Source organism: Microbacterium sp. LMC-P-041, assembly GCF_030209555.1.
Lineage (GTDB): Bacteria > Actinomycetota > Actinomycetes > Actinomycetales > Microbacteriaceae > Microbacterium.
The window spans coordinates 564,220-790,776 of the sequence record NZ_JARVRV010000001.1; the positions used below are offsets into that span (position 1 = coordinate 564,220).

At 68.7% G+C, this 226,557-nt stretch carries 211 protein-coding genes, 1 tRNA gene and 3 riboswitches (2 of these 215 cut by a window edge); of the genes, 106 read left to right on the forward strand and 106 right to left on the reverse strand.

Features of this window, described 5'->3' with window-relative positions:
• Window positions 1-437 carry the 3' portion of an O-methyltransferase gene (locus QRN21_RS02715; protein ID WP_053095580.1) on the forward strand. 199 nt of this gene lie to the left of the window's left edge, so only the last 437 of its 636 coding nucleotides appear in the window; its start codon lies off the left edge, out of view; its stop codon occupies window positions 435-437.
• 91 nt (window positions 438-528) lie between these two features.
• Here the strand turns inward: QRN21_RS02715 and QRN21_RS02720 are convergent, their stop codons facing one another.
• From QRN21_RS02720 to dapE, 3 genes are all read right to left on the reverse strand, one after another.
• Window positions 529-702 carry a DUF3117 domain-containing protein gene (locus QRN21_RS02720; protein ID WP_067122349.1) on the reverse strand — a complete coding sequence of 58 codons (174 nt, stop codon included), beginning with the start codon at window positions 700-702 and terminating at the stop codon, window positions 529-531.
• Between the two features lie 96 nt (window positions 703-798).
• A complete protein-coding gene (locus tag QRN21_RS02725; RefSeq protein ID WP_285363075.1) occupies window positions 799-2,016 on the reverse strand; it encodes a hypothetical protein in 1,218 nt (405 codons plus the stop codon).
• Complete coding sequence (dapE, locus tag QRN21_RS02730) at window positions 1,998-3,071, reverse strand: succinyl-diaminopimelate desuccinylase (RefSeq protein ID WP_056278082.1); 1,074 nt, start codon at window positions 3,069-3,071, stop codon at window positions 1,998-2,000. Before dapE ends, QRN21_RS02725 begins: the two co-directional genes overlap by 19 nt.
• A 65-nt stretch (window positions 3,072-3,136) precedes the next feature.
• On the opposite strand from dapE, the gene dapD reads away from it, so the two are divergent.
• Window positions 3,137-4,090: a 2,3,4,5-tetrahydropyridine-2,6-dicarboxylate N-succinyltransferase gene (dapD, locus tag QRN21_RS02735; protein ID WP_056278079.1), complete on the forward strand. Its 954-nt coding sequence runs from the start codon at window positions 3,137-3,139 to the stop codon at window positions 4,088-4,090.
• Between the two features lie 227 nt (window positions 4,091-4,317).
• Window positions 4,318-5,718, forward strand: a complete 1,401-nt coding sequence (locus QRN21_RS02740) for a DEAD/DEAH box helicase (protein ID WP_053095576.1) — start codon at window positions 4,318-4,320, stop codon at window positions 5,716-5,718.
• A 75-nt stretch (window positions 5,719-5,793) separates the two neighbouring features.
• On the opposite strand, the gene QRN21_RS02745 is transcribed toward QRN21_RS02740, so the two are convergent.
• The 7 genes from QRN21_RS02745 to QRN21_RS02775 form a co-directional block, all read right to left on the reverse strand.
• Complete coding sequence (locus QRN21_RS02745) at window positions 5,794-6,264, reverse strand: SRPBCC family protein (RefSeq protein ID WP_053095575.1); 471 nt, start codon at window positions 6,262-6,264, stop codon at window positions 5,794-5,796.
• An 11-nt stretch (window positions 6,265-6,275) separates the two neighbouring features.
• A complete protein-coding gene (locus QRN21_RS02750; protein WP_187249390.1) occupies window positions 6,276-7,595 on the reverse strand; it encodes a citrate synthase in 1,320 nt (439 codons plus the stop codon).
• A 144-nt stretch (window positions 7,596-7,739) separates the two neighbouring features.
• Window positions 7,740-8,852 (reverse strand): succinyldiaminopimelate transaminase, encoded by a 1,113-nt coding sequence (gene dapC / locus QRN21_RS02755; protein ID WP_285363076.1) that lies wholly within the window; start codon window positions 8,850-8,852, stop codon window positions 7,740-7,742.
• A 3-nt stretch (window positions 8,853-8,855) separates the two neighbouring features.
• A complete protein-coding gene (gene fdxA / locus QRN21_RS02760) occupies window positions 8,856-9,176 on the reverse strand; it encodes a ferredoxin (RefSeq protein ID WP_042542002.1) in 321 nt (106 codons plus the stop codon).
• Window positions 9,177-9,185: 9 nt separating this feature from the next.
• Window positions 9,186-9,662, reverse strand: a complete 477-nt coding sequence (locus QRN21_RS02765; protein WP_230100669.1) for a histidinol dehydrogenase — start codon at window positions 9,660-9,662, stop codon at window positions 9,186-9,188.
• Between the two features lie 35 nt (window positions 9,663-9,697).
• The gene (locus QRN21_RS02770) at window positions 9,698-10,012 is read right to left on the reverse strand and encodes an AzlD domain-containing protein (protein ID WP_053095573.1); all 315 of its coding nucleotides are present in this window, start codon (window positions 10,010-10,012) and stop codon (window positions 9,698-9,700) included.
• Window positions 10,009-10,719 carry an AzlC family ABC transporter permease gene (locus tag QRN21_RS02775; protein ID WP_187249388.1) on the reverse strand — a complete coding sequence of 237 codons (711 nt, stop codon included), beginning with the start codon at window positions 10,717-10,719 and terminating at the stop codon, window positions 10,009-10,011. The genes QRN21_RS02770 and QRN21_RS02775 overlap by 4 nt, the downstream gene beginning before the upstream one ends.
• Before the next feature lie 93 nt (window positions 10,720-10,812).
• Here QRN21_RS02775 and QRN21_RS02780 point away from each other — a divergent pair, with 93 nt between their 5' ends.
• Window positions 10,813-11,361 (forward strand): helix-turn-helix domain-containing protein, encoded by a 549-nt coding sequence (locus QRN21_RS02780; RefSeq protein ID WP_187249387.1) that lies wholly within the window; start codon window positions 10,813-10,815, stop codon window positions 11,359-11,361.
• 3 nt (window positions 11,362-11,364) lie between these two features.
• On the opposite strand, the gene QRN21_RS02785 is transcribed toward QRN21_RS02780, so the two are convergent.
• The 4 genes from QRN21_RS02785 to typA all read right to left on the reverse strand — a co-directional run bounded on the left by QRN21_RS02785 (window position 11,365) and on the right by typA (window position 17,175).
• Window positions 11,365-12,996, reverse strand: coding sequence for an MFS transporter (locus tag QRN21_RS02785; RefSeq protein WP_285363077.1), 1,632 nt, complete (start codon window positions 12,994-12,996; stop codon window positions 11,365-11,367).
• A 28-nt stretch (window positions 12,997-13,024) separates the two neighbouring features.
• A complete protein-coding gene (glsA, locus tag QRN21_RS02790; protein ID WP_053095570.1) occupies window positions 13,025-14,038 on the reverse strand; it encodes a glutaminase A in 1,014 nt (337 codons plus the stop codon).
• Between the two features lie 173 nt (window positions 14,039-14,211).
• On the reverse strand, window positions 14,212-15,096 hold the full coding sequence (locus tag QRN21_RS02795; RefSeq protein ID WP_187249386.1) for an aggregation-promoting factor C-terminal-like domain-containing protein: 885 nt from the start codon (window positions 15,094-15,096) through the stop codon (window positions 14,212-14,214).
• Window positions 15,097-15,261: 165 nt separating this feature from the next.
• Window positions 15,262-17,175, reverse strand: coding sequence for a translational GTPase TypA (typA, locus tag QRN21_RS02800; RefSeq protein WP_053095568.1), 1,914 nt, complete (start codon window positions 17,173-17,175; stop codon window positions 15,262-15,264).
• 138 nt (window positions 17,176-17,313) lie between these two features.
• Between typA and QRN21_RS02805 the strand changes: the two genes are divergently transcribed.
• Both QRN21_RS02805 and QRN21_RS02810 read left to right on the forward strand, forming a co-directional pair.
• Window positions 17,314-18,384, forward strand: a complete 1,071-nt coding sequence (locus QRN21_RS02805; protein ID WP_157538134.1) for a variant leucine-rich repeat-containing protein — start codon at window positions 17,314-17,316, stop codon at window positions 18,382-18,384.
• A gap of 34 nt (window positions 18,385-18,418) precedes the next feature.
• Window positions 18,419-19,201, forward strand: coding sequence for a CPBP family intramembrane glutamic endopeptidase (locus tag QRN21_RS02810; RefSeq protein ID WP_056278052.1), 783 nt, complete (start codon window positions 18,419-18,421; stop codon window positions 19,199-19,201).
• Window positions 19,202-19,215: 14 nt separating this feature from the next.
• On the opposite strand, the gene QRN21_RS02815 is transcribed toward QRN21_RS02810, so the two are convergent.
• The 13 genes from QRN21_RS02815 to QRN21_RS02875 all read right to left on the reverse strand — a co-directional run bounded on the left by QRN21_RS02815 (window position 19,216) and on the right by QRN21_RS02875 (window position 35,498).
• Window positions 19,216-19,776: a PH domain-containing protein gene (locus tag QRN21_RS02815; protein WP_285363078.1), complete on the reverse strand. Its 561-nt coding sequence runs from the start codon at window positions 19,774-19,776 to the stop codon at window positions 19,216-19,218.
• A gap of 2 nt (window positions 19,777-19,778) precedes the next feature.
• The gene (locus QRN21_RS02820; RefSeq protein ID WP_053095566.1) at window positions 19,779-21,452 is read right to left on the reverse strand and encodes a dipeptide ABC transporter ATP-binding protein; all 1,674 of its coding nucleotides are present in this window, start codon (window positions 21,450-21,452) and stop codon (window positions 19,779-19,781) included.
• Window positions 21,449-22,393, reverse strand: a complete 945-nt coding sequence (locus tag QRN21_RS02825) for an ABC transporter permease (protein WP_053095565.1) — start codon at window positions 22,391-22,393, stop codon at window positions 21,449-21,451. Before QRN21_RS02825 ends, QRN21_RS02820 begins: the two co-directional genes overlap by 4 nt.
• Window positions 22,386-23,312 carry an ABC transporter permease gene (locus QRN21_RS02830; RefSeq protein WP_053095564.1) on the reverse strand — a complete coding sequence of 309 codons (927 nt, stop codon included), beginning with the start codon at window positions 23,310-23,312 and terminating at the stop codon, window positions 22,386-22,388. Before QRN21_RS02830 ends, QRN21_RS02825 begins: the two co-directional genes overlap by 8 nt.
• Before the next feature lie 101 nt (window positions 23,313-23,413).
• Window positions 23,414-25,051: a peptide ABC transporter substrate-binding protein gene (locus tag QRN21_RS02835; protein WP_150115049.1), complete on the reverse strand. Its 1,638-nt coding sequence runs from the start codon at window positions 25,049-25,051 to the stop codon at window positions 23,414-23,416.
• A gap of 225 nt (window positions 25,052-25,276) precedes the next feature.
• Window positions 25,277-28,108 carry an aminomethyl-transferring glycine dehydrogenase gene (gcvP, locus tag QRN21_RS02840; protein ID WP_056279008.1) on the reverse strand — a complete coding sequence of 944 codons (2,832 nt, stop codon included), beginning with the start codon at window positions 28,106-28,108 and terminating at the stop codon, window positions 25,277-25,279.
• Window positions 28,109-28,169: 61 nt separating this feature from the next.
• Window positions 28,170-28,547, reverse strand: a complete 378-nt coding sequence (gene gcvH / locus QRN21_RS02845) for a glycine cleavage system protein GcvH (RefSeq protein WP_056278046.1) — start codon at window positions 28,545-28,547, stop codon at window positions 28,170-28,172.
• Complete coding sequence (locus QRN21_RS02850) at window positions 28,544-29,728, reverse strand: glycine cleavage system aminomethyltransferase GcvT (protein WP_285363079.1); 1,185 nt, start codon at window positions 29,726-29,728, stop codon at window positions 28,544-28,546. The genes gcvH and QRN21_RS02850 overlap by 4 nt, the downstream gene beginning before the upstream one ends.
• Before the next feature lie 51 nt (window positions 29,729-29,779).
• A riboswitch (glycine riboswitch) is annotated at window positions 29,780-29,882 on the reverse strand.
• A gap of 1 nt (window position 29,883) precedes the next feature.
• A riboswitch (glycine riboswitch) is annotated at window positions 29,884-29,978 on the reverse strand.
• A 127-nt stretch (window positions 29,979-30,105) separates the two neighbouring features.
• Window positions 30,106-30,942: an ATP-binding cassette domain-containing protein gene (locus QRN21_RS02855; RefSeq protein WP_072590993.1), complete on the reverse strand. Its 837-nt coding sequence runs from the start codon at window positions 30,940-30,942 to the stop codon at window positions 30,106-30,108.
• Window positions 30,939-31,802 (reverse strand): ABC transporter ATP-binding protein, encoded by an 864-nt coding sequence (locus tag QRN21_RS02860; protein WP_053095559.1) that lies wholly within the window; start codon window positions 31,800-31,802, stop codon window positions 30,939-30,941. Before QRN21_RS02860 ends, QRN21_RS02855 begins: the two co-directional genes overlap by 4 nt.
• Window positions 31,799-32,779 carry an ABC transporter permease gene (locus QRN21_RS02865; RefSeq protein WP_053095558.1) on the reverse strand — a complete coding sequence of 327 codons (981 nt, stop codon included), beginning with the start codon at window positions 32,777-32,779 and terminating at the stop codon, window positions 31,799-31,801. Before QRN21_RS02865 ends, QRN21_RS02860 begins: the two co-directional genes overlap by 4 nt.
• The gene (locus tag QRN21_RS02870) at window positions 32,772-33,767 is read right to left on the reverse strand and encodes an ABC transporter permease (protein ID WP_285363080.1); all 996 of its coding nucleotides are present in this window, start codon (window positions 33,765-33,767) and stop codon (window positions 32,772-32,774) included. The genes QRN21_RS02865 and QRN21_RS02870 overlap by 8 nt, the downstream gene beginning before the upstream one ends.
• A 39-nt stretch (window positions 33,768-33,806) precedes the next feature.
• Window positions 33,807-35,498, reverse strand: a complete 1,692-nt coding sequence (locus QRN21_RS02875; protein ID WP_053095556.1) for an ABC transporter substrate-binding protein — start codon at window positions 35,496-35,498, stop codon at window positions 33,807-33,809.
• A gap of 243 nt (window positions 35,499-35,741) precedes the next feature.
• On the opposite strand from QRN21_RS02875, the gene QRN21_RS02880 reads away from it, so the two are divergent.
• From QRN21_RS02880 to QRN21_RS02910, 7 genes are read left to right on the forward strand one after another with little or no spacing between them, the layout of a single operon-like run.
• Window positions 35,742-36,458, forward strand: a complete 717-nt coding sequence (locus tag QRN21_RS02880; RefSeq protein WP_072590991.1) for an NUDIX hydrolase — start codon at window positions 35,742-35,744, stop codon at window positions 36,456-36,458.
• Complete coding sequence (nadA, locus tag QRN21_RS02885; RefSeq protein ID WP_285363081.1) at window positions 36,455-37,792, forward strand: quinolinate synthase NadA; 1,338 nt, start codon at window positions 36,455-36,457, stop codon at window positions 37,790-37,792. The genes QRN21_RS02880 and nadA overlap by 4 nt, the downstream gene beginning before the upstream one ends.
• Entirely contained in the window at window positions 37,789-39,303 is a 1,515-nt protein-coding gene (gene nadB, locus QRN21_RS02890; RefSeq protein WP_285363082.1) for an L-aspartate oxidase, read from the forward strand. Before nadA ends, nadB begins: the two co-directional genes overlap by 4 nt.
• Window positions 39,303-40,154, forward strand: coding sequence for a carboxylating nicotinate-nucleotide diphosphorylase (gene nadC / locus QRN21_RS02895; protein ID WP_056278027.1), 852 nt, complete (start codon window positions 39,303-39,305; stop codon window positions 40,152-40,154). Before nadB ends, nadC begins: the two co-directional genes overlap by 1 nt.
• Window positions 40,155-40,159: 5 nt before the next feature.
• Window positions 40,160-41,299, forward strand: coding sequence for a cysteine desulfurase family protein (locus tag QRN21_RS02900; RefSeq protein WP_285363083.1), 1,140 nt, complete (start codon window positions 40,160-40,162; stop codon window positions 41,297-41,299).
• 36 nt (window positions 41,300-41,335) lie between these two features.
• Window positions 41,336-42,283: a glycosyltransferase family 2 protein gene (locus tag QRN21_RS02905; protein WP_285363084.1), complete on the forward strand. Its 948-nt coding sequence runs from the start codon at window positions 41,336-41,338 to the stop codon at window positions 42,281-42,283.
• Window positions 42,284-42,303: 20 nt separating this feature from the next.
• On the forward strand, window positions 42,304-43,077 hold the full coding sequence (locus QRN21_RS02910; RefSeq protein ID WP_285363085.1) for an SDR family NAD(P)-dependent oxidoreductase: 774 nt from the start codon (window positions 42,304-42,306) through the stop codon (window positions 43,075-43,077).
• Between the two features lie 7 nt (window positions 43,078-43,084).
• Here the strand turns inward: QRN21_RS02910 and QRN21_RS02915 are convergent, their stop codons facing one another.
• A complete protein-coding gene (locus QRN21_RS02915) occupies window positions 43,085-45,130 on the reverse strand; it encodes an ABC transporter ATP-binding protein (protein ID WP_285363086.1) in 2,046 nt (681 codons plus the stop codon).
• Between the two features lie 170 nt (window positions 45,131-45,300).
• On the opposite strand from QRN21_RS02915, the gene QRN21_RS02920 reads away from it, so the two are divergent.
• Window positions 45,301-46,779 (forward strand): MDR family MFS transporter, encoded by a 1,479-nt coding sequence (locus QRN21_RS02920; RefSeq protein WP_285363087.1) that lies wholly within the window; start codon window positions 45,301-45,303, stop codon window positions 46,777-46,779.
• A 26-nt stretch (window positions 46,780-46,805) separates the two neighbouring features.
• Here QRN21_RS02920 and QRN21_RS02925 read toward each other — a convergent pair whose 3' ends face one another.
• Complete coding sequence (locus tag QRN21_RS02925; protein ID WP_164481686.1) at window positions 46,806-46,949, reverse strand: hypothetical protein; 144 nt, start codon at window positions 46,947-46,949, stop codon at window positions 46,806-46,808.
• 95 nt (window positions 46,950-47,044) lie between these two features.
• Here QRN21_RS02925 and QRN21_RS02930 point away from each other — a divergent pair, with 95 nt between their 5' ends.
• Window positions 47,045-47,626 carry a 1-acyl-sn-glycerol-3-phosphate acyltransferase gene (locus tag QRN21_RS02930; RefSeq protein ID WP_056278019.1) on the forward strand — a complete coding sequence of 194 codons (582 nt, stop codon included), beginning with the start codon at window positions 47,045-47,047 and terminating at the stop codon, window positions 47,624-47,626.
• A 10-nt stretch (window positions 47,627-47,636) separates the two neighbouring features.
• Here QRN21_RS02930 and QRN21_RS02935 read toward each other — a convergent pair whose 3' ends face one another.
• Window positions 47,637-47,858 carry a hypothetical protein gene (locus QRN21_RS02935; RefSeq protein ID WP_285363088.1) on the reverse strand — a complete coding sequence of 74 codons (222 nt, stop codon included), beginning with the start codon at window positions 47,856-47,858 and terminating at the stop codon, window positions 47,637-47,639.
• Between the two features lie 69 nt (window positions 47,859-47,927).
• Between QRN21_RS02935 and QRN21_RS02940 the strand changes: the two genes are divergently transcribed.
• Entirely contained in the window at window positions 47,928-48,461 is a 534-nt protein-coding gene (locus QRN21_RS02940; protein ID WP_056278016.1) for a DUF6328 family protein, read from the forward strand.
• Window positions 48,462-48,470: 9 nt separating this feature from the next.
• On the opposite strand, the gene QRN21_RS02945 is transcribed toward QRN21_RS02940, so the two are convergent.
• Window positions 48,471-49,025, reverse strand: a complete 555-nt coding sequence (locus QRN21_RS02945) for a Dps family protein (protein WP_053095544.1) — start codon at window positions 49,023-49,025, stop codon at window positions 48,471-48,473.
• 96 nt (window positions 49,026-49,121) lie between these two features.
• On the opposite strand from QRN21_RS02945, the gene QRN21_RS02950 reads away from it, so the two are divergent.
• From QRN21_RS02950 to QRN21_RS02960, 3 genes are all read left to right on the forward strand, one after another.
• Window positions 49,122-49,631, forward strand: coding sequence for a GNAT family N-acetyltransferase (locus tag QRN21_RS02950; RefSeq protein WP_372984305.1), 510 nt, complete (start codon window positions 49,122-49,124; stop codon window positions 49,629-49,631).
• 104 nt (window positions 49,632-49,735) lie between these two features.
• A complete protein-coding gene (locus QRN21_RS02955) occupies window positions 49,736-50,035 on the forward strand; it encodes a Fe-S cluster assembly protein HesB (protein ID WP_053095543.1) in 300 nt (99 codons plus the stop codon).
• 132 nt (window positions 50,036-50,167) lie between these two features.
• Entirely contained in the window at window positions 50,168-50,512 is a 345-nt protein-coding gene (locus tag QRN21_RS02960; protein ID WP_053099048.1) for a LysR family transcriptional regulator, read from the forward strand.
• A gap of 3 nt (window positions 50,513-50,515) precedes the next feature.
• Here QRN21_RS02960 and QRN21_RS02965 read toward each other — a convergent pair whose 3' ends face one another.
• The 3 genes from QRN21_RS02965 to QRN21_RS02975 form a co-directional block, all read right to left on the reverse strand.
• Window positions 50,516-52,180 (reverse strand): ABC-F family ATP-binding cassette domain-containing protein, encoded by a 1,665-nt coding sequence (locus QRN21_RS02965; RefSeq protein WP_056278010.1) that lies wholly within the window; start codon window positions 52,178-52,180, stop codon window positions 50,516-50,518.
• Between the two features lie 55 nt (window positions 52,181-52,235).
• Window positions 52,236-52,484, reverse strand: coding sequence for a hypothetical protein (locus tag QRN21_RS02970; protein WP_056278008.1), 249 nt, complete (start codon window positions 52,482-52,484; stop codon window positions 52,236-52,238).
• Between the two features lie 134 nt (window positions 52,485-52,618).
• Window positions 52,619-53,182 carry an alpha/beta fold hydrolase gene (locus QRN21_RS02975; RefSeq protein WP_053095540.1) on the reverse strand — a complete coding sequence of 188 codons (564 nt, stop codon included), beginning with the start codon at window positions 53,180-53,182 and terminating at the stop codon, window positions 52,619-52,621.
• Window positions 53,183-53,414: 232 nt separating this feature from the next.
• Between QRN21_RS02975 and QRN21_RS02980 the strand changes: the two genes are divergently transcribed.
• On the forward strand, window positions 53,415-54,521 hold the full coding sequence (locus QRN21_RS02980; protein WP_285363180.1) for a N(5)-(carboxyethyl)ornithine synthase: 1,107 nt from the start codon (window positions 53,415-53,417) through the stop codon (window positions 54,519-54,521).
• A 6-nt stretch (window positions 54,522-54,527) separates the two neighbouring features.
• Here QRN21_RS02980 and QRN21_RS02985 read toward each other — a convergent pair whose 3' ends face one another.
• Window positions 54,528-56,300: a GNAT family N-acetyltransferase gene (locus tag QRN21_RS02985; protein WP_285363089.1), complete on the reverse strand. Its 1,773-nt coding sequence runs from the start codon at window positions 56,298-56,300 to the stop codon at window positions 54,528-54,530.
• 84 nt (window positions 56,301-56,384) lie between these two features.
• Here QRN21_RS02985 and QRN21_RS02990 point away from each other — a divergent pair, with 84 nt between their 5' ends.
• A complete protein-coding gene (locus QRN21_RS02990; protein WP_285363090.1) occupies window positions 56,385-57,164 on the forward strand; it encodes an alpha/beta fold hydrolase in 780 nt (259 codons plus the stop codon).
• 106 nt (window positions 57,165-57,270) lie between these two features.
• Window positions 57,271-57,603: a hypothetical protein gene (locus QRN21_RS02995; protein WP_285363091.1), complete on the forward strand. Its 333-nt coding sequence runs from the start codon at window positions 57,271-57,273 to the stop codon at window positions 57,601-57,603.
• A 63-nt stretch (window positions 57,604-57,666) separates the two neighbouring features.
• Here QRN21_RS02995 and ychF read toward each other — a convergent pair whose 3' ends face one another.
• Entirely contained in the window at window positions 57,667-58,740 is a 1,074-nt protein-coding gene (ychF, locus tag QRN21_RS03000) for a redox-regulated ATPase YchF (RefSeq protein WP_056277996.1), read from the reverse strand.
• A 50-nt stretch (window positions 58,741-58,790) separates the two neighbouring features.
• Window positions 58,791-59,540: a class I SAM-dependent methyltransferase gene (locus QRN21_RS03005; protein WP_285363092.1), complete on the reverse strand. Its 750-nt coding sequence runs from the start codon at window positions 59,538-59,540 to the stop codon at window positions 58,791-58,793.
• A gap of 59 nt (window positions 59,541-59,599) precedes the next feature.
• Here QRN21_RS03005 and QRN21_RS03010 point away from each other — a divergent pair, with 59 nt between their 5' ends.
• Together QRN21_RS03010 and QRN21_RS03015 are read left to right on the forward strand one after the other, a co-directional pair.
• The gene (locus QRN21_RS03010; RefSeq protein WP_053095533.1) at window positions 59,600-60,193 is read left to right on the forward strand and encodes an exonuclease domain-containing protein; all 594 of its coding nucleotides are present in this window, start codon (window positions 59,600-59,602) and stop codon (window positions 60,191-60,193) included.
• 44 nt (window positions 60,194-60,237) lie between these two features.
• Entirely contained in the window at window positions 60,238-61,590 is a 1,353-nt protein-coding gene (locus QRN21_RS03015; RefSeq protein ID WP_285363181.1) for a DNA recombination protein RmuC, read from the forward strand.
• A 2-nt stretch (window positions 61,591-61,592) separates the two neighbouring features.
• Here QRN21_RS03015 and QRN21_RS03020 read toward each other — a convergent pair whose 3' ends face one another.
• Both QRN21_RS03020 and glpX read right to left on the reverse strand, forming a co-directional pair.
• Window positions 61,593-61,889 carry a hypothetical protein gene (locus QRN21_RS03020; protein ID WP_056277984.1) on the reverse strand — a complete coding sequence of 99 codons (297 nt, stop codon included), beginning with the start codon at window positions 61,887-61,889 and terminating at the stop codon, window positions 61,593-61,595.
• A gap of 170 nt (window positions 61,890-62,059) precedes the next feature.
• Window positions 62,060-63,046, reverse strand: coding sequence for a class II fructose-bisphosphatase (glpX, locus tag QRN21_RS03025; RefSeq protein WP_053095530.1), 987 nt, complete (start codon window positions 63,044-63,046; stop codon window positions 62,060-62,062).
• A gap of 183 nt (window positions 63,047-63,229) precedes the next feature.
• On the opposite strand from glpX, the gene fbaA reads away from it, so the two are divergent.
• On the forward strand, window positions 63,230-64,258 hold the full coding sequence (fbaA, locus tag QRN21_RS03030) for a class II fructose-bisphosphate aldolase (protein WP_056277981.1): 1,029 nt from the start codon (window positions 63,230-63,232) through the stop codon (window positions 64,256-64,258).
• Window positions 64,259-64,320: 62 nt separating this feature from the next.
• Here the strand turns inward: fbaA and QRN21_RS03035 are convergent, their stop codons facing one another.
• From QRN21_RS03035 to QRN21_RS03045, 3 genes are all read right to left on the reverse strand, one after another.
• On the reverse strand, window positions 64,321-64,860 hold the full coding sequence (locus QRN21_RS03035; protein ID WP_053095528.1) for a DUF6264 family protein: 540 nt from the start codon (window positions 64,858-64,860) through the stop codon (window positions 64,321-64,323).
• Between the two features lie 276 nt (window positions 64,861-65,136).
• On the reverse strand, window positions 65,137-65,928 hold the full coding sequence (locus QRN21_RS03040; protein WP_056277976.1) for an IclR family transcriptional regulator: 792 nt from the start codon (window positions 65,926-65,928) through the stop codon (window positions 65,137-65,139).
• A gap of 2 nt (window positions 65,929-65,930) precedes the next feature.
• On the reverse strand, window positions 65,931-66,974 hold the full coding sequence (locus QRN21_RS03045) for a 4-hydroxy-3-methylbut-2-enyl diphosphate reductase (RefSeq protein ID WP_053099044.1): 1,044 nt from the start codon (window positions 66,972-66,974) through the stop codon (window positions 65,931-65,933).
• Between the two features lie 90 nt (window positions 66,975-67,064).
• On the opposite strand from QRN21_RS03045, the gene xseA reads away from it, so the two are divergent.
• Genes xseA through QRN21_RS03070 form a run of 5 tightly spaced genes read left to right on the forward strand, consistent with a single transcriptional unit; the run spans window position 67,065 to window position 71,370 of the window.
• Complete coding sequence (gene xseA, locus QRN21_RS03050; RefSeq protein ID WP_056277973.1) at window positions 67,065-68,357, forward strand: exodeoxyribonuclease VII large subunit; 1,293 nt, start codon at window positions 67,065-67,067, stop codon at window positions 68,355-68,357.
• A 31-nt stretch (window positions 68,358-68,388) separates the two neighbouring features.
• Window positions 68,389-68,628, forward strand: coding sequence for an exodeoxyribonuclease VII small subunit (locus QRN21_RS03055; RefSeq protein WP_053095525.1), 240 nt, complete (start codon window positions 68,389-68,391; stop codon window positions 68,626-68,628).
• Window positions 68,625-69,263 carry a DUF4245 family protein gene (locus QRN21_RS03060; RefSeq protein WP_053095524.1) on the forward strand — a complete coding sequence of 213 codons (639 nt, stop codon included), beginning with the start codon at window positions 68,625-68,627 and terminating at the stop codon, window positions 69,261-69,263. The genes QRN21_RS03055 and QRN21_RS03060 overlap by 4 nt, the downstream gene beginning before the upstream one ends.
• Before the next feature lie 5 nt (window positions 69,264-69,268).
• Window positions 69,269-69,958: a carbonic anhydrase gene (locus QRN21_RS03065; RefSeq protein ID WP_053095523.1), complete on the forward strand. Its 690-nt coding sequence runs from the start codon at window positions 69,269-69,271 to the stop codon at window positions 69,956-69,958.
• Window positions 69,955-71,370, forward strand: coding sequence for a class II fumarate hydratase (locus tag QRN21_RS03070; RefSeq protein ID WP_053095522.1), 1,416 nt, complete (start codon window positions 69,955-69,957; stop codon window positions 71,368-71,370). The genes QRN21_RS03065 and QRN21_RS03070 overlap by 4 nt, the downstream gene beginning before the upstream one ends.
• 65 nt (window positions 71,371-71,435) lie before the next feature.
• Here QRN21_RS03070 and QRN21_RS03075 read toward each other — a convergent pair whose 3' ends face one another.
• From QRN21_RS03075 to QRN21_RS03090, 4 genes are all read right to left on the reverse strand, one after another.
• Window positions 71,436-71,642 carry a YbdD/YjiX family protein gene (locus QRN21_RS03075; RefSeq protein ID WP_056277971.1) on the reverse strand — a complete coding sequence of 69 codons (207 nt, stop codon included), beginning with the start codon at window positions 71,640-71,642 and terminating at the stop codon, window positions 71,436-71,438.
• Entirely contained in the window at window positions 71,642-73,873 is a 2,232-nt protein-coding gene (locus QRN21_RS03080) for a carbon starvation CstA family protein (RefSeq protein WP_230100675.1), read from the reverse strand. Before QRN21_RS03080 ends, QRN21_RS03075 begins: the two co-directional genes overlap by 1 nt.
• 143 nt (window positions 73,874-74,016) lie before the next feature.
• A complete protein-coding gene (gene phoH2, locus QRN21_RS03085) occupies window positions 74,017-75,336 on the reverse strand; it encodes an RNA 5'-3' helicase PhoH2 (protein WP_053095519.1) in 1,320 nt (439 codons plus the stop codon).
• 260 nt (window positions 75,337-75,596) lie between these two features.
• Window positions 75,597-76,376 carry an isoprenyl transferase gene (locus QRN21_RS03090; protein ID WP_056277965.1) on the reverse strand — a complete coding sequence of 260 codons (780 nt, stop codon included), beginning with the start codon at window positions 76,374-76,376 and terminating at the stop codon, window positions 75,597-75,599.
• Between the two features lie 96 nt (window positions 76,377-76,472).
• Here QRN21_RS03090 and trhA point away from each other — a divergent pair, with 96 nt between their 5' ends.
• The gene (gene trhA, locus QRN21_RS03095) at window positions 76,473-77,201 is read left to right on the forward strand and encodes a PAQR family membrane homeostasis protein TrhA (protein WP_072590976.1); all 729 of its coding nucleotides are present in this window, start codon (window positions 76,473-76,475) and stop codon (window positions 77,199-77,201) included.
• 16 nt (window positions 77,202-77,217) lie between these two features.
• On the opposite strand, the gene QRN21_RS03100 is transcribed toward trhA, so the two are convergent.
• A complete protein-coding gene (locus tag QRN21_RS03100; RefSeq protein ID WP_053095516.1) occupies window positions 77,218-77,502 on the reverse strand; it encodes a hypothetical protein in 285 nt (94 codons plus the stop codon).
• A 69-nt stretch (window positions 77,503-77,571) separates the two neighbouring features.
• Between QRN21_RS03100 and QRN21_RS03105 the strand changes: the two genes are divergently transcribed.
• Window positions 77,572-77,958, forward strand: coding sequence for a DUF4307 domain-containing protein (locus QRN21_RS03105; protein ID WP_053095515.1), 387 nt, complete (start codon window positions 77,572-77,574; stop codon window positions 77,956-77,958).
• A gap of 96 nt (window positions 77,959-78,054) precedes the next feature.
• The gene (gene greA, locus QRN21_RS03110; RefSeq protein WP_053095514.1) at window positions 78,055-78,543 is read left to right on the forward strand and encodes a transcription elongation factor GreA; all 489 of its coding nucleotides are present in this window, start codon (window positions 78,055-78,057) and stop codon (window positions 78,541-78,543) included.
• Between the two features lie 76 nt (window positions 78,544-78,619).
• On the opposite strand, the gene ilvA is transcribed toward greA, so the two are convergent.
• Both ilvA and QRN21_RS03120 read right to left on the reverse strand, forming a co-directional pair.
• On the reverse strand, window positions 78,620-79,849 hold the full coding sequence (ilvA, locus tag QRN21_RS03115) for a threonine ammonia-lyase (protein ID WP_053095513.1): 1,230 nt from the start codon (window positions 79,847-79,849) through the stop codon (window positions 78,620-78,622).
• A complete protein-coding gene (locus tag QRN21_RS03120; RefSeq protein WP_285363093.1) occupies window positions 79,846-81,042 on the reverse strand; it encodes an AI-2E family transporter in 1,197 nt (398 codons plus the stop codon). The genes ilvA and QRN21_RS03120 overlap by 4 nt, the downstream gene beginning before the upstream one ends.
• A gap of 79 nt (window positions 81,043-81,121) precedes the next feature.
• Here QRN21_RS03120 and QRN21_RS03125 point away from each other — a divergent pair, with 79 nt between their 5' ends.
• Window positions 81,122-82,384, forward strand: coding sequence for a winged helix-turn-helix domain-containing protein (locus QRN21_RS03125; RefSeq protein WP_285363094.1), 1,263 nt, complete (start codon window positions 81,122-81,124; stop codon window positions 82,382-82,384).
• A complete protein-coding gene (locus tag QRN21_RS03130) occupies window positions 82,381-82,866 on the forward strand; it encodes a hypothetical protein (protein WP_187249361.1) in 486 nt (161 codons plus the stop codon). The genes QRN21_RS03125 and QRN21_RS03130 overlap by 4 nt, the downstream gene beginning before the upstream one ends.
• A gap of 90 nt (window positions 82,867-82,956) precedes the next feature.
• Here the strand turns inward: QRN21_RS03130 and QRN21_RS03135 are convergent, their stop codons facing one another.
• The 3 genes from QRN21_RS03135 to QRN21_RS03145 all read right to left on the reverse strand — a co-directional run bounded on the left by QRN21_RS03135 (window position 82,957) and on the right by QRN21_RS03145 (window position 86,168).
• Window positions 82,957-83,523: a LemA family protein gene (locus QRN21_RS03135; RefSeq protein WP_042542063.1), complete on the reverse strand. Its 567-nt coding sequence runs from the start codon at window positions 83,521-83,523 to the stop codon at window positions 82,957-82,959.
• An 87-nt stretch (window positions 83,524-83,610) separates the two neighbouring features.
• Window positions 83,611-84,924, reverse strand: coding sequence for a D-arabinono-1,4-lactone oxidase (locus QRN21_RS03140; RefSeq protein ID WP_056277951.1), 1,314 nt, complete (start codon window positions 84,922-84,924; stop codon window positions 83,611-83,613).
• Window positions 84,921-86,168 (reverse strand): alanine racemase, encoded by a 1,248-nt coding sequence (locus QRN21_RS03145; protein ID WP_072590972.1) that lies wholly within the window; start codon window positions 86,166-86,168, stop codon window positions 84,921-84,923. The genes QRN21_RS03140 and QRN21_RS03145 overlap by 4 nt, the downstream gene beginning before the upstream one ends.
• Window positions 86,169-86,492: 324 nt before the next feature.
• On the opposite strand from QRN21_RS03145, the gene QRN21_RS03150 reads away from it, so the two are divergent.
• Window positions 86,493-86,565, forward strand: a tRNA-Leu gene (locus tag QRN21_RS03150).
• 11 nt (window positions 86,566-86,576) lie between these two features.
• On the opposite strand, the gene QRN21_RS03155 is transcribed toward QRN21_RS03150, so the two are convergent.
• The 11 genes from QRN21_RS03155 to QRN21_RS03205 form a co-directional block, all read right to left on the reverse strand.
• Window positions 86,577-87,287 (reverse strand): DedA family protein, encoded by a 711-nt coding sequence (locus QRN21_RS03155; protein WP_056277947.1) that lies wholly within the window; start codon window positions 87,285-87,287, stop codon window positions 86,577-86,579.
• The gene (locus QRN21_RS03160) at window positions 87,284-88,099 is read right to left on the reverse strand and encodes a cation-transporting ATPase (RefSeq protein ID WP_285363095.1); all 816 of its coding nucleotides are present in this window, start codon (window positions 88,097-88,099) and stop codon (window positions 87,284-87,286) included. Before QRN21_RS03160 ends, QRN21_RS03155 begins: the two co-directional genes overlap by 4 nt.
• 286 nt (window positions 88,100-88,385) lie before the next feature.
• Window positions 88,386-89,855: an NAD(P)/FAD-dependent oxidoreductase gene (locus QRN21_RS03165; protein WP_053099042.1), complete on the reverse strand. Its 1,470-nt coding sequence runs from the start codon at window positions 89,853-89,855 to the stop codon at window positions 88,386-88,388.
• 39 nt (window positions 89,856-89,894) lie between these two features.
• Window positions 89,895-91,187: a S8 family serine peptidase gene (locus tag QRN21_RS03170; protein WP_072590970.1), complete on the reverse strand. Its 1,293-nt coding sequence runs from the start codon at window positions 91,185-91,187 to the stop codon at window positions 89,895-89,897.
• On the reverse strand, window positions 91,184-91,726 hold the full coding sequence (locus QRN21_RS03175; protein WP_053095505.1) for a DUF501 domain-containing protein: 543 nt from the start codon (window positions 91,724-91,726) through the stop codon (window positions 91,184-91,186). Before QRN21_RS03175 ends, QRN21_RS03170 begins: the two co-directional genes overlap by 4 nt.
• Window positions 91,727-91,794: 68 nt before the next feature.
• The gene (locus QRN21_RS03180; protein ID WP_285363096.1) at window positions 91,795-92,217 is read right to left on the reverse strand and encodes an FtsB family cell division protein; all 423 of its coding nucleotides are present in this window, start codon (window positions 92,215-92,217) and stop codon (window positions 91,795-91,797) included.
• A 194-nt stretch (window positions 92,218-92,411) separates the two neighbouring features.
• On the reverse strand, window positions 92,412-93,692 hold the full coding sequence (gene eno / locus QRN21_RS03185) for a phosphopyruvate hydratase (RefSeq protein WP_053095504.1): 1,281 nt from the start codon (window positions 93,690-93,692) through the stop codon (window positions 92,412-92,414).
• A gap of 99 nt (window positions 93,693-93,791) precedes the next feature.
• Entirely contained in the window at window positions 93,792-94,451 is a 660-nt protein-coding gene (locus QRN21_RS03190; RefSeq protein ID WP_072590968.1) for an O-methyltransferase, read from the reverse strand.
• 31 nt (window positions 94,452-94,482) lie between these two features.
• On the reverse strand, window positions 94,483-95,433 hold the full coding sequence (locus QRN21_RS03195; protein WP_285363097.1) for a CPBP family intramembrane glutamic endopeptidase: 951 nt from the start codon (window positions 95,431-95,433) through the stop codon (window positions 94,483-94,485).
• Between the two features lie 91 nt (window positions 95,434-95,524).
• Window positions 95,525-96,544 (reverse strand): DUF1648 domain-containing protein, encoded by a 1,020-nt coding sequence (locus tag QRN21_RS03200; protein WP_072590966.1) that lies wholly within the window; start codon window positions 96,542-96,544, stop codon window positions 95,525-95,527.
• On the reverse strand, window positions 96,541-96,891 hold the full coding sequence (locus tag QRN21_RS03205) for a GntR family transcriptional regulator (protein ID WP_072590965.1): 351 nt from the start codon (window positions 96,889-96,891) through the stop codon (window positions 96,541-96,543). The genes QRN21_RS03200 and QRN21_RS03205 overlap by 4 nt, the downstream gene beginning before the upstream one ends.
• A gap of 100 nt (window positions 96,892-96,991) precedes the next feature.
• Between QRN21_RS03205 and QRN21_RS03210 the strand changes: the two genes are divergently transcribed.
• Both QRN21_RS03210 and QRN21_RS03215 read left to right on the forward strand, forming a co-directional pair.
• On the forward strand, window positions 96,992-97,462 hold the full coding sequence (locus tag QRN21_RS03210) for a DUF4442 domain-containing protein (protein WP_285363098.1): 471 nt from the start codon (window positions 96,992-96,994) through the stop codon (window positions 97,460-97,462).
• 48 nt (window positions 97,463-97,510) lie between these two features.
• Entirely contained in the window at window positions 97,511-98,737 is a 1,227-nt protein-coding gene (locus tag QRN21_RS03215; protein ID WP_285363099.1) for an APC family permease, read from the forward strand.
• Here QRN21_RS03215 and QRN21_RS03220 read toward each other — a convergent pair whose 3' ends face one another.
• Complete coding sequence (locus QRN21_RS03220) at window positions 98,738-99,541, reverse strand: AraC family transcriptional regulator (protein ID WP_056277925.1); 804 nt, start codon at window positions 99,539-99,541, stop codon at window positions 98,738-98,740.
• Window positions 99,542-99,695: 154 nt separating this feature from the next.
• Between QRN21_RS03220 and QRN21_RS03225 the strand changes: the two genes are divergently transcribed.
• The gene (locus QRN21_RS03225; protein WP_056279003.1) at window positions 99,696-100,220 is read left to right on the forward strand and encodes a VOC family protein; all 525 of its coding nucleotides are present in this window, start codon (window positions 99,696-99,698) and stop codon (window positions 100,218-100,220) included.
• Here the strand turns inward: QRN21_RS03225 and QRN21_RS03230 are convergent.
• From QRN21_RS03230 to QRN21_RS03245, 4 genes are all read right to left on the reverse strand, one after another.
• Window positions 100,189-101,001, reverse strand: a complete 813-nt coding sequence (locus QRN21_RS03230; protein WP_082297764.1) for an SGNH/GDSL hydrolase family protein — start codon at window positions 100,999-101,001, stop codon at window positions 100,189-100,191. The two genes, QRN21_RS03225 and QRN21_RS03230, sit on opposite strands and share 32 nt — an antisense overlap.
• 53 nt (window positions 101,002-101,054) lie before the next feature.
• Window positions 101,055-102,305 carry a histidine--tRNA ligase gene (locus QRN21_RS03235; protein ID WP_056277920.1) on the reverse strand — a complete coding sequence of 417 codons (1,251 nt, stop codon included), beginning with the start codon at window positions 102,303-102,305 and terminating at the stop codon, window positions 101,055-101,057.
• 65 nt (window positions 102,306-102,370) lie between these two features.
• Window positions 102,371-102,985, reverse strand: coding sequence for a nucleoside triphosphate pyrophosphohydrolase (locus tag QRN21_RS03240; RefSeq protein WP_072592236.1), 615 nt, complete (start codon window positions 102,983-102,985; stop codon window positions 102,371-102,373).
• A gap of 85 nt (window positions 102,986-103,070) precedes the next feature.
• Window positions 103,071-104,237 (reverse strand): Na+/H+ antiporter NhaA, encoded by a 1,167-nt coding sequence (locus QRN21_RS03245; RefSeq protein ID WP_285363100.1) that lies wholly within the window; start codon window positions 104,235-104,237, stop codon window positions 103,071-103,073.
• Between the two features lie 86 nt (window positions 104,238-104,323).
• Here QRN21_RS03245 and QRN21_RS03250 point away from each other — a divergent pair, with 86 nt between their 5' ends.
• Together QRN21_RS03250 and gdhA are read left to right on the forward strand one after the other, a co-directional pair.
• On the forward strand, window positions 104,324-107,011 hold the full coding sequence (locus QRN21_RS03250) for a phosphoenolpyruvate carboxylase (RefSeq protein ID WP_285363101.1): 2,688 nt from the start codon (window positions 104,324-104,326) through the stop codon (window positions 107,009-107,011).
• Window positions 107,012-107,162: 151 nt separating this feature from the next.
• Window positions 107,163-108,533 (forward strand): NADP-specific glutamate dehydrogenase, encoded by a 1,371-nt coding sequence (gene gdhA, locus QRN21_RS03255; protein ID WP_056277909.1) that lies wholly within the window; start codon window positions 107,163-107,165, stop codon window positions 108,531-108,533.
• A gap of 84 nt (window positions 108,534-108,617) precedes the next feature.
• On the opposite strand, the gene QRN21_RS03260 is transcribed toward gdhA, so the two are convergent.
• From QRN21_RS03260 to QRN21_RS03270, 3 genes are all read right to left on the reverse strand, one after another.
• Window positions 108,618-110,051 carry an APC family permease gene (locus QRN21_RS03260; RefSeq protein WP_082297762.1) on the reverse strand — a complete coding sequence of 478 codons (1,434 nt, stop codon included), beginning with the start codon at window positions 110,049-110,051 and terminating at the stop codon, window positions 108,618-108,620.
• Between the two features lie 157 nt (window positions 110,052-110,208).
• Window positions 110,209-113,319, reverse strand: a complete 3,111-nt coding sequence (locus tag QRN21_RS03265) for an aminotransferase (RefSeq protein WP_285363102.1) — start codon at window positions 113,317-113,319, stop codon at window positions 110,209-110,211.
• Window positions 113,316-113,942 carry a gamma carbonic anhydrase family protein gene (locus QRN21_RS03270; protein WP_072590958.1) on the reverse strand — a complete coding sequence of 209 codons (627 nt, stop codon included), beginning with the start codon at window positions 113,940-113,942 and terminating at the stop codon, window positions 113,316-113,318. Before QRN21_RS03270 ends, QRN21_RS03265 begins: the two co-directional genes overlap by 4 nt.
• Window positions 113,943-114,094: 152 nt before the next feature.
• On the opposite strand from QRN21_RS03270, the gene QRN21_RS03275 reads away from it, so the two are divergent.
• Entirely contained in the window at window positions 114,095-114,976 is an 882-nt protein-coding gene (locus QRN21_RS03275; protein WP_053095491.1) for an SDR family oxidoreductase, read from the forward strand.
• 25 nt (window positions 114,977-115,001) lie between these two features.
• Here the strand turns inward: QRN21_RS03275 and mfd are convergent, their stop codons facing one another.
• The gene (gene mfd / locus QRN21_RS03280) at window positions 115,002-118,580 is read right to left on the reverse strand and encodes a transcription-repair coupling factor (RefSeq protein ID WP_285363103.1); all 3,579 of its coding nucleotides are present in this window, start codon (window positions 118,578-118,580) and stop codon (window positions 115,002-115,004) included.
• Window positions 118,581-118,660: 80 nt separating this feature from the next.
• Here mfd and QRN21_RS03285 point away from each other — a divergent pair, with 80 nt between their 5' ends.
• From QRN21_RS03285 to QRN21_RS03315, 7 genes are all read left to right on the forward strand, one after another.
• Window positions 118,661-119,224 (forward strand): GNAT family N-acetyltransferase, encoded by a 564-nt coding sequence (locus QRN21_RS03285; RefSeq protein ID WP_056277897.1) that lies wholly within the window; start codon window positions 118,661-118,663, stop codon window positions 119,222-119,224.
• Window positions 119,225-119,257: 33 nt separating this feature from the next.
• A complete protein-coding gene (locus QRN21_RS03290; protein WP_285363104.1) occupies window positions 119,258-120,121 on the forward strand; it encodes an Fpg/Nei family DNA glycosylase in 864 nt (287 codons plus the stop codon).
• A gap of 54 nt (window positions 120,122-120,175) precedes the next feature.
• Window positions 120,176-120,321, forward strand: a riboswitch (FMN riboswitch).
• A gap of 71 nt (window positions 120,322-120,392) precedes the next feature.
• Window positions 120,393-121,427 (forward strand): bifunctional diaminohydroxyphosphoribosylaminopyrimidine deaminase/5-amino-6-(5-phosphoribosylamino)uracil reductase RibD, encoded by a 1,035-nt coding sequence (gene ribD, locus QRN21_RS03295; RefSeq protein ID WP_285363105.1) that lies wholly within the window; start codon window positions 120,393-120,395, stop codon window positions 121,425-121,427.
• Window positions 121,427-122,056, forward strand: a complete 630-nt coding sequence (locus tag QRN21_RS03300; protein WP_056277889.1) for a riboflavin synthase — start codon at window positions 121,427-121,429, stop codon at window positions 122,054-122,056. The genes ribD and QRN21_RS03300 overlap by 1 nt, the downstream gene beginning before the upstream one ends.
• Window positions 122,053-123,321, forward strand: a complete 1,269-nt coding sequence (gene ribA, locus QRN21_RS03305) for a GTP cyclohydrolase II (RefSeq protein WP_285363106.1) — start codon at window positions 122,053-122,055, stop codon at window positions 123,319-123,321. Before QRN21_RS03300 ends, ribA begins: the two co-directional genes overlap by 4 nt.
• Complete coding sequence (gene ribH / locus QRN21_RS03310) at window positions 123,318-123,791, forward strand: 6,7-dimethyl-8-ribityllumazine synthase (protein ID WP_056277883.1); 474 nt, start codon at window positions 123,318-123,320, stop codon at window positions 123,789-123,791. The genes ribA and ribH overlap by 4 nt, the downstream gene beginning before the upstream one ends.
• A 53-nt stretch (window positions 123,792-123,844) precedes the next feature.
• A complete protein-coding gene (locus QRN21_RS03315; RefSeq protein WP_056277880.1) occupies window positions 123,845-124,204 on the forward strand; it encodes a hypothetical protein in 360 nt (119 codons plus the stop codon).
• A gap of 16 nt (window positions 124,205-124,220) precedes the next feature.
• On the opposite strand, the gene QRN21_RS03320 is transcribed toward QRN21_RS03315, so the two are convergent.
• Genes QRN21_RS03320 through QRN21_RS03330 form a run of 3 tightly spaced genes read right to left on the reverse strand, consistent with a single transcriptional unit; the run spans window position 124,221 to window position 126,010 of the window.
• On the reverse strand, window positions 124,221-125,306 hold the full coding sequence (locus QRN21_RS03320) for an ATP-binding protein (RefSeq protein ID WP_285363107.1): 1,086 nt from the start codon (window positions 125,304-125,306) through the stop codon (window positions 124,221-124,223).
• Window positions 125,307-125,330: 24 nt separating this feature from the next.
• Window positions 125,331-125,708, reverse strand: coding sequence for an SHOCT domain-containing protein (locus tag QRN21_RS03325; protein WP_056277875.1), 378 nt, complete (start codon window positions 125,706-125,708; stop codon window positions 125,331-125,333).
• A 44-nt stretch (window positions 125,709-125,752) separates the two neighbouring features.
• The gene (locus tag QRN21_RS03330) at window positions 125,753-126,010 is read right to left on the reverse strand and encodes a DUF8691 family protein (RefSeq protein ID WP_056277873.1); all 258 of its coding nucleotides are present in this window, start codon (window positions 126,008-126,010) and stop codon (window positions 125,753-125,755) included.
• A 207-nt stretch (window positions 126,011-126,217) separates the two neighbouring features.
• Here QRN21_RS03330 and QRN21_RS03335 point away from each other — a divergent pair, with 207 nt between their 5' ends.
• The 6 genes from QRN21_RS03335 to QRN21_RS03360 all read left to right on the forward strand — a co-directional run bounded on the left by QRN21_RS03335 (window position 126,218) and on the right by QRN21_RS03360 (window position 135,211).
• Window positions 126,218-128,740 carry a winged helix-turn-helix domain-containing protein gene (locus QRN21_RS03335; protein WP_285363108.1) on the forward strand — a complete coding sequence of 841 codons (2,523 nt, stop codon included), beginning with the start codon at window positions 126,218-126,220 and terminating at the stop codon, window positions 128,738-128,740.
• 63 nt (window positions 128,741-128,803) lie between these two features.
• On the forward strand, window positions 128,804-129,928 hold the full coding sequence (locus tag QRN21_RS03340) for an AI-2E family transporter (protein ID WP_230100680.1): 1,125 nt from the start codon (window positions 128,804-128,806) through the stop codon (window positions 129,926-129,928).
• 14 nt (window positions 129,929-129,942) lie between these two features.
• Complete coding sequence (locus QRN21_RS03345; protein ID WP_285363109.1) at window positions 129,943-131,403, forward strand: hypothetical protein; 1,461 nt, start codon at window positions 129,943-129,945, stop codon at window positions 131,401-131,403.
• On the forward strand, window positions 131,400-132,824 hold the full coding sequence (locus QRN21_RS03350) for a DUF2252 domain-containing protein (RefSeq protein ID WP_215174185.1): 1,425 nt from the start codon (window positions 131,400-131,402) through the stop codon (window positions 132,822-132,824). Before QRN21_RS03345 ends, QRN21_RS03350 begins: the two co-directional genes overlap by 4 nt.
• Window positions 132,825-132,833: 9 nt before the next feature.
• Window positions 132,834-133,592 (forward strand): ion channel, encoded by a 759-nt coding sequence (locus QRN21_RS03355; protein ID WP_285363110.1) that lies wholly within the window; start codon window positions 132,834-132,836, stop codon window positions 133,590-133,592.
• On the forward strand, window positions 133,589-135,211 hold the full coding sequence (locus QRN21_RS03360; RefSeq protein ID WP_285363111.1) for an MFS transporter: 1,623 nt from the start codon (window positions 133,589-133,591) through the stop codon (window positions 135,209-135,211). Before QRN21_RS03355 ends, QRN21_RS03360 begins: the two co-directional genes overlap by 4 nt.
• A gap of 25 nt (window positions 135,212-135,236) precedes the next feature.
• Here the strand turns inward: QRN21_RS03360 and QRN21_RS03365 are convergent, their stop codons facing one another.
• The gene (locus QRN21_RS03365; protein ID WP_285363182.1) at window positions 135,237-136,220 is read right to left on the reverse strand and encodes a LacI family DNA-binding transcriptional regulator; all 984 of its coding nucleotides are present in this window, start codon (window positions 136,218-136,220) and stop codon (window positions 135,237-135,239) included.
• Between the two features lie 160 nt (window positions 136,221-136,380).
• Between QRN21_RS03365 and QRN21_RS03370 the strand changes: the two genes are divergently transcribed.
• The 5 genes from QRN21_RS03370 (at window position 136,381) to QRN21_RS03390 (ending at window position 141,828) form a co-directional block, all read left to right on the forward strand.
• Window positions 136,381-137,298 (forward strand): carbohydrate ABC transporter permease, encoded by a 918-nt coding sequence (locus QRN21_RS03370; protein ID WP_056277859.1) that lies wholly within the window; start codon window positions 136,381-136,383, stop codon window positions 137,296-137,298.
• Window positions 137,299-137,344: 46 nt separating this feature from the next.
• Window positions 137,345-138,190 (forward strand): carbohydrate ABC transporter permease, encoded by an 846-nt coding sequence (locus tag QRN21_RS03375; RefSeq protein WP_056277856.1) that lies wholly within the window; start codon window positions 137,345-137,347, stop codon window positions 138,188-138,190.
• Between the two features lie 68 nt (window positions 138,191-138,258).
• Window positions 138,259-139,617, forward strand: a complete 1,359-nt coding sequence (locus QRN21_RS03380; protein WP_053095479.1) for an ABC transporter substrate-binding protein — start codon at window positions 138,259-138,261, stop codon at window positions 139,615-139,617.
• A 65-nt stretch (window positions 139,618-139,682) separates the two neighbouring features.
• On the forward strand, window positions 139,683-141,425 hold the full coding sequence (locus QRN21_RS03385) for a glycoside hydrolase family 35 protein (RefSeq protein ID WP_285363112.1): 1,743 nt from the start codon (window positions 139,683-139,685) through the stop codon (window positions 141,423-141,425).
• A gap of 37 nt (window positions 141,426-141,462) precedes the next feature.
• The gene (locus tag QRN21_RS03390; RefSeq protein ID WP_285363113.1) at window positions 141,463-141,828 is read left to right on the forward strand and encodes an HNH endonuclease; all 366 of its coding nucleotides are present in this window, start codon (window positions 141,463-141,465) and stop codon (window positions 141,826-141,828) included.
• Window positions 141,829-141,837: 9 nt separating this feature from the next.
• On the opposite strand, the gene QRN21_RS03395 is transcribed toward QRN21_RS03390, so the two are convergent.
• The gene (locus QRN21_RS03395; protein WP_072590948.1) at window positions 141,838-142,359 is read right to left on the reverse strand and encodes a GAF domain-containing protein; all 522 of its coding nucleotides are present in this window, start codon (window positions 142,357-142,359) and stop codon (window positions 141,838-141,840) included.
• On the reverse strand, window positions 142,356-142,853 hold the full coding sequence (locus QRN21_RS03400) for a metallophosphoesterase family protein (RefSeq protein ID WP_285363114.1): 498 nt from the start codon (window positions 142,851-142,853) through the stop codon (window positions 142,356-142,358). Before QRN21_RS03400 ends, QRN21_RS03395 begins: the two co-directional genes overlap by 4 nt.
• Window positions 142,854-143,000: 147 nt before the next feature.
• On the opposite strand from QRN21_RS03400, the gene QRN21_RS03405 reads away from it, so the two are divergent.
• Window positions 143,001-144,461, forward strand: a complete 1,461-nt coding sequence (locus QRN21_RS03405) for an MFS transporter (protein ID WP_053095475.1) — start codon at window positions 143,001-143,003, stop codon at window positions 144,459-144,461.
• Window positions 144,462-144,523: 62 nt separating this feature from the next.
• On the opposite strand, the gene QRN21_RS03410 is transcribed toward QRN21_RS03405, so the two are convergent.
• On the reverse strand, window positions 144,524-145,555 hold the full coding sequence (locus tag QRN21_RS03410; RefSeq protein ID WP_056277842.1) for a S66 family peptidase: 1,032 nt from the start codon (window positions 145,553-145,555) through the stop codon (window positions 144,524-144,526).
• Between the two features lie 92 nt (window positions 145,556-145,647).
• Between QRN21_RS03410 and QRN21_RS03415 the strand changes: the two genes are divergently transcribed.
• Both QRN21_RS03415 and QRN21_RS03420 read left to right on the forward strand, forming a co-directional pair.
• Entirely contained in the window at window positions 145,648-145,854 is a 207-nt protein-coding gene (locus tag QRN21_RS03415) for a hypothetical protein (RefSeq protein WP_053095473.1), read from the forward strand.
• A 78-nt stretch (window positions 145,855-145,932) separates the two neighbouring features.
• Window positions 145,933-147,816, forward strand: a complete 1,884-nt coding sequence (locus tag QRN21_RS03420) for an ABC transporter ATP-binding protein (RefSeq protein ID WP_285363115.1) — start codon at window positions 145,933-145,935, stop codon at window positions 147,814-147,816.
• Between the two features lie 161 nt (window positions 147,817-147,977).
• On the opposite strand, the gene QRN21_RS03425 is transcribed toward QRN21_RS03420, so the two are convergent.
• A complete protein-coding gene (locus QRN21_RS03425; protein WP_285363116.1) occupies window positions 147,978-149,840 on the reverse strand; it encodes a phosphoenolpyruvate carboxykinase (GTP) in 1,863 nt (620 codons plus the stop codon).
• Window positions 149,841-149,949: 109 nt separating this feature from the next.
• Here QRN21_RS03425 and QRN21_RS03430 point away from each other — a divergent pair, with 109 nt between their 5' ends.
• Complete coding sequence (locus tag QRN21_RS03430; protein ID WP_056277833.1) at window positions 149,950-151,392, forward strand: XRE family transcriptional regulator; 1,443 nt, start codon at window positions 149,950-149,952, stop codon at window positions 151,390-151,392.
• Window positions 151,393-151,411: 19 nt separating this feature from the next.
• Here QRN21_RS03430 and QRN21_RS03435 read toward each other — a convergent pair whose 3' ends face one another.
• The 3 genes from QRN21_RS03435 to QRN21_RS03445 all read right to left on the reverse strand — a co-directional run bounded on the left by QRN21_RS03435 (window position 151,412) and on the right by QRN21_RS03445 (window position 154,655).
• Window positions 151,412-152,473 carry a winged helix DNA-binding domain-containing protein gene (locus QRN21_RS03435; protein WP_285363117.1) on the reverse strand — a complete coding sequence of 354 codons (1,062 nt, stop codon included), beginning with the start codon at window positions 152,471-152,473 and terminating at the stop codon, window positions 151,412-151,414.
• A gap of 36 nt (window positions 152,474-152,509) precedes the next feature.
• Window positions 152,510-153,958, reverse strand: coding sequence for a glyceraldehyde-3-phosphate dehydrogenase (locus tag QRN21_RS03440; RefSeq protein ID WP_285363118.1), 1,449 nt, complete (start codon window positions 153,956-153,958; stop codon window positions 152,510-152,512).
• A gap of 163 nt (window positions 153,959-154,121) precedes the next feature.
• Window positions 154,122-154,655, reverse strand: a complete 534-nt coding sequence (locus QRN21_RS03445) for a hypothetical protein (RefSeq protein ID WP_285363119.1) — start codon at window positions 154,653-154,655, stop codon at window positions 154,122-154,124.
• Between the two features lie 66 nt (window positions 154,656-154,721).
• Between QRN21_RS03445 and QRN21_RS03450 the strand changes: the two genes are divergently transcribed.
• A complete protein-coding gene (locus QRN21_RS03450; RefSeq protein ID WP_285363120.1) occupies window positions 154,722-155,306 on the forward strand; it encodes a TetR/AcrR family transcriptional regulator in 585 nt (194 codons plus the stop codon).
• Between the two features lie 152 nt (window positions 155,307-155,458).
• Window positions 155,459-157,438, forward strand: a complete 1,980-nt coding sequence (locus QRN21_RS03455) for a primary-amine oxidase (RefSeq protein WP_285363121.1) — start codon at window positions 155,459-155,461, stop codon at window positions 157,436-157,438.
• 79 nt (window positions 157,439-157,517) lie between these two features.
• Here the strand turns inward: QRN21_RS03455 and murQ are convergent, their stop codons facing one another.
• Together murQ and QRN21_RS03465 are read right to left on the reverse strand one after the other, a co-directional pair.
• A complete protein-coding gene (gene murQ, locus QRN21_RS03460; RefSeq protein WP_056277815.1) occupies window positions 157,518-158,453 on the reverse strand; it encodes an N-acetylmuramic acid 6-phosphate etherase in 936 nt (311 codons plus the stop codon).
• A complete protein-coding gene (locus QRN21_RS03465) occupies window positions 158,443-159,393 on the reverse strand; it encodes a BadF/BadG/BcrA/BcrD ATPase family protein (RefSeq protein ID WP_285363122.1) in 951 nt (316 codons plus the stop codon). Before QRN21_RS03465 ends, murQ begins: the two co-directional genes overlap by 11 nt.
• A 79-nt stretch (window positions 159,394-159,472) precedes the next feature.
• Between QRN21_RS03465 and QRN21_RS03470 the strand changes: the two genes are divergently transcribed.
• Window positions 159,473-160,327 (forward strand): MurR/RpiR family transcriptional regulator, encoded by an 855-nt coding sequence (locus QRN21_RS03470; RefSeq protein ID WP_187249329.1) that lies wholly within the window; start codon window positions 159,473-159,475, stop codon window positions 160,325-160,327.
• Between the two features lie 10 nt (window positions 160,328-160,337).
• Here the strand turns inward: QRN21_RS03470 and QRN21_RS03475 are convergent, their stop codons facing one another.
• Window positions 160,338-161,480 carry a DUF998 domain-containing protein gene (locus QRN21_RS03475; protein WP_285363123.1) on the reverse strand — a complete coding sequence of 381 codons (1,143 nt, stop codon included), beginning with the start codon at window positions 161,478-161,480 and terminating at the stop codon, window positions 160,338-160,340.
• 112 nt (window positions 161,481-161,592) lie between these two features.
• Here QRN21_RS03475 and QRN21_RS03480 point away from each other — a divergent pair, with 112 nt between their 5' ends.
• Complete coding sequence (locus tag QRN21_RS03480) at window positions 161,593-162,549, forward strand: AraC-like ligand-binding domain-containing protein (RefSeq protein ID WP_053095460.1); 957 nt, start codon at window positions 161,593-161,595, stop codon at window positions 162,547-162,549.
• Window positions 162,550-162,574: 25 nt separating this feature from the next.
• On the opposite strand, the gene QRN21_RS03485 is transcribed toward QRN21_RS03480, so the two are convergent.
• Window positions 162,575-162,967 (reverse strand): hypothetical protein, encoded by a 393-nt coding sequence (locus tag QRN21_RS03485; protein WP_285363124.1) that lies wholly within the window; start codon window positions 162,965-162,967, stop codon window positions 162,575-162,577.
• A gap of 218 nt (window positions 162,968-163,185) precedes the next feature.
• On the opposite strand from QRN21_RS03485, the gene QRN21_RS03490 reads away from it, so the two are divergent.
• The 7 genes from QRN21_RS03490 (at window position 163,186) to QRN21_RS03520 (ending at window position 169,678) form a co-directional block, all read left to right on the forward strand.
• Window positions 163,186-163,977 carry a MoaF C-terminal domain-containing protein gene (locus QRN21_RS03490; RefSeq protein ID WP_285363125.1) on the forward strand — a complete coding sequence of 264 codons (792 nt, stop codon included), beginning with the start codon at window positions 163,186-163,188 and terminating at the stop codon, window positions 163,975-163,977.
• 29 nt (window positions 163,978-164,006) lie between these two features.
• Window positions 164,007-164,396 (forward strand): nuclear transport factor 2 family protein, encoded by a 390-nt coding sequence (locus QRN21_RS03495; RefSeq protein ID WP_285363126.1) that lies wholly within the window; start codon window positions 164,007-164,009, stop codon window positions 164,394-164,396.
• 36 nt (window positions 164,397-164,432) lie between these two features.
• Window positions 164,433-165,602 carry an ABC transporter substrate-binding protein gene (locus tag QRN21_RS03500; protein WP_072590933.1) on the forward strand — a complete coding sequence of 390 codons (1,170 nt, stop codon included), beginning with the start codon at window positions 164,433-164,435 and terminating at the stop codon, window positions 165,600-165,602.
• Window positions 165,603-165,674: 72 nt separating this feature from the next.
• Window positions 165,675-166,535 (forward strand): ABC transporter permease subunit, encoded by an 861-nt coding sequence (locus QRN21_RS03505; RefSeq protein ID WP_053095455.1) that lies wholly within the window; start codon window positions 165,675-165,677, stop codon window positions 166,533-166,535.
• Window positions 166,522-168,294: a branched-chain amino acid ABC transporter ATP-binding protein/permease gene (locus tag QRN21_RS03510; RefSeq protein ID WP_285363127.1), complete on the forward strand. Its 1,773-nt coding sequence runs from the start codon at window positions 166,522-166,524 to the stop codon at window positions 168,292-168,294. The genes QRN21_RS03505 and QRN21_RS03510 overlap by 14 nt, the downstream gene beginning before the upstream one ends.
• Window positions 168,291-168,983 carry an ABC transporter ATP-binding protein gene (locus QRN21_RS03515; RefSeq protein WP_053095453.1) on the forward strand — a complete coding sequence of 231 codons (693 nt, stop codon included), beginning with the start codon at window positions 168,291-168,293 and terminating at the stop codon, window positions 168,981-168,983. Before QRN21_RS03510 ends, QRN21_RS03515 begins: the two co-directional genes overlap by 4 nt.
• 44 nt (window positions 168,984-169,027) lie before the next feature.
• Window positions 169,028-169,678, forward strand: a complete 651-nt coding sequence (locus tag QRN21_RS03520) for an HAD-IA family hydrolase (RefSeq protein ID WP_053095452.1) — start codon at window positions 169,028-169,030, stop codon at window positions 169,676-169,678.
• Between the two features lie 61 nt (window positions 169,679-169,739).
• Here QRN21_RS03520 and QRN21_RS03525 read toward each other — a convergent pair whose 3' ends face one another.
• The 3 genes from QRN21_RS03525 to QRN21_RS03535 form a co-directional block, all read right to left on the reverse strand.
• The gene (locus tag QRN21_RS03525) at window positions 169,740-171,281 is read right to left on the reverse strand and encodes an HNH endonuclease signature motif containing protein (protein WP_285363128.1); all 1,542 of its coding nucleotides are present in this window, start codon (window positions 171,279-171,281) and stop codon (window positions 169,740-169,742) included.
• A gap of 294 nt (window positions 171,282-171,575) precedes the next feature.
• Entirely contained in the window at window positions 171,576-172,391 is an 816-nt protein-coding gene (locus QRN21_RS03530) for an SDR family NAD(P)-dependent oxidoreductase (RefSeq protein ID WP_072590929.1), read from the reverse strand.
• A gap of 72 nt (window positions 172,392-172,463) precedes the next feature.
• Window positions 172,464-173,210, reverse strand: a complete 747-nt coding sequence (locus tag QRN21_RS03535) for an SDR family NAD(P)-dependent oxidoreductase (RefSeq protein WP_072590928.1) — start codon at window positions 173,208-173,210, stop codon at window positions 172,464-172,466.
• A gap of 243 nt (window positions 173,211-173,453) precedes the next feature.
• Between QRN21_RS03535 and QRN21_RS03540 the strand changes: the two genes are divergently transcribed.
• From QRN21_RS03540 to QRN21_RS03550, 3 genes are read left to right on the forward strand one after another with little or no spacing between them, the layout of a single operon-like run.
• Complete coding sequence (locus QRN21_RS03540) at window positions 173,454-174,911, forward strand: APC family permease (RefSeq protein ID WP_285363129.1); 1,458 nt, start codon at window positions 173,454-173,456, stop codon at window positions 174,909-174,911.
• A gap of 33 nt (window positions 174,912-174,944) precedes the next feature.
• A complete protein-coding gene (locus QRN21_RS03545; protein WP_285363130.1) occupies window positions 174,945-175,784 on the forward strand; it encodes a molybdenum cofactor biosynthesis F family protein in 840 nt (279 codons plus the stop codon).
• A gap of 1 nt (window position 175,785) precedes the next feature.
• Window positions 175,786-177,429: an amidohydrolase gene (locus QRN21_RS03550; RefSeq protein ID WP_285363131.1), complete on the forward strand. Its 1,644-nt coding sequence runs from the start codon at window positions 175,786-175,788 to the stop codon at window positions 177,427-177,429.
• A 177-nt stretch (window positions 177,430-177,606) separates the two neighbouring features.
• On the opposite strand, the gene QRN21_RS03555 is transcribed toward QRN21_RS03550, so the two are convergent.
• The 3 genes from QRN21_RS03555 to QRN21_RS03565 all read right to left on the reverse strand — a co-directional run bounded on the left by QRN21_RS03555 (window position 177,607) and on the right by QRN21_RS03565 (window position 181,084).
• Window positions 177,607-179,070, reverse strand: coding sequence for a GMC family oxidoreductase (locus QRN21_RS03555; RefSeq protein ID WP_285363132.1), 1,464 nt, complete (start codon window positions 179,068-179,070; stop codon window positions 177,607-177,609).
• Window positions 179,067-180,512 (reverse strand): aldehyde dehydrogenase family protein, encoded by a 1,446-nt coding sequence (locus QRN21_RS03560; RefSeq protein WP_053095444.1) that lies wholly within the window; start codon window positions 180,510-180,512, stop codon window positions 179,067-179,069. The genes QRN21_RS03555 and QRN21_RS03560 overlap by 4 nt, the downstream gene beginning before the upstream one ends.
• Before the next feature lie 134 nt (window positions 180,513-180,646).
• Window positions 180,647-181,084: an Lrp/AsnC family transcriptional regulator gene (locus QRN21_RS03565; protein ID WP_187250130.1), complete on the reverse strand. Its 438-nt coding sequence runs from the start codon at window positions 181,082-181,084 to the stop codon at window positions 180,647-180,649.
• A 151-nt stretch (window positions 181,085-181,235) separates the two neighbouring features.
• Between QRN21_RS03565 and pdhA the strand changes: the two genes are divergently transcribed.
• From pdhA to QRN21_RS03585, 4 genes are all read left to right on the forward strand, one after another.
• On the forward strand, window positions 181,236-182,336 hold the full coding sequence (pdhA, locus tag QRN21_RS03570) for a pyruvate dehydrogenase (acetyl-transferring) E1 component subunit alpha (protein ID WP_285363133.1): 1,101 nt from the start codon (window positions 181,236-181,238) through the stop codon (window positions 182,334-182,336).
• Complete coding sequence (locus tag QRN21_RS03575; RefSeq protein ID WP_285363134.1) at window positions 182,333-183,361, forward strand: alpha-ketoacid dehydrogenase subunit beta; 1,029 nt, start codon at window positions 182,333-182,335, stop codon at window positions 183,359-183,361. The genes pdhA and QRN21_RS03575 overlap by 4 nt, the downstream gene beginning before the upstream one ends.
• Window positions 183,358-184,758 (forward strand): dihydrolipoamide acetyltransferase family protein, encoded by a 1,401-nt coding sequence (locus QRN21_RS03580; protein WP_285363135.1) that lies wholly within the window; start codon window positions 183,358-183,360, stop codon window positions 184,756-184,758. The genes QRN21_RS03575 and QRN21_RS03580 overlap by 4 nt, the downstream gene beginning before the upstream one ends.
• Before the next feature lie 149 nt (window positions 184,759-184,907).
• A complete protein-coding gene (locus QRN21_RS03585) occupies window positions 184,908-186,227 on the forward strand; it encodes an MFS transporter (protein WP_285363136.1) in 1,320 nt (439 codons plus the stop codon).
• Window positions 186,228-186,280: 53 nt separating this feature from the next.
• Here the strand turns inward: QRN21_RS03585 and QRN21_RS03590 are convergent, their stop codons facing one another.
• From QRN21_RS03590 to dhaK, 4 genes are all read right to left on the reverse strand, one after another.
• Entirely contained in the window at window positions 186,281-187,570 is a 1,290-nt protein-coding gene (locus QRN21_RS03590; protein ID WP_285363137.1) for a hypothetical protein, read from the reverse strand.
• Between the two features lie 145 nt (window positions 187,571-187,715).
• Entirely contained in the window at window positions 187,716-190,181 is a 2,466-nt protein-coding gene (gene ptsP, locus QRN21_RS03595; RefSeq protein WP_285363138.1) for a phosphoenolpyruvate--protein phosphotransferase, read from the reverse strand.
• Entirely contained in the window at window positions 190,181-190,822 is a 642-nt protein-coding gene (gene dhaL, locus QRN21_RS03600; RefSeq protein WP_285363139.1) for a dihydroxyacetone kinase subunit DhaL, read from the reverse strand. Before dhaL ends, ptsP begins: the two co-directional genes overlap by 1 nt.
• Window positions 190,822-191,814 (reverse strand): dihydroxyacetone kinase subunit DhaK, encoded by a 993-nt coding sequence (dhaK, locus tag QRN21_RS03605; RefSeq protein WP_056277499.1) that lies wholly within the window; start codon window positions 191,812-191,814, stop codon window positions 190,822-190,824. Before dhaK ends, dhaL begins: the two co-directional genes overlap by 1 nt.
• A gap of 158 nt (window positions 191,815-191,972) precedes the next feature.
• Here dhaK and QRN21_RS03610 point away from each other — a divergent pair, with 158 nt between their 5' ends.
• Entirely contained in the window at window positions 191,973-192,740 is a 768-nt protein-coding gene (locus tag QRN21_RS03610; protein ID WP_053099028.1) for an IclR family transcriptional regulator, read from the forward strand.
• Window positions 192,741-192,746: 6 nt separating this feature from the next.
• Here QRN21_RS03610 and QRN21_RS03615 read toward each other — a convergent pair whose 3' ends face one another.
• Entirely contained in the window at window positions 192,747-193,358 is a 612-nt protein-coding gene (locus QRN21_RS03615; RefSeq protein WP_053095438.1) for a TetR/AcrR family transcriptional regulator, read from the reverse strand.
• A 111-nt stretch (window positions 193,359-193,469) separates the two neighbouring features.
• Here QRN21_RS03615 and QRN21_RS03620 point away from each other — a divergent pair, with 111 nt between their 5' ends.
• Genes QRN21_RS03620 through paaK form a run of 6 tightly spaced genes read left to right on the forward strand, consistent with a single transcriptional unit; the run spans window position 193,470 to window position 200,052 of the window.
• Entirely contained in the window at window positions 193,470-194,657 is a 1,188-nt protein-coding gene (locus tag QRN21_RS03620) for a thiolase family protein (RefSeq protein WP_285363140.1), read from the forward strand.
• The gene (locus tag QRN21_RS03625; protein ID WP_056277488.1) at window positions 194,654-195,382 is read left to right on the forward strand and encodes an enoyl-CoA hydratase/isomerase family protein; all 729 of its coding nucleotides are present in this window, start codon (window positions 194,654-194,656) and stop codon (window positions 195,380-195,382) included. The genes QRN21_RS03620 and QRN21_RS03625 overlap by 4 nt, the downstream gene beginning before the upstream one ends.
• On the forward strand, window positions 195,379-196,245 hold the full coding sequence (locus tag QRN21_RS03630) for a 3-hydroxyacyl-CoA dehydrogenase family protein (RefSeq protein WP_285363141.1): 867 nt from the start codon (window positions 195,379-195,381) through the stop codon (window positions 196,243-196,245). The genes QRN21_RS03625 and QRN21_RS03630 overlap by 4 nt, the downstream gene beginning before the upstream one ends.
• Window positions 196,242-198,323 carry a phenylacetic acid degradation bifunctional protein PaaZ gene (paaZ, locus tag QRN21_RS03635; RefSeq protein WP_285363142.1) on the forward strand — a complete coding sequence of 694 codons (2,082 nt, stop codon included), beginning with the start codon at window positions 196,242-196,244 and terminating at the stop codon, window positions 198,321-198,323. Before QRN21_RS03630 ends, paaZ begins: the two co-directional genes overlap by 4 nt.
• Before the next feature lie 5 nt (window positions 198,324-198,328).
• Window positions 198,329-198,712 carry a hydroxyphenylacetyl-CoA thioesterase PaaI gene (gene paaI / locus QRN21_RS03640; RefSeq protein ID WP_082297754.1) on the forward strand — a complete coding sequence of 128 codons (384 nt, stop codon included), beginning with the start codon at window positions 198,329-198,331 and terminating at the stop codon, window positions 198,710-198,712.
• A gap of 44 nt (window positions 198,713-198,756) precedes the next feature.
• Window positions 198,757-200,052: a phenylacetate--CoA ligase PaaK gene (gene paaK / locus QRN21_RS03645; RefSeq protein ID WP_285363143.1), complete on the forward strand. Its 1,296-nt coding sequence runs from the start codon at window positions 198,757-198,759 to the stop codon at window positions 200,050-200,052.
• Window positions 200,053-200,076: 24 nt separating this feature from the next.
• Here the strand turns inward: paaK and QRN21_RS03650 are convergent, their stop codons facing one another.
• Entirely contained in the window at window positions 200,077-202,197 is a 2,121-nt protein-coding gene (locus QRN21_RS03650; RefSeq protein WP_285363144.1) for a RecQ family ATP-dependent DNA helicase, read from the reverse strand.
• 94 nt (window positions 202,198-202,291) lie between these two features.
• On the opposite strand from QRN21_RS03650, the gene QRN21_RS03655 reads away from it, so the two are divergent.
• The 8 genes from QRN21_RS03655 (at window position 202,292) to QRN21_RS03690 (ending at window position 209,015) form a co-directional block, all read left to right on the forward strand.
• On the forward strand, window positions 202,292-202,711 hold the full coding sequence (locus QRN21_RS03655) for a pilus assembly protein CpaE (RefSeq protein WP_285363145.1): 420 nt from the start codon (window positions 202,292-202,294) through the stop codon (window positions 202,709-202,711).
• A 121-nt stretch (window positions 202,712-202,832) separates the two neighbouring features.
• Window positions 202,833-203,810, forward strand: a complete 978-nt coding sequence (gene paaA / locus QRN21_RS03660) for a 1,2-phenylacetyl-CoA epoxidase subunit PaaA (RefSeq protein WP_285363146.1) — start codon at window positions 202,833-202,835, stop codon at window positions 203,808-203,810.
• Complete coding sequence (gene paaB, locus QRN21_RS03665; RefSeq protein ID WP_056277472.1) at window positions 203,810-204,115, forward strand: 1,2-phenylacetyl-CoA epoxidase subunit PaaB; 306 nt, start codon at window positions 203,810-203,812, stop codon at window positions 204,113-204,115. Before paaA ends, paaB begins: the two co-directional genes overlap by 1 nt.
• Entirely contained in the window at window positions 204,112-204,954 is an 843-nt protein-coding gene (gene paaC, locus QRN21_RS03670; RefSeq protein ID WP_056277468.1) for a 1,2-phenylacetyl-CoA epoxidase subunit PaaC, read from the forward strand. The genes paaB and paaC overlap by 4 nt, the downstream gene beginning before the upstream one ends.
• Entirely contained in the window at window positions 204,948-205,454 is a 507-nt protein-coding gene (gene paaD / locus QRN21_RS03675; protein ID WP_285363147.1) for a 1,2-phenylacetyl-CoA epoxidase subunit PaaD, read from the forward strand. Before paaC ends, paaD begins: the two co-directional genes overlap by 7 nt.
• Window positions 205,454-206,632: a 1,2-phenylacetyl-CoA epoxidase subunit PaaE gene (gene paaE, locus QRN21_RS03680; RefSeq protein WP_285363148.1), complete on the forward strand. Its 1,179-nt coding sequence runs from the start codon at window positions 205,454-205,456 to the stop codon at window positions 206,630-206,632. Before paaD ends, paaE begins: the two co-directional genes overlap by 1 nt.
• 10 nt (window positions 206,633-206,642) lie before the next feature.
• Entirely contained in the window at window positions 206,643-207,413 is a 771-nt protein-coding gene (locus QRN21_RS03685; RefSeq protein WP_056277458.1) for an enoyl-CoA hydratase/isomerase family protein, read from the forward strand.
• Between the two features lie 78 nt (window positions 207,414-207,491).
• On the forward strand, window positions 207,492-209,015 hold the full coding sequence (locus QRN21_RS03690) for an ATP-dependent DNA ligase (RefSeq protein WP_072590909.1): 1,524 nt from the start codon (window positions 207,492-207,494) through the stop codon (window positions 209,013-209,015).
• Window positions 209,016-209,021: 6 nt separating this feature from the next.
• Here the strand turns inward: QRN21_RS03690 and QRN21_RS03695 are convergent, their stop codons facing one another.
• The 4 genes from QRN21_RS03695 to QRN21_RS03710 are packed head-to-tail and all read right to left on the reverse strand — an operon-like array spanning window position 209,022 to window position 213,027.
• Window positions 209,022-209,531, reverse strand: a complete 510-nt coding sequence (locus QRN21_RS03695) for a phosphoribosyltransferase (protein WP_285363149.1) — start codon at window positions 209,529-209,531, stop codon at window positions 209,022-209,024.
• Between the two features lie 48 nt (window positions 209,532-209,579).
• Window positions 209,580-210,425, reverse strand: coding sequence for a transglutaminase family protein (locus QRN21_RS03700; RefSeq protein WP_053095423.1), 846 nt, complete (start codon window positions 210,423-210,425; stop codon window positions 209,580-209,582).
• Window positions 210,422-211,348 carry an alpha-E domain-containing protein gene (locus QRN21_RS03705; RefSeq protein ID WP_053095422.1) on the reverse strand — a complete coding sequence of 309 codons (927 nt, stop codon included), beginning with the start codon at window positions 211,346-211,348 and terminating at the stop codon, window positions 210,422-210,424. Before QRN21_RS03705 ends, QRN21_RS03700 begins: the two co-directional genes overlap by 4 nt.
• Complete coding sequence (locus tag QRN21_RS03710) at window positions 211,342-213,027, reverse strand: circularly permuted type 2 ATP-grasp protein (RefSeq protein ID WP_285363150.1); 1,686 nt, start codon at window positions 213,025-213,027, stop codon at window positions 211,342-211,344. Before QRN21_RS03710 ends, QRN21_RS03705 begins: the two co-directional genes overlap by 7 nt.
• Before the next feature lie 204 nt (window positions 213,028-213,231).
• On the opposite strand from QRN21_RS03710, the gene QRN21_RS03715 reads away from it, so the two are divergent.
• Genes QRN21_RS03715 through QRN21_RS03725 form a run of 3 tightly spaced genes read left to right on the forward strand, consistent with a single transcriptional unit; the run spans window position 213,232 to window position 216,355 of the window.
• Window positions 213,232-214,995 (forward strand): thiamine pyrophosphate-binding protein, encoded by a 1,764-nt coding sequence (locus QRN21_RS03715; RefSeq protein ID WP_285363151.1) that lies wholly within the window; start codon window positions 213,232-213,234, stop codon window positions 214,993-214,995.
• A gap of 27 nt (window positions 214,996-215,022) precedes the next feature.
• Window positions 215,023-215,877: a PhzF family phenazine biosynthesis protein gene (locus QRN21_RS03720; protein ID WP_285363152.1), complete on the forward strand. Its 855-nt coding sequence runs from the start codon at window positions 215,023-215,025 to the stop codon at window positions 215,875-215,877.
• A 37-nt stretch (window positions 215,878-215,914) separates the two neighbouring features.
• Window positions 215,915-216,355 carry an NUDIX hydrolase gene (locus QRN21_RS03725; RefSeq protein WP_187250114.1) on the forward strand — a complete coding sequence of 147 codons (441 nt, stop codon included), beginning with the start codon at window positions 215,915-215,917 and terminating at the stop codon, window positions 216,353-216,355.
• Window positions 216,356-216,374: 19 nt separating this feature from the next.
• Here the strand turns inward: QRN21_RS03725 and QRN21_RS03730 are convergent, their stop codons facing one another.
• On the reverse strand, window positions 216,375-216,755 hold the full coding sequence (locus tag QRN21_RS03730; RefSeq protein WP_285363153.1) for a VOC family protein: 381 nt from the start codon (window positions 216,753-216,755) through the stop codon (window positions 216,375-216,377).
• Between the two features lie 231 nt (window positions 216,756-216,986).
• Window positions 216,987-218,858 (reverse strand): FAD-dependent monooxygenase, encoded by a 1,872-nt coding sequence (locus QRN21_RS03735; RefSeq protein ID WP_285363154.1) that lies wholly within the window; start codon window positions 218,856-218,858, stop codon window positions 216,987-216,989.
• 132 nt (window positions 218,859-218,990) lie between these two features.
• Here QRN21_RS03735 and QRN21_RS03740 point away from each other — a divergent pair, with 132 nt between their 5' ends.
• Entirely contained in the window at window positions 218,991-219,692 is a 702-nt protein-coding gene (locus QRN21_RS03740) for an IclR family transcriptional regulator (RefSeq protein ID WP_053095415.1), read from the forward strand.
• Between the two features lie 92 nt (window positions 219,693-219,784).
• Here QRN21_RS03740 and QRN21_RS03745 read toward each other — a convergent pair whose 3' ends face one another.
• Window positions 219,785-221,164, reverse strand: coding sequence for an MFS transporter (locus QRN21_RS03745; RefSeq protein WP_053095414.1), 1,380 nt, complete (start codon window positions 221,162-221,164; stop codon window positions 219,785-219,787).
• Window positions 221,165-221,318: 154 nt separating this feature from the next.
• Here QRN21_RS03745 and QRN21_RS03750 point away from each other — a divergent pair, with 154 nt between their 5' ends.
• The 5 genes in view from QRN21_RS03750 to QRN21_RS03770 are tightly spaced (at most 50 nt apart) and all read left to right on the forward strand, a layout consistent with a single transcriptional unit that may run on beyond the window.
• Window positions 221,319-222,773: a fumarylacetoacetate hydrolase family protein gene (locus QRN21_RS03750; RefSeq protein WP_285363183.1), complete on the forward strand. Its 1,455-nt coding sequence runs from the start codon at window positions 221,319-221,321 to the stop codon at window positions 222,771-222,773.
• Entirely contained in the window at window positions 222,770-223,456 is a 687-nt protein-coding gene (locus QRN21_RS03755) for a GntR family transcriptional regulator (RefSeq protein WP_053095412.1), read from the forward strand. Before QRN21_RS03750 ends, QRN21_RS03755 begins: the two co-directional genes overlap by 4 nt.
• Window positions 223,453-224,949: a 5-carboxymethyl-2-hydroxymuconate semialdehyde dehydrogenase gene (hpaE, locus tag QRN21_RS03760; RefSeq protein ID WP_053095411.1), complete on the forward strand. Its 1,497-nt coding sequence runs from the start codon at window positions 223,453-223,455 to the stop codon at window positions 224,947-224,949. The genes QRN21_RS03755 and hpaE overlap by 4 nt, the downstream gene beginning before the upstream one ends.
• A 13-nt stretch (window positions 224,950-224,962) precedes the next feature.
• Complete coding sequence (gene hpaD / locus QRN21_RS03765) at window positions 224,963-226,126, forward strand: 3,4-dihydroxyphenylacetate 2,3-dioxygenase (protein WP_285363155.1); 1,164 nt, start codon at window positions 224,963-224,965, stop codon at window positions 226,124-226,126.
• A 50-nt stretch (window positions 226,127-226,176) separates the two neighbouring features.
• Window positions 226,177-226,557: the 5' end (the start) of a fumarylacetoacetate hydrolase family protein gene (locus QRN21_RS03770; RefSeq protein ID WP_056277427.1), read on the forward strand. The gene runs 405 nt beyond the window's last position; only the first 381 of its 786 coding nucleotides appear in the window; the start codon lies at window positions 226,177-226,179; its stop codon lies off the right edge, out of view.

Sequence of the window (226,557 nt, forward strand, 5' to 3'; positions counted from 1 at the left end):
GTCTCTGGCTGCTGCGCGGCGCGCCGCAGGCGGTGCTGACCTCGATCGACAACGAGCCCGAGCACCTCGCCGCCGCCCGTCAGGCCTTCTCCGACGCACGCGTCCCCGCGACGAAGGCGCGTTTCATCACAGGTCGCGCGGCCGACGTGCTGCCCCGCATGAACGAGGCGTCATACGACATCGTGCTGGTCGATGCCGACCCCGAGAACGTCATCGACTACGTCGAGCATGGCCTGCGGCTGGTGCGTCGAGGCGGAATGGTTCTCGTCCCCCGCATTCTCGGAGGCGGCCGTGTCGCCGATCCGGTGCAGCGCGACGAGGTGACCTCCGCCTACCGCTCGCTCGTGCAGGAGACTCAGGAGTCATCAGCCGTGCTCGCGACCGTCTCTGCCTCCGGCGAGGGGCTGCTGCAGCTGATCAGCGTCGGCGAGAGCTGAGCCGAACACCGTCGTGAACGGACGGAAGAGGGCGACGGATCATCGATCCGTCGCCCTCTTCGTGAATCCGCGTGCGCGAATTCGAGTTCGATCAGGCGGGCGTCACGACGGCTGCCAGCACGTCGTGAAGCTCCTTCGCCTCTGCGTCGTTCACGGAGACGACCAAACGGCCGCCGCCTTCGAGCGGGACGCGCACGATGATGAGTCGCCCTTCTTTCACGGCCTCCATGGGTCCGTCTCCGGTCCTCGGCTTCATCGCTGCCATCGTGGGCTCCTTTTCCTCCGGTGGTATGCGATCAGTTTATCGGGTGTTACCGGAACCTGGATGTCCCCTATGAAGAAATGCATCAAGCCTTAACATTCACGGCACCTGCCAGAAGGTGTTCCCCAGGGCGTAGATGTGGAATATCCACAGCCACTGCCCCAGCAGGCAGACGGCCAGGACCCCGAGCCGCCAGACGCGCGAGCGCGGCACCGCGAGTGCTCCCCAGATCGGGCTCACGGGCAGCAGCAGCCGGAAGGTGCTCGACTGAGGGAAGAACACCGCGAGCAGGTAGAGGAGGTAACTCGCGCTCCACAGCCGCAGGTCGGGACCCAGCGCACGCACCTGCGGAACGTAGAGCAGGGCGGCACCCGCTGCCACCATCAGGAGCGCGACGGCGACAGGCCCCCACGAGCCGGGGAGTCCCCACTGACCGAACCAGAACTGGGATGCCTGGACCCACCCTTCGAAAGGCACGAACCCGTCGACACCGCCCACGAGCCAGTTGCGACGCCAAGAGAGCTCGGTCGCCAGGTACGCACCGGGATCGCCGGTCACGACACCGGCGATGACCTGCCACGAGAAGCCCGCGACCGTGGCGAGTGCGCCGAGCGCCACGATGTGCATGATCTCCCGCGGGGCGAGCGGATCATCCCTGCGATGCCACCAGCGGAGGATGCCGTGCAGACCCAGGTACAGCGCGAACGCGAGAATCCCCGGTCTGGTGAACGCCATCACGGGGATGAGGAGATACAGCCATGCGTAGTTCCGTCGCACCGTGGCATCGAGAGCCAGGAAGAGCAGCAGCAGGAACAGGGTCTCGGCGTACCCCACCTGGAACATCGCCGCGATCGGTCCGGAGGCGAAGAACACCACCGCCCACATCGCCGCACGCGCGCCGATCCGATCGCGCAGCAATCGGTGCAGCGCGAGACAGGCGAGGTAGCCGGCCACGAATGACAGCAGGAAGGCGCCCATCCCCCACGACCCGAACACGAAGCCGATCGCCTTGGCGGCGAAGGCGAACACCGGCATGAACGCCCAGGCGTTCTCAGCGACGTCACCCGATTCGGTGAGCGGCAGATCCGAGGGGTATCCCTCTTCGGCGACGAGCCAGTACCACTGCGCGTCCCACCCGACGATGAAATCGGCGAGGCCCGGTTCTGCGCCGAACCTCGACAGCGATGTCGACTGCGTCGCCGCCGCGATCATCATCGCGGTCGTCACCGCGCGAGCGGCGAGGTAGATCAGGGCCACGCGCAGCGCCAGTGGCGCTGCGGCCCACCGGCGGGTCGCGGTCAGCGCGAGCTGAGCCATGCGCGCAGTCCTCGCTCGACGGCGTCGATCTGCGCGAGCGGCACGCGCTCCTCGTCATGGTGCGCGAGGTGCGGGTCTCCCGGTCCGTAGTTCACGGCGGGGATGCCGAGGGCGGAGAACCGAGCGACATCGGTCCAGCCGTACTTCGGGCGAGGCTCGGCGCCGACGGCGGCCACGAAGTCTTGGGCGATCGGCGCGTCGAGGCCCGGCCGCGCGCCTTCTGCGGCGTCCGTGATCTCCACGTCGAAGCCGGCGAGGAGGTTGCGGATGTGCGCTTCTGCATCTGCTGCCGACTTGCTCGGAGCGAACCGGTAGTTCACCTCGACCTCGCAGGCATCGGGGATCACGTTGCCTGCGACCCCGCCTGTGATGCGCACGGCGCTCATGCTCTCCCGATACAGGAGTCCGTCGACCGCGATCTCTCGTGCACGGTACTCGGCCAGGCGCGCGAGGATCGGGGCTGCCCGATGGATGGCGTTCTCACCGATCCACGCACGTGCCGCGTGCGCACGCACGCCGGTGGTGCGCACGATCGCGCGCATCGTGCCGTTGCAGCCACCCTCGACCTCGCCGTTGGACGGCTCGCCGAGGATCGCGAAGTCGGCCTGGAAGAGATCCGGCCGCACCGCGGCGAGGAGCGCCAGCCCGTTCTTCGAGGCCTCCACCTCTTCGTTGTCGTACCACATCCAGGTGATGTCGACCGAGGGCTCGGTGAGCTCGGCGGCGAGCTTCAGCTGCACAGCGGTGCCGCTCTTCATGTCGACGGTTCCCCGGCCCCAGATGTACTCGACGCCGTCGATCTCGACGTCCTTCGTCGGCACGTTGCCGTTGATCGGCACGGTGTCGATGTGTCCGGCGATCGCGACCCGCTGCGCTCGCCCGAGATCGGTGCGCGCGACGATCGTGTTGCCGTGGCGGATCACCTCGAGATGGGGGTACGCGGAGATCGCCTGCTCGATGGCATCCGCAAGCGCCTTCTCGTCACCCGACACGCTCGGGATGTCGCAGATCGCACGGGTCAGGTCGACGGAGGACGCGGTCAGATCGAGCATCATGCCCCCAGCCTACTTACCCCGACATCTGGACCATCCCTCGTCGCCTGTCGCGATACCGTGGAGGTATGACTGAGGCGCGCACCGTGTGGGGTACTGGACTGTCGACGATCGCCGGTGACGGCACCGTACTGGATGCCTGGTTCCCCGAGGTTACGGCCGTCGAGCCCGGTGCCGACGACGCGGGCACCGCGCTCGCGGCGCTCGAGGAGTTCACCGGTCCGGACGAACGTCGCAACGTCTCGGTGCAGACGGTACAGCTGCAGATCGATCTCGATGCGGCGCCGGCCTCGACCGCTGACGCCTATCTGCGGCTGCACACACTGTCGCACCTCCTGGTGCGACCGAACGAACTCAACCTCGACGGCATCTTCGCGCATCTGCCGAACGTGGCGTGGACGAATGCCGGCCCCATGCACCCCGTGGATGCCGCGCGGCTTCGACCCGTGCTCCAGCGCTCAGGGATCCAGGTTCAGGGGCTCGACAAGTTCCCCCGGCTCACCGACTACGTGCAGCCTGCCGGTGTGCGCATCGCAGATGCGTCGCGCGTCCGCCTGGGCGCGCACCTCTCCCCCGGCACGACCGTCATGCACGAGGGCTTCGTGAACTTCAACGCAGGCACCCTCGGTGCGTCGATGGTCGAAGGACGTATCTCCCAGGGCGTCGTGGTGGGCGACGGCAGCGACATCGGCGGCGGCTCGTCGATCATGGGCACGCTCTCGGGCGGCGGCGCACACCGCGTCTCCATCGGGGCACGCACGCTGCTGGGAGCCAACGCGGGCATCGGCATCTCGCTCGGCGATGACTGCGTCGTCGAGGCCGGACTGTACGTGACGGCCGGCACGAAGGTCGTGCTGGTCGACGGCCCGGCGACGCCTGACGGCGGCAGGAAGACCGCCAAGGGTTCCGAGCTGTCCGGACGCGACGGACTGCTGTTCCGCCGCAACTCGCTGAGCGGCGCGGTCGAAGCCGTGCAGCGCGCCGGCGTCGGTGTGACCCTCAACGACGCACTCCACGCCTGATCGCACGACTCGCTGAGAGCGGGCCGTCTCAGCCTTCTCCGGGACTGCCGTGATAGTGTCGCGGTGACGCCACTCGCACTGCGAGACGTCTGCGTCGTCGACACGCTCCCGCGCCACTTGCCTGGTTCTGGCCATTTCGAACGGCGAAACGATGCGCGATCCCGCGCCGTCGCCCACCTTCCGCACCCGGCCCCTCGGCTCGTGCGTGCATTTCTCGGAGATACTTCATGACTTCCTTCCTCGATCTCGGCGTGCCCGCCGACCTCGCCGCCGTCCTCGCGAAGGACGGCAAGACCGAGGCGTTCGCGATTCAGCGCGACACGCTTCCCGACTCGCTCGGCGGACGTGACCTCCTCGGCCGCGGCCGCACCGGCAGCGGCAAGACGATCGCCTTCGCGCTCCCCCTCGTCGCCCGCCTCGCCGCCTCGTCGCGCAAGAGCCGCCCCGGGCACCCCCGAGGACTCGTCCTCGCTCCGACCCGTGAGCTCGCGACCCAGATCGCCGCGACCATCGCGCCCCTCGCCGAGGCGAAAGGCCTGCGCGTCACCACCGTGTTCGGCGGCGTCAGCCAGCGTCCCCAGGAACAGGCCATGCGCAACGGCGTCGACATCGTCGTCGCGTGCCCCGGCCGCCTCGAAGACCTGATGAAGCAGCGGGTCGTGCAGCTCGACTCCGTCGAGGTGACTGTGCTCGACGAGGCCGATCACATGGCCGACCTCGGCTTCCTGCCGGGTGTCACCCGCATCCTCACCGCCACGCCCGCCGGCGGACAGCGCCTGCTGTTCAGCGCCACGCTGGACCGCGGCATCGACACCCTCGCCCGCCGGTTCCTCTCGAACGCCGTGAGCCACGAGGTGGACGAGGAGAGCGTGCCCGTCGGCGAGATGACGCACCGCGTGCTCGTCGTCGATTCCACCGACAACAAGACCACTCTCGTGCGCGAGCTCGCCTCGGGCACCGGTCGCCGCATCCTCTTCACCCGCACGAAGCACCAGGCGAAGAAGCTCGCGAAGCAGCTGACCGCGGCGGGCATCCCCGCTGTCGATCTGCACGGAAACCTCTCGCAGAACGCGCGTGAGCGCAACCTCGGCGCCTTCTCGTCAGATCCCGCCGACGGAGGCGTGCGCGTCCTCGTCGCGACCGACGTCGCCGCCCGTGGCGTGCACGTCGACAACGTCGACCTCGTCGTCCACGTCGACCCGCCCATGGAGCACAAGGCATACCTGCACCGCTCCGGCCGCACCGCCCGTGCGGGAGCCGCGGGAACCGTCGTCACTGTGGTCCTCCCCGAGCAGCGTCGTGATGTGAAGGACCTCCTGCGCAAGGCGTCGATCACCGCCGCGCTCGAGCCCGTCACGTCGAACGCCGTCACCGAGCTCGTCCCCGAGCGTGCACCGCACGTGCGTCCGGCTCCGGTTCAGCCCCAGCAGCAGCAGCGTCAGTCGTCGAAGCAGCGCCCCGCCGGTGGCGAGCGCAATTCAGCGGCCAACCCGCCGTCGCGCCGCAGCCGTCGTCCGCGCTCGGGCCAGGGCGGCCAGGGCGCCACGGCCGGCAGCCGTCAGGGTGGCCAGGGCGGATCCCGCTCCGGCGGCCAGGGCGGCCGTGGTCGCGGTTCGCAGGGCCGCTGACCCGAGAGACATACAGGCGGGTGCGCCGACGCTCAGCGTCGGAGCACCCGCCTTCTTCGTCCCGCCTGCGCGTGATCAGCCGCGAACGGCGGCCAGCACCTGCGGGTCTGAGCACCCTCGGGCGAAACCGGCGATGCGCCGACGGATCTCGAACCCGAGCACCCGCGCGCCGATCCACTCGGCGATCGGCGCGAGCCAGGTCGGCTGACACGAGAAGTTGTACTTCCAGACGGCGAGCGTGCCCTCAGGCACCTCGGTGAACCGCCAGCCTCCGCCGAGCTTCGTGAAGAACCACGGCCCGGTCTCCATGACCATCCCGACGTTCCTCGGCGGGGCGTAGGACACATACCGGCTCACCATCGACAAGCCGAAGCGCTGCCTGGTGAATGTCCGCACATCCTTGGCCGCGACATCGGCGCCATCGAGGAAGTGCTGCTCACTGATGAACGGATCCCACCGGCGTCGGATCGCACCCGTCGTCTGTGAGACGGCGAAGGCCGTCGCCGGATCCACCGGCACGACGGCCTCCGCGCTCACGACAGGCATCGCGAGTCGATTCAGCGGGTCTGGAAGGTGCGCTCGGGAGATCCTGTGTAGAGCTGCTGCGGGCGACCGATCTTGGTCTGCGGGTCGAGCTGCAGCTCGCGCCACTGTGCGAGCCAACCGGGCAGACGGCCGATCGCGAACAGCACGGTGAACATGCGCGTCGGGAAGCCCATCGCCTTGTAGATCACGCCGGTGTAGAAGTCGACGTTCGGGTAGAGGCGACGCTCCTTGAAGTAATCGTCGGCGAGAGCCAGCTCCTCGAGCTCCTGAGCGAGGTCGAGCAGCGGATCCGTGACGCCGAGCTCGGCGAGCACCTCGCCCGCCGCCTCCTTGACGAGCTTGGCGCGCGGGTCGTAGTTCTTGTAGACCCGGTGCCCGAAGCCCATCAGCTTCACGCCCTCTTCCTTGTTCTTCACCCGCTCGACGAAGCGCGAGACGCTCTGACCGGAATCGCGGATCTGCCCGAGCATGGTGAGCACGGCTTCGTTCGCACCGCCGTGCAGCGGGCCGGAGAGAGCCTGGATGCCGGCGGAGATCGAGGCGAACTGGTTCGCGCCCGTCGAGCCGACGAGACGCACAGTCGAGGTCGACGCGTTCTGCTCGTGGTCCTCGTGCAGGATCAGCAGCAGCTCGAGGGCCTTCGACATCACGGGGTTGACCTGATACTCCTCGGAATGCACGCCGAAGTTGAGCTTCAGGAAGTTCTCGACGAAGCCGAGGGAGTTGTCGGGGTACAGGAACGCCTGGCCGATGCTCTTCTTGTGTGCATACGCCGCGATGACCGGCAGCTTGGCCAGCATCCGGATCATGTTCAGCTCGACGTGCTCGGGGTTGTGCGGGTCGGTCTGACCCTCGTAGTAGGTCGAGAGGGCTGCGACGGCAGACGACAGCACCGACATGGGGTGCGCGGTGTGCGGAAGCGCCGAGAAGAAGCGCTTGAGGTCTTCATGCAGCAGTGTGTGCCGACGGATCTTCTCGTCGAACTCGGCGAGCTCGGCGGCGGAGGGAAGCTCGCCGTAGATGAGGAGCCAGGCGACCTCGAGGTAGCTCGTCGAACCGGCAAGCTGCTCGATCGGATACCCGCGGTAGCGCAGGATGCCCTTGTCTCCGTCGATGAACGTGATCGCGGACTTCGTCGACGCCGTGTTGACGAACCCGTAGTCGAGTCCCGTGTAGCCCGTCTGCCGCGTCAGCGTCGAGAAGTCGATGCTGTCGTTGCCGGCCGTGCCGCGCACGAGTGGGAATTCAGCGGTCGTATCGCCGATCGTCAGCTTCGCCGTCGCCTGCTGCTCTGCCGCTGCGCTCACGCGGGCCTCCTCATGGATCTTCATCAAGTCGGATGTGGCGATGTCACGGCGCTGTGCACCAGGTCAGTTCGAGATCGTCGATACACGACCGAATCGCCTTTACAGCCTAGTAGGCACACAGGCCTACTGTGACAACCGACAAAAGAACCACTGATCTGAGGCCAGAACCTACACGGCCTGTGCGTGCAGACGCCGCGCGCCCTCAGCGATCCTGTCGGAGGGAGCCGTCAGAGCCAGTCGCACGTGCTGGGTCGAGAACTCACCGTAGAACGGACCGGGACCCGCCAGGATGCCGAGATCGGCGAGCCGCTCGATGCTCGCCCAGGCGTCCTGCCCCTCCGTCGCCCACAGGTAGAGCCCGGCCTCCGAGCCGTCGATCCGGAACCCCGCCGCCTCGAGCGCAGGCCGCAGCATGTCGCGTCGCGCTCGGTAGAGCGCCTTCTGAGCGGCGACGTGCTCGTCATCGCCCAGCGCCACTGCCATGGCGTGCTGCACCGGCTCTGGCGGCATCAGGCCCAGGTGCTTGCGCGCGGTGAGCAGTTCGCCGACGATGCGCGCACACCCTGCGACGAATGCCGCACGATAGCCGGCGAGATTCGACTGCTTGCTGAGCGAGTAGACGCTGAGCAGATTCGCCCTGCTGCCACCGGTCACGCGAGGATCGAGGATCGACGGAATCGGCTCAGTCGCCCAGCGGCCGTCCCAGCCGAGCTCGGCGTAGCACTCGTCGCTCGCGAGCACGGCTCCCAGCTCTCGAGCCCGCTCGACCGCAGCAGCCAGTTCCTCCACGCTCCAGGTACGGCCGTCCGGATTCCCGGGCGTGTTGATCCAGATGAGCTTGGTGCCGTCGGGCCACTCCGTCGGATCGTCGGACGGCAGCGGGGTCGCTCCCACGACGCGAGCACCCACCTCATAGGTCGGGTAGGCGATTCGGGGATGCACCACGATGTCGCCCTCCCCCAGGCCCAGAAGGGTCGGCAGCAGAGCCACCAGCTCCTTCGAGCCGATGGTGGGCAGGACGTTGTCGACGGTCAGGTCGCTCACTCCCCTGCGCCGCGCGTACCACTCGACGATCGCCTCACGAAGGGCGGGAGTGCCGACGGTCTGAGGGTAGGCGTGCGCATCGGTCGCCTCCGACAGCGCCCGGCGGATCAGCTCGGGCGTCGGGTCGACGGGCGAACCGACCGACAGGTCGACGATTCCGTCCGGATGACGCGCGGCGCGTTCGCGGTAGGGAACGACCGCATCCCACGGGTAGTCGGCGAGATCGCGAACACTCACGGACTACTCGCCCTGCGGCGGGAGAGCGGCGATGATCGGGTGATCGTGTGCGATGACGCCGACCTTGGCCGCACCGCCCGGGGAGCCCACCTCGTCGAAGAACTCGACGTTGGCCTTGTAGTAGTCCTGCCACTCGTCGGGCAGGTCGTCTTCGTAGTAGATCGCCTCGACGGGGCAGACGGGTTCGCACGCGCCGCAGTCGACGCATTCGTCGGGGTGGATGTACAGCGAGCGTTCGCCCTCATAGATACAGTCAACAGGGCACTCGTCGATGCAGGCGCGATCCTTGACATCGACGCACGGGAGGGCGATCACATACGTCACCCCTCCAGTCTACGACTCGCCGCCGGTCCGATCGCCCAGGACGGGGGCACGAGGGGCGGTCGCCTCGTCTGCGCCGGGCGCCGTGCCGGATGCCGCGGCCGTCGACGCCTGCGCCTCGGTGCGAGTCGGAAGCCGCGAGAACGAGGGCCATGCGACAGCGAGGAGCACGAGCCCCGCGACGAGATAGGTCCAGATGCGACCGCTGAGCGTGTCTTCGACCACCACCGATCCCCCGGGCCCGACGCCGGAGATGAGCACCAGCATGCCGAGCATGCCGAGCCCCGCGGCGAGAGTCGCGCCTCGGTCGTGGGTGAGCGCGCGGATCGCGACGAGGATCGCGCCGCACGCGATCGCTCCGACGATGAGTCCGACGGGCACGGGACCCCACATGAGGCTGTGACCGATCGTCCCTGCGACGCCGAACACGCCGCCGACGAGAGCCGCGGCGATCCAGGAGAGCACCCGGGAGATCCATCCGATACGCACGAGTCGATCCTACGCGCGCCGCCGCGAAGGGGCGCTCAGACAGCGAGCCCGAACAGGCGCAGGAGAGCCGCGACGAGGGCGGCCGCGACCACCACGACAAGGAACGACTGACGCAGCCAGAGAAGCCCGGCCGCGACGAGCAGAGCGGGAACCCGTGCATCGACGACGACGGCCTGCCCGGCTCCGAGGGTCTGCACGGCCACGAGCGCGGCGAGCAGGGCCACGGTGAGCAGATCGGAGATGCGCGCCGGTCGCGGTGCCTCGAGCACCGAGGGCGGCACGAGGTACCCGGCGGCCTTCAGAGCGAGGCAGATCACCGCAGCGAGAAGGATCGCACTCCAGATGCTCACGCGGCGGCCTCCCCACCGTCAGGTGCGGAGGCATCGACTCGACCGAGCCAGTTGAACCAACCCACGATGATCGCGACGACGGCTGCCACGAGCACGGGCAGCCCGGGCATGATGAACGGCGTGAGGGCGGCCGCCACCACCGCCGCAGCCACCCCGACCGCTATGGCCTGACGTTCCTTCAGGCGCGGCCAGAGCAGAGCCAGGAACGCCGCGGCCGCCGCAGCATCCAGCCCCCAGGTCTTGGGGTCACCGAGCACGTCGCCGACGAGTGCCCCGATCAGGGTCGTGATGTTCCAGCCGATGAAGATGCCGATCCCGGTGACCCAGAAGCCGACCTGCCTCAGCCGCGGATCAGTCTGCGAGATGGCCACGGCGGTCGACTCGTCGATCGTGAAGTGCGCCGCCGCTATCCGCCGTCCGGTGGTCGTGCCGACGACGGGTGACATCCGCATGCCGTATGCGACATTGCGCACTCCCAGCAGCGCGGCCGACGCGATCGCCGACGGCAGTGCGGACACTCCTCCGGCGGCGAAGACTCCGACGAAGGCGAACTGCGACCCGCCCGTGAACATCAGCAGGCTCAGCACGCACGCCTGCCAGACGTCGAGTCCGGATGCCACGGCCAGCGCGCCGAACGAGATGCCATAGGCGCTGGTGGCGAGCACGACTCCCAGCGCTTCACGCCAGACCTCGCGGTCGGCGCTCATCGCACGATCGTTCGCTGTGGTGAACATATGACCATCATTCTGAACGCGGTGTCCGGGATAGTCAAGCGAACGATCGTTTGACATGATGAACACATGGAGGAACTCCGAACGCGCATCGCCCGCACTCTGCGCAGAGAGAGGGAGAGAGCCGGACTATCCGTGTCGGAGTTGGCGCGTCGAGCGGGAATCTCGAAGGCGACCGTCTCCCAACTGGAGTCCGGTGCCGGCAACCCCAGCGTCGAGACGCTCTGGGCGCTCGGCGTCGCGCTCGGGGTGCCGTTCGCCGTCCTCGTCGATCAGCAGAGCAACGCGCCGACGCTCATCCGCGCCGATGACCTCACGGGCGTCCCGTCGTCGGTCGCCGCGTACAGCGCGACCCTGCTCTCAGCGAGCCCGCCGGGTGCGAGGCGGGATGTGTACCTGATCCACGCGGATCCGGGGGATCCACGCCGCTCCGATCCGCATCACGTGGGAACGACCGAACACGTGATCCTCATCTCCGGCCAGGCTCGGATCGGTCCGTCGGACGCCCCCGTGCTGCTGAACCCGGGCGACTATCTCTCGTACGCCGGAGACGCGCCCCACGTGTTCGAGGCGACCGTCGCCTCGACCAGTGCGGTGCTCATCTCGGAGCTGCGCTGAGCATCACTTCGGCGCGGAGCCCGAGACCGGTGACGGGTCCGGGATCTCGTCCGGCTTGTACTTCGGCAGCCGGGATGCAGGCAGGATCGCCACGGCACTGAGTCCCGCGAGCAGCAGCAGGCCGAGTCGCAGCGTCCCCAGACGCGACTCCTCGTTGACGGCCACCGCCGCGTCGACCTGCTCGGGCGTCGCATCCGTCTGCTCGAGTGCTGCGCGCAGGTCGTCGTTGCTGACGAAGTTCAGGTTGTCCATGTCGACCTGCGCGACGAGCGACGGCGGCAGCTCGGGGTGCTCGACGACCGCGCGGCCGATGCTCACCCCGAGGAGCGAGACGAGGAGTGCGCCGGCCAGAGCGGTCCCGACCGCCGAGGCGAGATTCTGCGTGGTGCCGCGCAACGAGCCGACATCACCCGCGAGCTCAGCCGGCGCCGCGGTGACGAGCACGTTGAAGACGAGGGTCACGAGCGCACCCTGACCGATGCCGAACACGACCAGCCCGAGGATCGTCGGAAGCGTCTCCCAGTTGTTGTTCACCACGAAGGACAGCCAGACGAGCGCGACCGTGGTGAGGATGAAGCCGAAGACGCCGATGACCCGCGGCGGGTAGCGCGTGTAGAACCGGACGACGAGTGTGGCGGTGATGAACACGGTCAGGTTGAAAGGCATCATCGCGAGCGACGTGTCGAAGGGCGTCCTTCCCTGCACGATCTGGATGTACAGGGGGATGGTGAAGTTCACGCACGCCTCGAGCGCCACGACGATGAACATCGCGTACACGGCAGCGCGCTCCTTCGACGAGTCGAGGATGCTGAGGTCGATCAGCGGCACCTTGCCCTCGGCCATCCGACGGCGAGTCCAGACGAAGAAGCATTGACCGAGCACGACCCCGACGACGACGAAGGCGGGCGCAGGCGAGAGCCCGAGGATGTTGAAGGGTGCGGCCTCGGTCGCAGCGACGGCACCCCACCCGTTGAGGTTGTTGAAACCCAGGGTCAGAAGCACGATGGCCGCGCCGATGAGGAGCGACGCCACGAGGTCGATGCGGATCGACGCGTCTCCCCCATCACCTCGCAGCGTGAAGCTGAACGCGAAGACGACCACGGCGATGCCGAACACGATGAAGAACATCGGCCGCCATCCGACCAGGGTGCCGAGCGTGCCGCCGATGAGGAACGCGGTGACTCCCGAAATGGCTCGGGCGGACCCGATCGCACCGATCGCCGTCGCCTGCTGCGCGCCCCGATAGTTCTCGGCGATCAGCGCCACGATCGAGGGGACGATGATCGCTGCGGCGGCGCCGGCGACCGCCTGCCCCGCGATGGCCCAGCCCACGCTCGGGGACACGATCATCAGCACCGACGACGCGGCGAACAAGCCGATCACGATCCGGAAGATGAGGACCCAGCCGACCCGCTGACCGAGCTTCGCGCCGGTCATCACGAGGGCGGCCACGGCGAGGCCGTACATCACGATGGTGGTGCTGGCGACCGTCGGCGGCACGCCGAACTCACTGACCATGCCACCGAGGGATATCGGCAGGGCTGCCACGTTGAACGACATGAGCACCTGGGCGAGGAAGAGACTGACGAGCGGCATCCAGGAGGTCTTCGTGGATGCCGGAGAAGTGAGTGTCATGGCAGGGTCCTCTGAGCGGGAAAGGAGGTCAGTCCGTCGACCGAGCGGTCGGCGCGGGCGCGGAGGCGAACAGGTTCAGTCCGAGAGCGCGGGAGAGGTGACCGATGGCGAGCTGCGATCGCACGGAGTTTCCCGCCGCGTCGAGGCGCGGTGAGAATCCGGCGACGGCACCCTTGCCCGGCGCGACGGCGACGATCCCTCCTGCCACACCCGACTTGGCGGGCAGCCCGATCTCGAACAGCCACTCACCCGAGGCCTCGTAGAGGCCCGTGGATGCCACCACTGCGAGAGTGTCGCGGCAGACGTCCGCAGAGACCACCCGCTCGCCCGTGATCGGATTCACGCCGCCGTCGGCGAGCGTCGCCCCCATCACCGCGAGGTCGTGGGCCGTGACGCTGAGAGCGCACTGACGCGTGTAGACGTCGACGACCTCGTCGGGGTCGCCGACCAGCCGTCCGTAGCTGCGGAGCAGCCAGCCCATCGCCCGGTTGCGCTCGTTGGTCGCGGCTTCCGAGGCGTACACCACGCCGTCGAGGCTCAGCGCGCGGCCGGCGAAAGCAGAGAGCCCCTCGCGCACGCGCTCCCACTGCTCGACAGCCGTCTGCCCCGGCATCAGTGCCGTCGTCGCGATCGCACCGGCGTTGACCATCGGATTCATGGGGTGTCCGCCGTTGAGCTCGAGCGCCATCAGGGAGTTGAAGGCGAGGCCGGTGTTGTTGACGCCGACGATGTCGCGCACCCGCTCATGGCCGTGCTCCTGGATCGCCAGGGCGTAGACGAACATCTTCGAGATCGACTGGATCGAGAACGGATGCTGCGCATCCCCGGCGTCATGCAGGCCGCCGTCGACCTCGATGACCGCGAGACCGAACAGCTCGGGGTCGGCCTCGGCGAGCACCGGGATGTAGTCGGCGACCGCGCCGCCGTGGTCCTGCGCATACAGACGATGAGCCTCACGCACGAGCTGGTCGACCCTCTCCCACCCGGGCAGCCCACCCGTCGAGACCTGCTGCGGGATGCCAGCCAGCGCCGCGACGTCCATGCGTTCTCCTTCGAGACCACGACCCCCCAGCCGTCATCGCTCACCGTAGTGCCAATGCGTCGCGCTGCCTAGGGCATGCAGTGCCCTGTTGCGACACATGTCCGGACACACCGAGACCCACCACCGCACGCAGGCGGGGTGGGTCTCGGAGGGAGGGTGTGCGGAGCTGCGGCTCAGTACCAGTTCACCGACTGGGAGTGGCCCCACGCACTGCAGGGGGTGCCGTAGACCGACGAGATGTACCCGAGGCCCCAGCGGATCTGAGTGGCCGCGTTGGTCTGCCAGTCGGACCCGGCTGACGCCATCTTGCTTCCGGGCAGAGCCTGCGGGATCCCCGTCGCGCCACCCGAGGCGTTGTACGCCTTGTAGTTCCAGCCGGACTCCTTGGTCCACAGCGAGTTCAGGCAGGAGAACTGGTCCTCGCCCCAGCCGTACTCGCTCGACGCGATGTCGCGAGCCGCGGCCTTCGCGCCGTCGACGGTGTTCGTCTGAGCGAGCGCCGCGGCTTCAGCCGCCGCCTGGGCCGCAGCCGCGTCCGCAGCGGCCTTCGCCTCCTGGGCTGCGACATAGGACGCCTGCAGCGCAGCGGTCTCCGCGACGATCTCGTCCGTTCCGGTGACTGCGTACGCGGTCAGGCTCGAGAGCTCTCTGTTCGAGAAGTCATCACGGTCCGCCAGCTGATCGACCCACGTGGTCACGTCAGCCGTGTCGACGCTCGAGGGTGCGGCGCCCAGATCGAGGCCCGATGCCGCGACCTCTGCGTTCAGCGCCTCAGCTGCCGCGACGGCATCCTGAGCGGCGACCATCGTGAGCGCCGAGTCATCCGCGCTCTTGGCCGGGGCGTCCGGCTCGCCGGTGACGAACGAGGTGACGCCTGCGACGGCGTCCGGCAGCTCGGCGCCGGCCGCGGGGGCGGACACGATGCCGACCGTCAGAGCGAGGCCGAGCACGCCTCCGGTGATCGTTCCGAGAATCAGTTTCGGGCGACGCGCCGTGATGGCGTTACGAGCTGTCGCCGCCGCGTGGGCGCGCCGAAGCGCACGGGTGGTGTGAAGCATTGGGTTCGACTTTCGGGTCGTCGTACGCCCGTCACAGGACACTCATCGGGAGATCGCCCCAGGCGCAAGGTAACGATTCTGCAACGGCACTCCTGGACGTTTCGTGAGAAAGGGGCCCTGTACCGCCGTTTCCGGCGGTACAGGGCCCCTTCTCTCAGACGATTCTCAGACGTTCGCGTCCTGGCGCTTCAGGCGAGCGGTCTCACGCGCACGAGTGTTCGCGTCGAGATTCACCTTGCGGATGCGGACGACCTCGGGCGTGACCTCGACGCATTCGTCGTCACGGGCGAACTCGAGGCTCTCCTCGAGCGTCAGCTGGCGCGGGGGCGTCATCGACTCGAAGGTGTCGGAGCTCGCCGCACGCATGTTGGTGAGCTTCTTCTCCTTCGTGATGTTGACGTCCATGTCGTCGGCGCGGGAGTTCTCGCCGATGACCATGCCCTCGTAGACCTCCTGCGTGGGCTGCACGAAGAACGACATGCGCTCCTGCAGGGCGATCATCGCGAACGGAGTCACGACGCCCTGACGGTCGGCCACGATCGAGCCGTTCTGACGGGTCGTGATGGAACCGGCCCACGGCTCGTAGCCGTGCGAGATCGCGTTCGCGATGCCGGTGCCTCGGGTCGTCGTGAGGAACTCGCTGCGGAACCCGATGAGACCGCGCGACGGGACGATGAACTCCATGCGCACCCAGCCGGTGCCGTGGTTCGTCATGTTCTCCATGCGGCCCTTGCGGTTCGCCAGAAGCTGCGTGATCGCGCCGAGGTGCTCCTCCGGCGTGTCGATCGTGAGGTGCTCGAACGGCTCGTACGTCTTGCCGTCGATCTTCTTCGTGACCACCTGCGGCTTGCCGACGGTGAGCTCGAAGCCCTCACGGCGCATGTTCTCGACGAGGATGGCCAGCGCCAGCTCTCCGCGGCCCTGCACCTCCCAGGCGTCCGGGCGTCCGATGTCGACGACCTTGAGCGAGACGTTGCCGATCAGCTCCTTGTCGAGACGGTCCTTGACCATGCGAGCGGTGAGCTTGTGACCCTTGACCTTGCCCATGAGCGGCGAGGTGTTGGTGCCGATCGTCATCGAGATGGCCGGGTCGTCGACGGTGATCGCGGGAAGCGGCCGGACATCCTCGGGGTCGGCGATCGTCTCGCCGATCGTGATGTTCTCGAAGCCGGCGATGGCGACGATGTCGCCCGGGCCCGCCGAATCGGCCGGGTAGCGCTCGAGCGCCCGCGTCTTGAGCAGCTCGGTGATGCGTGCGTTCTGGTGCGTGCCGTCAGCGCGGACCCAGGCGACCGTCTGGCCCTTCTTCAGCGTGCCGTTGAAGACGCGCAGCAGAGCGAGACGACCGAGGAAGGGGCTGGAGTCGAGGTTGGTGACCCAGGCCTGCAGCGGGTGCTCGTCGTCGTAGGCGGGAGCGGGGACGTGCTCGAGGATCGCCTCGAACAGCGGCTCGAGGTCGTCGTTGTCGGGCAGCGATCCGTCGGCGGGGCGGTTCTGCGAGGCCGCGCCGGCACGGCCGGACGCGTAGACGACGGGAACGTCGAGCAGGGCGTCGACATCGAGGTCGGGCACGTCGTCGACGAGGTCGGACGCGAGGCCGAGCAGCAGGTCGTGGGCCTCTTCCTCGACCTCGGCGATACGAGCGTCGGGACGGTCGGTCTTGTTGACCAGGAGGATGACGGGCAGCTTGGCCTCGAGAGCCTTGCGCAGCACGAAACGGGTCTGCGGGAGCGGGCCCTCGCTGGCGTCGACGAGCAGCACGACGCCGTCGACCATCGACAGGCCGCGCTCGACCTCACCACCGAAGTCGGCGTGGCCGGGGGTGTCGATCACGTTGATCGTGATCTCCTTGCCCTGAGCATGCTTGCCCTTGTAGGTGATCGCCGTGTTCTTGGCGAGGATCGTGATGCCCTTCTCGCGCTCGAGGTCGTTCGAGTCCATCGCGCGCTCATCGACGTGGGCGTGTTCGCCGAACGAGCCGGTCTGACGCAGCATGGCGTCGACGAGAGTGGTCTTGCCGTGGTCGACGTGCGCGACGATTGCGACGTTGCGGAGGTCAGAGCGAAGGGCGTGCGCCATGCAGATGTCCTAAAGAGTGTGGGGTTTTGCCGAGAAGCCGACGTTCCAGACTATCGTATTCGGGCGAGTCGTTCCTGAACGGCGAAGTACGACCTCGACCGTCGCGCCGATGCGAGGGCTGTGCGATACCGTGGCCGCATGAGCGGCCACATGCACGACACCGACCTGGCCGCCGTGCAGAATCCTGCGACGCCACCCGCTCTGCTCGCAGAGATAGCCGCACGCCGGGGAGATCTGCATTCGCTCCTACTGCATCACCCCGCCTGCTACCCGCAGCTGCGCGAGTGGATACTCGCAGTCAATCCCGCGATCCGAGCGGCGATGGCTGCTCCAGCTCCAGCCCCTGTTCCGCGGCGAGGAAGGGGCGGGCTGTGCGCGCTCCTCGGTTGCGGTGGAATCGCTCTGCTGGGCTTCGCCCTCGTCGTGGTGCTCGTCGTCGCAGGGCTGTTTGCGTCCTCTTCGTCGCCGGAGCAGCCGGCAGCACAGGGAACCGGCTCCCGCTCCGAGTCGCTGGCGGCGTTCGATGCGGAGCGGAGCAGGTTCTATGAGCTCTATGCACAGATCGAGGCGAACCCGGTGGCTCCCCTGGTCGCGGACCTCATGACGTTCCGACGCCTGGAGGCGTCGATCTCGCAGCCCCCTGTCACCGACGCGTCGGTCGCTGACCATGCGAGCGAAGCCAAGGCCATCCGGCAGAGCCTCGAGCAGCGGATCGCCGACGCCGCCGCGCGACGAGCGAACGTCTCCGGTTCGGTCAGCGAGGCGATCGTCGACGAAGCCGGCCAGGGATTCATCGACATCGCATGGAACGCGGACACCGAGTGCGGGACCCCCGGAGAACCGGATGACGGAAGTGTGACGATCGGCTGCATCTCCGAGGAAACGCTGACGGTTCACCTTCTGCCTGAAGACCAGCTCGGCGGCGACACCGCCATCCGTCTGGTCGTTCTGCACGAGCTCTCGCACCTCTACATGCGAGCCGACAGCGATGCGAACGGGGCCGAGCTGGGGTCATCTGGCGTCCTCGTCGAGCAGGGGCACTTTCAGGGGAACAGCGAGGTGTTCGCCGACTGCTACGCACTGACCTATCTGGATCTGTGGACCCTGACCTTCGACGGTCGAGACTACGGCTACGACTACATCTGCACAGCCGAAGAGCGACAGCTCATGCGCACGTGGGCTGTCGAAGTGCACGCGCCCATGCCATAGCAGTGCCAGCCGCGCGAGTACGATCGGTGATGCCATGAGCCTCCCCTCGAACGCCCCATCCCCGAGAGCACGCCTGTGGTGGGAGATCGCGATCGTGCTGGCTCTCGGGCTCGGGCAGTCCGCGGTGTACGCGATCGTGCAGCTGGCCTACCGACTCACCGACGAGACGCCTCTCGCCGATCAGACGGCCGCGCTCAATCCGTCCCGCAGCGATCGGGAGATCTTCGACCTGATCTATCAGGTCCTCTCGATCGGATTCTCGATCGTCCCGGTGCTGCTCGTCTGCTTCCTGCTCTGGCAGTCGTCGAGGCCGCACCTCGGCAGGCTCGGCCTCGACGGGACCCGCGTGGGTGCCGACATCGGGCGGGGCGCACTGCTCGTCGCGGCGATCGGCATCCCGGGGATCGGGCTCTACCTGGCCGGAAGAGCCATGGGGATCTTCGTCGCGGTCGACCCCTCGGGCCAGGGCGCCCACTGGTGGACCGTGCCGATCCTCCTTCTCGCGGCAGCCCGTGCATCGCTCCAGGAGGAGTTCGTGGTGCTGGGATATCTGTTCGCCCGTCTGAAGCAGCTCGGGTGGGGCCCGTGGACCATCATCCTGACGACGTCACTGCTGCGCGCGAGCTACCACCTCTACCAGGGGCCCGGCGCCTTCATCGGCAACTTCGCGATGGGGCTGCTCTTCGGATGGCTGTTCCAGCGCAGCGGACGGCTCATGCCGTTCCTCGTCGCGCACTTCCTGATCGACGCGACCGTGTTCGTCGGCTACCCGTGGGCTGCGGCGACCTGGCCGGCGCTGTTCGGGTTGCCCGGCTGAGAGCCGAGGCGGGGTCAGCCGTTCGCGATCAGGATCGACGCCACGGCCCAGAGCACGATGACACCGAGGGCGATGAGCGCCCGATAGTCCCACGTGCGGCGGATCGGCGCGTCCGCACCGGAGAGAGCAGCCTGCCAGCGGTCACGGACGTCGGTGAGGTCGCGGAGCGCGACGGGGGCCTTGGCCTCGTCGTCGCCGGTCACGCGTCGCACGGGCCGCGCTCGAGCCGGCCCTCCGTAGCTCGACAGGTCGGTGCCGTCGTCGAGCGAGAAGACGAGCTGCCAGCGCAGGTCGACGTCGCGCACGCGGCTCCAGCCGAACGAGGTGCGACGCAGCATGTTCTGCACCATCGCTCCCTGGTCGTCGATGCGGACGACCGAGACGAAAGCGATCTCGTAGACCACCCAGAGTCCGAGCAGCACCCAGGGTGCGAGCAGGAGCATCTGGCCCCAGCCGGCGCGTACGACGGCGTCACCGAGCAGGAAGATCGCGAGCAGCGAGCACAGCACGAGGGAGACAGGCCCGGAGGCCGCACGGAAAGTCCGTGCGGCCTCCGGTCGAGGGTCGATGCTCACTCTCAGTGACCGCCGAGGGTGATGGTCGCCCCGGGGATCGCCTTGAGCAGACGATCGGTGTACTCCTGCTGGGGATTCGCGAAGATCTCGTCGACAGTGCCCTGCTCGACGATCTTGCCCTTCTCCATGACGCACACCAGATCGCTCGACACTCGGACGACCGCGAGGTCGTGAGTGATGAACAGGTAGGTGAGCCCGAGCTCCGACTGGAGCTCGGCCAGCAGCTGCAGCACCTGATCCTGCACCAGCACGTCGAGCGCCGACACCGCCTCGTCGAGGACGATGATGTCGGGCTTGAGCGCGAGAGCGCGTGCGATCGCGACACGCTGACGCTGACCGCCCGAGAGCTCGTTCGGATACCGGGTCGCGAGGACGCGCGGAAGCGAGACCTGGTCGAGCAGCTCCTCGACCCGCTCGCGCTGCGAGGCGCGATCGCCGACGCCGTGGATCTGCATCGGCTCGGCGATGGTGTTGCCGATGTTGCGCAGTGGATCGAGCGAGCCGTACGGGTCCTGGAAGACCGGCTGCATGCGCCGACGCAGACCGAACGCCTGCGCATTCGACAGCCTCGACACATCCTGCCCGTCGATCTCGATGGTTCCGCTGGTCGGCTCTTCGAGCTTCAGCACCATCTTGGCGACCGTGGACTTGCCAGAGCCCGACTCGCCCACGAGCGCGAGCGTCTTGCCGCGAGGGATCTCGAAGGACACGTCGTCGACAGCGCGGAACGCTTCACTGCGGAAGTTCCCCTGGCGGATCCGGTAATCCTTCGTGAGTCCGGCGACGCGCACCGTCGGCGGGATGTCGGCGAGGTCGTCGAGCGTCTCGATCCCCCGGTCCTCCACCACCGCCTGGATGCGCTGCGATGCGACGCTGGGCGCCGCGGCGACCAGTCGCTTCGTGTACGGGTGCTGCGGGTTCTCGAGGATCTCGCGGCTGGGACCGGACTCGACGATGTTGCCGCCGTTCATCACGATGATCTTGTCCGCCCGCTCGGCTGCGAGACCGAGATCGTGTGTGATCAGGAGTACAGAGGTGCCCTTGTCACGGGTGAGCGACGCCATGTGGTCGAGGATCACGCGCTGCACGGTGACGTCGAGAGCCGAGGTCGGCTCGTCGGCGATGAGCAGCTTGGGGTCGGCCGCGAGGCCCATCCCGATCAGCGCGCGCTGGCGCATGCCTCCCGAGAACTGGTGCGGGAACTGGTGCAGACGCTTCTCGGCGTCGGCGAGTCCGGCCTGCTGCAGCACCTCGACGGTGCGCGCCTTGGCCGCATCGCGCCCCTGGGCGATGCCGTTCGCACGGATCGCCTCCTTCACCTGGAAGCCGATGCTCCAGACGGGGTTGAGGTTCGACATCGGGTCCTGCGGCACGAAGCCGATGTCCCGGCCTCGGACGGCCTCGATCTCGCGACGGTTGAGCGTCGTGAGCTCGCGTCCCTCGAGGGTGATCGATCCCGCGGTGACCTGGCCGGTGCCGGGCAGCAGGTTCACGATGGCCGTGGCCGTCGTGGACTTGCCCGAGCCCGACTCGCCCACGATCGCGACGGTCTCTCCGGGCATGACGTCGAAGCTCACTCCGTGGAGCACTTCGCGCAGACCCTCCTGCGTGCGGAACGCGACGCTCAGGTCGCGGATGCTCAGCAGCGGGACCTGTTCGGTGATTCGCTCGCTCATCGGCGTGCCCTCGCCTTCGGGTCGAGGGCGTCTCGGATGAGCTCGCCCAGGGTGACGAACGCCAGCACCGCGAGGGTGAGGGCGATCGACGGATAGATGAGCGCCATCGGCGCGACACGCAGCGATGCCTGAGCCTTCGCGATGTCATTTCCCCACGACATCACGTCGCTGCCGAGACCCACCCCGAGGAACGAGAGCGTCGCTTCCGCGACGATCGCGGCGGCGAGGCCGAGCGTCGAGACGACGAGCAGCGGAGCGATGGCGTTCGGGACCACGTGGTTCAGGAGGATCTTGAACTTCGACTGACCGAGCGCCTGCGACGCCATCACGAAGTCCGCCTGACGCACACGGAGCACCTCGGCCCGCACGACGCGAGCCGTGGACGCCCAGGCGAACGCTCCGATGGCGAACGCGAGCGTCCACACCGAACGGGAATCCCGGAACACGGTCATCACGACGACGGCCGCGAGGATGTACGGGATGGCGAAGAAGATGTCGCCGATGCGCGAGAGCACCGAGTCGAGCCATCCGCCGTAGAAGCCCGCGAGAGCTCCCATGATCAGGCCGAGAACGGACGAGATCAGCGTCGCGATGAGGCCGACGGCCAGCGACGTCTGAGCACCCCAGACGATGCGCGCATAGATGTCGCAGCCCTGGAACGTGAACCCGAGCGGGTGTCCGTCCGTCGGACCGCCGTTGCTGTTCGACAGCTGGCAGTCGTTGTTCGGCGGCGTCGCGGTGAACAGAGTCGGCCACAGCGCCATCACGAGGAAGAACAGCGCGAGGACGACCGAGAACCAGAACAGCGGACGACGACGCAGGTCGAACCAGGCGTCACGCCAGAGGTTGCTGGGCTTGTCCGAGATCCGAACGGCGTCGACCGCGATCGACTCCGTCTCGATCGGAGCGACGTAGTGCTTCTGAGATGTGGGATCAGGCATAGCGAATCCTCGGGTCGAGCAGACCGTAGAGCAGGTCGATGAGAAGGTTCACCAACACGTACAGGATGACGAACACGGTCACGAACGAGACGACCGTGGGTCCCTCGCCGCGCTGGATCGCCTGGAAGAGCGTGTTTCCCACACCGGGGACGTTGAAGATGCCCTCGGTGACGGTGGCGCCCACGAGCAGCACGCCGAAGTTCGTGGCGGAGTTCGTGATCACCGGGATCAGGGAGTTGCGCAGCACGTGCACGGGCAGCACGCGGTTGCGCGAGAGCCCCTTGCTGTACGCCGTGCGCACCCAGTCCTGGTTCAGGGTCTCGATGACCGAGCTGCGCATGAGACGCATGCTCACCGCATAGAGGCTGAAACCGAGCACGATCGCCGGCAGCCACAACCCGCCCCAGTCGTTGTCCGCACCCACCGTGGGTTTGAACCAGCCGAGCTGGATCGCGAGGAAGTACTGCGCGAGGAACGCCACCACGAAGATCGGGATCGCGATCGCGACCAGCGCCACGACGAGCGAGACGTTGTCGAACAGCTTGCCCTTGCGCAGCGCCGAGATGGTGCCGATGACGATGGCGAGCACGAACTCGATGGCGATGGCCATGACTGCGAGTCGGCCGGTGACAGGAAGCGTGGCGGCGAGCACAGCCGAGACCGGGCGGCCCGAGTAGGTCGTACCCAGGTCGCCCTGGAAGACGCCGGTGATGTAGTACCAGTACTGCACGATGAACGGCTGGTCCAGGTGGTACTGCGCGCGCAGCTGCTCGACGACCGCCGGGTTGGGCGTCTTGTCGCCGAACAGGGCGAGGATCGGGTCGCCGGGCATGGCGAACACGAGGAAGTAAATGAGCAGGGTGGCTCCGAAGAAGACCGGGATCACCTGCAGGAGACGTCTCAGAATGTAACCGAGCATCCGCTTGTCCCTTCTTGAGGGGAAAGAAAGCTACGTGAACACAAGCCTGTGAGGCGGTGACGAAGAATCGCCACCGCCTCACAGGTGAAGTGCCGTCAGACTTACTCGCCGGCCTTCGTGATCTCGTAGTACAGCGGAACGGAGTTCCAGCCGAACGTGACGTTGTCGACGTTCTCGCTGAAGCCACCGGTCACGTTCGAGTACCACAGCGGGATCGCGGGAAGGTCCTGGAACAGGACCTCCTGCGCCTTGGTGAAGTCCTCGATCTGAGCCTCGGCGTCGGGGTTGCTGATGCCGGCGGAGATGAGCTCGTCGAACTCGGGGTTCGTGTAGTCACCGTCGTTGGAGCCTGCGCCGGTGGCGTAGAGCGGTCCGAGGAAGTTGTACAGACCCGGGTAGTCGGCCTGCCAGCCCGAGCGCGCAGCCGTGGTGATGGTGCGGTCGTTGATCTTCGTGCGAAGGTCCTGGAAAGTCGGGTACGGGTCACCCGATGCCTCGATGCCGAGCGTGTTCTTGATGCTGTTGCTCACCGCGTCGACCCAGGCGTCGTGGCCGCCGTCGGAGTTGTACGCGATCTTGAACTCGCCGTCCCACGGTGCGATGGCGTCGGCCTCAGCCCACAGCTCCTTCGCCTTCTCGGGGTCGAAGTCGAGGACCTCGCTGCCGGGAACCGAGTCGGACCAGCCGTCGATGACCGGAGAGGTGAAGTCGGATGCCGGGGTGCGGGTGCCCGAGAAGATCGTCTCGGTGATCTCCTCGCGGTTGATCGCCATCGACAGCGCCTGACGACGCAGCTGGCCCTCTTCGCCGCTGAAGTGCGGGAGGAACTGGCCGATGGTGAAGGACTGGAACACAGCGGAGGGCTGGTTCACAGCACGGTCGCCGAGCTCGTCGGTGAAGACCGGGAGCGAGTTCGTCGGGATCGCGTCGATGACGTCGACCTCGTTCGACAGCAGGTCGGCGTATGCGGCCTCCTGCGTGGCGTAGAACTTGATGGTCAGACCGCCGTTGGCGGCCTGACGGCCACCGTCGTAGTCGTCGTTGCGGACGAGGTCGATCTGGACGTCGTGCTGCCACGCGTCTTCGCCGTCGATCATGTACGGACCGTTGCCGATCGGGTTCTGACCGAACGCTTCCATGTCCTCGAACGCGACGTCGGGGAGCGGGTAGAAGGCCGAGTAGCCGAGACGCAGAGCGAAGTCGGATGCCGGCTTGTTCAGCGCGATCGTGAAGGTGTAGTCATCGACCTGCTTGAGACCCGTGAGCTCGGAGTCGGTGTCGTAGCTGAAGCCCTCGATGTCCTCGAAGAAGTAGCTGGAGAGGTGAGCGTTCGACGCCTTGGCGCCCTCGTTCCACGCCTTGATGAAGTTGTCGGCGGTGACTTCTTCACCGTCGGTGAAGGTCAGGCCTTCCTTGATCTTGACGGTGAGGTTCTGCGGGTCCTCCGTGGTGATCTCCTCAGCCACGTCGTTGACGGGCTTGCCGTCGGCGTCGTAGTAGATCAGACCGGCGAAGATCTCGTCGAGGATCTTTCCGCCGCCCACCTCGTTGGTGTTGGTGGGGATCAGCGGGTTCTCGGGCTCCGAGCCGTTCGTGGTGATGATGGCGTCGGCGTCGGTGTTCGCACCGGAGCCGCCGTCGCCTTCATTGCCGCTTCCACCGCTCGCGCAGCCCGCGAGCGCCAGGGCGCCGATCGCGAACAGCGCAGTGCCCGCAAGGGCGATCTTGTTGCGCTTCACTTTGTGTCCTCCTGTGGACGGGTATTCATCAGACTGCGCGCTCATCGTCGAACGCGTAGGGATAGTTGACTGTAACCCGCGGTTTCGCGGACGCTGCTCTCGGCTAATGAACCGTTACTGAGTGGTGACCAACTGAAACATCCCCGAAACACGCGGAAATGCACGGAAACGAGTGACGGCGTCGTGTCCGCATGGACACGACGCCGTCACCCCTCAGGATTCGGTTCAGGCGAACGCCTCGATCGGCGGGCAGGCGCACACGAGGTTGCGGTCACCGTACGCCTGGTCGATGCGGCGCACGGGCGGCCAGTACTTGCCTGCCACCAGAGCGTGCACCGGATAGGCGGCGTCTTCACGGCTGTAGGCGTGCTCCCACTCCCCCGCGATCAGCGAGACTGCCGTGTGCGGAGCGTTGACGAGAGGGTTGTCGTCCGCGGGCCAGCGCCCGGCGGCGACGGCATCCGCTTCGGCCTTGATCATGATCATGGCCTCGATGAACCGCTCGATCTCGCCGAGGTCCTCGGACTCGGTGGGTTCCACCATCAGAGTCCCCGCGACCGGGAACGACATGGTCGGTGCGTGGAAGCCGAAGTCGATCAGTCGCTTGGCGACGTCGTCGACGGTGATCCCGGTCTCCTCGCGAAGCGGACGCAGGTCGAGGATGCACTCGTGCGCCACCCGGCCGTCCTCCCCCGCGTACAGCACGGGGAAGTGCTCGCCCAGGCGCGCGGCGATGTAGTTCGCGGACAGCACCGCGGCCGCGGTCGCGTGACGGAGGCCGTCGGCGCCCATCATCCGCACATAGGACCACGAGATCGGCAGAATGCCCGCAGATCCGTACGGTGCCGCCGACACCGCGCCGCCTTCGAAGACGAATCCGCCCGCATGCTCCGCCCGCTGCGCGAGCGGGTGCGACGGCAGGTGGGCCGCGAGGTGCGCCTTGGCTGCGACGGGGCCCACACCGGGGCCGCCGCCGCCGTGCGGGATCGCGAACGTCTTGTGCAGGTTGAGGTGCGAGACGTCGCCGCCGAGATCGCCGAACCGGGCGTAGCCGAGCAGCGCGTTGAGGTTCGCACCGTCCACGTACACCTGGCCGCCGGCGTCGTGCACCGCGGTCGTGATCTCGACCACGTCCTGCTCGTACACACCATGCGTCGACGGGTAGGTGATCATCAGCGCCGAGAGCTCGTCGGCGTGCGCCGCGATCTTCGCCCGCAGGTCGTCGAGGTCGACGTTCCCGAGCTCATCGCACGCCACGACGACGACCTTCATTCCGGCGAGCACCGCGGAGGCCGCGTTGGTGCCGTGCGCGGACGACGGGATCAGGCACACCGTGCGCTGCGTGTCGCCGTTCGCGAGGTGGTATCCGCGGATGGCGAGGAGGCCGGCCAGCTCGCCCTGCGACCCGGCGTTCGGCTGCAGCGAGACGGCGTCGTACCCCGTGACCTCGGCGAGCCACGCTTCGAGCTGCGTGATCATGTCGAGATACCCCGCGACATCGGATGCCGGCGCGAACGGGTGGATGCCCGCGAACTCCGGCCACGTGATCGATGCCATCTCGGTCGCCGCGTTGAGCTTCATCGTGCAGGACCCGAGCGGGATCATGCCGCGGTCGAGCGCATAGTCACGATCGGCGAGGCTCTTGAGATAGCGCATCATCGCCGTCTCGCTGCGGTGCGCGTGGAAGACGGGGTGTGTGAGGTACTCGTCCTGACGGAGCAGATCGCCGGGGAGGCCGCCCTGCGAACCGGAGCCGAAGAATCCGAATGCGCGCTCCCGGGCACCGCCGAAGACCTGAGCGACCTGATGGAGCTCGGCGACCGTCGTGGTCTCGTCGATCGAGATGCCGATCGTGTCGGCATCCGCGGCGTGCAGCAGGATGCCGAAACCGTGATGGGCCTGCTCCACGAACTCGGCAGCGCGCCCCGGCACCCGCACCTGGAGGGTGTCGAAGAACGAGTCGTGCACGACGTCCGCACCCGCATCGGCGAGCCAGTCGCGCAGCATCGCGGTCTTGGCCGCGACCTCCCGGGCGATCGCCTTCAGTCCATCGGGACCGTGGTAGACGGCGTACATCGACGCCATCACGGCGAGCAGCACCTGAGCGGTGCAGATGTTGCTCGTCGCCTTCTCGCGGCGGATGTGCTGCTCGCGGGTCTGCAGCGACAGCCGATACGCCGGCTTGCCGTCGGCATCGACAGAGACGCCGACGAGACGGCCGGGCAGCTGACGTTCGAGCCCTGCGCGCACAGCCATGTAGCCCGCGTGCGGGCCTCCGAAACCGATCGGCACGCCGAAGCGCTGCGTCGTCCCGACCGCGACATCGGCCCCGAGCGAGCCGGGCGACGCGATGAGGGTGAGCGCGAGGAGGTCGGCCGCGACGACGGCGAGCCCGCCCGCGAGGTGCGCCGCATCGATCACGGCCGCCGGGTTCCAGACTCGCCCGGAGGCCCCCGGGTACTGCACGAAGACGCCGAACAGCTCGGCGGGCAGCTCTTCACCCGCCGCGAAGTCGACGGACACCAGTTCGATGCCCACGGCCTCGGCACGGGTCTCGAGCAGTGCCTTCGTCTGCGGGAACGCGTCGGCGTCGACGGCGAAGACGTTCGACGCCTTCTTCGACGCGCGGCGCGCCAGCAGCATCCCCTCGACCACAGCGGTCGATTCGTCGAGCATCGACGCGTTCGCTGTGGTCAGGCCGGTCAGTTCGGCGACCATCGTCTGGAAGTTGATGAGTGCTTCGAGGCGACCCTGCGAGATCTCGGGCTGGTACGGCGTGTACGCGGTGTACCACGACGGATTCTCGAGCACGTTGCGCTGGATCACCTGAGGGGTGATCGTGCCGTAGTACCCGAGACCGATCATCGGCCGGTTCACCGTGTTGCGGGACGCGAGCGCGCGCAGCTCGGCGAGCGCCTCGGTCTCGCTCGCTGCGCGCGGGATCACGGACTCCGTGGAGGCGGGGGTGAAGATCGAAGCGGGCACGGCCTGACGCATCAGCGCCTCGACCGGGCTCCAGTCCTCGAGCTTCGACTCGACGCCCAGGGTGTCGAGCATCTGGCGCTGGGCGGCGGCGGTGGTTCCGATATGACGATCGGCGAAAGAGACCACTGGACGATCAGCCCTCCGTGAGAGCGACGTACGCGTCGCGGTCCATCAGGCCCTCGAGCGCACCGGCGGCGACGGAGACCTTGATGAGCCAGCCTCCGTCGAACGGCTCGGCGTTCACGAGCGACGGGTCGTCGACGACGGCGTCGTTGATCTCGACGACCGTGCCGGTGACCGGGGCGTAGAGCTCGCCGACCGACTTGGTCGACTCGATCTCACCGACGACCGACCCTGCGGTGATCTCGGTGCCGACGGCGGGGAGTTCGACGAACACGACGTCTCCCAGCTTGTCGGCCGCGTAGTCGGTGATCCCGATGGTGACGGTGTCACCGCCAGCGGCGATCCACTCGTGCTCGTCGGTATAGCTGAGTGCGTTGAGATCGGTCATTTGGTCCTCCGGTAGAAAGGCAGGGCGGTCACGGTCGCGGGGATCCTGGTCCCCCGCACATCAAGGAATACTGCGGTTCCCGCGGCAGCGGAAGAAGGTGCCACGTAGGCCATCGCGATCGGGTGGCCGAGCGTCGGGCTCAGTGCACCGCTGGTGACCTCGCCCAGCACGATGCCGTCCGCGTCGACCACCGAGTAGCCCGCGCGTCCGGCACGCTTGCCCTCGGCGACCAGGCCGACGAGCACCGGAGCGTCGGATGCGGCATCCACCGCTCCCTTGCCGATGAAGTCATCTTTGTCGGACACCACCACTCGCCCGAGACCGGCCTGAGACGGCTTCGTCTCGCGCGAGAGCTCGTGACCGTAGAGAGGCATCCCCGCTTCGAGCCGGAGGGTGTCGCGCGCGGCGAGGCCCGCGGGGACGAGCCCGTGCGGCTCACCCGCCTCGACGAGGGCGTCCCACAGGGCGGGTGCGTCGGCGGCTCTCACCAGAAGCTCGAATCCGTCCTCACCCGTGTAGCCCGTGCGGGCGAGCAGCAGCGGTGCACCCTGGAACAGCGCATCGGCCCAGGCGTAGTACTTCTGCTCCGCCCATGGGGTGCCGAGATCGGTGATGCCCGGCGTCGACGAGACGATCGCCTCGGAGGCGGGGCCCTGGACCGCGAGCAGGGCATAGTCGTCGGAGACGTCTTCGACGTCCACGCCCCTGTCGCCGATGAACCCCGCGAAGCTGCGGTCCTCTCCCTCGGCCCTGGCGGGCATCTCGCGTTCGATCCGCGATGGGAACGAACGGACGCGCGATGCGAACGCCTGGTCGACGAATCCGCGGTTCCCCGCGTTCGCGATCACCAGGAAGCGGTCGTCTGCGAGCCGGTAGACGATCACGTCGTCGATGATCCCGCCGTCGTCGGCGAGCATCAGGGAGTACTTCGCCTTGCCGACCGCCATCGCCGACAGCCGGCCCGCGAGCGAGTAGTCGAGGAACTCCCCGGCGAAGTCGCCGGTGACGAGGAACTCCGCCATATGGGAGATGTCGAAGATGCCGGCCGCCTGCCGCACGGCGTGGTGCTCGGCGAGGTCGGACGTGTATCGCACCGGCATCTGCCAACCGCCGAAGTCGGTGAACGATGCACCGAGCGCCTCGTGGCGCTCACGCAGCGGGGTGTAGCGGGGGTCGGACATGGAGTTCTCCCGGGCTGGATCGGGCGGAACAGCGACGCTGCTCCTGGGAACTCCCCCTCTGTCATGAGCCTGAGAGCTTCGCCCAGAGACTGGGCTTTCACCGTCGGCGGATCCGAGCTGACGCGGCGTCGCTCGAGATCGCTTTTCAGAGTGGCCGGAACCGCGCGGTACGCGTACCTGAGAGATTGGCGGGGAGGCTTGCTCCTTCGGTGCCCGGCTGCATTCGCCGGGGCTCTCCCGCGTGGGTCATTCGGCCTGTCTTCACTTGTGGCCTCAGTCTAGCGGGTCGACGTCGTCGGCACAGGCCGCAGAAAGCCGCGCTCCCCCGACGCCCCGGAGGAGGGGCGCCAGGCGAGCGCGGCGTCATCCACTGGAGGTCAGCGACCCGCCAGCTCGGCTCTGACCTCGTCTCGCAGACGCCCGAGGTTCTCGGGCTCGGGCGCGGCGCCCAGCAATGTCCTGGTGTACTCGTGCTGCGGATTGAGGATGACCTCGTCGGCTGGGCCGCGCTCGACGACATCACCCTTGTAGAGCACCATGATCTCGTCGCTGAAGTGACGTGCCGTCGCGAGATCGTGCGTGATGTAGAGCACGCCGAGGTTCTCCTCCCGCTGCAGATCTGCCAGCAGGTTGAGCACTCCCAGTCGGATCGAGACATCGAGCATCGAGACCGGCTCATCCGCGACGATGAACCGCGCTCCCGGGGCGAGCGCACGAGCGATCGCCACGCGCTGCCGCTGGCCACCGGACAGCTCATGCGGGCGACGTTCCGCGAAGCTCTCGCCGGGCGACAGCCGCACGCGCTCGAGCAGCTCGATCGCCCGCGCCCGCACCTGGGAGCCAGACAGCTTGGGGTGGTGGAGCCGGATCGGCCGCTCCAGGTGATGGATGATCGTGTGGAAGGGGTTGAGTGACGCGAAGGGGTCCTGGAAGACCATCTGCACCTGGGAGCGGTAGTCCTCCACGGCGCGGCCGCGCATGCCCGAGTCCTTGCCGTCGAGCAGGATCTGCCCGCCCGTCGGCGTCTCGAGCTTCATCAGCATCCGGGCGATCGTCGACTTGCCCGACCCGGATTCGCCGACGAGAGCGACCGTCTTCCCCGCTTCGATGGTGAACGAGACGTCCTTCACCGCGTGCAGGACCGACGTCTTGAGGCCGGATCGCAGCGTGAAGTCCTTCACCAGGTTGCGGGCTTCGAGGGTGGGAGCACTCATCGGACCTCCTCCTGACTGGGCTGGTTGCCGGTGCGGACGAAATCTCCGCGCTCGCCGGTCAGACTCGGGAAGCTCGACAGGAGCTTCTTGGTGTATTCGTGCTGGGGTGTGCGGTAGATCTCCTCCGCGGTGCCCTCCTCGACGATCTGCCCCTGCAGCATCACGGCGATGCGGTCGCTGATCTCGATCAGCATGGGCAGGTCGTGCGTGATGAAGATCACCGCGAAGCCCAGCCGCTCACGCAACCGCATGATCTCGCGGATGATCCCGCGCTGCACGACCACGTCGAGCGCCGTGGTCGGCTCGTCCATGATCATCACCTGAGGGTCCAGCGCGAGCGCCATCGCGATCATCATGCGCTGACGCATGCCACCGGACAGCTCATGGGGGAAGCTCGTCAGTCTCGACGGGTCGACCCCGACCAGGGTCAGCAGCTCTTCGGCCCGCGCCTGCTTGTCCTTCTTGGACATGCCGGGGCGATGGGTCTCGAAGATGTCGAAGATCTGCGCCTTGACGCTGATGACCGGATTGAGCGAGTTCATCGCTCCCTGGAACACCATCGAGATCTTGTCCCAGCGGAAGGCCCGCAGCCCATCGCCGTCGAGAGCGACGATGTCGATGTCGTGGCCGTCGCGGTCATGGAACACGATCTCGCCGCTGGTCATGAGCGCAGGAGCCTTGAGCAGCCGATTCATGCCGTAGGCGAGCGTCGTCTTGCCGCAGCCGGACTCACCGGCGAGGCCGAGGATCTCGCCTCGGTTGAGTGTGAGAGAGACGTTGCGGACCGCCTTCACGGGCGGATCCACCTCGTACTCGATCGACACGTCGCGTGCGGTCAGCACGGCATCCGGAGCGCTCATGCGGCGACCCCCTTCGTCTTGGCGGCCTTGCGCACGCGCCGAGCGGCGTCGGGTGCATTGCGGAGCTTGGGGTTGATGACCTCGTCGATCGCGAAGTTGATGAGCGAGAGTCCCGCGCCGAGCATGGCGATCATGATTCCCGGTGGGACGAACCACCACCAGGCGCCTCGTCCGAGCGCCTGACCTGACTGCGCGTCGTTGAGGATCGTCCCCCAGGTGATGGAGGAGTTGGGGCCGAGACCGAGGTACGAGAGACCGGCCTCGCCGAGGATCGCGAAGATGATCGCGAACAGGAACTGCGCGGTGAGCAACGGCAGCAGGTTCGGCATGATCTCGACCAGGATGACGCGGAAGGATCGCTCTCCCGCGACCTTGGACGCGTAGACGTAGTCACGGGTGCGCAGAGATCGGGTCTGCAGCCTGAGCACGTAGGCGGCACCGGCCCAGGACGTGATGCCGAGCACGAACGCGACGAGCTGCCAGCTGCGCTGCGGGACGAAGGAGGAGATCACCATCACCAGCGGCAGGCCGGGGATCACGATCATCACGTTGGTCAGCAGCGCCAGGGTGTCCTCGCGCCATCCGCCGAGGTACCCCGCGAGGACTCCGAAGACAAGCGACAGGATGATGGCGATTCCGCCCGCGACCACGCCCACGAGGAGCGAGCCCTGGGCGCCGATGGCGAGCTGGGCGAACATGTCGTTGCCGAGCTTGGTGGTGCCCAACCAGTGCTCCGGCGAGGGCGGGAGCAGTGCGGGGTTGTCGGTGCTTCGAGGGTCCTGCGAGAAGATCGGCGCGATGATCGCGAACAGCACGATCGCGATCACGATGCTCGCGCCGATGATGAACTTCGTCGATGAGGTGGGAAGGACGCGGCGGCGTCTGCGGCCCCGCTGGGTGGCGAGAGAGATCGTGCTCGCAGGCTGGGTCATGGGCTGATCCTTCGTGATCAGCACTGTGTTCTCGGTGTCAGACATTCTGGCGAGCCCTCGGGTCGATGAAGCCATAGACGAGGTCCATGATGAAGTTGGCGGCGAGCACCGTGATCGTGATGACGAGGAAGAGTCCCTGCATCAGCGCGTAGTCGTTGTTCGTGACCGCCTGGAACATCAGCTTCCCGATGCCCGGGTAGGTGAAGACCTGCTCCATGACGATGGAGCCGGCGACAACGAAGCCCAGGGTGATCGAGAAGCCGGCGATCGACGGGATCGCGGCATTGCGGGCGGCGTACGTCGTCATGATGCGACGCGGACGGAGCCCCTTGGCCTCGGCCGTGAGCACGTAGTCCTCGGCCATGGTCTGCACCATCATGTTGCGCATCCCGAACATCCAGCCGCCCACCGACGAGATCACGATCGTCAGTGCGGGCAGGATGGCGTGCGAGAGCGCATCTATGAAGAACGCCCAGGTCGGCTCGGGACCGTCCGGGAAGTCGAACACGTCGTAGCCGCCGAAGATCGGGAACCAGCCGAGCCCGACCGCGAACACCGAGACGAGCAGCAGCGCCATCCAGAAGTACGGGATGGACTGCAGCACGGTGGTCGCCGGGATGAGGTGGTCGACCCACGTTCCGCGCTTCCATCCCGCCCAGGCGCCGAGGACGACGCCGAGGATGAAGGAGATCACGGTCACCGTGCCGACGAGGATGAGCGTCCAGGGCAGCGCCTGCCCGATCAGCTCGCTCACCGGCGCGGGGAACTTGGTGACGGAGATGCCCAGGTCGCCCTGGAACATGCGCCCCCAGTACGCGATGTACTGATCCCAGAGGGACGAGTCATCACCGCCGAGAAGCAGCTTGATGTTGCGGATCGTGGTCTCGGAGACCTCGCCGCCCGCTCGCTGCATCTTGGCGATCATGATGTCCGCCGGGTTCCCCGGCATGAGCCGGGGAAGCAGGAAGTTGAGTGAGATCGCGGCCCATAGCGTGAACGCGTAGAACCCGATTCTTCGTGCATAGAACTTCATGTCACTGACCGTGCTTCCTGCTCCCCCGACTCCATGCGCTTAGTTCGCCGGCTCGAGCTGCGTCAGGACGTAGCCCGCCGCGATCGCACCCCAGGACGGCGGGAAGGCGTAGAGGTCCTCCTCCGTCGGCCATCCCGTGAAGTCCTTCGTGTTGTAGAAGGTCTGCGTCGCGTTGATCACGAGCGGGATGTAGGGCAGATCACGGACGATCTCGGTCTGGATCGTGCCGTACAGCTCCTTCTTCTCTGCCTCGTCGTTCGTGCTGATCGCGGCCTGGACGGCCGTGTCGACGACGGGGTTGCTGTATCGGCTGAAGTTCCAACGCCCCGCGGGCACCTCCGAGCCCACCGCTGCGGTCGAACCGACGGTCGTGCCGCCGAACCAGTCGCGGTAGATCTGGAACGGATCGGCCACCGAGGTTCCGACCACACCGCCGACGATCAGCTGGAAGTCACCGCCCTGACGGGCGTCCGAGAATTCCTGCCACTGCACCGTGGATGCCGTGATCTTGATGCCGGCAGCCTCTGCCTGCTCTGCGATCAGCTTCGCCGCATCGTTGTAGTCGGTCCAGCCGTCGACCGAGATCAGGCTGAGCTCGAGCGGCACGCCGTCCTTCGCGTAGAAGTCGCCGTCCTTCGTGTAGCCGGCGGCCTCGAGGATCTCGCCAGCCTCGTCGGCGTTCGCCTCCTGGGGGCTGATCTCGTTGGCGGAGTCCGCGACCCACTTCTCGTCACGGGGCAGCAGCGCGAAGGTCGGCGAGATGTCGCCGGTCAGACCGACGAACGCCTTGTCCTTGATGGCCGCGCGGTCGATCGCGACGTTGAGCGCCTGTCGAACCGCGACGTCGGTCTGGGGACCCGTGCAGCCGAGCTCGGCGTTCGAGCACGTGTACAGGACGGTCGGGTCCTGCGGCGTGTTGATCCAATCGATCGCTCCGTTGCCCGTGACGTCGTCCGGGTTCGGGATGAACATGCCCGTCCAGTCGAGCTTGCCGGCGGCGAGCAGGTCCTGTGCGGTCTGGTTGTTGTCGACCGCGATGTACTGGACCTTCTTGACTCCGAGCTCGTCGGCGTCGCGGAAGTTCTCGTTCGCGACGAGCGTGTACGACTCGCTCGTCGTCTTGTCGACCACGTAGGCGCCGGAGCCGACAGGCTCTTCGTTGGCGAAGTTCGCGAAGTCGGTGACCTCCGCCCACACGTGCTCGGGGAGGATGTAGGTCGAACCGAGGCGCTGGAACTCGGTCGTGTACTGCGCGGTCGTGTACGTGAGGACGACCGTGGTGTCGTCGGTAGCCTCCGCCGAGACGAGACCGTTGCCCTCAGGGTTGTTGGCCTCGTAGGTGAAGGAGAACGCGACGTCGGCGGCGGTCAGCGGCTCTCCGTCGCTCCACTTGAGATCGGGCTTGATGGCGATCGTGATCACCGTGCCGTCCTCGTTGTATTCGTACGAGTCTCCGATCAGACCGACGGGCTCGGAATCCGCCGTCTTGTTGAAGAAGAACAGCGGCTCGTAGATCGGCCCGAGTGCACCGTGGAGCACGGTCGGGGCGAACGGGTTGTAGTTCGCGGTGATGGGGGTCTGACTGCCGGCCCAGACACGAAGAGCACGGTCGCCATCGCCACCGCTCCCCTCGTTGCCTCCGCCTGCGCCACAGGCCGTCAGGCCCAGGGCGAGGACGGATGCCCCCGCCACAGCGGTGAGCGCGATCTTGCGCCTTCCGTTACGGATCATTCTGTATTTCCTCTCGGTGCTGCACTGCAGGAGGGATTTCTCCGGGTGGAGTCGAACTCCGGACGGAGTTCGCAACAGATCCCGAAAGGGATTTGTTAGGACAGTAACCTAACAAATCCCTTTCATAGCGACAAGAGTCCAGAACGCTGGTATATAACGTTTCGGCCTCAGGGGCGGTGGCGTCATGAAGATGCACTAACAGTCGAGATGACACTAAGATCGGAGCAGGAGGTTAAGGTACATATGACCCAAAGCAGAGGCATCGACGTCGCCGTGTCGACCGTGATCCTCACCCTTCGACGCGCCGAGGACGGCTCGGCGGTGCTCGCGCTGCCACTCGTGCTGCGCACGCGCGAGCCGTTCGCCGGCCAGTGGGCCCTCCCCGGCGGCTGGCTCACCGAGACCGAATCGGCTGTCGACGCCGCAGCCAGGACTCTGGCCGAGACGACGGGACTGACGCCGAGCTATCTCGAGCAGCTCTACGCCTTCGGGGCCGTCGACCGCTCCCCCACCCGCGTCGTGTCGATCGTGTACTGGGCACTGCTCCGCCAGGATGACGTCGACGCGCAGAGCGCGGCGCATCGGGCATCCGGCAAGGCTCCGGAGAACGTGCGCTGGGTCGACCTCGATGAGCTCCCGGCGCTGGCCTTCGATCACACGAAGATCGTCGAGTACGCCCTGTGGCGACTGCGGAACAAGGTCGGCTACAGCCGCGTCGCCCACGGCTTCCTTCCTGCCGAGTTCACCCTGGCGGATCTCCGCGAGGCGTACGAGGCCATTCTCGGCAAGCACCTGGATCCGGCCAACTTCCGCCGCCAGGTCGAATCCGCCGGCAACCTCCTTCCCACCGACCGGTTCCGCACCGGCAACCACCGACCCGCCCGCCTGTACCGCTACAACACCGACGTCGAGCTGGCCGATCACGGCCCCCTCGGCCCCGAGGAGACGAGCACCCGATGAGCATCACCTTCGTTCCCACACCGGTCGTCCAGCCGATCGACGCCTCTGTCGATCACGCGATCCAGTCGATCGTGTCCGGCGCCTCGACCGACGCGACTTGCGCGACCGACCTCGCCGCCGGCCCCTGGGACTTCGACTCCCGCCCCGGATACGGTCCCGGGTCGTCGATGGGCGACGTCATCCCCACCGGCGCTCCGCGGCAGGGAGAGCTCCCCGCCGAGTACCGAGATGCCGGCGAGGCCGACCTCGACGAGCGCATCCGCATCGCGAAGGCCACCCTCGGTGACCGCGCCGTCGTGCTCGGGCACTTCTACCAGCGCGAAGAGGTCGTGCGGCACGCCGACTACGTGGGCGACTCGTTCCAGCTCGCGACCGCGGCGAAGGAGCGTCCGAACGCCGAGGCGATCGTGTTCTGCGGAGTGCACTTCATGGCCGAGACCGCTGATCTGCTCTCGGGACCCGACCAGGCCGTGATCCTGCCCAATCTGGCGGCCGGATGCTCGATGGCCGATATGGCGGACATCGATCAGGTCGAGGACTGCTGGGAGCAGCTCGCAGACGTGCTGGGCGACCTCGACACACCCGATGCGGGTGGACGGGTGCCGGTGATCCCCGTCACGTATATGAACTCGTCGGCCGCGATCAAGGGCTTCGTGGGGCGCCACGGAGGAATCGTGTGCACCTCCTCGAATGCGCAGACCGTACTCGAGTGGGCGTTCGAGCGCGGTCAGCGCGTGCTCTTCTTCCCCGACCAGCACCTCGGCCGCAACACCGCGAAGGCGATGGGCGTACCGCTCGAGCGGATGCCGATGTGGAACCCGCGCCAGGCGCTCGGCGGATCCTCCGCGGCACAGCTCGTCGACTCGCAGGTGATCCTCTGGCACGGGTTCTGCTCGGTGCACCGCCGTTTCACCGTGGATCAGATCGACCAGGCGCGGGCCGAGCACCCCGGGGTCCGGGTGATCGTGCACCCTGAGTGCCCGATGGCCGTCGTGGACGCGGCGGACGAGGCGGGATCGACCGACTACATCCGTCGGGCGATCGCCGCGGCGACCACGCCGACCACCTTCGCGATCGGCACCGAGATCAACCTCGTCCGTCGCCTCGCGGCGCAGTTCCCCCAGCACGAGATCTTCTGCCTGGACCCGGTGGTGTGCCCCTGCTCGACGATGTACCGCATCCACCCCGGGTATCTCGCCTGGGTGCTCGAAGAGCTCGTCGCGGGCCGCACGCCGAATCGGATCACGGTGACGGCGGACGTGGCCGACCCCGCCCGCATCGCCCTCGAACGGATGCTGGCGGCGAAGCCGCCCGTGGCGGCGAGCGCCCGATGAACGTCGTCGTCGTCGGCTCGGGCATCGCCGGACTCACGACGGCCCTGCACGCGCACGAGACCGGCCACTCGGTCACGATCGTGACGAAGGGTGCGCTGGGCGACGGCTGCACAGGGTACGCGCAGGGCGGCGTCGCCGGAATCTACGGCGTCGGCGACTCGGCGGCACAGCACGCCGCAGACACCATCGATGCCGGAGCAGGACTCTCGGATCCCGCCGCGGTCGATGTTCTCGTGCACGAGGGCGCGACCAGGATCGCGGAGCTGATCGCCCGAGGCGTCGCGTTCGACCGCTCACCCGACGGGCGGGTGCTGCTCGGGCGGGAGGCCGCGCACCGTCACGCACGCATCGTGCACGCCGGCGGGGATGCCACGGGAGCAGCGATCACCCGGGCGTTGGTGGCCTCGGTCCGCGACGCGGATGTCACCGTCGTGGAGGGCGCCTTCCTGGCCGACGTGATCGCCGAGGACGGCGTCGTGCGCGGCGTGCGTGTCCAGGTCGGCGGGGCGGTCTCGGAGCTCTCCGCGGACGCGGTCGTGCTCGCCACGGGCGGCGCAGGGCACCTGTATGCGCACACCACGAATCCCCTCGGCACCACGGGTGACGGCATCGCCGCCGCCGTGCGGATCGGGGCCGCGGTGGCCGACCTCGAGTTCGTGCAGTTCCATCCGACGATCCTGGCCGAGGGTCCCGCCTTCCTCGTCTCGGAAGCGGTCCGCGGCGAAGGGGCGACGCTGGTGGACGCCGACGGCCGGCGATTCGTCTTCGACAGCCACCCGGACGGCGAGCTCGCCCCACGCGACGTCGTCGCGCGGGCGATCGCCCGCCAGTCCGCCCGACAGGGCTCCCCGGTGCGTCTCGACGCGACCATGCTCGGCGGACTCAGACTCGCGCAGCGATTCCCGACGATCGATCGCGTGACGCGGGAACGCGGTCTCGACTGGGCCTCCACTCCGATCCCGGTGACACCCGCCGCCCACTATCTGATGGGAGGCGTCGTCACCGACCTCGACGGGCGCACCTCCGTCCCCGGGCTCTTCGCCGTGGGCGAGGTCGCGCGCACCGGCGTGCACGGCGCGAATCGTCTCGCCTCGAACTCGCTGCTCGAAGGCGCGGTCTTCGGAGCCCGCGCGGCAGCCGCGCTCGGCACGCCCTGGCAGCATCCTCCCGTCAGCTCGCAGCGCGGCTCGGCGCCTCGCGCACCTCTGTCCGAGGAGTCGGAATCCACCGGCGAGATCGCTGTCGGCGCCGACTTCAGTCGCGCAGCGCTGCAGCGCCTGATGTGGGACCACGTCGGCCTGCTGCGCTCGGAAGAGGGTCTGCGACACGCCGCAACCATCGTCGGCCGCTGGCTCGCCGCGATTCCCGAGCCGGCCACCGTCCGCGAGCGCGAGGATGCGAACCTCCTCCTGCTCGCCCGCGCGACCGCGTCTGCCGCGCTCGCTCGCACCGATTCCGTCGGTGCGCACTTCCGCGAACCCCTCGCCTCACCTCTCCTGGAGACAGTCTGATGCTCACCGCCGCCCACATCACCCGCGTCGTCAGCGCAGCCCTCGAGGAAGACGCCCCCTGGGGCGACCTGACGAGCGCGACCCTGCTTCCCGCGGATGCCACCGCCACTGCCGACCTCGTCGCCCGCGAAGCGGGCACCTTCAGCGGCGGCGAGGTGTTCGCGGCCGCGTTTCACCTCACCGATCCGGCGATCGCGGTCGACGTGCATGTGGGCGACGGAGACGCCTTCGAGGCGGGCGACGTGCTCGCCTCGGTATCCGGCTCGGCCCGCGGCATCCTCACCGCCGAGCGCATCGCTCTGAACTTCACCCAGCGGATGAGCGGTGTCGCGACAGCCACCGCCGCCTACGTGCGCGCGGTCGAGGGGACATCGGCGCGGATCGCCGACACGCGGAAGACGACCCCGGGCATGCGAGCGTTCGAACGGCATGCGGTGCTCTCGGGCGGTGGTCACAACCACCGGTTCTCGCTGTCCGATGCGGTGATGGCCAAGGACAACCATCTCGCGGTGCTGAAGCGCTCGGGCGTCGACCTCGCCTCGGCTCTGCGGGATGCGCTCTCCCGGCTGCCTCACACGACGCACGTGGTCGTCGAGGTCGACCGGCTCGATCAGATCCCCGCCGTGCTCGACGGGGGTGCGCACACGGTGCTGCTCGACAACTTCTCTCTCGACGACCTGCGCGCCGGGGTCTCGATGATCGGCGATCGCGCGCAGGTCGAAGCCTCGGGCGGGGTCGCTCTCGACACGGTCGGGGCGATCGCGGCGACCGGGGTCGACGTCATCTCGGTCGGCGCCCTGACGCACTCCGCCCGGGCGCTCGATCTCGGTCTCGACGTGCGGATCGACTGACGGGGATGCTCTATCTCGATCACGCCGCAACGGCTCCGGTGCGACCGGAGGTCGTCGAGGCCATGCGCCCGTTCCTGACCGGGGTCTTCGGCAATCCGTCGAGCCACCACACGTACGGTGAGGCCGCGGCGAGCGCACTCGATGACGCACGGTCGCGGGTGGCCCGAGTGCTGGGCATGCGCGCGGGCGATGTGATCTTCACATCCGGTGGAACGGAATCGAACAATCTCGCGGTGAAGGGCATCGTGCTGGCAGCCCTCGCACGCGGTCGCCGGCATCTGGTCGTCTCGCCGATCGAGCACGAGTCGATCCTCGAATCCGCCGACCACCTGCGGCGCTTCCACGACGTCGAGGTGACGCCGATCCCCGTCGACGGCCTCGGCAGGATCTCCGTCGCCCCTCTGACCCAGGCCCTGCGCGATGACACCGCACTGGTCGCCCTCGGACACGCCAACAACGAGATCGGCACGGTCCAGGACGTCGCCTCCCTCGCAACAGCCGCGAGGGAGGCAGGCGTCCCGGTGCATGTCGACGCCGTGCAGTCTGCGGGGTGGCTGCCGCTCAGCGGCCTCGGAGCGGATGCCGTCGCCATCGCCGGGCACAAGCTCGGAGCTCCGAAGGGGATCGGAGCGCTCGCCGTGCGAGGGCGCGTCGCGCTCGAGCCGCTCATGCACGGCGGCGGCCAGGAACGAGGACGCCGTTCGGGCACCGAGAACGTCGCGGGCGCGGTGGCTCTCGCCACAGCGCTGGAGCTCGCCGACGCGGAGCGCGAGGAGGCGAGCGCCCGGGTCGCTGAGTCGACGGGGCGCTTCATCGCCGCGGTGTACGCACTCGTGCCGCAGGCGGCCCTCACCGGCGACCCCGTGGCACGGCTGCCCGGCACGGCGAGCTTCACGTTCGCCGGAGTCAGCGGGGAGGCTGTCCTGCTCGAGCTCGAGCGTCGGGGAGTGGTGTCGTCGAGCGGCTCTGCCTGCGCCGCCGGAAGCGACGAGCCCTCGCATGTGCTTCTCGCATGCGGGATCTCCCCCGCGGTCGCGCAGACCTCTGTGCGGTTCACCTTCGGACGCGAGGCGCTCCCGCACGACCTGGCCGAACGGCTCGCCGGGCTGGTCGCCGAATCGGTGCGCGCGGTCACCCACCCCTGAACGACGAGCCCGACCGGCCGGCCATAGACTCGGCTCGTGACCGCCTCCGCCCCGATCGTGACCCTGATCGTCCCCGGCCGCGACATCGGCGCCTTCGCTCCTGCCGCACTCGAGTCGCTGCGCTCGCAGACCGAGACGCGGTGGAACGCGATCCTCATCGACGACGGATCCAGAGACGACACGGCGGAGATCTTCGCCGCGGCCGCAGCATCGGATCCACGGTTCCGGGCGGTGCAGCACGAGGCGTCCCGAGGCCTGGGTGCCGCGCGGAACGTCGGCATCGACCTCGTCGACACTCCCCTGATCGGCTTCCTCGACGCAGACGACGAACTCACGCCCTCGGCCCTCGAACGACTCGTCGGGACGCTCGCCGAGACCGGCAGCGATTTCGTCGCCGGCGCCTACGTGCGGTCGCGCTTCGATGGCGAGCGCTACGTCGCGGGGCGCGTGCAGCCGTGGGTGTCGGCAGCGACGTCGCCTGAACGACTCGCCACCACGATCGTGGAGCACCCTCGAGCGAGCGCGAACATCGTGGCTTGGTCGAAGGTCAGCCGCACCGAGTTCTGGAACGACCTGAGGTTCCCCGAGGGCGTCGCCTACGAGGATCAGGTGGTCGCCCAGCTGATGTACACACGGGCGCGCAGCTTCGATGTCATCCCCGACACCGTGGTGCGCTGGCGCCTGCGCGCGGACGGCACCTCGATCACGCAGGGGCGTGCGAAGCTCCCCGTGCTGCGCGACTATCTCACGGCTCTGCGCGGAGGAATCCGCGTGCTGCACGAGGCGGGGGCACAGGCCGCCGTCACCGCCCGTCTCGAGCTGATCCTCGCCATGGACATTCCGCCGCTGCTCGAGATCGCGCGCACGCACACCGAACCGGACTACTCAGACGAGGTCGACGCGTTCGTCGCCGAGATCGAAGCACTCCCCGAGCACGCCGCCGCCCGCCCCGATCCCGCCCTCACCGCCGCGCTGGCGTGGTGAGACGCGCACTCTGGAGACCGATGAACCAGTACCTCGCCGACCTCTTCTCGCTCGAGGGTCGCACCGCCGTCGTCACCGGTGGCAGCTCGGGCATCGGACGCGGCATCGCGACGGCACTCGCGAGCGCAGGCGCCTCGACCGTGATCGTGGCGCGCGGTGAAGCGCGGATTGCCGAGACCGTGGCGGAGCTCACCCGCGCCGGATGCCGGGCGGCAGGAGTCGTCGGAGACCTCGGCACGCGGGAGGGAATCCGAGCCCTCGCTGAAGCGGCCGTCGAGCCGTTCGGCGAGCCGGACATCCTGGTGAACTCCGCAGGGATCAACATCCGCCCGCCGTTCTCCGAGATCACCGAGGGCGACTGGGACGCGACGATGACCGTGAATGCGCTCGCCCCTTTCCTGCTCGGCCAGCGCTATGCCACCGGCATGGCCGAGCGGGGCTACGGGCGCCTGATCCACATCAGCTCCCAGCAGGCGCATCGCGCGTTCGTCGGCAGCGGCGTCTACGGCGCCTCGAAGGGAGCCGTGGAGTCGCTGATGCGCTCGGAGGCCGAGGCATGGGGAAGCACCGGAGTCACGAGCAACAGTCTCGTCCCGGGGTTCGTGCTCACCCCGCTCAACGCCAGGCTGCAGCAGGACCCCGAGCAGATCGCCGCCCTCGCCGCACGGACCATGATCGGACGCAACGGACTGCCGTCGGATTTCGCGGCCGCGGCCGTGTTCCTCGCCGGCGCCGGCTCGAGCTACGTCACCGGGCAGTCGCTGTTCATCGACGGCGGCCTGTCGGTGCACTGAGCACGTCTCACCCCTCGGCCGGGTAGACCCGCTCGTCGGCACGGGACACGTCGAGCAGCGGAACCGGAGCGGTGAGCGCGTCGACCGCATCCGCCCCGGCGGAATCCTCCGGAGCCCGGTCGGCCCGACGGTGGGCGAGGGCGGCGCGCACGCCTCCCGAGACGGCCGTCTCGACGGCCCTCTCCGTATCGAGCACACGCGAAGCGGCCACCTGCTGCGCGGCGAGCTCGGCATAGAGACCGCCCCGCGCGAGGAGCTCGACGTGAGTGCCCGACTCCACGATCAGGCCGGCTTCGACGACATGGATGACGTCGGCCCCCATGATCGTCGAGAGTCGATGCGCGATCGTCAGCGTCGTGCGCCCCTTGGCCGCTTCGTCCAACGCCTCCTGCACGACGCGCTCCGACACCGTGTCGAGAGCGGACGTCGCTTCGTCGAGCAGCAGCACGGGCGGATCCTTCAACAGCACTCGGGCGATCGCGATGCGCTGCTTCTCACCGCCCGAGAGACGGTATCCCCGTTCTCCGACCACGGTGTCATAGCCGTCTTCGAACCCGCTGATGATGTGATGGATGTTCGCTGCGGTGCAGGCGGCGATCATCTCCTCGTCCGTCGCGTCGGGTCTGGCGTACAGCAGGTTCTCGCGGATCGTCGCGTGGAACAGGTACGTCTCCTGCGAGACGATGCCGACCTGGTCGATGATCGACTCCTGCGTGAGGGTCTTCACGTCCGCTCCCGCGAACAGCACCGCGCCGCCATGCGCCTCGTACAGTCTCGGCGCCAGATACAGCACTGTCGTCTTGCCCGCACCCGAGGGACCGACGAATGCGACGTGCTGACCGGGCTCGGCCACGAAGGAGACGCCCTGCAGGGTGGGGCGAGCATCGGGTGCCGCGTCCGGATAGCGGAAGACGACGTCGGCGAACTCGATCCGTCCCCGTGGCCCCGGCGCTTCAGCGACCGTGATCGCATCCGGGGCGTCCTGGATCTCGGGCACCAGGTCGAGGTACTCGAAGATGCGCGCGAACAGCGCGGACGACGTCTGGAGGTCGAGCGACACCCGCATGAGGCCCATCAGCGGCTGCAGCAGACGGGCCTGGACGGTCGTGAAGGCGACGACGGTTCCCGCGGTGATCGCGCCGGTGCCGCCGGCGATCAGGTAGCCCGAGACGAGGTAGATGACCGCGGGGACGCTCGCCATCAGCACCTGGACGACCGCGAAGAAGCCCTGCCCGCTCATCGCCCGCCGTACCTGCAGCCTCACCTGGTTGCGGTTCTCGGCCTGGTACCGCTGCGATTCGGTGCGCTGTCGGTTGAACGCCTTCGACAGGAGCATCCCCGACACGCTCAGAGTCTCCTGCGTGATGGAGGTGAGCTCGGACAGCGACTCCTGGGTCTCGCCGGCGATGCGCGCACGGACCTGCCCCACGCGTCGCTGCACGATGATGAGGAACGGCATGAGCACGACAGCGATCAGCGTGAGCCGCCAATCGATCAGGATCATCGCGACGAGGGAGGCGATGACCGTCACGACATTGCCGAGGATGCTGGTCACGGTGTTGGTCAGGACGCCCGAGACGCCGCCGACGTCGTTCTGCAGACGCGACTGGATGACGCCGGTCTTCGTCCGGGTGAAGAATCCGAGCTCCATGGCCTGCAGATGCTCGAACAGCCGGACCCGCAGGTCGCCCGTGACGCTGTTGCCGACGGTCGAGGTGAGCCAGGTCTGCGCGACGCCGAGGACGGCGGAGAGGAGGAAGAGCCCGACCATCGCCGAGACCAGCCAGATCAGGAGCTGCAGCTGGGGGCCACCGCCGTCGACGGGGAAGAGCGCGTCGTCGAAGATGCGCTGCACGATCAGCGGCGGGATCACGGCGATGGCGGCGCCGATCACAACCAATACGCCGGTCCAGAAGATGCGCCAGCGGTACGGACGGAACAGCGCGATCACCCTGGATCCGAGCCCGCTGATGCGCGGTGCCTCGGCGTTGAGCCGACGCTGTGCGCTCTCGTCCACACCGCGGAATCCCCCGCGTCCACCACCCATGCTCATGTCGCCAGCGTAGTCAGCACGCATGACCCCGGACGCGCTCAGCGCGGGCGTCCGTCCGCTGAGAGCGGATTCAGAGGGATCCGGAATGAAATGTCCGAACCTGTGGTTACGCTGAGTGGTCCCCGCGCACTCGCGCGATCTCCCCCTCTCTTCAGTGCCTTGGAGGCCGTATGTCTGCCGTCGACACCGGGTCGATCACCACGCCCCCTCCCGCGCGCAGCGGCGAGATCGCCCGCAGCGACATGCGCGTGATTTGGCTCCTGCTCGTCGCCGCGTTCGTCGCGATCCTCAACGAGACCACGATGGGCATCGCGATCCCCCACCTGAACGTCGATCTGGGCATCCCGCCCGAGCTCGGCCAGTGGCTGACGAGCGCATTCATGCTCACCATGGCGGTCGTCATCCCGACGACCGGGTTCATCCTGCAGCGCTTCACGACCCGTCAGGTCTTCATCGCCGCGATGATCTCGTTCTCGCTCGGAACCCTGGTCGCCCTCGTGGCGCCCGGCTTCGAGATCCTCCTCGCCGGCCGCGTCATCCAGGCCGCCGGCACGGGCATCATGATGCCGCTCCTCATGACCACCATCATGAACGTCGTCCCCGCCCAGTCGCGCGGACGCATGATGGGGCGCGTCGGACTCGTCATCTCGCTCGCTCCCGCGATCGGACCGACGCTCGCCGGTGCGGTCCTCGAGACGCTCCACTGGCGTGCGCTGTTCGCGATCATCCTGCCCATCGCGCTCGTCTCGCTGCTCATCGGCGTCAAGTGGATGACCAACCTGGGTGAGACCCGCGTGGTCCCCCTCGATGTCGTCTCCATCCCGCTCGCCGCTCTCGGATTCGGCGGCATCGTCTTCGGTCTCAGCCAGTTCGGCGGCGAAGACGGATCCGGCGAGACCGCCGGTGTCGTCGCTCTCGTCGTGGGCGCCGTCGCACTCGCGCTGTTCGTGTGGCGCCAGCTGGTGCTGCAGCGGGTCGACGACGCACTGCTCGACCTGCGCGTGTTCCGCTCGGCGAACTTCACGTTCTCGGTCGTCATCATGACGATCCTCGCGCTGTCGATGTTCGGGACGCTGACCCTTCTGCCGCAGTACCTGCAGAACGTCGCCGGCCTCAACGCCCTCGAGTCCGGCCTCATCCTCCTTCCCGGTTCGGTGCTGATGGGTCTGCTCGGCCCCATCATGGGTCGGGTGTACGACGCACGCGGCACTCGCCCGCTGCTGATCCCCGGAACGATCCTCGTGTCGGCCGCGCTGTTCTACTACTCGACCGTCGGCGAGCACACCGTGTGGTGGGTCCTCATCATCGTGCAGGCGGCCATGTCGGTCGGACTCGCGATGTCGTTCACGCCGTTGTTCTCCGCGTCGCTCGGGTCGCTGCAGCGTTCGCTGTACTCACACGGCTCCGCTGTGCTGAACACCCTCCAGCAGGTCGGTGGCGCGGCGGGCGTGGCGGTGCTGACGGTGACGTACTCCGCCATCCTGCACGCCGGAGAAGCCGAAGGGCTCCCCACGGCGGTCGCCGGTGCGCCGGGTGCCCGCATGGCATTCCTCATCGCCGCGATCATCTCGCTGGCTGCGGTGGCGCTGAGCCCCTTCGTCCGCAAGCCGGCAGACGATGTCTCCGGCGGAGCGCACGGCGGGCACTGATCGTCCCGCTGCGGCGGCGTCTCCTGCTACTGCGTCTTCGGCGCAGGGAAGTGGCAGACGCCGCCGCTGCAGTACCCGGCGGCGTCGTCATCAAGCAGGTTCGGAGTTCCGGTCAGCGGCTGAAGCACGGTCGGTGCGTCCTGCTCGGCGGAGTCCTGTGTCTTGGCCATCACTCGATCGTACGCCTGTGGCGACGGCATGGCGCGGAAATGCGGCGGCGGCCGGGGGCGGCTGATCATCAGACGTTCTGCCCTACGGTGGACGAGTGCTCAAACGACTCCTCGCCCGCTTCTTCTGGGCAGTCAGCCGCTGGACCCTCACCGCCGAGGCCACTCCTCAGAGACCCACCATCCTCATCGGTGCGCCGCACACGTCCAACTGGGACTTCGTGCTCATGCTGGCGATCGCGTGGAGACTGGGCATCGAGGTGCACTGGCTCGGCAAGAACAGCCTGTTCCGCGGGTGGCGGGGTCCGATCATGCGTCGTCTCGGCGGCATCGCCGTGGACCGCGCCGACCCGGCGCGGGTCGTCAACGACGTCGTGGAGCAGGTCCATTCCGGCGGCGTCTTCGGCCTCGTGATCACGCCCGACGGCACTCGCGGGGGCAACGAGTACTGGAAGTCCGGCTTCTATCGGATCGCACGAGAGACCGGGATGCCGGTGACTCTCGGTTTCGTCGACCGCACCACGATGACCACCGGACTCGGCCCCACGATCGAGCTGACGGGGGACGTCGCCGCTGACATGGACAGGATCCGGGCGTTCTACTCAGACAAGGCCGGTCTCCGTCCCGAACGCCGCACCGTGCCGCGGCTGCGCGAGGAGCACGCGAACGGCGACAGCTGACAACGCCGTCTCAGGCCGAGTCCTCCTGCTCGATCTCCGACCGGGCCTCGGAACGGGCGTACTCCAGATCGTCGTCGGACAGCGTCTCGGCCATGCCGACCACAGCCCCGGTGATCGTCCTGATCTCATCCCGCGTTCGCGCGCCGAGGTGCGGCGCGGTATCTCCGAGCACCTCGACTCGCGCCTCGAGCGACAGCCCGGGCCACCACTCGCGGATCGGTGGAAGCGTCATCCCCTGCTCCTCGAGTGCATCTGCGCAAGAGTCTGGACAGACTCCGAGCGGTGCCGCAAAACTGACTGCATGGAACCCGACCACCGATCTGCACCGTCGAGCGAGCTCGACGACCGACGAGACGGACGCGACGAGACTCGGAACGAGCGCGCCGACCGCAACTGGGAGGAGCTCCTGCAGGAGCTGCGAGTGATGCAGACCGGTACGCAGATCCTCACCGGATTCCTGCTGGCCGTCGCCTTCACTCCCCGCTTCGAGGACATGGACGAGGTCCAGAGGGATCTGTACGTGGTGCTGGTGGCACTCGCCGCGCTGGCGACGATCCTGGCGCTCGCGCCGGTGGGCATGCACCGGGCGCTGTTCGGTCGCCGCCGCAAACCCGAACTCGTCCGGGTGGCCGCTCGGATCGTGAAGATCGACCTCGTGGCGATCTCCGCACTGACGATCGGTGTGACCACCCTCATCATCGACTTCACCGTCGATCGCGCCGCCGGGCTCATCGCGCTCGTCTCCTCACTGGTCGCCGTCCTCCTCCTCTGGCTCGTCCTCCCGCGCCTGGTCCGGCGAGAGGCCGAACGTACGCGGGAGGACGAACGAGAGTGAGACGTCAGCTCAGCTGGTCGCGGGAGTGCGGTTCTCGGCACTCACCATCCACGCGAACTGCTCCAGGCTCTCGAGCACCGCGTGCAGGATGTCGGCCGACGTGGGGTCTTCCTCGTCGACGGCATCGTGCACGTCGCGGATCGTCCCGATCGTCGCCTCGAGGCGCGCGGTGATGAGGTCGATCGTGTCGGTCGTCGAGACCTCGCCCATCGGGAACGCGGGAAGAGAGGTCGATTCCGCGATCGTGTCCGTGCGTCCGTCGGGCACCGCGTGCAGTGCCCGCATCCGCTCGGCGACCGTGTCGCTGAACGTGCGCGCGGCGTCGATGATCTCGTCGAGCTGACGGTGGGTGTCCCGGAAGTTGCGTCCGACGACGTTCCAGTGTGCCTGCTTGCCCTGTAGTGAGAGCTCGATCAGGTCGACCAGCACGAGCTGCAGGTTCGCGGCGAGGGTGGGCGACGCCGTGAATCCCTTCTCGGCGTTCTGCCTTCTCGTCGTCTTCGCTCCGCGCTTGGATGCGGTGCCGGTCTTGGACGCGCTCTTGGACGTGCTCTTCTCAGCCATGAGTCCTCCTGGGGTTGGAAACTGCGAGATTAGCTCCGCTCGCGGCCCGTATCGAGGGGGTTGACAGTCCCCCCGGTCTCATCAGATCGTGGCGCAGTGACGAAATCAGAGAGAGCACAGACCGAGATCGACGACCACGCATCGGATGTGGTGATCGGCCCGACCTCGGAGTCGGATGCGGGTGAGGTGCTCACCCTGCAACGCGCGGCGTTCGTGTCGGAGGCGCAGATCTACGGCAGCGCCGATATGCCCCCGCTGACCCAGACGCTCCCCGAAGTGGAGGCCGAGCTGCGTTCCAGCAGCGGCCTCGCGGCGCGGAAGGACGGACGGCTGGTCGGGGTCATCCGGTTCGTCGAGGACGACGGCGTGCTACTGATCGGCAGGATCGCGATCGCGCCCGACATGCAGGGAGAGGGCATCGGGCGCACGCTGCTCGACGCGGCCGAACGCGCGTCGAGCGCGGATGTGGCCGAGCTCTTCACCGGCAGTCTGAGCGAGGCCAACATCCGCCTGTACGAGTCATGCGGATACGAGGAGGCCGAGCGCGTGCCGCAGGGCGACGGAACCGAGCAGGTGTTCCTGAGAAAACCTCTGCATCAGGTGTGAGACCCCTCTGAACGGGCGCGTCGGGTTGAATCGTCCCGCCGAGTGCGGAATCGTGGCCCGTCACGCCGCACCCGCGTCGTGACCGCAACCGGAAGGAGAGTCTTGTGCTCACCCTCACCGATAACGCCACCGCAATCGTGAACACCCTCGTCAGCCGTCAGACCGACGCTGACGACGCCGGGCTTCGCATCCACTCCACGCCCGCCCCTGGACCGGATGGGGGTGCGCGCCTCGCCGTCCTCGTGACGCCGGACCCGGAACCCGACGACCAGGTCGTCGAGGTGTCGGGCACCCGACTCTTCCTCGATGAGACCGCCGCAGCCGCGCTCGATGACAAGGTGCTCGACGCCGGCGTCGATGACGAGGGATCCGTGTCCTTCGCCGTGCTTCCGCAGGTCTCCTGAGGAGATCCGCCACCGGATGCCGCGGCTCATCGAGCCGCGGCATCCGTGCGTCTGGGACTGCCGCGCATCCGCCTCGCGTAGGTTAGACGGAGACCCGTGATCGTCGCGGATCCAGAAGGACCGTTCCCCCGCATGAAGCTGGCATTGCTCCGTCGCTACGTCGTCCTCGCTGAGACGCTGCACTTCCCCCGAGCCGCTTCCCAGCTGGGCATTCCCCTGGCCTCCCTGTACACCTCTCTCGACAAGCTCGAGGACGAGGTCGGACACACGCTGATCAATCGCGAAGGGACGCCGCGACTCACGAACGTGGGAGAGCTGTTCCTCGCTGAAGCGCAGGCGACCGTGGCCGCCGCTCCCCCGCCCGCGCCGAAGACGGCGGGCCCGGCGGGCGGCAAGGCCAAGGCGTCCAAGGGCAAAGGTCGCGCGCCCATCGTGAAGGGTCAGCCGAAGCCCTACAAGAAGCGTCAGGGTCGCTGAGCCTCAGCGTTCGGTGACCTGGCCGCTCTCGACGGACCACCGCCGATCGGTCTGGACAGCCTCCAGCATCCGTCGGTCGTGCGTGACCAGCAGCAGAGTTCCGGTGTACGACTGGAGCGCCTGCTCGAGCTGTTCGATCGCCGGCAGGTCGAGGTGGTTGGTCGGCTCGTCGAGGACGAGCAGATTGACTCCCCGCGCCTGCAGCAGCGCCAGTGCCGCCCGCGTGCGTTCACCGGGTGACAGGGCTTCGACGGAACGCGTGACGTGGTCTGCCCTCAGACCGAACTTCGCCAGCAGAGTGCGCACCTCGGCCGACGACATCTCGGGCACGAGAGCCTCGAACGCATCGGCGAGCGCAGAATCGCCGATCAGCAGCGACCGAGCCTGGTCGATCTCGCCGATCTGCACGCTGCTCCCGAGCGCCGCGGTCCCCTCGACGGGTTGCTGTCGTCCGAGGAGCCCACGGAGCAGAGTCGACTTGCCGGCGCCGTTGGGACCGGTGATTCCGATGCGGTCGCCGACGTCCACCTGCAGAGACAGCGGCCCCAGCGTGAACGCGCCCTGCTGGAAGACCGCCCCGTTGAGTGTCGAGACCACGCTGCTCGATCGGGGCGCAGAGCCGATCGTGAACTCCAGCTGCCATTCCTTGCGCGGCTCCTCGACCTCGTCCAGTCGTGCGATCCGGCTTTCCATCTGACGCACCTTCTGCGCCTGCTTCTCACTCGACTCCGTCGACGCCTTGCGCCTGATCTTGTCGTTGTCCGGAGCCTTCTTCATCGCGTTCCGGACGCCCTGGCTCGACCATTCTCGCTGGGTGCGCGCCCGCGCGACGAGGTCCGCCTTCTTGTCGGCGAACTCGTCATACTTCTCCCGCAGGTGCCGACGCACGACGGCGCGTTCCTCGATGTAGGCGTCGTAGCCGCCCCCGTAGAGACGATTCGATCCCTGGGCGAGATCGAGTTCGAGCACGCGGGTGACGCTGCGAGCCAGGAACTCGCGGTCGTGGCTGACGAGAACGACGCCGCCGCGGAGACCGCGTACGAACGCCTCGAGGCGCTCCAGCCCATCGAGGTCGAGGTCGTTGGTCGGCTCGTCGAGGAAGACGATGTCGAACCGCGACAGCAGCAGTGCGGCGAGTCCGACGCGAGCCGCCTGGCCGCCGGACAGGCCGGTCATGAGCGCGTCCTCCGCGACGCCGCTCGTGCTCGGGAGTCCGAGGTCGGCGAGCACCGCAGGGATGCGCTCCTCGAGATCGGCGGCACCGCTCGCGAGCCACCGATCGAGCGCCTGAGAATAGGTGTCGGCGGGGTCCGTGCCCGCCGGGGCGAGCGTGGGATCGCCGAGCGCCGCTGCAGCGGCATCCATCTCACTCGTCGCCGTCGCGCAGCCCGTGCGGCGCGCGATGTATCCCGCCACCGTCTCGCCGTCGACGCGCTCATGCTCCTGAGGCAGCCAGCCGACGAAAGCGTCGGTGGGCGCGAGCGAGATCGACCCGCCCATCGGCGCATCCACACCGGCGAGCAGGCGGAGCAGAGTCGATTTCCCTGCGCCGTTCGCGCCTACCACGCCGATGACGTCACCGGGAGCGACGGTCAGGTCGAGGCCCTCGAAGAGGATGCGGTGGCCGTAGCCGCCTGCCAGGTTCTGGGCGACGAGGGTGGCGGTCATCAGACCAGTCTGTCAGGCTCACGGCTGGTCCACGCCCGCCCCGGCCCGGTGACCGTCAGGCCACGGCGCGGAAGAAGAGCGAGAACCAGAGGATGAAGAAGGCGACCTGAGCGAGCGTGCCGAGGATGCCGATCACCATCGCCCACCGAGCGAGGCCCCGGCCGGACTCGGTGTTCCCGGGAGCGTCCAGCTGTCGGCGCGCGAAGATCGACAGGATCACACCCGCGAGAGGGATCACGAACGCGGCGATGAAGCCCACCAGGGCGAGCAGGTTCGTCTTGGCCTGAGCTGCATACTGGGTCACGAGATCAATATAGGGCGCGGCTCTCGTCAGACCGTCGTGTGCGCGTCACTCACGAGGGTCACGTCATAGCCTTCCGCCGCCTCGCGCTGCATCGTGGTGCGTACGCAGAAGTCGGACTGCGCGCTGGTGATCAGTCAGTCCCAGTCCAGGTATTCCTCGATGATCACGCCGGTCTCGATCGGGTGGTGCATCGGGAACAGGTGGTCGCCGGCGATCGTCTTGATGCTGGAACGGTCAGGCATCGTGGCCTGCAACGCCTCGGCAGTGGCGGCCGGGGTGTCGGTGTCTTCGGTTCCCTGAACGATCAGCACGGGGATCGCCGGTGCGACGGCGATGTCGACGTCCTCGACGCCGAGCAGCAGCAGACCGTTGGCCCGGTCGCTGTGCGCCGCCACGAGGGCGCGTGCGATCGTCCCACCGAAGCCATGACCGCCGACCCAGGTGTCCTCGATTCCGACGTGATCGATCACGTCGATGACGTCGTCGACACGCTCGTCGAGCGAGGCATCGGATGCCGCGCGGTGGCCGATCCGCAGCACATGGAAACCCGCCTCTTCGGCGAGATAGTGCGCGGCGACGCCCAGCACGTCGGCGGCGAGTCCCTGCTCCTGGATCAGAACCAGCTTGACCGGACCGTCTCCCTCATCCACGAAGGGGATCGCGCGGCCCTCTGGCTCGAAGATCTGGGTATCGGTCATGGGCGCGCGGCTCCTCGTTCGGATGTCAGGGATCGCTTTCCAGCGTAGTCGAGCCCGTCGGCGGAGATCGGCCCCGCCCCACCTCAGGCGCGCAGGGGCGTAGAGTCAGGCCAGGAGCTGACTCTGGTTCCCCAAAGATGGGAACCCGTTGTCAGACACGACACGCTCGTCCGTCCATACCCAGACCTCCGGCCCGGAGCTTCTGACCCTCGGCCTGCTGGCGAACTCCTCGATGGAGAACGAACGGCGCCTCCCGATCCATCCCCGCCATCTCGACCGCATCGACGCGGATGTGCGCGCTCGCATGATCGTCGAGCACGGGTACGGCGCCGACTTCCAGCTGGAGCCCGGCTATGTGGAGTCCCGCGTGGGCCGGGTCGCCGCGCGGTCTGACGTGCTCGCCTCCGCTGACGTGCTGCTGCTGCCCAAGCCGCAGCTCGCGGATGTCGCCGAGATCAGCGCTGGCGGCATCCTGTGGGGCTGGCCGCACTGCGTGCAGGACGTCGCTCTCACGCAGACCGCGATCGACAGCCGTCTCACGCTGATCGCCTTCGAGGCGATGAACCACTGGACGCCGCAGGGAGACATGAGCCTGCACGTCTTCCACAAGAACAACGAGCTGGCAGGCTACTGCTCGGTCATCCATGCGATGAGCCTCGTCGGCTCGACCGGGGACTACGGCCCGCGCCTGCGCGCAGTCGTCATCGGCTTCGGGGCGACGGCACGCGGCGCGGTGACGGCATTGAATGCTCACGGGGTGCACGACATCGAAGTCCTCACTCAGCGCGGGGCGGCCGCCGTGGGCTCCCCCATCCACAATTCGCACCTCACTCAGCTGAACACCGACGACGGACCCACGCACCTCAGCGAGGTCGAGACGGAGGACGGCTCCGTGCTGCTCCCCGACTTCCTGGCGACGTACGACATCGTCGTGAACTGCACCCTGCAGGATGTCGCGGCGCCGTTGACGTATCTGCGCACCGAGGACCTGTCCCGTTTCGCCTCGGGCAGCCTGATCATCGATGTGTCGTGCGACGAGGGCATGGGCTTCGAGTGGGCGACCCCGACGACCTTCGACGAGCCGATGTTCACGGTGGGTCAGGGCGTGAACTACTACGCCGTCGACCACAGCCCGTCGTATCTCTGGAACTCGGCCACGTGGGACATCAGCGAAGCTCTCCTGCCTTTCCTCCGCACTGTGCTCGAAGGCCCCGACGCGTGGGCCGAGAACTCGACGCTCACACGCGCGATCGAGATCCGCGACGGAATGATCCAGAACCCGAGCATCCTGAGCTTCCAGGGACGATCGACGGACTACCCGCACGCCCTGGCGGTGTGACGCGCGCTAGATGTTCCGTTTGAGCCCGACGTGGGCCGTCTGGTAGCCGAGCCGGGTGTAGAACGCGCGGGTGCGATCCCGAGCCTCGTCGGTGGTGATCTGTGACAGCGTCGCCCCCCGCGCACGACCGAACTCGTGCGCCCACTCCAGCATCGCCGCGCCCAGGCCCCGTGATCGCTCCGCCGTCGCGACACGCAGTCCCTCGATCTGCAGTCGGGTCGACCCGCCGCGAGAGAGCCCCGGGATGACGGTCAACTGCATGGTGGCGACGATGCGGTCGGCGCTGTCCCGGACGACCCCCAGGTAGTTGGATGCGTCGCGGATGACGGCGCGGAAGCCCGCCTCATATCGGTCGAGTTCGACACTCTCACGGTCTGCACCGAATCGATCGTCCGACAGCAGCGCTGCGATCGCTTCGATGTCATCCCGGCTGGCCCGCTCGACACGGAAGGTTCGGCCGGCCACCTGCAGTCGTCCCCGCACCGAGGACCGCGCGTCGGCCTGCATCCTGGCTACGAGCAGGTCGAGCCATCCGCCGACATTGGTGCGAGCCTCTGCGGTGTCGGGATAGCGGCATCTCAGGTGCAGACCGGACTCGTCCAGGATGAACCACAGCATGACACCGTCGGTGTCGGTTGCCGCGCTGACGTACTGGGCGTCGAGCCCGACGGAGTCGATCCGCACGGGAAGCCTGCGCAGGTCCAGCCACGAGATCGCGAACATCCCGGGAGCCACCGGCATCCCACCCCACGGTGCGAGCACATCTGCGAGCGGCCACGCACCGAGTTGTACTGCTTCCTTGACGGCCGCTGCTGCAGCGTGCGGTTCGGCGAGCTCCGATTCGAGGACGGAATTCGTGATGAACCAGCCGACCGAGTCATGCCAGTCGTCCTCGAAGCGACTGTGCACGGGGAACACGGCTCGCAGCGCAGTACCCGCGACTTCGCGCGTCACCGCAGTCATCGCGACGACCGCAGATGCGAGCGTGGAGACGCCATCGTCACGGGCCTGCGCGGCGAATGCCGCGGCGTCGTCGACATCGAAGACATCGCGCACTTCCACGCGCTCGCGATGCGGCTCGGGTGCGCCGAGCGACAGGGGGAACTGCGGCATCACCCCGCCGCTGTCCGCGATGATCGCTTCCCATCGGCGCCGCACGTGGTCCGGTGCAGGGTCCTTGTCCAGCAACGCCTGCGTGTGTTCGACGAACGCCGGCGCCGACCTCGGCGTCGACATCGGCTTCGCGCCCGTCTTGCCCGCGTCCAGCGCGGACAGCAGATCGCGCACGATCACGAGCATCGACCACATGTCGACGTGCGCGTGGTCCGCCGCGATCACGACCGTGAGCCCCGCAGCGGTCTCCAGCACGCACAGCCGATGGGACGGACGTCCGTACGGGGAGCACTCCGCGTCGAGGATGTCGCGCAGCGCGTCATTGACCGCCTGACCAGGGCCCACCTGATGCTCGACCCAGCTTCCGGGGCTGATCTCGATCTCGTGAAGCGTCGGATCGCCGTCCGCACCACGTGCGAAGGCCGATCGCAGCGTGCCATGTCGAGCGACGACAGCCAGCCACGCATCCGCGATCGATTCACGATCGGTCTGTGCGGGCAACCGGAACGACAGAGCCATCCAGGAGCCGGGCCGGTCACCCGCCCCGACATGCAGTCGCTGGTCGAACGACACGGGCAGGGGTCGTCCGAGCGCGGACGCGCTGACGTCGTACCCCCAGAGCCGTCCGAAGGGGAGGCGGAGGTGCGTGACGTTGGTCAGTCGCATGGGTAGCACCATATCGTCCGGATAACCTGATCACTCAACACGACTGCCCGAGCAGACTCGCTCAGTCATCGATCGAGGAGCCTGATGCCCACCTTCGAGGTACCCGGAGCCGAGCTGGCTGTCGCCCTGAGCGATGAAGGCGGGCACCCCGTCGTCCAGCTGCATGGCCTCACGTCGAGTCGGGCCCGCGACCGGGTGCTCAATCTCGACCTCGGTCGCGGACTGAGCGGAACTCGACTCCTGCGGTACGACGCACGCGGCCATGGCCGTTCGACCGGGCGGAAGGTTGCCGACGACTATCGCTGGCCGAACCTCGCGGATGATCTTCTGCGGTTGCTCGATCATTGGTTCCCCGGCGAGCGCGTCCACGGGGTCGGCCCCTCGATGGGTGCCGCGACCCTTCTGCACGCTGCGTCGCTCGAGCCGGACCGCTTCACGGGACTCACACTCATGGTGCCGCCCACCGGGTGGAAGACCAGACCCGCTCAAGCGGACATCTACCGAGCCGCCGCTGCGCTGATCGAAGCCGATGGTGTGGAGGCGTTCCTCGCCGGCACGCGCGGATCGACGCCACCCCCGGCCACCGTCTCGGCCCCGGAGACATGGCCCGACGTCGCCGATGCCCTTCTGCCGTCGTTGCTTCGCGGTGCAGCGCTCAGCGACCTGCCCGGCCCCGAGATGGTCGCAGGGATCGATGTGCCGACGACGATATTGGCCTGGGTGGACGACCCCGGCCACCCGCTGTCGACGGCAGAATCCCTCGCCGAGCTGCTCCCGCACGCGACCCTGGCGGTCGCCCGCACTCCTGAAGATGTCGAAGCCTGGCCCGAGCTCTTGAGTCAGGATGTCGAGCGTCGCAGCTAGACCGGCTGTGCGCGCCGAGTTCGCTCGCGACTCCACGGCATGGCGATCATCGCCCGTCGCTGTCACCCTCGTATCCGCACCGACCGCGCAGTGATATCTTCATGCGGTGAGGCCAGAATTCGGGGATACCGCAGACGCGACTTTCGCCGTCACCCTCGTGGTGGACATGCCGATCACCAAGCTCCATGCGCTGGACGTCATCGCTTTCGCGGCGGACAGCGCCATCCGAGACGCCCGCACCGCGTCCCCTCGGGTACCGCTGTCGCCCGACGCCTGGGCAGAGGTGCAGATCCCACGCTTCGCCGATCCGCCGCCGATCGCCATCGACGTCTGCTCTGACGCAAGCGTCGACGTCGCGAGCGCTGCCGCCGACCGCCTCACGGAGGCACTGATGCAGGTCGGCTGGACCGTGCGTGCTCGACGTAGCGACGAGATCTGATTCGCACCCCGCGGCTTCGTACGCGCCGGTGCCGATCTCCTCAGCACTCGGGCAGAACCTCGCTCAGTTGTTGAAACGGAACTCCACGACGTCGCCGTCCTGCATGACGTAGTCCTTGCCCTCGAGGCGCGCCTTGCCCTTGGAGCGGGCTTCGACGACGGACCCGGTCTCGACGAGGTCGTCGAACGAGACGATCTCAGCCTTGATGAAGCCCTTCTCGAAGTCGGTGTGGATGACTCCGGCGGCCTGCGGCGCCTTGGATCCCTTGGGGATCGTCCACGCGCGCGCCTCTTTCGGGCCAGCCGTGAGGTAGGTCTGCAGTCCGAGAGTGTCGAAGCCGATGCGGGCGAGCTGGTCGAGACCGGACTCGTCCTGCCCGGTCGACGCGAGCAGCTCTGCGGCATCCTCGGGGTCGAGGTCGATCAGCTCGGACTCGATCTTGGCGTCGAGGAAGATGGCCTTCGCCGGGGCGACCAGCGCGGCGAGCTCCGCCTTGCGGGCGTCGTCGGTGAGCACGCCCTCGTCGACGTTGAAGACGAAGATGACCGGCTTGGCGGTGAGGAGTCCGAGCTCGCGGATCGGCGTCAGATCGATGCCCGCGACGGACAGCAGCACACCACGCTCGAGCGCATCCTTCGCCGCGTTGGCGGTCTCGAGGACGACGGGCTCGATCTTCTTGCCGCGCACCTCCTTCTCGTACCGCGTGATCGCCTTGTCGACGGTCTCGAGGTCGGCCAGCATGAGCTCGGCGTTGATGGTCTCCATGTCGGATGCCGGATTGACCGCACCGTCCACGTGCACGACGTCGTCATCCGCGAACCCGCGCACGACCTGGGCGATGGCATCCGCCTCGCGGATGTTCGCGAGGAACTTGTTGCCGAGTCCCTCTCCCTCGCTCGCGCCGCGCACGATGCCGGCGATGTCGACGAACGACACCGCGGCGGGCAGGATGCGCTCGCTGCCGAAGATCTCGGCGAGCTTGTCGAGACGAGGATCGGGCAGGTTCACCACCCCGACGTTCGGCTCGATCGTCGCGAACGGATAGTTCGCCGCGAGCACGTCGTTCTTGGTCAGAGCGTTGAAGAGGGTGGACTTGCCGACATTGGGCAGGCCGACGATTCCGATAGTGAGAGCCACGGGGGTCGAGTCTACCGGTCGCAGATGCGCAGCCCCTGCGGGTGTCGGCGTCAGGCTCGCACGGCGCGGAATGCGTGCGTCACGTAGGGCAGGTCGATCGTCCCCTCACCGTCGAGTCCGAGCTCGTCGAACAGCTCGTCCATCTGCCGTGTGATCTCTGAGCGTTCGTCGTCCGACGCCGCGATCAGGTAGCTGCGCGAGCGCGCCATCTGATGCAACTGCGTCCGGTTCATCGCCCGGGTCCACTCCCACTGCTGCTTCTCGATCCCCGTGAACGGGGCCTCGATGCGCGGGCCGTCGGCGCCGGGTCCGTTGACCATGTCCTCCGCCGGACTGCTGTGCATGATGTCAGTGAGACGGCGCACCCAGTCCGCGCGTTCGTCGCGGATGTTCCAGATCAGCCCCAGCACTCCCCCGGTGCGGACGACTCGTCCGAGTTCGAGGGACGCCGCAGACGGCTCGACCCAGTGCCAGGCCTGACCCAGCACGGCGGCGTCGAGGCTGGCGTCGGGCAGCGGCATCCGTTCGGCTGTTCCCTGGAAAGTCGGAACACCGGGAACGCTCCGCCGCAGTGTCGCGAGCATGGCGGCGTCCGGATCCACGGCGACGACCTCGGCATCCGGGGCCTGCGCGAGCACACGTGTGAGCTTTCCGGTGCCCGCGCCCACGTCGGCGATGCGACGGGAGCCGTGAGGCATCGGATCGAGCATCCACGACACGGCCTCGAAGGGATACTCGGGTCTTCCCGCCTCGTAGTTCGCGGCCTCGGCGCCGAAGGATGTCGCTCGGTCGGTACTCATGTCGCCAGCCTACGGCGCGTCATCCTGGAGCGTCTCGGATGCCGGGAGAGAGTGGGGATGTGCCACTGGATTTCACCGCAATCGACTTCGAGACGGCGAACTCCAGCCCCGCCTCGGCCTGCTCCGTCGGCCTCGTACGGGTGCGCGACGGCAGGATCGTCGCCACCGCCGGATGGTTGATCCGCCCGCCCGCCGGTCACGACGAGTTCCAGGAGTGGAACACCAAGATCCACGGCATCCGCGCCCACGACGTGATCGACGCGGCCACCTGGGCCGATCAGTTCGACCGCCTGTGCGCCTTCGCCGGCGCCGACGTGCTCGTGGCGCACAACGCGGGCTTCGACCTCAACGTGCTCCGCCGGGCGTCCGAGGCCACCGGCGGCGACTGCCCGCCGTATCGCTCACTGTGCAGCCTGCAGGTGGCTCGCAAGACCTACGACCTCGAGTCGTACCGACTCCCGAAGGCCGCAGAGGCTGCGGGCTTCACCGGCTTCTCGCACCATGACGCGCTTGCGGACGCGCTCGCGTGCGCCCACATCATCATCGACGCCGCTCGCCGGCACGGCGCGTCCGACGTCTTCTCCCTGGCGGATGCCTTGTCGCTGCGAGTGACCGAGCCGGTCCTCGCCACCCCGGAGCGCGCGGTCGCCTGAGTCGCACCGGACGAATGTCCGTGGCCGAGCGCATCATGGAGCACATGGATGCTCTCACGCTCGTTCTTCTCCTGGTCGCGCTCGCGGCCGGCGCCGCCGTGGGGTGGTTCCTCCGCGGATCGCGCGGAGCAGCAGACCTCGCTCGCGCCGAAGCCGAGCTCGCCGCAGCTCGAGACGATCGCGACCGACAGTACGACCTGTATCGGGATGCCGTCGAGCACGCGAGGCTCGAGCAGCGCGCCGAGGCGCAGCGGGTGCAGCAGCAGAATGCGGTGCTCACCGCTCTCGCTCCCGTGCGCGAGAGTCTCCAGCAGATGCAGCAGAAGGTCTCGGCGATCGAGCAGGAGCGTCATGCGCAGTTCGGATCGCTCGCGGAGCAGCTCAGGCGCGCGCAGGAGTCCGACGAGGCGTTGCGCTCGACGACCGAGTCGCTCGCCGGAGCACTGCGCTCGACCGCCACACGAGGGGTCTGGGGTGAGACGCAGCTGCGACGGGTCGTCGAGGCCGCAGGGCTGATCCGACACGTCGACTTCGATCTGCAGTCCAGCATCTCGTCAGACCGGGGTCAGGGACGGCCCGACATGGTGATCCATCTCGCCGGCGGCACATCGATCGCGGTCGACGCCAAGGTTCCGCTCGATGCCTACCTCGAGGCATCGGCACTGCCGATCGGGGACGCGCATGAGACACAGCGTCGCTCCCACATGCAGAAGCACGTGAAGGCCGTTCGCGCGCACGTGGACGCACTCGCGAAGAAGGCGTACTGGACGGGCCTCGACGCCAGTCCTGAGTTCGTCATCTGCTTCCTGCCGAGCGAGTCGCTGCTCGCCGCAGCCATCGACGAAGACCCGACGCTGCTGGACTACGCATTCACGAAGAAGGTGGCGCTCGCGTCCCCGGTGAATCTGTGGGCCGTGCTCAAGACCGTGGCCTACAGCTGGACGCAGCAAGAGGTGTCGACCGAGGCGCGCGCGCTGCTGAATCTCGGCACCCAGCTCTACGACCGACTCGGCGTCCTCGCGGGGCATGCCGACGATCTGCGCCGCGCACTCGAGCGCACGGTCGACAGCTACAACAGATTCGCGGGTTCGCTCGAGAGCCGTGTGCTCGTGACGGCCAGGCAGTTCCCCGGAATCAGCGCGTCGACGCTCGACTCCGCCCCACCGGCGATCACCGCGCAGACGCGACGCTTCACCTCGGCAGAGCTCATGAGCGGCTCCGGTGCGGAGATCGGCTCCGAGCTCCGCATCCCCCATGCTGCTGACGATGCGTCCGCTGCGCCGGGTACGTCGATCCAGGCCGATGTCGGAGACGTTCGCGGCCGGGTCAGCGACGACGAATCGGCGAACTTGGATTCGGCATCCCGACAGGTCGAGGCGGAAGAGCCCCGCCGCTGAGATCAGGCGACGCCCGGTACGCCGCTGAGCAGCAGGATCACGAGGCCACTGGTCACGACGAAAGCTCCGACCATCCACCAGGAGCTGATCTCGTGCCCCTCGTCGAGGCGCTTGCGGAACAGCACGTCCGCACGTCGAGCGGGATCTGAGACAGCCGTCTTGACGACAGGCGCCGCCGGAGTCGCGATCGGCAGAGGCACTCCGGCCTCGTCGACGTTGATCCGCATGATCCGGCCGGTCGGCGTCGTCACGATCTTGGTCGGCGTGGCCTGGGAACCATTCGTGTGCTGCGTTGTCATCGGTCTGCCCTCCTGTGCCTGCGGTGCCTGGCGGCTCCGTCGACGGCGACAAATCCAGTGTCAATTGTCACACGAACGCACGAGAAAGCTCGGCTCAGCACCGCACAGGCGGTACCGGGTCGGTAACGATGAGGGGCCCGTTCCCGACTCGCGCTCTCAGGTCACGGCAGTCAGAGCCACTTCGAGACGAGGTGCTCCGAGGCGATCCGGCGAAGGGTTCCCGAGGCACCGCGCAGCACGACGCTCTCGGTGTAGATGTAGCCGCCCTCGCGTCGGACGCCGGCCACCAGCTGGCCGTCCGTGACGCCGGTGGCGACGAAGATCGTGTTGTCCCCGCGCACGAGATCGTCGGCCTCGTAGACCTTGTCCATGTCGAGGCCGGCGTCGATTCCGCGCTGGCGCTCATCGTCGTCGCGAGGCCAGAGACGCCCCTGGATGTGACCGCCGAGAGCCTTGATCGCACACGCCGTCACGATTCCCTCGGGGCTGCCGCCCACCCCGACGCACATGTCGGTTCGGGCCGCGTGACGCGCCGCGTTGATCCCGCCGGCGACGTCGCCGTCGCTCATGAGTCGCGTCCCGGCACCGGCATCCCGGATCTCCTGGATCAGCTGCTCGTGACGCGGACGGTTCAGCACCGAGACGACGATCTCGTCCACCGGCTTGCCGAGAGCCCCCGCGAGCTTGCGGATGTTCTCGCCGATCGGCAGGCGGATGTCGACCACTCCGACACCGGCAGGGCCCGTGACGAGCTTGTCCATATAGAAGACGCTGGACGCGTCGAGCATCGATCCGCGATCGGAGACGGCGATGACCGAGAGCGCATTCTGACGTCCTGCTGCGGTCAGCGAGGTGCCATCGATCGGGTCGACCGCGATGTCGCACTCCGGGCCGCTGCCGGTGCCGACCTCTTCGCCGTTGAAGAGCATCGGAGCATTGTCCTTCTCGCCCTCACCGATGACCACTCGCCCCTGAAAGGCCACTGTCCCGAGGAAGGCACGCATCGCATCGACGGCGGCGCCGTCCGCCGCCTCCTTCGCGCCACGACCGATGAACGGAACGGCGCGGATGGCGGCTGCTTCAGTGGCCCGCACCAGCTCCATCGCGAGGTTTCGATCGGGACGAAGGGGGCTGAGATCCGCTGTAAGACTAACCATGCGGTCAGCCTAACCAGTGTGAACGTCTGAAACGGCAGTTTTCGGTCGAGCGACGACGAAGGAATCCCGATTCTTAACACACGGGTAGGAGGGCGTGCTCGCCCGGTCACCGCCGACAGCATCGGGCAGTCAGCCCCGATAGAGTGACTGCTGTCCCGGCTTCCCCAAATCGCAGGAGTTCTCATGCCCGTCGCCACCCCGGATCAGTACGCCGAAATGCTCGACCGCGCGAAGGCCGGCGGCTTCGCGTACCCGGCTTTCAACGTCTCGAGCTCGCAGACCATCAACTCGGTCCTCCAGGGCCTGACCGAGGCAGGTTCCGACGGAATCATCCAGGTCACCACCGGCGGCGCCGACTACTTCGCCGGCCACACGGTCAAGGCCCGCGCGACCGGCGCACTCGCCTTCGCGCGCTTCGCGACCGAGGTCGCGAAGAACTACCCGATCACCGTCGCGCTGCACACCGACCACTGCCCGAAGGATGCTCTCGCCGGCTTCGTCGAGCCGCTGATCTCCGCCTCCGAAGACGAGGTCAAGGCGGGACGCAACCCGATCTTCCAGTCCCACATGTGGGACGGCTCGGCCGTCCCGCTCGCGGAGAACATCGAGATCGCCAAGGATCTCCTGCCCCGCATGAAGAACATCAACGCCATCCTCGAGGTCGAGATCGGCGTCGTCGGCGGCGAGGAAGACGGTGTGGCGCACGAGGGATCCAACGATGCCCTCTACACGACGTTCGCGGACGTCGACCAGGCCGTACAGGCGCTCGGTCTCGGCGAGCAGGGGCGCTACATCGCAGCCCTCACGTTCGGCAACGTCCACGGCGTCTACAAGCCGGGCGGAGTGAAGCTGCGTCCCGAGCTCCTCGGAGAGATCCAGCAGCAGGTCGCCGAGAAGTACAACACCGGCGCGAAGCCGCTCGACCTCGTCTTCCACGGCGGTTCTGGTTCGACCGATGAGGAGATCGCCCTCGCGGTGGCCAACGGCGTCATCAAGATGAACATCGACACCGACACGCAGTACGCCTACACGCGTGCCATCGCGGACTACATGTTCAAGAACTACGACGGTGTGCTCAAGGTCGACGGCGAGGTCGGCAACAAGAAGCAGTATGACCCGCGCGCCTGGGGCAAGATCGCGGAGACGGCCATGGCCGCTCGCGTCGTCGAGTCCACGCGCCAGCTCGGCTCGTACGGCCAGTCCCAGAGCTGATCCAGCCTGACAACGCAGATGCCCCCGACCGAACGGCCGGGGGCATCTCCTGTTTCACGGGGTCATCCACCCGCCGTCTTGGCGACGAAGTCGATGAACGCCGGGTCGTTCATCAGCGGAATCGCGGCGCATACAGACGCCACGAGCAGGGTCACGGCCGCACCGACCAGCGGAACCCACCACGAGAGCTTGCCGGCGCGCAGGCGGCGGATCGACAGGAAAGCGGTGAGCGACCAGCCCACGGCGAGCACGATCGCCGCGACGGTGCCCCAGATCCGGCCCTCAGCGAAGTTGGTGAACTCGCCGTCCACGCCGAGCACCGTCATCATCTGATTCATCGCGGTGGAGAAGTCGAGGTATGACAGTCCTGTCATCACGACATTGATCAGCCCGTAGGCGAGCAGTGCGATGGTCACGAAGCGATCGACGGGACGCGGACGAGCCGCTGCCGATGCGGACGGGACTCGGTCACCGGGAGCGGGCGCGTTCTCGGTCCCGCTCACATCCACAGCCGGCACCTCGCCCAGCGGCGGCAGCCCTGCTGCCCTCCGCTGCTCTTCGAGGGTCGCGATTTCGCCGTACTGAGGACGCTGATCGGTCATTCGGCCATGCTATCCGCCCGGTCTCTGCACGACTCACAGACTGCGGGCGTCAAAAGAATGGCGGCCCCGGAGGAGTGGGGACTCCTCGGGGCCGCGGACTCGGAACGCTGGGGACGCTCGTCATCCAAGTGGGGTGAGGAACGCTGGGGACATTCCTCCACCTGTAGCGCCGATTGCACAGACGACTACACCTCACATGTTAGGAAAGCGCGTGCCCGAGCACCAGAGGCACTTCTTCAGATAGTGAAGAGCATCAGACGGGCGACACGTGCTGCGTCAGATCGGCGTCGCCAGACGGGCTGCGCCGCCGCCCAGAGCGTCCGCCCCCAACTGCATGGACAACCGCCTCGCCACGAGCTTGAGCTTCCCGAGCAGGCCGCGATCGAAGCGCGGGTGTCCCACAGGAAGCGAGACGGCGAGTGAGGCTCTGACGCTCGGGGCGATCACGGGAACGGCGATGCAGGTGTTGCCGATGGCATACTCCTCGCGGTCCACGGCGAATCCCGGAGAGCGGTCGAGCTCCGCGATCAGCGCACGCCGGTCACTGATCGTGCGAGACGTGAGTTCCTCCAGCGGATGCCGCGAGAGATAGTCGTCACGCTCCTCTCCGCTCAGATCGCTGAGGATCTGCTTGCCGAGCGCCGTGGCATGCGCGCTCGAATCCAGACCCACCCACAGATCGAGCCGAGGACTGCGCGGGGCATCCACGATGTCGATGAGGTGCACTTCGCCGTCCTGATAGCGGGACAGGTATGCGGAAGCACCCACCTCGTCGGCGGTCTGACGCAGGGCCATGCGGACATGCGCGAAGAACACGCCCCCGGCGTCGGACTGCAGCCGGAAAGCGGGGAAGTTCTCGCCGAGGACCAGACCGTCGGGCTCGCTCACGAGATACCCCTCATGCACCAGTGTGCGCACGAGGTTGTAGGTCGTGCCCGGGGTGAGGCCGGTTCGCATGGCGAGAGTCTTGACCGGCACCGGGCGCGGAGAGTTCGCGACCATGTCGACGAGTCGGAGCGCGCGCTGCACCGAGCCGATCAGCGTCGGCGCCGCCTCTGTGGCGGCCACCGTCAGGCGTTCCCGCTGGAGGAACGGCCTCCCAGCGCACGCGCATCTCGCTGACCCGCGGCATCCTGTCGCAGCTCCTTGGGCAGGGAGAACATGAGGTCCTCCTCCGCCGTCTTGACCTCTTCGACGTCGCGGTAACCCGCTCCGTCGAGTGCGTCGAGGACCTCGCGAACCAGCACCTCGGGCACGGAGGCGCCGCTGGTGACACCGACAGTCGCAACGCCGTCGAGCCACTCCTGCTTGACCTCTTCGGCGTAGTCCACGCGATAGGCGGCCTTCGCGCCGTATTCGAGCGCGACCTCGACGAGGCGCACCGAATTCGACGAGTTCGAGGAACCGACGACGATCACGAGGTCGGCGTTCGCCGCGACCTTCTTGATGGCGACCTGGCGGTTCTGCGTGGCGTAGCAGATGTCATCGGACGGCGGATTGTGCATCTCGGGGAACCGGGCCCGCAGTCGGTTCACGGTCTCCATGGTCTCGTCGACCGAGAGCGTGGTCTGCGAGAGCCAGACCACCTTCGAGGGGTCCTTCACCTGCACGGTGTCGGCTTCGGCGGGCGAGTTCACGATGGTCACGTGCTCGGGAGCCTCTCCCGCGGTGCCCTCGACCTCTTCGTGCCCCTCGTGACCGATGAGCAGGATCTCGAAATCGTCGCGGGCGAAACGCACTGCCTCGCGGTGAACCTTGGTGACCAGCGGGCAGGTCGCGTCGATGGCGTGCAGGCCGCGGTCCGACGCCGCCTCGACGACCGCGGGCGAGACTCCGTGCGCACTGAAGACGACGTGAGCGCCCTCGGGAACCTCGTCGACCTCCTCGACGAAGATCGCGCCCTTCTCCTCGAGCTCGGTGACGACGTGGATGTTGTGCACGATCTGCTTGCGCACGTAGACCGGCGCGCCGTAGCGCTCGAGCGCCTTCTCGACGGCGACCACAGCCCGGTCGACGCCGGCGCAGTATCCGCGCGGAGCGGCGAGCAGAACACGCTTGTTGCCGACGACCGGGTTATCCTGAAGCCGCCCGGCCGCCCCACGTACTCGGGGGATGCGCGGCAGAGGCAGATGAACGGCAGTCGAGGTCACCCTTGAATTCTACCGCCGAGAACCTGAGCAGGAGCGGGAAGGGGCACCGAGCGCATGACGGTCTTCGAAGCATCGACGCGTCCTGGCGAGACTCCGCCGGCGGATGCGGTCGCCCCGCGCGACTCCTCGGCCGACGCACCGACCTCGGTCGCACGCCTGAACGCGACGATCCGCGACTTCGTGGCGCGCTGGAACACGGTGTGGGTCGAAGGCGAGATCACCTCCTGGAACGTGCGCGGGGGCAACATCTTCGCCCGGCTCAAGGACACCCGCTCCGACGCGCAGATCTCCATCAGGATCTGGTCGAGTGTGCGCCCGCGGATCCCCGGCGATCTGGCTGTCGGCGACCATGTCGTCGCCGCCGTCAAGGCCGACTACTTCGTCAAGGCCGGCGATTTCAGCTTCGCCGTCTCGGCGATGAAGCACGTGGGCCTCGGCGATCAGCTGGAGAAGCTGGAGAAGCTGCGACTGCAGCTGCGCCAGGAGGGCCTGTTCGACGCCTCGCGAAAGAAGCGCCTCCCGTTCCTCCCCCATGTGATCGGCCTGATCACGGGAGAGAAGTCGGATGCCGAGAAGGACGTGCACCGCAACGCCGAGTTGCGTTGGCCCCAGGTGCGCTTCCGCACGGAGTATGCGGCTGTTCAGGGCGACCGGTGCGTCCCCGAGACCCTCGCCGCTCTGGCACGACTGGACGCCGACCCGGATGTCGACGTGATCGTCATCGCCCGCGGCGGCGGCGATCCGCAGACGCTGCTCGGATTCAGTGACGAACGACTCGTCCGGGCTGTGGCCGCGGCAACGACTCCGATCGTCAGCGCGATCGGACACGAGAACGATCATCCGCTTCTGGACGACGTGGCCGACCTGCGCGCATCGACTCCGACGGATGCCGCGAAGCGCGTCGTACCCGACGTCAGCGAGCAGCGGGCGCTGATCGCCCAGCTGCGATCCCGAGCCACGACCCGACTGACGCAGCGGCTGTCGCACGACATCGCACAGCTCGAGCAGCTGCGGTCCCGTCCCTCGCTGCGCTCCCCCGACCCGATCATCGAGTCGCGTTCTCAGGACGTGTGGCTGCTGCTTTCGCGGGGACGCGACACGATCACCCGTCAGCACGATGCGGCCGGCCGTGCGACGAGCGAGCTGCGAGCCTCACTGCGGGCGCTCTCCCCCGCGGCCACGCTGTCGCGCGGCTATGCGATCGCCCATCTCGAGGGCGGAGTGATCCTCCGCGACGCCGCCGACGCTCCGGCCGGCAGCAGCCTGACGATCACGGTCGACCGCGGCTCCGTCGCGGCCCGTTCCGAGGGCGAGATCGCGGAAGCACCGGTGCCCCGCTCCGGATGAGCGGGTCCCGCGCACCGCGTAGGATGGAGGCGTGAGTGCGCCGAACGACACCCCTGTGGACACGCTGTCATTCGAGGCCGCTCGCGATGAGCTCGTGAAGGTCGTATCCGAGCTCGAACAGGGTGCTCCGACCCTCGAGCAGTCGCTCGCTCTCTGGGAGCGCGGCGAGGCCCTGGCGGCCCGCTGCGAGGAATGGCTGCTCGGCGCCAAGCGTCGCCTCGAGGCCGCCCGTGCCACGTCGACCGGTGCCGCCGACGGAGACGACTCATGAGCAAGCCCGCTCCCATCGTCGCCGAGCTGGGCCGGCCGGAGACCCCCGAAGAGACGGCGGCCCGCAAGGCCGCGTCGAGCAAGGCCTATCGCTCGAGCCAGACGGTGCGCAGCCTGGTGGCCGCTCTGATCGTCACGCTGGCCATCGTCACGGTGATCGTGCTCGCAGTTCCCCGTGGCGAACCCGCGACCGCCCAGAAGATCGACGTGGTCGGCGTAGCCGCGGACGTGGAGTCCACCATGGACCGCCCGGTGATCGTGCCCGACCTGGCCGACTTCTGGAGAGTCAACACGGCCGAGCTCACGAGCGGCGCGACGACGGTCTGGGATGTCACCCTCGCCCCGTCAGCCGAGGATGAGCGCGGATTCATCAAGCTGGCACAGGCCTTCGACGCCGACGCAGCCTGGGCCCCGCAGCGCCTCAACGGAACCGCGCCGACGGACACGACATCGATCGGCGGGCTGGAGTGGGACGTCTACGACCTCGGCGATGCCGGTGCGAAGCAGAACATCACCTATGCGATCGGCACCCAGGCGGGTGACGACTACCTGCTGCTCTACGGCTCACGCTCCGCCGACTCCACCGCCGAGCTCGCCGAGTCCCTCGTCCCCCAGATCCGCGACCTCTCGGAGTAGCCCTCATGACAGACACGCTCACGCCCGCCGCCGCCTGGAAGCAGATGCAGGAGGGCAACCAGCGATTCGTCGATGACGCCCCGCGGCACCCGAATCAGGATGTCGCCCGACGCAAGCACCTGGCTGCGGCGCAGCATCCTGTCGCCACCCTGTTCGGATGCTCCGACTCCCGGCTGGCCGCGGAGATCATCTTCGACCTGGGGCTCGGCGACCTGTTCGTCGTCCGCAATGCCGGTCAGGTGATCGGCGAGTCGATCGTCGCGAGCCTCGAGTACGCGGTCGCGGTGCTGAACGTCCCCCTGATCGTCGTGCTCGCACACGACTCGTGCGGTGCTGTGCGCGCCGCCATCGACGGCACCGCGATCGACGCGGCGCCGCTGCCGCCGCACATCTGGAAGCTCATCGCACCGATCGTGCCTGCGGCCCGGAAGGTGCTCGTCGAGAGCGGCGGGACCACGGTCGCCGAGATCGACGCCGACCTGGTCGGCCAGGAGCACCTGCGCAACACGGTCCGCGACCTGCTGCAGTCGTCCGAGGTGATCTCCCACGCCGTCGCCGAGGGTCGTCTGGGCATCGTCGGCGCCAACTACCGTCTGGCCGAGGGAACCGCGATTCCCGTCATCACGGTCGGACTCGACACAGACGGAAACGACACCGAGGGGCACAGCCCCGCAACCAAGGAGGGTTCGGAATGACCGACCAGCACAGCGGCGCAGACGCGCAGGGCTACCGCATCGAGCACGACACGATGGGCGAGGTGCGGGTTCCCGTGAACGCGCTCTACGGCGCACAGACGCAGCGCGCCGTCGAGAACTTCCCGATCTCGGGCAAGGGCCTCGAATCCACGCAGATCGCCGCCCTCGCGCGCATCAAGAAGGCCGCCGCGCTCGCGAACAAGGAGCTGGGCACGCTCGATGGGGCCATCGCGGACGCGATCGCCCAGGCCGCCGACGAGGTCGCATCCGGTGCACATGACGGCGAGTTCCCCGTCGACACCTACCAGACGGGCTCCGGCACGTCGTCGAACATGAACATGAACGAGGTGCTCGCGACCCTCGCGACGCGCATCCTCGGTGCGGATGTGCACCCGAACGACCATGTGAACGCCTCGCAGTCGTCGAACGACGTGTTCCCGACCTCGGTGCACATCGCGGTCACGCAGGCGCTCATCGACACCCTCATCCCCGCGCTCGACCACCTCGCCGTCGCCTTCGAGGCGAAGGCCGAGCTGTGGAAGGACGCGGTGAAGTCGGGTCGCACGCACCTCATGGACGCCACTCCCGTCACCCTGGGCCAGGAGTTCGGCGGCTACGCCCGTCAGATGCGCCTCGGCATCGAGCGCGTGCAGTCGGCGCTCCCCCGCGTCGCCGAGGTCCCGCTCGGCGGCACCGCCACCGGCACCGGCATCAACACGCCGCTCGGGTTCCCGCAGAAGGTCATCGAACTGCTCGCAGCCGAGACCGAGCTTCCGATCACCGAGGCCAAGGATCACTTCGAGGCACAGGCCAACCGCGACGGTCTCGTCGAGGCGTCCGGCGCGCTGCGCACGATCGCCGTCTCGCTGACCAAGATCAACAACGACCTGCGCTGGATGGGCTCCGGCCCCAACACCGGACTCGGCGAACTGCACATCCCCGACCTGCAGCCGGGTTCCTCGATCATGCCCGGAAAGGTGAACCCGGTCGTCCCCGAGGCCGTGCTGATGGTGTGCGCACGAGTGATCGGCAACGACGCGACCGTCGCCTGGGCCGGAGCATCCGGCTCGTTCGAGCTCAACGTCGCGATCCCGGTCATGGGCACCGCCGTTCTCGAGTCGATCCGTCTGCTCGCCAACGCCTCGCGCGTGCTCGCCGACAAGACCGTCGACGGACTGCAGGCGAACCTCGACCGCGCGGCGGCTTTCGCCGGAATGAGCCCGTCGATCGTCACCCCGCTCAACAAGCTCATCGGCTACGAGGCTGCGGCGAAGATCGCCAAGCACTCGGTCGCGAAGGGCATCACGGTGCGCGACGCCGTGATCGACCTCGGCTATGTCGAGCGCGGGGACCTGACGCTCGAGCAGCTCGACGAGAAGCTCGACCTGCTGTCGATGACCCACCCGGGTTGATCACCGGATACTGACACGACGGATGCCGCAGGGACTCGTTCCCTGCGGCATCCGTCGTCTGCCCCTCAGCAGCACCGGGCTCCGGGGTCGGCATCCTGCTGGGCGTAGTGCGCCCGCCAGAACTCGCGCTCGGTGAGCGGCTCTCGCTCGGGATGCCGCTCCCGTTCGTGCGCGACGTAGGCCGTGTACCGCGACTGCCCTGTCACGCCGTTCATGTACCAGGCGACGGAGTGCCAGATCCTGCGCGCCGCGTCGGTCACCGCCACAGACATCAGTGCCCCCTCGTCGGCTGGGCGGACGAGGGCAGCGCGTTCCACTCCTTCTCGACCGCGCGCTCCTCCGGTGAGGCGATGAGGCCTGCCGGAGCGAACCGACGCGACGGCACCTCCGGGTCTTCGTGGTCGATGATCGGCCCGGGTCGCACCGCCTGGATGACCTTGACGATCGAGATCGTGATGACGATCACAGACAGCACGAGGAAAGTCACCGACAGGATGCCCTGGATCATCGTGTTGCGCACCACCGCCTCCATCGCGGCGACGCTGGTCGCCGTGCCGAACGACGTCTCGCCCGCAGCGAGCGCGTCTCGGAAGGCGACGTGATTGGCGAAGTAGCCGACCTGCGGCACGCTCGAGAAGATCTTCTGCAGCGACGCCGTGACGGTGACGACCGTCACGAATGCCAGCGGCAGAGCGACCACCCAGAGAACCGTGAACGTGCGCCTGCGGGCGACGATGGTGAGCACCACGGCGAGCGCGATGGCCGCCAGCAGCTGGTTGGCGATGCCGAACAACGGGAACAGGGTGTTGATGCCGCCGAGAGGGTCCGTGACGCCCATGATCAGCACCGCGCCCCAGCCCGCGACCATCACCGCCGTGCAGATCCAGGCCCCGACCCGCCACGACGTGTCCTTGAAACGGGGGATGACGTTGCCGACCGAGTCCTGCAGCATGAATCGCGCGACACGGGTGCCGGCATCCACTGCGGTCAGGATGAACAGCGCCTCGAACATGATCGCGAAGTGATACCAGAACGCCATCATCCCGGTGCCGCCGATCCACTGCTGCATGATGTGCGCGAGGCCGAGAGCGAGGGTCGGCGCACCGCCGGTGCGGGAGACGATCGACTCCTCCCCCACAGCTTCGGCCGTGCTCGTGAGCATCTCGGGGGTCAGGTTCACACCCGTCAGCCCGAGGCTGTTGACGAACTGCACGGCGCCTTCGACGGTGCCGAGGGTCGCGGCCGGCGAGGAGTTCATCGCGAAGTACAGACCACGGTCGATCGAGATCGCGGCGACGAGCGCCATGATCGCGACGAACGACTCCATGAGCATGCCGCCGTAGCCGATGAAGCGGGTCTGCTTCTCCTTCTCGATCATCTTCGGCGTGGTGCCCGACGCGATGAGCGCATGGAATCCGCTCAGCGCCCCGCAGGCGATCGTCACGAACAGGAACGGGAAGAGGGAACCCGCCCAGACCGGCCCCGTCTCCCCCGCAGCGAATTCACTGAAGGCCGGGACGGTGATCTCGGGCCGCACGAAAAGAATCGCGACGGCGAGTGCCACGATCACGCCGATCTTCATGAAGGTCGAGAGGTAGTCGCGCGGAGCGAGCAGCATCCACACCGGCAGCACCGCGGCGATGAAGCCGTAGATGATGATCCCCCACGCGATCGTCGTGCGGTCGAGGGTGAAGACCGCCTGACCCCAGTCGGTCTCGGCGACCATCCCGCCGCCGATGATCGCCGCCATCAGGAGCACGAACCCGATGAGCGACACCTCGGTGATCTTGCCTGGTCGGATCCACCGGAGGTACGCACCCATGAACAGGGCGATCGGGATCGTCATGGCCACGGAGAACACGCCCCAGGGGCTCTCGCCGAGGGCGTTCACCACGACGAGAGCGAGGATCGCCGTGATGATGATCATGATGAGGAGTGTGGCGACGATGGCCGCCGTGCCGCCGAATCGACCGAGCTCGTCGCGGGCCATCTGGCCGAGAGAGCGCCCGCCCCGGCGCATCGAGAAGAACATCACGAGGTAGTCCTGCACGGCACCCGCCAGGACGACTCCGACGATGATCCAGATCGTGCCCGGCAGGTAGCCCATCTGCGCGGCGAGCACGGGTCCCACGAGAGGGCCGGCACCCGCGATCGCGGCGAAGTGGTGTCCGAACAGCACTCGACGGTCGGTCGCGACGTAGTCCTTGCCGTCCGCCTTGTACTCGGCGGGTGTCGCGCGTCGGTCGTTCGGCTTGACGAGGTTGCGCTCGATGAACTTCGAGTAGAAACGGTAGAAGACGAGATAGGTGCAGACCGCCGCGAACACGAACCAGATCGCGTTCACCGTCTCGCCTCTGACGATGGCGAGCATCGTCCAGGCGACACCGCCCAGTAGCGCGATCGCCGCCCAGAGGACGATCTTCAGCGGTGTCCAGCGCGGCTTCTCATCGACAGCCACCGGGGGAAGCGAGTGGTCTTCGACAGTCTTCGTTGTGTCACTCATGGCGCATCACTCCATCGTCTGCGTTCGGTGCCACGAGCGTAATCCGACGACCACGCCGACGGAAGCGAATCGCCGACGCATCCGCCGGAACATGCGACAGCGGATGCCGTGACATCACGGCATCCGCTGTCGGACCACTCAGGTCAGCTGAGTTCGCCCCCTTCGAGAAGCTCGGTCACCAGGGCGGCGATCGCGGAGCGCTCGGACCGCATCAGCGTCACGTGGGCGAACAGGTCATGCCCCTTGAGCGTCTCGATCACGCTGGCGATGCCGTCATGACGGCCGACACGGAGGTTGTCGCGCTGGCCGACGTCGTGGGTCAGGATCACGCGCGAGTTCTGCCCCATGCGGCTGAGGACGGTCAGCAGCACGTTGCGCTCGAGCGACTGCGCCTCGTCGACGATCACGAACGCGTCGTGCAGCGACCGACCGCGGATGTGCGTGAGCGGGAGCACCTCGAGAATGCCCCGTTCGACGACCTCCTCCATGACGTTGCCGGACACGACCGAACCGAGCGTGTCGAACACCGCCTGCCCCCACGGGCCCATCTTCTCGCCCTGATCGCCGGGCAGGTAGCCGAGCTCCTGGCCTCCGACGGCGAACAGCGGGCGGAAGACGATGATCTTCTTCTGCTGCTGTCGTTCGAGCACCGCCTCGAGGCCGGCGCAGAGAGCCAGGGCGGACTTTCCGGTGCCCGCGCGCCCGCCCAGCGAGACGATGCCGATGTCCGGGTCGGTGAGCAGGTCGATCGCGATCCGCTGCTCGGCGGACCGCCCGTGCATGCCGAAGATGTCGCGGTCGCCGCGGACGAGCTTGTACTCGCCGTCTCCCGTGATCCTGCCGAGTGCGGAACCGCGCTCGGAGTGGATGATGAGCCCGGTGTTCACCGGCAGGCCCCTCGCATCTTCGCTGATGCCCACCTCGCTCTCGTAGAGATCGCTGATCTCGTCACCGGACAGGTCGAGGGTGGTGATTCCGGTCCATCCCGAATCGACGGCCTGCTCGGCGAGGTACTCCTCGGCACGCAGACCGAGCGAGGCCGCCTTGACGCGCATCGGGAGGTCCTTCGAGACGATCGTGACGTCCTGACCGTCCTGCGCGAGGTTCATCGCGACCGAGAGGATGCGGGTGTCGTTGTCGCTCAGCCGGATGCCGGCCGGGAGCACCGAGGAGTCCGTGTTGGCCAGCTCGACCCGAAGCGTGCCGCCCTCGCCGACCTCGACGGGGAAGTCCAGCCGTCCGTGCTCGACACGAAGGTCATCGAGGTGGCGAAGCGCCTGACGGGCGAAGTATCCGATCTCCGGGTCGTGCCGCTTGCCTTCGAGTTCGGTGATGACCACCACCGGAAGGACGACCGAGTGCTCGGCGAACCGGAAGAACGCCTGCGGATCGCTCAGCAGGACGGACGTGTCGAGCACATAGGTCCGAAGATCCTGATCAGGACCCTCCGCCCCCGCTCGCATCGTCGTCTTACGGGTGGACTGCTGCGCGGTGCTGGTGGACTGCTGCGCTGTACGTGAGGTCACGACCCACTCCCGACCCGGGGAACTCCCGGTTATTCGAACGAGTCGACCAGGGGGTCACGAGTCGTCATCCTGAGGCCGACCCGACGGGCACCTTGCCCGATGCCTAGAAGCTACGACCAGCCGCCGACATTTGACGAACTCGACACGCCACGAGTTCGTTACGTGTTGGTTAACGCGGGGTGGCGTCGTCGGCGAGGTCAGCGGCCGAAGCGCCGGTCACGGTCGGCGAAGTCGCGGATCGCGCGGAGGAAGTCGACCTGGCGCAGGTCCGGCCCGAGCGCCTCCACGAAGTAGAACTCGCTGTGGGCGCTCTGCCAGAGCAGGAAGTCGCTCAGACGCTGCTCGCCGCTCGTGCGGATGACGAGATCGGGGTCCGGCTGGCCGCCGGTGTACAGATGCTCCCCGATCATCTCGGGGGTCAGATGAGCGGCGAGGTCCTCGATCGTGCCGCCGGACGCCTGATGCGCCGTGACGATGCTGCGCACCGCATCGACGATCTCGTTGCGTCCGCCGTAGCCGACCGCGAGGTTGACGTGGAGGCCGGTGTGGTCGCGCGTGCGCTCCTGTGCGTCGTCCAGCACCTTCGCGAGCTCCGCGGGAAGGATGTCGGAGCGTCCGACGTGCTTCACACGCCAATTGCCCTCGCGCGACAGTGCCTCGGCGAGCTCGGCGATGATCTCGATCAGATCGGCGAGCTCGGCGGAGTCGCGCTTTCGCAGGTTGTCGCTCGACAGGAGATACAGCGACACGACCCGCACCCCGAGTTCATCGCACCAGCCGAGGAACTCGCGCATCTTGGCGGCACCCGCCCTGTGTCCCTCCGCGGGAGTCTCGTAGCCGAGCTGCCTGGCCCAGCGCCGATTGCCGTCGATCATCATGGCGACGTGATGGGGAACGGTCTCCGGATCGAGATGGCGGCGCAGCCGGCTGGTGTAGAGGCGGTACAGCGGCCCCCGCCCCTGACCATCGCGTGTCATCACCTCCCTACGCTATCGTGTCGGCGTCGGCGGACCCAGGGCCGACGCTCAGGATATGTACGCTCGCCTGCATGGGAGCCCGCATAGAGTGAAGGCGTGAGCACTCCCGACTCCTCGGTACCTGACGTCCCCCAGCTGCCCCTCCTGGAGGAGGCGGCGCACGACGCCGCCGTCGAGATCAAGCCGACCTGGCGCGGCTGGATCCACGCGGCCACGTTCCCCGTCGCGATCGTCGCCGGGGTGGTGCTGATCACCGTCGCGCAGGGCGGCGCGGCCAAGTGGGCCGCCGCCGTGTTCATGGCCACCTCGCTGCTGCTCTTCGGCAACTCCGCTCTCTATCACCGGATCGACTGGAGCCCGAAGGTCAAGGTGATCCTCAAGCGGATCGACCACGCGAACATCCTGCTGCTGATCGCCGGCACCTATACGCCGCTCGCCGTGCTCGCGCTGCCCCCTCAGAAGGGCGCCCTGCTGCTCGTGTTCGTGTGGAGCGGGGCGCTTCTCGGCATCCTGTTCCGGGTGTTCTGGATCAATGCTCCGCGGTGGCTGTACGTCGCCCTCTACCTACTTCTGGGCTGGGCTGCGGTGATGTACCTCGCCGACCTCTTCGTCGCGAACGCCACGATGATGGTGCTCGTCATCGTCGGAGGGCTCCTCTATACGGGCGGCGCGGTCGTCTACGCGATCAAGAAGCCCAACCCGTGGCCCGGCCATTTCGGGTTCCACGAGATCTTCCACGTATGCACGGTGCTCGCTTTCCTGTGCCACTGGGTCGCGTGTCTGCTCATCGCCCTCGCACCGCTGTCCCCGTCACTCGGGGCCTGACCCGCCGAAGGCTCGGTCAGCGCTTCTCGGGGTCGTCGTCGCCCTCGCGCACGATCGGCAGGTCGGCATCCGTCTCGGTCGCCTCGTCAGCCGCCCGCGCGGCCTCTTCGGCGTCGAGCTCATCCCTGACCTCTTCGCGGTAGCGGACCCGACGGATGCGACGGTTCATGTCGAGGATCAGCAGGATCACCGCGATCAGGATGATCACGACGGCGGCGAAGCCGACGAATCCGGGCGTGACCAGCTCCGGTGCCACCGTCATCGTGGGCGTCGGCATCGGTGTCTCGGTCAGAGCGAGCATGGAGTCTGCCTTTCATGCGCAGGTCGCATAACCTGGAGTTACCAGCCTAACGACCGGAAGACCCACCCCGTGACGACCGCACAACAGCTCGACGACCGCTACGGTCGCACCCGCTCCCGCCGGGGGCCATGGATCGTCCTGATCGCCATCGCGGCACTTCTCGTCGGCGCGTTCGGCTGGATGATCGTCGCGGCGCAGATGAACGCGGTCGACTCCGACGATCTCGGCTTCGATCTGGTGGATGAGCACAGCGTCACCGTGCGCTTCCAGATCACCGGGGTGCAGGGCAAGGACGTGGCCTGCATCGTCGAGGCGCTGGACGAGGAGTTCGGGGTCGTCGGCTGGAAGGTCGTCGAGATCCCCGCCGGAGATGCCCATTCGCAGGCGCTCTCTGCCACGGTTCCCACCGTCTCGAGCGCCACGACAGGTTTGGTGAACAGCTGCTGGGTCGCTTAGACTCGAGCCAGACAGATGACGCCCTGGCACCGTGCCGGGGCGTCTTGGCATATCCCCCGCGGAACGTCGCCGGGTACCTAACGAAGGAGCTTCGTCATGTCTACTGACGCTCAGGTTCCCTTCCTCACGCAGGAAGCGTATGACCGGCTCGTCGCCGAGCTCGAGCACCTCTCCACCACCGGTCGCGAAGAGATCGCCAAGCGCATCGAAGCGGCACGCGAAGAGGGCGACCTCAAGGAGAACGGCGGGTACCACGCCGCCAAGGACGAGCAGGGCAAGCAGGAGGCGCGGATCCGCACCCTCGAGAACCTTCTCAAGACCGCCAAGGTCGGCGAGGCGCCCGCGAGCCGCGGCATCGTCGAGCCCGGCACGGTCGTGACCGCCGTGGTCGCCGGTGGCGAAGAGGTCTTCCTCCTCGGCAGCCGTGAGATCGCCGTGGGCAGCGACCTCGACGTGTACAGCGAGGCCAGCCCGCTCGGACAGGCGATCCTCGGACTCAAGGTCGGCGAGAAGTCCTCGTACGAGGCGCCGAACGGCCGCGCGATCTCGGTCGAGATCGTGAACGTCGAGACCTACACCGGCTGACGCGCTCCGATCACGCGCGCGTTCCGCGACGACAGAAGGCCCCGTCCGAATGGACGGGGCCTTCTGTCGTCGCGGGTCAGTCCGGAACGATCATCGGCTGGAAGCCGGCACGACGGAGGGTGTCGAGGGTGTGCTCGGAATGCTCGGTGCCCCGCGTCTCGACGCTGAGCTCGAGGAAGACCTCGCTGATCTGCAGCCCGTGCCCGTGACGGGTGTGCATCGCCTCGATCACGTTGGCGCCGGCCTCCGCGATCAGCTCGGACACCCGCGCCAGCTGACCGGGACGGTCGGGCAGCGGGATGCGGATCGTCAGGTACCGGCCGGATGCCGCCAGACCGTGAGAGACCACGCGCTGCAGCAGCAGCGGGTCGATGTTGCCACCGGAGACCACGGCCATGGTCTTGCCGCTGGCCTTCACCTTGCCGGCGAGGATCGCGGCGACTCCGACGGCACCCGCCGGCTCCGCGATCACCTTGGACTGCTCGAGCAGCACGAGGATGGCGCGTGCGAGGTCGTCGTCCGTCACCGTGACGACCTCGTCGACGAGGTCCTTGATGATCTCGAACGGGATGGCGCCGGGGCGCGCGACCAGGATGCCGTCAGCGATCGTGGGCTTCGTCTCGATGTCGACCGGGTATCCCGCTTCGAGCGAGGGAAGCATCGCCGCGGCGTTCTCGGCCTGGACGCCGATGATGCGGACGGTGCGGCCCATCTCGGCGGCCTTCGCCTTCACCGCAGCGGCGACACCGGCGATCAGGCCTCCCCCGCCGATCCCCAGCACGATCGTGTCGACGTCCGGAGCATCCTCGAGCAGCTCGAGTCCGAGCGTGCCCTGGCCGATGACGACATCGCGGTGGTCGAACGGATGGATGATCACCGCTCCCGTGCGCTCGGCGAACTCGGCGGCGAGCCGCAGCGACGTCGCGACCGTCTCTCCCTCGAGCACGACCTCGGCGCCGTAGCTCCTGGTCGCCAGCAGCTTGGGCACCGGGATGCCGATCGGCACGAAGATGGTCGCCGGAATTCCGAGGGTCTGCGCCGCGAGGGCGACGCCCTGCGCGTGATTGCCGGCGGAGGCCGCGACCACGCCGCGCGCGCGCTCTTCGGCACTCAGCTGGGAGAGGCGATATGCGGATCCCCGGATCTTGAAGGACCCCGTTCGCTGCAGGTTCTCCATCTTGAGTACGACCGGCGCTCCGAGGACATCCGACAGAGCGCGCGAAGGCAACGTCGGCGTCCGCGTGATCACCTCAGCCAGACTCTGAGCTGCCTTCTCGAACTCGTCCAGGCTGGGGACTGCGCTCATCGATTCCTCCGTCTCCGCTCGCGCGGAACTGTGCTCCAGATTAGGTCTGCGTTCGGGACGTCGCCGGTCTTCCACGACCCCGTGCTGACGGTCACCGCTGCGACGTTGACGAACGCTGCGAGAGGCACCGCGAACAGCGCTCCGGGGATGCCGCCGACCATCGAGCCGCCGGCGACGACGAGCACGACCGCGAGCGGGTGCACCTTCACCGCGGAGCCCATCAGGATCGGCTGCAGGATGTGCCCCTCGAGCTGCTGCACGCCGAGCACGACGGCCAGCATCGCCAGAGCGATCCACGGCCCGTTGTAGACGAGGGCCAGCAGGACCGCGATCGCGCCGGTCACGACCGCACCGACGATCGGCACGAAGGATCCGAGGAAGACGAGCACGGCGACCGGTATCGCCAGCGGGACGCCGAGCAGAGCGGCACCCACGCCGATGCCGACCGCGTCGATCGCGGCCACCAGCAGCTGCGTGCGGGCGTAGTTGACGATCGTCGCGAAGCCGTTGCTCGCGGCCGCGTCGGCGGCCGGTCGCGCCGCGCGCGGGAACAGGCGCAGCGTCCAGCGCCAGATCCCCCGACCGTCGGCGAGCAGGCAGATCAGGATGAACAGTGAGAGGACCGCGCCGGTCACCACATGCGCGGCGGTCGTGCCGACCGCGAGAGCCCCGTTGAGGAGCGTCTGCGTCTGCTCGTCGATGATGCCGAGGCCCTGATCGATGTAGTCCTGGATCTGCGTCTCACTCAGGTGCAGCGGTCCGTTGAGAAGGAACTGCCGGAATTCCTCGATCGCCTGGGAACTCCGCGCCTGCACGTCGGGCAGCTGGGCGCGGACCTGCCAGATGACGAGCCAGAGCAGCAGGGAGACGATCGCGAGCGTGCCGATGATCGACAGCGCCACTGCCAGCCAGCGCGGGAACCGGTGGCGCAGCATCCACTGGAATCCCGGCCACAGCAGAGCCGTGATGAGGATGCCGACCATGAGCGGGATCACGAGGAGCTTCAGCTCGATCACGAGCCAGATGAATCCGGCCACCACCGCTGCGATCAGCAGGATGCGCCAGGAATATGCGGCCGTGATGCGGAGTCCTCGCGGGACGGCTTCATCGGCCTCGGTGGTCACCGTGCGATCCGGCGAGACCGGGCGCGGACGGAAGAGGTCTCTCAGCCGTGGACGCAGCTCTTCGCTCATCGCCCAAGTCTACGGCGCGGGCGCCGCGCGTCCGGACGTACGAGGCCCGGATGTCGGCGCTCGGAGATACCCTGACGAGGTGACCGAGACCCTCAGCTCCGCCCAGGCCCGTCGCATCGCGCTGGCCGCGCAGGGCTTCTCCCGCGCACGCCCCGCATCGGTGTCGGCCCGGCACATCCACCGGGTGATGGATCGGCTGGGCGTGCTGCAGATCGACTCGGTCAACGTGTTCGCGAGGTCGCACTACATGCCGCTGTTCTCGCGTCTGGGAGCCTACGATCCGGCGCTGTTCGATCGGGTGTTCCACTCCCGGACCACCCACTACGTCGAGTACATGGCTCATGAGGCGACGTTCATCCCCATCGAGGATTGGCCGCTGTGGCGATTCCGGATGGATCACTTCCGCGCTCGATGGGCGGCGGCCGACTCGTGGATGAGCCTGAACACGCGGACGCTGCGCTGGGTGCAGGACGAGCTCAGGGCGCGGGGCCCACTGCGACCGGCGGATCTCCGAGAAGATGCGCCCCGCGAGCGCGGCACATGGTGGGACTGGGATGACGTCAAGCTCGCGCTCGAGCACCTGTGGCGCACCGGGGACGTCGCGATCAGCGGTCGGAAGGGTTTCGAGCGCAGCTACGCTCTCGCCGAGCAGGTGATCCCCGACGCCATCCTGTCGCGCCACGTGCCGCGGGACGATGCGATCCGCGAGCTCACACGTCGGGCGGCGCGCTCGTCGGGAGTCGCGACGCAGTCGGATCTCGCCGACTACCACCGCATCCGCGATCGCGCGGCGGTCTCGCAGTCGATCGCCGATCTGGTCGACACGGGCGAGTTGCTCCCGGTGTCGGTGCGGGGCTGGGACCGCGGTGGGCGCCCGCTCCCGAGCTGGCGACATCGGGATGCCGTGCTGCCGCGCCGCATCGACGCGTCAGCGCTGCTGACACCGTTCGATCCCGTCGTCTGGTTCCGCGACAGAGCGCTGCGCGCCTTCGAGCTCGACTACAGGATCGAGATCTACGTCCCCGCCGACAAGCGGCGATACGGCTACTACTCGCTGCCCGTGCTCGTCGGCGACCGGATCGTGGCCCGCGTCGATCTGAAGGCCGACCGCGCGACGTCGACGCTTCAGGTGCAGTCGGCCTGGTGGGAGCCTCAGGCCAGGCCTGACGCCGACGCTGAGCGGATCGCCGCAGAGCTGGCGCTCGCAGCGGAATGGCAGGGCCTCGCGCATGTCTCGGTCTCGCGGTGGGGCACCGCGGCAGAGGCTCTTCACGCCGCACTCTCGGTTCACCCGGACACGTCCGTGCGTCGCCATGTGCACGCGAGAGAGGTGCCCTCGTGAACCGCCGCAGGGCATGGGCGATCGGCGGCGTCGGTGCCGCTCTCGTCGTCGTGGTGGCGGCATCATGGCTGTGGCTGTCATCCGGCGATGTGTCCCCTGCTGCCGGTCCCCCGGCGACGAGCAGCGCACCGACGCCTGAGATCGATGTGCGCACGACCGCACAGCAGGCGCTGGACGACCACCTCGAGGAGTGCACGTCTGCGGAGGTCTCCGATGACGCCGTTCCCGACGGATGCGGGATCAGGATCCCCTGGGGCACCGAGTTCGCCTCGGTCGACGACGTCCGGTTCCGCATAGAGCAGCTGCCGGTCCTGGAGCTCACGGACGGTGGATTCGTCGCCGACGGGGGCGTCCTCGTCGCCACCGTGTCTGGCACAGGTCAGGACGGCAGTCCGAGGACCGAGACGTATCGCACGGACTCCTGGATGCTCCGCGGCGGCGTGACCGTCGAGGGTGACGCTGTGGAGCTCGACGTCTGGTGAGCGACGCTCAGGCCCCGGGATCGACTCGCCACGGGCGGCCGGACATGCAGAAGGCCCGATGCGCTGGTGCGCATCGGGCCTTGTGACACATCAGAACTGCACGCGTGGCGGCTCGGAGATCGCGCCGCTGTCGGCGACCTCGAAGAACTCGCGCTCGGTGAATCCGAGTCCCTTGGCGAAGAGATTGTTGGGGAAGACCTTGATCTTGGTGTTCAGCTCGCGGACCCCGCCGTTGTAGAAGCGGCGCGCAGCCTGGATCTTGTCCTCGGTGTCGACGAGGGCCTGCTGCACCTGAAGGAAGTTCTGGCTCGCCTGCAGCTGCGGATAGGCCTCGGCGACCGCGAACAGGCTGCGGAGCGCCTGCTGCAGATGACCTTCGGCGATGCCCGCCTCGCCGGGGCTGCCGGCAGACAGCGTCTCCGCTCGCGCACGCGTGACGTTCTCGAACACCGCCTTCTCGTGCGAGGCGTAGCCCTTCACCGTCTCGATGAGGTTGGGTATCAGATCCGCTCTGCGCTTCAGCTGAACCGTGATGCCGCTCCAGGCCTCGTCGACGCGGACGTTGAGCTGCACCAGCGAGTTGTAGGTCGCCCAGAGGTAGATTCCGATGAGCAGAATCACACCGACGACGATCAGTACCGGCACGAGCCATTCCATCAGAGGCCCACCCTTCCTCGTGTTTGTCTCATCCTATCGGCGCAGCCTGCGCGTCGACTGGGTGTGCGACGGTCAGCTGCAGCCCCGTCATGCGCCGAGAACGCGATCCAGGTATCGGTTCGTGAATCGGCGATCCGGGTCGAGCCGGTCGCGCACGGCGGTGAAGTCGTCGAACCGCGGATAGCGCTCTCGCAGCTGCTCGGCGGTCAGCGTGTGCAGCTTGCCCCAGTGGGGCCGTCCGCCGTGCTCGAGCATGATCTGCTCCACGGCCTCGAAGTACACCGACGGATCGGCGCGCCAGTAGCGGTGGACCGCGATGTACCCCGTGGCCCTGCCGTACGCCGTCGACAGCCACCTGTCGTCGCCCGCCGCGAAGCGCACCTCGATCGGGAATTCGATGCGCCATCCTCGTCGCTCGATGAGCTCGCGCACAGCGCGGAAGGCCGGCACGACGTTCTCGACGGGCAGCGCGTACTCCATCTCGCGGAACCGCACCGTGCGGCTCTGTGTCAGGACGCGGTGCGACAGCTCGGTGTAGCGCCGGTCGCCCGTGAGCTTCACCGCGAGCCTGTTGAACGGCGGAGTGATGACGGGTGCCACCTGCCCGGCGGCGCATACCGCCCGGTATACGCCGTTCGAGAGCAGGGTCTCATCGATCCAGCGCCCTACGACGGGGAGAGGCTGCCGCCGAGTCGACTCCGGCAGTCTGGTCTGTCTCTTGGTCAGAGCGATGTCCGTGTGCGGGAACCAGTAGAACTCGAAGTGGTCCGATTCCTCGACCCGACTGTGCAGGGTCTCGAGAACGTCGTCGAGAGGCGCTGGCTCGTCGACTGCCTCCAGGAGGAGGTTCGGCACGCACTGCAGCGTGATGTCGACCAGGATCCCGAGCGCGCCGAGCCCCAGTGTGACCGCGGGCAGCAGATCGGTGTTCTGCCTCTCGTCCACTCTCAGGAACTCGCCGGCTGCGGTCACCATGGTCGCCGCGACGACCTGTGTGGCGAGTCCTCCGAACCCGGACCCGGTCCCATGGGTCCCGGTCGAGATCGCGCCGGAGATGGACTGACGGTCGATGTCGCCGAGGTTCTCCATGGCGAGACCGAACGGCGCAAGCAGTGAGGGGATGCGGTGCAGCCGGGTTCCCGCGAGCAGAGTCGCGCGGCCGGTGGACGCGTCGGCCGATACGAGTCCTTGCATGTCGTCGAGTTCCAGGAGCACCCCGGGGGCGACGGCGATGCCCGTGAAGCTGTGCCCCGCTCCGACCGCCTTCACGGTGAGACCTTGCGACACAGCTGCCCGGACGGCGCGCTGCACGCCTTCCGGCGTGCGCGGGCGCTCGACGCGGAGCGGCTTCACCTGCGCCGACCGCCCCCAGTTCTGCCAGGTTCCGCCGATCCGGGTCACAGGAACGCCTTCCCCTCGCCGCGATACGTGGGAAGCTCGTCGACGATCTCGTCGCCGGAGACGAGCTGGTAGCTGTCGATGCGCTCGGCAGGCTCGCCGCTCTTCGCGTGGCGGAACCAGACCCGATCGCCCACTCCGAGGTGCTGGGCCTCTCGCCCCTGCAGCGGTGTCTGCACCTCGCCCGCGGCCTCGCGCGACAGAGTGCGCAATCCCTGCGGCCAGACAGGCGACGGCTGTCGCGACGCCACGGCGGGGCCCGAGGCGATCCATCCGCCACCGAGCACGGTCGCGATGTCGGCGGCCGGCCGCCGCACCACGTCGAACGCGAACGCGGACGCCGGTGCCGGGCGGAAGGATCGATACCCGTCGAAGAGGTGCCCTCCGAGCAGTCCGCTGCCGGCACTCGCCTCGGTCAGCGATTCGTCGCTGCCGGTGAACTCGAGGGAGCCGGTCCCTCCGCCGTTGAGGAACTCGAGAGGGGCGATCTCCGAGAGTGCGCCGACGATCGCGGCTCGTCGGTCTCGCAGCTCTGACCGCGAGCGCGCCTGCATCAGACGGATCACCGGCGCGTCCGGTCCCGCGTTGTCGCCCTGCCCGGCGATCTGGGCCTCGTACATCTGCAGGCCGACGAGCGTGAAGCCGGGGCGGCGGACGATCGTGCGAGCGAAGGCCGCCACCTCTCCCGGAGTGAACAGCGCGGACCTGCGGACGCCGATATGACCGAGCGCCGCCGATCGCAGTGAGGCGTCCGCGTCGATCGCGACACGGATGTCGGGGCGATGGCCGGCAGGCGCGACGCTGTCGACGATGTCGAGATGCGCCGGGTCGTCGACCATGAGCGTGATGCGCCGCGCCGCCTCTTCGGATTCGAAGAGCTGCGCGAGTCCCGCGCGATCGACCGTCGGGTAGCCGATCACGATGTCGTCATGGGTCTCGGCGAGCCAGAGCGCTTCGGCGAGGGTGAACGCGAGAATCCCCCGGTAGCCGGGAAGCTGCAGCACCGCGTCGAGCACCGAGCGCACGCGCACCGACTTCGAGGCGACGCGGATCGGCAGTCCGCCCGCACGGACCAGCAGATCCAGGGCGTTGTGCCGGAGCGCTTCTCTGTCGATCACCGCCACGGGAGCAGAGAGGTGGCCGGTCGCCGCAGACAGGCGCGGCCAGTACCGTGACGGGTCGTGCCACTCGGGGGAGACTGCGTTTCGTCCCTGATCGGGGCTCATATCGGCGATGAGGTCGAGCACTCCCCCACCCTATGTCCAGCGCGGACGCGGATTCATGCTTTCTGAGATCGAGTCGCAGCGCAGTCGTACGGCCACGTCCGGAATCCCGGTACTTTAGCCGCAATGCTCGTAATGAACATCCACGGTCGCCGTCTCTATCACTGAGGCCGTCATTCGTGGCGGCTCACCGGCCGTGCCCGGCCGGTTGCCGGGGGGTAGCGATGCTGTCTCAGCAGCATCACAGGGAGACGGGCGCTGGGACGCCCGTCTCCCTTCGCCCTGTCCGTGCGGGATGCGGCGCCGGAGCGGCCGATATACCCGTGTAATCTGAGCCAGTCACATGGAGCCCCCGTAGCCCAATGGCAGAGGCAGGCGACTTAAAATCGCTTCAGTCTGGGTTCGAGTCCCAGCGGGGGCACAGCGCGCTTCTCAGCCATCCGCGCGTCCATCTGCCGCGCCGCGGGTCTGTCCGTTCGCGGATGCCGACCCGCGCGCCTCACGGATTCGGCGCAGGACCAGCACACCGACGGCGATCGCCAGCGCTGAATACACGGCGTAGTCGAGATACCCGAGCAGGTGCTCGAGCTGCTCGTGCTGGGTTCCCAGCAGGGCACCCACCCCGATGAGCAGAGTGTTCCACAGGCCGCTGCCCACGATGGTGTAGACGCTGAATCGCGCCAGGTTCATCCGCGTGGCACCCGCAGGGATCGAGATCAGGCTGCGGACTCCGGGGACCATCCGCCCCACGAGCACCGTCCACCCTCCGCTTCGCTGGAACCAGGCCACTCCCCGGTCCAGATCGCCGCGGCTGACCAGCTTGGTGGCCGCGAGAAGCCGCACGGCCCGCTCGATGCCGATGGCCGCCCCGAGCCAGTAGAGCAGGAGCGCCCCGATCCATGAGGCGAGGGTGCTCCACACGATCAGCCAGCCGAGCGTGAGGTCGCCGCTCTGACTCAGGTAGCCGGCGAACGGGAGAATCACCTCGCTCGGAATGGGCGGGACGAGCACCTCGAGGAACACCAGCACGCCCACCCCGATGTCGCCGAGCTGGGTGAGGACGTCGGCGGCGAACCCGGTGAGGCCGGAGAATCCGTGATCCGACGGCGATGACTCGGCGGCCGCCATGATCGCGCCGCTCATCGGCCGAACAGATCGCCGATTCCGGGGATGCCCAGGTCGCCGAGCCGCTGACCCCATTCGCTCGCGGCGTCGCCGAGGCCCGAGACGGTCTCACCGGCCGATCCGAGAACACCCTCAGCGGCTCCCGTGAGCTCCTCGCCGCCGAGTCCGCTCGCGATCGCCTCGACGTCGACACCCTGCGCGAGCGCGTCGAAGTCGACACCGAGCCCGGCCGCCTGCTCGAGAAGGGGGGCGGCGACGGCACTGCCGACGGCGCCGACCGCCACGATGCCCAACGCGCCCACGGCGGCGCCGCCGACGGCACCGGCAGCGCCGAACCCGCGCACCCGCGACAGGATGCCGCGCATGCGTCCGGGGTGCGCCGCCTCGGAGCGCCCGGCCGCACGTGCGAGATCCTCCGGCGAGGACGAGGTCGGGCGTTCGCCGGGCGCGAGCTCCGTGTTCATGCGCTCCTGCACCTGCGCGCGCTGCGCCGGCGTCAGCCGCGCGAACGCCTCGCGATGGATCTGCTCGATGCGGTGCGGATCGGCGGTCTCGAGCAGGTAGTCGTACCGTGCGATCGCGGCCCGGTCGGCATCCGACCCCGATCCGGCTGCACGGGAGGCGGAGGCGGCACCGGCAGGAGGCGGAGAGTACGGGTCACGCGACGTCCGGTGCACCGGCGGAGGAGAGTATCGATCATTCTCCGGGTGACGCCGTCCGGGCGCGGGAGGCGTCTGCCCCCGCGAGCCGTCGCGATCCGTGCGGGATCCGCTCTCGTCGAGATCGAGGGCGCGAGCGGCCATCCCGAGCAGTCGGTTGAGTTTTCCCATGGTGACGATTCCTTCGTGGTGTGGACGACCACGGGTCTCGACAGCGGTGCGGTGAGGGGTCCTTGGCCGTCCGCGGATACGGACGCCAGGTCTCCTCCACCCTCACGGGCCGGTGGGCCGGGACACGACCTCGTATCCGTAATGACGACACCACCGCAGACGGGAGTACTCCCCTTGCGCTGCCGACGGTAGCAAGCGCGCCTATGAACGGGGTGCGAGACACGCCCCGTCGGCGGAGACGACGAACGCCCCGATTCCGGAGGAATCGGGGCGTTCGAGGAGAGGACTACTTGGCGGCAGCCGTCTCGGCGGTCTTCTTGGCGGCCGGCTTCTTGGCACCGGTCTTCTGGCCGGCGGGCTTCTCGTCAGCAGCCTTGTCGACGGCGGTCGCCTGCGCGGCCGGAGCCGTGACGGCGGGAGCCGGCGCATCGGCGGCCGGACGCGGGCGAGCGGCGAACTCCTCGAAGACATAGCGCGGGTTCTGGACCGTCTCGAGGTTCACCAGGTCGCGACCGAGCCACAGGTTGTTCCACCAGCCCCACACCACGCGGAACTTGCGCTCCCACGTGGGCATCGCGAGGCCGTGGTATCCACGGTGGGCGACCCAGGCGACGAACCCCTTGAGGGCGATCTTGCCGGACTGGAAGACACCGTTGTAGAGCCCGAGGCCCGCGACGGCGCCGAGGTTCTTGTGGAAGTACTCCTTCGGGTCCTCGCCACGCAGCACGGCGACGATGTTCTTCGCGAGGAGCTTCGCCTGACGGACGGCGTGCTGGGCGTTCGGCACGCAGAAGCCGCCGACGCCACCACCGGACAGGTCGGGGACGGCAGAGACGTCACCGGCGGCCCAGGCCCCGGGAACGAAGGCCTCGGGGGTGCCGACACGGAGGTCTGCACGGGTCTGGATGCGGCCGCGCTCCTCGATCGGGAGGTCGCCACCGCGCACCACCGTCGGGTTCGCCATGACACCGGCGGTCCAGACGATCAGATCGGTGGGGATGACCTCACCCGTCGACAGCTCGACGTTGCCGTCGACCGCGCTGGTGAGCTGCGTGTCGAGGTGCACGTTGGCGCCGCGCTTCGCGAGGTCCTTGAGCACCCACTCGCTCGTCTGCAGCGAGACCTCGGGCATGATGCGCCCCATCGCCTCGATGAGGTGGAAGTGGGTGTCGTCGAAGGTCAGCTGCGGGTACTTGCTGACCAGCGACGAGGCGAGCGAGCGCAGCTCGGCGAACACCTCGATGCCGGCGAAGCCACCGCCGACGACGACGACGGAGAGCAGGCGATCACGCGCGGGGCCCGCAGGCAGCGACGCCGCCTTGTCGAAGTTCGACATCAGGCGGTCACGGATCGCGACGGCCTCCTCGATCGTCTTCAGGCCGATCGCGTTGTCTGCGATGCCCGGGATCGGGAAGGTGCGCGAGACGGCACCCGCGGTCACCACGATCTGGTCGTACGCGAACTCGTACGGCTCGCCCACGGGAGGCGTGATCGTCGCGACCTTCTCGGCGTGGTTAATTCCGGTCACCTTGGCGGTGAGCACGTTCGTGCGCTTGAGGTGACGACGGTGGGCGACCACCGAGTGTCGGGCTTCGATCGAGCCGGCGGCCACCTCGGGGAGGAACGGCTGGTACGTCATGTACGGCAGCGGGTCGACCATGGTGACGTCTGCTTCACCCTTGCGAAGGTGCTTCTCCAGCTTCCACGCCGTGTAGAAGCCTGCATAGCCTCCACCGACGATCAGAATCTTGGGCACAGTGCTGTTCTGAGGCACAGGGGGACAACTCCTCGGGAGTCAGGAATGTGGCGTGCGTGCGCGCGCCGATCGGATGCGCCGGGCAGCTGCGGTGACGCCAAGCGCTATCAGGATACCAGGGACTGTGAGCGCGATGAGCGGCAGGGTACCGTAGCGCAGCGATTCAGCGCTGGGAAGCAGCGGTGAACCGGCTTCCGTCGGCGCGTCCGCATCCGGCAGAGGCGGCACCTCGACCGGCGCGGCGGTGGGTTCCGGCTGCGGGACCGTCTCCGCCCGACGGAACAGGCGGACCCACTCGGCGAGGTCTCCCATGGGGTTCTCGGAGACCTTGGGCACGTCCCCGCTGATCGCCGCCTCGGCATCCACCAGACCGTAGCCGTAGAGGGGGTCGGGAGGATCCGCCATGCCGGGGACCTCGATCGCCGTCTTGATGATGCGGTTGATGACGTTGGCGGCATCGAGCTCGGGATGCGCGGACCGGACGAGGGCCGCGATGCCCGCGACGATGGGCGCCGCACCGCTGGTGCCGCTCCAGGGCACGACCGTGCCGTCCGCCGAGACGCCGCGCAGGCCCTCGCTGGGTGCCGCGATGCCGATGGTGATCCCCTGCGTCGAGGCTTCGATGCTCGCCGTGCCCGTCTGATCGACTCCGCCGACCGTGAGCACGCCGGGGATCGTCGCGGGGGCGCCGATGATGTCGGTGCCGCTCCCCCGATTGCCCGCCGCGACCACGACCACGACGTCGTTCTCGAAGGCGTAGAGGAACGCGTCGTCCCAACTCTTGTCCCAGTCCAGCGTGTTCGTGGTGAACGAGAGGTTGATGATGTCCGCCCCGTGATCGACCGCCCAGCGCATCGCCTTCGCCACCTGCTCGGTGAACGGCACGGCGGCAGCTGCGCCGAACCCCACGGAGATCGAGAGCAGATCGGCTTCGGGGGCGACGCCGATCATGCCCTTGCCGTCGGCCGCGCCGCGCCCGGCGGCGAGGGATGCGACCCACGAGCCGTGATTGCCGTCGATGGCACCCACCGGGGTGCGCCCGTCGGGTGTCCCGGTGCCGGACACGTCCGTGCCGCCGACGACGGCCCCGTCGAACACTCCCGGGACCTTGGCGATCCCGGTGTCGATGACGGCGATGGTCACTCCGTCGCCGCGGGTGGTCTGCCAGGCGTCTCGGATCCCGGCGCCATCGAGCCAGTATTCGGCGGCGCGCACCGGATCGGCAGGATCATCGGGCACCGGCGGCGGCGTCGCCGCTGCGCCGAGGAGCAGGACGGATGCCACGATCGTCGCCACCGCGACGCCGTTGCGCAGCATCCGCTGCGGCCTCATTCGGTCGACGCCTCGACGTCGCGCAGGGCCGCGCCCGGGGCGTCGCACCGGCACTTCTCGGGAGACCACGTCGAACGCTCGAGCGCCACGTCGCCGATCGGGTTCACGCCGGGGCCGGCCGCGAGAGCGTGACCGGCCAGAGCGTGCAGGCACTTGACGCGCGTGGGCATGCCGCCGGCCGAGATGCCGTCGATCTCGGTGACCTCGCCGAACTGCGCACGGTCGGCGAGGTAGGCCTCGTGCGCCGCGAGGTAGGCCGCCGCGACCCCGTCGTCCTCGGCGAGGAGCGCCGCGAGCTCCGGCATGACCTGAGTGGCCTCGAGAGTCGACATGGCCGCAGTCGCGGCAGGGTGGGTGAGGTAGTAGAAGGTGGGGAACGGCGTTCCGTCCGGCAGCCTCGGCGTGGTGGCGACGACCGTGGGGTTGCCGCACACGCAACGGGCTGCGATGCCGACGACGCCGCGAGCGGTTCTCCCCAGCTGGGCCGACACCACGGCGAGTTCGGCGGTCGTGGGGGCGGGGAATGGCGGCGTGGTCACCCGTCCAGCGTACGGGAGCCGACCGGGAGGATGCTCGGAGCACACGCCCCGTGCGGCGGCGGCGCAGGTCAGCGGGCGACTGCGGCCGTGTCGCTGAGTCCGGCGGACGTGAGAGTGCGCAGGAGCTGCGGCATCCAGTCGGAGGGCGTCTCCTCGAGCGTGTCGCTGACCGGGCCCTGCTGCTGCGGAAGCGCGGCGGGGTCGAGGTCGTTGTCGATCAGGTACACGACCTCGCCGGGCTTGACGTAATACAGGCGCTCACGCGCCTGGGTGGTGATGTACGCCGGGTCGTTCCAGCGTTCACGCTCTTTCTCGAGCGCGGCGATCTGGTCTTCGGAGACCTGGATCGACTGCTCCAGAGCCGAGATCTTCTGCCTCTGATCGATGAAGGTGCCGAGGGTCGGCACCAGCACCCACGCGCCGAGGACCACGAGAGACAGCATGATGACCGAGAAGGCCGACAGGCGGATGCCGGAGGCCCACTCGCGCACATCGACCCTGCGGTCCTGCGCGCCTCTGCTCGCCGCGCCCCGGGGCGTCCGACCCGCGGGCCGCCGTACGGGCGACGGCGGCGCTGAGGCGGGCCGGGACGACCCCGGAGACGCCGAAGGAGGAGCCGGTCGTCGTGCCACGGCTCCTCCTCCGTTCGAGCCGCTCAGGCGGCTTCTGTCTGTCTCAGCTGTGTTCAGCCCTGGTAGCGCGGGAACGCGGAGCGGCCGGCGAAGACAGCCGCGTCGCCCAGCTCTTCCTCGATGCGCAGAAGCTGATTGTACTTCGCGACGCGCTCGCTGCGAGCAGGCGCACCCGCCTTGATCTGACCCGCGTTCGTCGCGACCACGAGGTCGGCGATCGTCGTGTCCTCGGTCTCACCCGAGCGGTGCGACAGCATGGCGGTGTAACCCGAGCGCTGTGCCAGGCTGACCGCGTCGAACGTCTCGGTGAGCGTTCCGATCTGGTTGACCTTCACGAGCAGCGAGTTGGCGACGCCGCGCTTGATGCCGTCAGCCAGACGCGTCGGGTTCGTGACGAACAGGTCGTCTCCGACGAGCTGGACCTTCGAGCCGAGAGCGTCGGTGAGGAGCTTCCAGTTGTCCCAGTCGTCCTCGGCGAGGGCGTCCTCGATCGTGACGATCGGGAAGTCGTTGACCAGACCCTGGTAGTACTCGATCAGCTCGGGGCCGGTCCAGTCCTTGTTGTCGAGGCGGTACACGCCGTCGCTGAAGAACTCGGTCGCTGCGACGTCGAGGCCGAGCGCGATCTCGGTGCCCGGCTTGAAGCCGGCCTTCTCGATCGCCTTGACGAGGAAGTCGAGACCCTCGCGGTTGCTGGGCAGGTCGGGGGCGAAGCCGCCCTCGTCGCCGAGGCCCGTCGCGTAGCCGGCGGCCTTCAGCTCGCCGCGCAGCACGTGGTAGGTCTCGACACCCCAGCGGAGCGCCTCGGAATACGTCTCGGCGCCGATCGGCGCGAGGAAGAACTCCTGCATGTCGATGCCGTTGTCGGCGTGCTCGCCGCCGTTGATCACGTTGAAGAGCGGCACGGGCAGCACGTGCGCGTTGGGGCCGCCCAGGTAGCGGAACAGGGGCAGATCGGCCGAGTCGGCCGCGGCCTTCGCGACGGCGAGGCTGACGCCGAGGATCGCGTTGGCGCCGGTACGCTGCTTGTTCTCGGTGCCGTCGGTCTCGATCAGGATCTCGTCGACGATGCGCTGCTCGCTCGCCTCGATGCCCTCGAGCGCCGGTCCGAGCTCGTCGATGATGGCGTCGACGGCCTTGAGCACGCCCTTGCCGCCATAACGGCTCTTGTCGCCGTCGCGCAGCTCGTACGCCTCGAATGCGCCGGTGGATGCACCCGACGGGACGGCTGCCCGCTGGACTACGCCGTCGTCGAGGAGCACCTCCACCTCAACGGTCGGGTTTCCGCGCGAGTCGAGAATCTCGCGTGCGCCTACAGCCTCGATCAGTGCCACTGATGTGCTCCTTGCTCAGAGAAAAGGTGTGTGGAGCGTCGTCGATCCGCGCCCAGTCTAGCCCGCCCGGCCATCAGCACCCGGGTCGGGGCCGGAGGTTCACACGACGACAGCGAGCGCGACGCCGTCCCAGCCTTTGACACCGACCGTCTGCAGCGCGGTGGCGTCGAAGCGCGGGTCCTCGCCCAGCATCCGCAGTGCATCCCTGGTGCCGACGACCTTGGGGTCGGTCGCATCGTCGCGCACGATCTCACCCTCCCGTCCGATGTTGTCGAGCACGATCACGGTTCCGGGACGGCCCAGCTTCGCGGCCCAGTCGAGGTAGACCGTGTTCGACTCCTTGTCGGCGTCGATGAAGACCAGGTCGAAGCCGCCGACCAGCGTGGGGAGCACGTCGGCACCTCGGCCGATCCGGATGTCGACGCGGTCTCCGACGCCGGCGGCATCGATGCTCGCGCGGGCCACGGCGGCGTTGTCCGCTTCGGCCTCGACGGTGATCACCCGCCCCTCGGGACCCACCGCCCGTGCGAGCCAGATCGTCGAGTAGCCGCCGAGCGTCCCGATCTCCAGCACGCGGCGAGCGCCGCTGATGCGGGCCAGGAGGTTGAGGAGCTTGCCGCCGACCGGCGCGACCTCGATCTCGGGAAGACCGGCATCGTGCTGAGCGGCCAGCGCCGCCTCCAGCTGCGGATCATGACCGACGAGGAGATCAGCGAGATAGGCGTCGGCATTCGACCAGGCGGCGGGAGTGGATTCCATGCCCTCAGCAAACCGTGAGCCCCGAAGAGCGTCAAGAGGGTTGCGGACCCCTCCCGGCTCGGGGAGCGGACAGCAGCCGCCCGGGCGCGCCCGCGAGCTCGGGCTGACGACGGAACTGGCCCGTGAGGGCCAATGCGGCGATCACCGCCGCCGCGACGATCCATCCCGCGACGCCGAGAGGTCCGGCGAGTGCGAGATCGGGCTGCGATGCGGCGAAGATGAGGACGAGTCCGGCGGCCGCGTTCAGCGAGCCGTGCGCGAGGACGGCGGGCCAGACCGATGCGGAGCGCAGACGCAGCCAGCCCAGCAGCACACCCCAGGCCATGCAGCCGCCGATCATGAACAGCACGCCGGTGATGTCGGTGCGCCCGAAGTTGTAGCCCAGCAGGATCACCGGGCTGTGCCAGAAGCCCCAGATCGCTCCGCTGATGAGGAGTGCCGGCCACGTGCCGAGCGGTCGCAGGGCCGGGACGAGCCACCCGCGCCAGCCGAGTTCTTCGCCGAACGCCAGCACACTGTTGATCAGGGCGCCGACAGGGATCATCACGATCTGCGAGATCACGATGAGCTCGATCGGGGGCATCGGCGCACCGGCGGGCAGCGACCTCGCGATCTCAGCGGAGAACGCCGAGAACGCCGGGTCGAGCTGCACCCATCCGAAGGCCGCCGCGACCACGATGCCGAGCGCGACGAGAACCGGAGGGACGAGCCAGCCCGCCACCATCAGCCAGACGACCCGCCTGGCCGGGCGCAGGGGCCAGATGCCCAGGAAGCGGAGCCGCTCCCCCGGTGCCGGCACACGCAGGGCGAGGGTGACCACGAGCGCGGCGAGCGCGGGGGTCAGCATCATCACGGGCAGCAGGAACCAGGTGCTGGGCTCGGCGAGGCCGTCGCCCAGCCACAGCGGCAGGGCGACGAGCCAGGCGAGCCCGCACGCGAGCGCGACGAAGAGGACGACGGATGCGGCTCTGATGCGGGTCATGGATTGACTCCCGGTTCGGTGTCGATGTGCTGTTCGGTGTCGATGTGCTGTTCGGCGTCGATGTGCGGAGCGGTGTCGATGTGCGGTGCGATCATCGGGATGCTGCGGAAGCGAGGACGGATGCCGCTGTGGAGGCGTCGTCGACGGTGACGACGAATACGCGACCGTCTGTGCGGGTGATCTCGAGGGCCTCGCCGGTGCGCAGCACGAATCCGCGCCGCCCGTCGGTGCCGATTCGGTAGCCCCAGCCGCCGAACTCGGCGAACGGGTCGACCTGCACCGCGCGAGCGCTGGCGATGTCGGCCGCGGCGATCTCGAGACGCGGCCATCCGGCGACGGAGCGCACCCGAAGGCCAGCGGTGCTCGCCCGCACCCGGAACGACAGACCGGTCGCCACGACGATGACGAGGACCACAGTGATGCCCGCCACGATCCACCCGGCGGCGATGCCCCGGGCGAGCAGCAGCACGCTCACGGCGACCGTGAAGAAGACGCTGATCCCGAGGACGACCTGGCCACTGCGGGCCACGTTCACGGTCTTCATCCACACGGCGCGCTCGTGGTCGGCGAGAGGGAGAGGTGCCGCCGGATCCGCGGACGCGACGGACGCGACGGGCACCTTCGGCTGCGCGAACCATCCGATCACCCCGAGGCCGGCGGCGATCGCGACGATGACCGGGACCCAGAGGGTGATGTCGGGCGCCTCGTTCGCATCGGAGAGCCCTCGCTGGGAGCCGGTCGTCGTGATCGCGAGCATGGACATCAGGCCCGCCATCGCGAGGCCGGCCGCTCCGAGCAGACGGGCGGTCGTCGACCACTGCGACTGAGGAAGCGGCCCGCCCGAGCCCCGTGGGGGCAGCCTGTGCGAGACCAGGACGATGATCGCGAACATCGCCACGATCCCTCCGCCCAGGCCGATCAGCATGACCAGTGGCGTCCACCGCGGCGCGAAGCCATCGGCCCCGTCGAGGCCCCAGTGGATCGCCGCAGGATCGGGGATGTCGGGCAGCCACGCCAGGACGATGACGGCGGCGAGCACGATCAGAGCGGCGGGGACGATGACCCCGACCCACCAGAAGGCGGTGCGGGCGCGGCGGATCTCGGGGGTCATGCGTCGGTCTCCTTGATGAGCGCGGCCAGTGTCGAGGAAGAGAGTCCGAGGGATGCGGCGCGGGCGACGAGCGCGGCGATGTCCTGTGAGAGCTCGGCGAGCGGAGATGCAGCAGCGGACACCACCGCTCCCCTGCCACGGCGCAGATCGATCAGCCCCTCGTCGCGCAGCTGCTGATAGGCACGGAGAACGGTGTGCAGGTTGATCTCGAGCGCCTCGGCGAGTTCACGGGCTGCAGGCAGCCGGTCACCCGGCACGAGACGTCCGGCGAGGACATCGGCGCGAACGGATGCCGCGACCTGATCGAAGAGCGGCCGAGCGCTGTCGGCGTCGATGCGGATCAGCATCCCGTCCTCCAATCTTCTAGTAGTTCTACATAAACTATAACAACTGTCGCAACCCTCCAGCGAGCTTTGTCCGGATCAGGCCGTCGGCCACACTGACCTCATGCGCATCACTCCCCGTCGTCTCGCCACGGGCATGAGCCTGTGGGTCCCCAATCTGTTCAGCGGCATCCGCATCCGCCGCTTCAGCGAGGACTGGACGCACGCCACGGTCGAGCTGCACGTCAACGTGTTCACCCGCAATTACGTGAAGACGGCATTCGGCGGCTCGATGTCCGCGATGACGGACCCGTACTTCTTCATGCTCGTGATGCATCAGCTCGGTCGGGACTATGTCGTCTGGGACACCCGGGGCGAGATCGAGTTCGTCAAGCCCGGGCGCGGGGTGCTGACCGCCGAGTTCGAGGTCAGCCGCGAGCGGGCCGAGGAGATCCGCGGGCGGGCGCACGGCGGTGCGAAGGTGCTCGAGTGGTTCGAGACCGTCATCACCGACCGCGACGGAGACGTCGTCGCCAGAGTCCGCCGACAGGTCTACATCCGCGAGAAGCAGCGCGTCACCGCCGCTCGGAGCTGACGGCGACGGCGATACCGGACGTTCACCCGGACGTGCCACGATGACGGGATGCCTCTCGCCCGCCGCCTGACACTGGTCGACGCCGTCGCGATCGGTCTCGGTTCGATGATCGGCGCCGGCGTGTTCTCCGTGTGGGCACCGGCCATGGGAGTCGCCGGAAGCGGCATCCTGATCGCCCTGGCGATCGCCGCGATCGTCGCCTACTGCAACGCGACCGCCTCGGCGCAGCTCGCCGCCGCGCATCCCGTCGCCGGCGGCACCTACGCGTACGCCCGCGCCGAGATCGGCCCGTGGTGGGGATTCATCGCCGGATGGAGCTTCGTGATCGGCAAGATCGCCAGCTGCGCGGCGATGGCCATGACCTTCGCCGCCTACGCCGCACCGGACGGCTGGCAGGTGCCGGTCGCCGTCGCTGCCGTCGTCGCTCTCGCGGCGGTCAACTGCTTCGGCGTGACGCGAACCGCCCTCGTCACGCGCATCCTCGTCGTGTGCTCGCTGCTCGGACTCGCTGTGGTGGTCGCGGTGGGCCTCGGCGGTTCCTCGTCTACCGCCCCGGCTCCCCTTCCGGATGCCTCCGCGTACGGGGTGCTGCAGGGCGCAGGCCTGCTCTTCTTCGCGTTCGCGGGATACGCGCGCATCGCGACGATGGGCGAAGAGGTCGTCGACCCCGCCCGGACGATCCCCCGGGCGATCGCCCTGGCCCTCGGCGGCACGGTCGTCGTCTACACGCTCGTCGCGATCACGGTCGTGATCGTGCTCGGCGGCGACGCGGTCACGAGCACCACCCCTCTCGCCGATGTCGTCACGGCCTCGGGGTGGACCGCTCTCGCTCCTGTCGTCCGCGTGGCCGCGGCCGCCGCCTCGCTCGGAGCTCTGCTCGCCCTCCTGACCGGCATCGGTCGCACCACACTGGCGATGGCCCGCGAAGAGGATCTGCCGCGCTTCCTCGCGAAGGTCGACGAGCGTTGGCACGTACCCCGTCGGGCCGAGATCACGATCGCGGTCATCATCGTGGTGATCGTGCTCGTCGCCGATCTGCGCGACGCGATCGGCTTCTCCTCGTTCGGTGTGCTGCTGTACTACCTCATCGCCAATGCGGCGGCCTTCCGCCAGCGCACTGCGGCTCGCCGCTATCCGCGGGTGCTGCAGGTCGTCGGTGCGCTCGGGTGCCTCGTGCTCGTGAACACGCTGCCGGTGGTGGCTTCGGTGGCGGGTACCGCGGTCGTGCTGGTCGGTGTGCTCTATCGGATGATCCGGCTGCGGCTCGCGCGCTGATCAGGGTGGCGCGGCAGCGCTCCGAACGTCCTGCGCGGAGGACGCCCGGTACGCGCGGGGCGCGATTCCGAGCACGTTCCGGAAGTCGCGGGTGAGATGGGCGTGATCCGCGTACCCCAGGTCGGCGGCGAGATCCGCCAGATCGACCGTTGGGTGCAGACGCAGGTGCTCCGCGGCCTCCTGCAGCCTGCGGCGCCGGATCATGGCGGCCGGCGACACTCCGACGTGACGATGGGCGAGGCGCTGCAGCGTGCGCAGCGAGACCGCGAGTCGGGTCGCGGCCTCCTCGACCGAGTCGGCCGCGCCCTCCTCCATGAGCACCTCGACCAGCGCGTTCGCATGCCTCGCACTGTCGTCGAGGGGTCCGACCCGACGAGCGAGCCACTCCGAGAACACCGCGACGGCGCGTTCGCGGTGCCCCTCCCCCGACGCCATCGCAGCACTGACCCCGTCCGCGAGCTCGGGAGCGACGACCGGCTGCTCGGAATCGACGAGTGCGGCAGGGTCGTCGATGAGGGCCGCGACAGCTGCGGGTCGCAGCAGGGCGCCCACTGCCCAGCCCGTGCCGGTCAGCTCGCGATGCGAAGCCCGTGTCGTCGCCCCGGACAGACTCACGTCACCGTTCTCGACGACGAGGTTCAGCGCCGGGTAGCCGACGATCTCCTGGCGAGACGATCGAGCGGGCTCGATGCTCCACTCGGGAATCCAGAACCACACCGCGAGGTCCCGCGCGGCGGTCGCAGGCGGCAGACGATGGAAGTCCGGCAGCCGGGCCGGATACAGCACACCGCGGGTCGCACGCATCGCTAGCCGCCCGCGAGGATCGTCACGGTGACCCGCATGGCGGACACGGTCGGTCCGAGGTCGTCGACGTCCATGCCTCGACCCTATGACCCGGCGCACGATCGTGTCGCGCAAGTTCAAGCGCGCGTCTGCGACTGCTCCCTACTGTGGCTGCATGAGCACCGAGAACAGGACCGGCGTGACCGGCGAGCACACCACGGACGGCCGACCGAACAGCGCGACCTCCCTCACTCCCTTCCTCGCGGTCCCCCGGGCACGGGAGGCGATCGAGTTCTACCGGGACGTCTTCGGCGCTCGCGTCATCGATGTCACGGAGTTCGGCGGTGTCGTCGCCCATGCGGACCTCGACTTCGGGTTCGGCCACCTGCAGCTGGGCGAGCCGAGCCCCGACTATCATCTGGTTTCTGCGCCGTCGGGAGACGACGACTGCTACTCGATGGGACTCTATGTCTCGGACGTCGACGCCGTCGTCGAGCGTGCCGTCGCCGCGGGCGCAACCGTGCGCGAGGCTCCGTCGGCGTTCGTGTCGGGAGACCGATTCGCCAGCATCCGGGATCCGTTCGGCGTGCGATGGTCGGTGATGACCCGGGTCGAAGACCTCTCGGACGAGGAGAGCGCACGGCGGGTCGCCGACTGGGCGGCGTCCTTCAGTGCTGCCCCGTCTGACGGCGCGAGCTGAGCGCGGTCTCGGCAGCCCGACACGCGGCCGGGAGCAGTGCCTCCGCCGTGCGCCGATAGCCGAGCGGACTCGGGTGGAAGCGATCGAGGCTGAACATCGCCTCCGGATCGTCGAAGAACATCGGGCCGACGGCGCGGCGGAGGTCGACGGGGTGCGCGCCCTCGGCACGAGCGGTCTCGGCCTGTACCCTGGCGAGTCGACGGGACATGCTCGACATCAGGCGCCGCAGAGGCTGCGGTACGGGGCGGAGGGCTCCGAGATCGGGACAGGTGCCGACCACGACCTCCGTACCCCGAGCACGCAGCCGTCGGACGGCCTCCCGCAGGTGCTGCGTCGAGACGGCGACGGGGATGCGGTGCGTCACGTCGTTGCCCCCGACCACGATCACGGCGACATGCGGGGCGTAGTCCTCGGGCAGCGCGTCGAGCTGGGCGGCGAGGTCGGGCGATTCGGACCCGACGACGGCGGCCGTGCGCAGATGGACCGGTCGTCGCATCCGTCGCGCCAGACCCTTGGCGAGTCGTCCGCCCAGTGTCTCCTTGCGCCGCTCGGCGCCGAGGCCCGCCGCCAGCGAGTCTCCGAGCACGAGCAGATCGATCGGCATGCCGTCGAGCGAACGACGCCAGACGCGGTCGGCGTCGATCGACTCCTCACCGAGCGGCTTGCCGATGCGTCGACGTGCGATCGCGGCCTGTCGGGTGAGGACGACCCGGATTCCGGCGGCGGCCACCGCGGTGGCGACACCCACCGCCGCGACGGCGACGAACGGCGGTCGGCTCATGTCCCGATTCGACCGGAACGGCGTGAACGCCGAGTGAACGGCATCCGCCGAACTCAGGAGAGGGGCTTGAGCTCCAGCTCCGAGGTGCCCGACGAGACGGTCGCGAACTCCGTGTATCCGTCGGCGGCCGAGCGCTCGAGCAGGGCTTTCACGTTCTTCGTGCGTCGTTCCAGCCGCACTCGCGCCCCGGAGCCCACGAGACCCGCCTTGTGCATGACGAGCTCGGCGACCGGCACGTCGGCGTCGTGGATGAGCACGACGGCGCGCTCGCCGGCATCCGCGCCCGCCGTCACGAGGTCGACGAGGCGCTCGAAGCCCAGCGAGAACCCGACGGCAGGGACCTGCTGGCCGAGGAAGCGGCCGATCATGCCGTCATAGCGACCGCCGCCGCCGAGCGAGTACGACACCGAAGGGTGGGCCAGCTCGAAGATCGTGCCCGTGTAGTAGCCCATGCCGCGCACGAGGAACGGGTCGAAGACCAGCGGGATGTCGGTCGCGCCTCGGCCGGCGGCGACGGCCTCGCCGATCGCGACGAGGTGTCCGACGATCTCGTCCGGGGCACCGTCGGGAAGCGCCTTGCGGATCTGACGTTCGCCGAAGGGGTTGTACTCCATGGTCTGCGGGCGCAGGAGGAAGGCTTCGAACGCGTCGACGGCCGATGGCGCCGAACCGCGCTCGCGCAGCTCGGCGGCGACGCCGTCGGGCCCGATCTTGTCGAGCTTGTCGATCGTGATGAGGACCCCGGGACGTTCGTCGCCCGTGAAGCCGAAGCTGTCGAGCATCCAGTCCAGCGCACGGCGGTCGTTGATGCGCACGGTGGCGCCCTCGAGACCCAGTGCGTCGACCGCATCGAGCGAGGCGACCATGAGCTCGGCCTCCGCGCGCGACGAGTCGTCGCCGATGATGTCGATGTCGCACTGCACGAACTGGCGGTAGCGCCCCTTCTGCGGTCGCTCAGCACGCCAGACCGGACCGATCTGGATCGCGCGGAACACACCGGGGAGCTGAGCGCGATTGCTCGCGTAGAAGCGCGCGAGCGGAACCGTGAGGTCGTATCGCAGACCGAGGTCGGCCAGGGCGCCCTGGTCGTCGGCGGCGTCGCGGATGGCATCCGCATCGAGGCCGCGGCGCAGCACGTTGTAGGCGAGCTTCTCGTTGTCGCCGCCGATGCCGGCGTGCAGTCGCGAGTACTCCTCGAGCGCCGGTGTCTCGATCTCGTCGAACCCGTGCGAGCGGTAACGATCACGGATCACGGAGAGGACGCGCTCGCGGCGAGCCTTGTCGGCGGGGAGGATGTCGCGCATTCCGCGCGGCGGGTTCACAGTAGCCACGCCTCCATCTTTCCAGGTCGGCGGGCCAGGCCGTGGACTCAGGCTTCGGATTCCGCCTCGCGGACCTCGGCCTCGACCGCTCGGAGCCGTTCGCGCAGCGCTCGTTCGGCATCCCAGCCCTCGGCGCGCGCGACCGCCACGAGGCGGAGAAGTGCGTCGCCGAGCTCTGCTTCCGAGGAGGGCGCCGGTCCAGCCCCGTCCGCGTCGGTCCGGGCGACGACGACGCCGGCCCCCTCGGCTCGACCGGCGACCTTCTGTGCCAGCGCGAGCGCCGGCATACCGCGCGGGATCCCGTCGAGGACGCTGCGTCTCGCGCGTTTCTCCGCCGCCTTCGCGGCGTTCCAGTGCACCAGGACCTCTTCAGGGGTCGTCGCGACCTCGTCCGCGAAGACGTGAGGATGCCGCCGCACCATCTTCTCGGTGAGCGTGGCCGCGACATCGTCGATGTCGAACGGGTCGTCGGGGTCCTGCGCGGCGATCGCGGCGTGGAACAGCACCTGCCAGAGCAGGTCGCCGAGCTCCTCACGCAGGTCGGCCCGTGAGCCGTCCTCGACGGCGTCGATCACCTCGTGCGACTCCTCGATGAGATACGGCACGAGATCACGATGGGTGATCTGCTGCGACCAGACGCAGCGATTCCGGACCTCGCGCATCGTCTCGGCTGCGGCGCGCAGCGGGTCGCGGGCGGGCTCTGCACTCACCGGTCCTCCTTCGAACGCCACTCGGGTCGCCTCGCGGTCACGAGGTCACGGCGCCCCGTCGTCGGTACGTACGGGCGCGGAGTGACACGATCACACCCGAGAGCACGAGAGCCACGAGCGAGCCGACGAGCACACCAAGGATCGCCTGATCGCGGGTGCCGGCGTCGGCCGCGAAGGCGAGGTTGGCGAGCAGAAGCGAGACGGTGAAGCCGATGCCGCCCAGCGCGCCGGCGGCGAAGATGTCGGCGAACGGCAGGGCCGGCGCCGCGCCTCGGGGCCGGATCCGCATCGCGAGCCACCCGAACAGGGAGATGCCGATGATCTTTCCGACGGGCAGCGCCACGACGATCCCCCAGAAGGCGGGAGAGAGCTCCGACGGTGCGAGGGCGGGGATCACCACGAAGGCGGCGACGAACGCGAAGATCGGCAGGATCGCGCCGTTCACGGTCGGTTCGAGCACGTGCCTGGTGCGCGCGGCAGGAACGGGCGACATCACGAGCCCGAGCATCACGCCGGCGATGGTGGCGTGGATGCCCGACGAGGCCACCAGGCCCCAGGCGACGACGCCGACGATGATCATCGCGACGGCCACCGCCGGATGCCCCTTGGCATGGAGCAGTCTGCTGAGCAGCCAGAACGCGACGACGGCGGCGACGGCGAGCGCGAGGAACAGCCACTGCACGTCGTGCGCGAAGAGGACCGCGATGAAGATGATGCCGATGATGTCGTCGAGGATCGCGAGCGCGAGCAGGAAGACGCGGACGTTCGACGGAAGCCCCCGTCCGAACATCGCGAGCACGCCGAGCGCGAAGGCGATGTCGGTCGCCGTCGGGATGGGCCAGCCCGTGGCGGTCGCGGAGTCGCCCGCGATGAGCAGATAGACAGCGATCGGCACCAGCACACCGCCGGCGGCAGCGATGGCCGGCTGCACGGCCTTGCTGGGCGAATCGAGCTCGCCGTGTGTGAGCTCGTGCCGCAGCTCGATCGCCACCACGAGGAAGAACACGGCGAGAAGCCCGTCGGACACCCAGTGCTCGATCGCGAGGTCGAGCACTGTGCCGGGCACGGCGATGTGGAAGTCGAGCACCGCGGCGAGCGCATCATGCGAGGGAAGATTCGCCAGCAGGATGCCGAGCCCTGCCGCGACGAGGAGCAGGACAGCAGGGAACTGCTGGCCACGGAGAGGGTTCGCGGAGATGCGCATCGCCCCCATGGTAATTGCGAGCGCCCCGCACGTCTCACATCGTCATGCGTTCAGAGCACGACCCCGACCCGGGATACTCTCGAACGGTGACCCCCGAACACGCCTTCCCCGAGCCCACTGACACCTCGGCCATCCGCATCATCGGCCGTTTCGAAGCGGGCCGCGGCATTCCGGATGCCATGCGCACCGATGTCAGAATGCTCGGCGCCCTTCTCGGCCAGGTACTGCGCGAAGCAGGCGGTGACGACCTCTTCGAGGACGTCGAGCGGCTGCGGCTGGCGACGATCCAGGCCTATGACGAAGAGACCTCCGACGCCTTCGATCGGGCGGCCGCGATCGCCGAGTCGTTCAGCATCGCGCGCGCCGACGAGGTCGCCCGGGCGTTCACCTGCTACTTCCACCTCGTCAATCTCGCCGAGGAGCACCAGCGCGTGCGGGTGCTCCGCGAGCGCGCCGGCCAGCCGGGCCGCGAGGATGCGGCCGACACCGTCGCCACCGCCTATGCGCGTCTGAAGACGGAGGTCGGTGACGACGAGGCGCTCCGCCGTCTCGAGGGCCTGCGCTTCCACCCGGTGTTCACCGCCCACCCGACCGAGGCACGCCGTCGCGCGGTGTCGTCGAGCATCCGCCGCCTCTCCGAGCTGCTCACCCAGCACGACGCCGCGAGCGAGGGCGGGTCGGAGGAGCACCGCGCGCGCCGGAGGATGCTGGAGGAGATCGACACCCTCTGGCGCACCGCGCCGCTCCGCGCCGAGAAGCCCTCGCCGACCGACGAGGTGCGCACGGTCATGGGCGTGTTCGACGAGACCCTGTTCACCACCGTGCCGCACGTGTACCGGCGCATCGACGACGCACTCCGCGGCGACGACTCCGGCTCGAGCGCTCCGGTCGTGCCCGCGTTCGTGCGCATCGGGTCCTGGGTCGGCGGCGACCGCGACGGCAACCCGTTCGTGACCGCATCCGTCACCCGTGAGGCGTCGCAGATCGCCTCCGACCACGTGCTGCGCGGGCTGGAGCGCGCACTCGAGCGCATCGGCCGCGCCCTCACGCTCGACGCCGAGGACACCCCTGCGAGCGCCGGAGTCACGGCGCTGTGGGAGGCCTTCGCCGCCGCTGAGCCGCGCGTCGCCGAGGAGCTGGGCGCCCGCTCCCCCGGTGAGCCGCACCGCCGCGTGCTGCTCGCCCTCGCCCACCGTGTCGCGGCCACCCGCCGCGGCGAGGAGCAGCGCTACTCGCGCCCCGAGGAGCTGCTCGACGACCTGCGCACGGTACAGTCGTCGCTGGCGGATGCGGGCGCGAAGCGCCATGCGTTCGGCGGCGTGCAGCACCTCATCTGGCAGGTGGAGACCTACGGCTTCCATCTGACCGAGCTCGAGGTGCGTCAGCACTCGCAGGTGCACCGCAAGGCGCTCTCGGAGCTCTCCAGCGGCGACGCGATCAGCGCGCAGACCGAGGAGGTGCTCGAGGTCTTCCGCGTGATCGCCGAGATCCAGCGCGACCGCGGCCTGCGGGCTGCCGGCCGCTATGTCGTGTCGTTCACTCAGTCGGCGCCCGACCTCGCGAACGTGTATGCGCTCGCGAGGCACGCGCTGGGCGACGACGCCCCCGTGCTCGACGTCGTTCCCCTGTTCGAGACCTTCGCCGACCTGCAGGCGGCGCCCGCCATCCTCGCGGAGGCCGTGACGTTCCCGGAGTTCCAGGAACGCCTCGCCGCGACGGGCAACCGGCTCGAGGTCATGCTCGGCTACTCCGACTCGTCGAAGGACGTCGGCCCGGTCGCCGCGAACCTCGCCCTGTACGAGGCGCAGGAGAAGATCGCGCAGTGGGCCAAAGACTCCGACATCGAACTGACCCTGTTCCATGGTCGCGGCGGTGCTCTGGGCCGAGGCGGCGGACCTGCCAACTCGGCCATCCTCGCTCAGCCACCGCACTCGGTCGACGGTCGCTTCAAGCTCACCGAGCAGGGCGAGGTCATCTTCGCGCGCTACGGCGAGCCGGCCATCGCGATGCGCCACATCGATCAGGTCGCCGCGGCGACGCTGCTCGCCTCGTCTCCGTCCGTCGAGAAGCACACGAGCGACGCCGCCGCACGCTTCGCCGACATCGCCGCCGTCATGGACACCTCGTCGCGCGAGCGCTTCTTCTCGCTCGTCAAGGCGGAGGGCTTCGCCCCCTGGTTCGCCACGGTCACCCCTCTCGAAGAGATCGGCCTGCTCGCCCTGGGCTCCCGCCCGGCTCGACGCGGGCTGTCGGTCGAGTCGCTGGAAGACCTGCGAGCGATCCCGTGGGTCTTCGCCTGGACCCAGGCCCGCATCAACCTCGCCGGCTGGTTCGGACTCGGAACCGCTCTCGCCGCCGTCGGCGACGAGGCCCGTCTCGCCGAGGCCTATCGCGACTGGCCGCTGCTGCGCACCATGATCGACAACGTCGCCATGAGCCTCGCGAAGACCGATGAGCGCATCGCCCGCCAGTACCTCGCCCTCGGCGATCGGGACGATCTCGCGCAGCTCGTGCTCGACGAGCTGTCGCTGACGCGCGAGTGGGTCATCCGTCTCACCGGCGGCGTGGGCCTGCTCGAGAACAAGCCGATCCTGCAGCGCGCCGTGCAGCTGCGCACTCCGTACGTCGACGCCCTGTCGCTGCTGCAGCTGCGCGCCCTCCGCGCACTGCGCGACCCGGCCGAGGCGACCGGCTCGGGTGCCGACGACGAGCAGCGGCGACTGCTGCTGCTCTCGGTGAGCGGCGTCGCGGCGGGCCTGCAGAACACCGGGTGACCCCCGCGTCGTCGTCCCCGAACAAGCGCATGCCGGTGTGAAGGTGCTCACCTCGGCGTGCCCGCTAGAGTGAAAACTTCGCCGTATCCGGCGCACCCTCACGCGACACGATCGCACGCAGCACCATCCCCCGATCAGAAAGCTCTTTCGCGTGACCTCTCCGTCTTCCGTCGACTTCCATCCGCTCGCCGACGACGTGCAGCCCGTGTTCGACACGGTGCTCGCCCGCAGCCCGCACGAGCCCGAGTTCCAGCAGGCCGTGCACGAGGTGCTGAACTCGATCGCACCGGTGCTCGCGCGCAACCCGCAGTACGTCGACGGCGGCATCCTCGAGCGTCTGGTGGAGCCGGAGCGGCAGATCCTGTTCCGCGTGCCGTGGGTCGACGATGCCGGGCGTCTGCAGGTCAACCGCGGCTACCGGATCCAGTTCTCCTCGGTGCTCGGACCGTACAAGGGCGGCCTGCGCTTCCACCCGTCGGTCAACCTGTCGATCATCAAGTTCCTCGGGTTCGAGCAGATCTTCAAGAACGCACTGACCGGCCAGGGCATCGGCGGCGGCAAGGGCGGATCCGACTTCGACCCGCACGGCAGGTCGGATGCCGAGATCATGCGCTTCTGCCAGTCGTTCATGAACGAGCTCTACCGTCACCTCGGCGAGCACACCGACGTCCCCGCCGGCGACATCGGCGTCGGCGGTCGCGAGATCGGCTACCTGTTCGGCCAGTACCGCAAGATCACCAACCGCCACGAGTCCGGCATGTTCACCGGCAAGGGCACCGGCTGGGGTGGCGCAGAGGTGCGCACCGAGGCGACCGGCTACGGCGCGGTGTTCTTCGCACAGGAGATGCTCGGCGTGCACAGCGACTCGCTCGACGGCAAGCGCGTCGGCGTCTCGGGCTCGGGCAACGTCGCGATCTACGCGATCCAGAAGGCATCCCAGCTCGGCGCGACCGCCGTCACGGCATCCGACTCGTCGGGGTACGTCGTCGACGACGCCGGCATCGACGTCGACCTGCTGCGCCAGATCAAGGAGGTCGAGCGCGCGCGCATCGTCGAGTACGCCCACCGTCGCCCCGGCGCCCGATTCATCGAAGGCGGCAGCGTCTGGGAGGTCCCGGTCGACATCGCCGTGCCGTCGGCGACCCAGAACGAACTCGACCTCCACGCCGCCGAGACCCTGATCGCCAACGGCGTGCGAGCGGTCTCGGAAGGCGCGAACATGCCCTGCGTCCCCGCTGCCGTCGATGCGTTCCAGAGCGCCGGAGTCCTCTTCGCGCCGGGCAAGGCCGCGAACGCGGGAGGCGTCGCCACCTCCGCTCTCGAGATGAGCCAGAACGCGTCTCGCCAGCGGTGGAGCTTCGACGCGAGCGAGAACAAGCTGCGCGAGATCATGGCGGACATCCACCGCGCCGCGTTCGACGCCGCGGAGCGCTACGACGTGGCCGGCGACTATGTCGCCGGGGCGAACATCGCGGGCTTCGAGCGCGTCGCGGGCGCGATGCTCGCCCAGGGCGTGATCTGACCGGAGTCACACCCACTGCGCACGACACAAGAGCCGCCTCCCTCCCGGGCAGGCGGCTCTTGCGCGTCTCTACGCCTGAGGTGCTCAGTTCTCGTCGACCGGCACCTTCACGACCTTGTTGAACCCGGTCACCGCCTGGTTCTCATCGAACGCGACCACCTTCTTGCGGAACCCCTTCGTGATCACGGCGAGGTAGATCAGGCCGAGAGCGGTCCAGATGAGCCCCCCGGTCAGGGCGTCGGAGTGCAGGTTCACCCACAGCAGACCCGTGAGGAGCATGCCGATGCCCGGCATCACGATGTACGAGAAGATGTCGCGCGGTGTGTGGCGCCGCCCCTTGCGCACGGCGAACCAGGCGATCACCGAGATGTTGACGAAGGTGAACGCGATCAGGGCGCCGTAGTTGATCCACGCCGCGATCAGCTCGAGGGTGAACGGGATCGCGAGCAGCGAGATCGCGCCGACCAGCACGATGTTGAAGGTCGGCGTGTGTGTGCGCGGGTTGATGTAGCCGAAGGCCTTCTGCGGAAGGACGTTGTTGCGACCCATCACGAGCAGCATCCGCGAGACCGATGCGTGCGAGGCGAGACCCGAGGCGAGCGTGGCGCAGAAGCCGGCGGCGGTCAGCACGGCCATGAGCACGTTGCCCCCGACGAGGTTTCCGATGATCGGCAGCGTCGAATCCTCGACGTACTGCATGTCACCACCGGGTGCGAACTCGTTCCAGTCGGGGAAGCGCAGCTGCGTGACGTACGCGGCGACGAGGAAGATCGCGCCGCCGAGCAGCACGGTCAGCAGGATCGCCTTGGGCATCGTCTTCGGATCCTTCGCCTCCTCGGCGTACATCGTCACGGCGTCGAACCCGATGAACGAGAAGCAGACGATCGTCGCGCCCATGAGCACCGCGCCGATCGTCGCACCGTCGTGGATGAAGGGCGCGGCCGATGCGATCGTGCCCGCTCCCTCGCCGCGCATCAGCTGCGCGACGACCATGACGACGAACACGACCATCACGACGATCGAGAACACGAGCAGGATCATGTTCATGTTCGAGGTGCCGCGCATCGTCATGTAGATGATGCTCGTGACGAGGATGCAGTACAGCACGACCCAGATCCAGCCGGGGATGTCGGGGAAGAGCGCTTCGAGGTAGCTGCGGATGATGAGGCAGTTGACCATCGGGAGCAGCACATAGTCGATGAGCGAGGTCCAGCCGACCATGAACCCGAGGTTCGGGTGGATCGACTCGCGGACGTACGTGTACGCAGACCCGGCGCTCGGGATGGCGCGGGAGATCTTGCCGTAGCTGATGGCGGTGAACACCATCACGACGAGGGCGACGAGGTAGGCCGCGGGGACGACGTTGTCGGTGTCGCGAGCCACCATGCCGAACGTGTCGAAGACGACGGTCGGTGTCATATAGCCGAGTCCGAGACCGACGATCGCCCAGAGGCCGAGATTGCGGCGGAGGGTTCCTCCGCCCTGCGCGAGCGGCTTCGTCTTGATGGGCGTGACCATGAGTACTCCTTCGGGAACAGCGCATGGGCCGGACTTCGGGCGGTCCGACACTGACGCTCAGTATGTACCCCGGAGATTCGTCAGCGGAAGAGCGGATCTGATTCGAAATACGCATTTAACATGCCGAGAACCGACTCGATTCGAAGACCCCGCTCGATCACCAGCCCTCGGTGAGCACGCGGTCGAGCATCGCGACGACATGGTCGGCGCTCTCGACCGACAGACAGAGCGGGGGTTTGATCTTCAGCACGTTCGAGCGCTCCGAGGTGGTGAGCACGATCACGCCGAGCTCGCGAAGCCTCTCGCAGATCGCGGCCGCCTCGGCCGCCGCCGGGTGCAGGGTCTCGGGGTCGCGCACGAGCTCGACCCCGAGGTACAGACCCTGCCCGTGCACAGGCCCGACGATCGGATGCCGTTGCGCGAGTGCACAGAGCGACTCCGCCAGATGCCGACCGACGTCGAGCGCGTTGCGTTGCAGGTCGTCCTCGACCATGGCATCGAGGACCGCGATGCCGACGCTGCTGCTGAGCGTGCTGCCACCGCCCGAGGAGAAGAACTGGCCCTGCTCGCTCAGCGCGTCGGCGATTCTCTTCGAAGTGATCACGCCGCCGATCGGGAAGCCGTTGCCCATCGGCTTCGCGATCGTGACGATGTCGGGGATCACTCCGGACTGCTCGAATCCCCAGAACGTGGATCCCATGCGCCCGAAGCCCACCTGCACCTCGTCGGCGATGCACAGGCCACCGTGTGAACGCACGAGGTCGTACGCACCGGTCAGATATCCGTCGGGGAGGACCACCCCGCCCGCGTTGCCGAGCACGGACTCGCACACGAACCCCGCCGGATCCCGGCCCTCGACGCTGAGTCGGTCGAGGTCGGCGGCGAGGTCGGCGAGGTACCGGTCCGCCGAGTCCTGGCCGCGGTGCGTGCCGCGGAACGAGTTGGGCACATCGGCGACGTGCACCCAGTCGGGACGCGTCGCGAGCGCATCAGGATTGTCATAGGCGCTGGTGGTGACCGCATCGCTCGCCATCGTCCACCCGTGATAGGCCTCTCGCAGCGCGACGACGGTTCGTCGGCCTGTGGCCGCCTGCGCGAGACGGATGCCGAGGTCCACCGCCTCCGATCCGCTGTTCACGAGCAGTACGGTGTCGAGGCCGCTCCCCTCGGGCATCAGCGCGATGAGTCGCTCGCTGTACTCGGCGAGGCCGCGGAACAGGAACCTGGAGTTCGTGGCGAGCGTCTTCAGCTGGCGGTTCGCCGCCGCCGCGACTCGCGGGTGGCCGTGGCCGAGCCCGGCGACGTTGTTCACCATGTCGATGTAGCTGCGACCGGTCGTGTCGACGAGGTGGTGCCGCCAGCCTCGCTCGATCTGCGGCGGGTGCTCGTAATAGCGCTCCTGTGCGGCCGCGAAGATGCGCTCGCGGCGCTCGAGCTCCTGACCGGCCTCGTCGCGCTGCGCGGCGGACCGGAGGCCCAGCAGCGGAGCGGGGTCCGCGGTGAAGCGACGCCAGGCCGCGACGCGTTCCGGGGTGACGAGCCGCGCGGCGATCGGCGGATTCGGCAGCGGGGAGCGGAGCGGCGGAGCATCCCCTCGCGTCAGCCCGATGACCATCGTGCGGTTCTCGAAGGATGCGGCGAGCCTGCCGATGCTCTCGCCCCTCTCGACTCTCCCGCTGCGATTCGGCTCGATGTCGGTGCCACGGAGCGCGAGCCTCCACCCGCCGTCGAGCTCGATGTGCACCCCGTCGTCGGTGATCTTCAGCTCCCCCGCGGTCGGCGCGACCAGTCGCGACGACGGACCGGGGGCGACATGCACCTCCGTCTCCACCGGCCAGGTGGCGGCCGCGCTCACGGCGTCGACGGTCGTCCGGGTGAGCCGGAAGACGCCGTAGGGAACCACGGCAGCGCGAGCACCCGCCGCGTGGGCCTCGGCCACGAGAATCGCCTCGGCATCCGGATGCGACCAGCGCCCTGCATCGAGCCCCTCGGCTTCGATGCCCGGATCGACCAGGAGGACTCGGCCGTCGAGATCGGGAAGCAGCATCGACAGTTCCCGGCGGGAAGCGTCGGGTACGTCGGGAGCGTCAGGCACGTCGGGAGCGTCCCCCGGAATCTCGGCATCCGGAATCTCAGCATCCGGAGTCCCCGCATCCGGAGTCCCCGCATCCGGAGTCCCAGCATCCGGAGTCCCCGCATCAGGAGTCTCATCCGGAGTCTCGGCATCCGACATCTCGAACTCCGGAGACGCGAAACGGAGCCGCGCGAGCACGTGCTCGGACATCTCGGCGAGCGGAACGGCGGTCGCCGCGTCGAAGATGGCCTGCTCCCCCTCGATCCTCTCGCGGGCGTAGTCGTTGTCCCCGTCGATCGCGAGCTGACGCCAGCCGCTCGCGACGAGCAGCGCTGCTCTCAGCACGACGAGGGGCCACACCGCGACCGCCTCGTCGCGAGTGAGCGGGGCATCGGCGTGGAACGCCGCGACGGTGTCGAGTGCGCGAAGCGGGCGCTCCGGCTCATGGTGCAGCATCGACGAGACGCAGACAGCCAGTTCCGCGACGCGCCAACCGAGACCCAGGTCTCCCAGATCGAGCACCGTGTGCGGATGCAGCCGCGAGTCGGCACCGCGCATTCCGGTGACGTTGTCGTCGGTCAGGTCGCCGTGGATCGGCTGCACAGGCAGGCCGGCAGCGACGGTCGAGACAGCGGCGTGAGCCTCATCGGCTGCCGTGCGCACGCGCACGCGCAGTTCGGCCTCGGTCACTGCCGGGACCAGTGCGATGATCTGCTCGTACGCGACGCGCATGTCCCACATCTGCTCACGGTCGAGCCCCGGATGCACGAGACCTGCGAGCGCGTTCACGGATGCCGCAGCCAGCGTGCCGAACTCCCCCAGGACGACGGGAGCGAGATAGCCCGCGTCGACCATCGGCTCGCCCTCGGCGAACTCGCTGCGCCGCACCGCGAATCCTCGCCAGCGCTGGGTGAGCTCACCGTCGAGCCCGGGGAGCACGGTGGGAACACGAACGCCGGCTGCGCGATAGGCGTCGAGCGCCGCATGCTGCGCGGCTCTCGCGTCGTCGCCGAACACCGGGTTGTCGACGCGCAGCACGCTGCGTGATCCGTCCGGCTCGATCAGGACGAAGTTCCGGTCCTGGTTGCTACCGAGCTCGCTCGCCTGGGCGTCGACCCCGTAGCAGTCGCGAGCGATCAGCGCGGCGTCCTCCGTGCTGATGTCCGGTCGGACGAGCCCTGCCCCGTCACTCACCCTCGGCCCGCCGCGTGGCCGTCGGCATCGAGACGCACGTCGTCGGCATGCCGGGCCAGGGAACTGCCGTACCGCTCGGTCAGCTGAACCATCAGGTCGGGGGTGTCGCGGTCCACGCCGAAGACGTGCCCCGGGAAGTCGAGCTCGGGCTGGGCCGCGGAGATCTCCTCCTCGCGGTCGGGAGAGAGGAGCTGGACGGGATCCCCGACCGCGACCCAGCCGATCGGCACGACGGTGCCGGACGGCAGCACCGCCCGCCGGTGCACGATGGCGTTCACGCGCACCTCGCACCGGTCCCCGACCAGCGCGCCGTTGAAGATCCGGGCGCCCGACGCGAGGAAGACCTCTTCGCCGACGGTCGCACCCGCGATGCTCGCGAGGGTTCCGACGAGCGTGTGCGAGCCGATGTGCACGGCGTTCGCGGCCGTCGCCCTGATGAGCGCGTTCTCCATCACGATCACGTGCTCGCCGAGCGTGATGGGCCCGCCCTCGGCGGTGATCACGGCGCCGTGCAGCACTTGGCAGTCCGGTCCGATCGTCACGTCTCCGGAGATCACGGCGGTGGGAGCGACGACGGCGGTGTCATGGATCCGGGGCCGAGCCCCGAGGTGCTCGTACAACATGACGCCAGCGTAGTGGTGCAGCGCACGGGACGAGAAGGCCGACCGCGGCGTCCTGCTACGCTGACGCCCATGCAATGCAGGTGACTCGATCTCTCCCCCGCCTCCGGCCGCCCCTCGGCAGGCCGCGGGATCCTCGATCGAAAGGCATCCTCATGCACTCCGCCGACCTTCCCCTGCTCGGACGCACCGCGCTCGTGACCGGCGTCTCGCGCAGGCGCGGCATCGGATTCGCGACCGCCACGACGCTCGCCTCCCTCGGCGCGAATGTGTTCGTCCACCACTTCCGCCCGCATGATCTCGACCACCCCTGGGGCGGCGACGATCTCGACGCCGTCCGCACCGGCATCCGGGACTCGCTCGCATCCGGAGCGGTGATGGGCGACGCCGAGGCGGATCTCCGTGACCCCGACAGCATCGAACCGCTGCTCGATGCGGCGTCCTCGCTGTCAGGACGGCTCGACATCGTCGTCTGCAATCAGGCGATGAGCGGAGGCGACGGGACGATCTTCGACATGACCGCCGACCGGCTGGACGCGCACTGGCAGGCGAACGCGCGCGCATCGCTGCTGCTCACCGCGGGCCTGGCGCGTCGAGTCCGGGTCGAGCTCGGCGGCGCGGACACCCCCGTCGCCCGCCCGGGCGACAGCATCCCCTCACTCGGCCCGTTCGAGAAGCCGACGGCGCACGTCATCTGGATGACCTCCGGTCAGGGCCACGGAGCGATGCGCGGAGAGATCTCCTATGCGACGAGCAAGGCCGCGCTCGCGGGCATCACGCGGTCGACGGCGGCGGAGCTGCTCGACGTCGGGATCGTGCTGAACACCGTCAACCCGGGCCCCGTGAACACGGGCTACCTCGATGCGGACACCACGGATCGCGATCTCTCCGGCGTCGACGAATGGATCGCCGGCACGCCGTTCGGCCGAGTCGGTCGACCGGACGACCCGGCGCGGCTGATCGGCTGGCTGTGCACCGACGCCGGCTCCTGGGTGGTGGGTCAGGTGCTGACCACGGACGGCGGGTTCTCGCTGTGACGCACGCGAGGTCGCTGCGCCGCGCCTAGGCGTCGACGGTCTTCTCGGCCGAGACGGGCTCGGGGAAGATCGCGGTGAACAGCTGCCCGACCCACTCGAGCAGCTCGGCCGCCTGCAGCGGTTCGAGGCCGACTCCCACGGCGGCCGGCACGGTGGGCATGGGCACGACGAGGGCCTCACCCCCGGCGACCAGCTTCGCCTTGGGATACAGCCGCTGCAGACGCACCTTGATCGAGTCCTCGAGCCGCGCCGGCGCGATGCGCAGGTTCGATCCCATGACCACCACGTCGGAGAGTCCTGCTCTGGCCGCGCGCCGACGCAGACGTGCGACGGCGATCAGACCCTCGACCTCGTCGGGCGGGGTGCCGTAGCGGTCGGTGAGCTCGTCGATGACGAGGTCGATCGCGTCGTCCTTCGCCGTGGCCGCCGAGGCGGCGGAGAGCTTCTGGTAAGCCTCGAGACGGAGTCGCTCGCTGTCGATGTAGTGCTCGGGAATGCGCGCGTCCAAAGGCAGCTCGAGTCGCAGCTCCTGTCCCGACTCGACATCCTCGCCGCGGAACGTCGCTACGGCCTCGCCGATCATCCGAAGATAGAGATCGAATCCGACGCCGGCGATATGCCCGGCCTGCTCGCCGCCGAGCAGGTTGCCCGCGCCGCGCAGTTCGAGGTCCTTGAGCGCGACCTGCATGCCGGAGCCGAGGTCGTTGTTCACGGCGATCGTCTGGAGTCGGTCAGCCGCCGTCTCGCTCAGCGGCTTCATCTCGTCGTAGAGGAAGTAGGCGTACGCACGCTCGCGACCTCGCCCGACACGTCCGCGCAGCTGATGCAGCTGGCTGAGTCCGTACTTGTCGGCACGGTCGATGATGATCGTGTTCGCGTTCGAGATGTCGAGGCCGGTCTCGATGATCGTCGTCGAGACGAGCACATCGAACTTGCGCTCCCAGAAGTCGTCGACGACCTGCTCGAGCGCGTGCTCGCCCATCTGACCGTGTGCGACCGCGATGCGCGCCTCGGGTACGAGCTCGGCGAGCTGTGCAGCGACCCGCTGGATCGACTGCACACGGTTGTGCACGAAGAACACCTGTCCCTCGCGCAGGATCTCGCGCCGGATCGCCGCCGCGATCTGCTTGTCGCTGCGGGGGCCGACGAACGAGAGGATCGGATGCCGGTCCTCCGGCGGGGTGGCGAGCGTCGACATCTCGCGGATGCCGGTGACCGCCATCTCGAGCGTGCGCGGGATCGGCGTCGCACTCATCGCGAGGATGTCGACGTTGGTCTTCATCTTCTTGAGGGTGTCCTTGTGCTCGACGCCGAAGCGTTGCTCCTCGTCGATGATCATCAGACCGAGGTCCTTGAACATGACCTGGTCAGTGAGGATGCGATGCGTGCCGATCACCATGTCGACCGTGCCGTCGAGCAGCCCGTCGAGCGTGAGACGAGCCTCCTTGTCGGTCTGGAAGCGGGACAGCGGCCGCACCTTGACCGGGAATCCGGCGAAGCGCTCGGTGAAGGTCTCGAGATGCTGCTTCACGAGAAGCGTGGTCGGCACCAGCATCGCGACCTGTTTGCCGTCCTGGATCGCCTTGAACGCCGCACGCACGGCGACCTCGGTCTTGCCGAACCCGACATCGCCCGAGAGCAGGCGGTCCATCGGGATCGGCCGCTCCATGTCGGCCTTGATCTCATCGATGGTCTGCAGCTGATCGAGGGTCTCCGCGAACGGGAACGCCTCTTCGAGCTCGCGCTGCCAGGGCGTGTCCGGACCGAAGGCATGCCCCTTGGCGCTCATCCGCGCCGAATACAGCTTGACGAGCTCGACGGCGATGTCGCGCACTGCCTTGCGCGCCTTGCCCTTCGCCTGCGACCAGTCGCTGCCGCCCATCTTCGAGAGCGTGGGGCCCTCGCCGCCGACGTACTTCGAGAGCAGGTCGAGCTGGTCGGTCGGCACGTAGAGCTTGTCGCCCGGGTAGCCGCGCTTCGACGGCGCGTACTCGAGCACGAGGTAGTCGCGCACCGACTTGGTCGCATTGCGGCCGCCCGTGGAGACCTCGCGTTGCGTCATCTCGACGAAGCGGCCGATGCCGTGGGTGTTGTGCACGACGAAGTCGCCCTGTTTGAGCTGCAACGGGTCGACGACGTTCTTGCGACGCGAGGCGAGCTTCTTGACGACCCGCTGGTCGCCGCCGATGGTGCGGCCGTAGAACTCGTTGTCGGTGAGGACGGCGAGCTTCGCCTCGCCGATCTGGAAGCCGGCCTCGACGGATCCTGTGACGAGCGTCGCGACGCCGGTGTCGGGCGCCTCGATGAGCTCGGAGACGATGCGCGCGGCGATGCCGCGGTCGGAGAGCACGTCGCGGGCGCGGTCGACGAGTCCGGCACCGGCGGCGATGACCACCACGCGCCACCCCTCGGCCACCTTGGCGTCGACGAACGAGATCGCGCCGTCGACGTTGCCGTGGAACGACGGGATGACCTGGGCGTCGATGGTCTCGGCATCCTCGCCGCCCATCGCGAACGGGCTCAGCCGCCACCACACGCCGCCACGGTCGCGGACGACCTCGCGCAGTCGGGCGATGGTGAGGAAGTCGCCGGCGCCGAGGTCGATGGGAGCCGATGCGCCGGACGTCGCCGCGCTCCAGGCCGCATCGAGGAACTCGCGGTTCGTCTCGCCCAGCGTGATGGCCCGCGCGCTGGAGCGCTCGGGATCGACGACCGCGGTCGCGCTGCCCTCGGGCAGATACTCGGCCAGGGACTTGAGCGGACCGGACACCGCCGGGAGCAGCGACTCCATTCCCTCGACCGGAATGCCCTCTGCCATCTTCTCGAGCATGCCGGCGATCGCCGGGAAGCCGCCGATCAGCGCCCGCGCACGATCGCGCACATCGGGGGTCAGCAGCAGCTCGCGGCTCGGAGGCAGATCGACGCCGTCGACGTCGCCCGGAAGCGAGCGCTGGTCGGCGACGGAGAACGCGCGGATCTGGTCGACCTCATCGCCGAAGAACTCGACGCGGAAGGGGTGTTCCGAGATCGCGGGGAACACATCGAGGATGCCGCCGCGCACGGCGAACTCGCCGCGACGCGACACCATGTCGACGCGCGAGTAGGCGCGCTCGACCAGCTGCTCGACGACGCGGTCGAGCTCATGACCGCGCGTGCCGGCGCGCAGCTCGAGCGGAGCGATCTCGCCGAGGTTGCCGGCGATGGGCTGGAGCGCTGCTCGCACCGAGGCGACGACGACGAGGGGGTGGTCACCCGACCACTCGGCGACGCGACGGAGGGTCTGCAGTCGCTGACCGACGGTGTCGGGGCTGGGACTCAGTCGCTCATGCGGCAGTGTCTCCCACGCGGGGAAGGTCACGACCTCGGCGTCGGGGATGTAGGCGCTGAGCGCCGCGGCGAGGCTCTCGGCGCGCCTCCCCGTGGGGACGACGGTCAGCAGCGCTGCGGGATGACCCGCGGCGCGCCGCTTCTCGAGCAGGCCGGCGAGCGCCGGCGCGTCGAGGCCGTCGACGAGGCCGAGATCGGCATCGGTCTGCGCCCAGCCGAGGGCGTCACGAAAAAGAGACGCCTCTTCCAAGGCGCGCAGAATCCCCGGAACAGTCACCGGACAAGCCTAGTCGCGGCCGCCGACACCGGGACCGGGAGCCGCGCGCACACGCGTTCTCCGACCCGTAGGATTCCGGGATGGAACCGGTCACCCTCACCACGGACCGCCTCACGCTGCATGTGCCGGACGAGTCGGACATCGACGCGATCGTCGCAGCCTGCCAGGATCCGGAGATCCCGCGGTGGACGACCGTGCCGAGCCCCTACACGCGAGAGCACGCCGCGGACTATGTGCGCCTGATCGGCGAGTGGTGGGCCGACGGGAGCCAGACGATCTGGTGCGCGTATCGCGACGAGGAGCTCGTCGCCTCGATCGGGTTGCACCACATCACGCCGCACCACACCGGCGGGCACGCGGAGCTCGGATACTGGGTCACCTCTGCCGCGCGCGGCAACGGCTACCTCGTCGAGGCCGCGCGCGCCGTCGTCGACTGGGGCTTCGACGAGCTCGGTCTCGCACGGCTGGGCTGGCGGGCGGTCGCGGGCAACATCCCGTCGGCACGATCGGCGAGGGCGCTCGGGTTCCGCTACGAGGGATTCGCACGCCAGGCGCTCACGAGCGAGCGCGGCCGCGACGACGGGTGGTTCGGCGGACTCCTCGCGTCCGACGACCGCACACCGGTCGACTGGCCGGTGCTCTAGTCGCGTGTCCGACCCCGATGGCAGGATGAACGCATGCCGGAGATGCCGGAAGTACAGGGCCTGACCACATTCCTCACCCAGCGCGCGGTGGGGCAGACGATCGTGCGAACCAGCGTGGGCGCGATCGCCGCGCTCAAGACATACGACCCGCCGAACTCCGCACTGCACGGTCAGCAGATCACTGCGGCCTCTCGACGGGGAAAGTTCGTCGTGCTCTCGTGCGGCGACGACCTGCATCTCGTCTTCCACCTGGCCAAGGCGGGCTGGCTGCGCTGGTACGAGACGCTGCCCACGACGCCGATCAAACCCGGCAAGTCGCCCATCGCCGTCCGTGTCGGCCTCGACGACGAGAGCGGATTCGACCTCACCGAGGCCGGCACCAAGAAGTCGCTCGCCGTGTATGTCGTGCGCGACCCGCAGGACGTCCCGGGGATCGCCCGGCTCGGGCCCGACCCTCTCGACGAGTCGTTCACCCGGGAGGTCTTCGGCGGTCTGCTCCAGGGGCGGCGCACGCAGATCAAGGGCCTGCTCCGCGATCAGGGCGTGATCGCCGGAATCGGGAATGCCTACTCCGACGAGATCCTGCACGCCGCGCGGATGTCGCCGTACGCGATCGCCGACAAGCTCGACGACGACGAGGTCGATCGCCTGTATGCCGCCATGCAGACGACTCTCGCGGATGCGGTCGCCGAGGCCTCGGGCAAGCCGCCGGCCGACCTCAAAGACGCCAAGCGCCGTGGGATGCAGGTGCATGCTCGTCGTGGCGAGGCCTGCCCCGTGTGCGGCGACACGGTGCGCAGCGTCTTCTTCGCAGATCGCTCGATGGAGTACTGCCCGACGTGCCAGACCGGTGGCAAACCGCTCGCCGATCGCCGGTTGTCACGGCTGCTCAAGTAGCACTTCGACGCGGAATGAAATGCATCCGGATGTGTTGAGTACACTCAGAGCATCAACGTGCTCCGGGGTCGGTGAGAATCCGAACCGGCGGTGACAGTCCGCGAGCGTCTCGGTTCTCCGAGATGCCGATCCGGTGGAATTCCGGGACCGACGGTGGTGCGAGGCCCAGCCTCGCTAGTCCGGAAGGGAGGCAGCACGGTGCGCCGCCGCGCGCGCGTTCTGCCGACGTCTCCCTCGAGGAGATCCCCCGGAGCCTCAGAGAGGACCACGGATGGCAGTGAACGAGGCGGAACGCCGGGCGATGACCCGTGCGCTCGAGCTCGCGACGCTCGGCCCTCGCGGAGTGAACCCGCAGGTCGGCGCCGTCATCCTCTCCCCCGACGGCGAGATCATCGCCGAAGGCTGGCACCACGGCGCCGGAACGCCCCACGCCGAGGTCGATGCCCTCTCGCGACTCTCCGCCGGCGCCGCCGAGGGGGCGACCGCTGTCGTCACCCTCGAACCGTGCAACCACACCGGTCGCACCGGCCCCTGCGCCGTCGCGCTGATCGAGGCCGGCGTCTCGCGTGTCGTCTACGCCCTCGACGATCCGGGAGCCGTCTCGGGCGGCGGTGCCGACCGCCTCCGCTCGGCGGGCGTCAGCGTCGATGCGGGCGAACAGAGCGATGTCGCACACCGCATCATCGACGGCTGGCTCACCGCTCAGCGCCTCGGCCGCCCCCACGTCACCGTGAAGTGGGCGCAGTCCCTCGACGGCCGCGCGGCGGCATCCGACGGCAGCAGCCAGTGGATCACCGGACCTGAAGCCCGCGCAGACGTCCATCGACGTCGCGCTGCGGCCGATGCGATCGTCGTCGGCACAGGCACTCTGCTCTCCGACGATCCCTCGCTGACGGCTCGCGACGGCGAGGCGCTCCATGAACACCAGCCCGTCCCGGTCGTGATCGGCTCGCGCATCACCCCCGACGATGCGGCGATCCGCCGGCATCCGCAGACTCCGCTCTTCTACGACACCCATGATCTGCATGCCGTGCTCGCCGACCTGCACGCTCGCGGCATCCAGAGCGTGTTCATCGAGGGGGGCCCGACGCTCGCGAGCGCCTTCGTCGCCGCGGGGCTCGCCGATCGCGTGCTCGTCTACATCGCCCCGGTGCTGCTCGGCGGCGACCGTCTGGCACTGACCGACATCGGCGTCGGCTCGATCGACGCCGCCCGCCGTCTGACGATCGACGAATGGCTGCCCCTCGGAGCAGATCTTCTCGCGATCGCCTCCCCCGCGAATCATCTGGAAGAAGGAGCCCCCTGATGTTCACCGGAATCATCGAGGAGATCGGCGAGATCACTGCGATCGCACCCGCCGGAGACGGGTGGCGTCTGACCGTGCGCGCTGCGAAGGCCGCATCGGACGCGATCCACGGCGAATCGATCGCAGTGTCGGGCGTGTGCCTCACCGTCGTCGGCTCGACCGCCGACACCTTCGACGCGGATGTGATGAAGCAGACCCTCGACGTCGCAGCCCTCGGCGGAGCATCCGTCGGCACCCGGGTGAACATCGAGAAGGCGATGCCGGTCGGGGCGCGCCTCGGCGGCCACATCGTGCAGGGTCACGTCGACGGCGTCGGCAGCATCGTCGAGGTGCGACCGGGAGAGCAGTGGAGCGTGCTGCGCGTCTCACTGCCCGACGATCTCGCCCCGCTCGTCGTAGACAAGGGATCCATCTCCGTCGACGGCACCTCGCTCACCGTGAGCGCAGTCAGCGAGGCCGGTGCGACCGAGCACTGGTTCGAGGTGTCGCTGATCCCTGAGACCCTCGCCGCCACCACCCTCGGCTCTCGCACGGTCGGAGACCGCGTGAACCTCGAGACCGACATCCTCGCCCGCCATGTCGAACGCCTTCTGGCGTTCCGGGCAGCACCGGAAGGAGGCTCGCTGTGAGCCTTTCCACCATCCCCGAGGCCCTCGAGGCCCTGCGCGCCGGGCGCCCCGTGCTCGTCGCGGACGACGAGAACCGCGAGAACGAGGGCGACGTCATCCTCTCGGCCGAGCTCGCGACGCCCGAGTGGGTGGCCTGGACGGTTCGCTGGTCGTCGGGATTCATCTGCGCGCCGATGCCGACCGATCTCGCCGACAACCTCAACCTGCAGCCGATGGTCGCCGCCTCCGAAGACGCGCGCTCGACCGCGTACACCGTGAGCGTCGACGCCGCAGAGGGCGTGACCACCGGGATCAGCGCACACGACCGCGCGCACACGCTGAACGTGCTGGCGAACCCCGCGTCGACCGCGACGAGCATCATCCGCCCCGGTCACGTCCTGCCCCTGCGGGCGGTCGACGGCGGTGTGCGCGAGCGCAGCGGTCACACCGAAGCCGCGGTCGATCTGATGAAGCTCGCGGGGCTCCGCCCGGTCGGCGCGATCGCCGAGGTCGTCGCCGAGGACGGCAGCATGATGCGTCTTCCCGGCCTGCTCGAGCTCGGGCAGCGCGACGGCGTGCCCGTCATCACCATCGAGCAGCTCATCGCCCACCTCAATGAGATCGACCCCACCGGCTGGGCTCCCGAACGCGCCAGCCGCAGAGTGAGCCTCAGGGCCGACGCGACCGTGCCGACGACGCACGGCACCTTCCGCTTCCTCGCCTACAAGGACCGGGTCACCGGCACCGACCACATCGCCGTCGTCTCGGGCGAACCGGGTGAGACCGCCCTCGTGCGGGTGCACTCGGAGTGCTTGACCGGCGAGGCCTTCGGGTCGCTGAAGTGCGAGTGCGGCCCGCAGCTCGATGCGGCACTCGACGCGATCGAGCAGGACGGCGGCATCGTCATCTACATGCGCGGCCACGAGGGTCGGGGCATCGGTCTCATCAACAAGCTCCGCGCCTACAGCCTGCAGGAGGAGGGCCTCGACACGGTCGATGCCAACCTCGCACTCGGGCTTCCCGCCGATGCCCGCGACTATGCGGCCGCCGCCGGCATCCTCGCCGACCTCGGGGTGTCGAAGGTGCGCCTGCTGACGAACAACACCGACAAGGTGAACCAGCTGCGCGGCCTCGGACTCGACGTGGTCGAGCAGGTGCCGCTGATCGTCGGAGTCGGCCCGAACAACCACCAGTACCTCGAGACCAAGCGTGACCGCATGGGTCACATCATCGGAGAGGCAGAGCTCGCTGAGGCTCTCGCCGAAGGAAAGAAGGACGACGCATGAGCGGCGCAGGAGCACCCCAGACGGAGAAGATCGACGGACGCGGACTCGATGTCGTCATCGTCGCAGGCACGTGGCACGAGACCATCTCGAACGGCCTGATCGCCGGCGCCGAGCGCGTGCTGAACGAGGCCGGCGCCACGCACCGCCTCGTGCGCGTGCCCGGGTCGTTCGAACTCGCGCTCGCGGCGCAGGCCGCCTTCGCCGGCGGCGCGGACGCGGTGATCGCACTCGGCGTGATCATCCGCGGCGGCACCCCCCACTTCGAGTACGTCTCGGCGGCCACGACCGACGGGCTGACGAGGGTCGCACTCGACGCGGGCAAGCCGGTCGGCTTCGGCGTCCTCACCCTCGACGACGAGAAGCAGGGCCTCGATCGTGCCGGACTCGAGGGATCGAAGGAAGACAAGGGTGCGGAGGCTGCGGATGCCGCGCTGCGCACCGCGCTCGTCACGCGCGCGCTGCGCGGCTGAGGTCAGCCTGCCCTTGCTGGCGTGCGCACCCCGCGTGCTCATAGCGTGAGGGCATGGAGACTCTGCGTCACGTCGTTCTGTTCGTCCACCTGATCGGCTTCGCCGTGCTCTTCGGCGCCTGGGCGGTGCAGGCCTTCGGCGGCAAGCGCGAGTTCACCCGTCTGATGAGCATCGGCATGACGATCGCCGCGATCGCAGGCCTCGCACTCGCCGCACCGTGGGGTCTCCCCGAGGGCGTCGAGATGAACTACGCCAAGATCGGCACGAAGCTCGTCGTGCTCCTGGTGATCGGCGCGCTCCTCGGCATCGGCACCTCGAAGCAGCGCAAGTCCGGCTCCGTGCCCGTCGCGATGTTCTGGCTCGTCGGCATCCTGACGGCGCTCAACGCAGGCATCGCGACCATCTGGCGCTGAGCCGCGCATCACTCGGTCACGAGCGCAGCGGCACCCGCACGTCGGCTCCGGCCTCCTCGGTCAGCCGTTCGCCCATCTGTGCGAACGTCGGCTGGGCGATGAACCCTCCCGCGAACAGCGCCTGCCCCTGGGCGAATCCCTGGGCCCGGCGGATGTCGTCCTCCCCGACGAAGCCGAACACGTCGGCCAGCTCGGCGATGTCCCGCGGGGCGTTCACGCGCATCAGGCCGAGGTTGTCGCACTGCGAGAGCACGTTGGGGTGGATCTTGGTCGGGCGCTGCGTCGACAGGAGGAGCCAGAGTCCGAACTTGCGTCCCTCCGCAGCGATCTGCACGAGCCTCTCGGTGAGAGCCCTCTCGACGGCGGTGCGCGGCTCGGGCGAGCAGAGGTTGTGCGCCTCGTCGATCACGATGAGAAGGGGGCGACGGCTCTCTCGCTGCGTCCAGAGGGACTCGAGCACCGCGAGGGCCGCGACCTTCGGTTCGGCGGGATGATCGAATCCTCCGAGATCCAGGACGGTCACCCGCGGCCGCTCATCGACCACGTCGACGACAGATCCCGCGCCTCGCGACCACAGATCCCACTCGAGCACCTGCAGGTTCTCCATCCGATTCGCGAGCCTGATATGCGCGGGATCACCCGTCGCGCGGAACCCCCTGAGCATCTCGTCGGCGTCGAAGTCCGTGGTGCTCACCGACCAGTGCAGCAGCGCGTTGTACTCTTCGGCGTCGGCGATCGGATCGATCTGCAGCACGGCGGCCTTCGCGGCGGGAGACAGATCGACATACCGGGCATGAACCTTGTCACCCTCCCCGTGGCCCGACCGGAACACGCGGATGTCGGTCTGCGCGATGGCGGCCGCATGCTCGGTCGACGCGCCCGCTCTCGTCTCCGCCAGCCTGACGAAGTCGGCGTTCGGATCGAGGATGAGCATCGGCAACTCGGTGCGCAGCAGGAGCTGCTCGAGGACGACGCCGAGCGCATAGGTCTTGCCACTGCCGCTCTGCCCGCACCAGAACGTGTGCCTGTTGAAGCGACGTGCATCCAGCTGCACGGTTGCGTCCGCATCGTCCGTCATCGTGCCGATGGTCAGTTCGGTCATGCCCTGCCTCCAGCCCTTCGTCGGCTATGACGCCAGCGCCTTCGCCTTGAGCGTCTCGAACTCGGCCTGGGTGATCACGCCCGAGTCCAGGAGTCCGCGAGCCTTCGCGATGTCGTCCGCAGGCGAAGACCCTGCGGTCTCCCGGATGTAGGCGGCCTGAGCCGCCTGCAGTCCGGCGATCTGCTCCCCTCGCCGCTGCGCCATCCCCTGCCCTCGGGCGATGAGGTACACGAGTGATGTCAGGAACGGGAGGAAGACGAGGAAGATGATCCACACCGCTTTCAGCCATCCGTTCAGAGAGCTGTCTCGGAAGAGGTCACCGATGATCGTGAAGACGACCATGAGGTAGGAGATGAAGACGAAGGACCAGAAGAACCAGGCCACGAGATCCCAGATGGACATGCGCGATCCCTTTCGATCGGAGGTGGTGAGTACCAGGTCTGAAGTTAGCCAGGCGCGGATGCCCCCGCGTCACCCTGCCCGGGTGACCCGGCGTCAGATGCAGGGACCGGATTCACCGAGATGACCTCGATGTGGAGGTCGTCGAATGCCCCGAGCAGGCCCAGCAGGCGCGGCTGATCATCGATCGGTCCGAGGATGCTCGTCAGTCCACCAGGACGAGGCTGCACCGTGAAGCCATCCAGTGCCTGTGCGAGCTGGGGGCTCATTCGTCCGCGGACGAGCACTTCGAAGACCTGGGTCATGACGGCAGCCTCCCTGGGGTGCACGAGCGGCGTGAACGCGCGAGCGCGACGGTCCCATGATGGACGCGCGGATCGCGGGCGTCCTCATCCTCTGCGGATGATCTGAAGTCGCTGTGGATGACGCGGCCGCGCCCTGCCATACTGACACCGGATTCGCCGATGACAGCCATACCTCCCCCGCCGGCTCACGCCGTCGAGCGACCACGATTGCGTAGTCGACTCGACGCGGCGCTGAACGCGCCCCTCAGCGTGGTCGTCGCTCCGGCCGGTTCCGGCAAGACCGTGCTGGTGTCGCAATGGGCGGCATCGCACCCCGACGTGCGCGTCAGCTGGATCGGGCTGGAGCCGGCCGACAGCGATCCACGCCGCCTGCTCGATCACCTGCTGAGTGCGGTGCTGCCCCCCGGCCGCGGGACGAGAGACCTCGGACGGCCTCATGCAGTCAACGCGCGCGCCTTGGGGCGTCCTGTCCTCGAGTCTCTCGTCGGCGTCTTCCGCGAGCATCCCCCCGTCGTGCTCGTGCTCGACGACCTGCACCATCTCGCCGGATCGCCGCTGCTGCCCGACCTCTGGTGGCTCGCCGACAATGTTCCCGAGCACACCCACCTCATCTTCTCGTCACGTATCGACTACGGCCTCGGCTGGGGTCACCATCGACTGAGCCACTCGCTGATCGAGCTGCGACAGAGCGACCTCGCGCTCGATGAGGCCGCGAGTGCGACGCTGCTCGAGCGGATCATCGGCGCTCCAGTCAGTCCTCGCACCCTCACAGCAGTGATGGAGCGCACTGAGGGATGGGCCGCCGGTGTCGTGCTGACCGGTCTCGGTCTGCGCAATGAAGACGATCCGGAGCACTTCGCGAGTGAACTTCGCGGCACCGATCGCCTCATCTCCGAGTATCTCAGCGAACAGGCCCTGGCCCAGCAGCCGCCCGAGCGACGGTCGCTGCTGCTGCACCTGTCGGGCCTCGACCGGATGTCCGCGGAACTCGTCGAGTCGATCCTCTTCGTCGACGACGCGACCTCGCTGTTCGAGGAGCTCGAGAGAGAGTCGATGTTCCTCGTCGCCCTCGATCGAAACCGGGAGTGGTTCCGCTTTCACCCGATGTTCCGAGAGCTCCTGCGCTACCGGTTGAAGGCCGAGCACCCCGGAGCGGCGACCGAGATCTGCACGGCCGCGGCCGATTGGCACCTCGCCCGGGGTGATGCGCCTTCAGCCATCGACTACCTCCTCGAGGCCGGATCGTGGGAGCGGGCGGCGACCGTCATCTCCGGACACGGCCGCGAGGTGCTCGAACGCAACGACACGGTGTCGGTCAGTCGGTGGCTCGATGCTTTGCCGGCAGAGTTCCGTGCGACCCGACCTGACGTCGAGATCCTCCGCGGGATGCTGCTGATGATGAACGGAGACGCGGCCCGAGCCGAGGACGTGCTGCGCGAACAGGCCGATCGGCCAACGCTCACACCGGGCCGTTCGGTGGTCATTCATACGTTCCTCGCCGCGCGGGCGCAGTTCCGGTCTGACCCCCGCATCGCACTGCAGGCTGCGGAGTCGGCTGCGGCACTGCTCAGCGAGCATCCCGATCTGCACCCGCCCGAGCTGCTGGGCCTCACGCACCCGCACCTGCTGCGCACGAGTTCGCTGACCTCGGCGGGCCGAGCGCTCTTCCTCTCGGGCGATCTCACCGCGGCGCGACGACGATTCGACGAGGCGCTCGCCGCGCCAGGGGGCCAGTACAGCCTGTATCGCATCCATCTTCTCGGCTCGCTCGCGCTGCTGGAAGCGTGGGCAGGACGGCTGCGCCGTGCCGCGGCGGTCTCCGAGGAGGCACTGGATCTCGCCGCCGAGACCGGCCTGCTCGCACATCCGTCGCCGGCGGACGCCTTCCTGGCGGCGGCACTCGCATCGATCGAGCGAGCCACGCCGTCCTTCGCCGCGGTGTCCCTGCACGAGGGTGCGCTCCGCGCCGCCGCGAACCACCGCACTCAGCTCATGTGGATCGCGCACCTTGAGACGGTTCTCAGCAAGGGAGACGCCGTGGACCCGGTCGAGCGTCTGCCATCGACCCCGCCTCCGATCGTCGCGGTGGCGCTCGAGGCCGAAGAGGCTCGCGCACTCCGCCTCGCGCATGCACCGAACGGCGGGTTGCGCCATCCGACCGCAGGACGCTGGTCTCCTCTGACCTTCGAGGCGACAGCCGCCGCACTGACGCGCAACCGTCCCGACCTCGCTCGTGCCCACCTCGATGTGGTCACCCCGGAGCCGCCCGAGTCGATGCCGCGCGCCCGTGTGGAACAGCTCCTCCTCCGCTCGTGGCTCGATGCCCGCGAGCGTGGGACGGGCGCGGGTGCGGAAGCCATGCACAAGGCCCTCGATCTGGCGTCACGGCATGATCTGGTCGCCGTCTTCGTGCGCGCCGGCCCCGAGGTCATGCGCCTGATCGCCGACCTCCCCGGCACCTCGACGCCGTTCCGCGCCACCGTGCTGGAGAGGGCGAGCCTGCTCCGCCGCGCCCGCGCGACCTCGCCCGAACTGGCCGAGCAACTGACCGACCGCGAGCTCGAGATCCTCACCTACCTTCCGACTCGCATGACCAACACCGAGCTGGCAGCCCGCTGCTATGTGTCGCCCAACACGATCAAGACCCACATGGCTCACATCTACCGAAAGCTCGCGGTGCCCAACCGCAACACGGCCGTCGCGCGCGCACAGGACCTCGGCCTGATCTGACCCCGCGGTATATCGCCCTGAAAGGGTGACGCGGCCGTGCGCCCTGCGCCCGAGAGTGGCACCGTGAGCGATGCGAGCGTGCCTGAGGAGTCACCCCCTCAGCTTCGGCGCGCCACACGCGGGCCGCGACCACGCAGCATCCAGATCACCGTGACGCGCCCCCTGCTGTTCGGCTTCGCGCTGGTTCTCGGCGGGCTCGGCGCGTTCGTCCTCGGCGTCGCCGCGAGCTCGGTCGCCACGATCCTCATCTACATCGCGATTGCCCTCTTCGTCGCCCTCGGCCTCGACCCGGTGATCCGCTGGCTGGAGGCACACCGGGTGTCGCGAACGCGCGGACTGCTGATCGTCTCGGGCGGCTTCCTCGTCTTCCTCGCCGTCGTGATCGGGTTCATCCTCCCGCCCGCCCTGGTGCAGGTGGGCGAGTTCGCACGCTCCATCCCCGCGGCCATCGCCGACTTCCGCACCTCGGAGGCGTACACAGCCTTCGAAGCACAGGTCGGAGATGTCGTCGGAACCGCACTCGATCAACTCGCGGCGTTCTTCGCGGATCCCGGCAACCTGCTCGCCGTCGGAGGCGGAGTGCTCGCCGTGGGTTTCGGCGTCGGCAACGCGATCTCCGGTGTGATCATCGTCGTCGTCCTCACGCTGTACTTCCTCGCGTCGCTGTCGCCCATCAAGTCCGCGTTCTACTCGCTCGCACCCGCGCGCGATCGAGCCAGACTCCGATCGCTCACGGAGCAGATCACCGACTCGATCGGCGGATATCTCATCGGGATGGTGGTGCTCGCCGCCTGCAATGCGGTGTTCGCGACCCTCCTGCATCTGATATTGGGGCTCCCGGCTCCTGCGTTCATGGGGCTGGCCGCCTTCCTGATCACCCTGATACCGCTCATCGGTCCGGTCGCGTACTGGATCTTCGCCTCGGTCGTCGCGCTGTTCAGCGACCCCCTGCTCGCGCTGATCTTCGCGGTGCTGTATCTGATCTACATGCAGTTCGAGGCATATCTGCTGACTCCGCGCATCATGAACAGGGCGATCGCGGTGCCAGGGTCGCTCGTGATCATCGGGGCGCTCATCGGCGGGGCCCTGCTCGGTCTGCTCGGCGCACTGGTGTCGATCCCGATCACCGCCGCGATACTTCTGATCATCAAGCAGGTCCACATCCCGCGTCAGAACGCGAGAGTCTGAGGACGGAGAATCACATGGCACGATCCACGGTCCAGGAGCTGCAGCGGCGCCTCGCTGCCCTCGAAGCCGAGAACAGCGCCCTCCGTGGCGGCATCCCGGCGGCAACCCCCGCCTCGACACCCGATCCGGTCGGGTCGCGCCGCCGATCCCGCGGGTGGGGACGCACTCTCTCGGCCACCGTCCTCATCGTGCTGGGAACGCTCATCGCACCCGTCGCCCTCGTCGCTGCCTGGGGCAACGTGCAGCTCACCGACACCGATCGATTCGTCGCGAGCTACGCCGTGCTCGCGAGCGATCCTGACGTGCAGTCCGCGGTCACCGATCAGATTGTCGAGGCGATCGAGGGACAGGTCGACATACCGACCCTCACCACGGACGTGATCGACGGCATCATCGACCTCGGCACCGGCCCCGCGGCGACTCGTGCACTGGAGTTGCTGAAGGGACCCGCTGCGCAGGGACTGCAATCGCTCGTGGGAACCCTGGTCGAGCGCTTCGTCGAGTCCGAAGCGTTCGCGAACGTCTGGGCGTCGGCGCTCCGCATCAGCCACGCGCAGGTGGTGTCCGCGCTGCAGGACGATCCGGATGCGGCCATCGCACTCGGGTCCGACGGCACGATCGGGATTCAGCTGGCGCCGATCATCGACGCCGCGAAAGAAGTGCTCGTCGACCAGGGCGTCGGATTCGCGGCGTCGATTCCGACGGTCGATCGCACGATCACCGTCGCGCAGGTCGATTCCCTCGCCTCGGTCCAGCTCGCCTACGAGCTGGTGGTGGCCGCTGGACTCTGGTTGCCCTGGGTGGCGATCGTGTTCCTCGCCGCCGGCGTGGTCGTCGCGCGACGACGCTCGGTCGCGCTGGTCACCGCAGCGCTCTCCCTCGGTCTCGTGATGCTGATCGTGCTCGCGGGTCTCGCCATCGGCAGGGTGCTCTTCGACGCCGCTCTGCGCAGCAACGGCATCCCCGCGGATGCCGGGGGCGCGATCTACGAACTGGTCGGCGGCGCCATGCGCGACACCGCCGTGGCTGTGCTCGTGCTCGCGCTCGTCACCGCCGTGGTCGCGTGGTTCGCCGGCCCCTTCGACGTTCCACGACGACTTCGCGCCGTCGTCCACGGTGGCGCCGCCTCGCTGCGCGGCACCCTTGACCGGCGCGGCCTGAGCAGCGGACGCGTCGGCACGTGGATGTACTCGAGACGCGCTCTCCTGAGGGCTGCGATCATCGTGGCCGGTGCGGCGGTCGTGCTGCTCGTACGGCCGCTCACCCCCGCACTCGTGCTGTGGACTCTGGCCCTGTCGCTGCTCGTCGTCCTCGTCCTGGAGGTCGTCGAACGTCCGTCGTCCGACGATGACGATGCCGATGCCGATGCCGATGCCATCGATGCCGTGGCGGCTGAGGACGACGCGCGGGACGAGATCTCGCGTGAGAAGGCTGCCCTCGCCTCCACCGACTCCCTTGGCCGAGCCAGCTCATGACTCGGTCCCCGGAGGTCGCGAAGCCGTTCGCCGAGCGGCGCGATGAAGGACGCGCCGCTCGATCGCGAATGCCCCGGTCGCAGCTCGCAGCATGGTCACCGGCCACGGACCGGCCGGATCCCATCTATCTGCTCGAGGAGCAGGGGCGATCACGGGTGCAGGAACTCACGCCGGTGCGGTACGCGCGCATGGCCGTGTCCCCGCTCGCCTTCTATCGGGGGGCGGCCCTGCACATGGCATCGGACCTCGCCTCGTCCGAGCACACCGGCATCATCGCGCAGCTCTGCGGAGACGCGCACCTGTCGAACTTCGGACTGTTCAGCTCCCCTGAGCGGCACCTGATCTTCGATATCAACGACTTCGATGAGACGCTTCCAGGGCCGTTCGAGTGGGATGTGAAACGACTCGCGGCGAGCTTCGCGGTGGCCAGCAGGCAGCGTGGATTCAGCGCTGACGAGGAGCGCGCCTGCGTCGTGGCCGCGGCACACGGCTATCGCACCGCGATGAGGGCGGCGGCCAAGTCGAGGGTGCTCGACGCCTGGTACGACCGACTCGACGCAGAGAGTGCGAGGCTGTCGACCCGTCAGGCACAGCTCGACCGGCAGGTGGGAGACGAGGAGGTGCGCCGGCTGGACGCGACGATCGACAAGGCGCGAAAACGCGATCATCGGAAGGCTTTCAAGAAGCTGGTGCGCGTCGTCGACGGCCACCTGCGCATCGTCGCGGCGCCGCCGCTGATCGTCCCCGTCGAGGATCTCATCCGCGACGCGGGGCGCGCGGCAGACGAAGCGGATGTGATGCACCAGGTGTTGGGCGCGTATCGGACGACGCTCGTCAGCGAACGGCATCCGATCGCCGAGTACAGGTACCGACACATGGCTCGAAAGGTCGTCGGTGTCGGAAGCGTGGGGACACGCGCCTGGGTGCTCCTGCTCAGCGGACGCGACGACGACGACCCTCTGCTCCTTCAGGCGAAGGAGGCTCAGGCATCTGTGCTGGAGCGCTTCCTCGGGCCGAGCGAGTTCGACGACCACGCGGAACGCGTCGTGCGGGGCCAGCGCCTCATGCAGGCATCCAGCGACATCTTCCTCGGATGGCAATCCGTCGTCGGTCTCGACGGGCAGCCCCGCGACTTCTACATCCGGCAGCTGCAGGACGGGAAGGGGGGAATCGACCCTGACACGATGAGCGTGCGGGGTGCGATCCTGTACGCGCGGATCTGCGGGGAGACACTGGCTCGAGCCCATTCCCGCTCGGGAGACCGGGTGCAGATCGCGGGGTACATGGGGCGGAGCGAGATGTTCGAGGAGGCGATCGCGGACTTCGCCGCGGCGTACGCCGATCAGAACGACAGCGACTTCCGGGCTCTGAAGACGGCTCTGGCATCGGGGCGACTGCCGAGCGAGCACGGACCGGTGTGAGGCGCCTCCATGGGATCCCGATACACGATGCGTGAACCCGCGATTCTCGGGGCACACGTCGCGAGGCCGGTGTCCGGATGGCCGTCCGGTTATTGGCTCGTGCTCGCGCTGCTCGTGCTCACCTACGGGCTGTGCGCCGCTCAGGGCACGACCGACCCGAGCCCGCCGGCGTTCGTGGTGCAACTGGTCACCGTCGCCGTCGTGCTTCGCGTGACCGAGGCCCACGCCCGGGTGCAGCGCATCGCCTGGATCGTCCTCTCGGCGGCGGGCATCGCCGCGATCGTGGTCGCAGTGTTCGACCTGCAGGGACACGCACTCGACATCGCGCTGTCGGCGGCGTCGATGGTCGCGTTCCTCATCGCACCGGTCGCGATCATCAGACACCAGGTCACGCGGCGGGGCCTGGATGCCGAGGCTCTGCTCGCCGCGATCTCGGCGTACGTCCTGGTGGGCATGTTCTTCGCTCTCGTCTACAACCTCGGCGCGCTTCTGACCATCTCGCCGACCTTCGGTGAAGAGGTCGTCGATTCCCTCTCGAGCCAGCTGTTCTTCTCGTACACGACGCTCACGACCACCGGCTACGGCAACATCGTTCCGGTGAGCCCCGCCGTGCAGGGAATCGCCGTCGCCGAGGCGGTCACCGGACAGCTGTTCCTGATCACGGCCGTGGCGCGGATCATGCGCGGCAACCGCCGTCCCGCGTCCGAGGCGGCCCCCGAGGTATCGCCCGCACCTGCACACGCACCCACGCCCGAGGAGATGTCATGAAGAAGTGGAACGTCGTCATCGTGCTCGGCGCCGCGCAGTTCGTCATGGTGCTTGACGGAACCGTCATGAACGTGTCGATATCGACGGTCGTGAGCGATCTCGACACCTCCGTGACGGCGATGCAGGCGGCGATCACGTTCTACACCCTGACCATGGCGGCGTTCATGCTCTTCGGGGCGAAGCTCGGCGATGTGTGGGGTCGACGCCGCGCCTTCGTGATCGGTTCGTGCGTCTATGCCGCAGGCTCCCTCATCACGGCGCTGAGTCCGTCCGTGGGGTTCCTGTTCCTCGGGTGGTCGATCATCGAGGGGCTGGGCGCGGTGCTGGTGATCCCCGCAATCGCCGCCCTCGTCGCCGACAACTACCGAGGTGCCGAGCGCGTCACGGCCTTCGCCGTCATCGGCGCCGTGTCGGGTGCGGCCGTCGCGGCTGGTCCGTTGATCGGCGGAGCGGTGACCACCTACTCGAGCTGGCGGTTCGTCTTCGTCGCCGAGGTGGTGATCATGCTGGGCGTCGTGCTGTGCGCTCGCATCATCGCCGATTCCACCCCGCGACAGAGCATCCGCATCGACATCGGCAGCGTGCTGCTCTCGTCTGCCGGTCTCGTCCTGATCGTCTTCGGCATGCTGCAGAGCAAGACGTGGGGGTGGGTGCTGCCCCTGTACACGCCGGAGATCGCGGGCATCCCCATCGCACCCCTCGGAGTCTCTCTGACGACCTGGTGCATCGCGCTCGGCGCCGCTCTGATCACGCTCTTCATCAGGTGGCAGCGACGGCTGATGCGCGACAGCCGATCTCCTCTGATGCAGCCGGACCTGTTCTCCATCACGACTCTGCGCAGCGGGCTCTCGGTACTCGGCGCCCAGTACGCCGTGACGGCAGGGCTGTTCTTCATGGTCCCGGTCTACCTGCAGATGACACTCGGATTCGACGCGCTCGAGACGGGCATCAAGATCTTCCCGCTCTCGGTCTCGTTGATCCTCTTCTCGATCATCGGCACCGCTCTGTCTCGGCGGTGGTCGCCTCGCCGCATCGTGAGAGCCGGGCAGTCGACCCTCGTGCTCAGCGCCGTCCTGCTGCTCGGCTCGGTGACCGAGGACCTCCGCGGCGGCCTGTTCGCGGTCGGCATGTTCCTCGCCGGCAGCGCTCTCGGTCTTCTGGCCTCGCAGCTCGGCAACGTCAACATGTCGAGCGTGAGCGAGAAGGACACGAGTGAAGCCGGCGGACTGCAGGGCGTCTTCCAGAATCTCGGCTCATCGCTCGGAACAGCGTTGATCGGGTCGCTGCTGATCGGGGCGCTGTCGACCTCGTTCGCGTCGGGAGTCGCCGTGAGCGATCTTCCGAACGACGTGCGCGAGACGGTGAGCGCCGCGACAGACCGCGGCGTCACAGTGGTGCCCGCAGCCGACGTCACCGGAATCGGGGAAGCGGCCGGCCTCAGCGACGAGGACTCGAGCGAACTCGCCGACATCTACCGCGAGTCGCAGCTCTCGTCACTCCGCGTGTCGTTCGTCGGGCTGATCGTGATCAGCCTGCTGTCGATCCTGTTCTCGCGGGGCATCCCGGCAGGGTTGTCGATCCGGCGAAAAGACGGCGCCGACGTGGCGGAGAAGGCCTGATCGGCGTGTCCCTCGCCGTGTGAACTCAGATCCGCGGCGCTGCCGTGCTCTCGCGCACGATGAGCTCGGTGCCGACGAGCGGCGTCTGACTGCGCTCTCCCCCATCGAGCTCGGCGAGGAGGGCGTCGACCGCGAGAGCGCCGACCTTCTCGGGATGCTGCTGCACCGTGGTCAGCGGCGGCCACAGTTGGGCGGCATCCGGCAGGCCGTCGAACCCGACCACGCTGACGTCGCCGGGAATGTCTCGACCGGCCTCGCGGAATGCCCGCACGACGCCGATCGCCATCTGGTCGTTCGCCGCGAACACGGCGGTGACGCCGTCGTCGTCGCGGAGTCGGAGCCCCGCCCGGTAGCCGGACTCCGCCGACCAGTCACCCTGCAGCGGCTCGGGAACGGCGTGACCCCGCGCCTCGAGCGTCGCGCGCCACGACTCGCGTCGACGCTCTGCGGAATAGGACTTCGCCGGTCCTGCGACGTGCCAGACGGTCTCATGGCCGAGGTCGAGCAGGTGCTCGGTCGCGAGGCGCGCACCCTGAGCCTGATCCGTGTCGACGAACGGGTGAGTCGTGCCGCGGTTCGAGTCGACGAGCACGACGGGCAGACCGTCGGGGATCTCGACCTCGGCCTCGTCGAGCTGATGCGCCTCGATCACGATGATGATCCCGTCGACGGCGTGCTCCTCCAGGCGGCGGAAGGCTCCCGCGACGGTGTCGCGGGCACTCGACTCGACGGGGATGAGGGTGAGGGCGTATCCCCTCTGCGAGGCGCGCACGGCGATCGCATCGAGCGTGCGCTGGTTGCCGTACGAGCTGAAGGAGAACATGATGACGCCGATCGCCCGGAATCGGCCGGATCGCAGCGCACGAGCCGCACTGTTGGGCCGGTAGCCGAGCCGCTGCATGGCGTCTTCGACGCGCTCCCTGGTGGCGGCGCCGACGTAGCCGCGCGCGTTCACGACGCGCGACACGGTCTGTCCGGAGACACCGGCCTCGCGGGCCACGTCCTCCATGGAGGGGTCTCGCCGCCGCTGCGGCGGCTCTGCCGACTGTACCGAGGTCACGAGCACTCATCCATTCATGTGTTGACGTTGACACACTAGCAGTGCATCGAATATGTTGACGTTGACACACGGCGCCGTGAGCGCCCGATCTCTAAGAAGGTTCTCGTCAATGACGACTCAAGATTCCGCAGCCCTGGCGGACCACGGCATCCGCCGGCGCGAGAAGCGCGACTGGAAGGGATGGGCCTTCGTCGGCCCGTTCATGGTCGTCTTCGCCCTGGTCTTCCTGACCCCGCTCGCCTACGCGCTCTACCTCAGCTTCTTCCAGGAGAAGCTGATCGGCGGCACGGCGTTCGTCGGGTTCGACAACTACGTCCGCGCGCTCACCGACCCGCAGTTCTGGGAGGCGTTCGGCCGCGTGGTGCTGTTCCTCGTGGTGCAGGTGCCGATCATGCTCGTCCTGGCGCTGGCCGCGGCGCTCGCCCTCGACAGCGCACGCCTGCGCGGCGCATCGTTCTTCCGCATCCTGATCTTCCTGCCGTACGCGGTGCCTGCGGTCGTCGCGGTGCTCATGTGGGGGTACATCTACGGCGACCAGTTCGGTCTGACGTCGAACTTCAACGACTTCCTCGGCAGCGACCTCATCACGCCCTTCGCCCGGGAGTGGATCCTGGTCTCGATCGGCAACATCGTGACCTGGCAGTTCGTCGGCTACAACATGCTGATCTTCTACTCGTCGCTGAAGACCATCCCCACCGACATGTACGAGGCGGCGTCGCTCGACGGCGCGGGCGCATGGCGCACGATCTTCTCGATCAAGATCCCCTCGGTGCGCGGTGCTCTCGTGATCGCCACGATCTTCTCGATCATCGGCAGCTTCCAGCTCTTCAACGAACCCAACATCCTGAGGCCCCTGGCTCCGAACGTGATCACGACGTACTTCACCCCCAACATGTACGCGTACAACCTCTCGTTCGCCGGACAGCAGTTCAACTACGCCGCGACGATCGCCATCATCATGGGCGTCATCACCGCAGTGATCGCCTACGTCGTGCAGCTGCGCGGCTCGAAGTCGGAGGTGCGCTGACATGGCACTCCCCCTCGCCCGTCCCTCGCAGAAGCGCCACGATCTGATGAATCCGCGCAAGTCGAAGATCCTGCTGATCGTCATGGTGATGTACGCCCTGTACACACTGGTGCCGCTCGTCTGGCTGCTGTTCAGCTCGACCAAGACGCAGTCCGGGCTGTTCAGCTCGTTCGGGCTCTGGTTCTCCGACGACTTCGCATTCGTCGACAATCTGGTGGCGACCTTCTCGTATCAGGACGGCATCTTCCTGCGCTGGCTCGGCAACACGCTGCTCTACGTCGTGGTCGGCGCCGGAGGCGCGACGCTGCTCGCCACCATGGCCGGCTACGGCCTGGCGAAGTACCGCTTCCCCGGCCGCCGCGCGGTGTTCGCCGTCGTGCTCGGCGCGGTCGCCGTGCCGGGCACCGCCCTCGCCGTGCCGACCTTCCTGCTCTTCAGCGAGCTCGGGCTCACGAACACCCCGTGGGCGGTGATCATCCCCTCGCTGATCAGCCCGTTCGGTCTGTACCTGATCTGGGTGTTCGCGTCGGAGTCCGTGCCGACCGAGCTGCTGGAAGCGGCCCGCATCGACGGCGCCGGAGAGTTCCGCACCTTCTTCACGATCTCGATGCGACTGCTCGCACCGGGCATCGTGACGGTGACCCTGTTCACCGTGGTCGCGACGTGGAACAACTACTTCCTGCCGCTGATCATGCTCTCCGACCCGGCCTGGTACCCGCTCACCGTCGGCCTGAACCAGTGGAGCGCTCAGGCGATCGGCGCCGGATCTCAGCCGATCTACAACCTCGTGATCATGGGCTCTCTCCTCACCATCATCCCGATCGTCATCGCCTTCCTGCTGCTGCAGAGGTTCTGGCAGTCAGGTCTCACCGCCGGAAGCGTCAAGCAGTAGCCTCCGGCACCCTCCGCACCGCCCCCTGTCGGTCCGACGCTGGACCGCACCCCCGAAAGGACACAGCAATGAAGCACCTTCCCTCACCCGCCGCACGGCGCACCCTCACGGTGCTCGCGGCCGGAACCGTGGCAGCGCTGGCGCTGGCCGGCTGCAGCACCGGCGACTCCGGCTCCGGCGGCAGCGCTGCCGGCGACGGCTCGTTCGACTCCGTCGAGGCCGCTCTCGAGAAGGGCGGCGAGATCACGTACTGGTCGTGGACCCCCTCCGCCGAGGCTCAGGTCGAGGCGTTCGAGAAGGAGTACCCGAACGTCAAGGTGAACGTGGTCAACGCGGGCACCAACAACGAGGAGTACACCAAGCTGCAGAACGCCATCAAGGCGGGCTCCGGCGCCCCCGACGTCGTGCAGATGGAGTACTACGCCTTCCCGCAGTTCGCGCTGACGGATGCCTTCGTCGACCTCTCGCAGTACGGCTTCGCCGACTTCGAGGACGACTACACCGCCTCGACCTGGAACTCCGTCACCGACGGCGACGCGATCTACGGCCTGCCGCAGGACTCCGGCCCCATGGCGCTCTTCTACAACAAGGCCGTGTTCGACGCCGCCGGCGTCGCCGTGCCCACCACGTGGGACGAGTACTACGAGGCGGCGAAGGCGATCCACGCCGCGAACCCCGACGCCTACATCACGAACGACACCGGCGACGCGGGCTTCGCGACCTCGATGATCTGGCAGGCCGGCGGCAAGCCGTTCGAGACGTCGGGCACCGACGTCACGATCGACCTGCAGGACGACGGATCGAAGAAGTGGACCGAGAACTGGAACCGCCTCGTCGAGGAGGACCTGCTCGCGCCCTACGGCAGCTGGAGCGACGAGTGGTTCCGCGCTCTCGGCGACGGCAGCCTCGCGACCCTCGTGATCGGCGCCTGGATGCCGGGCAACCTGATCACGGGCGCCCCCGACGGTGCCGGTGACTGGCGCGTCGCTCCGATGCCGACCTACGACGGCACCCCGGCGACGGCGGAGAACGGCGGCGGCGGCCAGGCCGTGACCACGCAGAGCAAGAACCCGGCACTCGCCGCCGGATTCCTGTGGTGGCTGAACAACTCGGAGGAGAGCATCTCGACGTTCCTCGAGTCCGGCGGATTCCCGTCGACGACCGCCGAGCTGTCGAGCGAGGAGTTCCTCGCCGACGCGCCCGAGTACTTCGGCGGCCAGAAGATCAACGAGGTCCTCGCCGCAGCGGCCGACGACGTGGTCGAGGGCTGGAGCTACCTGCCCTACCAGGTCTACGGCAACAGCATCTTCGGAGACACCGTGGGCCAGTCGTACCAGAACGGCACCGACCTGAACGAGGGCCTCATGACCTGGCAGGACGCGCTGGTCGAGTACGGCAACTCGCAGGGCTTCGCCGTCAACAAGTAATCGCACGTCCGGGCCGGACGGGGACTCGCTCTCCGTCCGGCCCTCCCCATCGAAAGCACCTCATCGTGACCTCCTTCTCCATCGGCGAGACAGACTTCCTCCGCGCCGGGCTCCCCCACCAGGTGATCTCCGGTGCCATCCACTACTTCCGGGTGCACCCCGACCAGTGGCAGGACCGCATCCGCAAGGCCCGTCTGATGGGACTCAACACGATCGAGACCTACGTCGCATGGAACGCTCACGAGCCTCGGCGCGGCGAGTGGGATGCCACGGGTTGGAACGACCTGGGCCGGTTCCTCGACCTGATCCAGGCGGAGGGCATGGATGCGATCGTGCGGCCCGGCCCCTACATCTGCGCCGAGTGGCACAACGGCGGGCTGCCGAACTGGCTCACCGCGGGCGAGCGCGAGCTGCGCTCCTCCGAGCCGACGTTCCTCGCCGATGTCAGCGACTACCTCCGCCGGGTCTACGACATCGTCGCGCCCCGGCAGATCGACCGTGGCGGCTCGGTCGTGCTCGTGCAGATCGAGAACGAGTACGGCGCGTACGGCTCGGACAAGGACTACCTCGAGGCGCTCGTCGCCCTCACCCGAGAAGCCGGTATCACCGTGCCCCTCACCACGGTCGACCAGCCGACCGATCGGATGCTGGCAGACGGCAGTCTCCCCGAGCTGCACAAGACCGGATCCTTCGGATCGCGCAGCGCCGAGCGCCTCGCCACGCTGCGCTCCCACCAGCCCACCGGCCCCCTGATGTGCTCCGAGTTCTGGGACGGCTGGTTCGACTGGTGGGGCGGCGTGCATCACACGACCGACGTGGACACCGCCGCCGCCGATCTCGACGAGCTGCTGGCCGCGGGGGCCTCGGTGAACATCTACATGTTCCACGGCGGCACGAACTTCGGTCTCACGAACGGTGCCAACCACAAGGGCCGCTACCTGCCGATCGTCACGTCATATGACTACGACGCGCCTCTCGACGAGGCCGGCAACCCGACCGCGAAGTTCTTCGCCTTCCGCGACGTCATCGCGAAGTACGCGCCCGTCCCCGACGAGCTGCCCGCCGCGGCCACCGCGGCACCGGTCTTCTCCGTGCCGCTGAAGCCGGCGGGATCATGGACCGATGCCGCGGCATCGACGCCCGCATCCGCAGTTCCGAGGACATTCGACGAGCTGGAGCACCTGAGCGCTCTGATCCGGTACGACGTCGAGCTTCCCGAAGGGCGCGGCGGTCAGCTCGTGCTCGACGAGGTGCGCGACCTCGCCTGGGTGAGCGTCGACGGCCAGCCCGTCGGCACGCTCTCCCGCACCCGTCACGACCGTTCCCTGCGGATTCCCGCGGGACGGACGCTCAGCATCCTCGTCGAGGAGGGCGGCCGCGTGAACTACGACCACCGACTCGGCGAGCAGAAGGGTCTGATCGGCGCTCCTGCGCTCGACGGCACGCCGCTGACCGGCTGGCACTCGACCGCGCTGGACGTCGCAGGGATCGCGGCGGAGATCGGCTCCAGCGGCGGGAACACGTCGAGCGGCCCGGGAAGCGCACCCTCTGCGTGGGTCGCAGACTTCGCGCTCGACTCCGCCGCCGACCTGTTCCTCGACACCGTTGCCTGGAGCAAGGGCTATGCGTTCGTCAACGGGTTCTTCCTCGGACGGTACTGGCGCAACGGGCCGCAGCGCACCCTCTTCGTGCCGGCCCCGGCGACGCGAGCGGGAGACAACCGGCTCATCGTGCTCGAGTTGGAGCAGCTGCTCGCGCCCACGGCCGACTTCGTGCCGGCGCTCGCTCTCGGCGACACCGAGGAATAGATCACAGGCACGGGCATCCGCCCAGTACCGTGTGTCTGTGCCGCGCCGAAGATTCTCCACCCCCACGCCCGCTGCGCGCGCCCGTCATGCGAAGCGGCGCCGGGGCCGGGTGGCCAGAGCGGACAACGACCTCACCGCCGAGCAGTGGGCCTCGCTGCAGGAGGCCTGGGGCGGATGTGCATACTGCGGAGCGGGCGGCATCGCGCTCCAACGCGACTGCGTGATGCCGATCTCCCGCGGCGGTCGCTACACCGTCGAGAACGTGGTGCCCGCGTGCGGGTCCTGCAACGCGAGCAAGCGCAACGACGAGGTCACGTCGTGGCTCCGACGCAAGCGACTCGACGAGCGCGCTTTCCTCAGCCGGTATGACGCCATTCTCCGCGACCTGCGCCCGACCGACTGATCGGGCCCGTCACCCGCTGCGGCGGGACTTCCAGACGGCCGCGGTGAGGTGCGCGGCGTCGGCCCGGGTGATGCTCTGCCAGTTGCGACCGCCCCGCGCGAACGACTCGTGCACGCCGGACGGCACCGCGGCCGGCTCCACCGGACGATCGAGCCAGTCGCACGCGCGCACGTGCACGAGGTCGACTGCACGGGCTTCGCCCGACGCGTCGTAGCGCCAGGGCCCGGCGATCCGGCCGAGCCACAGCAGTCCGTCGACGTCGCGCGTCCAGACGAACGACCCCTCGGAGACCGAGGAGAACCTCTCGAGCCTGCGCGCCGCCCGCTCACCGAAGGCGGCATCGACTGCGGCGAGCGCGTCGGCCGGCGACTCCGGGATGCGGTCGAGGCGACCTCCCACTCCGCAGACCCCGATCCGCAGCGCGCGCTCGACCGCGAGCCCCTCGCGCACCCCGTCGTCGCGCGATCGCATCGGGGCGCGGTACGCCGCGGGAACCTCGATGTCGTTACCCGCGCGAGGTGCGGTGGTCATGCGAGCGGCACCAGCGTGGCGTCGACCCGTTCGCCGTCGATCGCGACCGACATCATCGTGCAGACGGGCTGCCTGCGGCGGTCGGTCGGCGACCCCGGGTTCAGCAGGCGCATCCCGGATGGGGCGACGGTGTCCCACGGGATGTGGGAGTGGCCGAACACGAGCAGGTCGACGCCCGGGAGCGCCGCATCCATCCGCTCCTCGCGCCGCTGCTTCGGTCCGGTCTCGTGCACCACAGCGACCTCGAGGTCCTCGACCGTCAGCCGTGCGATCTCGGGCAGTCGCTCTCGCAGCGCGGGGCCGTCGTTGTTCCCGTGGACGCCGACGAGCAGCCGCGACCGGGACTCGATCAGATCCAGCGTCGCGAGGTCGATCCAGTCCCCCGCGTGCACGACGATGTCGGCGTCGTCGACCGCTCGCAGCACCGCGTCGGGCAGTCGCTTGGCACGGGCGGGCACATGCGTATCGGCGATCAGCAGCAGTCTCGTCGTCACGGTTCTCCGTCTCGGGTGGGCACGGGCATCCGCCTCCGACTCTACGCACGCGGTCCAGCGGGATGTCATACGCACCCAGCAAACGTTCAGGAAGGCGTAGGATCTCTCGGTGCCTTGGTATACCGGGCCATGGATCTAAGGAGCTGTATGAGTACGTCCACCGCCCCCGCGAACCCGCGTTCGCGTGTCATCACGGCGAGCCTGGTCGGCACCACGATCGAGTTCTACGACTTCTACGCCTATGCGACAGCGGCCGTGCTCGTGTTCCCCGTGCTGTTCTTCCCCACCGGCAACGACACCACGTCGCTGCTGTCATCGTTCGCCGTGTTCGGCGCCGCCATGGTCGCCCGCCCCATCGGCGCGGTCGTCTTCGGCCACTTCGGCGACAAGTTCGGACGCAAGGCGACTCTCGTCGCCTCGCTGCTCACGATGGGCATCGCGACCTTCATCATCGGCCTCCTTCCCACGTTCCAGCAGATCGGCTGGTGGGCGGCACTGCTGCTGCTGATCCTGCGCCTGGCTCAGGGCTTCGCCCTCGGCGGCGAGTGGTCGGGTGCCGCGCTGGTCGCCACCGAGAACGCTCCGGCCGGCAAGCGCGCCTGGTACGGCACGTTCCCGCAGCTGGGCGCGCCGCTCGGCTTCATCATCGCCAACTTCCTCTTCCTCGGCATCAACTGGCTGCTTCCCCACGCCGACAACCCCGCGCTGAAGTCCGAGGCCTTCCTGTCGTGGGGCTGGCGCATCCCGTTCCTGTTCTCGGCCGTCATGGTCATCATCGGCCTGTGGGTGCGTCTGAAGCTCGTCGAGTCCGACACCTTCAAGAAGGCCGAGAAGAAGGGGGCGATCCGCAAGCTGCCCCTCGCGACCGTGTTCCGCCACCACTGGAAGCAGCTGATCCTCGGCACGTTCATCATGCTGGCGACGTACGTGCTGTTCTACCTGATGACCAACTTCACCCTCGCGTACGGCACCAAGCCGGCCACGCTCGAGACGGCGTCCGCCGCCGCTCAGGCCGCTGCCGAGGCGACGGGCAAGGACTTCGACGCGTCGGCCTTCGCCGCGCAGTTCTATCCGGGACTCGGGTTCGCCTACACGGACTTCGTGCTCATGCAGATCGTCGGCGTCGTGTTCTTCGGCATCTTCACCCTGCTCTCCGGTCCCATCGCCGACACGATCGGGCGTCGCAAGCTGCTGCTGTGGGTCACCGGGCTCATCATCGTGTTCGGCTTCACGTTCAACGCGTTCCTGCTCCCCGCGATGGACCCGAAGTTCACGGGCGCCCTCGCGCAGGCGTTCCTCGTGTTCGGGTTCATGCTCATGGGCGCGACGTTCGGTCCGATGGGAGCGCTGCTGCCCGAGCTCTTCCCGACGAACGTCCGCTACACGGGATCCGCGATCTCCTACAACGTCTCGTCGATCCTCGGCGCAGCCGTCGCTCCGCTCATCGCGCTCTGGCTCTGGGAGCTCGGCGACGGCGCTCCGTGGCTGGTGGGACTGTACCTGTCGGCGATGGGCGTGCTGACCTTCATCGCGCTCCTGCTGTCGAAGGAGACCAAGGACAACGACTACGAATCGGACCTCGGAGTCGCGGCCGCCGTCGAACTCTGACGCGCTCGTCCACGCGAAGGGCGGCATCTCCTCGGGAGGTGCCGCCCTTCGTCGTCCGGCGGTCAGTAGGCGGCGTGGATGGTGCGCGTCGAGCCGTCGAGCACCATCGTCCCGCCGAACGGCACGATCCACTGCGGCCGCGTGTGGCCGAAAGGCACCCCGACGCAGACCACCGCGTCGGGGTTGTACCGCGAGACCGTCTCGATCACCGCATCCCGTTGCGCGGCGCGCAGCGCGTCTGCCTCGGTCGACGAGGGGAGGAACTCGAAATCGCTCACGGGCGGACGCGCGACGACCACTCCCGCGACCACATCGAGGATGCCACGCTCGCCCAGCCCGCGCATCCATCGCGCCACCCAGCTCGCCGGCGGACGCTCTTCGCTGGTCTCGAGCAGCAGGATCCCGCCACGCAGGTCGTATGCCGAGGGCAGCCTGTCGGCGAGCGCGAGCTGATCGACGACCTCGAGGCAGCCGCCCCAGGTGCGACCTTCGACGCGGACAGCCGGACCCGACCAGGTCCAGTCCTCGGTCGCGACCCGATCGCCGTATTCGGTGAGAGCGCGCGGGTCCGTCCAGCGCCTCCCCACGTCCTCCGACTCTCCGGGCTCCGTGATCTCGACCGTGCCGCCGTCGAGCAGCGCCGCGCGCAGCGACCGCAGATGCACGTCGTCGACCGCAGGCCCGGGACCGAGATGCACGGCCGTGGATCCGCCGTAGTAGCCGCGGATCCCGAGGCTCCACAGCCAGTTGAGGATGTTGGTGTTGTCGCTGTAGCCGAGGAACGGCTTCGGGTCGGCTTGGGCGAGCGCGGCGTCGAGGTGCGGCACCACCAGGATCTGGTCGTCCCCGCCGATCGTCGCCAGGATCGCCCGGATGCTCGGGTCGGCGAAGGCCGCGTTCACGTCGGCGGCCCGGGCTTCAGGACTCGCATCGAGCTGCCGCGTGGTCGGATACTCGACCGGGATCAGTCCGGTCAGCCGCTCGAGTCGGCTGAGCGCCTGCTCGTGGAGCTCGGGCGCGACCGCGGGCGCGGCGAAGGCGGGCGACAGGACGGCGACGCGGTCGCCGGGCACGGGTTTCGATGCGGACAGCATCGGCCCAGTCTCGCATCCTGAGCACCGAGATAACGTCAATGCATGTTGACAAGGGGGCGATCGTCAACAAGTATTGACGCAGGAGGTTCCCCATGACCATGAAGACCGCCATCGCACAGGATGACGCCGGCGAGCCGCTCTCGGAGCTCCACCGCCTCGCCGCTCTGCGCAGCGAGCTGGCCAGGGCCGAGGAGACACAGGTGCGACGGGCGCGCAATCTCGGCTATTCCTGGCAGGCGATCGCGAGCTCCCTCGGCGTCTCGAAGCAGGCGGCGCACCGCCGTTTCGGCAGGCACTGACACTCATACAGCCCATCCACAGGATCCGCCCGCACACGAAGTACGGTCGAACTACCCCCTTTCAGAACGAGGTCCCGCATGTCCAGCACGGCGACATCACGCCGACGCGGACGCGGCGCGCACTACGACGGCCCGCGCGCCACTTTCCGCCAGCTCCTCCCCTTCCTCTTCGAGCACAGGCGCACGCTCATCGTCGTCGCTGTGCTCAGCGTCTTCGGGGCGGCCACCTCGCTCGCGCAACCGCTGCTGGTCGGGCAGCTCATCGAAGCCGTGCAGTCCGATCAGGGCCTCGGAATCCTGGTGTGGGTCCTCGTCGGTCTCGTGATCGTGTCGTCGATCATCTCCGGCTACCAGCACTATCTGCTGCAGCGCACCGGCACCGCGGTCGTGTACTCGAGCCGTCGCAAGCTGATCTCGCGCATCCTTCACCTGCCCATCAGCGAGTTCGACGCCCGCCGGACCGGAGACCTCGTCTCGCGCGTGGGCACCGACACGACACTGCTCTACGCCGTGCTCACCCAGGGACTGGCGGATGCCGTCGGCAGCGCGATCCTCTTCCTCGGCGCGCTGATCGCCATGCTCGTGATCGACCCGGTCCTGCTGCTGCTCATCGTCGTCGTGATCGGAGCCTCGGTCGTCGTCGTCACGGCGCTCAGCGGCCGCATCCGCACCGCGTCCACCGCTCAGCAGGAGAAGGTCGGCGAACTCGCCTCCGGGGTCGAGCGCGCCGTCGGCTCGATCCGCACCGTGCGCGCCTCGGGAGCCACCGAGCGCGAGACCGAGACCGTGTCGGCGCTCGCCTCGGAGGCCTACGGCATCGGGGTGCGGATCGCCAAGATCTCGTCGCTCGTGGTCCCCATCGCCGGAGTCGCACTGCAGGTGTCGCTCCTGGTGGTGCTGGGCGTCGGCGGCTTCCGGGTCGCGGCCGGCACGATCACGATCGCCTCGCTGATCACGTTCATCCTGTTCCTGTTCATGCTCGTGATGCCGCTCGCCACCACCTTCGGGGCGATCACCTCGGTGAACCAGGCACTCGGCGCCCTCGGCCGCATCCAGGAGGTGCTGAACCTGCCGACGGAGACCCAGCACGACGCCGAGATCGCCGCGTCCGTCCCGCGCGATGCGGCAGACCCCCTCGCTCCGGCGATCGAGTTCCGTGACGTGCGCTTCCGCTATCCCGAGAACGTGGTCGCCGCTCGCCTCGCCGCCGCGAAGGAGGCGCAGACGCTTCTGGCCGACGCGCACCTCGAACCGACCGACGACTCGGCCGCCGTGGCGGAGCGCGAGGTGCTGCGCGGCGTCTCGTTCGCGGTGCCCCGAGGTGCGCGCGTCGCGCTCGTCGGGCCCAGCGGTGCCGGAAAGAGCACGATCCTCTCGCTCGTGGAGCGCTTCTACGACCCGACAGGCGGTTCGATCCGCCTCTACGGCCACGACTCGCGCACCTACCCGCGCGACGAGCTGCGCGCGCAGTTCGGCTACGTCGAGCAGGACGCCCCCACCCTCGCCGGCACGCTCGGCGACAACCTGCGTCTCGCCTCGCCGGATGCCTCGGATTCGGCCTGCGAACAGGTGCTGCGCGCGGTGAACCTGGGCGACGTGCTCGATCGCGATCCGCTGCGTCTCGATGCCCCCGTCGGCGAAGACGGCGTGATGCTCTCAGGAGGAGAACGCCAGCGTCTCGCGATCGCCCGCGCGCTGCTCACCGACGCACCGATCCTGCTGCTCGACGAGTCGACCTCGTCGCTCGACGGCGTGAACGAGCAGCGCATGCGCGAGGCCATCGACGCGGTCTCGACCGATCGCACCCTCATCGTGATCGCTCATCGACTGTCGACCGTCGTCGACAGCGATCTCATCGTCGTGCTGCAGGACGGCGCAGTGGTCGGTCAGGGCACTCACGCCGAGCTGATCGAGTCGACGCCGCTCTATCGCGACCTGGCTCGGCACCAGCTGCTCGCCTGAGCGTCGCGGCAGGGGCGCACGCGGTCAGCGCGGGAGAAGTACGCGAAGGCGGGATGCCGGAGACCACTCAGCCATGGGTTCGTCTCTGACGTCCCGCCTTCGCGGGTCTGGGGCCACGGGGGCCGTGGAGCGCCGGCTCCCCCGAACCGGCGCCCGGTCTGTCACGCCTTGTCGAGACGGTAGCGCAGCGAGGCGAGCTCGGCCCGGAGGGCGGCGGGGACCTTGTCGCCGAAGGTGTCGTAGAACTCCTCGGTGAGGTCGGCCTCGGTCTTCCAGGCGTCGGTGTCGATCGAGAAGAGCTCCTCGAGGTCGGCCCCGGGCACGTCGATGCCGTCGAGATTGAGGTCCTCGATCAGCGGCAGGCGACCGATCGGGCTGTCGACCGTCGAGACCTCGCCGGAGACGCGACGGATGATCCAGTCGACGACTCGCGAGTTGTCGCCGAATCCGGGCCACAGGAAGCGGCCGTCCGCGCCACGACGGAACCAGTTCACCTGGAAGATGCGCGGTGCGCGGTCGAACCGGAGACCACGGCCGACCTTCAGCCAGTGACCGAAGTAGTCGGCCATGTTGTAGCCGCAGAACGGGAGCATGGCGAACGGATCGCGACGCAGCTCGCCGACCTTGCCCTCGGCGGCCGCGGTGCGCTCGGACGAGATGTTGGAGCCGAGGAACACGCCGTGGGTCCAGTCGGTGGCCTCGACGACGAGCGGCACATTGGTCGCCCGACGTCCGCCGAAAAGGATCACGTCGAGCGGCACCGCCTCCTCCCAGTCCTCCGAGATCTGCGGGCACTGCGCGGCCGAGACCGTGAAGCGCGAGTTCGGATGCGCGGCGGGGCGGCCGGAGTCCGGCGTCCAGTCGTTGCCCTCCCAGTCCGTGAGGTGGGCGGGCGCCTGATCGGTCAGACCCTCCCACCAGACGTCTCCGTCGGGGCGGAGTGCGACGTTCGTGAAGATCGTGTTGCCCCAGAGGGTCTCGACCGCCGTGACGTTCGTCGACTCGCCCGTGCCCGGCGCGACGCCGAAGAACCCGGCTTCCGGGTTGATCGCCCAGAGGCGGCCGTCTTCACCGGGGCGGATCCACGCGATGTCGTCGCCGAGCGTCTCGACGCGCCATCCCGGGATGGTCGGGCGCAGCATCGCGAGGTTCGTCTTGCCGCACGCGGAGGGGAACGCCGCAGCCACGTGGTACGCCTTGCCCGTGGGATCGATCACCCGGATGAGCAGCATGTGCTCGGCGAGCCAGCCCTCGTCGCGGGCGATGACCGAGGCGATGCGCAGGGCGAAGCACTTCTTCGCGAGGATCGCGTTGCCGCCGTAGCCCGAGCCGAAGGAGTAGACCTCGAGCGTCTCGGGGAAGTGCACGATGTACTTGTCGTCGTTGCAGGGCCACTCGACGTCGGGCTCTCCCGCAGCGAGCGGCGCGCCGACGGAGTGCACGGTCTTGACCCACGGAGCGCCGTCGGCGATCTGGCGGGTGACCGCATCGCCGACGCGCGTCATGATGCCGATCGACGCGACAGCGTAGGCGCTGTCGGTGACCTGGACGCCGATGTGCGAGAGCGGTCCCCCGACGGGCCCCATCGAGAAGGGCACGACGAACATCGTGCGGCCTCGCATGGATCCCTCGAAGATCTCGGTCATCTTCTCGCGCATCTGCGCAGGAGGAGCCCAGTTGTTGGTCGGGCCGGCATCCTCTTCGCTCTCGGACGAGATGTAGGTGCGGCCCTCTGTGCGTGCGACGTCGCTGGGGTGCGAGCGGGCGAGGTACGAGCCGGGACGCCACTCGGGGTTCAGCTTGATCAGCTTGCCCTCGTCGACGAGCCCGCGCAGCAGCCAGTCGTTCTCGGCACGCGAGCCGTCGACCCAGTGGATCGAGGCCGGCTGCGTGAGCGCCGCGATCTCATCGACCCAGGCGGCGAGCTCTGCCATCGCAGGGGTGTCATACGTCGGAGCCGTCCCGAAGGTGCGCACAGGTGCGACAGATGATGCTCGGGGGGTGAAGACTTCGGCGATCGCCATGACTACTCCTTTGAAGTGAGGGGCGTTTGTTCCATCTTCTTCCGGTTCGTGCACGACTTTCTGCCATTCCGGGCGATAAGAATCGCGCTTCTTTCGCTAGTATCAAGGAATGGCTCCTTCCGGCATCCACCTCGCGACTCTCGGCCACCGCATCAGGCACCACCGCCTCGAGAAGGGCTTCACGCTCGATGAGCTGGGCGCACTCGTCGGCGTCGCCGGTTCGCAGCTGAGCCTGATCGAGAACGGCAAGCGCGAACCGAAGCTCTCGCTGCTGCAGGCCATCGCGCTGGCGACGGGCACCGAGGTCACCGACCTCATCTCGGGCGAGCCGCCGAACCGTCGCGCCGCTCTCGAGATCGAACTCGAACGCGCCCAGGAGAGCCCGGTGTTCCGGCAGCTCGGCATCGCCCCCGTGCGCGTCACGAAGGGGATGAGCGACGAGACGATCGAGTCGCTTCTGGGCCTTCATCGCGAACTCCAGCGACGCGAACGAGAGGCGATCGCCACGCCCGAAGAAGCCAGACGAGCGAACACCGAGCTGCGTCTGCGGATGCGCGAGCAGAACAACTACCTCGCGGACATCGAGAGACTCGCCGAGAAGCAGCTGCGGTCCGCCGGGCACGTGCAGGGCGCGCTGACGCACCGCACCGTGAGCATCATGGCCGACAAGCTCGGCTTCGAACTGATCTACGTCAACGATCTGCCGCACTCGACCCGCTCGGTCACCGACCTCGAGAACGGGCGCATCTACCTGCCGCCCGCATCGATCCCCGGGGGTCACGGCCTGCGGTCCATGGCACTGCAGGCGATGGCGCACCGACTGCTCGGCCACACCCCGCCCACCGACTACGCCGACTTCCTGCAGCAGCGGCTCGAGATCAACTACTTCGCCGCCGCGTGCCTGATGCCCGAGACGGCGTCCGTCGCCTTCCTGCAGCAGGCGAAGAAGGATCGCAACCTCGCGGTCGAAGACTTCCGCGACGCATTCGGCGTGACCCACGAAGCGGCCGGAATGCGCATGACGAACCTCCTCACCCAGCACCTGGGCATGTCACTGCACTTCCTCCGTGTCGACGCCACCGGTGCGATCACGAGGGTCTACGAGAACGACGACCTCCCCCTGCCGATGGACGTCACGGGCGCTGTCGAGGGCCAGCGGGTGTGCCGGAAGTTCCAGGCGCGCGCGGCGTTCACGCAGCAGAACCGCACGAACGAACACCACCAGTACACCGACACACCCTCCGGCACCTTCTGGTGCTCGACGCAGACCGGCGCCTCGACCGACGGCGAGTTCTCGATCACGGTGGGCGTTCCCTTCGACGACGCGCGCTGGTGGCGTGGGCGCGAGACCGCCGACCGCGCGGTCTCGACCTGCCCGGATGAGGCGTGCTGCCGCCGCCCCTCGGCCGACCTCACCGAACGGTGGAACGGGAAGGCCTGGCCGAGCGCCCGCGTGCACACCCACATGTTCTCGCCGCTCCCCCGCGGCGCGTTCCCCGGCGTCGATGACAACGAGGTCTACAACTTCCTCGGACGCCACGCGAGCGAGTGATCCGCGCCGACTCGGCGACTCAGCCGTCGAGGAAGCGCGTGAACCGAGCGAGGGCCGCCCGCACCGCCTCGTCGTCGACCGGCCGCGAATCCGGCACTGACTCGAAGAGCTCCGGCGGAGACCCGAGCGAGGCGCTCGCGTGCGTCCAGCATCCGATCACCCGGCCGTCGGCGACGAGCGTCGCCCGCACCATGCCGTTCTTGCCCGGTCCGACGAGAGCGAGATGCTCAGGGGCGCAGACGTCCGTGCGGTCGGCGTAGGAGATGTAGTACTCGTCGAAGGCTCCGAGCGCCAGCACCGCCGGGGCACTCGATGACCGCCGCGGACGAGCGACGCCGACGAACACCCCCTCCTCGACTTCGTGCACCCGGCCCGTCGCCCGGTCCCGAGCGTCGCGCGACTGCCCGAGCGTGAGCCCCGACCACCAGGCGAAGTCAGCGACTCCGGCCGGCCCGTGCCCGTCGATGTAACGCACGAAGAGCTCGGCGAGCGGGTCATCGGGGGCCGCATGCTCGCTGATGTGCTGATCGACCAGGACGAAGCGCTGCTCCCGACTCACACCGTCGCGCGCGACCACCGGACCCTGGCAGATCAGGCCGTCGAGCGTGAGCTCGCTCAGCAGATGGATGCCGCGCTGCCCGGCGGGATCGATGCCGATACCGGCGAACACCTCGAACATCTCGGCCCGCGTGAGTCCTCCGTCGCGCAGACGCGGCACCGCCGCCGCCACGACCGCGGCGACCATCGACGCATCGATCCCGAGATCGCGGCGCCTGCCCGCCGCCTGCTGACGCTGCCGCGCGGCGGTCACCGAGAGCACCCAGCGCAGGTCACGCGCCGGGATGATGTGCAGCGTGCCGCGCATGGTCCACGCGCGCACCAGGTCGCCCCGGGCGAAGGCCCGGTCGACCGCGTGGAGCGGCGGCTCGCCACGGGTGCGCGAAGCCAGGACCCACCGTCCGGCGGTGAAGTCCTGGCTCTGCACCGCGAGCATGTGCGACGCGGCATGCGTCACCGTGCGCGCCGGAGCGCTGAGACGATGCGAGCGGAGCCGCTCGGCGCGCAGAGTCGCGGTCTTCATGCCCTCATCATGCCGGGCACGACCGACATCGCGCACTCACCCGTGCAACGTCACCTCGCGACGTTCCGGCAGCACGATGGGGTGCGAGCCCGCCATGACCTCGAGCACGCGGATCACCTGGCAGGAGTACCCGTACTCGTTGTCGTACCAGACGTACAGCACGACATCCCGGTCGTTCGCGATGGTGGCGAGGCCGTCGACGATGCCCGCGCGATGCGAGCCGACGAAGTCCGTCGAGACGACCTCGGGGCTCTCGACGTAGTCGATCTGCTGGCGCAGCTTCGAGTGCAGCGAGACGCGGCGCAGGTAGTCGTTGAGCTCGTCCTTGACCGCCGGACGCTCGAGGCTGAGGTGCAGCACGGCCAGCGACACATCGGGCGTCGGCACGCGGATCGCAGAGCCGGTGAGCTTGCCCTCGAGCTCGGGCAGCGCTCGCGCCACGGCCTTCGCCGCGCCCGTCTCGGTGATCACCATGTTGAGCACGGCAGACCGGCCACGACGGTCACCGCTGTGGAAGTTGTCGATCAGGTTCTGGTCGTTGGTGAACGAGTGCACCGTCTCGACGTGACCCCGCACGATGCCGTAGGCCTCATCGATCGCCTTGAGCACGGGGGTGATGGCGTTCGTCGTGCAGGAGGCGGCCGTGATGATGCGGTCGTCCGCCTCGATCGTGTCGTCGTTGATCCCGTGCACGATGTTCTTCAGCGCGCCCTTGCCGGGTGCGGTGAGCAGCACGCGAGCGACGCCGGTCGATTCCAGGTGCCGGCTGAGTCCTGCGTCGTCGCGCCAGCGTCCCGTGTTGTCGACGACGATCGCGTCGTGGATGTCGTACGCCGTGTAATCGATCGTCGAGGGGTCGTCCGAATAGATCACCTGGATGCGGGTGCCGTTCGCGATGATCTGGTCGGCGTCCTCGTCGACCGTCACGGAGCCTGCGAAGCGGCCGTGCACCGAGTCGCGCAGCAGCAGCGACGCGCGCTTGACGAGATCGTTCTCCGAACCGCGGCGCACGACGATGGCCCGCAGACGCAGGCCACTGCCACCACCCGTGTGCGCGATGAGGATGCGCGCAAGCAGGCGCCCGATGCGTCCGAAGCCGTAGAGCACGACATCGGTGGGGGCCGCTGCGACCGCTCCGACCGCCGGCGCGAGCGCCTCGGCCAGATAGGCGTCGAGGGGCAGCTCGCTGTCGGAATGACCTGCGGCGAGGCGCGCGAGGTCGAGCGAGGACGCACCGGGGGCGAGTTCGTGGACGCCCTCGAGCACGGCCAGAGTCTCGTCGACGGCGAGTCGCTCATGCCCGAGCTGCGCCACCCTGTCGTGCACCTCGACGATGCCGGTGGCCGACAGACCGAGAAGTCGGTGGCCGTGGAGGGAGGTGACCACATCACGCTCGCGCTTGAGGGCGCCGATGAGCGGGATCATCCGCTCGGCCAGCTCTTCTCTCGCCGTCCAGTCGTCATGGGGTGCGGCGGTTACGTTCATCTGCGTCCTTGCATGTGTGAGCGCGCCGAGGTCGCCGGCGCGCGAGATTGCCGGGTGAGCTTCGGGGGATGCCTCCAGGGTACGCGCCGGGCGCGAGGGTTCTGAAATCAGAGGCCACGCGCTGCCCCGACCGGCCTCGGTGGCCGATCCGACTGGCCGGCCGTCAGAACCCGAGGCACATGACGGAGACTCCCGCCGCCATCGCCCAGGACTCGACCGCGAGCAGGCGGGCGGTACGCCCCTGATGCACGGGGACGAGCACCCACTCGGCGACGACCGTCCAGAGCACGACGCCGATGACGCCGACTATCACGAGCGCCGAGAGGAGCCCGCCGAGCTCATGCCCACCGTGAGCCCCGACCGCCCCCGCCATCGCCTGGCCCGTCGACAGGCTCTCGAACGAGCAGATCGCCATGACGAGCGACACCAGTGCACGGTGACAGCAGGTGGCGGCCGCGGGCGTTCCGCGCACGCCCGCCGTGCCGAGCATCGCGGAGACGATGAGGACGAGTCCGGTCACCAGACCGATCAGCGGATCACCGCCGCTCACTGCGATGACGAGCATCGCCGCCGCCATGATCAGCGCGCTCTGCCGCCCCTGCCACGGCACGGCCCGCCAGGCAGCCACGCACGCCGCAGCCGAGACGACGGCGGCGAGCGCCATCAGCCACGGTGCTGCGGGGAGGAGGTGGTCCACACTCGCATCATATTGATCAACTGCTCAAAATAGCGATACCCGCGGTGGATGCGTCAGGATGGGCATGTGCCCCGCGTCGTAGACCACGATGAGCGCCGCCGGCAGATCGCCGAGGCGCTGCTCGCCGTGGCCGCGCGCGACGGCCATGAGGCGGTGTCGTCTCGTGCCGTCGCCAAAGAGCTCGGTGTCGCCACCGGCTCTCTCTGGCACTACTTCGACGGATTCGACGACGTCGTGCGTGCAGCCGCTGTGGAGATCACCCGACGCACCAACGAGCGCATCCGGTCGGTGACGACCGGGCTCCGCGGGCTGAGCAGACTCGACGCCCTCATGCGGGAGGTCCTCCCCGTCGACGCGGAGACGCGCACGGAAGCGTATGTCGTCGTCGGATTCTGGGGGCGCCTCGCGACCCTCGCCTCAGACCCGGACGCCGGCTCCCCCACTCGCGCGACCTGGCAGAACGGCATCAGCGAAGCCATCGACGAAGCGGTCGCCGACGGCGAGCTGTCCCCCACCACACCGAAGCACGCGGTGATGTCGCTGCTCCGTTCGATCACCTACGGACAGCAGGTGCTGGAGGTCACCGAGCCCCGTGGCGCGGACGCTCACCTCGCGGTGCTCGACAGCATCCTCGCGCCCTGGCGCGCCTGAGTCACTGCCACACCCCGCACGCTCGCGCCACCTGCCAGCCGCGCACGCTCACTCGGCCTGCTGACGATGTGCTCTTGTGCGCCTCGTCGCGCCGTCGTACCATCGACCCAATCCGTTTATTGAGCGAACGCTCGAAATAGTGAGGTACGCCGATGTCCCACCCCCAGCCCGTCACCATCGACAGGATCGCCGCGCCGCACCCGCTCGACCCCCTCACCGGCGAGGAGATCGCGGCGGCCCGAGCCGTGCTCGAGTCCGCCGGACTGCTCGGCGAGACCGTCCGCGTGCCGATGCTGCTGCCCGATGAGCCCACCAAGGAGGAGCTCGCCGCATGGAGGCCGGGCGCCCCCATCGATCGCCGCATCGACGCGACCCTCCTCGACACCGCGACCGGCGTCGCGAGCGAAGTCGTCGTCTCGATCACCCGCGGCGAGGTGCTGCGCGCCGAGCGGGTCCCCAACGATGCGCCACCCTACGGCCAGCCCCAGTACCTCTTCGAGGAGTACGAGCGCGCTGAGGCGATCGCGAAGGCGTCACCAGAATGGCAGGCGGCGATGACGCGCCGAGGGCTCGCCGCGCACATGGCTCTCGCGTTCTGCGGACCGCTCGCACCCGGGTACACCGGCCGCGCCGATGAGGTGGGCCGCCGGGTCATCCGCTCTCTCACCTTCCTCAAATACGACGAGCACGACTCCCCCTGGGCGCATCCCGTCGAAGGGCTGGTCGTGCACATCGACCTCACGACGAACAGCGTGATCCGCATCGACGACGAGGGCGACGTGCCGGTGCCGGCGGGCCACGGAAACTACTACCCCGAGGTGCAGGGCGCCGCGCGCACCTCGCTCAAGCCGATCGAGATCACGCAGCCGGAAGGCCCCAGCTTCGCCGTCAGCGGCTCGCTCGTCGAGTGGGAGAACTGGTCGATGCGGGTGAGCTTCAACGCCCGCGAGGGTCTCGTGCTGCACGACGTCAGGTTCGACGGACGGTCGGTGCTCAGTCGGGCGAGCGTGCCCGAGATGGTCGTGCCCTACGGCGACACCGCACCCGGGCGCTTCTGGATCAGCTACTTCGACGCCGGCGAGTACCTTCTCGGCAAGAACGCGAACCACCTCGAGCTCGGCTGCGACTGCCTGGGGGTGATCCGCTACCTCGACGGCTATGTCGCCGACGACCACGGCCATCCGGTGCGCATCCCGAACGTGGTGTGCATGCACGAGGAGGACTACGGCATCCTCTGGAAGCACACCGACCTCGCCGGCCGCTCGGACGTGCGCCGCTCGCGCCGCTTCGTGGTGTCGTACTTCTCGACGATCGGCAACTACGACTACGGGTTCTACTGGCACTTCTCCCTCGACGGCTCGATCGAGGTCGTCGCCAAGGCCACCGGGATCGTGTTCGCCGGCGCCGGCGAACCGGGGGTGCGGCAGAAGCACGCCACCGAGCTCGCGCCGGGCGTCTTCGCGCCGGTGCACCAGCACCTGTTCTGCGCACGGCTCGATGTCGCCGTCGACGGCGAGGAGAACCGTCTGCTCGAGATCGACGCGCAGCGCATCCCGATGGGGCCGGACAACCCGTTCGGCAACGCCTTCACGTGGTCGGAGACTCCGTTGCTCTCCGAGGGCGGGGCGCAGCGGGAGGCGGACACCTCGGTCGCGCGCGCGTGGGAGGTCCAGAGCACCACTCGGACGAACCACGTCGGCCGCCCCACGGCCTATCACCTGATCCCAGAGCCCACCGCTCTGCTGATGGCCGACCCCGCGTCATCCGTCGCCGCGCGTGCGGCGTTCGCGACCAAGCATCTCTGGGCCACCCGCCATGGACACGGGCATATCTGGCCGGCCGGCCGGTATCCGAACGCGCACCAGGGAGGCTCCGGCCTGCCGGAGTACTCGGCGGGCGACCGTTCGCTCGACGGCGAGGACATCGTGCTGTGGCACACTTTCGGACTCACGCACTTCCCGCGCCCCGAGGACTGGCCGATCATGCCGGTCGACTATGCCGGATTCTGGTTCAAGCCGAACGGCTTCCTCGATCAGAACCCCGCGATGGATATTCCTGAGTCGTCTCAGGCGCACGTCACCGAGGAGGCCGGATGCTGCGGAGGTGGCGAGGGCTGCACCTGCTCCCATTGAGCCGCGGCGTCGGCCTCGGCGGTCGACGCGGCGTCGTCATCGGGAACGCCCTGGCGGAAGCACGCGGCGATGGTACCCCTCACGACAGTGCGGCGATCGCGACTCGGAGGATGCCGTCGGCGCTGTCGAGCGCGTGGGCCGAGGCCTCTGCGGACGCCCCCGTGGCGACCATCAGGATCGCGAGCTTGACCGATCCCCCCGCCGCATCCAGGGCGGCGGAAGCCTGGTCGACCTCTGCGCCGGTGAGCTCCGTCACGGTGCGGATCGAGCGCGCGCGCAGCTTCTCGTTCGTCGCCTGAAGATCGACCATCACGCCGTGATAGGTCTTGCCGAGCTTGATCATCGACAGCGTGGTGAGCATGTTCACGACGAGCTTCTGGGCTGTTCCCGACTTCAGACGCGTCGATCCCGAGATAAACTCGGGCCCCGTGACCACCTCGATCGCGATCTCGGCGACCGCACCGATCTCCGATGCCGGATTCGAGGCGATCGCCACGGTGAGCGCGCCGACGCCCCGAGCGAACTCCAGACCGCCGACGACGTACGGGGTGCGACCCGACGCCGAGATCCCGACGACGGCGTCGCGCTCGGTGAGGCCGAGCTCGCGCAGCGAGGCCGCTGCCGCCGCGTCGTCGTCCTCGGCATTCTCGACCGCCGACCGGATGGCCGTCTCGCCTCCGGCGATCAGCCCCACCACCATCGAGGGGTCGGTGCCGAAGGTCGGCGGGCATTCGCTCGCGTCGAGAACTCCGACGCGGCCTGCGGTGCCCGCCCCGAGATAGATGAGTCGTCCGCCGGCGCGGAAGCGGGCGGTGATGCCGTCGACCGCCGCGGCGATCTCCGCACTCCGCTCGCCGACGGCCGCCGGCACACGATGATCTTCCGCGTTCATGCGCCGCACGAGCTCATCGGTGTCGAGCAGATCGAGGTCGCCGCGATCGGTCGTCGACGCCTCGGTGCCGAGCGTCGAGAGGACGTCGAGGAGCGCGGTCAGTCTGGCGTGTTCATTCGGCACGATGCACGAACCTTTCGTGGGGAAGATCGGTGCGCTCCGCGAGCAGGAGCGCACCGTCGAGGGCGTCGCCGGAGGAGACGACGACCGTGCGGTCAGCGGCGCGGAGCGCCTGGGCGAGCGACGAGCGGAACCAGACGTGGTCGGTGAGCCCTCCGTGCAGGGCGACCTCGCGACTGCTCGACGATGCCGCGATCGCCGACGCGACGAGCAGGCGGATGCCTTCGGCGGCGATGTCCGCGGAGACGGCGTCGCCGCTCTGCGCCGCATCGAGGAGCAGCGGCGCCAGGGTCGCGAGGCGGCGAGGCACCGGCCCGTCCGTGGAGATCCAGGCGGGAACCGCGGCGGGCTCGCCGATCGTCGCCGCGACCGCATCGGTGAGCACGGTCTCGACCGCGAGCCCGACCGAGGCGCGCAGGACGGCACGCAGCGCCTCGCGCCCGAACCAGGATCCGCTGCCGAGGTCTCCCAGCTCGGGCCCCCACCCGTCGACCAGCGTCGCCACCTCGCCGTCGATGCCGAGGGCCGCAGCGCCCGTTCCGGCGATCAGCAGTACGCCCGCACCGCCCCCGAGGGCTCCGGCATGAGCGGACACCACGTCGGAGGTCACCGCGACGGGCACATGAAAGGCATCGGCGAGGACGGCGGCGAGCTCTGATGCGGCCTCGGGGGCGGCCCAGGCTCCGGCCGCACCCACCGAGACCACGGAGATCTGTGCATCGAGATGATCTCTCATCGGCAGAATCGCGGCGAGAGCTGCGTCGACGCCGCCTGCGGCCGCGAGCCCGGGAGCCCCGATCCCGTCGTACACGGGACGCCGGGGCACTCGACGCTCATCGGCGGCAGAGACGACGCCAGAGTCGACGCCGGATGATTCGGCGATCACGGCCCGGCAGCGCGACTTGCCGAGGTCGACGGCGACGAGAGCATGCGAAGAGGGCATGGAAATAGTCTACGCACGAGCATCCGATCATGAAAGAATTGTTCACACGCCCGAAATCCGCCTCTGACGCAGGAGAGCCATGAGCATCCAGACGACGATCGCCTCGGCCGCCGAGAAGCTGCCGCCGTCGCTGGCCCGCATCGCTCGGACGATCGCCGATGATCCCACCATCGTTGTCGACAGCACGATCACCGAGATCGCGGCGAGGTGCGACACGTCGGTCGCCTCTGTCGTCCGCTTCTGCCGCACCATCGGCGTGAACGGCTACGCCGCGCTGCGGATGGCGCTGGCCACAGAGCTCGGTCGCGAATCCGTGCAGTTCCCCGCGGCATCCGGTTTCGGATCCGAGATCTCCGCGGCCGACACCCTGCGGGAGGCGACCGCGAAGGTCGCCGCACTCGAGCTGCTGGCCATCGAGGAGACCGTCGCGAACCTCGACTACGACGAGCTCGCGGCCGCGGTCGAGGCGATCGACGACGCCGACCGCGTCCTGCTCTTCGGGATCGGCGCGAGCGGACAGGCGGCTGCGGATCTCGGCCGCAAGCTGCTCCGCATCGGACATGCCGCGATCGTCCTGACGGACGCGCACGAGGCGAGCGCCGCCGCATCGCTCGGAGCGAGGAAGACCGTGGCGATCGGGTTCTCCCACTCGGGAACGACCCGCGAGACCGTGCACTTCCTCCAGACGGCACGGGCTGCATCCGGCACCACGATCGGCGTCACGGGTGGGCCGGCCTCGCCGCTCGCCGAGAACTGCGACCACGCCCTGCTCACGCGGGCGCGTGAGCCTCGCCTCCGCGCGGGCGCGATGGTGAGCCGCATCGCGCAGCTCGCACTGGTGGACTGCCTGTTCGTCGGCGTCGCCCAGCGCCGGCACGCGCACACCATCCATGCGCTGCAGCGCACGGCGGATGCCACGCAGCCGCTGCGCTGAGGACCGACGCTCAGGCCGGGGTCGGACCGGGCCGCTGCCCCGCGTGCACGGACCCGGCGGGGTGCGCTGATGCGGCGGGGTGCACCGATCCTGCGGTCCGGAGGAACACGATGATCCAGCTGAAGATCAGCACCGCCGCGATCAACTCGACCGCCGTGAGGTTGTAGTAGCCGACGGCGAAGAACACGCCGAGCAGCACGATCACGAGCACGTAGATCCACCCGAGCACCACGAACACCCGTGGGATCGTGCGCACGAACCAGGGCAGCCCGACGACGATCACGGCGAACGCGACGGTCATCCCGGTGGCGACGGTGTTGTGCACGAGGAAGAACTCGTCGACCGGGAAGATCCCGACGCACGCGAGGAAGATCCCGATCAGGATCAGCCCGCCTCGCACCACGCGCCGTCCGCGACGATCGACGTGGTCGTCGACCGGCAGCCCCGCCGTGGCATAGCGGGCGATCGTCGTCACCAGGACCCCGGCGATGATCAACGTCGCGTTGAACGCCAGAGACGCGCTGTTGCTGCTCATCCCCAGCGCCGACAGGTTGTCCTGCCACCAGTGCACATCGCTGGAGGCGAGCATCGCCGCGAAGGCGCCGACCACGAGGAAGACCGCCAGGACGAGGGAGAGCACCATCGGCGTGAGCGCCACCGCGCTCAGGAACGTCACATAGGCGGTGAGAGCGAACGCGACGGCCACCAGGATCGCCCCGGGGAAGGCGAACACCGGGGCGTCGGTGAAGCTGCGATCGAGCAGTTCGGCGATTCCGAGCCATCCGAGGTACGCGATCGCGGCGTGCGCGAAGGCGATGGCGGCCAGGTCGTACCAGCGCAGCCGATCCCCGGGGACGCTGAATCCATCGCGGGTGCCGTCCGGCGCGACCGCCGCCGGTCGCACGACGAGACGCCCGAGCGCGAACGCCAGCACGGCGGTGATCGCGCCGCCGTAGGCGGCGAACGCGCCGATCGAGCCGGTGCCGCTGATCGCCATCTCCTGACCCCAGAAGACCGGCCACCCGATGGCGAAGCCGAGCACGAAGAACACCGCCCCGACTATGAGCGCGGTGGCCTCGAAGACCGCATCCGCTGTGTCGGGTCCGCGCAGCTGACGCAGGACCTGCATGACCCTCTCGCCGACATATCGCATCACTGGCCTCCGCCCACATCATAGAAGCCTCGCCCTCCGGACCGCGCCGGTGATAGCATCACGGCACGGATCGTATACAACGTCGTCGTTCCACCACCCGAGGTGATCAGTCATGAACGGTGCACTCGCCGCCCCCGCCGAATCGGTGTCGACGCTCGTCGCGCGCAACATCAGCGAGTTCCGGGCCGCCGTCTCGGAGTCCTTCGTGCCGCTCCAGGTGTCGACGGCCGGGCCCGACCACTTCCGCGGGATCATCCGCGGCGCCTCGGTCGACGAGGTGCACGTCAACGAGGTGCGCGCCACCTCGCACGTCGTCGAGCGGACACCCGAGCTCATCGCACGCAGCGACCGGTCGTACTTCAAACTGAGCCTCATGCTCGCCGGCACCGGGATGCTGATCCAGGACGACCGGGAGGCCGTGCTCCAGGCCGGCGACCTCGCCGTCTACGACACCGACCGCCCGTACTCGCTGGTCTTCGACGACGACTTCCGCACGATGGTCGTGATGTTCCCCAAGCACCTGATCAGCCTGCCCTCCGACATGATCGGCCAGCTCACCGCGGTGCGCATCTCGGGTCAGGGCGGCCTCGGCGGAATGGTCGTGCCGTATCTGACGCAGCTCGCAGGCAACCTCGACCAGCTCGCCGGCACGACAGGGGCACGACTGGCGCACAGCGCGCTCGACCTCGTCACGACGGTGTTCACCCGCGAGCTGGGCCTCGACGAGGTGTCGGCCGACCCTCATCGCGCGCTCGTGCAGCGCATCCGCTCGTACATCGACCGCAACCTCGCCTCGACGGATCTCGGACCCGCGACCATCGCATCGGCGCACTTCATCTCGACCCGTCACCTGCACGGCCTGTTCCAGGAGCAGGGCGTGACGGTGTCGACCTGGATCCGCACCCGCCGCCTCGAGCAGTGCCGTCGCGATCTGCTCGACCCGATGCTCGCCGACCGGCCCGTCGCCGCGATCGCGGCCCGATGGGGCTTCGTGGATGCGGCGCACTTCAGCCGCGCGTTCAAGTCGGCGTTCGGCATCTCCCCCAGCGAGTACCGCGCGGCGCACTGAGCGCAGCGCAGCGGGAGAACGTCCGTCAGGGGACGTAGACCGGCGGCGCGAACATCGTGCCGCCGTACAGCATCTGCACGGCGACGAAGCCCGGCAGCGACACGGCGGCCACGAGCGCGAGCGCCAGCATCGCACTGAGAAGCACCCGGCGGCGTCCTCCGTCCCGGACGGCGAAGAAGGCGCCGATCGCGATCAGGGCGTGGAGCACCAGCACGGGCACGAGGCCGATGGTGAACCCCCAGCCCTCCATCGTCGACCCTGCGGAGACGGCCTTCGACTGCTCGCTGAACTCCTCCTCGTACGACATCCCGCACCAGACCCACGCGACGGCGAAGAACAGGAGAGCGAAGAAGACGGATGCCGTCCAGGCGACCGCCTTCACCGCCGGCGAGAGGGCGGCCCGGGGTTCTGTTCGCATGACTCATCCTGACACCCGCCCGGAGCCGCGCCGCTGACGCCACGGCGGATTCCCAGGCCCGTCCTTGCTCTGCAGGGCACGCCGGTTGACTGTCGGCGCGCGATGGCGCCGCTTCTCTTGAGCGGATGCCAGGGCGAGCCGGAGCATGAGGCAAGCACACCGCGAGGATGCGGTGCCCGGAGCGAGGACGCTCCGCCGCATGCGACGTCAGGACTCCCATGACCGCTCCCGTCACGACCGATCCCGCACTCGACGAATGGCGCACGTACGACGAGTTCGCCGCCGGGATCGACACCTTCCGACTGCCGAACGCCTCGCTGTCGGGCACCGCGCTGACGCTCACGCTCGACGATGGCTCCGCGCTGGCGCTGACGTTCGATGCGGTCGCTGTCACCTGGTCAGGACTCGGCGGGTCGGGCACCGACCCGTACGACGCCGTCGCAGTGCGCGACGACGTCGTCTTCGTGAACATCCCGATCGAGAGCCGTGAACGCGAAGCGATCACCGTCGTCTATTCGACCTCGACCCACCGGGCCACCGTCGTGCGATCACGCATCGCGCCGGAGGCTGTCGAGGGCACACCGCAGGTCGGTCAGGACTTCTGGGCGGCGACGACCGATGCCGGTCCCGCGACGGGCGAGGTGCCGGGGCCGAGCCGAGACCTCATCGGCAAGCGCAACATCTATCGGTACAGCCCGCACCACCTCTACGAGCACGTCTACATCTCGAGCCGGCGCTACGCCTGGCAGTGCCTCGAGGGCGTGCAGCGGGGCCACGGCGACATGGACCTGTCGACCGTCTGGAAGTTCGCCGACGGCCTCTACCTCTTCTGCTTCCGGGAGTTCCGCATCGCGGTCGCGAGCGTCTGGCTGCACGACCTCGGCTACCAGCTCATGACGACGGGGATCTTCCTCGGCCTCACCGGCGACGGCGCCGCGGAGCACTCCCGCGGCGGCGGTCACATCTATCCGCTCGGGTCCGTCGACTACCCCGACGCCCAGCCCGTCTGACCCCGACGAGATCCAGGAGAGGACCTCCCATGAGCAACGCCGACATCATCGCAGCGCACTACGCGGCCAGCGACCGCGGCGACCTCGACGGCATGCTGGCGCCGCTCGCCGACGACGTGAGCTGGACCGAGGCCGCCGGTTTCCCGTACGCCGGCACGTACATCGGGCCGGATGCGGTCGCGGCAGGCGTCTTCCAGCGCATCCAGGACGAGTGGGACGACTACACGGTCGCGATCGACGAGGTCATCGACGGCGGGGACGTGGTCGTCGGCATCGGCACCTACTCGGGCACGTACCGCGCGACCGGCCGATTCTTCGCGGCACGTGTCGCGCACGTCTGGCGCCTGGCCGATCACCGGATCGTCGCGTTCGAGCAGTTCACCGACACCGAACTGGTCAACCGCGCGCTGCGCGACTGACCGCAGCACGACAAGCACACGAGAGGCAGGAATCACATGAACAAGCGAGTATCCGGCACTGCGGCGCTCATCGCCGTGGCAGCCCTCACTCTGGCCGGTTGCGCCGGCGGAGACGGCAGCGGAGGTGGCGGCGACGCCCCGATCGTCGTCGGCTCCGTGAACACGATCAGCGGTCCGGCGACGTTCCCCGAGGCGTCGCAGGCGGCGGCGGCGGTGTTCGACGCCTTCAACGAGGCCGGAGGCCTCGACGGACGCACCATCGAGTACAAGACCCTCGACGACAAGGGCGACCCGGCCACAGCCACCGCGTCAGCCCGAGAGCTCGTCGGCAGCGACGGGGCCGTCGCGCTGGTCGGATCAGCGAGCCTGATCGAGTGCGAGATCAACGCGAAGTACTACGAGCAGGAGGAGATCCTCTCGCTGCCCGGCATCGGAGTCGATACCGGCTGCTTCGCGAGCGACAACATCTCCCCCGCCAACGTCGGTCCGTTCAACGACATGACCCTCACGCTGCAGTACGGCTCGGAGGTGCTCGGACTCGACGACATCTGCATCCTGCTGGAGATCGCAGGATCCACCCGACCCACCTACCAGGCGGCGATCGACAAGTGGACCGAGATCACGGGCAAGGAGCCGAAGTACGTCGACGACACCGTGCCGTACGGCGCCTCGGACTACACGCCCTACATCGTGAAGGCCCGCGAACAGGGCTGCAAGGCGCTCGCGATCAACCCCGTCGAGCCCGACGCGATCGGCCAGGTCAAGGCCGCGAACGCGCAGGGCTGGGACGACGTGACCTGGCTCTATCTGACGAGCGTCTACAGCGAGAACTTCGCGGATGCGATCGATGACGCCGGGGCCGGCATCTACGTGCCCGCCGAGTTCTACCCGTTCACGGACGACGACGAGATCAACACCGACTGGCGGGAGCTGATGGAGGCCAACGACATCCCCCTCACCTCATTCAGCCAGGGCGGATACCTCGCCGCGACCTACTTCATCGAGGTGCTCGAGGGCATGGACGGCGACATCACCCGCGAGACGGTCACCGAGGCGCTGCGCGGAATGGATCCCATCGAGAACCCCATGGTCGGAACGCCCTACGCCTTCGGCACGCAGAACACCGCGGGATGGCCGATCATCCTCGAATCCGGCACGAACGCCTGGGAGAAGGTCGCCGACGACTGGCTCCGCATCGGCGAGTAGCCGCCCTTCACCTGCCGCCGAGCGCATTCTCGGCGGCAGGTCCTCTCCCCCTCACACCAGAAAGGACGCCTCATGCTGCAAGGCGCCATCGCCGGTCTCGCCGCCGGCGGTCTCTATGCGGTCCTCGGAGTGTGCCTGACCCTGATGTCGCGCCTCGTGCGGGTCGTCAACTTCGCCCAGGCCGCGACCGGGATGTTCGGCGCCTTCAGCGCCGTGTGGTTCGTCAGCGAACTGGGGGTGCCGATCTGGCTCGGCTCCGTGCTCGGCGTCGTCGTCGGCGGGGCGCTCTCCGCCACCATCGGGTGGATCGCCGCGACCTGGCTCTCCGAGGCCTCCACCACCACTCGCTCGGCGATGACCGTCGGTCCGCTTCTCCTGCTCATCTCGATGTCGTTCATCCTGTTCGGCAACAAACCGCAGCCGTTCACCCCGATCATCGCGGGCCCCGCCTTCTCGTTCGGGGGCGTGGTGATCAGTCAGGTCACCGTCGCCACCGTCGCCATGGCGGTCGTCACGGCGGTCGTGGTGCGGATCGTGCTGCGCCGGACGAGAGTGGGCACGCAGCTGCGCGCGCTCTCCGAGCGCCCCACCACCGCCGAGCTGCTCGGCATCCGTTCCCGTCCGCTCTCCATCGCGGTGTGGTTCGTGACCGGTGTGATCAGCGCGATCGCCATCATGATCGTGGCGCCGTCGCAGTCGAACGACGCGACCAGCCTCGCGATGCTCATCGTCCCCGCCGCAGCCGCTGCGCTGCTCGGCGGCTTCCGCCGTCTCGACCTCGCCGTCGTCGGCGGAGTCGTACTGGGCGTTCTGGGAGGGCTCGTCGCGCAGATCGACGAGGTCGCGCTCGTGCGCAATTTCCTCCCGTTCCTGTTCATCGTCGTCCTGCTCCTGTGGACGCAGCGCAAGGAGGTGTGGGATGCCGCTCGCTGACCGTCCCTGGTTCCGTCTGTCCTGGCCCCTCGCCGTCGCCGCCGCGGCGGTCGGACTGGGTGCCATTCTGAGCGCGGCGCTTCCGGGCTACTTCGTGTTCCTCGCGATCAGCGCAGTCGTCGCGGCCATCGCGATCCTGGGACTGGGCATCGTCACGGGCTCCGCCGGCATGATCGCGCTGTGCCAGCTCACGTTCGCCGCCGTGGGCGCCTGGATCGTCTCGCTGCTCAACGTCATGCAGGCGCCGGGCGGCTTCGTCGTCTGGCTCCTCCTCGGCGGCATTGCCGCCGGTCTTGTGGGCATCCTCGTCGGGCTCCCCGCGCTGCGGCTGCGCGGCGTGAATCTCGCCGTCGTCACGCTCGGCTTCGCTGCGGCGGCGGATGTCACCCTCGTGCAGATCCAGTTCCCCGGGTCCGCCGACGGCACGGCTGTCGAGCGCCCGACGCTGTTCTCGAACGATCGCGAGTTCTTCTTCCTCTCGGTCGTGGTGCTCGCCGTCTGCGCGCTGGGAGTCTTCTTCCTGCAGCGCGGACGGTGGGGCTCGAGCTGGAAGGCGGTCGCCTTCTCGGAACGCGGCACCGCGGCTGCGGGGCAGAGCGTGCAGAGCGCCAAGCTCACCGCGTTCGCCGTATCGGCCGCACTGGGAGGCATCGCCGGAGGACTCCTCGCCGGCCAGGTGCAGCTTCCGTTCGCATCGAGCTTCACCCCGCTTCAGTCGCTGGCGCTCTACGTCCTCGCCGTCATGTCGGGGGCCCATCTGATCGACATGGCGATCCTCGGCGGCATCCTCTGGGTGCTCGTGCCCGAGCTGCTGAAGCGCTGGGGCGTGCCGCAGGACTGGGCGTTCGTGGTCTTCGGCGTGCTCGGCGTGCAGGCGCTCACCAGCGGGACCAACCTCGGTCAGGGCATCCGCAATCTCATCTGGAAGCGCGCGGATCGCAGGACCGCCTCGGTGAAGCTGACCGCGTTGCCTCCCGATGCGGATGCCGAGGATCGAGCGATCACGACAACGACCACCGCGACGGTCGATGAGCGCGCGCTCGATGGTGCACCGGTGCTCACTGTCGACGGACTCACGGTGCAGTTCGGTGCTCTCACAGCGTTGGACGATGTGTCGTTCCAGGTGCCGGCGGCGTCGATCATGGGCCTGATCGGTCCGAACGGGGCAGGCAAGTCGACGTTCGTCGATGCGATCAGCGGGTTCCTGCCGAAGCACGGCGGTCGAGTACTGCTCGGAGATCGCGATCTGGCCGGCCTGTCTCCGACGCGTCGCGCCCGGCTCGGGCTGCGCAGGACCTTCCAGCAGGACAGGGTTCCGCCGTCGCTCACGGTCGGCGCGTACGTGAGGTTCGTCGCTCGACGTCGACTCGCCGCATCCGACATCGATGAGGTTCTCGAGTTCTTCGGATGCCCGCCGGCGGGTGCGCGCCTGTCGAGCGTCGACGTCGGCACCAGGCGACTCGTCGAGGTCGCGGCGAATGTGATCTCTCGTCCGCGGCTGCTGATCCTCGACGAGCCCGCGGCCGGCTTGTCGCACGATGAGCACCTGGCTCTCGCCGCGCGTCTGCGCGAGCTGCCGGCCCGGTTCGGCGTGGCATTGATCATCATCGAGCACGACCTCGATCTCGTGCGCTCGGTGTGCCCGACGCTGACTGTGCTCGACTTCGGTCGAGTGCTCGCGAGCGGTCCGCAGGCCGAGGTGCTCGCGAACCCGGAGGTCGTGAAGGCGTACATGGGAGAGACGGAGCTGCTGAAGTGAGCGAACTGGTGCTGGACGGGGTGACGGTCAGCCGCGGCGCGGGGCCGGTGATCTCGGATGTGTCGCTGACCGTGCGCGGTGGCGAGGTGCTGGCGCTCGTCGGACCGAACGGGGCCGGCAAGACCAGTCTGATCGAATCGGTATCGGGGGTGACCCCGCACTCCGCGGGATCGATGATGCTCGACGGCGAGCCGCTCGACAAGCTGTCCCGGGTGTCGAGAGCGCGGCGCGGCATCGTGCACATCGAGCAGGGGCGAGCGGTGTTCCCATCGCTGACCGTGCGCGAGAACATCTCGCTCACCGCGCGGACGCCTGCGGAACAGGATGCGGCGCTCGCGCAGTTCCCTGAGCTCGAGAAGCGCATCGACTCCCCCACCGCGCTGCTGTCGGGTGGCGAGCAGCAGATGGTGGTGCTGGCACGTGCCTTCGCCGCGAAGCCGCGGATCCTGTTGATCGATGAGATGTCGCTCGGTCTCGCGCCTGTCGTGTTCATGCGGCTCATGCCGATCGTGAAGTCGATCGCCGAGTCGGGCGTCGGGGTGCTGCTCGTGGAGCAGTTCACGCAGCTCGCGCTGGGCCTCGCTCGCGAGGCCGTGGTGGTGGCCGGCGGCCGCGTCTCCTTCCAGGGCACCGCCGAGGCGTTGAAGGAGGATTCGCAGCTGCTGCACCGCGCGTACCTCGGTGGGTAGCGCCGTCAGGTCGGGCTCAGATGCTGCGGCAGTAGCCTGAGGGGATGACCGAGACCATCAGCGCCCGCGCCGTCCTGCTCGACATGGACGGCACTCTCGTCGATTCGACGGCTGTCGTGGAACGGCTCTGGCTGGCGTGGGCCGAGCCCCACGGAATCGCTCCCGAGACTGTCTTGAGCGTCGTGCACGGCCGGCAGGGGCACCAGAGCATGGCGATCATGCTGCCGGAACGCGACCACGAGATCAACATCCGCGAGAACGCGGTGATGCTCGCGAACGAGAGCAAGGATGTCGATGGCGTCATCCCGATCGAGGGTGCGGATGCCCTGCTCGCCGCCCTGCTCCCCTACCCCCACGCGATCGTCACCTCGGCCGACGTGACGCTGATGAACGCGCGGATGGGCCAGGCCGGCCTGACCGTGCCCGCACTGACGGTCACGGCCGAGAACGTGTCGGCCTCCAAGCCCGACCCCGAGGGCTTCCTGCTGGGTGCGGAGCTGCTCGGCGTCGACCCCGCCGACTGCGTGGTGTTCGAGGACTCGGGCGCCGGCATCCAGGCCGCGCATGCTGCGGGGATGCGGGTCATCGGCGTGGGCGCGCACGCGACGTCTCATCAGCCGACCTTCCATGTCGATGACCTCACCCAGGTGGCCGTCATTCCGACGGCGGACGGTTTCGAGCTCGCGATTCGCTGATGCGCTGATGCGCTGCTGCGCTGATGCGCTGCTGCGGTCGCATCGGTGACGATCACCCGCGTCATCCGGTGCGGGTGAGCGGCACGGTGAGTGTGAGTCGGGCGGCGCTGAGCCTCGGTGTGCGCCATCGTTCGTCGGGATCCCACCATCCCGGTCCCCGCACCTGCGGGACCCCGTCGTCCATGCGGATCTCCCACCCCGAGGTCCCGAGGGATCGGTGGTGCCACCAGCACAACGGGACCCCGTTATCCGTGTGAGTCGGACCACCCCTGGCATGCTCGACGACATGGTGGATCTCGCACCACGATGCCGGAACGTGGCACCCGGGGATGAGGCATTCTTTGTCTCGGGCGATGATCGCCCGCCGCTGATGCACCGTGAACACCCGGTCGGTGGTCGTGATCCCGATGATCCTGCCCTCATCCACCAGCACCCGTTGAATCGTCCCCGCGCATCCGACGTGCGCGGCGACGGAGACCGGGACGTGGGCACCGGATCCGACGACCGTCGCCCACCCACCGTTTCCGCCCATTCCGCCCACGAGATCCTTCGCGTCGACGTTCACGACGAGGACCGGCGCGGAACCGCCGAGGGTGGGCATGTCGTTGTGTCGGGTGGCGATGGCGAACACCATCGCGAGGGCGTCGTGACGCTTCTGCGACGCGGTGCGGTCATCGAGCACACATCGAGGATCCGAGTTGAACGGATCCGTATCGTCACCGTCTGCACCAGCGCCAGCACCCGCACCCGCGTCGGCGTCACCGTCTACACCAGCATCGGCACCAGCTCCAGCGTGGGTGTCGGCGCCCTCGCTCGGGGCGAAGTGCACTCCGGGCATGGGCGGGCCATCACCTTTGGGGTTGAGGATCGCGTCCAGGATCAGCTGCAACTGCGCCGCGACCTCTGGGGTCAGATACCCGCGGATCGCGTGCACGCCGTCCGTGAGACGACCGATCGTGATGCCCCGGCGGCGACGGGAGTCCTCATCCTTGGGTTCCTCCCCATCGGGGTCGAACATCGACGCGAGATCCTCGGCAAGGGCCTTCAAGTCCTGCGGGGTCGGCGCCGGACCCGGCTCATCAGCCTCCAGGCCCTCACCATCAGCGCCGACCACGACGCCGTGGCCGCGAGCACACCCCGCCAACGCGACATCCGCCGCCAACCGCTGATCCACCGTCAGCCGATCCCACACCTTCTCGATCGGCCCCGTCGCCGCAAGAAACCCGGCCACACCGACCACCCCATCCAGCAACGCGAGACGCAACTCCGACCACCGTGCCGGCATCCTCTCCCCCGCCAGACTCACCGGCCTCCGCACCAGATCGACGACCCTGTCGACCCGGGACGCGCCCCGCACATCCACCGACACCGTCCGCTGCAACAGCTCATTCAGGCCACGGCACCCCGCCGAATGCGGAAAGTCGGCGGCGTCGCCCGTCGCGATCGTCTCGACGATCACGGCCTCCGCGCGGCGGAAGACAGCACCCGCACCCTGCAGAACAGTCACCCGATCCGCATCCGACAACCCCGCCAGCGCGTCATCGGACAGCACCGTGTCGAGGTCGGCGATGACCCGATCCAGAAGCTCCGCAGTGCTGTTCATACCCCCTAGTCAACCCCGGGCCACCGACATTCGAGACCCGAAATCACCTCGAATACCCCAGATCAGATCCGTATTCCAATCTCCCAGAATGGCACAGCGAGAGCGCCCAGATCGCACGCGGGATGGGGTGGAAATCGCCAGAGGCGCGACCGACAGGAGGAAGCGGGGAAGAGGCGAACGACGGGATACGTGAGAACGGAGAACACAGCGGCGTCATCGGAGCGCGAACGACCGAACCGGGAACGAGAGCGCCCACGCCGGGGACGACCGACCATGCACCCGAGCGACCGCCTCCTACATCCCCGCCCGGTCGAAGGCGATCGTCGGCACATCCACGACGTGTGACCCGCCATCCGCCACGATCACGGCACCGGTGACGTACGACGACTCCCCCGATCCCAGGAACCGCACGACCGACGCGATCTCCGCCGGCCGAGCCGGGCGCCGCAGCGGCACATCCGCCGTGACGGTCCCATACGCCTCTTCCCGCGAGCCCAGCCCGGCATGGGTGGCGAACTCGTCCATCTCGTCGTCGGCCATCGGCGTCTGCACCCACCCTGGGCACACCGCGTTGACGCGCACACCCTGCCTTCCGTAGTCGCGGGCGAGGGTCCGCGTCAGCCCGATCAGCGCGTGCTTGCCCACGGTGTATCCCGCCACCGACGGACCCGCGAAGAGACCTGCGAGAGACGACACGATCACGATCTGCCCTTTCGCCTCGATCAGCGCAGGCAACGCCTCTCGCGCCATGACGAACGCCGTGGTGAGGTTCGCGCGGATCGCCGCATCCCAGCTGTCGTCGTCGGTGTCGGCGACCGGCGAGAAGCCGTGTCCGCCGGCATTCGCCACCAGCACGTCGAGGCGCCCGAATGTCGCGAGCACCTCCGCCACCGCTGCCTGCGCCGATGCGGTGTCCGCGGCATCCGCGATGATCGGATGCGCGCCGACGGCGTCGGCCACGGCGCGCAGCGGCTCGGGCCGACGCCCCACGACCACGACGTGCGCACCTTCAGCGGCATACCGTTCGGCGATCGCCGCCCCGATGCCGGTACCTCCGCCGGTGATCACGATGACCCGCCCGGAGACCGTCGATCCCACTGCACTACCCATGTTCGCTCCTGTTCTCGCCGCGCTCACGCGCTCTCGCCGCGCTCGTGCGCAGATCCGTCGTCCCCGTGACCATCAGGCCGGGAATCCTGATCGGGCCGAATACCCGAAATCGCTGAGGATGGTCGTGCCGTTGATCGCTCTGCTGCGCGGCGACACGAGATACAGCACGTGTGAAGCGACGTCCTCGGGCGACTGCACCTCGAAAGTCGGGGAGACGAACGCGTGCTCCCCGAGGTCTCCACGGCTCATCGGGGTGTCGACGATCGACGGCGCCACCGTGTTCACCCGGACATCAGTGCCGGCGAGATCCACCGACAACGATCGACCCAGCTGCACGAGCGCGGCCTTCGATGCGCAATAGGGCGCCATGCCGGGCGACGACACGAACGCCGAGTCGCTCGCGAGCAGCACGACGGATGCCGAAGCCGACGCCCGCAACGCGGGAAGGACCTGCGCGAGAACCAGGAACGCCCCCGTGACATTGACCGCGAACACGGCGTTCCAGTCGTGAAGCGAGATCTGCTCGATCGTCGATCCGACCGGACCCGAGATCCCCGCGCAGCACACGACCGCATCCACCCCGCCGAGCTCCTCGACGGACGTGGAGACCGCCAGCGCGACCTGTGTCTCGTCGGTGACATCGACCACCCGGACCACAGCGTCACCGCATCCGCGTGCCGTCTCTGCGAGCGCAACGGCATCCCGATCGAGGAGCGCCACGCGCACCCCCTCCGCGGCGAGCGCGCGGGCGGTCGCGCGGCCGATACCGCTCGCGGCGCCGGTGATCAGCGCGGTCGTGCCCGTCAGCTGCAGGTCCATGATCTCCTCGAGACATCGCCGCGGCGCCAGCGGCGCTCCGCGAGGACGGCGGTGTCATCACCGTCATCCTGCTCCGCCGGATCCGGGCCGGGAACACGACCAGGACGGCTGTGCGCGCTGGCACCATCGTCCTTCGCTCAGGGTCAACCGCCGCGCTCCCGGCACGAGCAGACTCGCTGTATCGACGAACCCCTCGTCGTCGATGCCGTGCCGACACGGCCGTCACCGAGCAAAGGAGCCGACGTGGCAGACCCGATATCTGCGTCCACGACGCAGCAGGACCACACCTCTCTTCGACCCGGCGCGCTGGGCGTCGCCGGGATCGTCTTCCTCGTGCTCGCCGCCGTCGCACCACTGACCGGCATCGTCGTGGTCGCCTCGCTGGCGATCGCCCTCGGAAACGGCGGCGGCACGCCGATGGCCTTCTTCATCGTGGCCGCGATCCTGCTGCTGTTCGCCGTGGGATACGCGCAGATGTCGAAGCAGCTGGTCAACGCCGGCGGCTTCTACGCCTTCGTCGTGAAGGGCCTCGGTCGCACCGGCGGTCTGGTCGCCGGCCTCATCGCCACGCTCGGCTACAACTTCTTCGTCGTCGGCACGATCGGCACCAGCGGCTTCTTCATGCAGAACATCATCCGCGACCTCACCGGCCTCGACGCGCACTGGCTCATCTGGGGTCTGCTGTCGATCGTCGTGTGCTTCGTGCTCGCACGGGTCGGGGTGGACTTCTCGTCGAAGATCCTCGGTGTGTGCCTCGTGCTCGAGGTGCTGATGCTCGTGGTGTTCGACGTGTCGGTGCTCGTGCAGACCGGATACGACGTGGCCGCGTTCAGCCCGGAAGCCGTGTTCTCGGGGTCGCTGCCGATCGGCCTCCTCCTGGCCGCGACGGGCTTCCTCGGCTTCGAGGCGACCGCCCTGTTCAGCGAAGAGGCGAAGCAGCCGCTGCGCACGATCCCGCGGGCGACGTACACCTCGATCATCGCGATCGGCGTGATCCTCGGCGTCACCACCTGGGCGGTGGTGAGCGCGACCGGCGTCGCGCAGGCGCAGGCAACCGCTCTCGAGCACCTGCCGACGGGCGACCTGATCTTCATGCTGTCGCAGCAGTACCTCGGCGGCCCGCTGACGACCGTGATGATGATCCTGCTGCTGGTCAGTCTGTTCGCGGCGATGCTCGCGTTCCACAACTCCGCGACGCGCTATCTCTACTCCCTCGGGCGCTCGCGGATCCTGCCGCACGCGCTGGCCCGCACCCGCCGCAACGGCGCCCCGCAGCTGGCCGGGATCGTGCAGGCATCGTTCGCGGCGCTCGTCGCGATCATCTTCGCGATCGCCGGCGCCGACCCCATCATCACGCTCGTGCCCGCGATGCTCGGCTTCGGCACCCTGAGCGTGCTGATCCTGCAGGGACTCGCCGCGATCTCGATCGTCGTGTACTTCCGCCGTGCCGGCGATCCGCGATGGTGGAGCACGTTCATCGCTCCGGGGATCGGATTCCTCGGCATCGCCGCGATCTCGGTGCTGGCGATCGTGAACTTCAACATCGTCGCCGGATCCGAGGAGCTCGCCATCCGTCTCATGCCGCTGCTGCTCGTGGTGGCGCTGATCGGCGGCATCGTCTACGGCGCCTATCTCAAGCGCTCCCGGCCCGCCGTGTACGAGGGCCTCGCATCCGACCTCGAGCGTTTCAGCGACCGCTGACGCTCCCGCAACCCCACTCACCTGAGGAGAGACATGACGACCCTGAATCCCGCAGACACCTCCACCTGGCTCCCGCTCGAGGGCCTGGCTCCCGGCTTCGACGCGAACAAGGCTCCGCACACGGCCGCATTGAGCGGTCGGGAGATCACCGTCGTGGACGCCCGGGGAACCCGCATCTCGCACCGGTTCGCCGACACCACGGTCGCGTGGGACTACCAGCCCGGTGCCGACGACACGACAGCACCCGCCTCCGACACCGACGACTACGAGGCGTTCGAGGTCGACGACGACCTGTACTTCGTGCAGTTCCATCACGACTACCTGCCGAACGAAGCAGTGTCTCTGATCGTCGACCTGCGCCACGGCCGCGCCCTCGCCGTCATCTCGGTGATCCTGCCCGCGCCCGAGCAGGGACGCACCCGCGTGCAGCACGTCTTCGCGCCGAGCATCATCGACGGAGCGACCGTGACGGGCGCAGAGCCGGCGCCGACGACGACGCTCATCGGTCGCCGGGTCGAGTGGATCTACAGCGAGGAGCACGCCTACGAGCACGTGTACCTCTCGGAGCGCTGGTACACATGGCAGTGTCTCGCCGGCCCCGAGCGCGGCCTCGCAGACACCGACGAGAACAGCGTGTGGGAGGTGCGCCCCGGGATCTACGTCTTCGCGTGGCGCGAGAAGGTCATCCCCTGCGCATCGGTCACGATCGCCGACCATCGGGACGTGAACGCGATCCGCTCGCACGGCGTGCTCTTCGGGCTCGACGAGTCGGGCGAGGTGCCCACGCACTTCACGTTCGGCGCTCACGGCCGACTGCTCTCGACGACCCATCACGCGAACGGCCTCGAGCCGGCGCTGTTCGGAACCCTCTGAGATGACGACGGCCGAGCTCATCGTGACGGGCTCGGTGATCCGCACGGCGGATCACCGAGCACCGATCGTCGAGGCGTTCGCGGTGCGCGACGGGCGGATCCTCGACGTCGGCACGCGGGCCGAGATGGACGCGTACCGCGGCCCGGACACGAGGATGCTGGATGTCGGCGATGCCGCGGTCTACCCCGGCTTCGTCGACGTGCACAACCACCACGCTCTCGCCGGGCGCACCGAGCTGTTCGAGCTCTCGCTGCCGCCCTCGCTGGGCCTCGACGACATCCTCGACCTCGTGCGCGAGAAGGCCAGCGCGCTGCCGCCCGACGCGTGGATCGTGGGCGGCCCGGTGTCGACCACTCTGCTGCCCGGCCTCGCGAACAGCGCGATCAGGCAGCGTCTCGATGAGGCGGCCGGCGGTCGCCCCGTCGTCCTGGTCGAGGACTCGAGGCACAACAGGTGGGCGAGCACGCGGGCGCTGCAGCTCGCCGGGATCACCGCCGACAGCATCCCCTCCGGTGGAGTCACCGTGCTCGATCCCGATGACGGCACGCCGACCGGGGTGCTGTTCGAGGCAGCGGGAATCCCGGTGCAGGAGGCCTACGATCGCAGCGGTGGGCTGACGGGCGAGCAGCACGTGGCCGCGTCGCGCCGCGGCGTCGAGATCCTCAACTCCTACGGCATCACGACCTTCCAGGATGCCGGAGTGTCGACCGACATCCTCGCCGCCCTCGCGACCCTCGACCGGTCGCACGAGCTCACCGCCTGGGTCGTCTCGTCGCTGCTGATCAACGATGAGATCTTCGGGTTCGATCCGATCGGCACCCCGCTCATCGACCTCGGTGAGCAGTTCCGCACCCTGCACCACCGGCCCGACTTCGTGAAGATCTTCCTCGACGGAGTGCCACCCGCGCGCACGGCGTCGTTCCTCGAGCCGTATATCGCGGATGCCGTGCACGGTGCGCACTTCCACGGCGAGACGACGATGGACTTCGACGAGCTGCACACCTGGCTGCGGTCGGTGGCCGAGCGCGGACTCGGCGCCAAGGTGCACTGCACGGGAGACGGATCGGCGCGTCTCGTGCTCGACGTCGCCGAGCGCATCCGGTCCGACGGCTTCACCACCCCGATCCAGATCGCGCACGGCCAGTTCCTCGCCGACGACGACATCCCGCGCTTGCGAGCGCTCGACGTCTCGGCCGACATCTCGCCGTTCATCTGGTTCCCGGGCGTGATCCCGCAGGCGTTGGCCGAGGTCCTCGGCGACCGCGCCGAGCATTCGCAGCCCAACCGTGCCCTGCTCGACGCCGGCGCGCTCGTCGCCGGCGGCTCGGACTGGCCGGTGAGCGAATCGCCGAACACCCTCGAGGGGCTGCAGGGTCTCGTCACGCGCGCCGATCCTCTCGGCCGAGCGCCCGGCGTCCTCTGGCCCGAGCAGGCGATCGCAGCGGAGGAGGCCCTGCAGGTCTTCACGATCAATGCCGCGACCGCGATGGGCCTCGGCGCGGAGACCGGATCGATCACGCCAGGCAAATCGGCGGACTTCGTGGTGCTCGCCCGGGATGCGATCGCCGGCCCGGCCGACGAGATCGTGCACACTCCCGTGCGGTCGACGTGGTTCGCCGGTCGCGAGGTGTACTCCGCGGGCTGATCACGTCGCATGCCGTGCGCGTCTTTCCCTGCGGGGTCGATGACGCACCGCTCAGCAGCGATTCGGATGCGTTGGTGACCCCGCATGCGGGACGACACGCAGGACCTCGCACGCCGGATGAGACGCTGATGCCCCCTTCCACCTACTCGGCAGGAGGGGGCATCGCGAGCGTCGACGTCAGCGTCCGAGCAGGAACCTCGCCCCCAGCTCGCCGATCATCGCCGCGGGGGCGTTGGTGTTGCCCGTCGGAACGGTGGGGATCACCGACGCGTCGATCACGCTCAGCCCCTCGAGACCGCGCACCCGCAGCAGCGGGTCGACCACCGCCTCGGCATCCGATCCCATCCGGCAGGTGCCGACCTGGTGGTGGTAGGTGATGGCCGTGCGACGCACCCAGTCGTCGATCCCGTCGTCCGACACGTCGGGGCCGGGGTACACCTCGGTCGCTCCCCATTCCTCGGCGAGCGCCGGCTGCGCGCCGATCCGGCGGCACTGACGAACCGATGCCGCGAGCGCTGCCACGTCCCTGTCGTCTTCGAGCGCGGCGAGGTCGATCAGAGGCGGGTCCGCGAGATCCGGACCGGACAGGGTGAGCCCACCGCGGCTGTACGGCGTCACGAGACCGGCCATGAGGGTGAATCCGTCATCCCCTCGAGGTTCGAGCTCGCCCCACATCGGCACCGAGAAATGGATGGGCTGAGTGTCGGGCTCGGCGAGGTCGTCGCGGCTGCGCCAGAACAGGTGCGACTGCGTGACCGAGACGCCCGGCCGCGGCGGTCCGACCGGCCTCTCGGTCGTGAAGATGACCGGTGAGAGCAGATGGTCGTGCAGGTTCTTGCCGACGCCCGGTGCATCCAGCACGACGGGGATGCCGAGCGCGGCGAGCTCGTCGGCGGGGCCGATGCCAGATCGCAGGAGGATCACGGGCGATCCGATCGCACCGGCCGACAGCACGACCTCGTCGGCGAAGACCTCCTCGGAGTCGGCGCCCGAGCCGAGTCGGACTCCGACGGCGCGGCCCTCCTCGACGATCACCGAATGCACCTCGCGCTCGGTGAGGATCGTGAGCCTGTCGACGACCGGCTGCGCGTAGGCCATCCACGTGTTCACCCGCCGGCCGTCGCGGATCGTCACCTGCTGCTGCGAGACGCCGTCGAGGGTGCCGCCGTTGTAGTCCGGGTTGCGGGGCAGCCCCTCTTCGACGGCTGCGTCGATGATCGAGGCCTGGATCGGCGAGAGCTCGTAGTCGTCGGTGACGGGCAGCACATCGTGCTCGAGCGCGGCGAAGACGGGTTCGACCGTGTTCCAGCCCCACCCCGTCGCGCCCGCGCGTTCCCAGGCGTCGTAGTCGGAGGCGACGCCGCGCACCCAGATCATGGCGTTGAGCGCATGCGAGCCTCCGGTGACCTTCCCGCGCGGCAGGTGCAGTCGGCGTCCGCCGGCGTGCTTCTGCGGAACGGTGAAGAAGTCCCAGTCGTCGGCGGAGTGCCACAGCTCCCCCGCCCTCGACGGGTCGTGGATCGCCGGATTCGCGTCGTATCCTCCGGCTTCGATCAGCGTCACCTCGACGCCGGCGTCCACCAGGCGTCGCGCGACGATCGCGCCCGAGGTCCCGGCCCCGACGACGATCGCGGTTCTCATGCCTGCGCCTTGCGGCCCGGCCCCGACACGACCTGCGTCACGGCGACGGACTTGAGCCCCTCGACACCGAACTCCAGGCCGTAGCCCGAGCTCTTCACGCCGCCGAACGGCACCATCGGGTGCAGCCCGCCGTGCGAGTTGATCCACACCGTGCCGGACTCCATGCGCGTCGCGGCCTCGCGGGCGGCGTCCGGATCGCTCGACCACACCGATGCGCCGAGACCGACGTCGACCGAGTTGGCGAACGCGAACGCCTCGTCGACGTCGCTGTACCGGATCACCGGCAGCGCCGGGCCGAACTGCTCCTCCTGCACGAGGGCCGCGTCGTTGTCGATGTCGGCGACGATCGTGGGGCGATAGAAGAGCTCGCCGAGCTCGGGAGCCGCCTCGCCGCCCGTGACGACACGGGCGCCGCGTCCCTTCGCCTCGTCGACCAGGCGCGACACGATGTCGAACTGGGCGCGATTCTGCAGCGGACCCAGCACGTTGTCCTCGTCGAGCCCGTTGCCCATCGGGACGGATGCCGCGATCTCGGCGAGCGCGGTGACGACCTCGTCGTAGACGGAGTCGTGCACGTAGAGGCGCTTCATCGCGGCGCAGGTCTGACCGGTGTTGATGAACGCGCCCCAGAAGAGGTCCTGCGCGATCGCCGACACATCGGTGCCCGGCAGCACGATGCCGGCGTCGTTCCCGCCGAGCTCGAGGGTGAGGCGGGCGAGGTTGCCTGCCGAGCTCTCGATGATGCGTCGCCCGGTGGCGGTGGATCCGGTGAACATGATCTTGTCGATGTCGGGGTGCGAGGCGAGGCGCGCACCCACCTCGCGATCGCCGGAGACACCGATCAGAACGTCGGCGGGCAGCACGTCGTTCATCACCGCCAGCATCGCGAGGACGCTCAGGGGCGTGTACTCGCTCGGCTTCGCGACGACGGTGTTGCCCATCCGCAGCGACGGACCGATCTGCCAGATGGTGATCATGAGCGGCCAGTTCCACGGACCGATCGCGCCGACCACTCCGGCGGCCTTGTAGACGAGCTCGGCGTGCAGGGTCTCGTCGTCGACGAGCACCTGCGACTCGAGCGGGATCGACGCATTGGTGCGCAGCCAGGCCGAGCACGCACCCAGTTCGAAGCGCGCGTTGGGGCCGTTCAACGGCTTGCCCTGCTCGCGCGAGAGCAGGTGCGCGAGCGCCTCGGCGTTCGCGTCGATCGCATCGGCCGCAGCGATCAGCAGCTCGCTGCGCTTCGCGTGGCCGAGGGACTCCCAGCCGGGCTGAGCGGCTCGCGCTCGCGCGATCGCATCGTCGAGGTCGCTGACCGAGTGCTCGGGCGCACGACCCATGACCTCGCGTGTGGCGGCATCCGGGATGTCTCGCCCCGCGCCCTCCGGCGCCTGGATGCGGTCGAGCAGCGCGGCGGCTGCGGATGCGGCGGATTCGGACATCGGGACTCTCCTTCGAGCGGGACGCATGCCAAGGATCTGGCGGGTCGTCTCATTGTCGAACGCGATGCGACAGCCCACTTGTCGCGGAGCGCGCCGCAGATGTCCGAGTGCGAAGGGATGACCTCCCCACCCGCTCAGATCAGGGTGAAGTCCTCGAAGATGAGGGTCGTGCGTGTGGAGCGGATCGAGGGGATCGCCTGGATGTCCTCCAAGACGATGCGGCGGAGGTCGCGCGCGTCGCTCGCCCGCACGAGCAGGATGACGTCGAAGTCACCGCCGACGAGCGCCATGTGCTCGATCTCGGGAATCATCCGCAGCCTGGCGCTGACCTCCTGCCAGGTGGCCTGCTCGATGGCGAGTGTCACGTAGGCGCTCGCATGGTGGCCGAGCAGCACGGGGTCGGTGCGCACCGAGTAGCCGGTGATGATGCCCGCATCGGTCAGCCGCTTGATCCGTGCGTGAGCGCCCGCTCTCGAGATGTGCACGGCCTCGGCGATGGCGGTCATCGACGCCCGGGCGTCGATGCGCAGCTGCTCGAGAATCGCGTGATCGGTGTCGTCCAGCGTGATCATGGAACCCCTTCGTCCTCTGCCCGAATTCTGACATTTCGTCACGGAGGTGAGCAAGTAGATCGCATTCGTCCACGATGCACCGAATGTTCTTGGACGTCTGTCGCGAGGGGAGCATGCTGGCGTCATCGAGTTCGGCAAGGAGGGCGAACGGATGGAACACGCACACCTGCTCCCGCGCGACACGGCGGTGCAGCTCATCGACGCAGAGGGCCGTGTCGTCGACGACCCGCACTTCCCGCTGCCGGATACGGACACCCTGCTCGCCGCCTATCGCGGTCTCGTCGAGGGGCGCCGCATCAACGATCAGGCCAGCGCTCTCGTCCGCCAGGGCCGCCTCGCCGTCTACCCCTCGTCGCACGGTCAGGAGGCGTGCCAGATCGGAGCGGCCCTCGCCCTCGACGCCGGCGACTGGCTCTTCCCCACGTATCGGGACTCGGTCGCGGTCATCGCCCGGGGTATCGCACCGGCCGAGGCGATGGTGCTGCTGAAGGGCGACTGGCATTCGGGCTACGACGTGCGAGCGCACCACGTCGCGCCTCAGGCCACTCCGCTCGCCACACAGCTGCTGCACGCGGTCGGCTTCGCGTATGCCGCGAAGAAGCGCGGAGAGCAGACGGCCGTCCTGGCACTGTGCGGCGACGGTGCGACCAGTGAGGGCGACTTCCACGAGGCGCTGAACTTCGCCGCCGTCTTCCGTGTGCCGGTCGTCTTCCTCGTGCAGAACAACGAGTTCGCGATCTCGGTGCCGCTCAGCCGTCAGACCGCCGCGCCGTCGCTGGCCCACAAGGCGATCGGATACGGGATGCCGGGGCAGCGCGTCGACGGCAACGACGTCGCCGCCGTGCTGGCCGTTCTCGGCGAGGCCATCGCCCATGCCCGCTCGGGCGGCGGGCCGACGCTCATCGAGGCGCACACCTATCGGATGCAGGCGCACACGAACGCCGACGACGACACGCGCTATCGCGAGCGCGCCGAGGTCCAGGCGTGGGTCGAGCGCGACCCGCTGACGCGACTGCGAGCACACCTGACGAGCGCCGGCGCCCTCACGGCCGACCGCGAAGCCGAGTACGCGGCGGAGGCCGAGAAGACCGCCGCGGCGATGCGAGAGGCGCTCAACGTCGATGCCGAGATCGATCCCGAGGATCTGTTCCGCTTCGTCACAGAGACCCGCTCTCCCCAGCGCGAGGAGCAGTGGCAGATGCTGAGGGATGAGATCGCACGCAACCACGCAGCAGCCGGAGGTGCACGATGACCATCGCCCACGACGACATTCGGGTCGACACCGGCGCACTGTCCGTGTCGACCATGAGCATGGCCGCCGCACTGAACCTCGCCCTCGCGGATGCGATCGAGAGCGATCCCGAGGTCGTCGTCTTCGGCGAGGACGTCGGAGCGCTCGGCGGCGTGTTCCGCATCACCGACGGACTCACGGCGCGGTTCGGCGAGGACCGCTGCTTCGACACCCCGCTCGCCGAATCCGGCATCGTCGGCACAGCCGTCGGCATGGCCATGAACGGCATGCGTCCCGTCGTCGAGCTGCAGTTCGACGCCTTCGCACTGCCGGCGTTCGAGCAGATCGTCAGTCACGTCGCGAAGCTCGGCAACCGGACGCGCGGTGCGGTGCGGATGCCGCTCGTGATCCGCATCCCGTTCGGCGGCGGCATCGGCGGGGTCGAGCACCACTGCGACTCCTCCGAGGCGTACTACGCGCACACCCCGGGCCTCACCGTCGTGAGCCCGTCGACTCCCCAGGACGCCTATTCGCTGCTCCGGGCGGCGATCGCCTCGCCCGACCCGGTGATCTTCCTCGAACCGAAGAAGCTGTATTGGACGAAGGGCGAGGTCGACACCTCCGTGACGGCGGACATCGGCTCCGCTCGCATCGCCCGCGAGGGCACCGACGTCACTCTGCTCGCCTACGGCGCCTCGGTGCCGCTCGCGATCGAGGCCGCCGATGTCGCGGCATCCGAGGGGCGCAGCGTGCAGGTCGTCGACATCCGTTCGCTGTCCCCGTTCGACGACGCCACGGTCACCGCCGCCGTGCGCGCGACCGGACGAGCGGTCGTGATCGCCGAGGCTCCCGGATTCGCCAGCGTGGCCTCCGAGATCCAGGCGCGCGTCTTCGAGCGCTGCTTCGAGTACCTCGAGGCTCCGGTGCGCCGCGTCACGGGATTCGACACCCCCTACGCCCCGCCCAAGCTCGAGCACTGGTACCTGCCCGACGTCGACCGCGTGCTGGACGCGATCGACTCGCTGCACTGGGAGGACGAGTCATGACGGCACTGACCACCCACGTCTTCCGGCTGCCGGACCTCGGCGAGGGACTCACCGAGGCCGGACTCGTGCAGTGGCTCGTCTGCGTCGGCGACACGATCGTCACCGACCAGGCGATCGACGAGGTCGAGACGGCGAAGAGCGTGGTCGAGCTGCCGTCGCCCTTCGCCGGCGTCGTCACCGCACTGCACGGAGAACCGGGCGAGACCATCGACGTCGGAGCGCCGGTGCTCGAGGTCGCCGACGGCGCCTCTTCTTCTGCGGATCCTTCCTCGGCGGACGCTCCGGACACGGATGCGGGAGGAGATCTCCGTGCGGATGCCGGCGATCCGGAGCAGGAGGCGTACCGCGAAGAGGAGCGCGCAAGGTCCGGCAACGTCCTGATCGGCTATGGGACCACGGAGCGCGGCGCGACCGGCCGACGGCGCCCGAAGGCGACGGCGGCATCCGAGATGCCACGCGAGAAGCCGGACGCGAACGCTTCGGAACGACGGCCCGTGGCCGTCCGCTCTCCCCTGGTGCGACGACTCGCCCGCGATCTGGGACTCGACGTCCACGCCATCACCCCGACCGGCCATGACGGCGCCGTCACGCGCGCCGACGTGCTGGCGGCCGCTGTCGACGACGCCGTCGACGGGGCAGCGGCGCAGCATCGCCGCGATGATCACCAGCCGCAGTCCGCGAACGCCGAACGTCTCGATGGCCTCGCCGTCGTCTCCCGTGAGCGGATGTCCCCGCTGCGCAGGGCGGTCAGCGCACGACTGACCCGCAGCCGCTCCGAGATCCCCGAGGCCACGGTCTGGGTCGACGTCGATGCCACCGATCTCTGGAATCTGCGCTCCGAGATGGTTCCGGCCGGCGGCAGGGCACCGTCGATCACCGCCCTCGTGGCACGCTTCGTCGTGCTCGCGCTCGCGGAGCATCCGGTGCTCGCCTCCCGCCTGAGCGACGACGGGTCGGAGATCATCTCCTTCGACGGCCTCAACCTCGGCGTCGCCGCCGACACCGAGCGCGGCCTCCTGGTGCCCGTCATCCCGCGGGCGCACGAGCTCACCGTCGAACAGCTCGATGTCGCGCTGCGCGAGCTGTCGGCGACGGCGCGTTCGGGGGCGATGCCTCCGGAGCGGCTGCGGGGGTCGACGTTCACCCTCAACAACTACGGCGGGCTCGGGGTCGACGGCTCAGCCGCGATCATCAACCACCCCGACGTCGCGATCCTCGGCATCGGTCGCATCATCGAGCGCCCGTGGGTGATCGACGGTCAGATCGTCGCCCGCCGCGTCGCTCAACTGTCGCTGGTGTTCGATCACCGCGTGTGCGACGGCGGGTATGCGGCGAGCTTCCTCCGCCGCGTCACGGAGCTCATCGAGCATCCGCTGCGCGCGTTCGGCAAGGTGTGAGGGCGTCTGAGTCGCGCGGTCGCAGATGTGGGGCTTGGGTCGCCCGGCCACCGTGCGCTACTCTCGTCAATTACTGACCGATCATTCGGTAAGTAGCTCGGGGTGACGCAGCGTCGCTCCTCCGCACCCGCAGAACAATGGAGTTCTTCATGACGTCAGCAGTATCCGCGCGCACCTCGACGGCGCGAATGCCCGCCGAGGAGCGGCGAGTCCTCGCCAGCACCCTGGTCGGCACCTCGATCGAGTGGTACGACTTCTTCATCTACGCGCAAGCAGCCGGCCTCGTGCTCGCGCCGCTCTTCCTCGCCCCGATCGCTGAGGAGAACAAGGGGTTCGCGCAGATCCTCTCCTTCGCCACGATCGGGATCTCCTTCCTCTTCCGCCCCCTGGGAGCCATCGTCGCCGGGCACCTGGGCGACAAGCTGGGCCGCAAGAAGATGCTCGTCTTCACGCTCGTGATGATGGGACTCTCCACCTCGCTGATCGGCGTGCTGCCGACGTACGCCGCGATCGGCGTCGCCGCTCCGATCCTTCTCATCGTGCTCCGCATCCTGCAGGGGTTCTCGGCGGGCGGCGAGTGGGGCGGAGCGGCACTGATGGCCGTCGAGCACGCCCCCACGGCCCGCCGGGGGCTCTTCGGCGCCTTCCCGCAGATCGGCGTCCCGATCGGCATGATCCTCGCCACAGCCACGCTCTGGGTGCTGACGAGCTCGATGTCCCCCGAGGCGTTCCTCGAGTGGGGCTGGCGGATCCCGTTCCTGATGTCGATCGTGCTGATCGCCGTCGGCTACGTGATCAGGCGCGCCGTCGACGAGAGCCCCGTCTTCGAGGATCTCCGTCGTCGTCGTCAGGAGGCCTCCGCGCCGCTGGGTCGCCTGTTCCGCAAGAACACCAAGCAGGTCGTGCTCACTGCCCTGATCTTCATCGGCAACAACGCCGCCGGGTACCTGCTCATCGCGTTCTTCGCGACCTACGCCGTCACCGCCCTCGGCATGGAGCGTCCTCCCGTGCTGCTGGCGACGACGCTCGCGTCGTTCGGCTGGCTCATCTTCACGCTCTGGGGCGGCCACCTCTCCGATCGTCTCGGACGCGTCCGCACCTTCCAGATCGGGTACATCGCGCTCGCGCTGTGGGCGGTGCCGATGTGGTTCCTGATCGACACGGCGAACATCTTCTGGTACTTCGTGGCGCTGTTCGTGATGACGTTCGCGCTCGGGCTCTCGTACGGCCCGCAGGCGGCTCTCTATGCCGAGATGTTCCCGGCCAACGTCCGCTACTCGGGCGTCTCGATCGGATACGCGCTGGGTGCCATCCTCGGCGGGGCGTTCGCACCGATGATCGCGGAGGCTCTGATGAACCAGTTCCAGGCGGCCTGGACGATCGGCGTCTACATCGCCATCACGGCGGTGATCTCCCTCATCGCCGTGTCGATGGTGAGGGAGACCAAGGGCGTGGATCTGCACGCCTGATCATCGTCTTCCCGGCATGCTGCGGGCCGGTCGGTCATCCGACCGGCCCGCAGTCAGCCGAAGACCAGCGGCGTGCGTGCCGTCGCGTCCTCGACCGTGATGCCGACGATCGTCGCCCCCTCCTCGAGCACCTCGCGATCGGCTTGGAAACGGAAGACCTGCCCGTCGCGCGTCGTGACGGCGTAGAAGTGATCGCTCGACGACACGACCTCGACCACGGTGCCTCCGGGGTATGCAGCCATCGCATCCGCCACGGGGGCGCCGAGGCGGATATCACCTCGCGACGGCAGCGCGGCTCCGTCACCGACGGTGTCGCCGAGGCTGCGGTCGCTCCCGACGGTGATCGATCCGACGGCATCGCCGGCCTCGACGGGGCGCACCAGGATCGTCCCCGCCTCCGTGGGGGCGATGAGGGTCCACGGGCCGCCGTCGTACTCGGGTTCGACGACCTGCGCGTCCTCGCCGGCGGCGGCGATCGCGGACTCGACCGAGTCGCCGAGTCGGAGCGGACCCACGCCGCCGACTCCGACCTGCCAGTCGCTCCACGCGGTTCCGGGATCGCCGGAGGGGTCTGTCTCGGCGACGGGCGGGTTCTCGGTGAGCTCCTCGACCAGCCCGGACCGGGCCTCCTCGGCGCGTTCCCGAAGCAGCAGCGCCGCCGCCTCGGCGTCGAAGTCGCGATCGCCGCTGAAAGGCTGCCACAGCTGCACGATCACGTTCCCGGTCGAGGCGAACGCGCTGAACGACCGCCAGTCCAGCGCCGCATCGATCAGCGAGCCCGCGAAGGCCCGGGTGTTCTCGGACGCTTCGGGGATCACGGCATCGAAGGAGACGGTTCCCTCTTTGACGAACTCGGCGCACTGCTCGGCCGCCTCGAGCAGCTGATCCATGCGGCCCTCGGCGTGAGCCTCGTCGGCGAACTGCATGATCGTCATCCGGCCGAAGCCGTTCGTGGGATCCGTCGGCACCTGCCACTCGATCGTCCTCGCCCCGACGCTGCCGAGTGACTGCTCGGCATAGAGAGCGTCGCAGATCGGCGGATCCGCAGGGAGGCTTCCTCCGTCCGATATCTGTTCGAGGACCGGCGACGGATCGCCGACGTCGGTGGCGTCCGGAACGATCCCCACGATCTCCTCGGGGGCGAGTGCGAATGCGTCGAGCTCGTCGCCGACGAACACGATCGGTCCGGCATACGGCTCGGGCGCGGCGGTCGTCCGGGACGGCGATGGCGACGGAGGCGACGACGTCTGAGGACTCGGGGCGCAGGCGCTCACGGCGGCCACGGCGCCGATCCCGATCAAGGCGAGCGTCACTCGCGCTCGACCCGTGATGAAGACAGCCATTGAATCCTCCGACCTCGTCATTCGCCGATGCAGACGTCCCCTCCTCGGAGCCTAGGCGCGCTGGGACGACCTCGACCAGGAGCCCGTGCATGTCGAGATCAGAATGATGCCGGACAGCGCATATGTCGTCGACGCGACGACCGCGTCACTCTCCGTTGAGTACGGCGGCTGCGGCGGCGCGGGCATCGACAGCCGTCGCTGCTCTCAGGACCGCTTGCGCAGCGGCATCGCACTGTTCGCCCGTGACGCCCGCGAGCGCCGCCGCGACTCGACCCAGCGCACGGGGTGTCATCGACAGCGACGTGACGCCGAGCCCCACGAGCACGGCGGCCAGAGCGGGATCGGCAGCGGCCTCGCCGCATACCCCCACCGGCAGGCTCCACCGGCGTCCGGCCGCACCCGCCTGCCCGATCAGTCGCAGCACGGCCGGCTGCCACGGATCGTTCAGATCGCCCAGCTCTCCGAGCAGTCGATCAGCCGCGAGCGCGTACTGGGCGAGGTCGTTGGTCCCGATGCTCACGAAGTCGACGACCTCGAGCATCTCCGACGCGAGGAGCGCGGCGGAGGGCGTCTCGATCATCACCCCCACAGTCTCCAGACCGGCTTCTCGCGCACGCTCCGCGAAGTCGCGTGCCTCATCGACCGTGGCCACCATCGGAGCCATCACCTCGACGAGTGCCGACTCCGCCCCCGCGGCGAGCGCCAGTGCCCTGAGCTGATCGTCCAGCAGCTTCGGGGCCCGTCGCGCGATCCGGAGTCCCCGCACGCCGAGGGCGGGATTGTCCTCCGCGTCGGAGTTCGCGAAAGGCAGCGGTTTGTCACTGCCGGCATCGAGCGTGCGCACCACGACCCTCTGCCCCGGAAACGCGGCGAGGACACCTCGGTAGGCGTCGACCTGCTCCTCGATCGTCGGTGCGTCGGCGCGGTCGAGGAAGCAGAACTCGGTGCGGAAGAGACCGACGCCCTGGGCCTTCGAGGCAGCGGCCACGACGGCCTCGGCCGCTCCCCCGACATTGGCGAGGAGCGGGATGCGCCGTCCGTCGGCGAGCACCCCCTCGCCGTCGAACGGCACCACGAGCGACGCGGCCTTCGCCTCGGTGACGCGAGAGGTGCTCGGGTCGACCTCGACCGTGCCCCGATCGCCGTCGACGAGCACGACCGCACCGCGCGGGATCCCGGTCGCGCCGATGACTCCGACCACAGCGGGGATTCCGAGCGACCGGGCGATGATCGCCGTATGCGAGGTGGGGCCGCCCTGCTGCGTCACGAGCGCGACGCAGTTGCCGCCTTCCAAGGCTGCCGTGTCCGCGGGGGCGAGATCCGACGCGACCAGCACGAAAGGCTCCTCACGCTCGGGAACGCCCGGCATCTCGACCTCGAGGATCTCCGCGATCATCCGATCACGGACGTCGCGGATGTCGGCCGCTCGCTCGGCCATCCGCCCACCGAGAGCCGCGAGTCCTTTCTCGTGCGCCGCCGATGTCTCCCAGATCGCCCGCGCGGCCGTTCGACCCCGCGACCGCACGAGGTCCGCCGCCTCGGCCACCAGTTCGGGGTCGGAGGCCAGCAGACGCGACGCGTCGAGGATCGCCCGAGCCTCGCCGGTCGCCGCCCTCGTGCGCGCCCGCAGCTGGTCTGCCACCGCCACTGCGGCCCACTCGATCGCAGATGCCTCGGCCTCCCGATCACCAGGCGCGACGACGGTGCTCTCCTCCGGCTCACGCACGGGCGCGGCGAGGAGCACGGCCTCGGCGGCGACCCTGCCCGAGCTCACGCCGCGACCACGCAGCACGTCGCCTGCCCGGACGGGAGGGGACTCGAGGGCTGCCTCTGCAGCGTGCGCCCCGACCGACCCCGAGGCGACGGCGTCGACGTCCGTGCCTTCACCGAATCCGTCGTCGAACAGGGCCACCAGTCGGTCGAGCGCCCCCTCGGCGTCGGGCCCGAGTGCCGACAGCTCGATCCGGTCGCCCTGCCTGGCACCGAGGATCAGCAGTCGTGACAGGCTCGCACCCGACGCCTCAGCCCCGTCGGGCAGTCGACGCAGTCGCACATCGATGCCCGCAGATGCCTCGGCGATCAGAGCCGCCGGTCGCGCGTGGATACCGAGCGCATTGCGCACGACCACCGTCCGCGTCACGGCACCCGACCGGTCGGTCGATGCGGACTCGATCGGAGCGGCTTCCGTCGACGGGTCCTCGAGCTGGCTGCTCTTGGCGGCGAGCGCGATCGACGCCTCCCCCGCGACGACGTCCAGCGATGCGCCGGCAGCGGCCGACACGACGGCCGCCAGCAGCCCTTCCACGAACGGCGCGGGGGCGAGGCGCACCGGCACATCGCTCGTCCGCAGCTCCAGCGCGAGCTCGGCGCTCAGCACTGCGGAGCCGAGATCCATCAGCACCAGGACACCGTCGCAGTCGGCGGCCAGCTCGTCGATCGCCGCGGCGACAGCGACGGCATCCGTGCCGAGGACGGGCGCGCCGTCGGCATCCGTTCCGGCGCCTGCGGCGACTCTCACTCGCGCTCCCCCGCCCTGCACCATCTGCAGGGCGAGCTCCAGCGCCGCCTCCCCGAGTCGAGCACTGTGGGAGACGGCGACGATGCCGATCATCAGGAGGATTCCGCGGTCGCCTGGGCGAGGGACTCGAACAGCAGCGTCGTCGACGCCGCACCGGGGTCGAGATGGCCGGCACTGCGTTCCCCGAGATAGCTCGCACGTCCCTTCCGGGCGACGAGCGGTTCGGTGGCATCCCGACCGGACGATGCCGCCTCTGCGGCCGCCGCCGTCGCGGCAGACAGGTCTCCCCCTCCGGAGATCGCGGCGTCGAACGCGTCCACCGCGGGCGCCATGGCGTCGAACATGGTCTTGTCGCCGGCCTCGGCCTTGCCGCGAGCGACGATGCCATCGAGGCCGGCACGCAGCGAGCCGCCGAGTCCGGCGCCATCGAGCTCGGTCACGGGCCCTGCAGCCATCCCCATCCGCAGGAACAGCGTGCCGTAGAGCGGCCCGCTGGCGCCTCCGACCGAGCTCACGAGAGTCATGCCGACGGTCTTGAGCAGCTCGTCGACCGTGTCGGGCACACCCGAGTCGAGCTTCGCCACGACCGCATCCATGCCACGGGCCATGTTCGCGCCGTGGTCGGCGTCTCCGATCGCCGAGTCCAGCTCGGTGAGCCATTCGCGCTTCTCGGCGATGACGTCGCGGAACCGCCGGATCCAGTCGGCCAGGGCCGCGGTGTCGATCGCCGCCATCATGCCCCCCACCGCAGTCCGGGGGTGTTGACGGGTGCGTCCCACAGCCTGAGCAGCTCGTCGTCGGCCTTCAGCACCGTGAGCGAGCAGCCGGCCATGTCGAGCGAGGTGATGTAGTCGCCGACCAGGTTGCGGGCGATCTGCACTCCCGCCTGCTCGAGCAGCGCGGCCACCTCGCCGTACATCAGATACAGCTCGATCAACGGGGATCCGCCCATGCCGTTGAGCATCACGATGGCGGGACCTGAGACGTCGAGATCGGCGAGGATCGGCTCCACGAGCTGCCGGGCGATCTCGGATGCCGGCGCCAGTGGCTCCCGGTGCCGACCGGGCTCGCCATGGATGCCGATGCCGATCTCCATCTGGTCCTCGGGCAGATCGAACGTCGGCTTGCCCGCTGCGGGAACCGTGCAGCTGGTGAGCGCCATGCCCATCGACCGCCCCTGTCCGTTGATGCGCTTCGCGAGGGCGACGACGGCATCGAGATCCTGCCCCTCTTCAGCCGCGGCGCCGACCAGCTTCTCGAGCAGCACCGTGAGTCCGACGCCACGACGCCCTGCCGTGTAGAGCGAGTCCTGCACGGCGACATCGTCATCGACGATCACGGTGCCGACCTCGATGCCCTCCATCGAGGCGAGCTCCGCCGCCATCTCGAAGTTGAGCACGTCTCCCGTGTAGTTCTTCACGATGTGCAGCACACCGGCCCCGCGATCGACGGCCTTCGTGGCGGCCTGCACTCGATCGGGGGTGGGCGAGGTGAAGACCTCGCCGGCGACGGCGGCGTCGAGCATGCCGAGGCCCACGTATCCCCCATGCAGCGGTTCGTGGCCGGACCCTCCACCCGAGACGATCGCGACCTTCCCCTCCGCCTTCGGCGTCGAGCGGGTGATCACGTGCGTCTCGAGGTCGACCGAGAGCTCCGGATGCGCGAGTGCGACGCCGCGCAGCGACTCGACCAGCACATCGGCGGGGTTGTTGATGAGCTTCTTCATCGTTCGATCTCCTTTGATCTCTACGGCGGCGCTCTTTCGCAATATTGGAAAGTTATTCGTCAATGTCGAATATGCTCGGGCGCAGTCGAGTTGTCAAGATCGACCTGACGACCGATGCGACCGCCCGGCTCGACGACGATCCGGAGAGAGGAGCCGCGATGATCCAAGCCATCGATCGCGCAGCGAAAGTGCTCGAGCTGCTGCAGGGTGCGCGCCATCTCGGCATCACGGATCTCGCGCTCGCCCTGAGCCTTCCCCCGTCGACCGTGCACGGGATCGTCAAGTCCCTGCGCGAGCACGGACTCGTCGCGAAGGAGCGCGGCGGGCAGCGCTACATGCTCGGTCCCACCCTGCTGCGGCTGAGCAACGTCTACCTCGACACCCTCGACGTCCGGGCCAGAGCCATGCGGTGGACGCAGGAGCTCGCACGCCGCACGAACCTGCCGGTGCGCCTCGGGGCGCCGCACTTCCACGAGGTGCTCGTGATCCACCACGACCTGCGTCCGGACGACAGCCAGCAGATGCTCGAGACCGGCGTGGCGATCCCCGCGCATGCCTCCGCGATGGGAAAGGTCCTGCTGGCGCACGACCTCGGCTTCCAGCGCACCGTCTTCGAGCGGCCGCTGCACAGCCTCACCGGGGACACGATCACCGACGTCGCCCGACTGCTGCTCGACCTGCCGGCCATCGCCGAGCGGGGCAGCGCCTCGGAGACCGATGAGGCCGTGCTCGGAGAGTCGTCCGTCGCCGCGCCGGTCGCCGACGCGTCGAACGACATCGTCGCCGCGGTCGCCGTCGTGATGCCCACATCGCAGGCGCCCGCCTCGGACGCGGTGCTCAACGCGCTGCGCGAGACGGCGCGCAACATCTCCCGCGAGCTCGGAGCGACCAGCTGGCCTCCCCGCGTGGCGCCGGCCGACGACTGAGCCCGCTCAGCGGGACTGCAGCCCGTCGAGGCTCACCCGCAGGATGTCCTCCCCCAGCTCGTCGGGATCGACGGGACCCCCGGGTCGATACCACTCGACGACCGAGTTGATCATTCCGAAGATCAGCCTGGTGGCGACCGCCGCATCGACGTCGTCGCGAATCAGCCCCTCGGTCTGCGCTTCCGACACGATCGCGGTCACGCGCTGGTCGAACGCACGTCTGCGCACCAGCGCGGAGGTCTCGACATCGCCGTTCCCCCGCACGCGCAGCAGCAGCGTCACCGAGGGGAGCTTCTCGGTGAGCACCCGCACCGCGCCCCGGATGATCGCCCGCAGCCGGTCGGAGGCCAGCGAGTGCTGCGCGGTCGCGTCATCGACGACGGCCTCGAGCGCATCGAGCGCATCGTTCAGCGCGAGCTCGAGGATCGCCGACTTCGATTCGAAGTGATGGTAGAGCGCCGACTTCGTCAGCCCCAGCGTCGCGCTGAGGTCGGCCACGCTCGTCGCGTCGTAGCCGTGCTCGTTGAAGACCTTGACGGCGACCGCGAGCACCTGCTCGCGGTCATAACCTGGCCGGCCGCGCTTGGGGGCCGGCGCCTGGATTCCGGGCTCTGCCATGGGGCCAGTCTGTCAGTCCGGATGAGTTGCCATTCGCGGAAGGATCTGAGATCGTATTCCTGACCGATCGGTCTGAAATTATCGCCAGCGTGGGCGTTCGAGAGGATGACGATGTCCGAGGCCTATCTCGTCGACGGGGTCCGCACCCCCGTCGGTCGCTACGGAGGCGCACTCGCCGGCATCCGTCCGGACGATCTGGCGGCCCTCGTCGTCGCCGCCACAGTCTCGCGAGCCACCATCCCCGCGGACGACATCGACGAGGTGATCCTCGGCGCCGCGAATCAGGCGGGCGAGGACAACCGCAACGTCGCACGGATGGCCGTGCTGCTCGCGGACCTCCCCGATTCGATCCCCGGATTGACCGTCAACCGCCTCTGCGCCTCGGGGATGTCAGCCATCGCACTCGCCGCGAACGCCGTACGCGCAGGGGACGCCGACCTCATCGTCGCCGGGGGCGTCGAGTCCATGACACGCGCGCCCTGGGTGCAGGCGAAGCCCGAGCGGGCATGGGCCAAGCCCGGCGCGGCCTTCGACACATCGATCGGCTGGCGCTTCACGAACCCGCGGCTGAGCGCCCGCGACAAGGCCACGTTCTCGATGCCCGAGACCGCCGAAGAGGTCGCACGCATCGACGGGATCACCAGAGCGGATGCCGACGCCTTCGCGCTTCTGAGCCATCAGCGCGCCATCTCGGCGATCGACGGGGGACGCCTCGCCCCCGAGATCGTGGGCGTCGAGACGGGCCGCGGACTCGTCGACACCGACGAAGGCCCGCGCAGGGACAGCACGCTCGACGCGCTGGCCGCACTCCGTCCGGTCGTCGCAGGCGGCCAGGTCGTCACGGCGGGCAACTCCAGTTCCTTGAACGACGGAGCCTCGGCGATCATCGTGGCGAGCACCGAAGCGGTCGAGCGACATGGCCTTCGTCCGCGCGCACGGATCGTCGCCTCGGCGACCGCCGCGCTCGCTCCCGAGATCATGGGCCTGGGTCCCGTGCCGGCAACACAGAAGGCACTCGCGAAGGCGGGCCTGCAGGTCGGCGACCTCGGTGCCGTCGAGCTCAACGAGGCCTTCGCCTCGCAGTCCCTCGCCTGCATCCGCCGCCTCGGACTCGACCCGTCGATCGTCAACGCCGACGGCGGAGCCATCGCACTCGGCCATCCCCTCGGCTCCAGCGGATCCCGACTCATCGTCACACTGCTCGGCCGACTCGAGCGCGAGAACGCGCGCTTCGGTCTGGCCACGATGTGCGTCGGCGTGGGTCAGGGCACCGCGATGATCGTGGAGCGTCTGACATGACTCTGCGCATCGAGGAGCATCGAGACCGGGTGATCGCCACGCTCGACCGGCCCGAGAAGCGCAACGCCATCGACCAGGCGACGATCGACGCGCTGCACGACCTCTGCGCGCTGCTCGAGCGGACGCCGCGCACGCTGATCATCACCGGCACCGACGGCGTCTTCGCGGCGGGCGCCGACATCGCCCAGCTGCGCGATCGCACCGCCGACGACGCCCGGCGCGCCATCAATGCGACCGCATTCATCCGCGTCCACGATCTCCCGATGCCGGTGATCGCCGCACTCGACGGATACGCGCTCGGGGGCGGAGCCGAACTCGCTTACGCCGCCGACATCCGCATCGCGACGCCGTCCCTCCGCATCGGCAACCCCGAGACCGGGCTCGGCATCATCGCCGCAGCCGGCGCGACCTGGCGCCTGCCCGAGATCGTCGGAGACGCGAGGGCGAGCGAGCTGCTCCTCACCGGCCGAGCTCTGGATGCCGAGGAGGCGTTGAGGTGGGGACTCGTGTCGTCGCTCCATCCGGCCGCCGAGCTGCTCGCGGCCGCACACCGGATCGTCGATCGCATCGCGGCGAACGATCCCCTCGCGACGCAGCACACCAAACGCGCTCTGCGCACTCCGCGAGCAGGCCACCCGGCGATCGAGGTCGAACTGCAGGCCGAGCTGTTCGAGTCGCCCGAGAAGATCCGCCGCATGACCGACTTCCTGGAGAAGAGACGATGAGCGACATCGGCAGCGCCCCGAATCGGGTCGGCGTGCTCGGAGGCGGCCGCATGGGAGCCGGCATCGCACATGCGTTCCTGCTCGCCGGATCTCACGTCAGCGTGATCGAGCGCGATGAGGAGAGCGCCGACGCGGCGCTGACCCGCATCGGCGACAGCATCCGCAGATCCGTCGACCGCGACCCCTCGCTCGACGAGACCGAGTTGACCGGGCGCATCACGACCGGCGTCGATCCCGGAGCCTTCGCCGCGGTCGACCTCGCGATCGAGGCGGTTCCCGAAGATCGCGCCCTCAAGGAGGACGCGCTGTCCCGGGCCGAAGCCGTGCTGCCCCCGTCGGCGGTTCTGGCGAGCAACACCTCGTCGATCTCGATCGACGATCTCGCTGCGGGCCGCAGACATCCGGAGCGATTCCTCGGCCTGCACTTCTTCAATCCGGTGCCCGCATCGGCCCTGGTCGAGGTCGTGCGCGGCGCAGCGACCGACCGGGCGGTCGTCGAGAGCGCCACCGCCTGGGTGGCCGCCCTCGGCAAGACGCCGATCGTCGTCAGCGACTCCCCGGGCTTCGCGTCGTCGCGGCTGGGCGTGATGCTCGGCCTCGAGGCGATCCGGATGCTCGAGGAGGGCGTCGCCTCGGCCGCCGACATCGATGCCGCGATGACGCTGGGGTATCGGCATCCGATGGGTCCGCTGCGCACCACCGACATCGTCGGGCTCGATGTGCGCCTCGGCATCGCGGAAGAGCTGGAGCGCACGCTCGGCGAGCGATTCGCTGCACCGGAACTGCTGCGCCGCATGGTCGCCGAGGGAAAGCTGGGCCGCAAGAGCGGCGAAGGGTTCTACGCATGGAACGAGGAGAGATGACCGAGTATCTGCCGAGCTACGTCCAGGGCGAGTGGTGGACGCCGTCGTCACCGACGCGATCCTCAGAGGTCCGCGATGCGTCCACCGGCGACGTCGTCGCCGTCGTGTCGTCCGCGGGCCTCGACCTGGCCGGGGCACTGGAGTACGCCCGCTCCGTCGGGCAGAAGAGCCTCGGTGCGCTCACGTTCCACCAGCGAGCCGTGCTGCTGAAGCAGTTCGCTCTCGCTCTCACCGAGCGCAAGGACGAGCTGTATGCGCTGTCCGCCCGTACCGGCGCCACGAAGGCCGACTCGTGGGTCGACATCGACGGCGGCATCGGCGTGCTCTTCTCGTACTCGGGCAAGGGTCGCCGCGAGCTGCCGAACAGCCGCGTGCATGTCGACGGCCCCGTGGAGCCGCTGTCGAAGGACGGGTCGTTCCTGGGTCGTCATGTCTACACGACGCTCCCCGGGGTCGCTGTGCAGATCAACGCGTTCAACTTCCCGGTGTGGGGTTCGCTCGAGAAGTTCGCACCCGCGTTCCTCGCCGGCATGCCGACGCTCGTGAAGCCCGCGACGCCCACGGGCTACGTCGCCGAGGCGATGGTGCGCATCCTCGTCGAATCGGGACTGCTGCCCGACGGATCGCTGCAGCTCGTCAGCGGCAGCGTGCCTGACCTGTTCGAGAACCTGCGGCTCGGCGACATCGTCGGGTTCACCGGCAGCGCGTCGACCGCGGAGAGCCTCAAAGCCCACGCCGCAGTGCAGACCGGCGGTGTGCGGTTCACCGCCGAGACCGACTCGATCAACGCCTCGGTGCTCGGCACCGACGCGATCGAGGGCACCCCGGAGTTCGACGTGTACGTGCGCCAGCTCGTCACCGAGATGACGAGCAAGGCCGGCCAGAAGTGCACGGCCATCCGGCGTGCGATCGTGCCGGCGGGCTCGGCCGACGCGATCATCGGCGCCGTGCAGGCGCGCCTCGCCGAGAAGACCGTGCTGGGCGACCCCCGCGCCGAGGGCGTCACCATGGGTCCCCTGGCCTCGACGGGGCAGCGCGATGAGGTGCTGCGCCAGGTGGATCGCCTGCAGGCGGCGGGCGGGCAGGTCGTCGTCGGGACGACGGATGCTCCCGAGGTCCGTCGCGCAGACGGCAGCACCGGCACCGCACCCGACGGAGCCTTCGTGTCGCCGCTGCTGCTGCGCTTCGAGGACTCGCAGTCCGACGCGGCGCACTCGATCGAGGCCTTCGGCCCCGTGTCGTCGCTGCTCACGTACGACACCATCGCCGAGGCCGCAGCGCTCGTCGCCCGAGGTGGCGGCTCGCTGGTCACCAGCATCGCCACGCACGACCCGGCGCAGGCCGTGGAGCTCGCCACGCGCATCGCACCGTTCAACGGCCGGATGCTGCTGCTCGACCGCGACGATGCACGATCGTCGACCGGGCACGGATCGCCCCTGCCCAACCTCGTGCACGGCGGCCCCGGTCGAGCCGGCGGCGGTGAGGAGCTCGGCGGCATCCGCGCGGTGCTGCATCACATGCAGCGCACGGCAGTGCAGGGTTCGCCCGAGATGCTGACTGCCTTGACGGGTGTCTGGCACGCGGGGGCGGCCGCGCGCAGCGACGGTCGGCATCCGTTCCGCAAGTCGCTCGCGGAACTCCGCATCGGCGACCAGATCGTCTCCGGCTCGCGCGAGGTGACCCTCGCCGACATCGAGACGTTCGCGCACTTCACGGGCGACACGTTCTACGCCCACATGGACGAGGCATCCGCCGCCGCGAACCCGTTCTTCCCCGGACGGGTCGCGCACGGCTACCTGCTCGTCTCGTGGGCCGCCGGTCTCTTCGTCGATCCGGAGCCCGGACCCGTGCTCGCGAACTACGGTCTGGAGAACCTGCGATTCATCACGCCGGTCTCCCCCGGCGACACGATCCGCGTCGAGCTGACCGCGAAGCAGATCACGCCGCGTGAGACGGACGAGTACGGAGAGGTGCGCTGGGACGCGGTGATCCGCAATCAGAGCGACGAGCTCGTCGCCACCTACGACGTGCTCACGCTGGTGAACAAGCAGCCGACACCCGAGGTCGTCGCCGCATGAGAGAGATGATGCAACGCGATGCCGCATCGCAGATGCTCGGCATGACCGTCGAGGAGGACGCCCCCGGAGAGGCCGTCGTCTCGATGACCGTGCGCGACGACATGCTGAACGGGTTCGCCATCACGCATGGCGGACTGGTGTTCACCCTCGCCGACACCGCCTTCGCGATCGCCTGCAACGAGGACGATCGCGTCACGGTCGCGGGTGGTGCCGACATCACGTTCCTGAAATCCACGACCGCCGGCCAGCGACTGACAGCGCGCGCGGTGCGCCGTGTCGTCAGCGGACGCAACGGCCTGTACGACGTGACGGTGACCGACGAATCGGGCGATGTCGTCGCCGAGGTCCGCGGCCGCTCGCTCACGACGAACCGGTCGCACCCCGCCTGAGCGCACGCACGCTCACTGCTCTGTCCCCGACGAAGGAGTCGACGATGACCGCAACACATGCCGAGATCGGTGCCGAGGCCGAGCTTCATTCGCCTGAACGACTGGCGCGGCTGCAGCTGCAGCGCCTGCAGTGGACCGTCCGGCATGCCTATGAGAACGTGCCGACCTATCGCCGCAAGTTCGACGAGCACGGCGTGCACCCCGACGATGTGCGCACCCTCGACGACGTGCGGCGTCTGCCGTTCACCACCAAGGCCGACCTGCGCGAGAGCTATCCGTTCGGCATGTTCGCCGTGCCGATGGCCTACGTGCGACGCGTCCACGCGTCGTCGGGCACGACGGGGCGGCCGACCGTCGTCGGGTACACCGAAGGAGACCTCGACCGGTGGAGCGACCTGGTGGCGCGGTCGCTGCACGCCGCGGGCATCCGCGAGGGGATGAAGGTGCACAACGCCTACGGCTACGGGCTCTTCACCGGCGGACTCGGCGCGCATGCCGGGATCGAGCGTCTCGGAGCGACCGTGATCCCGGTGTCGGGAGGGCAGACCGCCCGGCAGGTGCAGCTGATCACGGATTTCGAACCGGATGCCATCCTCTGCACGCCGAGTTATCTGCTCACGATCGCTGACGCGATGGAAGCCTCGGGCATCGATCCGACGACCACGTCGCTGCGCGTCGCGGTGCTCGGCGCCGAGCCGTGGACGAACGAGATGCGTCGTGAGATCGAGCGGCGACTGAACATCGATGCCGTCGACATCTACGGGCTCAGCGAGGTGATGGGGCCGGGGGTCGCGAGCGAGAGCGTGCTCACGAAAGACGGCCCGCACATCTGGGAGGACCATTTCCTGCCCGAGATCATCGACGGAGAGACCGGGGAACGGCTGCCGGACGATGCGCTCGGCGAGCTCGTCTTCACGTCGCTGACCAAAGAGGCTTTTCCTGTGATCCGGTATCGCACGCGCGATCTGACGCGCCTGCTGCCGGGAACCACCTATCCGGCGCTTCGACGCATGGAGAAGATCACCGGCCGCAACGACGACATGATCATCCTGCGCGGCGTGAACCTCTTCCCCACCCAGATCGAGGAGCTGGTGATGGGCATCGAGACGCTCACCCCGCACTTCGTGCTCGAGCTGCACCACGTCGGGCAGCTCGACACGATGACCGTGCGCATCGAGCGACACCCGTCGCTGAGTGCCGAGGACTGCGATGCCGCCGCTGCGGTGCTCACCCACCGCATCAAGATGCACATCGGCACCAGCGTCGACGTGACGGTCGAGGAGCCGGGCACGCTGCCCCGGAGCGAGGGCAAATACCAGCGGGTCTACGACCTGCGGTAGGGCTCGAGCCGGGTGTCCCCGCCGTCAGCCGCGCAGCGCGAGCACGAACGGGAGCACGTCGCTCGCCCCCGCCTGGCGCAGCGTGCGCGCGGCGACCGTGAGCGTCCAGCGGCTGTCGGCGAGATCGTCGACGAGCAGCACGGGACCGGTCGGCACGTCGAGGCCCTGCGCGCTGAATCTGTCCCACAGACCTGCCAGCCGGAACACGCTGTTGCCACCGGGTTGGCCCGTCGGCCCGCCGTTCACGAGGTCGAGCGCACCGAGATACGGCAGGCGGCCGATCTCGGCGATCCCGCGGGCGAGTGAGTCGACGAGCAGCGGATGCGATCGCGACGGCATGGCGACGACCGCGACGGGGCGCTCGGTCCACCCCCAGTCGGCGAGCACGCGCACGCAGCCGCCGAGGACCTGGGGCGTCACCACCGCGTCAGGGGCTCCCGCCGCGAAGAGCTCGCGCAGCGTGCCGCCCCAGCCGAGGTCGGTGAGACGGGCGAGTGCGCGCCCTTCTCCGGCCTGCTCCCCCGCGGGGATGCGCCCCTTCACCGGCACGTCGAGCTTGTCGGCTCCGGTCGGCCAGGCGCGACGAGGCTCGACCGGGACACCGACGCGATCGAGCGATTCCGCGGCCTGCGTCGTCGCCGATTCGCCGATCTCGCTCGGGAACCAGATGCCGGCGCAGTTGTCGCATCTCCCGCAGGGCGCAGCCGTGTCGTCGTCGAGTGAGCGCTGGAGGAATTCCATGCGGCATCCGTCGGTCTGCTCGTAGTCGATCATGTGCTGCTGCTCGGCGCGACGCTCGGCCGCGATGCGCTCATAGCGCTCGGCGTCGTAGGCCCACGGCTGTCCCGTCGCGACCCACCCGCCCTGCACCCGGCGCACCGCGCCGTCGACGTCGAGAACCTTGAGCAGCAGTTCGAGCGGAGTACGCCGGATGTCGACCACCGCCTCGAGCGAGGGCGTCGAGATGGGCTGATCGCCGAGTGCGGCGATCACCCGCTCGGCGCGCTCCCGATCCGGCATCGACGCGGTCGCGAAGTAGTGCCAGATGTCGCGGTCTTCGACGCCGGGCAGCAGGAGCACGTCGGCGCTCTCGCTCGCACGACCGGCACGGCCGACCTGCTGGTAGTACGCGACCGGCGACGACGGCGCGCCGAGGTGCAGCACGAAACCGAGGTCCGGCTTGTCGAAGCCCATCCCGAGCGCGCTCGTGGCGACGAGGGCCTTGACCTCGTTGCGCTTCAGCATCCCTTCCGACTCGGTGCGCTCGTCGGTGTCGGTCTGTCCGGTGTACGCGCGCACGTCGTGCCCGTGATCGCGCAGCAGCCGGGCGGTGTCGACCGCGGCCGCGACCGTCAGGGTGTAGATGATGCCCGAACCGGGCAGGTCGTCGATATGACTGAGCAGCCACGCAAGCCGGCTGGCGGAGTCGCGCAGACGCAGGACGCCGAGACGCAGCGAGGTGCGCGCGAGCGGGCCGCGGATCGTGAGCACCTCGGAGCCGGCGGCATCCGACGCCCCTCCCGTGCCGAGCTGCTCGGCGACGTCGGCCACGACCCTGCTGTTCGCGGTCGCCGTCGTCGCGAGCACGGGCACCTCGGGCGGCATCTGCTCGATGAGGTCGCGCAGTCGCCGGTAGTCGGGGCGGAAGTCGTGCCCCCAGTCGCTGATGCAGTGCGCCTCGTCGACCACCAGCATGCCGATCCGTCGAACGAGCGCCGGCAGCTGCTGCTCGCGGAACGCGGGATTGTTGAGTCGTTCGGGAGAGACGAGCAGCACATCGACCTCGTCTCGGTCGAGCTGCTCCATGACCTCCGACCACTCGTGCGCATTGGTCGAGTTGATCGCCACCGCTCGAACGCCTGCCCGCTCGGCCGCGGCGATCTGATCGCGCATCAGCGCGAGAAGCGGCGAGACGAGGACGGTCGGCCCTGCCCCCTGGCGGCGCAGCAGCAGCGTCGCGACGAAGTACACAGCCGACTTGCCCCACCCGGTGCGCTGCACGACGAGCGCGCGGCGGCGCCCCTCGACCAGCGCCTCGATCGCCTCGTACTGACCGTCGTGGAAGTCGGCGTCCGGGCGGCCGACCAGCTCGCGCAGGGCCGAGAGCGCAGCGGTGCGGGTGTCGACAGAGGCGGGAGAAGTCATGTCTCCACTCTGCCCGATGCCTCCGACACCCGGTGCGCCACCATCCACAGGCGGATTCGAGCCGAGCCTCGGCGACGTCGTCTAGCGTGGGACGATGATCACGCGAGAACTGGCCGTATCCCTGCGCGACGCCGGACTCGTGTGGCATCCCGCCGAGGGCGACCGCTTTCAGCTCGACCTTCCGAACGATGTCGAGCTCGAGGCCGAAGCCGATGTCTTCACGGTCAGCGAGATGACGATCGAGGCCCGCCAGACCCCGAGCGGCACGGACCTCGCCTTCAACGGCACGACGGAGTGGGCGCTCGACGCCGTGACCCTCGCGGACGCGGTGTGGCTCCCCCGCGAGGATCAGCTGCGCGAGCTGCTGCGCGGCACCTTCCGGGTGCTGAGCCGCCTCTCCGACACCTTCGTGGTCGAGGTCGAGATCGCCGGCGAGTCCCTGCGTTTCGAGCATCCGGATCCCTCCGAGGCGTACGGCAGAGCCCTCCTCGACCTCGTCTCCCGCTCTCGCTGAGCGACTCTCCGAGCATCTCGCCGAGCGCCGCATCGGGGTCTTCCTTGCGCCGCGACGACCTCCGTGTCAGAATTACCTAACGACCGGTCAGTAAAGCGGATCGGAAACCGAGGAGTCGATGATGACCAGCCCCGCAGATCTCTCCCTCGTCGACGGAGAGCTGTCCGACGACGAGCGCCTGTTCGACGAGCTCATCGCGAACGAGCAGCGCATCGAGCCTCGCGACTGGATGCCCGATGCCTATCGCAAGACGCTGATCCGTCAGATCTCGCAGCACGCGCACTCCGAGATCATCGGCATGCAGCCGGAGGGCAACTGGATCACCCGGGCGCCGAGCCTCAAGCGCAAGGCGATCCTGATGGCCAAGGTCCAGGACGAGGCGGGGCACGGACTCTATCTCTACTCCGCCGCACAGACGCTCGGCATCACGCGCGACGAGATGATGGATCAGCTCATCAGCGGCAAGGCCAAGTACTCGTCGATCTTCAACTACCCGACGCCCACCTGGGCTGACATGGGGGCGATCGGGTGGCTCGTCGACGGAGCCGCCATCTGCAACCAGGTGCCGCTGTGCCGCGCCTCCTACGGGCCCTACGGCCGCGCGATGGTGCGCGTCTGCAAGGAGGAGTCGTTCCATCAGCGCCAGGGATTCGAGATCCTGCTGTCGCTGATGCAGGGAACCGACGAGCAGAAGAAGATGGCGCAGGATGCCGTGAACCGCTGGTACTGGCCGAGCCTGGCGATGTTCGGTCCGCCCGACGACCAGTCCCCCAACTCCGCGCAGTCGATGAAGTGGAAGATCAAGCGCTTCACGAACGACGAGCTGCGTCAGCGCTTCGTCAGCATGCTCGTGCCCCAGGCCGAGATCCTCGGCGTGACCCTGCCCGACCCTGATCTGCGCTTCGACGACGAGACCGGCCAGTACGTGATCGGCGAGATCGACTGGGATGAGTTCTTCGAGGTGCTGCGCGGCAACGGCCCCTGCAATGCCGAGCGTCTCGAACGCCGCCGCACGGCCCATGAGGACGGCGCGTGGGTGCGCGAGGCTGCGGCCGAGTACGCCCGCAAGCAGGCGCTGAAGACGAAGGCGGTGGCGTGATGGCGACGCCCGGTGCCGACGCCCGCGAGCCCTGGCCGCTCTGGGAGGTCTTCGTCCGCGCGAACCGCGGCCTGAGCCACGTCCACGTCGGATCGCTGCACGCGCCGGATGCCGACATGGCCATCCGCAACGCCCGCGATCTCTACACGCGACGCGGCGAGGGCGTGTCGATCTGGGCGGTGCCCGCCGAGGCGATCACGACCAGCGACCCCGACGCGAAGGGCGCCTACTTCGAGAGCCCCGCCGGCAAGAACTATCGGCACGCCGTGTACTACACGGCGTCCGAGGGGGTGCCGCACCTGTGAGCCACATCCAGGGTGATATCCACGGCGACCCGCACGGGGACGTCTCGGTCGACGAGCTGCGGCTCGGTGACGAGCTCACCGGAACCGGCTCCGCGGCGGCATCCGCCGACATCGCCGAGTACGCGCTCTGGCTCGGCGACGACGCGCTGATCCTGTCGCAGCAGCTCGGTGAGTGGATCTCCCGCGCGCCCGAACTCGAAGAGGACGTCGCCCTCGGCAACATCGCGCTCGACCTGCTCGGGCATGCCCGCTCGTTCCTGCACTTCGCGGGGTCTTTCGACGGACGCTCCGAAGACGATCTCGCGTACTTTCGCGACGAGCCGGAGTTCCGCTGCGCCTGGATCGTCCAGCAGCCCAACGGCGACTTCGCGCAGACCATCGCCCGCCAGTTCGTCGTGTCGACCTACATGTTCGAGCTGTACTCGGCCCTGCGGGCGAGCAGCGACCCGACCCTCGCGGCGATCGCCGAGAAGTCCCTCAAAGAGGTCGACTACCACCGCGACCACGCGGTGCAATGGGTGCTGCGGCTCGCCGGCGGCACCGACGAATCCCGGCGACGGATGATCCGCGCGCTGGGCGACGTCTGGCCGTATGCCGACGAGCTCTTCCGCGACGAGCCCCTGATCGACCGCCTCGGGGACGCCGCGGCGCGTCCGTCGACGCTGCGAGCGGGCTTCGACGCCGTCGTCGCCGCCGTCTTCGCCGAGGCCGAGCTGACGCTTCCCGCCGTCGCGGCATCCTCGGCCGGAGGACGGCGAGGAGCGCACGCGAGTCCGTTCGGCCATGTCCTCGCGGAGATGCAGGTCCTGGCGCGACGGCATCCGGGAGCATCATGGTGACCGGCACGCTGCAGACCGCGCACCGGTCGACCGCCTGGCGGATCGCCGCGGCCGTGGCCGACCCCGAGGTGCCCGTGCTGACGATCGAGGACCTCGGCGTGCTGCGCGCGGTCACCGTCGACGGCGACGTGGTGCGCGTCGACATCACCCCGACCTACAGCGGGTGCCCGGCGATGGACACGATCCGCGACGACGTCATCCTCGCCCTGACCGCCGCGGGATATTCACAGGTCGAGGTCCGGCTCGTGCTCTCCCCCGCATGGACGACGGACTGGATGTCGGATGCCGGCAGGCAGAAGCTCGCCGAGTACGGCATCGCGCCTCCGACCGGGCGCTCGGCGATCTCGTCCGGCCCGATCCGCCTCGCGATCAGCGTGCGGTGCCCTCGGTGCGGCTCGCTGGACACCCGCGAGGTCTCGCGCTTCGGTTCGACCTCGTGCAAGGCGCTGTTCGAATGCCGCGCCTGCCTCGAACCCTTCGACCACTTCAAGGTGCACTGATGTCGCTGTTCGCCCTCTCCGGTCCCGCGCCCGCGCCGTCGCCTGGTCGAGCCGCCGCACCGACGAAGAAGCGCGCGCGCTTCCACACCCTCGCCGTCGAGGAGGTGCGGCCGTTGACCGACGACTCGGTCGAGGTGACCTTCTCGGTTCCCGCCGACCTCGCCGACGACTACGACCACCTGCCCGGCCAGTATGTCGCCCTGCGCACGTCGCTCGACGGCACGGAGGTGCGCCGGTCGTACTCGCTGTGCCGCGCACCCGAGCACCGCACGGCCGAGCAGATCGCCGCCGGTGTCCCGACCCGGCTCAGCGTCGCCGTGAAGCGCGACGAGGGCGGTCTCTTCTCGACCTGGGCGCAGACGGGCCTTCACCCCGGTTTCGAGATCGACGTGATGAGTCCGCAGGGCACGTTCACGTCCGGGCTCGACGATCTCGATCAGCGTCACGTCGTGGGCATCGCGGCCGGTTCCGGCATCACGCCGCTGATGGCTCTCGCCCACACCGTGCTGACGCGCTCGGACACCTCTCGATTCACCCTGCTCTACACGAACCGCTCGACGCTCGACGTGATGTTCCTCGAGGATCTCGCCGACCTCAAGGATCGCTACCCGACGCGCCTGACGCTGCACCATGTGCTGTCCCGCGAGCAGCGCACGGCCCCCGTGCTCTCCGGACGCATCGACGAGGAGAAGCTGCGCACCATCCTGGGGGCGCTCATCGATCCGACCGACGTCGACGAATGGTTCCTGTGCGGACCGCTCTCGCTGGTCGACCTGTGCCGAGAGGTGCTCGCCGACGTCGGCGTGCCGCGTGAGCACATCCGCTTCGAGCTCTTCACGACGGGTGACGAGCCGGCGCGCGCCGCCCGCCCTGTCGAGGTGCGCGCGGGCGAGAAGACGATCCGCATCGAGGTGAATCTCGACGGCGTCTCGTCGACCGTCGAGAGTCCGGTCGACGCGCACGAGTCCGTGCTCAACGCCGCTCTGCGGGTGCGACCCGATGCGCCGTTCGCGTGTGCGGGCGGCGTCTGCGGAACCTGCCGTGCGAGGGTCATCGAGGGCAGCGTGACGATGACGGAGAACTACGCGCTGGAGCCCGACGAGCTCGAGCGCGGCTACGTCCTCACCTGCCAATCCCACCCCACGAGCGACCGCATCGTGGTCGACTACGACGTCTGAGGAGCATCGGATGATCGATCTGACCGTCGCCGACGACGTCGCCACCGTCGTCCTGAATGCGCCGACGAAGCGGAATTCACTCGACGAGCAGGCGCTCCGCGATCTCGGCCGCGCCTACGACGAGGCGGATGCCGCGGGAGTGCGCGCGCTGGTGCTGCGGGGCGAGGGCCGGGCCTTCTGCGCCGGTCGCGACATCTCGGGCGTCGACCCCCGTGACGACGACGTGATCGGGTATCTCGGCGGGCTCGTGACCCCGCTGCTGCAGCGGATGGCGCGGTTCCCCGCCCCGACCTTCGCGGTGGCGCACGGCGCCTGTCTCGGCGTCGGCCTCGGACTCCTCATCGCCACCGACGTCGTGTACGTCGCAGAGTCGGCCAAGATCGGGTCACCGTTCGCCGCGCTCGGTGCCACTCTCGACTCCGGCGGCCACGCCCTCTTCGTCGAACGTCTCGGGGCGCACCGGGCACTCGACCTCATCTACACCGGTCGGCTGATGAGCGGCACCGAGGCCGTGTCAGCGGGGCTCTTCTCCCGGGTGCTGCCCGACGACGAGGTCGTGCAGGCGACGACGGATGCCGCGGCGACCGCTGCGCGTGGCGCCACCGCCGCCTTCCTGGCGAGCAAGCAGCTGGTCGCCAGGATCCGCGACGAGCGCCTGGCGCTGTGGGAGTCGATCGATCTCGAGAACGCCGCCCAGGCCGCCCTGTGCGACACCGACGACTACCGCGAGGGGTTCGCGGCGTTCCAGGAGAAGCGCACGCCGGAGTTCCGCGGCCGCTGAGTCGCATCCGCTTACTGCGGCAGGACGGACGAACGCAAGGCCGTCGCCGATGTCGGATGCGGATGCGAGACTGCCTGCATGTTGCTCTCGGAGCTCGTCTCCACCGCCGAAGAGGTCACCGCCACCGCATCGCGCCTGGCGAAGATCGACGCCGTGTCCCGGCTGCTCGCACGCGCTGACGCTGCCGACGTGCCCGCCCTCGTCGGGCTGCTGCTCGCGACGCCGCGACAGGGACGGCTGGGTGTCGGCTGGCGCGGAGTGGCGGCGCTCGACGTGCAGCACGCTGCCGAGCCCTCGCTGTCGATCCGTGATGTCGATGACGCGTTCGAGGCCTTGACCGGCTCGTCAGGGTCGGGGTCGGCCGCGGCGCGTTCCGCGATCCTCTCGGCTCTCGCGTCGCGAGCGACGGCTCCCGAATGGGACTTCCTGTCGCGGGCCATGCTCGGCGAGCTGCGCACGGGCGCGCTCGGCGGCGTCCTGCTCGATGCCATCGCCCGTGCCGCGGATCGCCCGGCGGCATCGGTGCGACGAGCAGCAATGCTCTCCGGCGACCTGGGCGAGACCGCCGTGCTCGCACTCACCGGCACGGAAGACGAACTCGATGCGGTCGGGCTGGTGGTCGGTCGCCCCGTGCTGCCGATGCTCGCATCGACCGCGGCCACCCCGACCGCCGCGCTCGACATCACCGGCACCGCGTCCGTCGAGTACAAGCTCGATGGCGCGCGCATCCAGGTGCATCGCCAGGGAGACGATGTGAGCGTCTACACCCGCAGCCTCGCCGACATCACCCACCGGGTGCCGGAGATCGTCGAGATCGTGCGCGCGCTCCCCGCACACGATCTGATCCTCGACGGTGAGACGCTGTCACTCGACGAAGACGGCGGCCCTCGGCCGTTCCAGCAGACGATGTCGCGGTTCGGGGCGGACGTCTCGCGCGAGCTCGTGCTGCGGCCCTGGTTCTTCGACATCCTGCACGTCGACGGACGCGATCTGCTCGACGAGCCCCTGTCCACCCGCCTGACCGAACTCGAGAGGGTCGTCGGCGAATGGCGTATGCCGGGCATCGTCACCGACGACGCCGAAGCGGCCGAGCAGCTGTCGCGCGAGGCTCTCGCCGCGGGCCACGAGGGGGTGCTCGTCAAAGGGATCGATGCGCCCTACTCGGCGGGACGCCGCGGCAAGTCCTGGGTCAAGGTCAAGCCCGTGCTCACCTACGACCTGGTCGTGCTCGCCGCCGAATGGGGGTCGGGGCGGCGCCAGGGGCTCCTGTCGAACCTGCACCTCGGCGCACTCGACCCGAGCGGCGAGTTCGGCGAGCCCGGCGGTCTCGTCATGGTCGGCAAGACGTTCAAGGGGCTCACCGACGAGCTGCTGCGCTGGCAGACGGAGAACTTCCCGCCGCTCGAGACGAGGCGCACGCAGGGCGCGGTGTTCCTGAGACCGGAGTTCGTGGTCGAGATCGCGATCGACGGCGTGCAGCGCTCGCCGCGATACCCCGGAGGCATCGCGTTGAGGTTCGCGAGAGTCAAGGGCTATCGACCCGACAAGAACCCCGCCGACGCCGACACGATCCAGACCCTGCGGGCGCTGCTGCGCGGGTGACTCTCGTCAGGCGGACGGAGCGAGACCGAGGTCCTCTTCGCGCACCGTGCCCTGGAACGACCAGGGGAAGTTGATCCACAGGTCGGTGTCCTTCCAGGCGTAGTCGGGCTGGATGATCGTCGACGGCTTGGTGTAGATCGTGACCGAGCGCACGTCGGCGCCCTTGTCCTTCAGCAGCTGCACGGCGAGGGCGAGCGTGCGACCCGAATCTGCGACGTCGTCGACCAGCAGCACGCGTCGACCGTCGAGATACACCATGTCGAGTTCGGGCGGCAGCACCTCCGGCGCGTCGAGCACCGTGCCGATGCCGGTGTAGAACTCGACGTTGATCGCACCGCAGTTCTTCGCTCCGAGACCGTAGGCGATGGCACCGGCAGGCAGCAGACCGCCCCGCGCGATGGCCACCACGACCTCGGGCATGAAGCCGCTGTCCAGGATCCGGCGCGCGAGGTCTCGCGTCGCGGATCCGAAGCCGTCCCAGGTGAGCGTCTCGCGCTCGATCGATGCATCCGTCATCGTCTCATTCTCCTGCACCACCACTCGAACTCCCGCCACGCCGTCGCCTCAGCCGAGGCGGGTGACCTCGACCGAGACGAAGAGCTCGGAGGCGCTGGGTCCCGCGTACACCCCGCGCAGCGGTGCGACATCGGCGTAGTCCCGACCGTGGCCGACATAGACGTGCGATTCGCCGATGTCGACGAGGTTGGTGGGGTCGTATCCGCGCCACTCGCCGGAGTACCACTCCACCCAGGCGTGCGACTCCCCCGTCACAGCCTGTCCGATCGCGGCCGTCGGATCGGGATGCAGGTACCCCGACACGTAGCGCGCCGGGATCCCCGCGGCGCGCAGCACGCCCAGCGCCACATGAGCGATGTCCTGGCAGACGCCGGACCGGGTGGGCCACGCGTCGCGAGCGGTCGAGCTCACGCCGGTGACGCCGCTGCGATACTCCATGGCCTCCCCGACGGTGCGGCAGATCTCGCGGGCCGTCTCGTCGACGCCACCACCCTCCGCTTCGATGTGCAGGGCGAGGTCGCGCATCTCGTCATCGGGAGCGGTGGCAGGCGTCTGCGCCACGCATTCCGCGAGTTCGAGCGATTGGGGTATCCGGGCTGCCAGCTCGTCCCAGTCGATGTCCGCCTCTCCCGTCGGCAGCGGCCTCACATCCACCACGCTCGTCGCGGTGACCGAGAGCATCTGATGCGGGGTCAGCAGCTCGAACGTCGAGACCCGGGTGTCCCAGTAGTCGGTGTACGAGTGCTGGGTCGCGGTCGGCGATATGTCGAGCGTCGCCTGCAGCACGAACTGTCCGTCCCGGGAGTGCGGCAGCATCCGCGCCTCGTTGTACGACGCCGTCGCCGGCTGCTCGTAGCGGAAGCCGGTGCGGTGAACGATCTTGAGCCGACTCACAGCGCCTCTCCGATCCACACCGGCATCGCGATCGAGGGGAAGTACCGCTCCCTGATCGCGTCACTCGCCACCGACATCCCCACCTGGACCTCCTCCATGCTCTCCGACAGCCGATGCACGGTGTCGCCGATCGGTCGGTATTCGAGCTCCGACCGCATGCGTCCCAAGACGCGATGCGCCCGATCGGGTACGCCGAACGCACCCGCCGGATCGATACCGCGCAGACACTCCTCGGCCTGGAGGATGCTCGAGAGCACCGATCGGGGGAACAGCCGGTCGATCAGGAGGAACTCCACGGCGGACGCTCCCGTGGGCACCGCCCGGTGGCTGCGCAGATGGGCTTCGTACGCCCCGCAGCTGCGCAGCAGCGTCGTCCAGCTCGGCCCGCCTGCCTCGGTCAGCGACCGCGTCGCCAGCAGCCGCGCCGTCATGTCCGCGCGCTCGATCGAGCGGCCGAGCACGAAGAAGTGCCAGGCCTCATCCCGGCTCGTCGAGGAGTCGACGACCCCGAAGGCCAGCGCCGACCGATCACGCACCCAGCGGAAGAACGGGTGCGTCTTGTCCGAGGCGATCCGCCGCGGCATCCGTGCGTTCGACTCGTTCAGCGTCTCCCAGAGGTCCGTCGAGATGATCTCGCGCGCTCGACGAGCGTTCTCCCGCGCCGCCGCGATCGAATGGGCGATCGACGCGGAGTGCTCACGATCCAGCGCGAGCAGCCGCACGACGTCGTCCCGGCTCAGCACGGTGCCGGCATCCGCCGTCGTCCCCATCACCGACAGGAGCGCCCGACATGCGGTGTCCTCCTCGACCCACGGATCCTCGAGCAGCAGCTGCAGGTGCACATCGAGGATGCGGGCGGTGCCGTCGGCGCGCTCGACGTAGCGGCCGATCCAGAACAGCGCCTCGGCGATGCGACTCAGCATCCTGCGCCTCCCTGCTGCTGCTGCTGTTGCTGCTGTTGCTGCTGGTGGTGACGCAGGTCCAGGTCCTCGTCCTGCGGAGACGAGAGGAAGGGCGGATGCGGTTCCTCACGCGCCGGAGCGACCACGGCGATCGCCCCGGTCGCCAGCGACACCTCGTCTGCGGCGGCGTCCGGGTCGCCGTCCAGAGTCGACGTCGGCCCGGTGAAGAGCGACGGATCCAGCACCCAGGTGTCCTTCGACCCTCCGCCCTGGCTCGAGTTCACAACGAGCTGCCCCTCGGGCAGAGCGACGCGCGTGAGACCGCCGGGCAGCACCCAGATGTCGTGCCCGTCATTCACGGCGAAGGGTCGCAGATCGACGTGTCTCGGGCGGAATCCGTCCTCCACGAGCGTCGGGATGGTCGAGAGCTGCACGACCGGCTGGGCGATCCAGCCTCGGGGATCCGCCCGCAGCGACCGACGCAACTCGTCCAGCGTCTCGCGCGACGCGTCGGGACCGACGACCAGCCCCTTCCCGCCGGATCCGTCGACGGGCTTCACCACCAGCTCGTCGAGCCTGTCGAGCACCTCCTCCAGCGCGTCCGGCTCCTCGAGCCGCCAGGTGTCGACGTTCGGGATCACCGGCTCCTCTCCCAGGTAGTAGCGGATCAGATCGGGGACGTACGTGTACACGAGCTTGTCGTCGGCCACGCCGTTGCCGACGGCGTTCGCGAGCGTCACGGTGCCGAGGCGCGCCGCGAGCATCAGCCCCGGTGCGCCCAGCACCGAGTCCGGACGGAACTGCTGCGGGTCGAGGAACTCGTCATCGACCCTGCGGTAGATCACGTCCACCCGCGTCGGCCCCGAGGTCGTGTGCATCCACACCCGACCGCCCGAGCAGAAGAGATCGCGTCCTTCGACGAGCTCGATGCCCATCATGCGAGCGAGCAGGGTGTGCTCGTAGTACGCCGAGTTGTGCACCCCGGGGGTCAGCACGACGACTGTCGGATCATCGACGCCGTCCGGCGCCGCCGCACGCAGCGCCTGGAGCAGCCGGCCCGGGTAGTCGACGACGGGACGCACGCGCAGGCTGGTGAACAGCTCGGGGAGCGTCTGCGCCATCACCCGGCGATTCGCGAGCACGTAGCTGACGCCGCTCGGCACGCGCACGTTGTCCTCGAGCACGCGCCAGGCTCCGAGCTCGTCGCGGATGACGTCGATCCCCGCGACATGGATGCGCACGCCGTTCGCTCCGACGATGCCGGCCGCCTGACGGTGGAAGTGCGCGGAGGAGCTGATCAGCGACGAGGGGATCACGCCGTCCTGCACCGCATGTTGCCGGCCGTAGACGTCGGCAAGGAAGGCCTCGAGCGCACGCACCCGCTGCTTCACCCCTGACTCGACATAGCGCCAGTCGTCGGCGGCGACCACGCGAGGCACCACGTCGAGCGGGAACGGACGCTCCTCCCCGGCGAAGTCGAACGTCACGCCCTGCGCGAGGTACGAGCTGGCGAGCGCGTCGGTCCGTGCCCTCAGCTCGGCGTCGTCCATGCTCGCGAGCGCGGGATACATGTCCTGATAGGGCAGGCGCACTCCCCCACCACCGGGCTGCGCATCGGCAGGGAACATCTCGTCCCACGGCGCGGCCCCCGCTCGCTGCGGCGACCGGCGCGAGGTGTATCCGTCGAACAGTGACTCCATGGCCGCATGTTTCCGTGTCGCGGTTTCGGCGGTGTTACGCGCGCAAGTCGGCGCCGCGTCGGCACGGGCGCGATAGGATCGACGCGTCCGGCGCTCTCCGACGCCGGTGCCTGAAAAAGAGGCACGAAGCTCCCCACGATGACGCGGGGGCGAGACACATACGGAATACGAACGTTCTCCGTCCCTGTCTCGAAAGGCTTTCGCATGCCCTCCGTCTCCGCGCACGTCGCACTCACTCTCGCCCAGCACATCGACGCCGTCTTCGGTGTGATGGGCAACGGCAACGCCTACTTCCTCGATGCGATCGAGACCCAGACGGATGCCGTCTTCACGGCCGTCCGTCATGAGCAGGGCGCAGTGGTCGCCGCCGATGCGCACTTCCGCGCGTCCGGCAGGATCGCCGCGGGCACCTCGACCTACGGCGCCGGTTTCACGAACACCCTCACAGCACTCGCCGAGGCCGTGCAGGCGCATGTCCCCCTCGTGCTGGTGGTGGGCGATGAGCCGACGTCCGGCCCTCGTCCGTGGGACGTCGACCAGATCGCCCTGGCCTCGGCGGTCGGTGCCCGCACCTACACGGTCGGGCACGCGGATGCCGCAGCGACCACCGTCATCGCGATCGAGCACGCACTGACCTACCGCGTGCCCGTCGTGCTGGCGATCCCCTACGACGTGGCCTCACGCGAGGCCGGCCCGGTGCCCGAGGCTCCACTGCCGCGCATCCCCGCGCCGCTCGCACCGCGCGGCGAGTTCGCCGAGGGCACGCTCGACGAGATCGCCCAGGCGCTTCACGGAGCATCGCGCCCCTTCCTGCTGGCGGGTCGCGGCGCCTGGCTCGCGGGGGCCGGTGCGGCGCTCGGCGAGCTGGCGACCCTCACCGGCGCTCTGACGGCGTCGTCGGCGCTGGGGCGCGGTGTCTTCCCCGACACCCGGTTCGACCTCGGCGTCACGGGAGGATTCGGGGCCGACGGCGCCATGCAACTCGTGCGCACCGCCGATGTCGCCGTGGTGTTCGGCGCCTCGCTGAACCAGTTCACGATGCGATTCGGCGAACTCTTCGCACCGGGCACCAGGGTCTTCCAGATCGACATCGCGCCCGCAGCCACGCACCCGCACGTCGGCGGCTTCGTGCGTGCGGATGCTCGCGTGGCGGCCGAGGAGCTCGTCGCCCGGGTCGGCTCGCTCGGCTCCGGCGCCGCCCCTGAGAGCGGTTCTGCCGAGCACGGCCTCGGAGCGGAGGCACACCGCGCCGAGACTCCTACTGTCCAGCACGGCGAGTCGCACCCGGCATCCGACGCTGTGCCCGCACAGCCGTGGCGCGAGACGGTCGACGTCGAGGCCGCACGCGCGTACGACGAGGGCGACGAGCTCGCTCCCGACGGACGCCTCGACCCCCGCTCCGCCGCCCGCCGCATCGCCGAGCTCCTGCCCTCCGATCGCGTCGTCGTCTCCGACGGCGGGCACTTCATCGGCTGGGCGAACATGTACTGGCCGGTCGAGGCCCCCGACCGCATGATGATGGTCGGCACCGCCTTCCAGTCGATCGGGCAGGGCTGGCCGAGTGTCGTCGGCGCAGCCCTCGCCCGCCGCGAGTCGACCGTCGTGCTGACGTCGGGCGACGGCGGCGGACTCATGGCGATCGCCGACCTCGAGTCGGCCGTGCGCGCGGCAGCGGGTCGAGGCATCGCCGTGATCTGGAACGACGCCGCCTACGGTGCCGAGGTCAACCTCTACGGGCTCAAGGGGCTCGCCGAGGGCCCGATGCGCATCCCCGAGGTCGACTTCGCGGCGTTCGGCGCCGCGGTGGGCGCGGAGGGCGTCGTCGTGAAGACGCTCGCAGACCTCGATCGACTCGCCACATGGACGCAGGAGGATGCTGCGACGCGGCGGTTCCTGCTGCTCGACCTGCGCATCTCGGGTGACGTGATCGCGCCCTACCAGCAGGAGATCATCCGCGTGAATTCCTGACCTCGCCGAGTCGCTAGGCTCCTCGTCATGACCGAGAATTCCGGAGTCCTGCGATACAGCGCATTCGCCGCGACGCCCGACGGCGGCAACCCCGCGGGAGTCGTACTCGATGGCTCAGATCTGAGCGACGAGCAGATGCAGCGGATCGCCGTGGATGTCGGATTCTCCGAGACCGCCTTCCTCGTCGCACGCACCGATGGCGACGGTGTGCCGCGCTACCGGGCGCGTTACTGGTCGCCGGCGGCTGAGGTGCCGTTCTGCGGACACGCGACCGTCGCGACGGCGGTCGCCCTCGCCGAGCGCGACGGGCCGGGCGATGTCGTGTTCGACACGAACGCGGGCGCTGTGACGCTGCGCTCGACGGTGGATCGGGATGGCGCGGTGACCGTGTCGTTCACGAGCGTCGAGCCGCAGGTGCGCGATCTCGGCTCCGACGTGCTCGACCGGTTCCTCGCGCTGCTCGGACTCACCCCGGCGGATCTCGATGAGCGCTTCCCCGCCAAGGAATCGTTCGCCGGCAACTGGCATCCGATCGTCGTGCTCCGTGATTGGGAGCTGTTCGATCAGTTCCGCTTCTCGCCCGCCGAGGTCGCCGCACTCATGCGCGAGCAGGGGTGGTTCGGCACCTCGACAGTGCTGCACGCGGCGAGCACCGCCGACTTCGATGCCCGCAACCTCTTCCCGGTGGGACGGATCACCGAGGACCCGGCGACGGGCTCGGCGGCTGCATCGGTCGGGGCGTATCTGCGCGACCTCGGACACCCGGCGACGACCGTCCGCATCCATCAGGGCGCTCACGTGCGTCGTCCGAGCCTCTTGACCGTGACGATCCCGCCGACCGGCGGCATCGAGGTCTCCGGTGGGGCGTCCCTCCTGACCTGAGCCCGTCGTCACACACCCGCTGCGTTAGCCTTCCGAGATGCCTGCCATCCGCAACATCGCCGTCGGCCTGCCCGTCAAGGACGGACACCTGCTCGCGCTCGAAGGGCACGACGCCTCGCGCGGCCTGGACTTCCTCCGGGCGATCGGCGGCGGGATCGAATTCGGTGAGACCGCCGCAGAAGCTCTCGGTCGCGAGTTCATGGAGGAGCTCGGCGTCACTCTCGAGGGCGCCGAGCCACTCGGCGTCTTCGAGAACATCTTCACGTACGAAGGCGCGCCCGGTCACGAGATCGCCCATGTGTTCGCGGTGACATCCGCCCAGCTGGATGCGGTGCCTCTCGACGCCGAGCTTCACATCCTCGACGAGGGCAGCCCGGTGCGCTGGGTGCCGATCGACGACATCCGTGCCGGCACCCGCGTCCTGTTCCCCGAGGGCGCACCGGAAGCGCTGCTCACCCTCGTCGAGCGCGTCCGGTGAGCGTCCGGATCACAGAACGTCAGGACTGAGCGCTGTAGTCGGGAAGCTCCTGCAGTGTCCAGGTGTTGCCGTCGGGGTCGTCGAAGGTGACGAAACGGCCCCACGCCTGCTCATCGACCCCCTGCGCCTCGACGCCGAGGCCCGTCAGATGCGCCAGCGCCTCATCGGCATCCGGAACGACCACCTGGATCGTGTTCTGCTGCCCAGGCAGCAGTCCCTCGCCCAGGTTGGTGCCGAAGGCGATCGAGCAGGCCGACCCGGGCGGTGTCATCTGCACGAACCTCAGGCCCTCGTAGGGCACCTGATCATGATCGGCGTGGAAGCCGATCCTCTCGTAGAACTCCTTCGACCGGTCGACATCCGAGACCGGGACGAAGATCAATTCGATCTTCCACTCCATCGCGCATTCCTCCTGTCGGGGCGCCTTCGCCCATCGGCCCTCAGAGTACGCGGGGCCTCCGACACCCGCCAGAGGCTCTCGCCGGAAGCAGTCTGCGCTCGTCACTGACGCCCGATGGGGAGGAGATCTGCGATCGGGAGGGCGTCCTGCGCAGGAAGCACCTCCCGATCGCAGATCCCCTCCGGATCGCAGATCCCCTCCGGATCGCAGATCCCCTCCCGGATCGCAGGCTCAGGATGCCGGCAGCAGCGCCCCCTCGAAGAACGACGCCAGCTCGTCCGTCGCGTCGAGGGGCAGTATCGCGGCGACGTACTGATCGGGCCGCACCACGACGATGACGCCGTCGCGCGACAGCCCCCGCGCCTCGAAGATGTCGGTCTCGGTCCACTTCGACGGGCCGGCCGCGTAGACCTTCTCCCAGTCGGTGAGCCCGAGCGGACCGGTCTTCGGCTGGAACAGCGCAGGCGCCGAGGTGACCTCGACCTCCTCGTGCGGCTGCTGGTAGATCGCCTTGACGTCGAAGACGGCATCGGCGTCGGCATCCGCAGGCGTGAACCGGGAGAGCACCGGAGCCGTCGACTCGGCCCACGCGTCGAGCGTCGCCGCATCGCGACCCGCGAACGCGTAGACGCGCCAGCGCCCGTCCGCCTTGGCGTGGTGCCCGAGATGGACCGCGTTGCCGTCGCCCACCCGCACGACCTCGGCCGACTTGAAGCGCTTGCCGAGGGGGAAGCCGCCCGCGAGTGCCTGATGTGCGTCCGAGCCGGTGATCATCGACGAGGTGTACTGCGTCATGAAGCCGGAGGGGAACTCCGCCGTCGCCAGGTAGTACGTCGCGAGGTCCGTGGGGTCGGTGATCTCCGACGGCTTGCGCGCCATCAGGGTCGACCACTCCCGATCGAAGTCGATGAGCTGCTGCGCGACCGGCCGACGCTCAGCACCGTAGGTCGCGAGCAGCGCCTCGGGCGCCCGACCGGTCAGTACCGATCCGAGCTTCCAGCCGAGGTTGAATCCGTCCTGCATCGACACGTTCATGCCCTGGCCGGCCTTCGCGCTGTGGGTGTGGCAGGCATCGCCCGTGAGGAACACGTGCGGCGTGCGACCCGACCCGTCGATCACGTCGTCGAACCCGTCGGTGACCCGGTGGCCGACCTCGTAGACGCTGTGCCACGCGACCTCCTTCACGTCCAGCGTGTAGGGGCTGAGGATCGCGTTCGCCTTGGCGATGATGTCCTCGATGGGCGTCTGCCGCACGCGGTGGTCGTCGTCCTCGGCGACCTCGCCGAGGTCGATGTACATCCGGCTGAGGTACCCGCCCTCCCGCGGGATGTGCAGGATGTTGCCCGCCTCCGAGTTGATCGCGCACTTGGTGCGCCAGTCGGGGAAGTCGGTGTTCACGAGGACGTCCATGACACCCCAGGCATGCGCAGCGCTGCCGCCGACGTGCGTGCGGCCGATCGCCTGGCGCACGCCGCTGCGTGCGCCGTCGCAGCCGACGACGTACTTCGCGCGGATCGTGCGCTCTTCGCCGGTCCGCTCCCCTGCGACGTAGCGCAGGGAGACCTCGACCGGGTGCTCGCCCTCGTCGTGCACGGTGAGTCCGGCGAACTCGATGCCGTAGTCGGGCGCGATGCGGCCGGGACCGTTCGACGCCGCCTCGGCGAAGTAGTCGAGCACGCGTGCCTGGTTGACGATGAGGTGCGGGAACTCGCAGATGTCGTAGGCGTAGTCCGCCGTCCGCGACGTGCGGACGATCTCGTCGGGCTTCTCGGGATTCGGACCCCAGAAGTTCATCCAGCCGATGTTGTAGGCCTCGGCGATGATGCGCTCGGCGAATCCGAACGCCTGGAACGTCTCGACGCTGCGCGGCTGGATGCCGTCGGCCTGCCCGAGCACCAGACGGCCCTCGCGCTTCTCGATGATGCGCGTGGAGATGTCGGGATACTGCGACATCTGCGCCGCGAGCAGCATGCCGGCGGGACCCGAGCCGACGATCAGCACATCGATCTCGTCGGGGAGGTCGGCGGGCCGGTCCGCGCCGAGCCCCGCGGCGTCCTTCACGCGGGGGTCTCCGGAGACATAGCCGTGGTGGTGGAACTGCATCGTCGTCGATTCCTTCCGGACTTCTCTGTCAGGTGTTGCCTTCGAACGGTGCGTGTTCTATATTCGAACACAACGTTCTACTATTGAACACAGCTTAGGGACGGTCGTCTCGAAACGCAAGGGAGCGCACGCATGCCCGAAGGCACTCCGGCCTCGCAGACCCTGAGCCGCGGCATCCGCATCCTGGAGGTTCTCGCCGATGCGCGGATCCCCCTCACGATCGACGAGATCGCCGCGCGACTCGACGTGCATCGCTCGGTGGCGTATCGCCTGCTGCGCACCTTGGAAGACCACCGACTCATCGGAAGGGACGCCTCAGGCGCCGTGACCCTGGGACCGCGCATGGCCGCGCTGGCAGCGGGCGTGGCTCACGATCTGCAGGCCGAGGCCATCCCCGAGCTGACCGCGATCGCCAACGAGCTCGGCATGACCTGCTTCCTCGGCGTGCTCGACGGCGATGACTGCATCACGCTCGCGAGCATCGAACCCCGCCACGCGATCGCGAGCGTCGCCCAGCGACCGGGCGCCAGGCACTCCGTCACGGTCGGAGCGCCCGGCAAGGCGATCCTCACGCAGCTCCCGGTGTCCCAGTGGCCCGGAGAACCGGGGGCGACACTGCGCGCAGAGGTCGACCGAGCTCGCGCCCGCGGATATGCGACGAGCCATGACGAGGTCATCCCCACCGTGCAGTCCGTCGCCGTGCCCCTCGTGCTGCGCGGCCAGCGGCCCGCGGCGATCGCGGTCGTCCACGTCGCGACCGCCCTCGACGACGCCGAGATCGCGGACCGCCTGAGGCGCTCGGCATCCGCGATCCGCGACGCGCTCGACGGCTGAGCGCTCGGCGGCGGAGAACCGGACCGACGCTCTCCTGCACACGCACGAGCGCACGCCCACCAGGCGGACGTGCGCTCGTGCGTGGATGCGGGTCAGGCCCTGGCGAGCCCGCGGATCGGGCTCACGGACTGCTCCTCCTCGTGATCCGGCCCCAGCGGGATGCCCGAGCGATCACGCAGCAGCAGCGTCGCCACGAGGCCGAGCAGCGTCATGCCGGCGAGATACCACGTGACGGCCTGCGTCGAGCCGGTCGCCTGCACGATGGCGGTCGCGATGGTCGGAGCGAACGCACCGCCGGCGATGGCGCCGATCGCATACGAGATCGAGACGCCCGAGAAGCGGATGCTGGCGGGGAAGAGCTCGGTGTAGAGCGCCGCCTGCGGCCCGTAGGTGAAGCCGAGACCGATCGTGAGGATCGCGAGGCCGGCGAACAGCAGTCCGACCTGGCCGGTGTTCACGAGCGGGAAGAGCGTGAACACACCGACGAGCTGCATCACCCAGCCGATGATGTAGGTGGTGCGCCGACCGATGCGGTCCGACAGCCACCCGGCGATGAGCGTCGTGATGAGCCAGGTGACGGCCGAGCCGGTGACCGCCCACAGCACCGGTCCGCGCTCGAGACCGATCGGGCCCTCGGGGTTGGTGGCGTAGCCCTGGATGTATCCGCCGGTCGTCATGTACCCGACCGCGTTGTTGCCGGCGAAGACGAGGGCGGCGACGATGACGAGCAGGAGGTGCTTGCGGAACAGCTGCACGATCGGCATGCTCGCCTTCTCCTTGCGCTCGGCGAGCTCGATGAACACCGGGCTCTCCTCGACCTTGCGGCGCACGTAGTAGCCGACCAGGATCAGGACGACGCTGAGCAGGAACGGGATGCGCCAGCCCCACTGGATGAACTGGTCTCCGGGGGCGATCGCCGTCATCAGCGCCATCACTCCCGACGCGAGCAGCAGACCGAGCGGCACACCGATCTGGGGCGATGCGCCGAAGATCCCGCGCTTCTTCTTCGGGGCGTGCTCGACGGCCATCAGCACCGCACCGCCCCACTCGCCTCCGGCCGAGATGCCCTGCAGGATGCGCAACAGCACCAGCAGGATGGGTGCGGCGATCCCGATCGCGTCGTAGGTCGGCAGGACTCCGATGAGCGCGGTCGCCGCTCCCATCAGGATCAGCGTCCACATGAGAACAGTCTTGCGCCCGAGCTTGTCGCCGTAGTGTCCCGCGAGGAACGCTCCGAGCGGGCGGAAGAGGAAGCTGACGCCGACGGTGGCGAAGGCGATCAACGCGCTGTTCGCGCCGAGCGGCTCGAAGAAGAGCTGCCCGAAGACCAGCCCGACCGCCGTGGCGTAGATGAAGAAGTCGTACCACTCGACCGTGGTGCCGACGACGGTGGCGAACACGACCCGGCGCCGATCGGCCGGTGTCGCGATGGTTCCGGTGGGTGTGAACCCAGCCTGTGACTGCCCGCTCATAGGGGTGTCTCCTTTGATTGTGACCGCATTGTCACGGCTCGCGTCCGAGGTGTGTCGAGTTGCTTGCCGAGGGGTGACACGATGATATATGATTTCGAATACGACGCACAAGGCGTCGACGTGAAGCGCGAGGAGGCGCCCCGTGACGGCATCCATGACCCGCCCCGGCAAGATCATCGCGATCCATCTGAGCTACGCCTCCCGAGCCGACCAGCGCGGCCGGCGCCCCGCAGCTCCCTCCTACTTCTTCAAGCCGGCGAGTTCCGTCGGTGTCTCCGGGGGCACGGTCGAGCGCCCGGCCGGCACCGAGCTGCTCGCATTCGAGGGCGAGATCGCGCTCGTCATCGGCACCCCTGCCCGCCGCGTCTCGCTCGATGACGCGTGGAGCCATGTCGGCTGGGTCACCGCCTCGAACGACCTCGGCCTCTACGACCTGCGCGCCAACGACAAGGGATCCAACGTGCGCTCCAAGGGCGGCGACGGCTACACGCCTCTCGGCCCCGAGCTGATCGACGCCCGCACGGTCGACCCCGCGGCCCTGCGCGTCCGGGCCTGGGTCAACGGAGACCTGCGTCAGGACGACACCACCGCCGGCCTCATCTTCCCCCTCGCCCAGCTGGTCGCCGACCTCTCTCAGCACTTCACGCTCGAACCCGGCGACGTCATCCTCACCGGCACGCCCGCGGGTTCCTCCGTGATCGTCCCCGGCGACGTGGTCGAGATCGAGGTGGATGCTCCGGATGCCGAGGGCTCCCCCTCCTCGGGACGCCTGGTGACCACCGTCACCCAGGGCGATGTGCCCTTCGACGCCGAGGTCGGCTCGCTTCCCGCCGTCGACGACCTGCAGCGCACCGAGGCATGGGGCTCCCGCGAAGACGCGGGTCTGCCGCCTGAGGCCACGTCCGCGCTGTCCCCCGAGCTCCGCGCCAAGCTGATGGAAGCTCCGACAGCCGGCCTCTCGTCGCAGCTGCGCAAGCGCGGACACCACTCGTGCTTCATCGATGGCGTCTCTGCGAACCTCCCCGGCAGCAAGATCGTCGGCACAGCCAAGACGCTGCGCTTCGTGCCGTTCAGAGAAGACCTGTTCGCGAGCCATGGCGGCGGATACAACGCCCAGAAGCGGGCGTTCGATGCCGTCGGCGAGGGCGAGATCATCGTGATCGAAGCGCGCGGCGACGCGACCACCGGAACACTGGGCGACATCCTCGCGCTCCGCGCCCGCGCCCGCGGCGCCGCCGGAGTCGTGACCGACGGCGGTGTGCGCGACTTCGACGCGGTCGCCGAGATCGGCCTCCCGGTCTTCTCGCAGGGCGCTCATCCCTCCGTCCTCGGACGCAGGCACGTGCCGTGGGACTCCGACGTCACCATCTCGTGCGGAGGCGCCACGGTCCAGCCGGGCGACATCATCGTGGGCGACGGCGACGGCGTCATCGTGATCCCTCCCTCGCTCGCCGAGCAGGTCGCAGACGATGCTCTCGCGCAGGAGATCGAGGACGCGTGGATCGCCGAGCAGGTCGCCGCCGGACATCCGGTCGACGGCCTCTTCCCGCTCAACGCCGCGTGGCGGGAGAAGTACGAAGCCGCCACCGGCACCGGTGCCGGCTCATGACGACGGTGGCGAACTCCAGCAAGTCGGAGCAGGCGTACGCCTGGATCCGCTCACGGATCTCGGGACACGTCTTCGGCCCCGGTTACCGTCTGGTGCTGGGATCGTTGGCGGAAGAGCTCGGGATGAGCGTCGTGCCGGTGCGTGAAGCGATCCGCCGGCTCGAAGCCGAGGGCCTCGTGACGTTCGAGCGCAACGTGGGCGCGCGGGTGACCCTCGTCGACGAGAGCGAATACGCGCACACGATGCAGACGCTCGGGCTGGTCGAAGGCTCGGCCACCGCCCTCTCCGCTCCCTTCCTCGACGCCGAGGCGCTCGACGCCGCGGAGGCGGTGAACGAGCGGATGATCCAGATGCTCGGTCATCTCGACGCCCATGCGTTCACCGAGCTCAACAGGCAGTTCCATTCGCTGCTCTTCGAACCCTGCCCGAATCCGCACCTGCTCGACCTCGTGCACCGTGGCTGGGCGCGGCTGTCCGGCATCCGGGATTCGACCTTCGCCTACGTGCCCGGCCGGGCTCAGCACTCGGTCGAGGAGCACGCGCAGATCCTCGAGCTGATCCGAACGGGCGCCGACCCGCTCGAGATCGAGCTCGCCGCCCGCAATCACCGCCTGCGCACGAGGGACGCCTTCCTCGACGCGCTGCACACCCGTTCTCACCACAACTCAGGAGACGAGTCATGACCGATTCCCGCATCCCCGCAGACCTGCCCGACCACATCCAGCACTACATCGACGGAGCGTTCGTCGACTCCGTCGACGGTGACACGTTCGATGTGCTCGATCCGGTGACGAACAAGACCTACACGACCGCAGCCGCCGGCAAGAAGGCCGACATCGAGCTCGCCGTCGCCGCTGCCACGCGCGCGTTCGACGAGGGCCCCTGGCCTCGGATGCTGCCGCGGGAGCGCTCGCGAGTGCTGCACAGGATCGCCGACATCGTCGAGTCGCGGGATGCCCGCCTCGCCGAGCTCGAGTCGTACGACTCCGGCCTGCCGATCACCCAGGCGCTCGGCCAGGCCCGCCGCGCGGCCGAGAACTTCCGCTTCTTCGCCGACCTGATCGTCGCCCAGTCCGATGACGCCTTCAAGGTTCCCGGCAAGCAGATGAACTACGTCAACCGCAAGCCGATCGGCGTCGCCGGCCTCATCACGCCGTGGAACACGCCGTTCATGCTCGAGTCGTGGAAGCTCGGCCCCGCACTCGCGACCGGCAACACCGTGGTGCTCAAGCCCGCCGAGTTCACGCCGCTCTCCGCCTCGCTCTGGGCGGGCATCTTCGAGGAGGCCGGGCTGCCGCAGGGCGTGTTCAATCTCGTGAACGGCCTCGGCGAAGACGCCGGAGACGCCCTCGTGAAGCACCCCGACGTGCCGCTCATCTCGTTCACGGGCGAGAGCTCGACCGGACAGCTGATCTTCGGCAACGCCGCACCGTTCCTCAAGGGCCTGTCGATGGAGCTCGGCGGCAAGTCCCCCGCCGTCGTCTTCGCCGATGCCGATATCGAGGCCGCGGTCGACGCGACGATCTTCGGCGTGTTCTCCCTCAACGGCGAGCGCTGCACCGCCGGCTCCCGCATCCTCGTCGAGCGCTCCATCTACGAGGAGTTCGTCGAGCGCTACGCCGCCCAGGCGAAGCGCGTGAAGGTCGGCTACCCGCACGACCCGGCCACCGAGGTCGGCGCGCTCGTGCACCCCGAGCACTACGACAAGGTGATGAGCTACGTCGAGATCGGCAAGACCGAGGGCCGCCTCGTCGCCGGCGGCGGCCGCCCCGAGGGCTTCGACGAGGGCAACTTCGTCGCGCCGACGGTGTTCGCCGACGTCTCCCCCGATGCCCGCATCTTCCAGGAGGAGATCTTCGGCCCCGTCGTCGCCATCACCCCGTTCGACTCCGACGACGAGGCGCTCTCGCTCGCGAACAACACGAAGTACGGCCTGGCCGCCTACATCTGGACGAACGACCTGAAGCGCGCCCACAACTTCGCGCAGTCCGTGGAGGCGGGCATGGTGTGGCTGAACAGCAACAACGTGCGCGACCTGCGCACCCCCTTCGGCGGCGTCAAGGCTTCGGGCCTGGGCCACGAGGGCGGCTACCGCTCGATCGACTTCTACACCGACCAGCAGAGCGTGCACATCACGCTCGGCGGCGCGCACAACCCGACCTTCGGCAAGAACTGAGCAAGGACCCGACATGACCGACAAGACTGCGAAGACGCTGACCTCCTCGGGCTACTACGTGAGCCAGGAGGCTCCGATCGAGACCGCCAACCCGATCGCGACCCCCGAGAGCACTCCCCCGGACGTGCTGCGCTGCGCCTACATGGAGCTGGTCGTCACCGACCTCGCGGCCTCGCGGGTGTTCTACGTCGACGTCCTGGGGCTGTATGTCACCGAAGAGGACGACGAGGCGATCTACCTCCGCTCGACCGAGGAGTTCATCCACCACAACCTCGTGCTGCGCAAGGGGCCGATCGCCGCTGTCGCCGCGTTCTCCTACCGCGTGCGCTCGGCTGAGGATCTCGACCTCGCCGTGGCGTTCTACACCGAGCTCGGCTGCGACGTGCGCCGCAACCCGGAGGGCTTCGTCAAGGGCGTCGGCGACTCGGTGCGCGTGGTCGACCCGCTGGGCTTCCCCATCGAGTTCTTCCACCAGTCCGACCACGTCGAGCGCATGTCGTGGCGCTACGACCTGCACATCCCGGGCGAGCTCGTTCGACTCGACCACTTCAACCAGGTCACCCCCGACGTGCCCCGCGCCGTGAAGTTCATGCAGGACCTGGGATTCCGCGTCACGGAGGACATCCAGGACGATGAGGGCACCGTGTATGCGGCGTGGATGCGTCGCAAGCCCACCGTGCACGACACCGCGATGACCGGCGGCGACGGTCCGCGCATGCACCACGTCTGCTTCGCGACGCACGAGAAGCACAACATCTTGGCGATCTGCGACAAGCTCGGAGCCCTCCGCCGCTCCGACGCGATCGAGCGCGGCCCGGGCCGTCACGGCGTCTCGAACGCGTTCTACCTCTACCTCCGCGACCCCGACGGTCACCGTGTCGAGGTCTACACGCAGGACTACTACACGGGCGACCCCGACAACCCCGTCATCACCTGGGATGTGCACGACAACCAGCGCCGCGACTGGTGGGGCAACCCGGTCGTCCCGTCCTGGTACACCGAGGCCTCGCTCGTGCTCGACCTCGACGGCGACCCGCAGCCCGTCGTCGCCCGCACCGACGACTCCGAGATGGCCGTCACGATCGGCGCCGACGGCTTCTCATACACGCGACCCGGCGACGACGAGGCCATGCCGGAGTACAAGCAGGGCGAGTACAAGCTCGGCCACCAGCTCTGATCGATTCATCCGCAGGTTCGCACGCAGGTTCGCACACAGAGGAGAGACGGATGCTGTCAGCAGACATCGTCGCGCAGATCGCCGGAGAGCTCGCCGAGGCCGATCGGACCCACTCCGTGATCCCCCGGATCACCGCCCGGTACCCGGACGCGACGGTCGAGGATTCCTACGCGATCCAGGGAGTCTGGCGCGACTCGCAGATCGCCGCGGGACGCCGTCTCGTCGGACGCAAGATCGGATTGACGTCGAAGGCGATGCAGCAGGCCACCGGCATCACCGAGCCCGACTACGGGGTGATGTTCGACGACACCGTCTACGAGTCGGGTGCCGAGATCCCGGTCGACCACTTCTCGAACGTGCGCATCGAGGTCGAGCTCGCGTTCGTGCTCAAGCATCCGCTCGAGGGGCCCGACTGCACGCTCGACGACGCC

Bases quoted from the DNA above. Each gene is read 5' to 3' on its own strand.
- QRN21_RS02720 (WP_067122349.1), bottom strand. From the start codon at position 702: ATGGCAGCGATGAAGCCGAGGACCGGAGACGGACCCATGGAGGCCGTG.
- QRN21_RS02725 (WP_285363075.1), bottom strand. From the start codon at position 2,016: ATGGCTCAGCTCGCGCTGACCGCGACCCGCCGGTGGGCCGCAGCGCCA.
- dapE (WP_056278082.1), bottom strand. From the start codon at position 3,071: ATGATGCTCGATCTGACCGCGTCCTCCGTCGACCTGACCCGTGCGATC.
- dapD (WP_056278079.1), top strand. From the start codon at position 3,137: ATGACTGAGGCGCGCACCGTGTGGGGTACTGGACTGTCGACGATCGCC.
- QRN21_RS02740 (WP_053095576.1), top strand. From the start codon at position 4,318: ATGACTTCCTTCCTCGATCTCGGCGTGCCCGCCGACCTCGCCGCCGTC.
- QRN21_RS02745 (WP_053095575.1), bottom strand. From the start codon at position 6,264: ATGCCTGTCGTGAGCGCGGAGGCCGTCGTGCCGGTGGATCCGGCGACG.
- QRN21_RS02750 (WP_187249390.1), bottom strand. From the start codon at position 7,595: ATGAAGATCCATGAGGAGGCCCGCGTGAGCGCAGCGGCAGAGCAGCAG.
- QRN21_RS02775 (WP_187249388.1), bottom strand. From the start codon at position 10,719: ATGAGCGCCGACCGCGAGGTCTGGCGTGAAGCGCTGGGAGTCGTGCTC.
- QRN21_RS02780 (WP_187249387.1), top strand. From the start codon at position 10,813: ATGGAGGAACTCCGAACGCGCATCGCCCGCACTCTGCGCAGAGAGAGG.
- QRN21_RS02785 (WP_285363077.1), bottom strand. From the start codon at position 12,996: ATGACACTCACTTCTCCGGCATCCACGAAGACCTCCTGGATGCCGCTC.
- glsA (WP_053095570.1), bottom strand. From the start codon at position 14,038: ATGGACGTCGCGGCGCTGGCTGGCATCCCGCAGCAGGTCTCGACGGGT.
- QRN21_RS02795 (WP_187249386.1), bottom strand. From the start codon at position 15,096: ATGCTTCACACCACCCGTGCGCTTCGGCGCGCCCACGCGGCGGCGACA.
- typA (WP_053095568.1), bottom strand. From the start codon at position 17,175: ATGGCGCACGCCCTTCGCTCTGACCTCCGCAACGTCGCAATCGTCGCG.
- QRN21_RS02805 (WP_157538134.1), top strand. From the start codon at position 17,314: ATGAGCGGCCACATGCACGACACCGACCTGGCCGCCGTGCAGAATCCT.
- QRN21_RS02810 (WP_056278052.1), top strand. From the start codon at position 18,419: ATGAGCCTCCCCTCGAACGCCCCATCCCCGAGAGCACGCCTGTGGTGG.
- QRN21_RS02820 (WP_053095566.1), bottom strand. From the start codon at position 21,452: ATGAGCGAGCGAATCACCGAACAGGTCCCGCTGCTGAGCATCCGCGAC.
- QRN21_RS02825 (WP_053095565.1), bottom strand. From the start codon at position 22,393: ATGCCTGATCCCACATCTCAGAAGCACTACGTCGCTCCGATCGAGACG.
- QRN21_RS02830 (WP_053095564.1), bottom strand. From the start codon at position 23,312: ATGCTCGGTTACATTCTGAGACGTCTCCTGCAGGTGATCCCGGTCTTC.
- gcvP (WP_056279008.1), bottom strand. From the start codon at position 28,108: ATGCTCGACACCCTGGGCGTCGAGTCGAAGCTCGAGGACTGGAGCCCG.
- gcvH (WP_056278046.1), bottom strand. From the start codon at position 28,547: ATGACCGATCTCAACGCACTCAGCTATACCGACGAGCACGAGTGGATC.
- QRN21_RS02850 (WP_285363079.1), bottom strand. From the start codon at position 29,728: ATGTCCGACCCCCGCTACACCCCGCTGCGTGAGCGCCACGAGGCGCTC.
- QRN21_RS02855 (WP_072590993.1), bottom strand. From the start codon at position 30,942: ATGAGTGCTCCCACCCTCGAAGCCCGCAACCTGGTGAAGGACTTCACG.
- QRN21_RS02860 (WP_053095559.1), bottom strand. From the start codon at position 31,802: ATGAGCGCTCCGGATGCCGTGCTGACCGCACGCGACGTGTCGATCGAG.
- QRN21_RS02865 (WP_053095558.1), bottom strand. From the start codon at position 32,779: ATGTCTGACACCGAGAACACAGTGCTGATCACGAAGGATCAGCCCATG.
- QRN21_RS02870 (WP_285363080.1), bottom strand. From the start codon at position 33,767: ATGAAGTTCTATGCACGAAGAATCGGGTTCTACGCGTTCACGCTATGG.
- QRN21_RS02875 (WP_053095556.1), bottom strand. From the start codon at position 35,498: ATGATCCGTAACGGAAGGCGCAAGATCGCGCTCACCGCTGTGGCGGGG.
- QRN21_RS02880 (WP_072590991.1), top strand. From the start codon at position 35,742: ATGACCCAAAGCAGAGGCATCGACGTCGCCGTGTCGACCGTGATCCTC.
- nadA (WP_285363081.1), top strand. From the start codon at position 36,455: ATGAGCATCACCTTCGTTCCCACACCGGTCGTCCAGCCGATCGACGCC.
- nadB (WP_285363082.1), top strand. From the start codon at position 37,789: ATGAACGTCGTCGTCGTCGGCTCGGGCATCGCCGGACTCACGACGGCC.
- nadC (WP_056278027.1), top strand. From the start codon at position 39,303: ATGCTCACCGCCGCCCACATCACCCGCGTCGTCAGCGCAGCCCTCGAG.
- QRN21_RS02900 (WP_285363083.1), top strand. From the start codon at position 40,160: ATGCTCTATCTCGATCACGCCGCAACGGCTCCGGTGCGACCGGAGGTC.
- QRN21_RS02910 (WP_285363085.1), top strand. From the start codon at position 42,304: ATGAACCAGTACCTCGCCGACCTCTTCTCGCTCGAGGGTCGCACCGCC.
- QRN21_RS02915 (WP_285363086.1), bottom strand. From the start codon at position 45,130: ATGAGCATGGGTGGTGGACGCGGGGGATTCCGCGGTGTGGACGAGAGC.
- QRN21_RS02920 (WP_285363087.1), top strand. From the start codon at position 45,301: ATGTCTGCCGTCGACACCGGGTCGATCACCACGCCCCCTCCCGCGCGC.
- QRN21_RS02925 (WP_164481686.1), bottom strand. From the start codon at position 46,949: ATGGCCAAGACACAGGACTCCGCCGAGCAGGACGCACCGACCGTGCTT.
- QRN21_RS02935 (WP_285363088.1), bottom strand. From the start codon at position 47,858: ATGACGCTTCCACCGATCCGCGAGTGGTGGCCCGGGCTGTCGCTCGAG.
- QRN21_RS02940 (WP_056278016.1), top strand. From the start codon at position 47,928: ATGGAACCCGACCACCGATCTGCACCGTCGAGCGAGCTCGACGACCGA.
- QRN21_RS02945 (WP_053095544.1), bottom strand. From the start codon at position 49,025: ATGGCTGAGAAGAGCACGTCCAAGAGCGCGTCCAAGACCGGCACCGCA.
- QRN21_RS02960 (WP_053099048.1), top strand. From the start codon at position 50,168: ATGAAGCTGGCATTGCTCCGTCGCTACGTCGTCCTCGCTGAGACGCTG.
- QRN21_RS02965 (WP_056278010.1), bottom strand. From the start codon at position 52,180: ATGACCGCCACCCTCGTCGCCCAGAACCTGGCAGGCGGCTACGGCCAC.
- QRN21_RS02975 (WP_053095540.1), bottom strand. From the start codon at position 53,182: ATGACCGATACCCAGATCTTCGAGCCAGAGGGCCGCGCGATCCCCTTC.
- QRN21_RS02980 (WP_285363180.1), top strand. From the start codon at position 53,415: ATGGAGAACGAACGGCGCCTCCCGATCCATCCCCGCCATCTCGACCGC.
- QRN21_RS02985 (WP_285363089.1), bottom strand. From the start codon at position 56,300: ATGCGACTGACCAACGTCACGCACCTCCGCCTCCCCTTCGGACGGCTC.
- QRN21_RS02990 (WP_285363090.1), top strand. From the start codon at position 56,385: ATGCCCACCTTCGAGGTACCCGGAGCCGAGCTGGCTGTCGCCCTGAGC.
- QRN21_RS03005 (WP_285363092.1), bottom strand. From the start codon at position 59,540: ATGAGTACCGACCGAGCGACATCCTTCGGCGCCGAGGCCGCGAACTAC.
- QRN21_RS03015 (WP_285363181.1), top strand. From the start codon at position 60,238: ATGGATGCTCTCACGCTCGTTCTTCTCCTGGTCGCGCTCGCGGCCGGC.
- QRN21_RS03020 (WP_056277984.1), bottom strand. From the start codon at position 61,889: ATGACAACGCAGCACACGAATGGTTCCCAGGCCACGCCGACCAAGATC.
- glpX (WP_053095530.1), bottom strand. From the start codon at position 63,046: ATGGTTAGTCTTACAGCGGATCTCAGCCCCCTTCGTCCCGATCGAAAC.
- fbaA (WP_056277981.1), top strand. From the start codon at position 63,230: ATGCCCGTCGCCACCCCGGATCAGTACGCCGAAATGCTCGACCGCGCG.
- QRN21_RS03035 (WP_053095528.1), bottom strand. From the start codon at position 64,860: ATGACCGATCAGCGTCCTCAGTACGGCGAAATCGCGACCCTCGAAGAG.
- xseA (WP_056277973.1), top strand. From the start codon at position 67,065: ATGACGGTCTTCGAAGCATCGACGCGTCCTGGCGAGACTCCGCCGGCG.
- QRN21_RS03060 (WP_053095524.1), top strand. From the start codon at position 68,625: ATGAGCAAGCCCGCTCCCATCGTCGCCGAGCTGGGCCGGCCGGAGACC.
- QRN21_RS03065 (WP_053095523.1), top strand. From the start codon at position 69,269: ATGACAGACACGCTCACGCCCGCCGCCGCCTGGAAGCAGATGCAGGAG.
- QRN21_RS03070 (WP_053095522.1), top strand. From the start codon at position 69,955: ATGACCGACCAGCACAGCGGCGCAGACGCGCAGGGCTACCGCATCGAG.
- QRN21_RS03075 (WP_056277971.1), bottom strand. From the start codon at position 71,642: ATGTCTGTGGCGGTGACCGACGCGGCGCGCAGGATCTGGCACTCCGTC.
- QRN21_RS03080 (WP_230100675.1), bottom strand. From the start codon at position 73,873: ATGAGTGACACAACGAAGACTGTCGAAGACCACTCGCTTCCCCCGGTG.
- phoH2 (WP_053095519.1), bottom strand. From the start codon at position 75,336: ATGCGAGCGGGGGCGGAGGGTCCTGATCAGGATCTTCGGACCTATGTG.
- QRN21_RS03090 (WP_056277965.1), bottom strand. From the start codon at position 76,376: ATGACACGCGATGGTCAGGGGCGGGGGCCGCTGTACCGCCTCTACACC.
- QRN21_RS03100 (WP_053095516.1), bottom strand. From the start codon at position 77,502: ATGCTCGCTCTGACCGAGACACCGATGCCGACGCCCACGATGACGGTG.
- greA (WP_053095514.1), top strand. From the start codon at position 78,055: ATGTCTACTGACGCTCAGGTTCCCTTCCTCACGCAGGAAGCGTATGAC.
- ilvA (WP_053095513.1), bottom strand. From the start codon at position 79,849: ATGAGCGCAGTCCCCAGCCTGGACGAGTTCGAGAAGGCAGCTCAGAGT.
- QRN21_RS03120 (WP_285363093.1), bottom strand. From the start codon at position 81,042: ATGAGCGAAGAGCTGCGTCCACGGCTGAGAGACCTCTTCCGTCCGCGC.
- QRN21_RS03135 (WP_042542063.1), bottom strand. From the start codon at position 83,523: ATGGAATGGCTCGTGCCGGTACTGATCGTCGTCGGTGTGATTCTGCTC.
- QRN21_RS03155 (WP_056277947.1), bottom strand. From the start codon at position 87,287: ATGAGCGGCGCGATCATGGCGGCCGCCGAGTCATCGCCGTCGGATCAC.
- QRN21_RS03160 (WP_285363095.1), bottom strand. From the start codon at position 88,099: ATGGGAAAACTCAACCGACTGCTCGGGATGGCCGCTCGCGCCCTCGAT.
- QRN21_RS03170 (WP_072590970.1), bottom strand. From the start codon at position 91,187: ATGAGGCCGCAGCGGATGCTGCGCAACGGCGTCGCGGTGGCGACGATC.
- QRN21_RS03190 (WP_072590968.1), bottom strand. From the start codon at position 94,451: ATGGAATCCACTCCCGCCGCCTGGTCGAATGCCGACGCCTATCTCGCT.
- QRN21_RS03195 (WP_285363097.1), bottom strand. From the start codon at position 95,433: ATGACCCGCATCAGAGCCGCATCCGTCGTCCTCTTCGTCGCGCTCGCG.
- QRN21_RS03200 (WP_072590966.1), bottom strand. From the start codon at position 96,544: ATGACCCCCGAGATCCGCCGCGCCCGCACCGCCTTCTGGTGGGTCGGG.
- QRN21_RS03205 (WP_072590965.1), bottom strand. From the start codon at position 96,891: ATGCTGATCCGCATCGACGCCGACAGCGCTCGGCCGCTCTTCGATCAG.
- QRN21_RS03210 (WP_285363098.1), top strand. From the start codon at position 96,992: ATGCGCATCACTCCCCGTCGTCTCGCCACGGGCATGAGCCTGTGGGTC.
- QRN21_RS03215 (WP_285363099.1), top strand. From the start codon at position 97,511: ATGCCTCTCGCCCGCCGCCTGACACTGGTCGACGCCGTCGCGATCGGT.
- QRN21_RS03220 (WP_056277925.1), bottom strand. From the start codon at position 99,541: ATGCGTGCGACCCGCGGTGTGCTGTATCCGGCCCGGCTGCCGGACTTC.
- QRN21_RS03225 (WP_056279003.1), top strand. From the start codon at position 99,696: ATGAGCACCGAGAACAGGACCGGCGTGACCGGCGAGCACACCACGGAC.
- QRN21_RS03230 (WP_082297764.1), bottom strand. From the start codon at position 101,001: ATGAGCCGACCGCCGTTCGTCGCCGTCGCGGCGGTGGGTGTCGCCACC.
- QRN21_RS03235 (WP_056277920.1), bottom strand. From the start codon at position 102,305: ATGCGCGACATCCTCCCCGCCGACAAGGCTCGCCGCGAGCGCGTCCTC.
- QRN21_RS03240 (WP_072592236.1), bottom strand. From the start codon at position 102,985: ATGCGCGAGGTCCGGAATCGCTGCGTCTGGTCGCAGCAGATCACCCAT.
- QRN21_RS03245 (WP_285363100.1), bottom strand. From the start codon at position 104,237: ATGCGCATCTCCGCGAACCCTCTCCGTGGCCAGCAGTTCCCTGCTGTC.
- QRN21_RS03260 (WP_082297762.1), bottom strand. From the start codon at position 110,051: ATGGTCACGCCCATCAAGACGAAGCCGCTCGCGCAGGGCGGAGGAACC.
- QRN21_RS03270 (WP_072590958.1), bottom strand. From the start codon at position 113,942: ATGTTGTACGAGCACCTCGGGGCTCGGCCCCGGATCCATGACACCGCC.
- QRN21_RS03275 (WP_053095491.1), top strand. From the start codon at position 114,095: ATGCACTCCGCCGACCTTCCCCTGCTCGGACGCACCGCGCTCGTGACC.
- QRN21_RS03285 (WP_056277897.1), top strand. From the start codon at position 118,661: ATGGAACCGGTCACCCTCACCACGGACCGCCTCACGCTGCATGTGCCG.
- QRN21_RS03290 (WP_285363104.1), top strand. From the start codon at position 119,258: ATGCCGGAGATGCCGGAAGTACAGGGCCTGACCACATTCCTCACCCAG.
- ribD (WP_285363105.1), top strand. From the start codon at position 120,393: ATGGCAGTGAACGAGGCGGAACGCCGGGCGATGACCCGTGCGCTCGAG.
- QRN21_RS03300 (WP_056277889.1), top strand. From the start codon at position 121,427: ATGTTCACCGGAATCATCGAGGAGATCGGCGAGATCACTGCGATCGCA.
- ribH (WP_056277883.1), top strand. From the start codon at position 123,318: ATGAGCGGCGCAGGAGCACCCCAGACGGAGAAGATCGACGGACGCGGA.
- QRN21_RS03315 (WP_056277880.1), top strand. From the start codon at position 123,845: ATGGAGACTCTGCGTCACGTCGTTCTGTTCGTCCACCTGATCGGCTTC.
- QRN21_RS03320 (WP_285363107.1), bottom strand. From the start codon at position 125,306: ATGACCGAACTGACCATCGGCACGATGACGGACGATGCGGACGCAACC.
- QRN21_RS03325 (WP_056277875.1), bottom strand. From the start codon at position 125,708: ATGTCCATCTGGGATCTCGTGGCCTGGTTCTTCTGGTCCTTCGTCTTC.
- QRN21_RS03330 (WP_056277873.1), bottom strand. From the start codon at position 126,010: ATGACCCAGGTCTTCGAAGTGCTCGTCCGCGGACGAATGAGCCCCCAG.
- QRN21_RS03345 (WP_285363109.1), top strand. From the start codon at position 129,943: ATGGCACGATCCACGGTCCAGGAGCTGCAGCGGCGCCTCGCTGCCCTC.
- QRN21_RS03350 (WP_215174185.1), top strand. From the start codon at position 131,400: ATGACTCGGTCCCCGGAGGTCGCGAAGCCGTTCGCCGAGCGGCGCGAT.
- QRN21_RS03355 (WP_285363110.1), top strand. From the start codon at position 132,834: ATGGGATCCCGATACACGATGCGTGAACCCGCGATTCTCGGGGCACAC.
- QRN21_RS03360 (WP_285363111.1), top strand. From the start codon at position 133,589: ATGAAGAAGTGGAACGTCGTCATCGTGCTCGGCGCCGCGCAGTTCGTC.
- QRN21_RS03365 (WP_285363182.1), bottom strand. From the start codon at position 136,220: ATGGAGGACGTGGCCCGCGAGGCCGGTGTCTCCGGACAGACCGTGTCG.
- QRN21_RS03370 (WP_056277859.1), top strand. From the start codon at position 136,381: ATGACGACTCAAGATTCCGCAGCCCTGGCGGACCACGGCATCCGCCGG.
- QRN21_RS03375 (WP_056277856.1), top strand. From the start codon at position 137,345: ATGAATCCGCGCAAGTCGAAGATCCTGCTGATCGTCATGGTGATGTAC.
- QRN21_RS03380 (WP_053095479.1), top strand. From the start codon at position 138,259: ATGAAGCACCTTCCCTCACCCGCCGCACGGCGCACCCTCACGGTGCTC.
- QRN21_RS03395 (WP_072590948.1), bottom strand. From the start codon at position 142,359: ATGACCACCGCACCTCGCGCGGGTAACGACATCGAGGTTCCCGCGGCG.
- QRN21_RS03405 (WP_053095475.1), top strand. From the start codon at position 143,001: ATGAGTACGTCCACCGCCCCCGCGAACCCGCGTTCGCGTGTCATCACG.
- QRN21_RS03410 (WP_056277842.1), bottom strand. From the start codon at position 145,555: ATGCTGTCCGCATCGAAACCCGTGCCCGGCGACCGCGTCGCCGTCCTG.
- QRN21_RS03415 (WP_053095473.1), top strand. From the start codon at position 145,648: ATGACCATGAAGACCGCCATCGCACAGGATGACGCCGGCGAGCCGCTC.
- QRN21_RS03420 (WP_285363115.1), top strand. From the start codon at position 145,933: ATGTCCAGCACGGCGACATCACGCCGACGCGGACGCGGCGCGCACTAC.
- QRN21_RS03425 (WP_285363116.1), bottom strand. From the start codon at position 149,840: ATGGCGATCGCCGAAGTCTTCACCCCCCGAGCATCATCTGTCGCACCT.
- QRN21_RS03430 (WP_056277833.1), top strand. From the start codon at position 149,950: ATGGCTCCTTCCGGCATCCACCTCGCGACTCTCGGCCACCGCATCAGG.
- QRN21_RS03435 (WP_285363117.1), bottom strand. From the start codon at position 152,473: ATGAAGACCGCGACTCTGCGCGCCGAGCGGCTCCGCTCGCATCGTCTC.
- QRN21_RS03440 (WP_285363118.1), bottom strand. From the start codon at position 153,958: ATGAACGTAACCGCCGCACCCCATGACGACTGGACGGCGAGAGAAGAG.
- QRN21_RS03455 (WP_285363121.1), top strand. From the start codon at position 155,459: ATGTCCCACCCCCAGCCCGTCACCATCGACAGGATCGCCGCGCCGCAC.
- QRN21_RS03465 (WP_285363122.1), bottom strand. From the start codon at position 159,393: ATGCCCTCTTCGCATGCTCTCGTCGCCGTCGACCTCGGCAAGTCGCGC.
- QRN21_RS03470 (WP_187249329.1), top strand. From the start codon at position 159,473: ATGAGCATCCAGACGACGATCGCCTCGGCCGCCGAGAAGCTGCCGCCG.
- QRN21_RS03475 (WP_285363123.1), bottom strand. From the start codon at position 161,480: ATGCGATATGTCGGCGAGAGGGTCATGCAGGTCCTGCGTCAGCTGCGC.
- QRN21_RS03480 (WP_053095460.1), top strand. From the start codon at position 161,593: ATGAACGGTGCACTCGCCGCCCCCGCCGAATCGGTGTCGACGCTCGTC.
- QRN21_RS03485 (WP_285363124.1), bottom strand. From the start codon at position 162,967: ATGCGAACAGAACCCCGGGCCGCCCTCTCGCCGGCGGTGAAGGCGGTC.
- QRN21_RS03490 (WP_285363125.1), top strand. From the start codon at position 163,186: ATGACCGCTCCCGTCACGACCGATCCCGCACTCGACGAATGGCGCACG.
- QRN21_RS03495 (WP_285363126.1), top strand. From the start codon at position 164,007: ATGAGCAACGCCGACATCATCGCAGCGCACTACGCGGCCAGCGACCGC.
- QRN21_RS03500 (WP_072590933.1), top strand. From the start codon at position 164,433: ATGAACAAGCGAGTATCCGGCACTGCGGCGCTCATCGCCGTGGCAGCC.
- QRN21_RS03505 (WP_053095455.1), top strand. From the start codon at position 165,675: ATGCTGCAAGGCGCCATCGCCGGTCTCGCCGCCGGCGGTCTCTATGCG.
- QRN21_RS03510 (WP_285363127.1), top strand. From the start codon at position 166,522: ATGCCGCTCGCTGACCGTCCCTGGTTCCGTCTGTCCTGGCCCCTCGCC.
- QRN21_RS03520 (WP_053095452.1), top strand. From the start codon at position 169,028: ATGACCGAGACCATCAGCGCCCGCGCCGTCCTGCTCGACATGGACGGC.
- QRN21_RS03525 (WP_285363128.1), bottom strand. From the start codon at position 171,281: ATGAACAGCACTGCGGAGCTTCTGGATCGGGTCATCGCCGACCTCGAC.
- QRN21_RS03530 (WP_072590929.1), bottom strand. From the start codon at position 172,391: ATGGGTAGTGCAGTGGGATCGACGGTCTCCGGGCGGGTCATCGTGATC.
- QRN21_RS03535 (WP_072590928.1), bottom strand. From the start codon at position 173,210: ATGGACCTGCAGCTGACGGGCACGACCGCGCTGATCACCGGCGCCGCG.
- QRN21_RS03545 (WP_285363130.1), top strand. From the start codon at position 174,945: ATGACGACCCTGAATCCCGCAGACACCTCCACCTGGCTCCCGCTCGAG.
- QRN21_RS03550 (WP_285363131.1), top strand. From the start codon at position 175,786: ATGACGACGGCCGAGCTCATCGTGACGGGCTCGGTGATCCGCACGGCG.
- QRN21_RS03555 (WP_285363132.1), bottom strand. From the start codon at position 179,070: ATGAGAACCGCGATCGTCGTCGGGGCCGGGACCTCGGGCGCGATCGTC.
- QRN21_RS03560 (WP_053095444.1), bottom strand. From the start codon at position 180,512: ATGTCCGAATCCGCCGCATCCGCAGCCGCCGCGCTGCTCGACCGCATC.
- QRN21_RS03565 (WP_187250130.1), bottom strand. From the start codon at position 181,084: ATGATCACGCTGGACGACACCGATCACGCGATTCTCGAGCAGCTGCGC.
- pdhA (WP_285363133.1), top strand. From the start codon at position 181,236: ATGGAACACGCACACCTGCTCCCGCGCGACACGGCGGTGCAGCTCATC.
- QRN21_RS03575 (WP_285363134.1), top strand. From the start codon at position 182,333: ATGACCATCGCCCACGACGACATTCGGGTCGACACCGGCGCACTGTCC.
- QRN21_RS03580 (WP_285363135.1), top strand. From the start codon at position 183,358: ATGACGGCACTGACCACCCACGTCTTCCGGCTGCCGGACCTCGGCGAG.
- QRN21_RS03585 (WP_285363136.1), top strand. From the start codon at position 184,908: ATGACGTCAGCAGTATCCGCGCGCACCTCGACGGCGCGAATGCCCGCC.
- QRN21_RS03590 (WP_285363137.1), bottom strand. From the start codon at position 187,570: ATGGCTGTCTTCATCACGGGTCGAGCGCGAGTGACGCTCGCCTTGATC.
- ptsP (WP_285363138.1), bottom strand. From the start codon at position 190,181: ATGATCGGCATCGTCGCCGTCTCCCACAGTGCTCGACTCGGGGAGGCG.
- dhaL (WP_285363139.1), bottom strand. From the start codon at position 190,822: ATGGCGGCGATCGACACCGCGGCCCTGGCCGACTGGATCCGGCGGTTC.
- dhaK (WP_056277499.1), bottom strand. From the start codon at position 191,814: ATGAAGAAGCTCATCAACAACCCCGCCGATGTGCTGGTCGAGTCGCTG.
- QRN21_RS03610 (WP_053099028.1), top strand. From the start codon at position 191,973: ATGATCCAAGCCATCGATCGCGCAGCGAAAGTGCTCGAGCTGCTGCAG.
- QRN21_RS03615 (WP_053095438.1), bottom strand. From the start codon at position 193,358: ATGGCAGAGCCCGGAATCCAGGCGCCGGCCCCCAAGCGCGGCCGGCCA.
- QRN21_RS03620 (WP_285363140.1), top strand. From the start codon at position 193,470: ATGTCCGAGGCCTATCTCGTCGACGGGGTCCGCACCCCCGTCGGTCGC.
- QRN21_RS03625 (WP_056277488.1), top strand. From the start codon at position 194,654: ATGACTCTGCGCATCGAGGAGCATCGAGACCGGGTGATCGCCACGCTC.
- QRN21_RS03630 (WP_285363141.1), top strand. From the start codon at position 195,379: ATGAGCGACATCGGCAGCGCCCCGAATCGGGTCGGCGTGCTCGGAGGC.
- paaZ (WP_285363142.1), top strand. From the start codon at position 196,242: ATGACCGAGTATCTGCCGAGCTACGTCCAGGGCGAGTGGTGGACGCCG.
- paaI (WP_082297754.1), top strand. From the start codon at position 198,329: ATGATGCAACGCGATGCCGCATCGCAGATGCTCGGCATGACCGTCGAG.
- paaK (WP_285363143.1), top strand. From the start codon at position 198,757: ATGACCGCAACACATGCCGAGATCGGTGCCGAGGCCGAGCTTCATTCG.
- QRN21_RS03650 (WP_285363144.1), bottom strand. From the start codon at position 202,197: ATGACTTCTCCCGCCTCTGTCGACACCCGCACCGCTGCGCTCTCGGCC.
- QRN21_RS03655 (WP_285363145.1), top strand. From the start codon at position 202,292: ATGATCACGCGAGAACTGGCCGTATCCCTGCGCGACGCCGGACTCGTG.
- paaA (WP_285363146.1), top strand. From the start codon at position 202,833: ATGACCAGCCCCGCAGATCTCTCCCTCGTCGACGGAGAGCTGTCCGAC.
- paaB (WP_056277472.1), top strand. From the start codon at position 203,810: ATGGCGACGCCCGGTGCCGACGCCCGCGAGCCCTGGCCGCTCTGGGAG.
- paaD (WP_285363147.1), top strand. From the start codon at position 204,948: ATGGTGACCGGCACGCTGCAGACCGCGCACCGGTCGACCGCCTGGCGG.
- paaE (WP_285363148.1), top strand. From the start codon at position 205,454: ATGTCGCTGTTCGCCCTCTCCGGTCCCGCGCCCGCGCCGTCGCCTGGT.
- QRN21_RS03685 (WP_056277458.1), top strand. From the start codon at position 206,643: ATGATCGATCTGACCGTCGCCGACGACGTCGCCACCGTCGTCCTGAAT.
- QRN21_RS03690 (WP_072590909.1), top strand. From the start codon at position 207,492: ATGTTGCTCTCGGAGCTCGTCTCCACCGCCGAAGAGGTCACCGCCACC.
- QRN21_RS03695 (WP_285363149.1), bottom strand. From the start codon at position 209,531: ATGACGGATGCATCGATCGAGCGCGAGACGCTCACCTGGGACGGCTTC.
- QRN21_RS03705 (WP_053095422.1), bottom strand. From the start codon at position 211,348: ATGCTGAGTCGCATCGCCGAGGCGCTGTTCTGGATCGGCCGCTACGTC.
- QRN21_RS03710 (WP_285363150.1), bottom strand. From the start codon at position 213,027: ATGGAGTCACTGTTCGACGGATACACCTCGCGCCGGTCGCCGCAGCGA.
- QRN21_RS03715 (WP_285363151.1), top strand. From the start codon at position 213,232: ATGCCCTCCGTCTCCGCGCACGTCGCACTCACTCTCGCCCAGCACATC.
- QRN21_RS03720 (WP_285363152.1), top strand. From the start codon at position 215,023: ATGACCGAGAATTCCGGAGTCCTGCGATACAGCGCATTCGCCGCGACG.
- QRN21_RS03725 (WP_187250114.1), top strand. From the start codon at position 215,915: ATGCCTGCCATCCGCAACATCGCCGTCGGCCTGCCCGTCAAGGACGGA.
- QRN21_RS03730 (WP_285363153.1), bottom strand. From the start codon at position 216,755: ATGGAGTGGAAGATCGAATTGATCTTCGTCCCGGTCTCGGATGTCGAC.
- QRN21_RS03735 (WP_285363154.1), bottom strand. From the start codon at position 218,858: ATGCAGTTCCACCACCACGGCTATGTCTCCGGAGACCCCCGCGTGAAG.
- QRN21_RS03740 (WP_053095415.1), top strand. From the start codon at position 218,991: ATGCCCGAAGGCACTCCGGCCTCGCAGACCCTGAGCCGCGGCATCCGC.
- QRN21_RS03745 (WP_053095414.1), bottom strand. From the start codon at position 221,164: ATGAGCGGGCAGTCACAGGCTGGGTTCACACCCACCGGAACCATCGCG.
- QRN21_RS03750 (WP_285363183.1), top strand. From the start codon at position 221,319: ATGACCCGCCCCGGCAAGATCATCGCGATCCATCTGAGCTACGCCTCC.
- QRN21_RS03755 (WP_053095412.1), top strand. From the start codon at position 222,770: ATGACGACGGTGGCGAACTCCAGCAAGTCGGAGCAGGCGTACGCCTGG.
- hpaE (WP_053095411.1), top strand. From the start codon at position 223,453: ATGACCGATTCCCGCATCCCCGCAGACCTGCCCGACCACATCCAGCAC.
- hpaD (WP_285363155.1), top strand. From the start codon at position 224,963: ATGACCGACAAGACTGCGAAGACGCTGACCTCCTCGGGCTACTACGTG.